This window comes from Halopelagius fulvigenes (genome assembly GCF_042662625.1).
In the GTDB taxonomy this organism is placed as follows: domain Archaea; phylum Halobacteriota; class Halobacteria; order Halobacteriales; family Haloferacaceae; genus Halopelagius; species Halopelagius fulvigenes.
Window position 1 is genome coordinate 610,782 of sequence record NZ_JBHSXH010000015.1, and the last position, 219,999, is coordinate 830,780.

Sequence of the window (219,999 nt, forward strand, 5' to 3'; positions counted from 1 at the left end):
CGTTCACGTCCACGGACGTGCCGTCCCCCGTCTCCGCGGTGAGGGTGTAGTTACCCGGCGGGAGGGCTTCGACCGTCTCGCTCTCGCCGGCCGGCACCGTCGCCGACGTCACCGCGCCGGTGTCGTTCGAGACGGTCACCGTCACCGGAACGTCGTTGGGGTTCTCGACCGTGACGTTGCTCTCGCCGGTAGTCGCGTTCACGCTCTCCAGTTCGGGTTCGGCGGCGGGTTCCTCCGGTTCGGGTTCTTCCGGCGTCTCGTCGGGCGTTGGTTCGGGCGTCTCCGCGCCGCTCTCCTCCGAGAGGCTCTCGTCAACGTTCTCCCGGCCGCTCTCGACGATCACTTCGACGTCGGTCGTTCCGCTCTCGGCCGCCTGCTCCGCGGTCGTCGAGGCGGACTGCTCGACGATGATCTGTATCTGGTAGATATTCACGACCTGCGTCTGCGTAATCTGAACGACCGCCCCCTGACTCACGCCCCGCGCGGCCGCCTGAATCTGCGTGGCGGACGCCTGCTGGGACTGCGAGAGAGCGCCGCCGGCGGCCGAGTCGGCGATCACCTGAATCTGGACGACAGTGACGTTCTGAACCTGCGTGACGGTCCCCGCCGCCGCCCCGTTCGCGGCGGACTGGACCTGTTCGACCGTCGCTTGCTGGCTCTGTCGGACCGCGCCCGAGGACGCGCCCATCGCGATGACCTGGACCTGCTTGATGTTGACCGACTGGACCTGCGTCAGGACGCCGTCGGCACCGCCTCTGGCACCCGCTTCGACCTTCTCTAACGCCGCGCCGTCGCTACTCTCCAGCGCGCCGTAGGCCGCACCCTGTGCGGCCTCCTGTATCGTCGCGATATCCACCGTCTCGTTTACGGGTTCCGCGCAGGCACCCGCGGCCGCGCCCTCCGCGGCCACCTGTATCTGCTCGACCGTCACCGACTGACGCTGGGCGAGGGCCCCGTGGGAGGCGCCGTACGCCGCCGCCTGAGTTTGCCTCGCGCTCGCGTTCTGGGTCTGCGATAGCGCTCCGGCCGTACTCCCGCCGACGGCCGCCTGCACCTGTTCGACGCTCGCGTTCTGGCTCTGAACGAACGTCCCGTGGGCCGCGCCGGCGGCGGCGCGCTGAATCTGCGTGACGTTCGCCGACTGGCTCTGCGCCACCGCCTCTATCGTCCCGTTCACGGCGGCCTGCCGGTGCGACTGGTTCACCGTCGCGCCCTGCATCTGCGCCAGTCGCGCGCCGCGTCGGACGCCGCTCTCGACGGCCTGCCGTTCCTCGTCGGTGAGTTGCGCCCCCTCGTCGCTCACCTGAAGCGGCGGCGCGGCCGCCGAATCGTCGCCGTCCTGCGCGGACGCCGCGCCCGCGACGCCGACGCCCGCGACGCCGACGCCCGCGACGAGCGCACTCGTTACCACGGTCCAAGCGAGAACCGCGGCGACGACGCGACGGTACCGACCGTCTGTCGCCCCGGCCCCTCCGCCCTCTACTCTTTCTCTTGACATAAATTCCGAGACGCAAGTATTGCGCTTGGATCTGTGGCTTACCTCTGCAGGTTCTGTACCTGCCGTGAACGTAACGGAGCGGGGTGATTCCGCCGAGAATTGACATGCTGATTACCGTTTCTCCGCGCCTCCCGAGTCCGCCTCCGGACGGGACGGGACAGGGCGGGGCGGGCGCTTCACTCCTCGTCGTCGGCTTCGACGACTCGCTTGCCGGTCTCCATGGGGACGACGCGTCGGTCGGCGTCCTCCCACTCTCGTTCGAGTTCGCGCCCGTCGAACAGTCTATCGAGGAAGACGGCGAGTGCGGCCACCTCCGAGTGGGGTTGACTCGTCACGCCGACGTTGTAGTCCGCCTCCTCGTACACGTCGAACGGCACCTTCTCCGCGCCGACGACGACGAGGACCGGTTCGTCGGCGTGCGCCTCGCGCACTTCGGCTTCCACGTCCTGCACGCGTTCGCCGTACATCGTCAGGTGGACGACGACCCCGTCCCACTCGCGGATTATCGGCCGGTACGACTCGATGACCTCGGCCTCGAACGGCCCGCCGAACCGCGCGGTGATGTCGTCCACCGTCTCCTTCGATTGGCTGGCGTCGCCGACGAACAGCGCTCGGTCCGCCCCGAGTGCGCGCGCCGTCAGTCCGATATGGGTCGTCATCCTGTCGTCTCGGCCGGGTCGGTGTCCGAGACGGAGGACGGCGACGTCCGGTTCGTCCTGCATGCTCGGTCGGTGTCGGTCGGGCCGGTAAGACCCTTCGTTTCCCCCGCGTCGTCCCGCGCCGCCGCGATTTCGCCGGCCGTCTTCCCCCCGATGACCGCCTCCCGAAACGAGCGAACGACTCGGAGGCGGTGAGAGCGACCAGAATGCACTTGAAACCGTACGGTGCAGTACCCCCCATGAACCTCTCCGAGAAGCGAGTCGTCGTCACGGGGGGTGCGGGCCTCGTCGGTTCCCACCTCGCGAAGCATCTCCTCCCCGAGAACGAAGTCGTCGTCGCGGACGACCTCTCGAAGGGCGACAGGGCGCGCGTCCCCGACGGCGCGGAGTTCGTGCGGGCGGACATGACCGACCCCGACGACGTGGCCGAGGCCATCACCGCCGACGTGGACGTGGTCTTCCACTTCGCGGCGTACACTGACACGAACTACGCCAACCCGCGGCAACTGTTCGAGGAGAACACCGAGATGACGTACAACGTCCTCGAACGCATGGAGGAAGTCGGCGTCACGAACCTCGCCTTTACCTCCTCCTCTACGGTCTACGGCGAGGCGCCGCGCCCGACGCCCGAGGATTACGCCCCGCTCGAACCCATCAGCGTCTACGGCGCGTCGAAGCTCGCGGACGAGGGTCTCATCTCCACGTACGCCCACGCGAAGGACTTCACCGTCTGGCTGTTCCGCTTCGCCAACATCGTCGGCCCGCACCAACGCGGCAACGTCGTCCCCGACTTCATCGAGAAACTGCTGGACGACCCCGAGACGCTCACCATCCTCGGCGACGGCCGACAGGAGAAGTCCTACCTCCACGTCACCGACTGCGTGGACGCCATCGCGCACGTCGTCGAGAACGCCGACGACTCGCTGAACACGTACAACCTCGGGACGCGGACGACCACCTCCGTCACCCGCATCGCCGACATCGTCAGCGAGGAGATGGACGTAGACCCCGAGTACGAGTACACCGGCGGCGACAGGGGATGGACCGGCGACGTCCCCCGGATGCGCCTCTCCATCGAGAAGCTCTCGGCGCTCGGGTGGAACCCCGAGGGGTCGAGCGACGAGGCAGTTCGCCGCGCCGCGCGAGAGCTCATCGAGGAACTGCGCGCGGAACGCACCGCGCCCGCGGGCGAGTAGCCCTCAGTTCCGACAGAGGTCGTTCACGTCCTCTCGCAGGAGTTCCCCGTACCGGCGGCGGAGCTCCTTCGCCTCGTCCGGGGCGACCCGCTCGCGCCCGTCGATTTTCCGCGTCAGCGGGTCGTACCCCTGCACGTCGAACCCCATCCGTTCGAGGTACGTCGCGACGTCGGCGGAGTCCAACCCCTCGTAGATGGCGTCTCCGACGTAGTCGCGCACCGTCTCGAACTCGGGGAGGACGATTTCGTCGTCCGTCACCTCGCCCGTCGCCCCTTCCACTCGGACGTTCGCGTGGTGGAGTCGCTCCATCACGGCGTCCATCTCCTCGGCCAAGCGCAGGATCTGGCTCGGAAGCGCCGCGTCCGGGGCGCGCCACTCGACGGTCGGCATCTCGTCGCGCAACCGAACCGGCGTCCACACCACGTCATCGGCCGTGAAGTTGGCCTCGACGGCCCCCTCGTCGATTCCGGCCTCGACGGCCGCCTCGGTGAACTCCGCTAGCCGCCGGTCGAGACGCCGTTCCCACTCGGCGACGGTGTCGACGTACTCCCACAGCTGCCCGTGCTTCGGGAAGTTCTCGTAGCACCTCTTCCGATAGAGGTAGGCGCGAGCGCCGTTCGCCACCCGTTCGCCGCGGAAGTACGGCGACGAGTTCAGAAGCGCCAGCGCGGGGTCGAGGCCCGCGAGCACGTTGAGTTGGTCCACGACGTTCCGCTTCTCGAAGTGCAGGTGCGTCCCCGCGCAGTACTTCGCGTAGTCGAAGTTTGTCCCGAGGACGCGCTTCTGTATCCGACTGCGTTCGCTCGGCCACCGCTCGATCTCCTCGCCGTTTATCGGCGTTCCGAACGGGACGAGCAGTTTGTCGAGTTCGTCGGCCCTCCGAAGCACCCGATCAAGTTGGTCCACGAACGTCGAACGCAGGTCGGCGTACGTCTCGCAGGGCGGCGTCTTCAGCTCGAAGAGCGGCGGGACGAACTCCTCCTCGACGTTCTCCGAGATCTCCGTGAGCTCGTCCGGAGTCGTCAGCGCTCCGTCTCGGTCGACGACCCAGTACTCTACTTCGATGCTCTTTTGCATTGATGGAAGTCCGCCGTCGTTCGCGTCGGAGTCGCTTCGGCCGAGTCGCTTCCGACCGCGAGTCCCGAACTCCGTCGGGAGACGTTGCAACTTCCCTTCGCCCGCCGTACCGAGGGTGTCGCCGTCACTTGATCGCGAAATTCGCCGCTGTAGATGATTAGGGGCTTGCCTGCAGTCGCAAGGGAGTTACCTTCCTCGTCGCCCGATGCGGGCACCGAGCCGAACCGCCCGCGCCGGAACGGCACGCCTTTTACGCCGCCTTCCCCTACCCGGAGTCGTGCAGTTCGTCGGCTACGACACGGGCGGTCCGGGACTCTTTCTGAGTGACGACGGCGAGGTGGAGTACGTCCCCTTGGAACCGGGGACGGAACTCGCCCACACGCTCGAAGACCGCCACTGCGCCGGCGTCCTCGCCGACGACGAACACGTCCCCTGCGACGCCGACCGCGCGCCGTACTGTCGGGACCACAGCTCAACGTGGGTGTGCGCGAAGTGCACCGGCACCTGCCTGAAAGACGAGATGGACTGCCACGACCCCCACGCCGTCTACCTCGCGGCGTTCGCGCCCGACTCGTTCAAGGTCGGCGTGACGAAGGAGTGGCGACTGGAGACGCGCCTCCGCGAACAGGGCGCCGACCGCGGCGCGCACGTGCGGACCGTCTCGGACGGCCGCATCGCGCGGGAACTGGAGGCCGAACTCGCCGAGAACATCCCCGACCGCGTCCGCGTGCCGACGAAGGTGGACGGACTCCACCGCGAGGTGGACGACGCGTCGTGGACCGGTCTGCTCTCGGGGTTCGACGTGATATCGGAGTTCTCCTTCGACTACGGTCTGGACCTCGACGACCGACCGGTGGCCGAGACGATGGCGACGGGAACCGTCCGCGGCGTGCAGGGGCGAGTCCTCGTCCTCGACCGCGCCGGAAGCGCCTACGCCGTCGATCTGCGCGACCTCGTGGGCTACGACGTGGTGCCGGAGGCGACGACGCGCGACGTGCAGTCGAGTCTCGGCGCGTTCGGGTGAGCGGGACGTAATCGACCGCCCCCGGCGACTCGCCTTCGCGTACCAACAGTCCTTTGCGGCCGCGGGTTGAACCGGGAGGTATGTCCGACGAACCCGACGAACCCGACGAACCGACCGAGGAGGCAGGGGACGGCGAGGAAGAGGAGAAGTCGTTCCGAGAGCGAGTCGAGGAGATTCGCCAGCGACGCGAGGAGGAACGCGAGGAGGGCGACGGCGAACGCCCCTCGCCCGAGGAGATGATGGGCGGCGGCGGCCCCGGCGGCGCGGGCGGCAACCCCTTCGCGCAGATGATGAGCGGGATGATGGGCGGCGGCGGCCCGCCGGGCATGGGCGGCGGCGGCATGGGCGGCGGTCCGGGCGGCCGCGGCGAGAGCGAGTCCGTCGGCAACGAGGAACTCGTCCGCGAGGTTCGACAGCTCCGCGACGAAGTCCGCGACGCGACGCGACAGCTCCAGCGCATCGCGCAGGCGTTAGAAGACGACTGAACCGCGGATTCAGCGACGACCGGCCTTTTTCTTCGAGCGGACGCGGTCGTACAGCGTCGCCAGTTCGTCCACGGCGCGTTCGACGCTGAGGTCGTCCCGCCGCGACAGACACGACTCCGAGAGCGATTCCCGCTCGTCCAGCACGCGCCGGATGGCGTCGCGGCAGTCCCCGACGTCGCCGCGGACGTAGTGATAGCCCGTCACGCCGTCCACGACGGTGTCCGAGAGCGCACCCTCGTCCACGCCGACGACGGGCGTCCCGCAGGCGTTCGCCTCCAAGGCGACCAACCCCTGCGTCTCGACCGGACTCGGGAAGACGAACGCGTCGAGCGCCGAGTAGAACGCCGGCAGTTCCTCGCGGGGGAGAAAGCCCAAGAACCGGGCGTCCACGTCGAGTTCGCGGGCGAGCGATTCGAGGTGGTCCCGGGCGGGGCCGTCGCCGCCGAACACCAGCGTCGCGTCGAGTCCCTCCGCCGCGCGGACGAACTCCGCGAGGTTCTTCTCGTACCCGTGTCGGCCCGTGTAGCCGAGGAGGGGTCCGTCCGGCAGGTCGTGACGCCTGCGGAAGTCGGCGGCGTCCGTCGGGACGAACTGACCCACGTCGATTCCGTTCGAGAGGACGGTCACCTCCGTCTCGACGCCGACTTCCGAGACGAGGTGCTCGCAGGCGTCCTCGCTCGGGCAGACGACGGCGTCGGCCCGGTCGAAGAACCAGCGCTCGTACCGTTCCGAGAGCGACTCGATGCCGGACTCGACTCGCGCGCGCGAGGTGAGGTAGTCGGCGTACTCGCCAGTCGGCGTGTGGTAGGAGGCGACGAAGGGAATCTCCCGCCGTCGAGCGAGGCGCATCCCGCTCAGACCGAGGGCGAACGGCGTGTGCGCGTGGACGAGGTCGACGTCCCGCACCGCCTCGGGGACGCGCGGCACGCCCAAGCGGAACCCGTCGTAGAAGGGGAAGGCGACGCTCCGAACCGGGAACTCGCCGTCGTCGGGGTCGTACCCGTCGCTCCCGGGGAAGACCACGTCCATCCGACCGCCGCGCTCCCGCCAGCAGTCGCGCCACGTCTCTATCGTGTACGTGACGCCGTTGACCGTCGGCAGGTACGTGTCTGTGAAGGCGGCGACCGAGACCGGTTCCATCGGTCGTGCTTCGGCACTGTCCGTTTAATCGCTTGTGACTTTCACCGGAGGCGCGATACGTCCACGGGCCGCCCCTCCCGTTTCGCCTCGTACGCCTCGCGGTACGTCGCCGCCAGTCGGTCACCCACCCGGTCGAGACTGTGTTCCGCCGCCGTCTCGCGGGCGTTCTCCCCGAGTCGCTTCCTGAGGTCCTCGTCGCGCGCAAGCAGTTCGAGGGCGCGGCGGAACTCCGCCTTCGTCGAGCACTTCAGGCAGTCGCGGCCGTGCGTGTAGAACTCCTCGAAGACGGGGATGTCCCGGAGGACGACGGCCTTCCCGCACGCCATCGCTTCGAGGACGGCGATGCCCTGATTCTCGTTCTTCGTCGGGAACAGGTAGACGTCGCCCGCGCCGAACGCGCCGCGGATGTCGTCCACCCACCCGGTGAAGGTGACGTTCTCCGGCGGGTCTCTCACCCACTTTTTCACCGTCTTCGAGGCGTGCGGCCCGGTGTCGTACGGTCCGAACCACGCGAAGTCGTAGTCGGTCTCCTCGGCGAGTTCGCAGAACGTCGTGAGGCCCTTCCGTTCGAAGACGTTGCCGACGGCGAAGACGACCATCCCGTCGAGTTCGTACCGGTCGCGGTACTCCTCGCGCAGGTCCTCGAACCCCGACAGCGACTCGGCGTCGACGCCGTTCGACATCGGCAGGACAGGCGCGTCCACGGGGTACGATTCGAGGACGCGCTTGGTGTACTCGGAGGGGCAGAGCACCAGGTCGGCCTGCGAGTAGAACCACCGGAGGTACCGCCCGAGGAACGGCCCGACGGCGTTCGACCCGCGGAACGACTCGGCGAAGTCCTCCCGGGTGACGTGCGTGTGGAGAATCAGCGGGATGTCGTTGCGCTTCGCGTGGCGGGCGACGGCGACCGACCCCGGGCCGACGAGGTTGCAGTGGGCCACGTCGTACCCGCGGAAGAACCCCCGTCCCGCCGCCGCCGAAAGCGGCGCCCGCGCCGGATGTCCGCCGCGCCACGGCGATGTGACGACGTCCACGTCCGCGTCGGCGCGAGAGAGGGCCGCGCGTTGCTGGTCCGTCGCCGTGCCGATGCCGCTTCGGTGCAACTCGGATTCGAGTTCCAGGTAGTTGAGGACGCGCAGGCTCACGTTGCCGCCGATTTTTTCGGGCGGCGGTTTGACGCTACCGACTTCCGCGTCCGGGAGACGGAACGTCTTTGGTCGGCCGCCCCCCTCGTCGGACCATGGAAATCGCGGCGGAACGCATCGAACGCCTGCACGAACTCGCGCGGGAGGCCACCGCCGAACGGGAGTTCGACCGCGCCCGCGAGTACGTCCGCCTCGCGCGGCGCATCGCGGAGCGGAACCGGACCGGCCTCCCGCGGACGTTCCGTCGCTACACCTGCGACGACTGCGACGCGTACCTCCGGCCCGGCGTCAACGCGCGCGTCCGACTCCGCCCCGGTCGGGTGGTCGTTCGCTGCGACTGCGGCGCGACGAAGCGGTACCCGCACGATTGACCGGGCACGACGTTCACGGACCCTTAACGTTCAAACGTACTCGGCCGGTAACGGAAGTATGGACAAACAGGAACTGCGGAAGGAAGCGCACGACGTGGACGTGACGGTGTGGGTCGGCAAGAGCGGGATCGGCGCGGTGACGGACGAACTGTCGGACCAACTGGCCGACAGGAAACTCGTGAAGGTGAAGTTCCTCCGCGCGGCGCGGGCCGGGACCACGGTCGAGGAACTCGCCGACGACCTGGCGGGACGAATCAACGCGGACGTGGTCGAAACGAGAGGGAACACCGCCGTCGTCACTCGATGAGCGGAGTCGGTCTCGCCCTCCAAGTGAACGGCTTAGACGGCGCAATCGCGCAACTGTTCGAGGGTTTTCTCGGAGAGGCGGCGGCCGCCCTCCTCGGCAAGACGGTCGCCTTCGTCGTCGCGTTCGCCGTCGTCTACCTCGTCGGGAAAGCGGCCCTCCTCCCCTTCCTCTCGCGGGTGATGAACCGGCGGGGGCTCGAACCGCACGCGAGGCGACCGCTCAGGCGAATCGCCAGCGTCCTCGTCGTGTTCGCAGCGTTGACCGTCGCGTTGACCGCTGCGGGGTTGCCGAACTTCCTGCAGTCGGTGGCGACCATCGCCGCGGCGGCGACGCTCGCGATCGGGTTGGCGATGCAGGACGTCCTGCAGAACTTCGTCGCGGGCGTGTTCATCTTCACCGACAAGCCGTTCAGAATCGGCGACTGGATAGAGTGGGAGGGTAACTCCGGCATCGTCGAGGACATCAGCTTCCGCGTCACGCGGGTTCGGACGTTCGACAACGAACTGCTGACGGTGCCGAACTCCGAACTGACCGACGGCGTCATCAAGAACCCCGTGGCGAAGGACAAACTCCGCCTGCAGGTGCCGTTCGGCATCGGCTACGACGACGACATCGACGCCGCGACGGAGATAATCGTGGCGGAGGCCGAGGCCAACCCAGACATCCTCGACGACCCCGCGCCGTCGGTCCGCCTGACGGAACTCGGCGACTCGTCGGTCACGCTCACCTCGCGCGTCTGGATAGCGAACCCGAGTCGCTCCGACTTCGTGAAGACGCGCGCGAAGTACGTTCAGCGGGTGAAGGAACGGTTCGACGAGGCGGGAATCGACATCCCGTACCCGAACCGGACGCTCAGCGGCGACCTGACCATCGCCGACTCCGATTCGCTCCGCGCCAGCGCGGACGACTGAGCGCCGAGCGACGCGAGAACCCCGTTTTCGTCCGGCGTCTTACAGTTCGATGCGTTCGACCAGTTGGTTCTCGGCCCGCGTGTTGACCGCGACGATGCGGATGTAGTCTTCGAGCATCGAGTTGTCGAGCTTCGCCTTCAGGAGGTTGTCCACCTGATAGACGCCCGCGGCGTTGACCATCTCTATCTCGACGAGGACGGGCCGACTGTCGCCCGGTTCGAGGGCGACGTTGTCGATGGCCCGACTGGAGAGGGTGTTGATGCCGCGTCCGCCCTTCTCGTAGGGGATGCGCGACCGGCCGCGTTCCATGTCGAGTGCGTCCGCGACGCGGATGACGCCCGCCTCCCGCGTGAGGGGGTCCTCCTCGGTGTGGTGACAGAGGATGGCGTGAAGCACCTCCGCCTTCATCCGCACGGCGTCGGGCCTGTCGTAGAACTTCGGGAGGAAGCGGTCGAGAAGGTCCGCGGCGAGGGGGATGGAGTAGTAGGCGTGTTCGTCCCGGTGGACGATGTGTCCGATGTCGTGGAGAGTGGCCGCGAGGGCGACGATGACCGGTTCGTCGGCCTCTTCGAGACCCTGGTCCGACGCGCCGTTGAACTTGACGCCGCCCGCCTTCAGGAGGTCGTACAGGCGGAGCGCGCGGTTACGGACGATTTCGATGTGCTTCGGACCGTGGTCGTTGTACCCCTTCCGCGTGACCGCGTTGACGTTCTGCGCCTCGAGATACGCCTTCACCTCGGGGTCGTCAAGCAACTCCGGCAGTATCTCGTTCAGTTTCTCGTCGGGGTAGGCGTGGTCCTCTTCGGACTGGTACTCACGCCCGCCGTCGTCGTCGCTGTCGGTCACGTCCATGCGCCGTTCCGTTCGTGACGCAGGCGCAAATACCTCCGGGTATCGGCGGCGTCGGCGTCCTCAGGCGCGCGCCGTCTCGGCGGCGTCGGCGACTTCCTCGTAGTCGGGTTCCGCGCCGGGGTCGTCGCTCACCCACGCGTACGTCACCTCGCCGGACCCGTCCACGACGAACACCGCCCGTTTCGCCACCTCCTCGACGCCGTACTTCTCGAAGTCCATCGAGACGCCGTACTCGCGGACTATCTCGCGGTTCGTGTCGCTGAGGAGGGGGAAGTTCAGGTCGTTCTGTTCGCGGAACTCGTTCAGCGCGAACGGCGTATCGACGCTGATTCCGAACACCGTCGCGCCGACGTCCTCGAAGTTCGCCATCCGGTCGCGGAACGTGCACATCTCCGTCGTGCACGTACTCGTGAACGCCGCCGGGAAGAACGCGAGGACGAGTGGTGCGTCGTCGAGGCGGTCCGAGAGCGTCAGGGTGTTCACGTCGCCGTCCGCCATCGGTGCGGTAAAGTCTGGGGCGTCGTCGCCGACTTCGACCATGGGCGTCGTTCGGCCGCGGCGGTGTTGAATGTTCTCCAACCGAGACGCGTTCGGCGTTCGATGCGGGGGTTTCCACCGTCGACCGTCGGGGCGTCGAGCGACGGAGCGCTCTCTCCGGACCGTCGTTCGAATATCCGCGGTGTTGCGGGCCGACTCGGGAGAATTCGGCCGGTATCCCGCACTCTCGGAGCGAGAAACGTTACGTTGAGGGAGCAAAAAGCCTATAATCGAGACTAGGTTAGCATTTGGTAGTGATGTCACCGACCATGACCCCCCTCTTCCCGGGGATACCTGGCGGGCCGGAACTGCTCATCGTTCTGCTCGTCCTCGTGTTGCTGTTCGGCGCGAACAAGATTCCCAAGCTCGCTCGCTCCACGGGTCAGGCGATGGGCGAGTTCAAGCGCGGACGCAACGAAATCGAGGAGGAACTGCAGGACATGCAGGGCGAAAACGAGGACGAGGAGTCCGAGGCGACCGCCTCGACTTCGACCGAGAAGTCCACCTCGACCGAAACCAACTGAGCAGTTCCGTTCTCCGCCCGCGGTCTTTCGAATCACACCCGTTTTAGTCGATGCTCTCTTACTCTCCGTCGAGGGCGTGTGGCCTAGTGGACAGGGCGAGAGGTTCCTAACCTCTCGATCGCGGGTTCGAATCCCGTCACGCCCGTTCACCTCACTTCGTTCGGTTCACGGGCGTTCCTGAGTCCCACTCGCTTCGTCTGCGGGCGACGACAGGTCGCCCGCACGGCCAGCGAGACGGCGAAGCTGTCTCGTGTTGCTCGCGGGACTCCCGTCACGCCCGTTCTCCTCTCAATCGCTTCAGATTGAGCGTACAGCGTCTCGTTGTGGCGGGACGACCGCTCGTTCCGAGATTGATTCGAACACGTCACGCGGCGCACCGCAGCGTCGTCACGGCTTCCGCTAAGTCCGAGCCGCGACGGCGTACTAATATATTATCCAGTAATACCGAACTATACGGTGGTCCCTTTCCAAGACGTTGGAAGACGGATTAGCTGCTAAGTACAGATGACCCATCTATCGCTCAGTACCGGTGTCTCTCACCTCAACCAAACCTAGGCCGGAGAGTGCAAGGAATATCTTACACTTAGGCAGGATAGGGTCTCGTCCGTATCTCGTCAAACAATACGTTCTCAGGTGGCTTTGCAAACCAATCCATTTCGGCGATTTCGCCTTCACGGGGACGTAATTCTCCGCCATTTAGTTCCCCATGGAATGTTACAATTAGTTCAAATACTGATGGATCATCGGATTCAGCGTTCTGATTCTCGATTATATGAACATCGCAAAGGCCTGTGAGTCTACACTCAGCACCTGTTTCTTCTTTGACTTCCCGCTTTGCAGTTGCTTCGTAAGACTCACCGACTTCGGCTTTTCCTCCTGGATCTCCCCATCCTTTGTCTCCCTCGTTCCGTACTAGTAGAACTTCCCCGTTTTCGTTGGTTAGCCAGACACCTGCGCCGCCGAGTGTCCCTTGTTCAAAACGTTCACCGATATTGTCGTACCGTTCCCCTGAATGCTCCCACGTTTTTTCAACAACAGTAAACTCTTCATATTCGTCTTCCAACCTACATACTGTTTCTTCGACTTTTCTTTCACTCCTTTCTCTAATCGACATTATCTGATTCTAAGTGATCCCTCCCTTTACTTAGACCCTCTATTCTTATCAGTAATCGAACCGGCATCTTCAGGAAGGTCGTGATGGTGAAGATGCTCGATTTGCACGCTCTACCTATCGTTCTCATTTGAGCAGAAATCCGGTAGAGTTGCTCACTTGATACTCACAAAGCCCCGTTCTCTGAGTGTTCCCTCGCTCTTATGACTCACATCGTTCTGTCTTGAACCTCTGTTCCTGACGACAGCGGCAGTGGATACGTCGCTCTCGGCCGCGCTCCGGTATGAAAGTTGAAATGGACTTGGCCCCCATTCTGGGTGATGACATCTCGGGCGAACGCCGTGTCTCCGGCCGAGGGGAGAGGTGCCGTCGTCGCGTTCGGCGGGTTCCACCTCGTACTCGGAGTGGGATTGGCGGTCGTGGAACTCCTCCAAGGGAGGGCGGTGTCGAACATCTTAGTCGTCTCGCTGTACGTCACCGTCCCGGGGGTCGTACTCCTCTACGGCGGATATCGGCTCCCGCGTACCGACATCGACCCCCAGTTCTATCCGACCATCGCGTACTGGTGTCTCGGCGGATTCGGGCTGATGCTCGCCAGCCTCGCCCTCTATCAGTTCGAACCCGCCGAGAGCATCAGCGACCCGGTTCGAGGCTTCCTCGTCCTCACGGCGTTCGGTACCGTCGCCGGCTTCGGCGTCGGGAGTCGCGATGCGTTGGCGAAGACGCGCGCTCTCACCGTCGAGTCGCGTAACGAAGAACTGGAGCGAACGAAGGCGAAACTCCAGAAGACGGTGGACCGACTCGAAGAGTCGAACCGCAAACTCGGGGAATCCAACGAGCGCTTAGAGCAGTTCGCCTACGTCGTCTCCCACGACCTCCAAGAGCCGTTGCGCATGGTCACGAACTACCTCACGCTCATCGAGGACCGGTACGGCGAGAAACTGGACGAGGACGGCGAGGAGTTCCTCGAGTACGCCGTCGACGGCGCGGAACGGATGCACGAGATGATCGAGGGGTTACTCAAACTGTCCCGCCTCGGGACGGAGGAGGAGACGTTCCAACAGGTCGACCTGCGCGAGGTGCTCACCGACGTTCAGAAGCACCTCGAAATGCGGATCAGCGAGAGCGACGCCACCGTAGAAGTGGGCGAGTTACACTCCGTCGAGGGGGACCCCGACCAACTGCGCCAACTGCTCCAGAACCTGGTGAGTAACGCTCTCGAGTACAGCGGTGACGCACCCCCGAAAGTGTCCATCTCCGCTCGGAAGGACGGGGACTCGGAGGTGAGAGTCTCCGTTCGAGACGAGGGAATCGGCATCGACCCGGACGAACAGGAGCGCATCTTCGAGATTTTCCAGCGACTCCACACCCGAGAGGAGTACTCCGGTACCGGCATCGGGTTGGCGCTCTGTCAGCGAATCGTCGAACGTCACGGCGGCGAGATCTGGGTCGAGTCGGAACCCGGCGAGGGGTCGACGTTCTCGTTTACGCTCCCAGCCGCCGAGACGCGAACGCGGCGAGCGAACCGACAGCCCCCGGACCAATGACAGATCTTGATAATTGGGGCGCCAAGAATATAGCACTCGTTTATAATTTCAACTCATGCCATCGTTACGGGAGTTGCTTCCGAAGCGGATTCGGAGGAGCTACGCACTCACGTTTCTCACGGGTATCGTAGTCGTTCTGCTGGTGATGGGGAGCATCTCGGCGTACGCCTACACGGACAGCCAAGAATCGGTCAAAGAGGACGTCGCGGGCGTGAGCGCTCAGACGACCGCCGAGGCGCAGAACGTCTCCGCCGCCTCCGAGGAACAGACGTCGTCGCTGACGGAGGTATCGACCAGCGTCCAATCGCTCGCCGACAGGGCCGAACGGTTGCACTCGCTCCTCGAACAGTTCGAGGTGCAAGCGGCGTCCGCCCCGACCGACGCGGGCGCCGAGACGGCGGCAGACGCCGCACCCGCCGCGGCCGACGGTGGAGAGTCCGCCGAAGCACAGTCCGACGACTGACGCCGCCGCCTCCCCGATTTTCCCGTTTTCCGGTCCTCTTCGACTCGCGCCGCGAACCGTAGCCGTCGATAAGCGATCGGACCCCGTACGCACCCCACCGCGCGCCTCGGCCGTCGAGAACTAGAGGTAGCCCATGGACCGCAGGTGTTCGCGAGCCCGTTCGTCGAGTTCGTCGTCGCGCTTTCGCTCGTATCCGCCCTGCGCGTCCCCCGCGACGATGTCCTTCCGGTCGCCCGTGTCGTGGACGAACCACGGAACCTCCACCATCTCCTCGACGTAGAGCCGACTCGGGTGACCGTAACTCCGAATCGGAATCGGACGCTCCCGTTCGCCGAGCAACATCCCGTGGTCCGCGGTGACGACGCTCCGCCCCCGCAGGTCCCGCAGGAGGGGGACGACCTCGTCGAGGGCGAGTTCGAGGTTCTCGCGGTACACCGTCTCGAAGTACTCGTCGGGAACGTCGCGGACGCCGCGGAACTGTTCGGACAGCGGATTCGGCGCTAAGTCGGGGAACAGTTCCCGGCCCCGAGTGCCGATGTACGGCGCGTGCGGTTGGACGAAGTGAACGACGAGTCGCTTCTTCGGGTACTTCTCGGCCGCCTCCCGCGCCGCGTCGGCGACGGTAGAGGGGTGGACGCCGTCTTCGCCGAAGTCGATGCCCTCCTCCCAGACGTCCACCGTCGCGTGCAGGTTCACGTCCACCCCATCTCGGAAGACGTTCTCCTGATACAGCATCGTCGAGGCGGTGACGTAGACGGTGTCGCGTAGGTCGCGCCCGTGGAAGTTGCCGCGGAGGAACTCCTTCGTCGCCGACCCGCGGGAGGTCCGCGACTCCAGTTCACCGTCGATTTCGTACTCCGAAACCGCCTCGGCGAAGTAGTCGTACCGGCATCCGTCGAGGATGAGGAGGTTGTCCCAGTCTTCCTCGAAGATGTCCGTACCGTCCGGATTGTACGCTCGTCGGCCTGCCCGGTCCCAGAAGCGTCGATTGAGTTCTCGGAGGCCGACCTGCGGGTTCTCTAGTCCGTACCGGATTTGGCTGGCCGAGTACATACTCCGGACCGTACGGACGACGAGGTATGGTTACTGTTTGCGTTCTCCGACACCGTCGAGAGATACGTCCAATTTATCTGATAGCACGGGATTCGTAACTATGTTTTTCTGACTACATGTCAGTCCGACGCGGCGCGCGCGCCGCGGCTTAACCACCGATTACGTCGCCGACCGATGCCGGTCAAGTGACGTTTAAGCAACACATACGTTTGGAACGTCGAGAATGGCGCTATCGGCTTTATCCGGACGTTCGGTTCCTTTCACGGATTAATTCTATCTGCAATATAGATGTTACATGTCTGGTTCATGTAGTATACTGTTAGATTTCAGACTGAACGACTTGTTAAATCTCCAGAAGTCTTTTTGATAGGGGGTGTCCACCGGAGAACAATGGCTAGCGACGACGACGTCGAGATGACCCCCGTTCGTCAGTCCGATTCTGACGACGACGGGTCGAACCTCGACGCGTTGGAGAGGGGGGCCGACTCGGGGCGGTCGGCTCTGGAGGGGGAAGTTGCTCCGGGGGCGCCGCCGAACGAGGCGGCGACCAACCCGGCGTCGGACGGGGATGCGGCCGACGGACCGAGAGTTGCGGTTGGAGAGTACACGTGGGCGCACTTCCTCGATGAGTACGGGGAACCGGGCGACGTCGAGTCGTTGTACGGCGGCGTGGACCCGCGGGACCTGCCGGACGAACCGGCGAGTTCGCGGTGGGACGACTCCGAGGAGGAACCGGTTGAACCCTCGACGCCGACGCGCGAGGACTGGGACGAGGTCAGCGTCGATTCCGAGGAGTACCTCGACTTCCACGCGGTCGAGACGGAGGAGAACGTCTCCGAGTCCGCCGCGGAGGCGAAGCGCATCCAAGCCGAGTTCGAGGCGTTCTGCGACCCCGAGACCACGCCGGTCGTCAAGGACGTCTGGATGTGGGAACACTACAAGCGCGAGTACTACTACGAGGACGACGGCAGTCGTCCCCGCGACGAGGAGGGGGACATCGTCCGCTTCGACGCCGAAGATGCACTCGGGTTCGACCCCGAGTACACCGAGAACGCACTCGCGCGGGAACCAACGCGCCGACGAACTCGCGGAGATTATCGACGAACGCACCGTCGACGTCAACGAGGACCTCGACGAGGACGCCTTCTTCTCGGACGAACGCGGCGCGACCACCGTCGTCAACCGGTACGACCTGGAGAAGGCCGTGCCGATGGAGAAGAAGACGCACTTCCGCGAGGTGGAGCGCTACTGGGTGAACAAGCCCCACTCCTTCATCATCATCTTCCAATCGATAAAGGAGAACGAGAAGAAGTACTACCAGATCGAACCGTACCAGAACCGCATCGAAGCCGACCTGACGGAGTTCCTCACCGGGAAACTCCGGACGGCCATCAAGTACGACGACGAGAGTTCCGTCGGCGTCGGCGAGGGCACCCGCCGCCGCGTCATCGAACGGCAGGCCCTCGACCTGTTGGACCGGTACGACGTGTACGAACGGCCGGACGACGGCTACTCCGACTCGCTCTCTCTGGCTCCCGACCCGGCGGAGACGGACGACGCCGAGGAGCCCGGCGAGGGCGCGATGAAGGCGCTTCTCTCCCGGTTCGGCATCGACGCCGGCGGCGCGGACGCCGACTCGACGCCCGACGCCGGGGCGAAGGACTCCTCGCTGGGGTCGTTCGCCCGCCGCCTCGGACTGAACGAGGGCGCGTTCGGCGGGCGTCTCGACGGCCTGTTCGCCACACCGCCCGCCGCGGAGTCGCCCTCCCTCGACGGCATCGCCGCCCGGCCCGAGTCCGCCGTGCTGGCGGACGACGCCGAGACGCTGACGGAGTATCAGGTCGAGAAGCTGCTGTACTTCCTCCGCCGGGACTTCATCGGCTACGAGCGAATCGACGGCATCAAACACGACATCAACGTCGAGGACATCTCCTGCGACGGCTACAACTCGCCGGTGTTCGTCTACCACTCGGACTACGAGCAGATAATCTCGAACGTCTACCACGGCGAGACGGAACTCGACGACTTCGTCGTCAAACTCGCCCAGCGCTCCGGGAAGGGCATCTCGAAGCGACGCCCGCAGGTGGACGCCACCCTCCCCGACGGGTCCCGCGCGCAGTTGACGCTCGGACGGGAGGTGTCCGACCACGGGACGAACTACACCATCCGGCAGTTCAAGGACGTCCCGTTCACCCCCATCGACCTCATCAACTGGAACACCTTCTCCCTTGACGAGATGGCGTTCCTGTGGCTCTGCATCGAGAACAACAAGAGCCTCATCTTCGCCGGCGGCACCGCCTCCGGGAAGACCACCTCGCTGAACGCGGTGTCGCTCTTCATCCCGTCGAACTCGAAGATCGTCTCCATCGAGGACACCCGCGAGGTCGAACTGCCGCAGCGAAACTGGATCGCCTCCGTCACCCGGCCGTCGTTCAGCGACGACGACAAGGGCGACGTCGACGAGTTCGACCTGCTCGAAGCCGCACTCCGGCAACGGCCGGACTACATCGTGATGGGCGAGATCCGGGGCGAGGAGGGGCGGACGCTGTTTCAGGTCATGTCCACCGGGCACACGACGTACACGACGTTCCACGCCGACAGCGTCGGCGAGGTGCTGAAGCGCTTCACCACCGAGCCCATCAACGTCTCGAAGACGATGTTCACGGCCCTCGACCTGGTGTCGATTCAGACCTCCACGCGCGTGCAAGGGAACAAAGTCCGGCGGAACAAGTCGCTCACCGAGATAAACCACTACGACCCCGAGAACGACGAGATAAACGTTCAGGACGTGTTCCAGTGGCAGGCCGAGACCGACGAGTACCTCAAGATGGGCTCTTCGAACACCTTAGAGGAGATAAAGTTCGACCGCGGGTGGAGTCAAGAGACGCTCGAACTGCAGTTGTTCAAGCGGCAGGTCGTCCTCGCGTACCTCATCAAACACGGCTTGAACACGTACACGCAGGTGGCCGCGACGCTGCAGGCGTACATCAACGACCCCGAGACCATCCTCGCGCTGATGGCGAACGACGAGCTCGAACGGAGCCTCGAAGACCTCCGCGAGATGGAGTCGGTCCAGATCAACGTCGACCCCGAGAAAGAGGAGATGGTCCCGCGACCGGATCCGACCGAGGAGATACTCGACCTCTGCGAGCGGATTCTCCGGCGGGCCGAGGAGGAACTGTTCCCGGACTTCCGCGGGCAGGACCCCGGTGACGTCGCGGACGCCCTGACTCACCTCAGAGACCAACCCGACGTGACCGCCGACACCGGCGGCGAGCGGCACGAACTCGACGCGTTGGACGAACGGACGACCGACCCCGAACTCGACGAGGGCGGCGACGGACCGCCGGGACTGGACGAGGGCGCGGACGGCCCCTCCGGACTGGACGAGGGTGCCGACGAACCCTCGGAGCTCGAGGGCGACTCGACGCCCGCGTTGGACGCCGGCGACGACCCCTCCGAGTCGGCCGAGGCGGGGGACGACGGCGCGGACGGTGCCGACGGCGTAGAGGACGCAGACAGCGCAGGCGACGCGGACGAACCCGCGGCGGAGGCGGGCGGCGCGTCGGCGGAGGCGGACGGTTCGCACGACGCGGACGGCACGGACGACACGGACGCCACGAACGACGCAGACGGCACGGACGATGCGAACGCCCCCGACGACGCGTCGGACCGCGCGTGGACAGAGGACGACGAGTTCGGCATCGAGGACATCCTCAACCAAGAGGTGGACGTCGTCGAGTTGGACGAAGAGGCCGACGGGTGGGGCTTCGGGGAGTTCGAGGGCGTCGAACCCGAGACAGACGACCGTACGGACGACGCCGACGCGTCGGGCGAAGCGACCGGCGAGGGGGACTGACGCGTGAGTCTCGACTCGAAGACGTCGGAGTCCGGCGGCCTCGACCGGAGCACGGACGCCCTCGGCGACGCGTTCTACCCGCTGTTCCAACTGCTGTTCGACGGGGACGGCGACTTCGTGGCCGACGTGGAGACGAAGCTCCAACAGGCGCGGATGCCGGCGACGGTGGAACTGTACCTCTCGAACGCCCTCGCCGTCGGCACCCTCGTCGGCCTGCTTCTGTGGGTCGTCGGGTCGCTGCTCGGCTACTCGCTGTTCGCGTTCGGCATCGTCTCGGCGGACTCGCTGAGTCTCGGCATCCCCGTGGGGAACGAGTCCACGGCGCAGTTCCTGAAGTCGCTCACGATGCCGGCGGGCGTCGTCGTCTCCGGCGTCGTCTTCGGGAGCGTCGGCTTCGGACTCGGGTTCGGCACCCTCGTGGCGATGCCCTACTCGACGGCGTCGTCCCGGGAGCGCGAGATAAACATGCTGCTGCCCGACGCGGTGTCGTTCATGTACGCCCTCTCCGTGGGCGGGTTGAACCAACTGGAGATTCTGGAGGCGATGGGCCGCGCCGAGGACACCTACGGCGAAGTCGCCTGCGAGTTCCAGAGCATCGTCCAGGAGACGGAGTACTTCGGCACCGACTACCGGAACGCCATCCGGGAGCAGGCGATGATTACGCCGTCGGACGACCTCTCGCAGTTCCTGACGGACATGCTCTCCATCGTCAACTCCGGCGGGAACATGGAGCAGTTCTTAGACGACAAGAAGGAGAAGCACCTCCGGACGGCGAAACAGGAGCAGGAGACGATACTGGAGACGCTGGAACTGTTCGGCGAGATGTACATGACGCTGTCTCTGTTCCCGCTTCTGCTCATCATTATCCTCGTCATCATGAGCATGCTGAATCAGGCGCAGGAGTCGCTCCTGTACGCCACCGTCTACGGCCTGATTCCGCTCACCGGCGTGGGCTTTCTCGTCCTCGTCTCGACGGTGAAGCAGGACGAACCCGGCGACGGCTACCTCCGACCGTCCGGCGGGAGCGAACGCCTGCAGCAACAACACCGCGAGGGCCTCCTCCACATGGGGTTAGTCGAGAGTTTCGTCGGCGACTTCGGCGTCTTCGACCGCATCCGCAGTCGGGAGGGGACGTACAAGACGCGGGAACTGCTCCGGCAACCGCACGTCTTCTTCCGCGACAACCCGCTGTACTCCCTCGTCGTCACCGTCCCGGCGGCGCTGATGTTCGTCGCCGTCACCGCCTCGGGCGGCGGCGCGCCCATGACGTGGGAGGGGATGTTGGAGCAACCCGTCTGGGGGACGTTCGTCTGGTGGTACATCCCCGTCTACCTCGTCGGCATCCCGCTGGCGTTCTTCTACGAGTGGAACGTCCGGTCGCGGAAGGCCGTCGTCGGCAAACTCTCGGACAACCTCCGGAAACTCTCCAGCGCGAACGACACCGGCCAGACCTTACTTGAGTCCATCAAGACGGTTTCCGACACCTCCTCGGGCAAACTCGCGGACGAGTTCGATATCATGCACGCGAAGGTGAACTACGGGATGAGCCTCCGGAGCGCCATGGTCGAGTTCAACAACAAGTACCACATCCCGCGCCTCGCCCGGACGGTCAAACTCATCTCGAAGGCCCAGGAGGCGTCCAGCCAGATCACGGACGTGCTGACGACGGCGGCGCAGGCCTCCGAGAATCAGGACGACATCGAACGGGAGCGCATCTCCCGGACGCGGATGCAGGTGGCGATCATCCTCATGACGTACCTCACCCTGCTCGCGGTGATGGCCATCCTGAAGACGCAGTTCCTCGACGTGATGGCCGGCCTGTCGTCGCAGACGGGTGGCGGAGGCGGCGGCGCGGCCGCACAACAGGGCGCGAGTTTCGGCGGGAGCGTGGACATCAACCTGCTGTCGGTGCTGTTCTTCCACGCGGTCACCCTGCAGGCGGCGCTCTCGGGGTTCATAAGCGGCTACATCCGAAGCGCGCAGCTCGTCTCCGGGGTGAAGTTCGTCGTGATACTCCAGACTATCGCGCTGGCGGTGTGGGTGGTGGTGGGGTGACGCGCGCCGACCGGGCGCAGATGACGCTCGACTTCGCCATCGGCGTCGGACTGTTCCTCCTCGTGGTCGCGTTCGTCGTCGCGTTCGTCCCCGGCATCTTCGAGCCGTTCGAGCGAACCGAGAGCGGAACCCAAGTGGCGGACAGACTCGCCACGTCGCTCTCGACGGACCTCCTCGGTGACCCCGCGGAGCCGTACGTCCTCAACGACGACTGCACCGTCGAGTTCTTCGACGGAAGCGGCGGTTCGACCGACTGCCGGTTCGACGCTAGCGCGGACGCTCCGGACGGGGTGTTCGCGCTCGACTCGGGAACGAACGCGAACGTCACCGTCAGGAACCGCGGCGGCGACATCGCCTCCCTCGGCGGAACGACGCTGGCCGCGGGAGACGCCGTCCCCGACGATCGGTCGGTGACGACGGCCCGCCGCGCCGTCCGCCTGAACGGGACGACCTACTTCCTGTACGTGAGGGTGTGGTGAGATGACCGACAGACGCGCCCAAGCGCACACCTTGGAGGCCCTCGCCGCGGGCATCCTCCTGCTTTCGAGCCTCCTCTTCGCGCTTCAGGTGACGGCGGTGACGCCGCTGACCGGCAGTACGTCGAGTCAGCACATCGAGAACCAGCAGGCGTCCATCGCCGACGGCATCCTCGCGTCGGAGGCGGCCAACGGGACGCTGAAGCCGACGACGCTCCACTGGAACGCCTCGGGGTCCGACTGGCACGGCGCGACGAGCGACGGCTACCCCCTCGGCGGGCCGCCGACGCCGTTCGGGACGGTGCTGAACGAGACGCTCGCGGATAGAGGCATCGCGTTCAACGTGAACGTCTACTACACGCGGAGCGACGAACGGCGGCGGATCCGGATGGTCTACCTCGGGCAACCGAGCGACCACGCGTCGGTGGCGACGCGCACCGTCACCCTCTACGACGACGACGAACTCCTCGACGCGGACCGGAACCCGACGGGGACCACCGTCTCGGAGACGACGGAGTTCTACGCGCCCGACGCGTCGCCGGACTCTCCGCTGTACAACGTCGTGGAAGTGGAGGTGGTCGCGTGGCGGATGTGAGGCCGCGGCGGCCGCCGACCGACGCCCGACGGGGCGGGAAGTCCGCCCGCGGACGCCGCCGCGACGACAGGGGACAGCTGATGCTCGTCGCCGCGTTGGCGCTGGCGGTGCTTTTCGTCTCGCTGGCGTTACTCCTGAACACCGTCATCTACACGGGCAACCTCGCCACCCGGTCCGTCGGCGGTAACTCCGACGCCGTCGCAGAGTACCGCACCGCCGCGACCGACGCCGCCCGCGAGTCGCTCCGACGGGTGAACGCCGACCACGACGCCGACTACTCCGAACTGGAGACCACGTTCGGCGCGGCGATGCGCGACTGGGACGCCGCGACGAGTCGGCACCGCGCCGTCGCGAGTTCCGCGACGGAGGCGCGCGTCGTCTCACGGACCAACGGGACGCGACTCCGACAGGACGACTTCGGCCGGTCGTTCGTGAACGAGTCGGGGGCCGAGAACTGGTCGGTCGCCGAGGGTATCGGCGCGTACCGCGACTTCTCGATGACCGTCAACCGATCGACGCTGACCTACGTGGGGGGCCTCGACCCGACCGACGCGTCCGTCCTCGATTCGGCGGGCGTGTTCAACGTGACACTCGAAACTGCCGCGGACGAGCGGTACACGGCCTTCGTCGGCACCGACGGGACGAACGTCGTCGTCTCCGTGTTCGGACCGTCGGGGACGCACCGCGACACCTGCACCGCCGCGACGGGCGGCGACGCGACGGTGGACTTCTCGAACGGCACCGTCGGCGGGGCGGACTGCGAAGCGCTCACCTTCGAAGACGACGCCGCCGACCCGTTCACGCTCCGGTACGAGAACGGCGACGCCGCCGCGGGGACGTACTCGCTCGTGACGGACACGCCGTACGTCGAGTACGACGAGGACTTCGCCGACTCTGCGGGCAGTACGCCCTACCGGACCTACGCGCTGTACGGCGTCGAACTCGAACTGACGTACCGAACGTCCTCCACGTACTACCAGTCGAACGTGACGGTGGTCCCCGATGCGTGAGCCGAGCGACCGCCGGGGGCCGTCGCTCGCCGCCGTCGGGGGAACGGACCGCGCCGTCTCGACGGCCATCGGCTACGTCCTCACCCTCACCATCACGGCCATGCTCGTCTCCGGACTCCTGTTCGCGGGCGGGCAGTTCGTCGAGAACGAGCGGGAACAGGTCGTCCGCGAGGAACTCTCGACGCTCGCCGAGCAGGTGGCCGCGAGCATCGCCGACGCCGACCGCACGGCGGCGGGAGACGACGGGAGCACCGTGCGCGTCGCCGCGGACCTCCCGACGCGCGTCGCCGGGAACGCGTACCACGTGGAGGTGTCGAACGAACCGACGCCGGCCGGCGAACCGAACCGGACCGTCGTCACCCTCACGGACACCGCAGACGGCGTCTCCGCGTCGGTGACGCTCCCGACGACGCACGAGGCGGCCCCGCGGACGGTGCCCGGCGGTTCGCTCGTCGTCGTCGTCCGCGACGCCGACGGCGACGGCGACCGGGAGTTGGTGACGACGACGGAGTCGCTGTCGCCGGACGACCCCAGTAACTCGCTCGACCGCGAGGCGGCGGCCGTCGGCCTCGTCCGCCCGGCGGCGTCGGACCGAACGGAGAGAGTACCCGTGAATCACAGAGACACCATGCCCGAGAGCCGAATCGACCGGAGGCCCGCCTCCGGCGGCGTCGAACGCCCGGAAACGCCCGCGGAGGTGGCCTGAGATGGACCGCGCGCAGTCGTCCACCATCGCCGTCGTCCTCCTCGTGGGGATGACCGTCACCGCCGCCGGACTGACCGTCGCGCTCGGGTCGACGGCCATCGACGGGACGGCGCGGACGACGGAACTCAGTCGGGCGGAACACGCGATGACGCTGTTCGACGCGCGGACGGCGATGGTCGGCCTCGGAGAGACCGGCGGCCAGTCCGTGACGCTCGGCCGCGCCTCCGGGGGAACGTACGCGGCGTCGCCGGACACCGGTCGGATAGTCGTCAGACACAGGAACTACACCGGGACGTACACCGAGGAACTGTACAACCGGTCGCTCGGCGAGGTGACGTACACGAACGGCGACACCGTCGTCGCGTATCAGGGCGGCGGCGTCTGGCGGCACACGGACAACGGCACGGTGATGGTGTCGCCGCCGGAGTTCCACTACCGCGCCGCGACGCTCACGTTACCCGTCATCCGCGTCACGTCGGCGGACGCCTCCGGCGGGCCGTCGAGCGCGTTCGTGAAGCGCGAGAGCGAGACGCTCCGCGTCTATCCGAACCGGAGTTCGACGTACGAGCACGGGTCGCTCCGCTACCACAACCCCGTCAGAAACGGGACCGTCTCGGTCGAGGTGCAGAGCGCCTACTACCGGGGGTGGGCCGACTACTTCCGCGAACGGACGACCGGGAACGTCACCGTCGACCACTCGACGCGGACGGCCACCGTCGTCTTGGAGACGGTCGGAGAGGTCGGGAACTTCGCGCTCCCCGCGAAGGACGACGGCGTCGAGGTTCGCGGGAAAGCGCCCGGCCACTCGGTGGACCAGTTCGACGTGGACATCGCGCAGTCGGGCGGGTCGTTCAACAACATGAAGTTCTCCTTCTACGCCGAGAAGGAGGGCCGCAAGTACGAGGTGCTCCTCCGCGTGGACAAAGACCGCGGGAACTGCGGCGTAAAGAGCAGCGACACGCTCACGATGTGGGTCCTCTACGACGACCCGAACGACGGCAAGCCGAAGCACGTGTGGGTGAACGACGGCATCCCCGCCGACAGCGGTCCGATTCGCTTGGAGTGCGACGGCAAGGACACGCGCATCGTCGCGGACTACCTCACGGACGACACCTCTCTGGAGATGACCAACGACACGTCGCTCCCGTCGAAGACGGGCCTCGCGTGGGACGAACCGAGTGCGGACTCGGTGTCGTTCAACCACTCCGGGTACGACGGCGAGAACAAGACGCACACCGCCGACGGGAGCACCGAGACGGTCGGCAACCTCTCGCGTCACTACCTCACGGCGATGGGGTCGGACTTCAAACTGAAGGTGTACCACGGCGGCGGGTCCAGCGGTACCGCCCACGTGGACGGAAGCGGGTCGTCCGGCGCGCTCTACTACGACACCTCCACCGGATCGCGGTACATCACCTACCTCCACGTGACCGAGAACAACGTCAGCGTCCAGTTCCGCTGAGTTCGGACCCCGATTCCCCTTTCCTCTCCGTCCGCCTCGGACCCCGCCTCACTCGAACGTAGTCGTGAGTTTCACGTAGACGAGGTGGAGTCGCCGCACGTCCGTCTTCGTACAGGAGACGCGGTTCGGGTCGTCGCCGTCCAGTTCACAGGAGAACCCCTCGGACTCGAAGTACTCGCCCCAGACGGGCGCGTACTGCGACGTGACGTTCACCGTCACCTCGTCGTACGTCCCGGACTCCGCGACGAGAACGTCGCGGACGGACTGCTCGGTTCGGATGCGGACCGTCTGCGACCCCGCGACGACCGGCGACCCGCGCGGTTCGAGTTGGACCACCGTGAGCACCGTCCGGTCCTCGTCGAGGACGTTGGCCGGCGGGCGAACCATCCGCCCGTTCCCCACCGCGCCGTCGTCGCGGATGACCGCGCCGCCGATGTACCGGATGCGGCCGGTTCCGCCCGCCTCGAAGGTGAGCGGTGAGAGGGTTATGTTCCCGGTGGAGAAGTCGCGGGAGTCGCTCACCCCCGTCCGGTAGTCGCCCGTCACGTTGACCTGCGCCTCCCCCTCGGTGCGAAGCGACGCGTCGGCGAGTTTGATCTCCGTCCCGCGACTGGGCGCGCCGCGTTGGCTCACGTCCTCGACGTTGTCCGCGAACACGTCGAACGCCCGTTCGGCGTTGTTCAACCGTTCGTAGTCCCGCACGTCCGTCAGTTCCTGCGCCCCGACCGCGTACACGAGGCCGACGGACGTCACGATGAGCGAGAAGATGAGGACGAAACTGATAGCCTCGCTGACGCCGCGCCGGTCGGTCCGGAGTTTCACGCCTACGCCTTCCTCGGCACCCTCATTAAGTCTGAGTGTTAATTCCACGACAAGAGACTGTCGTAGCGTTTAGATAGGTATCGCGCGACTACCTCGAATATGTCGAACGCCCTCCTCGGCCGAGAGCTCTCCTCGGCCGCGAAAGTCGCAATCGCCGTCGCCCTCGTCGTCTCGTTCGCCTACTCCGTCGTCATCGCCGGACAGATTCTGCTGTGGTTCTCCCTCGTCTTCCTCGCCGTCGCCATCGTCATCGGAGTGCGACTGACCTCTGCCTTCCTCCGACTCGCCGATTCGGTCGAACGAATCGCGGACGCGGTAGAGCGAACGGACGCGGAGACGACCGAACGCATCGCGGACGCGGTAGAGGAGACGGACCGCGAGCCGCGGTGAACGCCCGGTCCCGCGCAGTCACCCCTCCGTCGGCGCGCCCGCGCGCGCCCCCGCTGCCGTTCCGTCCTCGCCGAAGTCGATGACCGCGAGGAACGCCCGCACCGCGTCGGTGAAGAAGGCCGGGTCGTCGAGGTTCGAGACGTGCCCCGCGCCGGGCACCTCGCGGACGGTGACGCGCGCGATTTCGGACTCCATCTTCGCCGCGTGCCGCCGGACGAACGACGGTTCGCGCTCGCCGTACAGGACCAGCGTCGGGGCGGCGATGGCGGCGTACTCGACCTCCGTCTCGTGGAAGGTGGCGACGGCGCGAACCACCTTGGCGAACTCGGCCGTCTCCAGCTTCGGCCCCTCGGCCCGGAGCCCCTCTATCCGCTCGTAGTCGCCGCTGACCCCCTTCGAGAACCGCTCGTGGAGCCACACCATCGCCCGTTCGACCCGTTCGTAGCCGACGAGTCGGACGAACGGGACGGCGGCCCGGAGCATCGCCGACCGCTGAAGCCACTCGCGCCGGTCGAACAGTTCCGGCGTGAACGTGTCGGCGAGCACCAACCCGGCCACCTCGTCGGGGTGGGCGGCGGCGTACACCTGCGCGATGCATCCGCCCATCGATAGCCCGCAGACGACGGGCCGGTCGAGGTCCAAGGCGGCGACGAGTGCGCGGAGGTCCTCCGCGAGGAGTTCGACGGAGTACGACTCCCTCGCCGACCCGCCGGTGCGGCCGTGGCCGCGAACGTCGTACGCGACGGTCGTATACTCGCCTTCGAGGGCGTCCACCTGCGGCGTCCACTGCGCGGAATCGAGGATAGCGCCGTGGACGAACACGACGGGCGGGCCGTCTCCGCGTCGCTCGTAGTACGTCTCGACGCCGTTCGTTCGGACGGTGGGCATGGGATACCGTAGCGCTCGTAACGAGATGAACTCGTCTACGGGGGCGCGAACGCGGACGGGCGCGGAGAGGAACAGTAATGCGGCCGTGTCCGCACGTCGTTCGCATGGGCTCGGGCGAGACGGAGACCGAACGGGCGTCCGCCGCCGACGGCGGGGCGTTCGCGCCCGCCGCGGCCGGACCGTTGCTCGCGGCGTCGCTGTGGGGCGGCATGTACGTCGTGAGCAAGTGGGGGTTCGCCGCCGTCCCGCCGGTGACGCTCACGTTCCTGCGCCTCGCGGTGGGGGCGGCGACGCTCCTCGCCGTCGTCCGCCTGACGCGGCCCGACCGGTCGTTCTCCGCGTCGGAGCGCCGGCAGTTCGTCGGATTGGGCGCGCTCGTCGGCCTCACCTTGGTCGCGCAGTTCGTCGGCACGGACCTCACGAACGCGAGTCAGGGGTCGCTCCTGACCGTCTCGACGCCCGTGTTCACCCTCCTCTTGGGCGTCGCCGTCTTAGACGAGTCGCTGACGCGGCGGCGAGCGGTCGGGATGGCGTTCGCCGTCGTCGGAACGCTCGTCGTCGTCGCCGGGCAGTACGACCTCTCGTCGCTCGGCGGGTCGAACCTCGCCGGCGTCGCGTTCCTCCTCCTCGGGAGCCTCGGGTGAGCCGGCTACACGGTGTACGGCGCGCCCATCGTCCGCCGGTACTCGGCGATAGAGGCGGCGACGTACTCGACGGTCGCCGCCGTCCCGATGGTCGCCGTCTTCGTCCCCGTGGAACTGTTCGTCTTCGACGCGCCCGTGACGACGACGGTGACGCCGACGCTCGCCGCCGCCGTCGTCTACCTCGGCGTCTTCAGCACCGCCGCCGCGTGGTACGCGTGGTACAAGGGGTTGGAGTCGCTGGACGCCGGGGTCGTCGCGGTGTTCTTCTTCGCGCAACCGGTCGTCGGCACCATACTGGGCGTGACGCTCCTCGGAGAGAGCGTCGGCCCCGCGTTCGTCGCCGGCGGCGTCGTGATGGCGTTCGGCGTCTCCCTCGTCAGTACCGACTGACGCCGGATCCCGCCCCGTTCTTCCCGTCGCCGCGTCGGAGGACGACGGCGACGACGATTCGAGAGAGCGTCTTCACGGCGAGAGAGACGCGCCCCGCGGAGATAACGTGGAGCGCGATTCTCCGGATTCGAGAACGTCACTGGCCCGGGCGCGGACCGTTCGCGCGAACCGATTGCGTTTTTCCGCCGTCCCGCGAACGCCGAGGTAATGTCGAACGACTCCGACGAGGAACCCCGCGTTCCCATCGTCTGCGACGAGTGCGAGACGACGTCCCGCGTGCCCCTCCCGGAGGTGGCCGACGCGGTAGCGAAACACAACGACCGGTTACACGACGGCGAGGACGTGGCCGGAATCGACCCGGAGATCATCCGTCACGTCACCGACCTCGCGGCCGAGGACCTCGGTCTGACCGGGGACGGAGAGTAGCGGCGCTCTCGGGACGGTCGAAGGAGAATCGAACGGGGAATCGAGAGAAATCGCGCGCCGCAGAGTGGCAAACCGACCGGAGATTATCGTTCGTCGTGCGACACGAGCCACGAGTAGATGCGGTCGAAGCGGGGACCGCGGGAGACGATGCCCGACTCGGGGTCGTACTCTAACACGTCCCGTTGGGCGAGCTTCGGGACGTGGACGTGGTGGAGTCTCAGTTCGAGTTCGTCGAGCGCCGCCGAATCGGTCGCGGACGCCGGGTCCTCGCGGGCGAGGAGGCGTTCGCCGAGGCCGCCGATGGAGACGGGTTCGCCGACGCGCCCGAGGACCAACAGGAGGGTGCGTCGTTGGCTGTCGGCCAAAAGCGTGAACTTCTCGTCTAACGTCAGCGGGTCGAGCGTCGCGCGGGGGGACTCGGTTGTGCCACTCATCGTGTGCGTAGAGAGTTACTACGGGGGGTTAAGGCTATCACCAAAGTGTTTAGGAGAGGTCAGTGGACCGGCCCGGACCGCTCGAAGAGGGCCGCGAATATCTTGTTTTCGGCCGATCGGATGTGCTGGGAGAACGTCGGCGCGGAGATGCCCAGCGAGTTCGCCACCTCCTGACCGCTGCTCTCTCTGGGCCACTCGAAGAATCCCGAGAAGTACGCCGACTCGAGGACGCTCCGCTGTCGGTCGGTCAACTCCTCGTTGAGTGCCGAGACGATCCGGTTGGGTCCCCTCTCCGTGCGGTCTACCTGCCGTTGGGCGCGCACCCTCGCGGCGGGGTACGCCGACTGGACGCGTTCGATGGCGTCCCGCACGTCGGTTCCGACGGGGAGGTGAACCGTCATCTGGTAGTCGCCGTCGCGAATCACCGCTCGGTGGACGTAGCCGCCGAGCGACGCCATCGCCATCAGCACCGGCGGTTCCTCCAGTCGGGCCTCGAACCGCACCCGCCCGACGTCCTCGCCGACGACGCGGACTGACGTCCAATGGGGGACGCTCTCGACGATGGCCTCGATGGTTTCGACGCCGCCCTCGTCGGCCGTCCCGTAGACGAGGTAGTCGTCGTCGGTCGGAACCGCCTGTTCGAGCACGATGTCCCCGTCCGTCGCGGCCGGGATGTTCAACTCCGAGAACACGTCGGGTATCTCGAAGTCCACCTCGATTATCTGGTCGCTGGTCAGGGCGCGCTTGCGTTCGACGGCGGCGATGGCGTGGCCGACGATTTCGCCGAGTTGACCGATGACCACCTGTTCCTCGTCGGCGAACGCGTCGGGGCGCGCCGCGTACACGTTCAGCGTTCCGTAGACGACGCCCTCGTGGACGATGGGGATCGACGCCGACGACTGGTAGCCGTACGTCTCGGCGTTCGACCGCCACTCCTCGTACTCGGAGTTTTTCAGCACGTTCCGGGCGACCTGAATCTCCTGCGTCCGGAACGCCCGCCCCGTCGGTCCGCGACTCGACGGGCGGTCCTCGTCGACCGAGATGCTCGTCCCTTCGAGGTAGTTCTCGACGCCCGCCTCCTGTCGGACGTACACCTCGTCGCTCCCGCGCGCGACGGCCCCGACCCACGCGAACTCGTATGACTCCGACTCCGCGAGGGCCTCGCAGACGGTCTTTTCTATCTCCTCGCGGGTGGACTGTTCGATGACCGCCTCCGTCGTCTCCCGGACGACCGCGTTGAGGCTGTTCAGCGCCGTGAGGCGGTCGGTGTTACGTTGCCGTTCGAGTTCGTTGCCCACCCAGTTGCTGAGGATGTCGACGAACGTCACCTCCCAGTCGGTGAACGCCTCGGTTCGCTCCTCCGTGCCGTAGAAGCAGAACGTGCCGTACACCTCCCCGTCGACGAACACCGGCGCGCCGAGGTAGTTCTCGACGCCCAACGTCTCGTCGGCGAGTTCCGGCGCTTCCTCCGCGACGCTCCGCACGGCGAGCGTCCGTGCGCTGTCTACGACGTGCTTGCAGTTGGGGAGTTCCGCCACCGGCACCGACTCGCCCGCCCGGAGGTCGACACCCTCGGGAACGTCCACCGCATCGAAGATGTACTTCTCCTCCCGCACCCGCGAGAGCGTCGCGTAGTCGGTTCCCAACGCCTCCCGGACGACGCCCAAGAGGTCCTCGATTCGTTCGTCGAACGAGAGGTCGGGGTCCGCGATTATCTCGTAGGCGTTGCGCAGGGTCCGTTCGCGCTTCTGCAGTTCCGCCCGCTGGTCGACCAACTCCCGTTCGTACGTTCGGCGATCTATCGCGGCCGCGAGGACGTACGCGACGCTCTGCAGGAAGCTCGCGTCTCGCTGCGTGAACATCCGCCTCTCCGCGTCGTGGACGCCGAGAATCCCCCACGGGTCGTCCCGCGGACCGACGACGACGGTCATCCCGCTCTTGATTCCGCGCTCCGTGAGAACGGGGTTGTCGAATCGCGTCTCGTCGTCGAAGTCGTCCACGATGACGGGGTCGGCGGAGCGGAGCGTGTAGCCCGCTTGGCGATTCTCGTCGGCCCTCGTCAGCGCGGAGCCGACGGCTTCCTCGCTCCACCCGACGCCGCCCCTGAGGAGCAGACTCTCCCCGTCCGGTTGCAGGTCGAGGACGCCGCAGTAGTCCATATCGAGCGTCTCAGCGACCGTCTCGGCCACGTGCTGCGCGAGAGCGTCTATGTCGCGTTCGGAGAGCGCACGCTGGCCGAGTTCGGCCACGACGTTCTGTTGTCGAACCCGCTCGTGGAGTTCGCTCTCGTGTTCGACCCGGGCGTACGCCGCCTCCGCGTTCGCCGCGAGCACTTCGACGAGTTCCCGCGTCTGTTCGTCGAGGACGTCGGACTCGGTGGACCCGACGGCGAGGACGCCGTAGTCGCCCATCGGGACGCCGAACCCGCTCCGGACTCTCGTCACCGATCTGTCCACCTGCAGCGTCGGCGACTCGCGGATGTCGTCGTAGTACTTCGCCTCGTCCGTCGTGAAGATGTGGCCGATGAGGCTCTCGTCCCTCTCGGCCACCGGCGGGAACTCGTGGCGACTGATGCCCGCCTTCACCGACTTGGCGTCCGCGACGAGGTGGTCCTCCGCCTCGTCGTACCGGTAGACGACGACGCCCGAGAGGTCGAGTACGTCCGTCGCCGCGTCGATGATTATCTCGCTCACGTCGTCGTCGGAGACGGCGTTCAGGAAGGCGCGCGAGGACTCGTGGAGTGCGGTCAGCGTCTCCTCGAACTGCTTTCGCTCCGTCACGTCGCGGACGACGCCGCAACGGCCGTACACCCCGTCGTCGTACTCGTAGGGGCCGAACCGGGCCTCGACTGGGACCGTCCCGCCGTCCTTCCGCATCACGTCGAACTGGAGGGTTCCCTCCGTCTCGCCGCCGGACAGCATCTCCGCTTGGAGTTCGTTCGCCGCTCGGTTCACCTCCACGCTGTTGACGAGCGTCGGGTGCTCGCCCAACAACTCGTCGCGGTCGTACCCGGTGAGTTCGCATATCGCCTCGTTGGCGAGGACGATCTGGCCGTCGGGGTCGAGGGCGTAGAGGCCGTCCCACACCGTCTCGACCAGTTGCTCGTACCGTTCGAGCTCTCGCTGTCTCTCCTTTCGCTCCGAGATGTCGCGGACGACGCCGACCGTCCCGCGGAACTCGCCGTCGCTCACGAGGGGCGTGAACGTGCTCTCGACGGGGAGGGCGCTCCCGTCTCGCCGCCGCATCTCGAACTCCATCCGACCGCTCTCCTCCTCGCCGTCCGCTATCGCGTCCTCGAACTCCTCGAGGCGTTCGGTCACGTCCTCGCCGACGATGAGCGAGTAGTGCGAGCCTTCGAGCTTCTCGCGGTCGTACCCGGTCATCTCGGCGCAGGCGTCGTTCATCCGACGGAACCGCCCCTCCTCGTCGAGGACGTAGACCCCGTCGCCCACCGTCTCGACGATGGTCTCGTACTCCTCTAACTCGTGTTGGCGCTCCTTCCGGTCGCCGATATCCTGAAAGTAGACGGAGAGTCCCGTCTCCGAGGGGTACGCGCGCACCTCGAACCACGTCCCGACCGACGTCGAGTAGTGTTCGAAGGTTACCGACTCCTGTCGCTCCATCGCGCGCTCGTACTCCGCCCGGAAGGGCGAGTTGGCGGCGTGTTCGAACTCGTCCCAGATGCGCGCGCCGAGCAGTTCGGACGCGTCGCGTTCGAGCATCTCCTCCGCCCGGTCGTTGACGTGCGTGAACCGCCACTCCTCGTCCAGCGCGTAGAACGCGTCCGTCACGCGGTCGAACACGTCCGCGAGCTCCGACTCCAGCTCGTCGCGGCGGCGACTCAGCCGCCGCGTCTGCTCTTCGAGTCGGGTGATGTCCGTGACCGTCGCGACGACGTAGTTCAGCTCGCCGTCGTCGCCCCCGAGGGGAGTCGCGTTTATCGACAGCCACCGCCGTTCGCCCCCCCGCGTCTCGATTTGGACGTGCTGGTCCGTGACGGGCTCGCCCGTCTCGATGGCCCGCACGCCGGGGCGTCGCTCGTACGGGAGGGGGTCGCCATCCCCGTCGAAGAATGTCCTATCGCCCATCTCATACCTGTCGAACGCGTCGGGCGAGAGGTCGAGCAGCTCCGCCATCCGCTCGTTCGCCTTGGCCAATCGCCCGTCGGGCTCGAAGACGGCGATACCGATGGGGCTGGTCTCGAACACGCGGTCCCGCAAGTCGCGCTCCTCGCGGAGCTGACGCTCGCGTCGACGCCGTTCGGTCATGTCGCGCGCGACCGTCGCGAACCCCTGTAGCTCGCCCTCGTCGTCGCGAATCGCGGTGACGGTGACGTTCGCCCAGAACTTCGAACCGTCCTCGCGGACGAGCCACCCCTCGTCCTCCGTCCACCTGGTTTCGGCCGCCTCGACGAGGTTGCGGTGGGGGACGCCCGCCTCCACGTCCTCGTCGGTGTAGAACGTCGAGACGTGTTCGCCGACGATGTCGTCTTCGTCGTACCCTTCGAGCCGTTCGGCCCCCGAGTTCCAACTCTCGACGTACCCCTCGACGTCGAGTCTGACGAGCGCGTACCCCTCGATGGCCTCCACGAGCGAACGGACCTCGGTCTCGCGGTCTCGCAGCTCCCGTTCGGTCCGCTTCCGCTCCGTGATGTCCGTGACGACGCCTTCGAGCGTGGCCGGGTCCGCGTCCCCGTCGGCGCTCTCGCGGCCGACCGGTTCGACCGCCCGCCCGCGTTCCGCGACCCACTGCGTCTCGCCGTCCGCGGTTCGGATGCGGTACTCGACGGTGAACGTCTCGCCGCGTTCGACGCCCCGCCGAATCTCCTCTCGCACCCGGTCGGCGTCGTCCGGATGGACCGCGTCGTCTCCCCAGCGTCTCGTTCCGGAGACGAACTCCTCGGGGTCGTAGCCCGTCAGCTCGGCGCACTCGTCGCTCAGGAACTCCATCGGCCGCCCCGGTTCGTTCCGGCAGCGGTAGACGACGCCGGGCACGTTCTCGACGAGGCGGGCGCGCGCCCGTTCGGACCGTTCGAGGGAGTCGGCGGCGTCCCGTCGGGGCGTCGCGTCGCGGACGACGCCGACCGTCCCGCGAAACTCGCCGTCCGCGCGGAGGGCGCTACACTGCAGTTCGCAGGGGACGCTCTCCCCCCGCGCCGTTTCGAGGGCCAGCTCCAACGTGGCGACAGCGCCGCCGCCCTCTCGAAGCGTCTCGACGACGTTCTCGAAGTGAGAGGCGCCGTCGTCGTCGAGGAGCACCGAGACGCGCTCCCCGAGCAGACCGTTCTGCCCGTAGTCCAGCATCTCGATCAGAACGTCGTTGACGGCGACGAACCGCCCGTCCGAGTCGAGCTGATACACCCCGTCGGCGAGCGAACTCGCGAGCGCTTCGAACCGCTCTCCGACCTCGGATTCGCCGTCGGTTCGCCGGAAATACTCCGGGGTCTCTTCGGAGTGCTTCACCATACGATATCGGGGGACTGACACGGGATAAACCCCTTGTCCGTCGCTATTTCGTATGTTTCAGGGATTCTGACCCGGCGGCGCTTCCGGGGCGTTCCGCCCAGAAAATCACGCGGCATCTCAGCTGGTGTCTTGCTCGGAGAACGTGAACCACCAGTTCTTCTCGTCGGCGATATTCACGCCGTTCTGCACCCACTCGCCGTTCGACGGCCGGACGACGTGCGTCGTCCGACTCGCCACGAAGGAGATGGGCGGCCGGTCGTCGCCGCGAAAGCCTGTCTTCCGCATCGACGACTCCGGGAGGACGGCCGGGGCGGCCAACAGGTCCGAGTCGGCGTGGTCGACGACCGCCCGGCGGAGCAACGCCTCCAGTCCGTCGCTCGCCGGGTCCGGCGGTACCGGCACCACGTCCGTCACCTTCGTCGTCGTCGGCCCAGGACCGACCGAGGTGCCGACGACCATTCCCGCGACCGGTTCGCCCGCCTCCTCCGCGACGTACGCGACGTACTTCCACTTCGGGTTGTCGAACCGCCAGTCGTAGAACCGTTCGTCCCGGAGGGCGTGGATTCCGCGCTTCGGCGCTCCGTCGCCTATCGCCGCCATCGTCGCCGCCGGGACGGACTCGTACCGCCTGACGGTGACGCCCTCCCCGGACGCCGCCCGAGCGTTCGACAGTCGGTTGTACCCGCTGAGCAAGGGGTCCAGGACGGCGCCGCCGACGGACGCCAGGGCGTCCGAATCGCGGTGGCGGGCCAACTCGCTCGGGTTCTGAATCCGGTAGTACGTCGGTTGCTCCGTCACCTTGCGCCACCCGAGGTTCAGGTAGCCGGAACTGGAGTTATCGTTGGGGAAGTTGAAGAAGAAACTCGGTTCCGCGCCGCCGTACTCCTCGATGGCCGTCTCCGTCATTCGGGTGAACAGGCCGCGCCGGCGGTGGTCGGGGTGGACCATCGTGTCCGCAGGCTGAAGCGCCAGTCGTCGCTCACCCCCGACGGACATATCGAGCGCGAAGAACGGTCGCGCGCCGACGAGCGTTCCGTCCGCCTCGGCGACGAATATCGGCACGTGATCCACGTACGGATTCTCCTCGTACTTCCACGCGAACCACCGCCGACCGCGCTCGGAGTCGAAGGTCGCAGAGAAGAGATCGAGAAAGTCGTCCACGTCCTCCGCTCGGAAGGCTCGGATGGTGTACTCGACTCGGTGTGCCTCTGAGTGACTCACGAGCCGTCTCTACGGAGGCGTGGGGGATAGTTATCGGCACCGTAGCGCCGAACACGTCGGATGGTGCAGACGTTAGTCGAACCGGCGCGGCGGATCGGACCACCGTTTCACGTTTCCGCCGAGTTTCAGACGCCCCGCTCGGAGCGTCTCGGCGCTTGTCTCAGATTAATCAACAGTCAACGGTGACGGTAGCGCAGTCCCGGAACTATCGTTCGGTGACGCGTTCGGGGCGTCGGTCGGATCCACGCTCGGACGCTCGTGCGGTCCTCCGGAGGTCGAACCGGGTTCAGTCTCCGCGCTCGTCGGCGGTCTCTACCGCGGGGAGCGTAAACGAGAACGTCGCCCCCTCGCCGGGTTCCGACTCGACCCAGATCTCGCCGCCGTGACGCTCGACGATTCGCTGACAGAGCGCCAACCCGATTCCGGTGCCGGGGTGTTCCTCGTGGCTGTGGAGTCGTTGGAACACCTCGAAGACGCGGTCCTGACCGTCGGGGTCGATGCCGATGCCCTCGTCGCGCACCGAGATCAGGTGCTCCCGTCGGTTCCGTTCCGCCTCGACTCGGATTCGCGGCGGTTCCTCGCCGCTGTACTCGATGGCGTTGCTCAGCAGGTTCTGAAACACCTGCTGGAGCTGACTCGCGTCGCCGTACACGGCGGGGAGCGGTTCCGCCGTTGTCTCGGCGTCGGTCTCCTCTATCTGCATCTGCAGGTTTTCGAGCGTGTCTCCGAGAACGTCGTTCAGGTCGGTTGGTTCGAGCGGGTCGCCCTGCGTATCGACGCGCGAGTACTGGAGCAAGCCGTCGATCATCTCGCGCATCCGCTCTGCGCCGTCGACGGCGAACTCGAGGAACTCCTCGCCGTCCTCGTCCAGTTCGTCGCCGTACCGCCGTTCGATGAGCGAGAGGTAGCTTGACACCATCCGGAGCGGTTCCTGGAGGTCGTGAGACGCCGCGTACGCGAACTGCTCTAAGCGCTCGTTAGACTCCTCCAGTTTCCGCTGGTACTCCTTGCGTTCGGTGATGTCGTGACCGATGGTCATCCCGCCGAACACCTCGCCGTCGACGTCGGTGATGGGAACCACGTAGACTATCCATTCTCGGTCGGCGTACTCGAACTCGATCTCCTGCGCCTCGCCGTCGAGCGCGGCCTGATACGCGGATTCGAGCGCGTCGGAGACGTGGTCGGGCCACACGTCCCCGACCAACTGCCCCTCCACGTCGGTCGGTGCGATCGGGAGTTCGTCGAACGCCCGCCCCGCGGCGAGCGAGTACCGAAGGTCGTCGTCGAACAGCGTGATGATGCCATTCGGGATGTTCTCGGCGAGCGTCCGGTACTGCTGTTCGGACTCTGTGAGTCTGCGCTCCCGCTTCCGACGCTCCGTGATGTCGCGGGCGACGGCTACCATGTACTCTCGGTCCAACTCGACGCACGTCACGTTGACCTCCGCCGGGTACGTGGTGCCGTCCTTCCGGACGTGCACTCCCTCGGCGGTCACCGCGCCCTCCTCCCGCACTTCTTCGACGTGGGCGTGCCACTCTTCGATGTCGGCGAACCGCCGTTCCATGTCGGGGACCGACAGTTCGAGCAGTTCGTCCCGGTCGTACCCGAGGCGACGGCAGGCGGTTTCGTTGACGTCGATGAAGTCGGCCGTCTCCGGGTCGATGACGAGGACGCTATCGGTGGTGTTGTCGAGTAGCGTCCGGAACAGTTCGAGCTCCTGTTCGCGCTCCTTCCGTTCGCTCACGTCCCGGAAGTAGACGGAGAGGCCGGTCTCGGAGGGGTACGCGCGCACCTCGAACCAACTGTCGAGCGGTTCGGGGTAGTACTCCTCGAAGGAGACCGTCTCCTGTTCGTACATCGCCCGCTCGTACTCCGACTTGAACGCCCGACTGAGCGTGGCCGGGAACAGTTCCCAGATGTTCTCTCCGACCAGCGTCAGCCCCTCCGGGTTGATGAGTTCGTGGGCTCGCTCGTTGAGGTAGGTGAAGTTCCACTCCTCGTCCAACGCGAAGAACGCGTCCGAGATGCGGCCGTAAATCTCCTCCAGTTCGCGCCGCGTCTGGCGGTTCTCTATCGCCGTCGCGAGGACGTTCGCGACGCTCTGGACGAAGTTGGCGTCGTACTGCGTGAACTCGCGTTCCTCGGTCGTGTGCGTCCCCAGCACGCCCCACGGGTTCTCGACAGATCCGATGACGACGCTGATGCCGCTGACGACGCCGTGGTCGGTGAGCAGTTCCGGCCCGGAGAAGCGCTCCTCGGTCCGCAGGTCATCCACCACGACCGGCGCTTCCGAGAGGAGCGTGTACCCCGCCTGCGAGTCCCGGTCGGTCGGAACGGTCGCCGACCCGACGAGCCCGTCGCGCCACCCGACGCCCTGTCGAAGGAACACCTCCTCGCCGTCGGGGAGCAACTCCAGTACCTTCGCGTACTCCACGTCCAACGTCTCGGCGACGGCGGCGACGGCGTCGCGCATCAGCTGGTCGAGGTCGTCCGTTTCGAGCGCTCGCTGACCGAGTTCCGCGACGACCTCCTGTTGGCGGATGCGGACCGCCGACTCCACATCCGCGTCAGGAGACGAAGTCATTCAGGTCATCTATCGGCGGGCGCTGTATAAGCGCTTCTGTCAATACGCGTGACACCGCCCGCCTCCTCCGAACCGGCCCCGACGAGCGGTGCGCGAACTTCGCGAATTCTATATTCCTCGAACTCGTCGCGTCACCCGTGGAACCGGACGACAACCGTCGCGGCTGGGCCGAACGCTCCGGAGACTTCTCCCCGGAGTACTACGCGCGGATCGGGCCGAACGAAGTCAGCGAGACGCTCCTCGCGGTATTCGAACACTACGTGGACGACGACGCCGACGTCCTCGAAGTCGGCTGCAGCTCCGGTCGCCATCTCGCGCACCTCCGAGACAACGGGTACGAGAACCTGACCGGCATCGACATCAACGACGAGTCGTTCGACGTGATGGCGGAGTACTTCCCGGAACTCGCCGAGACGGGGACGTTCTACACGGGCGCAGTCGAGGACGTCGTCCCCGAGTTCGACGACGACGAGTTCGACGTTATCTACTCGGTGGAGACGCTCCAGCACGTCCACCCCGAAGACGAGTGGGTGTTCGAGGAGTTGATTCGCGTCACCTCGGACCTGCTCATCACCGCGGAGAACGAGGGCAACAGCCCCCACCGCGGACGAGAGGGCGCGGAAGTCAGTTACGTCAACGACGAGTTCCCCCTGTATCACCGCAACTGGAAGCGCGTCTTCTCCGAGTTGGGCCTCGCGCAACTCCTCTCGGAACCGGGGAAGCGGGATACGGTTCGCGTGTTCCGGGTTCTGTGAGGCCCCGCCTCAGGGCGCGGGCACGGGCGAGTCGTCGCCGTCGCGTTCCTCGCGCAGTCTGGTCTGGTCGGGCTCCGGCAGTTCCTCGAATCGACGGGCCGCCTCGAGAATCGGAGGGACGAGAGCGGGATCGCCGGCACTGGGGATGGAGGTCATCCCCTGCGAGAGCGCGTATCGGAGGCACTCTTCGAGGTCGTCCGGGTCGTCGTAGGGTTCGTACCACGTGTCGTACGGTCGCTCCTCCTCCGGGACGTCGTCGGGCCACGGTCGCTTCGCGAAGGCCTTGATGCAGAGGGTTCCCAGCCCTCGTTCGCGCGCGAGGTCGAGAACGGAGCGGTAGTCGTACTCGGGGCCCTCGCGAGCGTCGAGGGTGGCGTTGAACGGGAACATCACGGTTTCGAGCTCCGGTATCCGTTTAATGGCGCTCCGGACGAGGCTCGGGTCGCCGTGGCTCGTCAGACCGATGTGGTCGATTATCCCCTCCTCTTTGGCCTCCTCGAACGCCCGGAGTGCGCCGCCGTGGTCGCCCTCGCCGCGTCCGCGACTCGCCTCGCCGGTGATGGCGTCGAGTTGGTCGTATCGAGTCACCGCGTGGAACTGGAACAGGTCGATCGTGTCGACGCCCAACCGGTCTAACGACCGTTCGAGCGACCCCCACGCCCCGTAGTAGGACCGCTCCTGCGTCTTACAGCCGAGGAATATCTCGTCGCGGTGTTCGTTCAGCTTCGGCGCGAGTTTCACCTCGGCGTCGCCGTACGACGGCGCAACGTCGAAGTGGTCCACGCCGGCGTCCAACACCGACTCGACCATCTCGTTCGCGTCCTCCTGGTCGAGGTAGTTCAACGCGATGGTTCCGAACGTCAGCACGGAACTCTCGTGGCCGGTGTCGCCAAGCGCACGGGTCTTCATACGTCGCGTACGGAAGCGAGACGTAAAATTGTGAACCCGAAACAGTAGCCGCCTGCATCCAGCGGTGCTCGAACCGATCACACCACGACGGGCGAAGGAACCGTACCTCGAAGACCGAACCGCCCCCGGCGACTCCTCCGGACAGAGTCACGACTACCGCACCGAACACCACGACTCCAGTGTGCCGATGATACGAGTCTGACGGGCTTCCTCGCCGTTTGGCTCGGGTGCGTGCGACGGCGACCGGAGTTCACGAGGGCTCGGAGGATTCCCTCTTGTGCCTCGAATACAGGCGTTTCCCGAAGTAAAGGACGCTCCACGTGAGAGAGAGCACGGTGAGCCAGAACGGCAGATCACTGTAGTAGAGGAGTGGTGGAACCGCGAGGAGGATTCCGACGAGAAGGTCTCCCGAACTACCGGCGTGATCGATAATCTTCTTCGGTCCGACCCACTTCCCGCGTGGATGGAGATACAGGACGCCGTCACCGTCGGTTTCGTCGCTGGGTTTGTCGATTCCGACGAAGTAATCGGTGTAACAGTGGAGAGCGGCCGCTCCGAAGAAGTACAGTCCTGCCACTACGACCACCGAGTCGGATACGACTGCCAAAGAGAGGAGCAGTAGCGTCACGACCCCGTAGTAGACCGGAAAGTGGAGCGTCTTCCTGTGTTCCCACCGAAACGCATCGAAGTCGGGGAACACTCCCCCGAAAAAGGCGCAGAGGGCTACGATCCCCCCTAACTCCGGACGCCATTCCGTAACTGTGAGGGAGAGAAGCAACCCAGCGGTACCGTGATTTGGCGTCATCATCGTTGGCGGGTGCCCCTTCGGAGTCAACGATTGTGAAGCAACTGGCGGTCAGAACGTGTGTCCCTGTTCGACCGTGCTGAGAGGCACGTCGGACGGACTCGCCGGGAGTCCCACGAGCGAGTGGGACTACGGTGAGTCCACGAACGACTGACGGAGCGAAGCGACGGAAGGAACTGAGTGGACTCGCCGGGATTTGAACTCACTCGCTCACTCCGTTCGCTCGCTGTTCAAATCCCGCCTCGAACAGGACACGACTGCACTCGACACACGCGACTCACTCCGTTCGTCGGTGATGTCGAGAGAAAGTAGTGGACTCGCCGGGATTTGAACCCGGGGCCTCTCCCATGCCAAGGGAGTGATCTACCCCTGATCTACGAGCCCTCGAACGCACTCTTTGCTTTTCCGGTGTCGGTATTAAGGGCTTCGACTTTCGGAGACGGCGGCGCGGGTCGCAACCCTTTTCCGCGGAGCGCGGATGGACTCACACGGGAACAGCACGGCCGCAAATCTGACTCGCCGCGCCTCGCGCGGCTTGGGATTGCGGAAGTGTGGCGCTCGACCGGTCGCGGTCAGCCGCCAGTCGCGTATTTCTGCGGTCTGTGCCGTTCCAACCGAACAACAATGGCACGAATGCATACCCGCCGCCGTGGCTCGTCCAGTTCGGACAAGCCGGTGGCAGACGAACCCCCGGAGTGGAGCGACGTCGATGCGGACGACGTCGAATCGCGCGTCGTCGAACTCGCGGAACAGGGCTACGACCCCAGTCAGATCGGTCTGAAGCTCCGCGACGAAGGCGTCAAAGGAACCCCCGTCCCCAGCGTCAAACTGGCGACCGGGAAGAAGGTCACCGAGATTCTCGAAGAGAACGACGCCGAGCCCGAGCTTCCGGAGGACCTCCGGAACCTGATGGAGCGCGCAATCGGTCTCCGCCGACACATGGAGGAGAACCCGCAGGACATGCAGAACAAGCGGGCCCTCCAGAACACCGAGTCGAAGATTCGCCGCCTCGTCAACTACTACCGAGGCGACGAGCTCGACGAGGACTTCACGTACAACTACGACGTCGCCGTCCGCCTCCTCGAAGAGTAACGACCCACCTCGATTCCGACTCCGATGTCCGCACAACCGAACCCGGCCGACGCCCCGGACGCCCCCGTCGAGAGCGTCGCCGCCGCGCTGAGAGACGCCCCGTTCGTCAGGGTCGTCTGCCGCGCCGACGGCGACGCACTCGCGGCGGGCGGCCTCGTTGCCCGGACGCTCCGCCGCGTCGGCGTGCCGTTCCACGTGCGCGCCGTCGCGTTCCCCGAGGAAGCGGTCGCGTCCTCGGCGGACGACTCCGAGGGCGAACCGACCGTCGGCGGGAGCGCCGACGACGTGCTCCTCTCGGTGGGGACGCGCATCCCCGGCGCGGACGCGACCATCGCGCCCGGCGACGGGACGGCCAGTCTCCGCGCACACGGCGTCGCCGAGGCGTTGACGCCCGAGGGAGAGTCGGGTCCCGACCCACTTCTCGCCCTCGCGGGCGTCGTCGCCGCCGGCGAACACCCCGGCGCGGCGGACGGCGGCCTCCTCACCGTCGCCGAACGGACCGGCGCGGTGGAGCGACGGCCCGGCATCGCCGCGCCTGTCGCCGACATCGCGGACGGACTCGCCCACAGCACGCTCGCGCACGCGAGTTTCTCGGGCGACAGGGAGGCGGCCACCGCGGCGCTCGCGGGGACCGACCTCCCGGCGGAGCTCGACGCGGACGGGCACCGAACCGTGGCGTCCGTCCTCGCCCTCGACGTCGCGGGCGACGACGACGCGACGCCCCGCGCGGCGGAGGCCGTCGAACGCGCCCTCCGCCCGTACGCGACGCCGAACGCGACGTTCGCGACGCTCGGCGGGTTCGCCGACGTCCTCGACGCGGTGGCCCGGGAACGCCCCGGCACCGGCGTCGCACTCGCGTTGGGGCACGACGCCCGTGTGCCGGCGCTCGACGCGTGGCGCGACCACGCCGTCGCCGTCCACGCGGGCGTCCGCGAGGCGCACACCGGCCGCTACGAGGGCGTCTTCGTTGTTCGCGCGAACGATGGGACGGCCGACAGCGTCGGTCGCCTCGCCACCGTCGCGCGACTCGTCCGCGACTTCCGGTCGCCGGAACCGCTCGTCCTCGTCGTCGGCGACGGCCTCGCGGCCGCCGCGGCGGTCAAACGCGGGGCGGCGGACGCGATGTCCGCCGTCACCGAGGAGTTCGGCGGCGGCGTCGACGCCGACGACGGGGCGTGGGACGGCGACGCGAAGCGAGCGGTCGCGAGATTCGACGCGGACGCGGAGGAAGCGGAGGTAATCGCGGCAGTCAGGGAGGCGTCGACGTGACGCGCGAGAATCGAACCGAACACGACAGCGAAACGCCCGGGGCCGTCGAGTCCCGGACGGCCCGCCTCCGGACGACGCACGACGCCGCCGACGCGGTGGCCGAGTCGCTCCGTCCGGACAACACCGACTCCATCCGGATGGTCGTCGAGGGGGACACCCTCACGACGACCGTCGAACGGGAGACGACGGGCGGGCTGCAGTCCACGGTGGACGACGCCGTGGTCAACCTGACGGTGGCAGACGCCGTCATCGACACAGCACGTAACTACCAATCATGAGCGAACGATCAGTCTCGAAGCAGAAGCGCGGGAAGCGATGGTACACCCTCATCGCTCCGGAGCAGTTCGACCGGCAGGAAATCGGCTCGACGATGGCCGACGAGCCGGAGAAGGTGTACGGACGCACCGTCGAGGTCACCCTCGGCGAACTCACCGGAGACCAGGGTGCGAACAACACGAAGCTCACCTTCAAGGTGAACGACGTGTCCAGCGACGCGGCGTACACGGAGTTCGTCCAGCACGAGCTCACGCGGGACTACCTCCGTAGTCTCGTCCGCCGCGGCGCGTCGAAGGTTGCGGCGAACATCACGATTCTGACGACGGACGACTACCGCGTCCAGGTGCAGCCCGTGGCGTTCACGACGAAGAAGGCCGACCGCTCCCAAGAGCAGGCCATCCGCCGGGTCATGATCGACCTCGTGGAGGAGGCCGCAGAGGAGCGCACCTTCGCGGAACTCGTCGATAGCATCGTCGAGGGCCGCCTCTCCTCGGCCATCTACGGCGAGGCCAAGACCATCTACCCGCTCCGCCGGGTCGAGGTCCAGAAGCTCTCCCTCGAAGCGCGTCCCGAAGAGGTCGCCGCCGAGGAGGAGGCCGCCGTGGACGTGGACGAAGAGGACATCGCCGTCGAAGAAGCCTAACTCGGCCGCCTTCGTCGGGCGATTCGACCGACTCGCACTTTTTGGCGCTCGGGCGGACGGAGCGAACGGAGAGCGGCGCGTCCGCTCCGGACCGGGAGGTGTCGAGAGGCCACCGGCGGCGGACGGCGGTACCGACTACTCCTCGACGACGACGGTGCCGACCATCCCCGACTGTTCGTGCGGGATGCAGACGTACTCGTAGGTTCCGGGCACCTCGAACGTGTGCGAGTACGAACTACCGCTCTCGATGATGCCGTTGACGCCGTTTCTGAACTCCTCGCGCGCCGTCTGTTCGTCCTCGTACCCGCCGCTGGCGAAGTACGCGGCCTCCTCGGGAATCGAGTCCTCGTAGGCGGTGACGGTGTGTCCCCGCGAACTCGTGTTCTGCCAGACCACCTCCTCGCCCGCGGACACCGTTATCTCCGCCGGGTTGAACGCCACGGCGGTCATCCCCACGTCGTACTCCTCGGACCCGGAGTCCGACCCCGACCCGGCGACGCCCGAACACCCGGCGAGTCCGCTCGTTCCGACGGCACCGACGCCGACGAGAAACCTCCGGCGCGACAGACCGTTCATGTTCGTCCCTCGGAACGCGGGGGGTAAAGGCGGCCCGGTTCGGGCGTCGAACGCCGGTTCGCGTTCGGCCGACGACGCGGCGTCACCCGCGCGAAGATATAAAAGCTAAAAACCGCAGTCGCCGACGCCGAAGTATGATGCCCCGGTTCGTCGGCAAGATGGGACTCGCCGACGCAGTGACCGTCTCGAACGCCGCCCTCGGATTCCTCGCGGCGGTGGCCGCGACGGTTGACGTTTCGCTCGCCGCGCGACTCATCCTGCTCGCGGCCATCGCCGACGCCTTAGACGGCGTCATCGCCCGCCGCCGCGGGGGAACAGCGGTCGGCGAGTACCTCGATTCGCTGGCCGACGTGGCCTCGTTCGGCGTCGCGCCGGCGTTCCTCGTCGCCGCCGTCGTGTTGGAGATGCGGTGGGCGGGCGACGTCGGACTCGCCGTCGGCCTCGCGGGGGCGGCGGGGTTCGTCGCCATGGCCGTCGTCAGACTCGGCCTCTACACCGCCTACGACAGCGACGTGGCCGAGACGAAGGGCGTCCAGACGACGCTCGCGGCGACGATTCTCGCCGCGGGCGTCCTCGCGGGGTTCGCGGAACCGGTCGTTCTCGTCCCCCTCGTGTACCTCCTCGCCGCCCTGATGGTGACGACGATAATCTACCCCGACCTGCACGCCCAAGACGCGATTATCATGGGCGTCGTGCAGGCGTTGGCGGTCCTCCTGACCGGCCAACCCGGCGAGGTGTTCGCGTTCGGACTGCTGTTCTTGGCGCTGGCGTACCTGTTCTTCGGGCCGGTGTTCTACTGGCGGCGGGACTGACCTACATCCCCATGTCCGCCGCCGGGTCGGGGACGGGCAGGTCCGACGGCGACACGCCGAGGAGTTCGGCGGCGTGGTCGAGTGCCATGTCGAACCCGTAGTAGCGTTCGAGTTCGTCGCCGTCGGGCGTCGGGCGGACCTTCAGCATGGCGTAGCCCTCGATGTTCTGCGCCACCGCCGCCGTCCCGCGTTCGCCGGTGAACTCCAAGACGCGTTCGGCGTCCGTCTCGTAGTAGCGGGCGGTGATACCGTTCGCCGTCGCCTCGCGTTCGCTCATGGGCGGGCGTAGGGTGGGCCGGTAATCGAAACTACCGGTTCTCGGCGAGTCCGCTCGCTTCCGTCCGTCACTTCGCACCGTCAGTCGTTCGTTTCCTCGCCGCTGTCCCACTCGCTCGGTTCACTCGCTCGCGGGACCGTCGGCCGGGAACGAAACTGACGTGTTCTCGGTGGCCGACCGTCCGCCCATGTGGTTCCAGAGCGGTCGCCGCCGCGACCTCTGCGCCGTCCTCTACGACGCGGGCGAACTCCGCGGACAGCAGTTGAAGCGACGGTTGGAGGCGCACTACGGGACGCGCATCGACCCCCAATCGTTCTACGGGACGCTCGACGCCCTCGTCTCCAAGGGCCACCTCGCGCGACGGACGGAGGACATCCACGAGGTGTACGATCTCACCGAACGCGGCGAGGACGGCGTCGAGTCGTACTACGAGTGGTTGACGGACCGGGTCGAGGCAGGCGAGGAGGCGCGTCCGGCGGAGTAGTTACCGTTCGCTCCGCACCCTGTCGCCGATGGTGTTGCGGAGCACCTCGCTCGTCCCCTCGTAGATTTCGTTCAGCTTCGCGTCGCGGTAGTAGCGTTCGACGGGGAAGTCCGTCGTGTAGCCGTACCCGCCGTGGATCTGAATCGCCTCGTCGGCCACCTCCCTGCTCGCCTCGCTGGCGTACAGTTTCGCCTGCGCGGCCTCCTTGACGTACGACTCGCCGCGCATCTTCAGGTCCGCGGCCCTGTGCATCAGCAGTTTCGCCGCCTGCACCTTCGTGTCCATGTCGGCGAGTTTGTGCTTCACCGCCTGTATCTCGCCGATGGGTTCGCCGAACTGCTCTCTGTCCTCGGCGTAGGCGACGGCGTCGTCGAGTGCGGCGCGGGCGATGCCGACGCCCCGCGCGGCGATGGTGATTCGGCCGCCGTTGAGCGTCTTCAACGCCTGCAGGAACCCCTCGCCCTCCTCGCCGAGTCGGCGGTCCGCGGGGATGCGCATCCCGTCGAACCGCAGTTCGGCGGTCGGACACCCCTTGTCGCCGAGTTTGTGTTCCGTCCCCTCGACGACGAACCCCTCGTCCTCCTCGGGGCGGACGACGAACGAGGAGATGCCCTTCCGCCCGGCGTCGGGGTCGGTCTTCGCGAAGACGACGACCGTATCGGCCTCCGACCCGTTCGAGGTCCAGAGTTTCCCGCCGTCAAGCACGTACTCGTCTCCCTCCTGCGTCGCCGTCGTCCCCATCGCCGGAACGTCGCTCCCCGCCTGCGGTTCCGAGAGGGCGAACGCGCCCAACTCCTCGCCCGCGTTCAACGGCGTCAGAAACCGCTCCCGTTGGTCGTCGTCGCCGAACTCGTACAGCATGTTCCCGGCGAGGGAGGTGTGGGCGGCGACGATGGTGCCGAGTCCGCCGCTTCCGCGGCTTATCTCTTCGAGGCCGATGGCGTAGGAGTGGTAGTCGAGTCCCGCGCCGCCGTACTCCTCGGGGAACGGCATCCCCATCAGGTCGAGGTCGGCCATCTCCGAAATCAGGTCGGCGGGGTACTCGTCCGTCTCGTCTATCTCGGCGGCCCGCGGCCGAACCTCCCTGTCTACGAACTCCGAGACCACGTCTCGTATCTGTCGCTGTTCGGGGGAGAGCGCGAAGTCCATGCGCGTATCTCTCATGGTCGATACTTCAGGTTTCGCCTCGCTCTCGCTCGCTCCGACCGCGCCCACGAACTTTTTATGTCTCACGTCATAGATTGACCTACTTCGAATGTCTCAGCAGGATGACCGCCCCCACGTCGATCGGGCCGACCTCGAGTGGTGCCACGAGTCGGTCCAAGGGGTCTCTCGCACCTTCGCGCTGACGGTGGACGTTCTCGACGAGCCGATGGCTTCGCACATCTGTATCGGGTACCTCCTCTGCCGCGTCGCGGACACCGTAGAGGACGCATCGGACATACCACCGGACGCGCAGGCGGATATCCTGCGGGCGTACGACGCGGCGTTGGACCCCGACGACGGGACGGAGATCGAGGCGTTCACGGACGCCGTCGAACCGTACCTCCCGCCCGACGGGGAGATGAACGAGGACTGGCGCGTCGTCGAAGAGGCCCCCCGCGTCGTCCGCACGTTCGAGGCGCTTCCGGACGACGTCCGCGAGGCGGTTCGGCCGCCGGTCCGGGAACTCGTTCAGGGGATGGCGATGTTCGTCGAACGCTACGCCGACGAGGGCGGTCTGCGAATCCAGTCGCCCGAGGAGTTAGAGGAGTACTGCTACTACGCCGCCGGCACCGTCGGCAACCTCATCACCAACCTCGTCACGCGCGACGACCTGACCGCCGAGCGCCGGTCGCGCCTGTACGACACCGCCGAGGAGTTCGGCCTCCTCCTCCAACTGGTGAACATCTCCAAGGACGTGCACGACGATTACACCGCCGAGAACAACGTCTACCTCCCCGAGGAGTGGTTGGCCGAGGAGGGCGTCTCCCAAGAGGAGATACTCGCCGAAGAGAACGAGAGCGCCGTCTCGTCGGTCGTCCGCCGGACCGCCGAACACGCCGCGTCGTTCCTCGACGACGCCGAGACGTACCTGGAGACGGTTCCGCTCCGGAACGGGAACACGCTGGCCGCGTGGGCGATCCCATTCTTACTCTCGGTCGGGACGCTCCGCGAACTGCTCTCGAACCCGGAGGACGCCATCTCCGCGAAGGGCGTGAAGGTGTCCCGAAAGGAGGTGTTCGCCGTCGTCGCCGCGATGACCGGCGGCCCCGTCGAACGCGACGCCCTCGCCGACCTGCGGACGGAGATCTTCGCCCGCCCGTACCACCAGGCGGCGTCCACCGCCGACTGACGCCGGTCGAAGACGGTCGACGCCGACCGACAACCGACGAACGGCCGACGGACGGCGCGGCCGCCTCGCATCCGAGGCGGCGACGCTCCGCGTTCGGAACGAGGCGTCCACTCGCCGCCTCGTTGCGGGGGAAACTTGGGAGGATTTTTAGTAGTCGAAAAGCAACCTCCGTCCATGGGTACCGAAGAAACACACGACGACCACGGCCACCACTTACCGGCCGTCGAGGACTGGCCTCGCGGCTTCGGAGAGGCCAGTTGGTGGCCCTTCGTCACCGCGGTGGGCGGCGCAGGCATCTACGTGGCCGCCGCACTCTACATCCTCGGGCGCGGCGAGAACGCGATCGTCGGCCCCATAGTGGGTCCGGCGGTGTTCGTCGGCAGCGTCGCGCTGTTCCTCGTGGGGATATACGGGTGGCTCTACCACGCGTTCGTGAGCCACTTCTGGTCGCGGAGTGCGAGCGAGAAAGGCGAGAGTAAACTGAGGTGGGGCATGCTTGCCTTCCTCGGGTCCGAACTCGGCACGTTCGGCGCGCTGTTCGGATACTACTTCTACATCCGTGCAGGCACGTGGCCGCCGCAGGAGCTACCGCACCTCCTCGGGTCGCTTGTGCTCATCAACACGGCGCTCCTTATCGCCTCGTCGATTACGCTCCACTGGGCGCACGTCGGCATCCGCAAGAACAACCGCACGCAGTTCGTGGGCGGACTCGCCGTCACCCTGCTCTTGGGTATCATCTTCATCGGCGGGCAGGTGTACGAGTACTACGAGTTCATCGTCCACTCGAACTTCACCCTCGAAACCGGCATCTTCGGGTCGGCGTTCTACGGGCTGACGGGGCTCCACGGACTCCACGTGAGTCTCGGAGCGGTCCTCCTCGGCATCGTCTTCGTCCGCGCCCTGATGGGACAGTACTCCGCGGAACGGCACGTCTCCGTCAGCACGGCGTCGATGTACTGGCACTTCGTGGACGTCGTCTGGATCTTCCTCGTCGTCGTCCTGTACGCCGGCGCGGAAATCGGCGTCTGACGCGCCGACGCTCGCCGACCCCGCCCCCGGCGGGGTTCCGAACCGTTCTCCTCGAACCGTCCCCGTGATACGACTCTCTCCCCGTTCTCGCCGCGTCGCCCGCGCGCTCGGAGCGCTCGGTTCGCTCGTCGCCCTCGTGGGCGTGACGCTCGCGACGGTCGTCTCGCCGACGTTCTCGTGGGCCGGGAGCGCGCTCTCGGACTTGGGCGTTCGGCCGCCGACGGCGCTCCTGTTCAACGCCAGCCTCGCCCTCGGCGGTGCAGTCGCACTCGGATACGCCCTCGTCCTCCGGCGACACTCCGGCGTCGTCGCCGCCTGCTACGCCGTCGCCGTCGCGTCGATGGGACTCGTCGGCGTCTTCCCCGCCGGCGCGGCGCTTCACTTCCCCGTCGCCGTCTCCTTCTTCCTCTCGCTGACGGCGGCGATGGCCGCGGACGGGCTTCTCCGACTGGACACCGCGTCGGGGAGACTCGCGCTGACGCTCTCGGCGGCGCACGTCGCCTCGTGGGGGCTCTGGCTCCGCGGCGTGCGACTCGGCCCGGGGCTGGCCGTCCCCGAGTTCGCGGGCGCAGTCGCGTTCGCGGCGTGGGTGGTCGGCCTCTCGCCGCCCGCACCGCTTCGCTCGCTCTGGAACTCGGACACCTCGCCTCAGGTGTAACGCTCGTAGAACGAGTTGATGTCCGAGTCGGTGCCGGCCACGACCAGCGTGTCCTCCGACCGGACGATGAGGTCCGGTCCCACCTCGGTGATGAGTTCGCCGTCCCGTTCGACGGCGACGACCGTGCAGTTCGTCCGGGCGCGCACGTCCGCCTCGGCGAGCGATTTCCCGGCGATTTCCGGCGCTCTCGTCCGGACGAGCTCCACCTGCGACTCGGGCGCGATGACCGTCTCCTCGGTGAGGTTCGACGCGAGGATGCGACCGCTCACCGTCGAGAGGGCGAGGACGTACTCCGCGCCCGCGCGGTAGAGCTTCGCCACGTTCTCGGTCTCGTTCGCGCGGGCGATGACCTCCGTCTCCGGCGAGAGGTGCTTTATGACGAGCGTCGCGAAGATGGCCTTCGTGTCGGTGTCGAGTGAGAGGACGACGCTCTGGGCCTCCTCGATGTTCGCCGCCCGGAGGCTCTGTTTGTCCCGCACGTCGCCGACGACGTCCACGCCGGGCAGTTCCTCCACGTCGAGGACGACGCTCGGCACGCCCGCGCCGCCGAGAGCGTCGGCCACCGTCGTCCCCACCTCGCCGTACCCGGCGACGATGACCTTCCCGTTTCGGTGTCTGCGCGTCTGCGACCGGGTGAGTCGTTTCACCTGCTCCAGTTGGGACTCGCGGCCGGTCACGAGGAGGATGGTGTGCTCGTCGATGACGTCCGTCGGCGCGGGCGGACTGACGAACTCGCCTCTGAACCACGCGCCGATGATGTTCACGCCGGTGCGCCGGCCGATGGCGCTCTCGGCGATGGTCTCGCCTTCGAGTTCGCTCCCCCGCTTGACCAACACCTCGGCTATCTCGAAGTCGTCGCCGATTTCGATGGCGTCGCTCATCGAGGCGGAGATGGGCGTCGCCGCCTTCCGAGCAAGGCTCTCGCCGACGAGGCGGCGCGGCGAGACGACGCTGTCCGCGCCGGCGTACTCGTGGTAGTCGGCGGCGGCGCTCTCTTCGATGATGCTGACCACGCGGAGGTCGGGCGCGGCCTGCTTCGCCGAGAGGATGATGCTCGCGTTCGTCTCGTCGTCGTCGTCGGCGACGAGTGCGACGGCCTCCTCGGCGTTGGCGTCCTCCAACGCCTCGACCGTCTCGGGGTCGCCGTGAATCACGTCGTACCCCTCGGAGTGCAACTCCTCGGCCCGTTCGCGGTCCTCCTCGACGACGACGTACGGGACGTCCATCGAGTCGAGTTCGTCCACGAGAACGTCGCCGCGGGGGGTGAACGTGCAGACGACGACGTGCTCCGAGTGGTCCACGGAGGACGGCGGCGACGTTCGAAGCGCCTCCTCGACGAGGGGGACCAAAAAGAGCGGGAGGGTGAGGAAGATGACCGCCACGCCGGTCATCTGCATGAGGATCATCAGACCCAGCATCGGCGTCGTGGACCACAGTCCCGCTTGCTCGCCGTATCCGGTGGTGGAGAACGTCTCGACGACGACCTGAAGCGCCTGCACGTAGGAGACGGAGGCTCCCTCGAAGGTACCGAGCGCCCACTGGTACACCGCCGCGTAGGCCAGCATCAACACCGCGGACCCGATAGCGAACAGCACGAACCGGCGGCGGGCGTCGGGAACCCTCGACTCCAACCCGTTTGGCATACTCCGCCGTGAACCCTCCGCGGCTAAAAGTCCCCCGAGAGTAGGCTACCCATGGGCCGTCGCCGCGACGCACTCCTGGCCGTCCTCGTCTCGATTCCCCTCGTCGGCGCGGGCGTCCTCCTCGACGCCCCCGCGGACCCTCTCGCCGCGACCCTCGGCGCGGCGGGAGCGCTCGTACTCGAGGGCCTCCTGTCGTTCGACGCCCCGCGCGTCCGCCGCGCGTGGGACCGGCCGGCCGTCCAGATCGGTGCCGTCCTCGCGGCGTTCGTCGCCGCCGCCGTCGGCGTCGCCCGGGTCGGCCCGGTCGCCGTGACGGTCGTAGTCGCCGGCCTCGCGACGTACCTGCTCGTCCTCGGGGGCGTCTCGCTCCGAGACGCGCTTCGAGACGCGTGACCTCCTCAGGCGACGCGGAAGAGCACGTCCACGTTCTGTGCGAGGTAGGTCAGTTCCTCCTCCGCGATCGCCCTATGCTTCCCGCCGACCCACCGCCGCACCGCGTCGTCGTTCACGTCGTCGCCCACCGCCCGTTCGACGCGGCGGAGGAGGTAGTGGAGGAAGTACGCCTGTTCGCCCTCGTACGGCGGGGAGACGACCCGGTCGGACCCGCCGGCGGAGAGCAGTTCCGCGTCCGCCTCGACGACGGCGTCGAGGAGGGCCCCGCCGAACTGAGCCGACCCGCCGTCGAGGCTCATCGACGCGTGGTACGCGTCGAGTATCGCCCGCGTCGCGTCGTCGTCGCCGGACGGCCGGAAGGCGGTCTGGCCGTCGAACGTCATCGGGAAGTAGCAGACGCCGCCGGACTCGACGCCGTCGAGAAGCGCCGAGAGGCCGTCCGGGAGGTCGATGGTGCCGGCGAAGGCGTGGCCGACCAGAACGTCGTACGTCCGCGCGTCGAGGTGGCGGAAGGCGTCGTCGGCGACGAACCGCACCGTCGTCGAAGACGCCGGCAGGTAGAGTCGGTCCTCGGACTCCCACGTCGCCTCTCGGTCGCTCTCTCCGACCCACCGGCGCACCGTCTCGCAGCCGATGCGGACGGTTTCGGGGTCGGCGTCGAGGACGACGTACGTCACGTTCTCCGGGAGGACGCCCCACTGGAGGAGGCGGCGGCACATCGACCCGATGCCGCCGCCGGCGTCGACGATTCGGAGCGGGTTCGCCGACTGCTCGGCGAGTCGGTCAAGTTCGGCGCGGAACCGGTCGAGCGTCGGCCGGTGAAGCGCGGCGTCGTCGATGGACTCCTGCGCGCGGAGATACCGCGTGTACGAGTACGTCTGGGGTAGCGTGGGAGGCACGGACGAAAATAATTTGGGCTTGACAAAAATCCTCGTGTCTCGGGTCGCGTCGTCGCTCCGACACGTCCTCCCCAGATGCAACCCGAGGACGCCGTACCCCTCGCCGCGCACTCCGGCGCGCGGCGGTCTGTCGCGCGCGGTTCGGCGGTCGTTCGCGGCGGGGGAACACCTCTCAGATCTTCGTCACGTATTCCTCCGAAATGCGTCCGACGGCGGAGGAGTCGTGCGGTTTTCCGGACGAGCGACCAGCTGCGGCTGTGCGCCCCCGACGCATCACCATCGCCCGATATGACGCTCGTCCGACGTGAATCGCGGGTTCGGAGGCGAAATCCTCCGGAAAGTATTTGATTCACATTCTGTGATATACCGACAAATGGATAGCCAAATCATCGACTCGGTGACCGAGTGGGACGCGGTCTCCGTAGACGGCGGGTACGAGGGACTTCACCGCCTCGCCGACGGCGATTTCACCGGGGCCGTTTCGACGGGGATGACGTGGGCGTTCGTGCTGAACGGACGCGTCATCGGCGTCTTCGACGGGAGTATCGAGGACTTCGAGGACGCCGACCTGACGGCGTACCGCGCGCCGGACACGTCGCTTCCGCTCCTCTTCCCCATGATGGAGACAGGCGGCGAGACGCGAGCGAAGTACTACACGAACGAGACGCCCCTCAAGGACGCCGACTCGACGCTCTCGGCGGGCGGGTTCACGGGGTACATCGAACTGAGCGAGAACGTCCTCTCGGGGGACTACTACGTCGTCTACCACGGCGGCAAGTCGATGAGCGCGGCGTTCGTCGGCAGCAGTCGCCGCCTCGTCACCGGCGACGAGGCGTTCGAGAAGGCGAACGACGAGGTGGGCATCTACGAGGTGAAGGAGGCCGACGTCGATATCGTCGAACTCCCGGAGATCGAGGCGGACGTCTCCGCCGACGACGAACCGGAGAGCGACGACGCCGCGACGCCCGCGCCCGACGTGTCCGACGTCGCGGACGAGGAGTCGCCCGACGAACCGACGCCCGGCGACGTTACCGACGCCGACGCGGCGGCGGACGACTCGCCCGCGGAGGCCGACCCGACGCCGGCGGAGTCGCCGACGGCCGCCGACCCCGCGTCGCCGACGGAGACTGTGGACGCGGCGGATGCGGCGGACACGGCGGCCGATGCGGACGCGGGAACGACCGCCGACGCGGACGCTCGGACGCCCCCGAGTTCGGGGAGCGAGTCCGGCGGAGCCCCCGGTTCGGCCGACGAGAGCGGCGACCGACGGCGGCGCGCCGCCGAACGGACGCAACGACGGCGTTCGTCGTCCGACGAGAGCGCCGACGGTTCGTCGGGGTCGGACAGAGACCCCTTCTCCGCGGAGGAGAAGTGGCGCGAAGCGCGCTCTATCCCCTCGCTCGACCCCTCCGAGTCGAGCACGCAGAACGGGTCCGAGGCGGCGACGAAGTCGCGCGCGCGGTCGAAGGGCGGCGGCCAACAGGCGGCGCAGAAGCGCCGGCGTCAGAACAAGCAGTCGGTGTCGCGCTCCCGCAGTTCGTCGTCTTCGGCGCCCGCGTCGAAGCGCGAGGGGCCGTCCGAGAGCGTCTCAAAGTCGTCGTCGGCTGAGAGCGGGGGCGAGTCGTCGGACTCCTCGTCCGCCGAAGCGCTGACGCAGAAACTCGAAGCGGCGCAGGCGCGGCGCGAGGTGCTCGAAGCAGAGCGGGACAGCCTGAAGGAGGAACGCGACGAACAGCGACGCCGGGCCGAAGAACTGGAGGCGCGGGTCGAAGAGCTCGAAGCCGAAGTCGAGCGTCTGACGGAGCGACTCGAAGCCCAATCCGGCGGCTTCGTCGCCGAGGAGTCGATGTCGCCGAAGCAGGCGCTCTCGGGGACGAACCTGTTCGTCCGCTACAACCGGAAGGGCGAGGCGACGCTGGAACGCGCCCACCGGGGCGAGGTGACGCGCGAGGAGGTCAACGACAACCTCCGCCTCGAACACCACACGACGTTCGACACCGAGGGACTCGGCGTCGAGGGCGAACCGTACGCGGAGTTCCTCCACGAGAGCACCGAGTACGGCTTCGCGAAGTGGGTCGTCACCGACCTCCTGTACGAAATCGGCGAGACGGGCAACCGAAACCCGCTGCGCGAACTGTTCGACGCCATCCCGAGGATAGACCGCGTCGAACTCCGCGGCACCGTCGGCGTCGAAACCGAGGAGGGCGTCGAGGAACGGGACTTCGACGTCATCTTCCGCGACCAGATGGGCGACCCCCTGTTCGTCGCAGACATGAACACGTCGCGGAACGCGACGACGCAGGCGATGGTCGGCTCTCTCGTCAAGAACGCCCGCACCGTCGCCGAGGGCGACGACGCCTTCTCGACGGCGTTCTACGTCACCGAGTCGTTCTTCGACCCCGAAGCGCTCGAAGCCGTCTCCGAGGAGACGGGCGGCGGGTTCCTCTCGCGGTCGAAGCGCAAGTCGTTCGTGAAGCTCTCGCGCAAGCAGGGCTTTCACCTCTGTCTCGTCGAGGCGCGGAACAACGAGTTCCACGTGAACGTCCCCGACCTCTGAGTCGGCGAGACGGCCCTTTTTCGCGGTCTGTCGGGTCGCGTAGCGCGGCCGCTACTCTCGGTGAAGTGTTGTCGCGTAGAGCCACGGAGCGGTCGCTCTCGTCCGCGGCTTCGGTCGTCGGCGGTTAGTCCTACGCGGCGTGCGAGGTGCCGGCGTCGCCGAAAAGAGAGAGGAGCGGCGACGGCGGCGCAGTCGCTGTACGGAGGCGTCGCACGGCGCACTCCGTTCGGCAGAAGTTCGCGTTAGCCCTCTATCTCGGCCGCTTCCTCGATTTTCATCGAGTCCAGCTTGTCGACTATCTCGTCGAGCTTCTCGTCGAGTTCGTCGACGAACTCGGCCGTACGCTCCGTCGTGATGGCGCCTTGGCTCGACGGTTCGATAAGGTTCTCCTCTTCGAGGACGCGGAGGGAGTAGCGAACCTTGTGGTGCGGGTAGCCCGTCTCGTTGGACATCTTCACGATACCGATCGGTTCGCTTTCGATGACCATCTTCAGAACCTGCAGGTGCCGCTCCAACATGTCCACTTCCTTCTCAAGTCGGTCTATCATGGCATTTGTTAACTTGTCTTTGCAGGTTTTAAAAGTTGCCCTCTCCAGTTACTCGATACGACCGCAGGCGATGACTCTCGTTTCGGGTGAGATGTAGATAACGGTTTGGGTACGTCTCTCGCGGGGATAATGCACAAGAGTGCGTAGCGTCGCCGTTCGGTTCCGATTGCGTTACGTGTTCGTGCATATCTCTCGGTGGAGGACCGTAATCGGTTTAATCGGGGGGGATGAACCGCCGACTATGACCGTCACAATCGTCGGCTCCCAACTCGGCGACGAGGGCAAGGGCGCGCTCGTCGACCTCTGGGGTGGAGACGCCGACGTCGTCGTCCGCTATCAGGGCGGGGACAACGCCGGCCACACCGTCGTCGAAGACGGAAACGAGTACAAACTGTCGCTCGTCCCGAGCGGTGCGGTTCGGGGGAAGGTCGGCGTCCTCGGCAACGGGTGCGTCATCAACCCGCGGACGCTCTTCTCGGAGATAGATTCGCTTCGCGACCGCGGACTCGACCCCGACGTCCGCCTCGCGCGCCGCGCGCACGTCATCATGCCGTACCACCGCCGCCTCGACGGTATCGAAGAGGAGGCGAAGGCCGACTCGGACATGACCGTCGGGACGACCGGTCGAGGCATCGGTCCGACGTACGAAGACAAGGTGGGACGCCGCGGCATCCGCGTCGGCGACCTCCTCGACCCCGACGTGCTCCGGCAGCGATTGGAGTACGTCGTCCCGCAGAAACGCGCTCTCATCGAGGACGTGTACGGCCTCGAAGCGGGCGAGGAGTGCGACGTCGAGGCCCTCTTCGAGGAGTTCGTCGAAGTCGGCGAACGCCTCGAAGACGAGAACATGACCGTCAACTGCGGCGACTTCCTCGCCGAACGCCGCGAGGCCGGCGAGCGGGTGATGTTCGAGGGCGCACAGGGGACGCTCATCGACATCGACCACGGAAGCTACCCGTACGTGACGTCCTCGAACCCGACCGCCGGCGGCGCGTCCACGGGCACCGGCGTCGGTCCGACCGTCGTCGGGCGGGGCGAAGTCGTCGGCATCGTCAAGGCGTACCTCTCGCGGGTCGGCGAAGGGCCCATGCCCACCGAACTGAAAGACGACGAACGCGAGGAGGAACTCGCCGACGACATCCGCGAGAAGGGCGGCGAGTTCGGCACCGTCACCGGCCGCCCGCGCCGCATCGGGTGGCTCGACATGCCGATGCTCCGCCACGCCGCGCGCGTCAGCGGGTTCACCGGCATCGCCGTCAACCACCTCGACGTCCTCGCGGGACTGGACGAGGTGAAGGTGGGCCACTCCTACGAGCTAGACGGCGAGGAACTGCTGACGATGCCCGCGACGACCGAACGGTGGGCGGAGTGCGAACCGACCCTCCGCGAGTTCGAACCGTGGCCGGAAGTCGACTGGACCGCCGTCGCGGAGGAGGGCTACGACGCCATCCCCGAGAACGCTCGGACGTACCTCAACTACCTCACCGAGGAGATGGGAGTGCCCGTCTACGCCGTCGGCGTCGGCCCGGACCGCGCCGAAACCGTCGAACTCGTCAACCCCTTCGAGCGGTAAGCCGGTCCGTTCGACCGCTCACTCCGCTTCGATTTTCACGAGAACCGCGTCGGTGAGACCGTAGTCTCCGAGCGATCCGACGTTCTTCGTTCCGAGGAGTGCCGCGCCGCCGTCGGCGGTGAGTGCGGCGTCTCTGAGGAGGTCGAACTCGACCGAAACCCGCCGACGCCGCCGTTCCTCGCCGCGTTCGTCCCGTTCGACGAGGACGACGCCGCCGTCTTCGCTCGTCGCGGTGACGGAACCGCCCTCGTCGTCGGCCATCACCCGCGTACGGTACCGGTCCGCGTCGGTCGCCTTCCACACGGTGTCCCCGGACGAATCCAGTTTCCGCGCCCACGCTCTCGACGTCCGCCGGGCGAAGAACACCGTCCCCCCGGAGACGAGGACGCCGCCGTCGGCCGCGGATTCGACCGCGTGCACGCTCTGGTTCCCGTCGTCGGTTCGGAACGATCTCGTCCACCCCACGTCCCCGTCGGCGTCGAGTTTCTTCGCCCACGCGTAGGCCGTCTCCGACGACGTCCGGGTCGTCCCGACCAGCACGTAGCCGCCGTCGGCCGTCTGCACCGCCGAGGCGACGTCGCTCCCCGAGTACTTGTAGCGTCTGTGCCACTCCGCGGTTCCCGAATCGTCCGTTTTGACCACCCACGCACCGTCCGGGTCGGTTCCCGTGCGTCCCCCGAGGAGGAACCCGCCGTCGTCCGTTCGGAGGAGCGCGCTCGGGTAGTCGTACCGTTCGCCGCCGTAGGTGTTCGACCGCCGTTCGTCGCCGTTCGAATCGACCGAGACGAGCCAGAAGTCGCTCTCTCCGGCGCCGAAACTGCTCGTCCACCCGAGGAGGGCGAAGCCGTCCCCGTCGGCGACGATGTCGATGCCCTCCTCGATACCGTCGCCCCCGAGAGCACGGTTCGCCCGTTCCTCCCCCGCGGGCGACGTCGCGACGAACCACGCGTCGCTCTGTTCGGCCGTCTCCTCCGTCTCGAACGTCGTCGTCTCGCCGTAGAAGGCGAACCCCGACGGCGTTTCGACGAGCGAACGGCCGATGTCGGAGTGGGCGTTCTCGTACGTCCGCGTCCACTCGACGGGCGTGGCCCCGAATCCGTTCGCGGGTGATTCGAACGCCGAGGATGCGGTGCCTCCGACGCACCCCGCGAGTGCGCCGGCGAACGACGTCCCCGCGAGTTGGAGGGCGGTTCGGCGCGGGAGACCGGTCATGTTTCCGACTCCGAACGCGAGTGTAAATGCTTTCTCCGTCGGTTCGTCGCGTCCGGCCGGGGGTCCGCCGCCGGGAGGGAGTTCCCCTGCCTCCCGCCGAATCGAAGAATCCGTACCCTTTTGTTTCACCCCGTCCATCCGTCGCACGATGAAGGAATCCCTGATGGACATCCTCTGTGACCCCCTCGACAAGAGCGACCTCGAACTGGAGGTCGACGAACGCGACGGCGACGAGATACTCGAAGGGCGTCTCGTCGGGACGGTCACCGGAGAGGTCTACCCCATCGAGGACGGCATCCCGAATCTGCTGCCGCCGGATATGCGAGACGACTAGTCGGACCTGAACGTTTTTCACTACACGCCGAGAGGGACACACCGTGTCGGAGTCGCTGAGAGTCGAACTGAACGGAGAGGGCATCCACACCATCACCGCGCCGGCCGCGTTCGAGGCCGACGGCCCGTTCGTGGTCGTCCTCGACAACGCGGGCGCGGCGGTCCACGTACACGTCCATCTCGACGATACGCTCTCCGCCGCGGCGCGACTCGAAAGCGGCAACCACTACGTCGAGGAGGGCGGGACGCAACGCGTCCGAGTCGGCGTCTCCGCGCCCGAGGAACCGATAACGGGGACGCTCCGGGTCGTCACCGGGTACGGCGCGGAGGAAGCGCACGTCCGCGTGACTATCGACCCCGAGGCGGCGGCGAACTCCGAAGTCGAGGTGGACGAGGAGTTCTCCCGACCGCCGCGGAGAGAACCGGAGCCCTCCACCCTCGACGAACTCCGGGAGGCGGTCTCCGTCCCCTCGCGGACCACCGTCCCGTTCCTCGGCCTCGTCGGCGTCTCCCTCCTCGTCGCTGCCGTCGTCGTCACCACCGTCGAGAGCACGGCACTCGTCCTCGGCGTCGGCGTCGTCCTCGGGGCGATGCTCGTCGCGACGGCGTTTCTCATCCGCTGACCGGTCGATTCGGCCGCCGTTAGATAGGTTAGTCTATGAGATTGTATCTATTTTATGAATAGCGTTCATACGTCGTCGGGCCGTTTCCAGCCCAGTGAGTTTCGTCGCGACGGTTACGATCAGTGACCCCCCGCTGTTTCAGGCGACGTTCGACGCGGTTCCGGACGCGCACAGCACGCTCGAAAACTACCACTACGTCGAAGACGAGCCCGGGGACCGGCGCTACGTGTTCTTCTGCTGGATGTCGGGCTGCGACCTCGACGAGCACGAACTCGCGTTGGCGAACGACCCGACGGTCGGCGAGTTCAAGACGCTGGCCGACGCGGGGGACCGCCGCCTCTACCGAATCGTCACCGAACCGGTGCCGGACGAGTGGATGATGCTGTTCCCGTTCTTCCGCGACAACGACATCACCGTGCTGAAATCGACGCGGACGGTGCACGGCATCCACATCGAGGCGCGCTTCCCGTCGTACGATGCGCTGCAGGCGCTGAAGTCGACGGTGTGCGAGGCCGGTTCCGACGTCGAGATAGACCGCATCCGCTCCGCGGTGTCGCCGTCGCTCGGCGAGAACCGACTCACGGAGAAGCAACGCGAGGCGGTTGCGCTGGCCGCCCGCCGGGGGTACTTCGAGACGCCCAGTCGGGTGTCGCTCGGCGAACTCGCGGAGGAACTGGGCGTCAGTCCGCAGGCCGTCTCGAAACGCGTCCGCGCCGGCGTCGAGAAACTCGTCGAGACGACGCTGTGTCGGTCCGAGTCGGCGGAGACCCTCTCGAACGTCCGGCGGTGACCGCCTCGGGGGAATCGACCTCCCCGCTTCAGTCGTCGCCGTGGGCGGGGTCGGCCTCGCCGTCCTCGTCGGGGTGCGTGGGCGTGCCCGAGAGGTTACCTTCCTCGTCGAACCGCTTGGCGCGCAGGTAGCGCGCGCGGTACCGGTTCGCCCCCTCGTACACGTCGGCTTCCCGAATCTCCTCGGTGCGGCCGTCGGCGACGGCGTCCACGACGTCCTCGAGTTGCTCCTTCTCGGAGGGCGTGAGCTCGAACTCGTACGTCCGCGTCTCCTCTCGCTCCAACTTCGTCCACTGCCGCGCAGCGGCGACGACGAGCGAACAGGGCTCGCGGCACGGGAACGGTCCGTCACCCCCGTCGGCGTCGAGTTCGTCGCCCTCCTCGTACTCCCACTCGCGCCGCCTGAGACACTGCGAGTCGACGCAGCACGTCTCGGCGACCCACTCGACGGCCTCCCGGGGGAGTTCGTCGATGATATCGTAGATGCCCGTCTGGCGTTCGGCGGTCTCCCGCCAGTGGTTCACGTCGAGTTCGCCCTCGCGTTCGAGGTTCCAGTTGGCCACCGTCGCCGGGTAGACGGTATCGACGGCTTCGACGGCGTCACGCCCGTCTACGTCCGGAAGCGCCCACCCGGAGACGAGCGTGGGTGCCGTCTTCAGCGGTCGGTACCGGCCGCGTTCGTCGTACGTCGTCACCCCGCGGAGGTCCAACGGGTCCTCGTAGACGTCGAGTTCCGAGAGGGGCGCGCCGACGTCCTCGACGTGGCGGACGTCGTACCGCCGTTCGCCGTCGGAGCCGAGTTCGACGGAGACGGCGAGTTGCCCCCACTCGACGGCGACGCCGCCTTCGAGGGCGTCGTACCGTTCGGGGACCGAGTGGTCGCCCGCGCCCTCCGACCACCGGAGGAACGCGCGGCGGTGCCGCCCCGCGCCGACCGTTCGCTCCCAGTAGTACCAGTTCGTCACGTACGCCGCGGCGTCCGCGGCCGCCTCGCGGAGTTCGGACTCCGAAAGGCCGTGATAGGACGACTCCGGCGTTTCGAGGTCGTACTCGCCGTCGCTCTCGGCGACGGAGAGGCCGTCGAACTCGACGGGGCCGGACTCGACGGCGTCCAGTAGCGCCTCGAACTGCGAGTCGCGCACGGTCAATCCCCCGCCGTCCGCGTCTCGCGGGTGCGTTCGCGCACTGCATCGATGGCGGCGCCAACGTCCGCGCCGGCGTCCGCGGCGCGTTCGAGGATGACGTCGGCCATCAGGCCCTCGGTCCCCACCGCGCCGGCGTACCAGATGCGGTGGCCGTCCACCTCGGCGGGCACGTCGTACCCGGTGCGGTAGTCGTCGGTGAGGCCCATGTCCTCGGGGATGTCCTCCTGCGTGTGGAACCCGTCGGCGACGAACAGGGGGACGACCACCACGTCCTCGGAGTCGAAGTAGTCCGTCACGTCGTCCACCTCCGGTTCCTCATCCATGTAGAGGGCCTGCACCTCGTCGAAGCGGTCCATCTCGCGGACGCGGCGGGCGTGGTACTCGATGGCCTTCGCGGAGTTCTCGTTGCGTTCGGTGCCGTGGCCGACGACGGCCAGACCGAAGCCCTCGCCCACGTCCGGGTCGCCCGTCACCGTCTCGGCGCGGCGGACGAGAACGTCCGTCATCGCCTCGTGCGTGCCGACGGGGCCGCAGTAGTGGACCGTCTGCCCGGTGTCCTCGGCTTCCAACGTCGCCGTGTCGGCGTTCAAGCCGTCGGACTCCCACTGGGAGACGTCCCACCCGTCGAGGCGGAGTTCCCGCGGGATGACCTGTTCGGTGAAGTACCCCTCGCTGATGAACAGGGGGACGACGTACACCTCGTCGGACTCGACCGTCCGGAGGACCTCCCGCAGGTGGGGTTCCTCCTTCCAGAATCCGGTCTTCACCTCGTCGAACGCTCCCGCCGCGCGGATGGTGTCGGCGTGATTCTCGGTCGGCGCGCGCGAGTCCGGGTTGAGATGCGACCCGTGCGCCACGATGACCAGCGCTTGCATACGAGTAAATTACGACACCGTCCCCTTAGGGACTTCGCATCTCCGAAAGGAATTTTGTCGAAACGGAAGCCGAAGTTCGGTGTCCCTTCATCATTGACCAAGGATTCGCCGCCCGCCGGCCGACGGCCGCCACGGGATTTTTCATCCCGTCTCGCCACCTCCCTCCTATGTCACTCGCCGCCGAGACGCGCGACGCCGTGCGAGAGCGTCCCTACCTCCTTTCGGCCCTCCGCGCGGGCGTCGTCAACTACACCGCCGCCGCCGAATCGCTCGACGTGGAGGGCGACACGGACTCCGTGGCGACGGCCCTGCGACGGTTCGCCGACGACCTGCCCGACCTGACGACGGAGGACCGCGACGCGACGGTGCGCATGCGAAGCGGCGTCGGCCTCGCGGGCGAGGACGTGGAGGCCTCGCCGGACGACGACCGGGTGGTGACCGTCGGCGGCGTCGAGATGGTCGCCGCGGAGGGGCCGATGACCGCTCTCATCGCCACGGGCGACGTGGACGCGCGCGCCCTCTCCGCGGCCGTGGACCGCCTCGCGGCCGAAGACGTTCTCGTGGACGCCGCGGGCGTCGCCGACGGCGAACTCGTCGTGGTCGTCCCGCGCCGGCAGGGCGCGACTGCGCTCCGACTCGTCGAGGAGTCGCTTCACGAAGTCGTTCGGTAGCGGGCGTCTCTCTTCGGTCTTACTCTCCGCATTCTCCCTTCGGTCTCGCTCGCTCACGGGTCGCTTCGCTCCCCGTTCGCTTCTTCGTCGCCTCCTTTCAGTCGGCGACGCTTCCGACGGATTCAACACCGAACGCAGACAAATCCGCCACGATGACGCTGTCCGTGACCAACACCCTGACGGGCGAACGCGAGGAGTTCGAGCCACGAACAGACGACGATGTGTTGCTCTACGTCTGCGGGCTTACGGTCTCGGACGACGCGCACCTCGGGCACGCCCGCCTGTGGATGCACGCCGACGTGATGCACCGATGGCTGGAACACGAGGGGTACGACGTCCACCACGTCGAGAACTTCACCGACGTGAACGAGAAGATTGCCGCCCGGATCGGCGACGACGAACTGGGCGACTCCGAGGCCGACGTGGCGGAGCACTTCACCGGGAACGTCATCCGCGACATGCGCGGCCTGAATCTCAAGCGCGCGGAGGTGTACCCCCGCGTCTCCGAACACGTCCCCCAGATCATCGACCTCATCGAGACGCTGATAGAGAAGGGCTACGCCTACGAGTCCAACGGATCGGTGTACTTCGACGTCTCCGCCTTCGACGACTACGGCAAGCTCTCGAACCAGCGAATCGAGGAGATGGAGTCCCAAGGCCCCGAGGACGAACGCGCCGAGAAGCGCAACCCCTCGGACTTCGCCCTCTGGAAGGCGGGGGCCGTCTCCCCCGACGACGTGGCGGAACACCGCCCCGACGAACTCGGACCGGTCCGCGAACCGTGCGGCGAGACGTGGGCGTCGCCGTGGGGCGAGGGCCGCCCGGGGTGGCACATCGAGTGCTCCGCGATGTCGATGACGCACTTGGACGAGACCATCGACATCCACGTCGGCGGCCGCGACCTCGTCTTCCCGCACCACGAGAACGAGGTGGCCCAGAGCGAGGCGGCGACGGGGCGGACGTTCGCGCGCTACTGGCTCCACGTCGGCCTGTTGCAGACGGAGGGCGACAAGATGTCCTCCTCTTTGGGTAACTTCTTCTACGTGAACGACGCCCTCGAGGAGTTCGGCGCGGACGTGATCCGGACGTTCTACCTCTCGACCGCCTACGGGTCCGAGCAGACGTTCAGCGAGGACGCGATGGCCGAGGCCGAGGAGCGGTGGGACCGACTCGAACGAGCCTACGACGCCGCTCTCGGCGCCCTCGACGGCGTGGACGCCTACGCGACGGTCGCGGACGAGGAGTTCCGCGAGTCCGTCGGCGAGGTGAGAGCCGACTTCCGCGCGGCGATGAACGACGACTTCAACGTGCGCGAGGCGATGGCCGCCCTCCTCGAACTCGCGGGCGCGGTGAACCGCCACCTCGACGGCCGAGGGCGGTACGACTACCGCGCGCTACGCGAGGCCGTCGAGGCGTTCGAGGACCTCGGCGGCGACGTGTTCGGCCTCTCCTTCGGCGACGCCGGCGAGGGCGGCGACGTCTCCGTCGCGGAGGACCTCGTGGAACTCGTCCTCGACGTCCGCGAGGCCGAACGCGAGGCCGGGAACTACGGCCGGGCCGACGAACTCCGCGACGAACTCGCGGCACTCGGCGTCGAGGTGCAAGACTCCGACGACGGCCCGGCATTCCGGTTCGAGTGAGGCCTTACCGGGACTCCGACGAGACTCGCCTGACTTCGACGGCGACTTCGTTCCTGCGGAGGAACGGCGGCGTCCCGGGCGCGTCGTAGCGGAGGAGGAAGGGGTCGCCGACGACCCGAACGCCGGAGTCGTCGCCGCGGAGGTCCGAGCGTAACTCGTCGGTCTGCCGTTCGACCCGACGGTCCGTCGCCCACCACGAGAAGCGCTTCACCGCGAGCGTTCGCGCCGGCAGTTCGACCACGCGGACGTTCGGGTCTACCGGGCGGGGTGCAGACTCGTAGTCGTACGATTCCGGCAGATAGAACGCCATCCGGACGCCGTCCGCGCCGCGACTCGTCTCTACGGGCGCGGTCATCGAGACTTCTTCGCCCGCGCTATCGGCGGCCAGTTCCCCGCCGTCACGGTCCGGCGCGCGCGCGGTGCGCGTCGCGTCTCCGGTTGCGACGGGGGACGTCATCGAGAGTTCCGCGTCGGAGCGGTTGTTCCCGGAGATGTACCGGAAGAGGCGACCGAACGCCTGACGCTCCGAGGGGGCGGCAGTTTCGGCGACCACCGCCGTCGGGTAGCGTCGCACCTCCACGTCGTCGAGCGTACCCACCGTCTCGTAGGACACGTTCGCCGCGGAGCGACTCTCGTAGAGCGACCGCGCGGCGACGCCGGCGGCGAGGGAGGCGACGGCGACGCCGCCCCACTTCAGCGCACGTTTTTGAACCATACGATAGAGAAGCCCCCGGGACGGTAGGCTCTTACGAGGGTTCAGGGCGGACAAGTCACCGGTCCGCCGCGCCCGTCGAGGCGACGCGCCGCACTTCGACGGCGACTTCGTTCGGCGGGAGGAACGACGACGCGCCCGGGCCGTCGTAGCGCAGGACGAACGGGTCGCCGACGGCCTGAACGTCCTCGTTCTCGTCTCGAAGCGTCGCGAGGAGGTTCTCGCCCTCGCGTTCGGCGCGGTTCCCGACGCTCCACCGCGGGAGGGACGTCACCGCGAGCGTTCGCTCCGGGAGTTCGACCACGCGGACCTTCGGGTCCGAGGGGCGCGGGGCCGACTCGAAGTCGTACGACTCCGGCAGGTAGAACGCCATCCGAACGCCGTCGTCGTCGGACTCCTCCCCGCCGGGCGCAGTCACCGAGACGGGGCCGCCCGAGGAGTCGGAGGCGGTCACGGAGACGGCGTCCGACGCCGACTTCGACTCCGAGGGGGGCGCGCGGCGCGTCTCGCCGTCGCTCACGACGGTCGGAAACGGGGTGAGTTCGGCTTCGGCGTCGTTGTTCCCCGAGACGTAGCGGACGAGTCTGCCGAACGCCTGGTGCTCGGAGGGGGCGACCGTCTCTACGACCGTCGTCGTCGGGTAGCGTCGCAACTCCGCGCCGTCGATAGTTCCGACCGACTCGTAGGAGACGGCGGGCGTCGAACGCCTCTCGTGGACGACTCGCGCGGCGACACCGGCGAGGAGTGAGGTGGCGGCGAGGCCGCCGTAGGCGAGGGTGCGCTTTCGGGCCATACCGTCAGAGGCGTCGCGCGGGCCATAGTCTCTTGTGGGCGTTCGCGGGTCGAACGAAGCGAGGCCACGGAAAGCGAGCGCGGAGGGACGACCTGCGTGCGGATGCGACGGCTCGGTCGCACGCCACGGCCCGCCCCGTTGCTCACATCGTAAAGAGGTGCGAGTCGTCGGGCACGTCGAACAGGCCCATCCGGACGCCCGCGTCGAGCCACCCGTAGCCGTACGAGAACGACGCCAAGGCGTTCACCCAGTCGTCGTCCGCGCGGAAGTGCCGCCCGTCTTCGAGGTACGACAGCGCCATCTCGCGGCACTCCTCGGCGGCGTCGCCGAGGGGCGTCCCCGCCGGGACGGCGGGTTCCGCCTCCGCGAGTGCGTCGGCCAACATCCCCTCGTAGCGGTCGGTTTTCTCGTGGAGGTCCGCGGGCATACCTCCCCGTGGACGGCGGCGGACCAAGAAGCCGTCCGTTCGCGCCGTCCGCGCGACGCACACGGAACGACTTTAGGACGCGACGAGAACCGGGCCGTATGCGCCCTCCACTACACGCCCTCCTCCTCGGTCGGGAACGCGGCACGTCGCGACGCGCCGTCGGCCTCGCCGCCGTCCTCAGCGCCGTCGTCTTCGCCGCGTACGAACTGGTCCTCCACTCCGCCCTCGGCGGGGCCGTCTGGTATCCCTACCCCGTGGCGGGACTCGCCGTCGCCGCCGCGGCGGCGCACGCTTACCGCAACGACGGCCTCCTCGTCTCCGTCGTCGTCGGCCTCTGCCCGGCGGTGGGGTACGACCTGTACCACTTCGGCGGCCTCCACTCGGCGGCCCCGAACAGTCTCCTCCTCGCGGCGACGAGTCCGTCGCTCCTCGTCGGCCTCGCGTACGCGTCGCTCGGATTCGTCGCGGGCGCGACGCTCTCGCGCCTCGCGGGGGCGGTCGGACCCGCCACCGACGCGGTCTGACCGGAGTGCGGGTACGCGCGCGGCGTGCGGCCCCGCGCGATACGTTGACGAACCGGTTGCGCCGCGGCGCGCGCACGACAGCGGAACCTAAAAGGGAGGCAGTCTCGAATTCTGAGACATGAGCGACGACGCGGACGATTTCGTTGAACACCGGAAACTGATAATCGCGGGGTCGGGCATATCGGGCCTCTCGGCGGCCATCTACGCCGGGCGGTCCAACAACGACCCGCTGGTGCTGGAGGGGGACGAACCCGGCGGGCAGTTGACGCTCACCACCGAGGTGGACAACTATCCGGGCTTCCCCGAGGGCATCTCCGGGCCGGAACTCATCCAGAACATGCGCGAGCAAGCCGAACGATTCGGCGCGGAGATTCGCCACGGCATCGTCGAATCGGTGGACGCCGACGAGCGCCCCTTCACGGTGACGCTGAGCAACGGCGACGTGTACACCGCCGACGCCGTCATCGCCGCCTCCGGCGCGTCCGCCCGGACGCTGGGCGTCCCCGGCGAGGACGAACTCATGGGCTACGGCCTCTCGACGTGCGCCACCTGCGACGGCGCGTTCTTCCGCGGCGAGAAGATACTGGTCGTCGGCGGCGGCGACGCCGCGATGGAGGAGGCGAGTTTCCTCACCAAGTTCGCCTCGACGGTGTACCTCGTCCACCGCCGCGAGGAGTTCCGCGCGGAGGACTACTGGATCGACCGCGTCCGAGAGCAGGTGGACGACGGCGAGATAGAACTGATGCTCAACACCGAGGTGACCGAACTCCACGGGTCGGCCGAGGAGGGCGTCGAGAGCGTCACCCTCGTTCGCAACCCCGAGGGGCACCCCACCGACAAACTGGACGACCCCGAGACCGAGGAGTTCGACTTCGACGTGGGTGCGGTGTTCTACGCCATCGGCCACACGCCGAACGCCGACTACCTCGAAGGGACGGGCGTCGAACGCGACGAGGAGGGGTACGTCAAGACGAAGGGCGGCACCGACGGCGGACAGACGACGACTGACGTCCCCGGCATCTTCGGCGCGGGCGACGTGGTGGACTACCACTACCAGCAGGCCGCGACTGCGGGCGGCATGGGCGTGAAAGCCGCACTCGACGCCGACGACTACCTCGAAGAACTCGAACGCGACGGACGCGCCGAGGAAGAAGAGGCACCCGCGGCCGTCGAATCCGGCGACTGAGGCGCTTTCCCGCCGAACGTCCGTTTTACGCGCCGCCCGTTCCGTTCCGCCTCTGAGCGCAGACGCCGGCTGACCGTCCGAACACGTTCGCGGAGTCTGCAAGCACGACAACTTCCTCGCGTCCGGACGACGAACGATTAGCATGAAGACAGTAGTCCACCTCGTCTCCGCGGACGAAGCCGAACAGCAGACAGCGCTGAACATCGTTCGAAACCTCGTCGAGGACGAGTCGGGAACCATCGACCAGGTGGCCGTCGTCGCGCAGGCGGACGGGATAGAGCGAGTGACGACGGAGGAGGACGAGGGCGAGGAAGTCGAGAACCTCCTCGCCGACGGCGTCGAGTTCAAGGCCTGCAGCAACACCCTCCAGATGAAGGGCTTAGAGGAGTCCGACCTCGTCGGCGGCATCGAGACGGTGCCGGAGGGCGCAGTCGAGGTGACGCGCCTGCAGACCGAGGGGTACGCGTACATCCGCCCGTAGTTCACGCCGCCGGACCGGTCACCTCCGATTCCCACACATCCTTAAGTCGAGAGGCCCCACGGAGCGTATGGTCGATACCGAAATCTACACCATCGAAGGCCCGAACGGCGACGTCGAATCCATCGAACTCCCCGAGGGTCTCGTGGACGTGTTCGCCGAACAGGGAGAGGAACCGACGAACGTCGTCGGCGACCTCGTAGTGCAGGCGTTCGCACAACAGGCCCACGTCGTCGTCCACCACAGCGAGGGCGAGACGGCGGCCGACCTCTCGGAACTCAACGAGGAGATGGAGACCATCTTCGAGGAGCGCTTCGGCGTCCCCCTCTCGGAAGCGATGGGCCACAGCCACTAACGACGGCTTCTCGTGCGACTCTCGCGGTGCGGTCTCTCACCCCCGGCGGCCGGAGTCGGCCGCCGGGAAGCGAACCACTTTTCGTCCCGGTCCGTGCGACACGGTAGTGTGCACCAGGGAGCGAGGACGTTCGCCCCCGAGGCGGCCGAACGGCACGACTTCGAGGTGACCGTCGAGGAGTTCCCCGAGGGGACGAAGACGGCGGCCGACGTTGACGGGCGGAGCCCGTCAGCCCGCCGGACGTAGCCCGGTGACGCCGCCGACGCCGTCGGGTGCGACGTCGGGCAGATAGCCAGCAGCCCCGTCTTCGACTGCGACGGCGAGTTCGTCGTCGTCCCCAGCGGTGCGAATCGGGTGAGCGAGGCGAAGCTCGCGGCCCACCTCGGACTCCACGAGGGCGACGTGTCGATGGGCGACCCCGAGGAGACACGCGAGGTGGTCTGGTGGTCCATCGGCGGCGTCCCGCCGTTCTGCCACGAAACCGACCTCCGCGCCCCGTTCGACGAGTCCCTCTCTGAGTACGACACCGTCGGGGCGCGGCGGGGACGCCGAGCGCGATGTTCCCCGTCGCCCCCGAGGAACTGCGCCGACTCGCCGACGCCGCACCCACGGACGTGACGGAGTAACCCGTCCGTCCTCTCTTCTCGTTCTCCGCCGAGGAGCGCTGACGACCCCGTCTCGGACGTATTCTTCCGAAATCAATCCGCCCCCGTTCGAACGCACAGATTTATTTTTAGAGGCGTCTAAACATCTGGTAAGACATGAAAAACATTGCTCTACGCTGGGCTCGAACGCCACGGCGCGCCGTAGGTGGGTCGCGTGGCTGAACTGTTCGACCTGTTCGCGGCGTCCGTCCGCGACGGCTTCGTGCAGGTGAGCGCGTTCGTCGCCGTGACGGTTCTGCTCTTCAGTTACGTGCAGTACCGCACGGACGGCCGACTCGTCCGTCGGTTGGAGGAGAACCGCCGCGCCGGACCGCTGGTCGGCGCGCTGATGGGACTGACGCCGGGGTGCGGCGGCGCTATCGTGATGATGCCGCTGTACGTCCGCGGCACCGTCTCGTTCGGCACCGTCGTGGCGACGCTCGTCGCCACCGCGGGCGACTCGGCGTTCGTCCTGTTGGCTCTCGCCCCGAAGGCGGCGCTGTACGCCTACGGCATCGCCTTCGTCGCCGCCGTCGCCTTCGGGTACGGCATCGACCGGTTCGGACTCGGCGTCTCGCGCGTCGACGCCGCGGTGGCGAGTCTCCGCCCCGCCGTCTCGGACGGGGGTGTGGCGGCACCCGCGGTCGGGAGTCAAGTCCACCACTACGCCGAAGCCGAAGGGTGCGCCGTCGATGGACCAACGCGCGACTCGTCGCTCGGACGGCGCGCGTCCCGACTCGCACTCGGCACGTGGTGGGTCGCCGCCGCCGTCGCCCTCGTCGTCGGCGTCCTCTACTTGCTCCGCGGCGCGCCGGAGGTTCCGCTGGCGCTCGGCCTCTCGTACGCCGGCGTCTTCACGCTCGTCGGCGTCGTCGGAACCGCGCTGTCGGCGTTCCTCTACTTCGTCGGCCGGCGCTACGTCGGCCACGGGCGCGTCGGCGAGGGCGAGAACTCATTCGAGAGCGCCGCCGAGACGCTCACGCACGCGGCGATGGAGACGTCGTTCGTCACCGTCTGGGTCGTCGCCGCCTACCTCGTCTACGAGTACGCCGTCCTCTTCTCGGGCGTCGATATCGCCGCCGTCGCCGCCGCCGCGGGGGTTCTCGCCCCGGTGGCGGGCGCGGCCCTCGGACTCATCCCCGGGTGCGGCCCGCAGATCGTCCTCTCGGCGGCCTACGCGGAGGGTGCGATTCCGTTCTCGGCGCTGGCGGCGAACGCCATCAGTCAGGACGGCGACGCCCTCTTTCCCCTCATCGCCATCAACAAGACGGCCGCCGTCGTCGCGAGTATCTACACCACGATTCCCGCCGTCGCCGTCGGCGTCGCCCTCCACCTGACGTGGACGGCCGTGTTCGGACTCCCGCAGTTCGGCTTCGGCGTCCTCGGGTGACGGCTCGCGGCCCCCGCCCGCGGACGACTTATCTGTCCCCGGGTCGTCAGTTCCGTCAAGTGATGTCCCGTGAGTGAGAGCGACGAATCCGTCGAAACCGAGCGCGTGTGGCTCGTCGAGCGGACGTACTCCGACGACGAACAGAACATCATCATCCTCGTGTACGCGACGCCCGACGGGTCGAAGTACCTCCGGAAGGAGCGGTCGCTGACGAGTTTCGGCGACGTGCGCGACACGACGGCGGCGCTTGAGGCGAAGCCCGGAAGCCTCGGGACGGTGGACGACCCGGAGCAACGCGAGCAGTACGCCGCGGAAGTCGAGCGAACGCGCGAACAGTACGCGCCGGACGACCTTATCTGACGCCCCTCCGACCCCGCCCGACCCGCGCCGTTCGAATCGTACATTTGAACAATAATCCGTGGACAATTATCAAAGACCGTGAGCGAGAACTGCCCTCACAGTCCATGTGATAGGGAACATGCCCGGATTTATGCGGAGAGGGCGAGTACCGTCGGGCGATGGGAGAGTTATCTGAGTTGTTCGTGCCCGAGCGAATCGCCGTGGTGGGTGCGACAGAGCGCGAAGGCTCCGTCGGTCGCGCCATCATGGAGAACCTCGTCGAGGACTTCGACGGGGAAGTCGTCCCCGTCAACCCGAAGTACGACGAGGTGTTCGACCTCCCGGCGGTCGGGAGCGTCGGCGACGCCGACGCCGACCTCGCCGTCGTCGTCGTCCCGCCGCACGTCGCGGTGGACGTCGTCGAGAACGCCGGCGAGGCGGGCGTCTCGAACGTCGTCGTCATCACCGCCGGATTCGGCGAGACCGGAACCGAGGGTGCGACGCGGGAGCAGGAACTGACCGCCGTCGCCGAGGAGTACGACATGAACCTCGTCGGCCCCAACAGCCTCGGCATCATGTCCACGCCGAACGGGATGAACGCCACGTTCGGCCCCGAGAACGCGACGGAGGGGTCGATGTCGTTCATGAGCCAATCGGGCGCGTTCATCACCGCGGTGCTCGACTGGGCGAACGACCAGGGCATCGGCTTCAAAGACGTCGTCTCCTTGGGTAACAAGGCAGTCTTGGACGAGGCGGACTTCGTCGATACGTGGGGCGACGACGAGGACACCGACGTCATCATCGGCTACCTCGAAGGCATCGACGCCGGGCGCGAGTTCATCGACACCGCGCGCGAAGTCACGAGCGACACGCCGATCGTCCTCGTGAAGTCCGGCCGGACGGACGCCGGCGCGCAGGCCGCCTCCAGCCACACGGGCACTATCGCGGGGTCCGACGAAGCGTACGAGGCGGGCCTCGAACAGGCGGGCGTCATCCGCGCGGAGTCCGTCCAGGAACTGTTCGACGCCGCGCGCGTCCTCGAGAACCAACCGCTCCCCGAGAACGACGACATCGCCGTTATCACGAACGCGGGCGGCCCCGGCGTGATGACCACCGACGCCGTCGGCGACTCCCGCCTCTCGATGGCGGAGTTCACCGATGAGACGCTCGATACGTTCTCGGAGACGCTCCCTGAGGAGGGGAACATCTTCAACCCCGTGGACATCGTCGGCGACGCCGACAACGAGCGGTTCCGCGAGGCGCTCGACGCGGCCCTCGCCGACGAGAACGTCGGGGCGGCCCTCGTCCTCAGTTGTCCGACGGCCGTCCTCGACTACGGCGAACTCGCCGAGGACACCGTCGAACTACAGGAGAAACACGACAAGCCCGTCGCGGCCTGCTTCATGGGCGGCGAACGCGTCACGTCCGCCGAGGAGGTCCTCACCGACGCGGGCATCCCCAACTACTTCGACCCGGCCCGCGCCGTCGGCGGACTCGACGCCCTCGCGCGCTTCCGCGACATCAGCCGACGCGAGTACGACGACCCCGTCGAGTTCGACGTGGACCGAGAGCGCGCCCGCGAGATCCTGTCGAGCGTGAAGGGCCGCGACGACACCCGCCTCGGCGTCGAGGCGATGGACCTGCTGGACGCCTACGGCATCGAGACGCCGCAGGGCGACATCGTGGACGCGCCCGCTGACGCCCTCGAAGTCGCAGAGGGGATAGAGAGCGACGTAGTGATGAAGATCGTCAGCCCGGACATCCTGCACAAGTCCGACATCGGCGGCGTCAAAGTCGGCGTCCCGAACGAGGAGGTGTACGACGCCTACGAGGACCTCGTCACGCGGGCGCGGAACTACCAGCCCGACGCCAACATCATCGGCGTGCAGGTCCAAGAGATGGTGGACTTAGACGCGGGCGTCGAGACCATCGTCGGCATGAACAAGGACCCGCAGTTCGGACCGTTACTCATGTTCGGTCTCGGCGGCATCTTCGTCGAAGTGCTGGAGGACACGACGTTCCGCGTCGCGCCCGTCTCCGAGTCCGAAGCCGCAGAGATGACCGAGGAGATAGACTCCGCGCCGCTTCTGCGCGGCGCGCGCGGCCGCGACCCCGTGGACGTGGAGGGCGTCTCCGAGACCATCCAGCGCCTCTCGCAGCTCGTCACGGACTTCCCGGCCATCCTCGAACTGGACATCAACCCCCTCGTCGCCGCGCCCGACGGCGTGAAAGCCGTGGACGTGCGACTCACCGTGGACCCCGACCAACTGTAGACCCATGAACACGCTACTCGTCACCTCGACCCACGAAAGTACCGGCAAGACGGCCGTCACCCTCGCCCTCGGCCAACTCGCGAAAGAACGCGGCCTCGACGTGGGCTACATGAAGCCCAAGGGCACGCGCCTGCAGTCGAACGTCGGCAAGACGCTCGATCAGGACCCGATGCTGGCGCGCGAAGTGCTCGAACTCGACGCCGAGATGCACCAGATGGAACCCGTCGTCTACTCGCCGACGTTCATCGACGGCGCGATTCGCGGGCAGGAGGACGGCGAGGAACTCGCCGAGATAATCGAGGAGTACTTCGGTCAACTCTCGGAGGGGAAGGACCTCATGCTCGTCGAGGGCGGCGGCGTCTGGTCCACCGGCGGCATCGTGGACCTGACGGACGTGGACGTGGCGGACCGCCTCGACGCGGGCGTCCTCCTCGTCGCGGACTACCGGAAGACGGCCGACTTGGACGACGTCGTCGCCGCCGCCGAACAGTTCGGCGACCGACTGACGGGCGTCCTCTTCAACGGCGTCACCGACAGCGCCTTCGACGAACTCGAACAGGAGGTCGTTCCCTTCCTCGAAGGCCGCGACATCCCCGTCCTCGGCGTCGTCCCGCGCGAGAAGGAACTGGCGGGCGTCACCGTCGAGGGACTCGCCGACGAACTCGGCGCGAACCTCGTCACCGGCGGCGAGACGGACGCCTACGTCGAACGCTTCCTCGTCGGCGCGATGGGCGGCGACGCCGCCCTGCGGTACTTCCGGCGCACGAAGGACGCCGCGGTCATCACCGGCGGCGACCGCTCCGAGATAATCACCGCCGCCCTCGAAGCGCCCGGCGTGAAGACCATCATCCTCACCGGCGGCCACCGGCCCTCGGGGGCCGTCCTCGGCAAGGCCGAATCGAAGGGCGTGCCCGTCATGACCGTCAACGGCGACACCCTCACCGTCGTCGACCGCGCGGAGGACGTCATCCGGTCGGGTCGCACCCGCGACGAACGGACGGTCGACCTGATGCGCGACCTCCTCTTCGAACACACCGACGTGGACGCACTCGTCGGCAAAGTCGCGCCCGGCGAGGACGAGGACGGGGACGGAGACTCGTAAGCCCCCGTCCCCCGTCCGGCACGTCCCGTAGCGAGACGTTCGAGAACCGCCGCACGGCCGTTCGCTCCCGGGAGACGCCGACCCAACGCTTATTCGGGCTCCTCCCGTCCGTTCACAGATGAGCCTGTTCGAGAAAGCCGGGCGGAAGTTCGAGGAGACGAAGCGGTCGTTCACCGGCGGAGACGACGCCGAGGGCGACCCCGAGTACGTCTGTCGCTCCTGCGAGAAGCCGGTGAGCGAGGACTACGACCACTGCCCCCACTGCGGCGACGCGGCCGTCGAACCGGTCGAGTAACCCCGTCGAGCGACGCCCCCTCGCCTCAGCACTCCCACCCGCGGTCGGTGCGGTTCAACCGCTCGCACCCCTCGTCGGTGACGACCACGAGGTCCTCTATCCTGACGCCGAACTCCTCGGGCAGATAGATTCCGGGTTCGACGCTGAACACCATCCCGGGTTCGAGTTTGCGGTCGTTCCCTTCGACGATGTACGGTTCCTCGTGGACGTCGAGTCCGACGCCGTGGCCGGTTCGGTGGACGAACCGGTCGCCATACCCCGCCTCCTCTATGACCTCGCGGGCGGCGCGGTCCACCGACTCGGCGGCCACGCCCGGTTCGACCGCTTCGACTCCCGCCGCCAACGCCGCTTCGACGACGGCGTGAGCCTCCGCGAACGTCTCCGAAGGGTCGCCGTCGAAGACGACGGTGCGCGTCTGGTCGCTGGGATAGCCGTCCACGCGCGTCCCGAAGTCGAGGACCACCGGGTCGCCCGCGCGTATCTCCCTGTCGCCGTGGTGGTGGTGCGGCATCGCGCCGTTCGGCCCCGACCCGACGATGGTCTCGAAGGAGACGCCCTCCCCGCCCGCCTCGGCCAGCAGTCGCTCTATCTCGCGGGCGAGTTCGCTCTCGGTCAGTCCGACGGCGTCGGACCCCATCGCGCGGACCGACTCCATCGCCTCGTCCGCCGCCGCGGCGGCCCTCCGCATCGCGTCGAGTTCCGCCTCGTCCTTCCGCATCCGGAGGTCCGACAGCACTTCGCTCGCCAGTCCGAACGTCGCATCCGACAGCACCGCCCGCAGGTCGTGGGTGAAGCGCGCCCACATCGTGTCGTTGAGGAGGACGCGCGGTTCGGGGGGCAGATCGAGGTCCGAAACGACTGACTCGACGGCGGCGAGTGGGTCGTCGTCGTCCGCCCACGTTCGCACGTCCTCGACCCACGACGCCGCGCGGACCTGTTCGCCGTACAGTTCGGGCACGAGGAACGTCGGGTCGCCCTCCGCGGGCAGGAAAAAGAGGAGGTGTCGCTCGCCGGGGTCCTCCGCGAACCCCGAGAGGTAAAACAGGTTCCGACTGGGGAAGCAGACGAGCGCGTCCGCATCGGCGTAGTCAGACGTGGTCTGACCGCCTGCCGACGCTCCTTCGGCACCGTCAGCGTCCGACAGGGCCGCCTGCGCGTCGCGCGTCCGTCGTTCGAAGGCGGTTGGCATAGCACCGCTTCCGCGCCGCGGGACAAATACCTGCGGGGGACGGGGTGCGTCGGAGCGACGCCGCCCCGACAGGAGATTTTATCCGGGTCGGACGTTCAACTCACCCGCATGTCGTGGAACGCAGTCGACGCCCTCTCGGACGCCCGCGCGGCGACCCAGTCCCTCCTCCTCCCGTTCGACCCCCGGACGTGGGCGAAGTTGGCGCTCGTCGTCTTCTTCGTCGGAACCGGAACGAACGCCTCCCTGACGACGAACGGGTCCGGAACCTCCGGGGCGAACGTCGGCCCGACGCTCGACTTCGACCCCGGAACGTTCTCGCCCGGCGGGGCGGTTCCGACGTTCGACACCGCCTCGCTGTTCACGCTCGTCGTCGGTCTCCTCGCCGTCCTCCTCGCCCTGTTCCTCCTCCACTCGTTTCTCGCCTCGGTCTTCGAGTTCGTCTTCGTGGACAACGTGACGTCCCCCCGCGTGCGCCTCCGCACCCCGTTCCGAACCCACCTCGGCGACGGGACGCGACTGTTCGCGTTCAAACTGATTCTCGGCGCCGCCGTCCTCTCACTCTTCGCGGTCCCCGTCGCGGCGATCGTCTTCGGCGGCATCGCCCTCGGTCCGGGGGCGTTACTCGCCGTCGTCCCGGTCCTCCTCGTCGGCGTCCTCGCCGCCTTCGTCGTCGCCCTCGTCCTCGGGTTGACCCGCGACTTCGTCGTTCCGGCGATGCTCGTCGAGGACTGCGGCGTCCTCGCGGGGTGGCGGCGCGTCCTCCCGTCGATGCGCGCCGAGTGGAAGGAGTTCGCGCTGTACGTCGTCATCCGTATCGCGCTCAACGTCCTCTCGGGCGCGCTTCTCGCCGTCGCACTCGCCCTCGTCGGCCTCGTCGTCGCCGTACCGTTCGTCCTCCTCGGCGCCGTCGTCTGGGCGGCGTTCTCCCCGTTCGCCGCCGCTCTGACGACGGGGACGGTCCTCGTCGGCGCTCTCGTCGCCCTGTACGTCGTCTGCCTCGCGGCGGCGGGCCTGTTCGTCACCGTTCCGGTCGCCGCGTACTTCCGGTACTACTCGCTTTACTTCCTCGCGCGCGTCGATTCCGACCTCGCACTCGTGGCGCGACCCGACGCGCCGGAGCGACCGGCGGAGAGGGGGCCGGAATCGGGGGCCGCCGACGCCGATTCGGACGCCGCCGGGGTCTGAGTAAGCCGGGCTTACTCCGTTCTCCGCTTCGACCTCGACTCGCCGAGACGGCCGAAATCGCCGGTAAGCGCCGATTAACTATGTTATATACACCGAATTGTGAATGTATGTCGTTCGAATGGGTCTCGTACTTCGAGTGTGCGACGTGCGGCGAACTCGCCAGAGCCGACGCGGTCGAATACGACTCGCTCGGCTACTCCGTGTGCCCCCTCTGCGGGGAGCGCGGGGGGCCGCTGGCGTCCGTCGAGGCCGACGCTCGGTCGGTCGAAGCCGCCGAGTGACGGCGGACCGGAGTCGAGAGGAGGAGACTTGTACCGGGCGCGCCCACGGAGGCGTATGGGCTGGCGTGAGGTCAGAGCGGACGGGCGAATCAGAGAGTGGGAACGCGACGACGGGTACGTGACGGTACGGGTCCGCAGGCGACCCGACGAGACGTGGGCCGTCCGCCTCGACCAGTTGTATCAGGACTCCGAGGAGCGACGGTACCGACGGGAACGGACCGACTCCGAGGCGGCGGCGCGGGAACTCGCCGAGGAGTGGATGGCGGAGTTCGGCGGTGAGGAGTAGTCAGGACTGCTGGAGGCGGTGGGTCGTCTCCACCAACGGGTGGCGCGCGTAGTCCACCACCTCGATGTCGGTGATGGACTCTAACCCCTCCTTCTCGGCGGTTCGCTGCATGCCGAGTTCGACGGGGTCGTCGAGGACGATGACGTAGGCGTCCATCTCCTCGACGCCCACCCTGTCCGCGGCCATCACGCGGTGGTGGCCGTCCGCGAGCAGTATCGTCCCCTGATTGTCGATGACGACGAGGGGTTCGGCCAGTCCGCGTTCGAGTTCATACTTCCGCCCCTCCAGTTCGTCGGCGTACACCCGCCCCTGCGTCGGGATGAGGTTCGACAGCCCGACCGTCTGCCGTTCCTCGTGGACGTGTATCTCGTGTATCTGTTCGAGCGTCCGCATCAGTTTCCCGACCTTCTCGGGCGTCGCGCGCTCTATCTGCGAGCGGATGACGTCCGTGTTCGAGATGATGCCGACGAGGTTGCTCGCGTCGTCCACGACGGGGAGTTTCTGGATGCCCGACCGGAGGATGACGCGCGCGGCGTCGGTCACTTTCATCTCCGGGTGCGCGACGATGATGTTCTCCGTCATGACGGTGAAGATGGGCGCGTCGTCGTCCTCCAAGAGGAGGTCGCGGGCGGTGACGAACCCCTCGACGCGCCGCCCCTCGCAGACCGGGAAGCCGTTGTGGCCGTCGCTCTCGACGATGCGACGGGCGACGTCGGCGACCGAATCCGTCGGTGACACGGTCTGTACCTCGCGCGTCATGTACTCCTCGACGGTCGCCTTACCAATCATCGTCGGAGGTACGGGGGTGCGAACCAAAAGGGTGTCTCCGGGGCGTCCCGCGTCGCCGTCGGTCCGGCCTCACCACTCGTCCATCGGGAACTCGAAGGTGAGGTCCGTGCCGTCGTCGTCGGACGTGAGCATCATCGTCGCGTCCTTCAACGTCTCGAAGAACCGCCCGGCGATGACCTCCGCGACGACGCGTTCGAGCGACTCGCGGGAGTCCTCGCCCACGTCCGCGAGGATGCCCAGCGGAATCTGCGCGCCCGCCATGTCGGCGTGCCCGCCGGCGCTCCCGATGGGGCTGAGCGCGTCTCTGAGCGTTTCCCCGAGGTCGACCTCCGTGCCCCGGGCGCGCCCCGAGACGTGCACCGTGTCGTCCACGAAGCCGTACACGATGGCTATCCTCACGCCGTCCATGCCGAGCAGGCGGTCGGCCGCCTGCGCGAGGGCGTCTCGGTCGCGTATCTCGCCGACGTTCGTCGCCAACGCCTCCCCGCGCACGTCGCGGTTGCGGACGGCGCGGGCGATGGTCTCTAACACCTCCGAACTCATGCTCGGCGACTCGACGCGTTGGAGCAACGAGAGGTCCGCGGCGGGGAGGCAGAACGCCGCCGCCTCGAAGTCCGCGGGCGACACCTCCCGCGTGAAGTCCCTCGTGTCCACGCGGATGCCGAAGAGAAGCGCCGTCGCCACCGTCTCGCCGGGGTCGATGTTCAACCGCCGGAGGTAGTCCACCAAGAGCGTGCTCGTCGAACCCATGTCGCGGCGCAGGTCGAGGAACCGCCCCTCGACCGGGGCGCGCGGCGGGTGGTGGTCGATGACGATATCGACGTTCACGTCCGGCGAGAGGCCGTCGTTGACCCCCGGCCGGGAGTGGTCCACGAGGGCGACGCCGTCGTAGGCCGCGACGGTCGTCTCGGGGTCGAGCTCCAACAGGTCGAGGTCGAGCAGGTTGACGAACGCCCGGTTCTGCTGGTGGGATATCTCCCCGAAGTAGCAGGGGTCGGCGGACACGCCCACCGAGTCCGCGATGCGGCAGAGCGCGAGCGCGCTCGCTATCGCGTCCGGGTCGGGGTTGTCGTGCATCACGACCGCGAGGCGACCGTCGATGCTCCGGAGGACGCGGTACAGTCGGTGAAGTCGGTCGGCGGACTGCCCGCCGGCGAGGTCGATAATTCGGTTGTACAGCACCGCCCGTCCGTCTATCGTGCGGTCCGCGAGCGACGTGAGCGTCTCTCGGTCGTCGTGGTCGGCGTCCTGTCCGAGGTAGCCGACGACGTAGGCGTCGGGGAACTTCTCGCGGACGAGGCGCACGGCGTCCACGTTCGTCGCGGCGTCGTCGCTGGCGACGAACACCACGTCGGCGTGGTCGGGGTACGCCTCCGCGTCGTCGGGCGCGCGCCTGTCGGCGTCGACGCCCTCCTCGCGGAAGGAGTCCACCACTCCCCCGCGCCGCGAGAGGACGGTGAGTTCTCCCGGCCACTCGGCCATCCGCTCTATGGACCGGCGCGCGGCCGTCCCGCACCCGAGGACCAACCGCCGTGTCATGGCCGAAACGTCGGTCCCCGGCGGGAAAACCCTACCGTCACGGCGGCGGCCGACCCCGATTTCGACCGGACGGCGGCGCCTCCGACCGGGCGATGGAGTTATGTCTCGCCCACCTGTGGTAGGAGGTGCCATGGACGCCGACCCTGACCTCGTCGGGACGGAGTTCGAAGAGTCGCTCGAAGCAGCCTGTCGGACGGCAGTCGGCGACAGTCTCCGCAGCATCACGTACTTCGCCTCCGAGTCGTTCGCGCAGGTGTACCTCCGGTCCGACCTCGACTCGGACGCCGACTTGGCCGGCTTCGTCGAGCACGAAACCGACGGCTTTCGAGCGAAGCGAGCGTACAGAGGCTCCGAACTCGGCGACTACGAGTTCACCATCCGGGCGTTCGAGAACGGCTACCTCACCCGCGTCACCGCCGGCGGACACGGCGTGTTCGTCACGACGGACGGACTGACGATGCGTCGGTCCGAAGAGGTGGCGACGGCGCTACAGGAGGTTCTCGATGAGCGAGAGGTAGCGTCTACCGCGTAACGGCCCTCCGACTCGACGCGAACTCGAACGACAGCGACGGCTCTCCGGCGTTTTCGCGTCCGGAGAGGAAGAAGACGGAGGTAAGTCGCCGGAGTCGCCGAACCCGGCCCCCTCAGAAGAGGGCCGCGGCGACCGTCTGCGCCGTCTCGATGACGGGCGCGAACGCCGGCAGCAACAGGATCGTGCCGACGGCCGCGAAGATGACGGCCGTGTAGAGGCCGACCGGACTCGTGTCCAGTTCGAGCCCCTCCTTTGGGTCCTCTATCCACATCGCCTTGACGACGCGACTGTAGTAGAACAGCGACAGCGCGCTGTTCACCGCGCCGAAGGCGGCGAGCCACCAGAACCCGGCCTCGATGGCCGAGTAAAAGAGGAAGTACTTCGAGAGGAAGCCGCCGAACGGCGGGAGGCCCGCGAGGCTGAACATGAACACGGTCATGGCGACGCAGGCCATCGGCGCGCGCGTCGCGAGGCCGTTGTAGTCCTCGAACGTGCGGCCGACGCCCCAGCGTTCCACCATCGCGATGAACAGGAACGCGCCGGTGTTCATGAAGCCGTAGACCATCAGGTGCGCCATCGACGCGCCGAGGACGTCCGCGTTCGGCCCGCCGACGGAGAGCGCCGCGAGACCGATGAGCGCGTAGCCCGCGTGCCCGATGGAGGAGTACGCGAGCATCCGCTTTACGTTCTCCTGAGTCGCCGCGGCGAAGTTACCGAGCGTCATCGTGACGACGGCGAGGATCTGGAAGACGAGCACCCAATCGAGGCCCGCGGGCAGTTGCCCGAGGGGGAACGCGACCAGGAGGACGCGGAAGGCGACGGCGAAACCGGCCGCCTTCGACGCCGACGAGAGGAACGCCGAGATGGGCGCGGGCGCTCCCTCGTACGCCTCGGGCGCCCAGAAGTGGAAGGGCACGGAGGCCGTCTTGTACGCGAACCCGCCGATGAGCATCATCACGCCGATGCCGAGGACGCCGACCATCTGCGTCTGGCCGACGGCCGAGGCGATTTCGACGAGCAGCAGCGACCCCGTCGCCGCGTAGACGAGGCTGATGCCGAAGACGAACACCGCAGAGGAGAGCGCGCCGATGAGGAAGTACTTCAGACCCGCCTCGATGCTCCCGCGGTCCGTCTTCAGGAACGCCACGAGGGCGAAGGAAGGGAGCGAGGCGAGTTCGAGGCTGACGAACACCGTCGCCAGCGAGTTCGCCATCGACATGAGCGTCATGCCGGTGGCGGCGAACATCACGAGCGAGTAGTACTCGCCGCGGGTCGTCTGCGCCTCGAGGTAGTCGTAGCTCGCGATGGAGACCATCGCGGCGACGATGGTGAAGATGAGCGTGAAGAACAGGCTCATCCCGTCGACGACTATCACGTCGCCGTACAGCGATATCGCGCCGCCCGTGTCGGGCTGTCCCGTCCCGGCGACGAGGAACCAGCCGGCGACGGCGAACGCGAGCAGCGACCCCGCGGCCGAGACGCCGGCCAGCACGGCGTTGCTCACGCCCTCGCGGGCGGTGTGGATACTGTCGATGAGGAGCAGGACGAGCCCCGTCAGCGCCAAGATGAGCGCCGGAGCCGTCGCCGCCCAGTCCGGGAGCGTGCTCTGAAGCGCGAGTGCGCTCGCGGACATCAGGCACCACCTCCCGTCTCGAGGATCGGATTAACCGCTTGTTGAATCATCTCGAAGAAGATGTCCGGCGCCACGCCGAGCGCGATGACGAGGACGAGAAGCACCGCCAGCGGCGCGACGTCGTGGAACGCCGCCTCGGTCACCTCGTAGTCGCCGTCGAACCGGAACGGTCCGAACAGCGTCCGCTGCATGGCGAACAGCAGGTAGCCCGCCACGATGACGATGCCGAACATCGCCGCCGCCGTGAACAGCGGCATCGCGGAGTGAACCGTTGACTCGAACGCGCCCATGAAGATGAAGAACTCCGCGGCGAAGCCGGCCATCAGCGGCAGGCCCATGTAGCCGAACGCGCCGGCCACGAAGATGCCCGAGGTGACGGGCATCCGGTCGGCCATGCCGGACATGTCGCCCACCATGCGCGTGTGCGTGGTGTTGTAGATGACGCCGACGGCCATGAACATCAGACCGGAGATGAGGCCGTGAGCGACCATCTGGAACGTCGCGCCGCCGACGCCGTACGTCGTGTACGCGATGAGTCCGAGGATGACGTACCCCATCGACGACACCGACGAGTAGGCGACGATGCGCTTGAGGTCCTGCTGGGCCAGCGCCAGTATCGCGCCGTAGATGACGCTGACGACGGCGATGACCGCGATGGGCACGACGAGCGCCTGTGCCACGTCGGGCATCATCGTGAAGTTGAACCGGAGCAGGGCGTACGTCCCCATCTTCAGGAGGACGCCCGCCAGCATCACCGACACCGGCGTCGGCGCTTCGACGTGAGCGTCCGGGAGCCACGTGTGAAGCGGGGCGACGGGCACCTTCACCGCGAAGCCGAGGAACATCGCCACGAAGGCGACGAGCTTCAGCGTCGCGGCGTCGAGCGCGCCGTAGCCGCCGAGTTCGCCGGCCCGCAACGCCTGCGATATCTCGGGCAAGCCGAGCGAACTGACGGAGTCGCCCAGCCCGAACACGAGGGCGATGAAGCCGATGAACATCACGAGCGACGCGATGTTCGTGTACACGAAGAACTTGATAGCCGCGTACTTCCGGCGCGGGCCGCCCCAGACGCCGATGAGGAAGTACATCGGCACGAGGACGGCCTCCCAGAAGATGAACCAGACGAAGAAGTCGAGCGCGGTGAACACGCCGAGCAGGTTCGCCTCCATGAACAGCATGAGGCCGTAGAACTGGGACTGCCGGGACGTGATGGGCGTCCACGCGCTGATTATCGCCAGCGTCGTGAGCACCGTCGTGAGGACGACGAGCGGCAGGCTGATGCCGTCGACGCCGACGTACCAGTTCAGGTCGAGTCCGCCCAGCGTGAGCCAGGTGAACTGCGTCTCGAACGCGATGGAGCCGCCGAGCAGGGCGTTTCCGGTCGCGTCGAACTGTGACCACATGTAGAGACTCCCGACGACGGGGAGCAGACTGAGCACGGCCGCCAACTCGCCGGCGTGTTGCCGCGGCGCGACGAACACGACCAGCGCGGAGACGAACGTGACTGCGATGAGCGCTTCGATTATCATACGAACCACCCTCCGAGGATACCGAATCCGAGAAGTAACGCCGTCAGACCCAGGGTGAGGAGCGCAGCGTAGTTGCTCACGACCCCCGTCTGAATCCGACGGACGCGACTACCCGACAGCAGGCTGACGCTGGAGACGCCGTTGACGACGCCGTCGACGACGCCGTTGTCGAACTTGTCCGCGGCGCGCGACAGCGGTTGCACGACGCCGGTGGCCAGCCAGACCTGGTACTCGTCCTGGTAGTAGTTGTTGTACAGCACCGTCTTGATGCCGCCGAGCTTGTCGGTGTGCTCCGTCGGCTCGGGGTCGTTGTACAGCAGGAACGCCAGTCCCGCACCCGCGAGGGCGAGAGCCAGCGAGACGGCACCCGAGACGAGGGCGTCGAAGCCCGCCGCGTGGATGCCGGCGCCGAAGTCCGATTCGAGGACTTCGAGGTAGTGGTGGGCCGTCAGCCCGCTGATTCCGTGGTCGAGCCAGTCGTGGAGGAACGTGAGGTGCATGCCCGTCAGTTCCTCGACCGGCACCATGTTCACGAAGCCGATGACCGCGGCGAGGATTCCCAGCACCGCCAGCGGGAGCTTGACGTTCCAGCGGACGCCGTGGGGGTTCCGCGCCGTCTCGGACCGGGGCTCACCGTGGAAGGTGAGCATCACCATCCGGAACGTGTAGAACCCGGTGAAGAACACCGCGAGCAGGCCGAAGGCGTACGCGACGAGCAACACCGTCCCGAGGCCGCCCTCGGTGCCGAGTCCGTGGTTGAGCGCCTCGAACAGCACCTCGTCTTTCGACCAGAAGCCCGAGAACGGGAAGATGCCGGCGAGCGCGAGCGACCCCGAGAGGAACGTCCAGTAGGTCACGGGCATCTTGTCTTTGAGACCGCCCATGTCCCACATATTCTCGTTGTGGTGCATCGCGATGATGACCGACCCCGCGCCGAGGAACAGGAGCGCCTTGAAGAAGGCGTGGGTGAGCAGGTGGAACGTCGCCGCGACGTACCCGCCCGCGCCGAGTGCGAGCATCATGTACCCGTACTGCGAGATGGTCGAGTATGCCAGCACCTGCTTTATCTCCTGCTTGACGACGCCCATCGTCGCGGCGAAGAGGGCGGTGAAGCCCCCGATCAGCGCGATGATGGCGAGCGCCGTCGGCGACAGCGCGTAGAAGCCGTACATCCGCGCGACGAGGTACACCCCGGCGGCGACCATCGTCGCGGCGTGGATGAGCGCCGAGACGGGCGTCGGACCCTCCATGGCGTCCGGGAGCCACGTGTGGAGGGGGAACTGCGCGGACTTCCCGACGACGCCGCCGAGAACCAGCAGTCCCACGATGGTGAACCACGTCTGCGGCGCGAAGCCGAACGTGTTTATCTCGCCCGTGGCGCCGGACGCCAGCGCTTCCTCCGCGAGGACGGGGAACGCGTGTTCGCCTGCGAACTGCGCGGTGCCGAACGTGGCGAACACCGCGACGACGCCGACGAGGAAGAAGTAGTCACCGAAGCGGGTGACCAGGAACGCCTTCTTCGCTGCGCTCGGCGGTCCCTGCTCGCGGAACCAGAAGCCGATGAGGAGGAACGAACAGAGGCCCACAAGCTCGAAGAACATGAACGCCATGAGCAGGTTGTCGGCGACGACGAACCCGAGCATGGAGGCGGTGAACAGGCCGAGCCCGGCGTAGTAGCGCGGGAGGCCGACCTCGCCCTCGTCGTTCATGTACCCGAGGCTGAAGATGTGGACCAGGAAGGCGATGAGCGTCACGATGACGAGCATCATCGCCGACAGCGGGTCGATGAGGATGCCGAACGTGAGCGTCAGCGCGTCCTGCGCGCCGGTGGCCCACGTGTAGATGGTCGTGTCGATCGTCCGTCCCTGACTGACGGCGAAGAACGTCGCCAGCGACAGTACGAGCGAACCCGCAGTCGCGGCGATGCCCGCCAGCGCGCCGCCCTTGGGCAGACGCCCGCCCAAGAAGAGGGCGACGAGGAACGAGACGAACGGCAACAAGACGATCGCCGGAGTGAAGTCGAGTATTCCTGCCATGTTACCACCTCATCGTCGTGGCTTCGGTCACGTCGACGCCGTCGAAGTTGCGGTAGAGGACGAGGACGATGCCCAGCCCGATCGCGACTTCGGCGGCGGCGAGCGCCATCGTGAACAGCGCGAACGTCTGCCCCGTGACGTTCCCCCAGACGAAGGAGAACGCGACGAGGTTGATGTTCGCGGCGTTCAGCATCAGTTCGACCGACATCAACAGCAGCAGCGCGTTGCGCCGCGTGAGGATGCCGAACAGGCCGATACAGAACATCGCGGCCGACAGGAGGAGGTAGTACTGCGGCGGAACCATCAGTCGTCCCCCTCCCCGTCGTCGAAGAGCGCTCGTTTTATCTTTCGACCGCCGTCCGCCAGAAGCACCGTCTCGGCCTGCCCTTCGTCGCCCTCGTGCTTCGCGAGGTGGAGTGCGCCGTCGAGAGCCACGTCGAGCGTTATCGCCATGACGAGGAACGCGACGAGGAAGCTCTCGCCCGGCACCTGTCCGAAGCCGAGATTGAACATTGCGTAGCCGATGCTGGCGGTGATGTTCACGTCGCCGAACCCCTGCGGTTGGGGGAACGACGCCGTGAGGAACGCGGCGGCCATCACGACGAACAGTCCGACCGCGGCCAGACCGGGTATCAGGTGCGATCCGAGGTTCAGTTCCGGTTTGGTTGTCATGTGCTACTCACCTCCGCTTCTGTTCGCGTCAGCATCACGGCGAACGTGATGAGTATGAGGACCCCGCCCACGTAGACGAGAATCTGCATGGCTGCAAGGAACTCCGCTTGCAGCATCACGTAATGCACCGCGACGCTCAGGAGCGCGCCCCCCAGCAAGAGTGCGGAGTGCCAGATGTCCCGCACGAGGACGACGCCCAGGCTGCAGCCCACGGTGACGAGGGCGAACAGCGCGAACGCGATGGTTTCATAAACCATTGTTTGTGTCTCCTTGAGGAATCCTTTTGTAGATTTCGAGAACGTCCGAACGGGGAACCGAACCGGTTCGTCCGCGGACGTTTACGTTCGGTGAAGCGACCCCACGGTCACCTCACTGGTAGTCGACTTCGCCCTCTCCCTCGCCGATCCACGCGTCGCGGTCGGGGTTTCGGGAGTTGAGTGGGTCGATGTCCTTGTACCACGGTACGTTCTTCAGCTGCTCTTTGTTGTACACGAAGTCGTCCTTCGTGTCGGCGGTGAACTCGAAGTTCTGCGTGAGCAGGATGGCGTCCACGGGGCAGACCTCCTCGCACAGTCGGCAGTAGATGCACTGCCCGATGTGGAGGTTGTACTGCTCCCCGTTGCGCTGTTCGTCCTGAATGATCTGAATCGTGTCGTTCGGACAGACGTTCTCGCACTGGCGGCACCAGATACAGCGCTCTTGGCTGAACTTGTGCACGCCGCGGAACCGCGGGCTCACTTCGGGAGCGACGTCCGGGTACTCGACCGTGAACGTCTTCCCGTCCAATGCGTGCTTCATCGTCGTCGCCATTCCTTTCAGGATTCCAATCATGCGATCACCCCCACGATTATGGCCGTGAGAACCAGGTTGGCGAAGGAGAGCACGAGCATCCCCTTCCAACCGACTTCGATGAGTTGGTCGATGCGGAGGCGCGGAATCGCCGACCGCGCCCACTGCGTGAACAGGAAGAACGCCCATATCTTGATGATGAACCAGACGATGCCCGGCAGGACCGGTCCCGCGGGACCGCCGAGGAACAGCAGCGCGACGAGCGCGCCGCCGAGGAAGATGTGGATGAACTCCCCGAGGTAGATGAGGACGAAGTAAACCGAGGAGTACTCCGTCTGGTACCCGGCGACGATTTCGGTCGGCGCCTCCGGGATGTCGAACGGGTTCCGTCCGATTTCGGCGAGGTTCGCCAGCATGAACAGCGCGAACGCGAACGGATTGACGAACGCGAACCACTGCGGAATCGTCACGCCGGCGACGGTGAGAAGCGGTTCGGCCTGCACCGCGACGACTTCGCTCGGTCGGAGCGTGCCGGTGAAGATGATCACCGACGCCGCCGTGACGATGAGCGGAATCTCGTACGCGATGTTCTGCGCGACGGCGCGGAGGCCGCCGAGAAGCGAGTACTTGTTGTTCGAGGCGTATCCGCACATCACGAGGCCGAGCGACGCGATGGAGGATGCGGCGAACGCGAACACGACGCCCGTCTCCGGGTCGGCCAGTTGGATGCCGCTCCCCATCGGGATGACCGCGAAGCCCAAGAGCGCGGAGAACGGGACGATGATCGGTCCGAGGTCCCACGCCGGACGGTCGACTCCCTCGGGGACGATGAGCTCCTTCGACAGCAGACGGACGGCGTCCGCGACGATGATGAGCAGGCCGAACGGCCCGATGCGGTTGACCGCGATGCGGTCCGTGAACGCGGCGGTGATCTTCCGCTTCGCCCACGGGCCGGCCACGGCCGTCATCGCCAGCATGATGTTGGCGATGAGGAACGCCCCGAGGAGTCCGCCGACGATGTCGCCGACGATGCCGGAGAGTCCGAGCAGGTTCGCTATCGTCTCCGGCAGGAGAACGGGGTCGTTCCCCCCGCCCCCGCCCCCACCGCTCTGGAGGAGGACCGTCGCCGACATCAGCGGTCCACCTCGCCGAGGATGATGTCGAGGCTACCGAGGCTGGCGATCATGTCCGGGATGTACTCGCCGTTGGACATCTCCGGCAGCGTCTGGAGGTTCGAGAAGCACGGGCTGCGAATCTTGAACCGCGCCGGCTTCTCGGTGCCGTCCGCGCGGATGTAGATGCCGAGTTCGCCCTTCGCGCCCTCGACGGCGCGGTATATCTCCGTGTCGTCGTCCGGGCGGAGCGTCCGTGGGACGTTCGACTGGATGTCGCGCTCGTCTTCGGGCCAGTCTTCGAGCAGGTCGACGCACTGCTCGATTATCTTCGCGGACTCCTCGACTTCGCGCATGCGCACGAGGAGGCGCGAGTAGTTGTCGCACCCGTCCTCCGTGACGACGTCCCACTCGAGCTCCTCGTAGTAGCCGTAGGGGTCGTCGCGGCGCAGGTCGTAATCGACGCCCGACCCGCGGGCGACGGGGCCGGTCGCGCCGTAGGACTTCGCGACGTCCGGCGGCAGCACGCCCGTCCCGATGGTCCGGGTCTGCAGAATCTCGTTGGAGGTGATGAGGTCGTGGTACTCCTCCAGCGCCGGCGGCAGATCGTCGAGGAAGTCCCGAATCTTCCCGAAGAACTCCTCGCGGGGTTCGGGGAGGTCCCAGACGACGCCGCCGAGGCGGAAGTAGTTGAACATCATGCGCTGACCGGTGAGGTCCTCCAAGATGTTCTGGACCTTCTCGCGGTCGCGCATGGCGTACATGAAGATGGCGGTGAAGTCGCCGTAGATGTCCAGCGCGAACGTCCCCACCGCGAGGAAGTGGGAGGCGATGCGGCACAGTTCCGCGCTCATCGTCCGGATGATCTGCGCGTACTCCGGCACGTCGATGTCCGCGAGGTCCTCCGCGACGCGCGCGTACGCCCACTCGTTGAGCAGGCCGGCCGAGGCGTAGTCCCACCGATCGGGGTACGGCATGATCTGGTGCCGGTAGGTCCCGTTCTGACAGAGCTGCTCCTCGCAGCGGTGGAGGTAGCCGATGTCGGGTTCGACGTCGGCGATCTGCTCGCCGTCGAGGGTCGTCTTGACGTGGAGGACGCCGTGCGTCGCCGGGTGGTGCGGCCCGATGTTGATGTACATCGTGTTGCCGTCCTCGCTGCGGTGGTCCTCCTGCAGCGGGTTCGCGTGCTCCGTGAGCGTGACGATCTGCGGCCGGTCCTGGTCGTAGTCCATCGACAGGGGGTGGCCCTGCCACGTCTCGGGGAGGAGGATGCGGCGCAGGTCCGGGTGCTCGTCGTACTCGATGCCGACGAGGTCGTACGCCTCACGTTCGTGCCAGTTCGCCGTCCGGAAGACGGGTGCGGCGGACTGACTCCGCGGGTCGTCCTTCGAGGTGGGCACGACGACGCTGACCTCTCGGGTCCGGTCGTCGTAGCTCGTGAGGTGGTAGATAGACTCGTAGCGGTCCTCGTACTCCTCGGCGGTGACGCAGGAGAGGTGGTCGAAGTCCGCCTCGTCGCGGAGCGTGAACAGCGCCTCCTGTACGTCGTCCGGGCGGACGACGAGTCCGGGCGCGTTCAGGTGTTCCTCGCGGCCGACGACGAGGTCGCCGAGAAGGTCGGCGAGCTCGTCCCCGGTCGTCGGAACGGCCGAGACGCTCTCGGGAGTCCGCTGTCGTTCCAGACTCATGGCGAATCAGCCCAGTTGTATCTCATTATGAGTTCGTCCTCGTCGATCTGTTCGGCGAGTTTGTCGACGATCTCGTCGCGCGAGAGGTCGCCGAACTCTTCGAGTTCGTACGGCTTCACCGTCACCGGCGCGGACTCGCCGTTGGCGACGCGCTCTTGCAGCTTGGCGACGCCGTAGACGAGCGCCTCGGGACGCGGCGGGCATCCGGGAACGTGGATGTCCACCGGGATGACCTCCTCAGCCCCCTTGATGACGTTGTAGCCCTCTTGGAACGGACCGCCCGAGATGGTGCACGACCCCATGCCGACGACGAACTTCGGTTCGGGCATCTGGTCGTACACGCGCTTCATCCGGGGGGCGAACTTCGAGACGATGGTCCCCGGGACGATGATGACGTCCGCCTGTCGCGGGGACGCGCGCGGGACGCCCGACCCGAAGCGGTCGAGGTCGTGTTTCACCGCGTACGTGTGCATCATCTCGATGCTGCAGCAGGCGATACCGAACTGCAGCATGAACATCGAGGACCCGCGGACCCAGTTCATGAACTGGTCGAACTTCGTGAGGATGAACGGCGAGGAGCCGAACGCCTCGCGAAGCTTCGAGTTGAACCGGTCGTCCGCACCCGTGATGCGGGCGTCCTGAGTCTCGGTCTGTACCCTACTGTTGTCCGTGACGAAAGGTCGGTTGTGTTCGCTACTCATGTTTGTCTCTCTGTCTTACGACGGTTCGCAAGCGGGCTTTTGACCCACCTGATAGCGCCGTTGCGCCACGCCCAAACCAAGCCGACGACGAGGATGCCGACGAATACCAGCATCGGCAGCAACACCTGCGTCAAACTGGCACCTTGGGCCAACGCGGAGCGGTAGATGACCGTCCACGGAAATAGGAGAACGGTTTCGATGTCGAACACGAGGAACAGCAGCGCGACCATGTAGTACTGGATGTTGAACTGGACGCGCGCCGTACCCGTGGGTACCTCACCGCTCTCGTAGGTGGCGCTCTTCCCTTGTTCCGGCACGGTTGGACGCAGAAGCGCCGACACCGCCATCATCCCCAGCGGGATGCCGACGCCGACGAGGCCCAACGCACCGATTGCGATCCAATCACTCATACCGTAGTCTCCTGACGTTCGTGGGTTAGAAGGCTCCCCCTATAAGCGTTGATTTTGGCGCCTCTCGCGGTTTCGGGGGGCTCATATGGCCGAGGCCCTAAAGACGAAGGGGTTACTTCTCGAACAGTCTCTCTTCTGATACTATCTCGAATCGCGGAACGACTCGACGCCCATGTCGTGGATGTCCCGAGACACCTCAGCGACGCCCGATACCAGCTTCTCGTGGTATTCGACGAGGCGTTCTTCGAGTTCCTCGTGCCGCCGCGCGAGTATCTGCGTCGCCGAGAGCGCCGCGTTGAACGACTTGCCCGCGTCCACGGCGACGATGGGCGCGCCCGTCGGCATCCCGATGACCGAATCGACGGACTTCTCTTGGACCGGCACGCCGACGACCGGAAGCGGGTACGCGATGGAGGCGGTCATGTTCGGCAGGTCGGCGGACTTCCCGCCCGCGCCGGCGATTATCACGTCGAGACCCCTCTCGGCCGCCGTCTCGCCGTACGCGTACATGAGTTCGGGCGTCCGGTGCGCGGAGACGACGTACGTCTCGTAGGTGAAGCGCGCGTCGGGCGCGTCGCGGAAGTCCGTCTGCTCCGCGAAGCCGAGTTCGTCGAGGGCGTCGTGCGCGCCGGACATCACGTCGAGGTCCGAGTCGGACCCCATGATGATGCCCATCTCGGGCGTCGTCTCGGGGTCCGCGTCCGCGTCGGCCTCCGCGCGAAGCCGGTCGATGAGGTCCTGTACGTCCACGCTGTCGGAGTCTGTGTCTTCGATCATGGGTTCACTCGAAGGTCAGTCCGTCCCGCAGGTCGCGGGCGCGCGCGAGTAGGTCGGTCACGTCGGCGTCCGCATCTCCGGTGAGGGTGAGGTGGCCCATCTTCCGGAGGGGGCGCACGTCGTCTTTCCCGTACCAGTGGAGCGACGCCTCCTCGGCCGAGAGGACGGACTCGACGTTGCCGAGGCGGGCCTCCCGCGTCTCCTCGACGGTGCCGAGGACGTTCGCCGAGACGGTGGGCGACCGCCGGACAGTAGAGCCGAGGGGCCACCCGAGGACCGCGCGGGCGTGCTGTTCGAACTGGGAGGTGCGCGCGCCCTCGATGGACCAGTGGCCGGAGTTGTGCGGGCGCGGGGCTATCTCGTTGACCAGAATCTCGCCCTCGCGCGTCTCGAACAGTTCGATTCCGAAGACGCCGCGGCCGTCGAGCATCGAGAGAACGTCGCGCGCCACCTCGTCCGCGCGTTCGCGCACCTCGTCGGTCGTCCGCGCGGGGACGACAGTCTCGCGGAGGATCTCCTCCTCGTGGACGTTCTCGCCGGCGGGGAACGTCCGCACCTCGCCGTCGCCCTGCACCGCGATGACGGACAGTTCCCGCTCGAAGTCCACGAACGCCTCGGCCATCGCCGGGCCGCCGAGTTCGTCGAGGGCCGCCTCGGCCTCGGACTCGTCGCGGACGGGGACGTTCCCGCGGCCGTCGTAGCCGCCGGTCCGGGCTTTCAGCATGACGCTGCCGAACTCCGAGAGGGCCTCGCGCAGGTCGTCCGCGTCGTCCACCTGACGGAACGGCGGGACGGGGACGCCGGCGTCTTCGAGGGCCCGCTTCTGGACGAGTTTGTCCTCGATGGTTCGGAGCGTGTCGGGCGAGGGGTGGACGGCGAGGCCGAACTCCTCGGACACCTCTTCGAGGAGGTCCGAGTCGGCGAGTTCTATCTCGAACGTCAGCGCGTCCACCCGGGAGGCGAGTTCGCGGAACGCCTCCGGGTCGTCGAAACCGCCGACGACTTGGTCTCGCGCCACGGGCGCGGCGGGACAGTCGGGCGTGGGGTCGAGGACGACCACGTCGACGCCGACGGGGGCCGCGGCCTCAGCGAGCATGCGCCCGAGTTGGCCGCCGCCCACGACGCCGAGGGTCGGGCCGGGTACGGTGACGGTCACAGTCGCTCGGTTGTGGAGAACACTGCATAAACGTTGCCGAAACGGACGAGGAAGTGAGCACGTTCGTGCCCAAAAATGAGCCGGCGAGTCGTCAGGCCGGGGCCGAGGCGTTCGCCGCGCCGTCGCCGTTCGCCGGGCGCAGGCTATCGGCCGAATCGACGCTCACGTCGGGGCCGTTCACGCCGTTGAGCGCCTCCCGGTCGATGAACACGACGACGCCGTCGTTCCAGAGGCGGAACTTGTGCTCGAACGCCTCGTAGCCGTCGAGGTGCGGTTCGACCTCGTCTCGGCTGAAGTCCTTCGCGATGACGACCGGCGGGGCGTCCCGCAACGCCTCCTCGGGCGCGGTGTCGGGCGAGGTGCTCGTCACCTCAGCGCCGTACATCTCGAGGTACCACGGGAGCGGCAGGCGGTCGTGCCACGCCGGGCCGCCCGGCGGCGGCGTCCGAAGCGAGGACTCGTCTTTCACGTAGAACAACTCGTCGCCGCTCCCGGGCGCGGTCGTCCCGTAGAACAGCACGTCGGTCCCCCCGTTTGCCCGCGCGACGGCCCCGACGGTCTCCATCGTCGGCTTCAGGTCATTCTCGGGTTGCGCCCACTGGAGGACCTGCTTGTCCTCCTCCGATGCGCTGTTGAAGTAGGTCGCGTTGGCGGCGGCGACGCCGCCGAGGGAGGCGAGGACGACGAGCGCGGCCAGCCCGACGCTCACCGCGTCGTCCGCCGAGAGCGCTTCCCGCCCGGACTCGAAGACGAAGGCGACGCCGACGGCCGCCGGGACGGCCAACGGGACGACGGCGTGGACGACGGCCCACGGCGCTTCGATGTCGGTGGCGATGGGGTAGCCGAAGATGGAGGCGATGCCCCAGTACGTCGCGAAGGCGACGAACTCGCGGTAGCGGCCGCCGCGGAAGCCGTACCGGTCCACGAAGACGCCGACGGTGGCGAAGATGATGACCGCGGGCGCGCCGTACACCATCGTCTCCAGGAAGTCGTGGAGGAAGGGGAGGTACGCGTGGTCCTGGTGGCCGCCGGACGCCCACGTGTCCGCGAACTTCTCGGCCGCGCCGATAGTCCCCGCTTCGACGACGCTCGTCAGCGACGCGGACCCGCCGAACGCCTGCCAGAGATCCGGCCGCGGCGCGTAGAAGAACGCGACGATGACGAGGAACAGGAGCGTCGAGGCGACGAGAGTGCCGCCGATGCGGAGGAGGCTCCGTCCCGTCGTCTCGCCGTGGCCGCGGAGTCGCGCGGCGACGGCGCGGGGCCACCGGCGGCCGAACACGTCGTGGGCGGACTCGCCGCGCGCCGTGGCCGCGAGCAACCGATGGTCGGCCAGCAGGGCGGCCGCGCCGACGAAACAGAGCACGTAGAGGAGGGCGTTCTCCTTCGTCGTGAACGCCAGCCCCATCGAGGCGGCGGCGGGGAAGGCGTACCGGAGTTTCCCGGTGTCGAAGCCGCGGACGACGAACCCGAGCGCGAACAGCGAGAACGCCGCCACGAGGACGTCGTTGCGCATGAACCGCGAGTAGTAGACCAAGAGCGGATTCAGCGCGAGGACGGCGGCGAACGCGACCACCTCGGTCCGTTCGAGGCGTTCGCGGAACAGCCACGCCGCGAGGGGGAGGAGGCCGCCGACGACGGCGACGGGGAGGCGAACGAGGAAGTCGGAGGGATCCGCGACGGCCAGCAACCAGTCGTTGACGATCTGGAGGAACGGGCCGTGGACGATGGGGCGGTAGACGAAGTAGTCCGTCTCGTGGTACCTGAGGATCCAGTAGCCGACGCGCCCCTCGTCCCAGTGCATAATGCGCCCGCCGAGGGCGACGAGGCGGAGAACGAGTGCGACGGCGGCGGCGGCGAGGACGCCGAGGAGGACGCGGGAGTGACCGTGGCGGTGGCGACGCTCCGACCGCGCCTCTGCGTCCGTCCGGTTCGCGGTCGATTCCTCGACCGTCGCGGACGAAGAGGCGGACGAAGAGGCGGACGGAGACGACACCTCGTCGGAACTCATAGACTCTCATCGCCCCTCCGAGACTACAACTCTTGTGTTTGCTCGTAGTTCGCGGGCGTCGGTTCGAATCGACGGGCGCGTCACCGCCGCGAGACGCCGCCTCTCCGCCCGTCACCGCGGCCGCTTCTGCGCGCTTCGGTAGTTCTTTTATCGCCGCACGGAACCGGACGCGTATGGTCGCACTCGGACTGGTGGTGGCCCGGTTCAACTCTTCGGTCACCGAGCAGATGGAACAGGCCGCGCTCGACGCGGCCGCGGAACGGGACGCGGACGTCGTCGAAGTCGTCCGCGTCCCCGGCGCGTACGACTCGCCGTTGGCCGCCGACAGACTCGCGCGGCGGACGGACGTCGAAGCCGTCGCCGTCGTCGGCGCGATAGTCACGGGCGACACGGACCACGACAGGGTCATCGCCGACGCGGCGGCGCAGGGACTCACCGACGTGAGCGTCGAACGGGACAAGCCGGTCACGTTCGGCGTCTCCGGCCCGGGACAGAGCGGTGCCGAGGCCAGAGAGCGCGTCGGGAAAGGTGCGGAAGCGGTAAACGCCGCGGTCGATATGGTGGAGGTGTTAGCATGAGCGACTTCGACTTCGCCGACCGCGTAGAACGCGTCGAACCGAGCGCCACGCTCGCGATAAGCAACCTCGCCAGCGAACTGGAGGCCGACGGCGTGGACGTCGTCGACCTCTCGGTCGGCGAACCCGACTTCCCCACGCCGCAGAACGTCGTCGAAGCCGGACAGGACGCGATGGGGTCCGGACACACGGGCTACACCTCCTCGAACGGCGTGCCCGAACTCCGCGAGGCCATCGCGGAGAAACTCCGCGGCGACGGCATCGACTGCACGTCGGACAACGTCATCGTCACGCCCGGCGGCAAGCAAGCCCTGTTCGAGACGTTCCAGTCGCTCATCGACGACGGCGACGAAGTCGTCCTCTTAGACCCCGCGTGGGTGTCCTACGAGGCGATGGCCAAACTCGCCGGCGGGTCGCTCAACCGCGTGGACCTCGCGCCGTACGACTTCCAACTGGAACCCGCCCTCGACGACCTGAGCGACGCCGTCTCCGACGAGACGGAACTGCTCGTCGTCAACTCGCCGTCGAACCCGACGGGTGCCGTCTACTCCGACGCCGCCCTCGAAGGCGTCCGCGACCTGGCGGTCGAACACGACATCACCGTCATCTCCGACGAGATCTACGAGCGGATAACGTACGGCGTCGAACCGACGAGTCTCGCCTCCCTGGAGGGGATGGGCGACCGGACGGTCACCATCAACGGCTTCTCGAAGGCGTACTCGATGACCGGGTGGCGTCTCGGCTACCTCTGCGCCCCCGAGGAACTCGTCTCGCAGGCGGCGAAACTCCACTCGCACTCGGTGTCGTGTGCGGTCAACTTCGTCCAACACGCCGGTATCGAAGCGCTGGCGAACACGGACGAAGCGGTCACCGAGATGCGCGACGCCTTCCGCGAACGCCGCGACATGCTTGTCGACCTCTTCGCGGACCACGACGTGGACGTGCCCGTCGGCGACGGCGCGTTCTACATGATGATTCCCGTGGACGACGACGACCAAGCGTGGTGCGAGGGCGCGATAGAGGACGCCCACGTCGCCACCGTCCCCGGAAGCGCGTTCGGGTCTCCCGGCTACGCCCGCATCTCCTACGCGGCCAGCGAGGAACGCCTCCGCGAGGCCGTGGACCGACTCGCCGAACACGACTACATCTAACCCGCGCGCGCCGCGACCCCCGTCTCTCCTCGCTTTTCGACTCGGTCTCTCCTCGCTTTTCGACTCGCGCCGTCTCGGCGGGCGCGTTCGACCCTCGAAATTATGCCGGGTGACACCGATTAGCGCGGTATGATGCGCGCAGCAGTGTTCACCGGCCACGGAGAACCGCTCGAAATCAGGGAGATAGCCGAACCGGAACCGGACGCGACGGGGGTCGTGGTCGAGACGGACGTCTGCGGCATCTGCCGAAGCGACTGGCACGCGTGGCAGGGCGACCCGGTCTGGCAGGCGCGGGGGTTCGACGAGGGGCACGTGTTCGGCCACGAACCCGCCGGCGTCGTCGTGGACGTCGGCGATGAGGTCGAACACGTTCGGGAGGGCGACCGGGTCACCGTCCCGTTCAACCTCGCCGACGGGAGTTGCCCCTCCTGTCGGAACGCGCACTCGAACCGCTGCGACAACCGGATTCCGCTCGGACTCGCCCCCGAGTCGAAGGGGGCCTTCGCCGAGCGATTTCACGTCCCGTGGGCCGACTTCAACGTCGTCCCCCTGCCGGACGGCGTCTCGCAGGTGGAGATGGCCGGGATGGGCTGTCGGTTCATGACCTCGTTCCACGGACTCGTCCACCGGGCCGACGTCACCGCCGGCGACTGGGTGGCGGTCCACGGGTGCGGCGGCGTCGGCCTGTCGGCCGTCCACATCGCAGACGCCCTCGGCGCGAACGTCGTCGCCGTCGACCTCTTCGACGAGAAACTGTCGTTCGCCGCGGAGTTGGGTGCCGTCGAGACGGTCAACGCGGAGGAGGTGGCGGACGTGCCGAAGGCGGTGGCCGCGATAACGGACGGGGGTGCCGACGTCTCCGTGGACGCCCTCGGCATCGCCGAGACGTGCCGCAACTCGGTACACAGCCTCCGGAAGGGCGGTCAACACGTCCAAATCGGCCTGACCTCCAGCGAGGAGGGCGGGGAGGTGTCGCTCCCGACTGACCTGATGGTCCTCAAGGAGATCGAGTTCGTCGGGGCCGTCGGCATGCCGCGACCCCGCTACGACGAGATTTTCCGGATGATAGCGCACGGGAAACTCGACCCCGAGGCGATAGTCTCCGAGACGGTACCGCTCGAACGGGTCCCCGAGAAACTCGACGCGATGACGGAGTTCGACACGACGGGCATCCCCGTGGTGGAGTTCTGAGGGCGAGTGGGGTCGGGCGGGGGTCCGGACGCGTCGCGGCGTCGAGGTTACTTCCGCAACGCCTCGACGGGCGTCTCGTTGGCCGCCTTCCACGCGGGGTACAGTCCGCTGAGGACGCTCGTCACGAGGGCGAACAGCATCGCGAGCGCGATGTAGAGGAGGTTCGCCGGGTCGAAGGTGAGCCACGGGTCCGAGATGACGACGGTGTTGAGGACGAGCCCTGCCCCGACGGAGAGGATCGCCCCGAGGATGCCGCCGACGACGCCGAGCAGGCCCGCCTCGGCGAGAATCATGCGGACCACGTCGAGCTTCTGGACGCCAACGGCGCGGAGGACGCCGATCTCCTGTCGCCGTTCGACGGTGCTCATGAGCATGACGTTGAGGATGCTCACGCCCGCGACGACCAGGGAGATGGAGCCGATGCCGATGAGGAAGGCGTTGAGGATGCCGAAGAACTGGTTGATGCCCTCGGTGATGCTCCGCAACTCGAAGACCGTGACCTTCTCCTCGCGTTCGTTCAGCGTCTCGCGGACGGCGGTGGCCGTCTCGTTGGCGGCGGCCCCCGAGGGGGACTTGATGACCACCTGCGAGTAGCCGGACTCGTTGAAGTCCTCCGCGGGGATGATCACGGCGTTGTTCGGGCTCATCAGCGAGATGCTGTTCTGCTCTTCGAGGACGGCGGCGACGCGGTACGTCCGGTTGTCCACGGTGATGCTGTTCCCGGCTTCGAGGCCGAACCGGTCGGCGAGCGACGACCCGACGAGCGCGCCCTGCCTGAGTCGGTCGGGGACGCGGCCGTCGGACGCCGCGTACAGCGCCCCCGGGTTTGAGACGCCGTAGGTCGTCACTATCGACTGCTCCCGCCCGCGGACGACCGTACTGCTCCGCTGTCGGACGGGGACCACCGCCGACTCGCTGTCGGCGACGCGACGTATCTCGGTCACGTCGCGGTCGGAGAGCGTCTCGTACCCCTCCGCGGCGTTCGGCGAGACGGATATCTCGTTGCCGATGTCGCCGAGTTGCTCGGTCGCCCCGGCGCGGAGCGTCGTGCCGAACATGCCGAGCGACGCGATGGCGACGACGCCGATGATGATGCCCAACGCCGCCAGCGCCGAGCGGAGTCGGTTCCGAGAGAGGTTGCGCCGGGCCATCAACAGCGACGGGAACCGCCGGTAGAGGCCGTCGAGCCGGCTCATGTGGCGAACTCCTCCGTCGCCTCCTCGGTGAGGCGCCCGTCCACGAGGTTCACCACGCGATCGGCGTACTGCCGCAGTTGGTCGTCGTGCGTGACGGCGATGATGGCGACGTCCTCCTCGACTTTGAGCTCCGTGAACAGTTCGAGGACGTCCCGCCCCGTCTCCCGGTCTAAGTTCCCCGTCGGTTCGTCCGCGAGGAGGATGCGCGGCGAGTTGATGAGCGCTCGGGCGACTGCGACGCGTTGCTTCTGCCCGCCCGAGAGTTGGTCGGGCCGGTGGTGGAGCCGTTCCCCGAGGCCCACCCGGTCGAGCAACTGCGTCGCTCGCTCTCTCGCCGTCGGGTCGTCGCCGAACAGCGTCGGTATCTCGACGTTCTCGACGGCGGACAGCGTCGGAATCAGGTGGAAGTTCTGGAAGATGAAGCCGATGGAGCGCTTTCGCTCCCGCGTCATCTCCTCGTCCGAGAGGTCGGTCACGTCGCGCCCGTCGAGGCTGACGACGCCCTCGGAGGGCACGTCGAGGAGTCCGAGGACGTTGAGCATCGTGGACTTCCCGCTCCCGGACGGTCCCATGACCGCGACGAACTCCCCGGGTTCGGCGGCGAAATCGATCTGTTTCAGCGCTTCGACGGTCTCGGAACCGCTTTCGTAGCGCTTCCACACGTCTGCGAGTTCGATTATCGGCATCGGATTACCGCCGTCTGTACGCGTACGCTCCCACGCCGACGACGAGGAGGAGGGCGACGACGCCGCCGACGAGGAGGGCCGTCCCCGGCAGCGAACCGCCGCCGCCGCTCTGCGCCGGTTCGGCGGGTTGCAGGTCGCGCACGTCCACCTCGGTGCGCCTCGTCTTCCGTTCGCCGTTCGAGAGGTACGACACCTCAAGCGGCACGGAGGAGGCGTTCTCGTCCACCTCCGCGTACACGTCGAACGAGACGAAGTCGCTGGACGGTATCGACCCGACGAAGTACTCCCTGGGGCGGGCGGGCGTGACGTTCTCCGTCGGCAGGACGCGGACCACGACGCTATCGACCTGCGAGAGGCCGACGTTGCTCGTGCTCCCGGAGATGTGGAGTCGCCCGCCTTCCATCTCGTAATCGACGCCCGTCAGTTCCACCGCGCCGGGGTTGGCCGTGTAGTCGAGCGTCGTCGTCGCCTCGCCCTCTCGCCCGCCCGTCTCGTATCTGAGGCGCACGTCGAGGGGGCCGCCGGAGACGCCCGAGACGTTCACCTGCGTCGTCGCGGACGCGTCGGAACCTATCGCGCCCACCGGTCGCCGGAAGACGACGGTCCCGTTTCTGACGCCCTCGACCACGGCGTCTTCGAGGGGGGCGTTCCCGAGGTTCGAGACGTCGGCGACTATCGGCGGCGACGCCCCGGACGCGGCGACGCTGGCATCGACGCGGACGTCCTCGCGGAGGGGGTCGGACCGCAGCGTCGTCGTGTCGGCGACGACGCGCGTGTTCCCGCCCCGCGTCGTGTACTGGAGTCGCGCTTCGAGTTGCGACCGTCGCGCCGACGGCGTGACGGAGACGTTGAAGGTGCGGGACTCGCCCGCGGCGAGTGTCGGCAGGACGCGCGTCGAACTCTTCACGTCGGCGTCGGTTCCCGACACCGACAGGCGGAGGTTCCGAACGGGGGCGTCCTCGCCGTTGGCCGCGGTCACCTCGATCCTGTTCTCCGCGCCGACCACGCCGTCGTCGGCGTCGATGCTGACCTGCGGTCCGCCCTGTCTGACGGTGACGACGACGGGGTACTGCAGGCGGACGAACTCGCCGTCGCTCCGACCGACGACGAACACGCGGAGTTCGCGCGTTCCGGGGTCGTCGAACGACGCGGTGAGGGGGACCTTCATCTCGGCTCCGGGCGGTATCGTCCCGAGGTTCTCCACTCGGGTGACGTCTCTCGTCCCGCCGCGGGTGCGGACGTAGACGTCCGTAATCTCGAACGACGAACCGCTCTGGTCGGCGTTCCTCACAGTCGTCGAGATCGTGAACCGCTCGCCGGGGGCGGGTTGGTCGGGCGACACTGTGACGTTCGAGACGAAGGCGGTCGCCGGTGCGCCGTCTACCGCGCCGACGCCCGCCAACGCGGACGCGACGACTACCGCCGTCAGGAGGAGGGCTCGCTTCATGTAACCTGAGTAATGACTTCGCGCGACGTCTCAAAAGAGTACCGCTGGTATCCGCGGGCGGTGGCCGCGCGCGCCGGTCAAGGCGGGCGTTCCCGTCCAGTGCATCCGCGCGAGTTTTTATGGTAACACGGGACCAGACACGGACAATGCACGTCCGGGACCTCCCCCTGCCGGACCGGATACGGGCCCACTACGAGTCGAAGGGTATCGAGCAACTCTACCCGCCGCAGGCCGCCGCGGTGGAGGCGGGCGTCGCCGACGGCGACCGGTTGGTCGCCGCCATCCCCACCGCCTCCGGGAAGACGTTCATCGCCGAACTGGCGATGCTCACCGCCGACGGGCCCGCGTTGTACATCGTCCCCCTGCGCGCCCTCGCCCGCGAGAAGTACGAGACGTTCGCGGAACTGCCCGGCGTCAGCGTCGGCATCTCGACGGGCGACTTCGACTCGCCGGCCGAGGACTTGGGCGACAACGACATCGTCGTCGCCACCGCCGAGAAGGTGGATTCCGCCATCCGAAACGGCGCGTCGTGGGTGTCGGAGTTGGCCTGCGTCGTCGTGGACGAGGTGCACCTCCTCGGGTCGGACGGCCGCGGCCCGACGCTCGAAGTCACCCTCGCCACCCTGCAACGGCGCGCGCCCGGCGTCCAAATCGTCGCCCTCTCGGCGACGGTGGACAACCCCGAGGACATCGCCGCGTGGTTGGACGCGGAACTCGTCGAGACGACGTGGCGACCCGTCTCGCTCCGAACCGGCGTCTACGCCGAGGGCTCCGTGGAGTTCGACGACGACTCGACGCTCGACTGTTCGCCGGGCGACGTGGGTCCGAACGACGACCGAGACACCGAGGCCACCGCGGCACTCGTCGCCGACGCCGTGGAGAACGGGGGACAGAGCCTCGCGTTCGTCCGGTCGCGCCGCGAGGCCGAATCGCTGGCCGAACGCCTCGCGCGCGAGGAACTCGTCGCCCGGCCGGAGATGGCCGACGCCGTCACCGAGCTAGACGGGACGGAGACGGGCGAGAGACTCGCCGACTGCGTCCGAAACGGCGTCGCCTTCCACCACGCCGGACTCAGGACGGGCCACCGCGCCCTCGTGGAGTCGGCGTTCCGCGACCGGAAACTGAAGGTCATCTGCGCGACGCCGACGCTGGCGGCGGGCGTCAACGTCCCCGCCCGCCGCGTCGTCGTCCGCGATCAGAAGCGCTACACCGGCGAGGAGATGGCGTGGCTCCCCGTCCTCGAAGTCCACCAGATGTGCGGCCGGGCGGGCCGCCCGCACCTCGACCCCTACGGCGAGGCGGTCCTCGTCGGCGACGACCGATTCCGCGAGGAACTGTGGGAACGGTACGTCGAGGCGGGGCCGGAGGCGGTGGAGTCGAAACTCGCCGCCCGCGACGCCCTCCGGACGCACGTCCTCTCCGTCGTCGCCTCCGGGTTCGCCGACTCGAAATCCGGCGTGTTGGACCTGTTGGACGCGTCGTTCTTCGCGCACCAGTCGCCGGACGTGGACCTCTCGGGACTCGTCGACGGCGTGGCCGCCGAACTCGCGGAGATGTCGATGCTGACCGTCGAGGGCGACGCCCTCGCGGCGACGACGCTGGGCGAACAGGTGTCCCGGCAGTACGTCCGCCCGGAGACGGGCGCGCGCATCGTCTCCGGCGTCCGAACCGCCGAGGGGATGGCCGACGAGAACGTGACGGCGCTGACGGCCCTCGAAATCGTCTGCGACACCCCGGACATGTACGGCACCTACCTCGGCAACAGGGAACGGGCGGCGATGTACCGCTTCGCCACCCGCCACGCCGCGGAGTTCACCACCGACATGAACGGCACGGAGAACTTCGAGGAGTGGCTGAGCGCGGTCAAACTCGCGCGCATCCTCCGCGAGTGGGCCGACGGCGAGTCCGTCGAGACCATCGTGGAGAACTACCGCATCGGACCCGGCGACTTGGAGTCCCGAATCGAACGCGCCGAGTGGCTTCTCGGGGCCGCGGACGCCGTCGCGGGCGTCGTGGACGCCGACCCGAGCGTGTTCCGCGACGTCCGGTCGCGCCTCTGACCGCCCTCCTCCCGCGTCTCGCCCGTGCGCCGTGCGAGACGATACCGTGCCATATCCGACGAGAGCGTTTCTAACGCCGTGAGAATCGCCTGTCGTATATATGCCGTCTCCGCGCGTTACTACGGTTGTAAGAGGTACATTACGATGGCAACTTCAACCAACACCCAACTCAGCAACACCTTCGAGAGCACCCTCGGCGGCATGACTGTCCGGGGGCGCGCCCACTCGCTCAGCGCGTGGTTCGTCCTCGCACTCCGTCTCATGATGGGCGTGGCGTTCACGTGGGCCGGCGCGACGAAGATTATCGAGGGGTTCAGCTCGCAGGGCTACCTGGTCGGCGCGACCGTGGGCAACGGAAGCCCCGCGGCGGACCTGTTCGTCGCGATGGGCAACACGCCGTGGTTCGTCGCCTTCCTCGACGTCGCCGTCCCGTGGGGTGAACTGTTCATCGGTCTCGGACTGATCGTCGGTCTCCTCACCCGCCTCGCGGCGTTCTGGGGTGCGTTCATGATGTTCATGTTCTACCTCGGAAACTGGGACATCGCCCACGGCGTCATCAACGGCGACTTCGCCTACATGCTCGTGTTCCTCGCCGTCGCGGCGTTCGGCGCCGGCCGCATCCTCGGCCTCGACGCCATCGTCGAGAACTACGACGTCGGCGGACAGACCCTCGTGGAGAAGTACCCCGCCCTCGACTACATCCTCGGCTGAGATGGCCGACGGACGTAGCGACCCTTCTTCCGAATTCGGTACGAAAATCATACGGGCGACATTTTGACGCGCGATTTGGAGCATCTGAGCGACGCGTACGGCCCCGAGCGAATCAGAACGCCAAGCCCAGAATCCCGAGCAGAACGAAGAGCGCTCCGGAGACGCGGTAAAACGCTATCGCGTACCCGCCGAGCGATATCGGTTCGTCGGTCATCGGAGCGTACCAGATTTGCAGACTCCGCTCGGGCCAGAGCAGGCAGAGAGCGCCGAGAGCCAAGAGGAGGAGGGAGGTGAGGTTCCCGACGCCTCGGAAGAACGCGCGTACGCCGATCGGTATCACGAACGGCGTTCGTTTTCCGGCGGTAATGTTGCTTTCCGAACACGCGTTCGGCGCTGTCCGACGCCGTTCGGTTCGCCCCTCACTCCACGTACAGCGAGTACGTGATGACGGCGAACCCGACGAACGTCAGCACGGAGTCGACGAGGACGCCCATCGCCAAGGAGATGTCGAGGAACGTGTCTATCACGCCCGCGACGAATGCGCCGAAGGTGACGATGCCGAACCCGACCGCTAACGCGCGCAGCGCCGGCGATCTGGTTCGGCGGTACGCCTTGAAACTGAAGTAGGTGATGAGTCCTCCGAGGAGGAGGATACCTGTCTTGACGATTATGAGCGCGGTTGTGACGGCGGGGGATGCGGTGTTGTGTGGCATTATGTCTCCTCCCTGACGGCGGTCCAGATGTCCGCGAGTCGTTCCTCCGGGGAGCGTTCGGTCCGTGTGATATCGACCGAGAGAGCCCGCTCGTCGGTGAGCAGGATTCTGACCTCCTCGAACGCCACCTCGTAGGTGGTGGCGTGGTGACCGTCGGCCCGAATCTCCGTCCCTTCGAGGAGGAGGTTCGCGTCCGTGAGGAGGTCCAACTTCCGATACGTGGTCGAGAGGGGGATATCGCAGTCGTCGGATATCTCACTCGCCGTCATGGGTTCGTCTAGCGTTCTGATGATGTCTCTGGCGTCCGCGTCGTCCAAGGCGCCGAGGACGGAGTCGAGCTCCGCCGACTCGCTCGCGGACTGCTCGCGTGCCATTGAATGGCCGTCGTCAGCGGAGGGTAATAACCGTGGGGATGTCGCTTCCGAAGCGTCGCTCCCCCCGTTCGCGGGCGTTCCGCGAACCGTCGGATTGGCGAACGTTCTTCCCCATCGGGGGCGAAAGCCGGTCGATGACAGACCCGAAGCCGTTCCGCTTCGACACGGAGGTTCCGCCGGGCGAGAAGCGCCACCTCCGCTACGAGGTGAGCGAGACGTACCTCGGCGACTCGGTGGAGATTCCGGTCACGATAACCAACGGCGAACGCGGCGGCCCGACGGCGTTCATGACCGCGGCCCTTCACGGCGACGAACTGAACGGCGTGAAGGTCCTGCAGGAAGTCGCCGCCCGCTACGCCCCCTCCGACGTTTGCGGCACTATCGTCTGCATCCACGCCGCCAACGTCCCGGGCTACCCCGCCCAACAGCGCTACATCCCCATCTACGACCTCGACCTGAACCGCTCGTTCCCCGGGCGCGGGAGGGCAACACCGCCGAACGGATGGCGAACCAGATATACGAGCGGTTTATCCGCCCCTGCGACTTCGGCATCGTGGACCTGAGGGCAGAGTTCCCACATACTACTTAAAATTGCTCTGATTAGATGTAAACTGCTGGACATGGCTTCCGAATCTCAACCGCAGTTCGATACCGTCGTGATTGGCGGCGGTCAGGCCGGTCTAGCCATCGGGTATTACTTACGGAAACAGGATCGAAACTTCCTCATTCTCGATGCCGGCGAGCGTATCGGAGACACGTGGCGCGATCGGTGGGACTCGTTGCGACTGTTCACCTCGGCCCGGAATAGCAGCTTGCCGGGGATGTCGTTCCCGGCATCAGGCGACTATTTCCCTACCAAGGATGAGATGGCCGACTACTTGGCGGCGTACGTCACCGAATTCGACCTCCCAGTACACCTCGATACGAAAGTCGAGTCGCTCACCCGGGACGACGACCGGTACGTGCTAGAAACCGGGTCTGATCGGTTGACTGCTACCAGTGTCGTCGTCGCAACGGGGCCGTTTCACCACCCCCGGATTCCCGCATTCGCTGACGAGCTCGATCCGTCGATCACGCAGCTCCACTCGAGTGACTACCAACACTCAGACCAACTTTCTGCTGGCGATGTCCTCGTTGTCGGTGCCGGGAATTCGGGAGCAGAAATCGCTGTCGAGCTCGCCCGCGCCGGTCGTAGCACGCGGTTGTCAGGTCGTGACACCGGGCACATTCCGTCGAGCGTCTTCAACTCTCGTCCCTTCTGGTGGCTGGCCACTCGCGTGTTCACCGTCGATACGTGGTTGGGGCAGAAGGTGAAAGAGCGCAGTCAGGGACGCGGTGATCCGCTGATTCGTCTCACGCCAGCGGACATCCGCCAGAGCGGAGTCGAACGAGTGGCTCGGGCGGCGGGCGTAACAGACGGGAAGCCGCGCCTCGAAGACGGATCCGTCCTCGACGTAGGTGCGGTGGTGTGGGCGACAGGGTTCCGACCCGATTACGAGTGGATCGAGGTTCCGGGACTGGCTCTTGACGCGAACGGCTACCCAGTTCACGAGAAGGGCGTGGTAGACGACGAACCGAGGCTGTACTTCCTCGGCCTCTCCTTCCAGCGGACACCTGTTTCGGCGACTATCAACGGTGTCTGCCCCGACGCTAAATACATCGCATCACGACTGAACGCTCGTGGGTGAACCGGGATTGAAGAGGTGCACTCTGCTGCGGGTTTCAACAGAGCCACGCTGCGGTAGTAACCCTAAAATCGCATCAGTCACTCTACTGGGCCTCTCGTCACTCCCCGTCGCCGCGAACCTCCCCCGCGACGCGCCGGATCGTCTCGTAGTCCTCCTCGCCGTAGGCGACGAAGCGAACGTCAGAGAGCGACGACGGTTCGTAGTCGGCGAGTTCCTCGGCGATGATGCGCGCGCCCTCCTCCAACGGGAACCCGGCGACGCCGCACCCGAGTGCCGGGAGGACGAGCGACGAACAGCCGAGTTCGTCGGCGCGTTCGAGACTGTTGCGGGTCGCGTCGCGGATGCTCTTCGCCGTGGCCTCCCCGTCGCCGAAGTGCGGCATCGCCGCGGCGTGGATGACGTGTTCGGCGTCCAACTCGTAGGCCTTCGTGACGGCCACGTCCCCCAAGTCGATGGGGCCGTTCCTGACCGCCGCGTCGTTCAACGCCTCGCCGCCCTCTCGGCGGAGTGCGCCCGCGACGCCGGACCCCATGCGGAGGCTCGTCCCCGCGGCGTTGACTAGCGCGTCCGCCGACTGCTGGGCGATGTCTCCCTGAACCACGGTGAACTCCATAGCGGGCGTACGGGCCGACGGACGAAAAATGTCGGTGCGCCGCGGGGTCAGGCGTCGTCGCGTCGCCCCGACCGAATCGCTCTTGCCGTCGCGCGCCCGGCCACCTCTATGGAGGACCACCCGAACGCCGACCGGGACGGGTCGGACGTCGCCGACGCCGACGGACGACGTCCGTTGGGCCGCCGAGATTCCCTCGGCGACGTAGTCGAGCAGAGCTCGACCGCCCCTCGGACACAGTCCGATGACGCCGACCCGACCCTCGACGAACTGGCGACGGTAGCGACGCGGGCCGTCCGCGCGAGCGGCGACTATCTCCGGGACGCGTTCCGCGGCGACGAACTCGACGCGGAGTACGGGACCGACGACGTGAAGGCCGACGCCGACCGCGCCGCGGAGGAGCGCATCCGGTCCGTCCTCCGGGAGTCGTTCGCCGACCACGCCTTCCACGGCGAGGAGTCCGGCCGCGACGGCGACCACCGGTTCCGGTGGGTCGTGGACCCCCTCGACGGCACGAACAACTTCGCGTCGGGGCTCCCGTCGTTCGCCACCGCGGTCTGCGTCCTCAGGGACGGCGAGCCCGTCGTCTCGGCCATCTACGAACCGCTCCCGGACTCGCTGTACGTCGCCCGCCGCGGCGAGGGGGCGACGGTCAACGGCGAACGCCTCGCCGCCGGGAGCGACGTCCCCCTCGACCGGGGCACCGTCTCGTTCGTCCGCGGCCTCTCGGCCGTCCGCGACCCGGAACTGGCGGCCCTCGGCGACCGAATCGAGGCTGCCCTCCGGCCTCGGTGCAAGCGCGTCGTCCAGACGTGGTCGCCGTGCGTCGATTGGGGACTGCTCGCCCGCGGCGGCATCGAGGGCATCGTCTGCCTCCGCCCCGAGGTGTACGAACAGCACGCGGGCGAACTCCTCGCCGAGGAGAGCGGCGTTCGCTCGCACGGACGCGGCGTCGAGGGACTCTACGTCGGCGCGGGCGACGACGCGACGCTGTCGGAACTGCGCGACGCGGTCGAATCCGCCCGGTAGCGACCGCCTCGCGCGACGAATGCGCGTGGGCCGTCGGTCGAACGCACGCGGAGAGACGAACCCGTAAGCGTATAATTACGGCTCGCGAAGGGCGTCTATGGCACCATCCTTCTCGGAGCGAACGCGAGGCGGAGAATCGACCCGCGACGGCGGCGGCGGAAGCGGAGACGGCGAAATCGGAGGCGTCGGAAGCGCACTCCGGTACGTCTCCCTCGGCGTCGCCCTCGGGTTGTTCGTTGCCGGGTTGGCCGCCCGCCGGTACCGCGATCGAGGGGAATCCTCGGCGTCCTCGACGGGGGGGCGGCCGGAGGAGACGGAGTTTTCGGGGTCGTCCGTGTACGTCTGGCGACCGACGCGCGACGACGTCTCGCCGCATCGCTGACGCGGTTCGCGTCTCACTTCTCGGAGTGTCCTGGACGTGCGCCGGTAGACGCCGGGTCGCGGGCGTGGCACGACCCCCGCCGCGCCGAAGAACGTCCCCCGACGCTGACCGAACCCGACGGTTACGGCTGTAGGTTCATCGCCTCGGCGCGTTCGACGGCGAGTTCGGCTATCTCCTCGACGCTCGCCGCCGACTGGTCCGCGAGCACTCGCGTCAGCATCCCGAGTTGCTCGGTGGCCGCCTCCCGGAGTTCGCGTTCGTCCACGTCGTTTCCGAAGTAGTACTCGTTCGCGCCGTTTTCGTGAACCAGCCCGAGGTATATCGAGATCGGCTCTCCCTCCTCGAGGGCGGCGACGGCCCGTTCTCGAACCCGCTCGAACTCGTCGTTCCCGTCGCTACCGTCGGCGTCTGCTTCGTCTGCCATACGCCGTCCCTACCGGGGCCGGATACAAAACAGAACGGGCGTGGCCGTCCGCCCGCGACCCGTCGCCGCGGACGACCGGTCGGAAACCGGTAACGTTCAAACGGCGGCGAACGGAGGTGTCGGTATGCTGGTCGATACCGCCGTCACGGTACTGCACGTTCTCACGGGCGCGTTGTGGGTCGGAAGCGTCGTCTTCGTCGCGGGCGCGATTCTCCCCGCCGCCGTCGGGGGGTCGCTCGACGCCGCCCCCCTCGAATCGCTGTCCCGAACGCTCGTGAGGGGGTCCCGCGGCGCGTCCGTCGTGATGTTCCTCACCGGCGGTCACCTCGCCGGGACGAGATACACTATCGAGACCCTGATAGGAACCGGACGCGGTCACCTCGTCCTCGCCATGCTCGCACTCTGGTTGGCGCTCGCCGCCCTCGTCGAAGTCGGCAACGGGCGACTCTCCGACGGCCTGCAGGAGAAACGCGTTCGAGCGCCCGCCAGAGACGCTATCGGCGTCTTCCGCGCGGCGGCCGTCGTCGGCGTCCTGCTCCTCGTGGACGCCGGTCTGTTGGCTACCGGCGCGTCGTTCTACTGAGTGTACCTGTCACTATAGAGAGAACATACGGATACGACGAAGAACGTATAATCCATACGATATTTTTAACCCCGGAGCGGGCGCATCACCCGACGAGATGCAAGGGGACGACACGCAGCGAACCGACCGGAGCGACGCCCCGTTGACCATCGAACTCCGCGAGTCGGACGGACGAATCGTCGTCCGCCGCGACACCGCGCTCGGAACGTACGAGCGAACCGTCGAGCGATGAGTCTCGACGCGTACCCCGACGACGAGTTCGCGCGCTCGGACTCGGCTCCCGGACCGCTCCTCGCCCGACTCTCGCGTCCGCTCTCCCCGACGCGGACGCGAATCGCCGTCGTCTCGGACCCGCACGTGACGCCCACCGCGTCCGGGACGTGGAAGGCGTACCACCGAACCGAGACGCGACTCCGGGCGGCCGTGGCCGCCGCCGCCGACGCCGACGCGGACCTGACGGTGTTCCTCGGCGACCTGACGCGCGACGGCCGGCCCGAGGAGTTCGCCTGCGCGGACGAGGTGCTCCGGGAACTCGACGGTGAGTGGGTCGCCGTCCCCGGCAACCACGACGTTCCGAAGGCGTGGAACGACTACGAGACGCCGCCCGTCTCCGAGTTCGCCGACCGGTACGCCGCGGGCGCGCTTCCGTTCCGCGTCCGCGCCGGCGGCGTGGACGTGCTCGGGTTAGACAGCGCCGGCGGCGACGGCGAACTCGCCGACTCCCACGAGGGATTGATCCCGGACGCGCACCTCGCGTGGTTGGACGAGACGCTCGCGGACGCCGAGACGCCCCTCGTCACCCTCCACCACAACCTGTTTCACCCGCGGGAGCACACCGGCCCGTTCGCCGACGGCGACTTCTACCAACTGCGCAACGCCGAGGAACTCCTCGAACTCCTCGCGGAGCGGAGCGTTCCGCTCGTCCTCTCGGGACACATCCACTGGCCCGCGACGGCGCGGAAGCGCGGCGTTCGGGAACTCATCGCGCCCGCGACGTGTTCGTACCCGCAGGCGATGCTTCTCGTGGACGTCGGCCCCTCGGGGACCGACGTTCGGATGGTTCCGCTCTCCGGGGCGAACGGGCGCGCGGAGGCGTACGAGTTGGTGCGGGACGGGAACGCCCACGGGCGGAGCATCGCGGCCCACGCCGCCGACGGCGCGCTCGCGGGGTCGAACGTCCCGTTCGCGGACGAACGCGAGCGGGCCCGCTCCGGCGAGAACGTCGCGGAGCGAAGCCCCGCGGCCCATCGGAGGGAGACCGACTACGACGACGTGCCGGAGGGGATTCGATGGCGCTGAGGCGGACGCACGTCGAAGAAGCGAGGGAGTCGCTCGGGCGCGAACGGCAGCGGTGCGTGGACGAGAAGGCGGCGTTCCGGTCGTTCCGCTCCGCCGTCGCGGATGTCCAGCCCTCGACGGCCGCCGGGTCGGCGAGGGGGCCCCTCGGGGTGAAGACGGCCGGTCGGGAGACGCCGCCCTCGCTCGCCGCCGTCCGGAGGGCGTACGAACGGACGGTCATGAACGTCCCCCACTACGAGGAGGAGTACGGCGACGCGTACCCCGAAAGCCTCGCCGCGGAGTTCGGCGACGAGATAGCCGCCGGGATGACCGCCGGGCCGGGGCTCTCGCCGGAACTGCGGGGGGCCGTCGTCTCCGCCGCAGCCAACGCCGTCCGCGAACGGGAGGAGTTCCTCGGCATCTTGGACGAGGAGTTCGCGTCGCTGAACGCCGTCGAGGAGGGAGTCGAACGGGTCGTCGGGGAGCTCTCGTCGCTGGACGACCGACCGCTCTCCGCCCGGTCGTTCGACGAACTCCTCGCCCTCCGCGAGGACGTCCTCGCCCTTCGGGACGGGCTGGACGAACGCGCGCGGGAGCGCCAACGGACGCTCGCCGCCCACCGGCGAACCCTCTCTGGTCTGGTCCCGAGCGTGACGGAGTACCTCTATCACGACGTGGACTGCTCGCATCCCGGACTGGACGCCCTCGCCTCGGCGCGCCGCCTCGTGGAGACGGCGCTCTCCCGCATCGACCGGACCGTCTCGACGACGGCGTGAGGCGGCGCGGGCGGTCGGTCGCGGCCACACCTATTTATCCCGCGAGGGGAAATTCTCGCCCATGCGCACCATCATCGCCTCGCCCGCGTCCCGACAGGTAACCGCCGGTCGCGCACGACGATGACGCGACTGCACCCGCGCGTCCAAGTGCTGTGGGCCGGTCGCTCGGCGATTACCGCGGCGATACTCGGCGGTATCGCCTTCGCCGTCGTCCGCTTCTTCGCCCCGCCGTTTCTCCCCTCGTGGACGCCGTTCGCCGTGGGCGGCACCCTCCTCGTTCTCGGCGTCCTCCTCGCCGTCGCGCGGTACCGGTCGTGGACGTACGAGGTCCGCGACGACTCGCTGTACCTCGAACGCGGGGTGTTCACCCGCGTCCGCACGGTCGTCCCGTTCGTCCGCATCCAGCACGTCGACTCCGCTCGGAACCCCACCGAACGGTTCGTCGGACTGGCGCGAACCGTCGTCTACACGGCGGGGTCCCGCGGGGCCGACGTGACGGTTCCGGGGCTCACGCTGGAGGGCGCGGAGGAACTACAGGAGCGGTTGAAGCGGCTCGCCATCCGCTCCGAAGGCGAGGACGCGGTCTGAGATGCCCGAGCAGCGACTCTCGGCGCTCTCGGTGCCGTACCGCGTCATCCAACGGGGCGGGAGCGTCCTCGCGTTCGTCGCGTTCGCCCTCGCCACGGGGGGGATGAACCTCCCGTTCGTCGGACTCGCCGGTCCCGCCGCGTTGGTCGTCGTCGCCGGCGGCGGCGTCGCCCTCCTGATCGCCTACGAGGCGGCGTACTACCGCCTGTTCGGGTACGACCTCACCGCCGACACGCTGGACATCCACTCCGGCGTCGTCGCTCGTCGGACGCGCGAGATACCGCTCCGGCGCATCCAGAACGTCGATATCTCCCGGAACGTCGTCCAACGAGCGGTCGGCATCGCGGCGGTGAACTTCGAGACGGCGGGCGGGAGCGGAACCGAGGCGCAGCTCCGCTACGTCTCCTTCGAGGAGGCGAAACGCCTCCAGCGGGAACTGCCGCGCCTCAAGCGCGGCGAGGACGCCGAACCGGAGACGCGCGCGCCCGCGGAGGAACTGTTCTCCCTCGACGACCGCGAACTCGCAATCTTGGGCGCGCTCTCGTTCGACTTCCGCATCCCCGGCGCGGTGTTCCTGTTCGCCTCGGGATCCGTCCCGTTCGTCACGTCGCTCCTGCCGGACGCGTTCGGGTTCCCCACCGCCGTCGTCGGCGTCGTCGTCCTCGTCGTCGCCGCGGTTCTCGTCTCATGGGTGGCCGGCGCGACGGTGGCCGTCGTCAACTACTACGGCTTCCGCCTCGTGCGGTCGGAGGACGAACTTCAGTACGAACGCGGGCTGCTCCAGCGGTACGACGGGTCGATTCCGTTCGACAAGGTGCAGACGCTGACCGTCGCGGACAACCCGCTGAAGCGGTGGGCGGGGTACGCGACGCTCCTCATCGAGACGGCGGGGCACGGACCGGGCGGCAGCGAGAACGGCCGCGGGTCCGAGGCGGCGATTCCCCTCGCGCGGCGGGAGCGAATCGACTCGCTCGTGAACGACATCGAACGCGTCGGGTCGCCGGCGTTCGAACGCCCGCCGAAGCGGACTCGCCGCCGGTACGCCGCGCGCTATCTCATCGCGCTCTCCGTTCTCACCGGCGTGCTGTACGCCGCGAACACCGTCTTCGGCGGGATTCCGTGGTACTGGACCGGGCTCGTCCTGCCGGCGATTCCCGTCGCGGCGCACTACAAGTGGAAGCACCGCGGCTACTGGCTCGGTCCGGACCACGTCGTCACGCGAAACGGCGTGTTGAAGCGCGAGACGAAAGCCGTCCCGTACTACCGCATCCAGACGGTCATCGACACCCGGACGATATTCCAGCGTCGCCTCCGCCTCGCCACCGTCACCATCGACACCGCGGGGTCGCTCTCGCTGGGCGGGAGCGACGCCGCCGCCGTCGATATCGACGCCGCGAGCGCCGACCGACTCCGGGACGAACTCGACAGCCGACTCATCGCCGCCCGCGCCGCCCGGCAGGCCGAACAGCGTCGAACGCGGCGGGCCGCCGCGGAGGCGGAGTTCGAATCGGAGGCCGACTCTGAAGGCGAGGGCGAAGGCGACGCCGAGGGCGACGGTGCAGGAACGAGCGGCGTTCCCGAGGGCGACGACGCAGTCGTCGAGAACAACGCGTCGGAAACCGACGGCGCGTCCGGCACCGACGCCGATATCGCGGACGAATCCGACGCCGCGGACGACGACTCGGTCGTCCGGGACGAGACGCGGGGCGAGGAGTAGCCGGCGACTCACCGGCGGTTTCCGAGGGGGTTCTCTGCTCGTAGTTCAGACCGAAGTACCCGCCAGTGTAGCGCGTATCGTTCTCCCTACGGAACCGACTCGGTCAGTTCAGAGGTGGACTCAGCGGACGGGTGGCCTCCATACGGTATCGTGTCCGAGTAGGAGCCGGACGAAGAACCCGCCGGCGACGACCGTTTCGGCGACGGTGATTCTCCGTCGGTGAGTAAACCATTTTTCCCGGTGGCTCGCACCGTCCCGTATGGTCTCGAACGGACTCCGGAGACTGCTGGAAGGTAACGAGCGACACGTACGCGACACCGCCGCCGACCACTTCTCGGGGCTCAGAGAGGGCCAAGACCCCGACGTGGTGACGGTCAGTTGTTCGGACTCGCGCGTCCCCGCCGAGGGCGCGTGGGACGTGGCGGAGGCGGGCGAACTGTTCACGTCGGTCAACGTCGGCAATCAGGCGTGGACGGACGCCGACGGTGAACTCGTCGCCAACGACGCCGTCGGCTACGCCGTCGATTCGCTGGACGTGGACGACGCGGTCGTCCTCGGCCACACCGGGTGCGGGGCGGTCACCGCCGCCTACCGGGCGGTTAGCGGCGAGGGGGGCGACGCCCTGCCGGGCGTCGAACAGGCGATATCCCGACTCGTCCCGTACGTCGAGGCGGCGGCGGAGGAAGGCATCTACGACGAGGAGACGGAGACGGAGACGGGCGAGGCGGTCAACCGCCTCGTCGAGTACCTCGTCCGCGAACAGGTGAAGTTCCTCGTCGAGAGCGACGCCGTCCCCGAGGACGTGACCGTCTCGGGGTTCGTCTACGACTTCCAACGGGCGTACGGCGACGACGACGGGGCGGCGTACCTCGTCTCCGTGGACGGGGAAACCGACGGTGACGCCCTCCGCGAACGCGTGCCCGAGGAGTACGAGGACCGCGTTCGCTCGCTGCTCTAATTCCGAGCAGACTCTATCGCGTCGGTGAACTCGCGGGCCGTCTCCGTGATGGACTCGTAGTCGCCCGACTCGATGGCGTCGGCGTCCATGATGGAACTGCCCGCCCCGACGACGAGTGCGCCCGCCTCGATGAAGTCTGCGGCGTTGTCGATGTCGATGCCGCCCGTCGGCATGATGGGAATCTGCGGAAGCGGCCCTTGAATACTCGATAGGTGCTTCGGCCCCGCCGTGGAGGCGGGGAACAGTTTCACGAAGTCCGCGCCGGTCTCGAAGGCGCGTATCGCCTCCGTCGGCGTGAAGATGCCCGGCGCGACCAAGGTGCCGTGGCGGTTGCTCGTCTCGACGACGTCCTCGTGGAAACTCGGGCTGACGACGAACTCCGCGCCCGCCCGGATGGCCTGCCCCGCCGTCTCCCCGTCGAGGACCGTCCCGGCGCCGACGATAGCCTCGTCGTCCGTGAACGACGCCGACAGTTCGCGGATGAGTTCCATCGCGTCGGGGTTGTCGGCGGTTATCTCGTACGCCGTGACGCCGCCCTCCTGAAGCGCCTGCGCCACCTCGATGACGGTGTCTGCGTCGGCCCCGCGCATCACCGCGACGACGCCGCTCTCGGTGAGTCGTTGCATGTCCTCGTGTACGTCGAGTGCGACCATGTCGTCTCCACCTCCGCCGCGTTCGCTATTAAGCCCCCGGGACCGACGGACGGCACCGACTCGGCCCCCTCGTCCGACCTCCGCATCCGCCGACGGTTCTTCCGTGGCGAGTGTGAACGCGCGACAACCTCTTCACCTCTCGACCCTTACCCGACGTAAGCGACCCCGAGGGTCGTACACCACATGTTCGGAGAAACCGATTACGAGAGGCTGTACCGCGACGTCATCCCCTCCGTCGTCTCGCTGTACGTCGGCCGCCGCGCGCCGAGCGTCGGCGCGGGGTCGGGGTTCGTCTACGACGACCAGCACGTGCTGACGAACCAACACGTCGTCGACGGGGCCGCCGCCGTCGAACTCCGGTTCGCCGACGGGGGCTGGGCGACGGGCGAGGTGGTCGGGACGGACGCCTACACGGACCTCGCCGTCGTCGCGGTGGAGGACCTCCCGGAGTCGGCGACGCCGCTTCCGGTCGCCGGCGAGAACCCCTCGCCCGGCCGGCCCGTCGCCGCACTCGGCAACCCGCTCGGACTCGACGGCTCCATCACCGCGGGCATCGTCTCCGGGTCGAACAGGTCGATGCCCACCTCCGGCGGGTTCGCCATCCCGGACGTCGTCCAGACGGACGCGCCCATCAACCCCGGGAACTCCGGGGGTCCGCTCGTCGCCCTCGACGGCGACGGCGGCTACGAAGTCGTCGGCGTCAACCGCGCCAGACAGGGCGACAACATCGGCTTCGCCGTCTCGCCCACCATCGTCGAACGCGTCGTCCCGGAACTCGTCGAGTCCGGCCGCTACGCGCACTCGTACCTGCGGGCGCGGACGCTCGACGTGACGCCCACCGTCGCGGAAGCCAACGGCGCGGACGAACCCCGCGGCGTCCTCGTCGTGGACATCGCCGAGCAGAGCTCTGCGGGCCGTCGGGGACAATCCGACGACATCGCCGAGCAGAGCTCGGCGGGCCGCCGGGGACGCCCCGACGACATCGCCGAACGGAGTTCAACGGACGGTCGGACGCAGTCCGACGAGACGGAATCGGACGCCCTCAGGGGCGCGGACGACACCCGCGACGTCCGCGGCCAACGCGTCCCCGTCGGGGGCGACATCATCGTCGGCATCGGCGGCAACGAACTCCGCTCGCACGAGGAGTTGATGCGCTATCTCATCACGGAGACGCGCCCCGGCGAACCCGTCGAGATAGACGTGATACGCGACGGCGTAGAGAGGACGCTCTCCGTCACCTTGGACGAACGCCCCTCGCCCGAGGACCGCCGCCGCGAACGTCGCGCGCGGGAGGGCGGGCGCGGCGGCGCGCGCCGCGGGTCGAACGTTCCGGTCCGCTGACCGTCCGTTTCGGGGGCAGAACGCACTTCCCGGCCGCACCGTTACTACGGAACCGATGGCTCAACACCACGAGGGAGAGACGGACGTCCGCCTTCGGTCGTACCGCCGGGCGGCGCGAACAGTTCCGTCGAAGGTACACGAGTGGGTGTTCCTCGACGGGAGCCGACTGGTCTTGGCCGCCATCCTCCTCGTCGTGTTCGGGACGTTCGTGAGCCTCCTCGACTGGTGGTTCAAGGTGAGCCACATCAAACTCTCGCCGGTTTACTACCTGCTGAGCGCCATTTTCGGCGGAAACTTCACCCTCGTGGCCGTCGTGCTCTCCATCAACCAACTCGTCATCTCCCGGCAGTTGAGTGACCTCGGCGAACTCCGCGAGCAGATATCTGAGGCCAGAGAGTACCGCCAGAAGGCCGTGGAACTCACCGCTGTGGACACTGCGCCGGTCACCCCGGCGGCGTTCGTAGAAGTGCTCTTCGAGGGTATCTGCGACGCCCTCGGCGACATCGAACGCCAGCGGGAACGCCTCGGAAGCGAGTTGGACGGGGAGGTCGAGGAGTGGTCGAAACCGCTCGACAGACACGCGGCGTCGGTACTTCGCGGCATCAAGGACAGCGACTCCGAGGTGTTCGGCACGCTCGTGTTGATGTTGGACTCGAACTACTCACAGGAGATGTACGACATCGTCGAGTTCCGCAAGAAACGCGGCGACGATCTCCCCGACGAGATGGAGGAGACGCTCGAGAGACTCGTCGTCCGACTCCAGCAGATAGACGTGGCGCGGCAGTACCTGAAGACGCTCTACATGCAGGTGGAACTCGCGCGCCTGTCGCGTCGCCTCCTGTACGTCGGGACGCCGGCCATCCTCCTGACGATGACCGTCCTCACGATACTGTCGATTACCCCGTCGACCGTCGCCAGCATCGGCCAACTGTCGTTCGTCATCCTCGTCGTTTCGACCGTCGGCACGGCTCCACTGATGGTACTCATCTCCTACGTGCTGCGCCTCTCCGTCGTCTCGGAGCGAACCGTCGCCATCACGCCGTTCACCACGCCGACGCAGGAACAGCCCACGTTCAAATCGCCGTGAGAGAACCGGGAGCCGACGTTCGCTCTCTCGGCGTCGCCTCAGTCCGTCCGCGGAATCGCGTACGCCCCCGCGGCGAAGAACGCGACTGCCAACGCCGTCAGCACGGCTAAGTTGAACAGCGCACCCCCGGAGGCGTCGGCGTACGTCACCGCGCGGACGCCGCGGGCGAAGTACGTCAACGGCGAGAGGTTCACCGCCGGGCGGAACCACGCCGGCAGGAGGTCGGGCGTGACGAACGTCTCCGAGAGGAACAGGAGGGGCAACGCGATGGCGTTCGACGCCGCGATGACGCCGTCTTGGGAGTCGGCGACGCGGCCGATGACGGCACCGAGGCCGCAGAACAGCGTCACGCCGAGGGCGACGAACGGGACGACCAAGAGCGTCTCGGCGGTCAGCGGAAGCGACACGCCGGTCACGAGAACCGTGAGGACGAGAAGCGCCAACGCGGCGAGGCCGATGACGACGACGTTCACAAGCGTCTGTGCCAGCAACCACTCCGCGCGCGTGAGGGGCGTCGTCGCCAACTTCTCGAAGCGGTTGCCCTCGCGGTGGCGGGCGATGCTCGACCCGACGCGCGAGAGTGGGGTGAACAGGACGACGACGGCGAGGTAGCCGGGGACGTAGTAGCCCGCCGGTTCGGCGAACAGGCCGCCGCCGGTCGGTTGCGTCTGCACCAACGCCCCGAAGATGAGGACGATGATGACGGGGAAGAAGAACGTGAAGAACACCGCCGTCCGGCGGCGGAGGAACGAGTGCCACGACGCGAAGAACGTCGAGCGAACGCGCCCGGCGGCGGTCATCGGCGACCACCTCCCGCCTCGGCGACCGGCGCGTCGGCGTTCGAGTCGGCGTCCGCCTCCGCGGCCGCGTTCGGCCGCCTGCCCGCCTCGAACGACTCGCCCGTCAGCGACAGGTAGACGTCTTCGAGGTCCGGTTCCGTCCACGTCAGCGAGTCGAACGCCACGCCCGCGTCGTCCAACGCGCGCACGGCGTCGCCGATGTCGCGGGGCGTCAGACCCTCGAAGATCAGTTTCTCCCCCCGGGTCGAGACGCTGAACCGCCCGTCGGCGAGGGCGGCGGGGTCGGGGTCCGCCGTCGTCTCCACGAGGAGTCTGCTGTCGCCGCCGTGGGCCGCCACGAGGTCGGCGGGCGTCCCGACGGCGACGGGTTCGCCGTCGTTGAGCAAGCCGACGCGGTCCGACAGGCGTTCGACCTCGGCCATCGAGTGACTGGTGAGAAACACCGTCGTCCCGCCGTCGGCGAGCGATTCGAGCAGGTTCCACAGCGACCGCCGCCCCGCGGGGTCGATGCCCGTCGTCGGTTCGTCCAAGAACAGCACGTCGGGGTCGTTGACGAGGGCCGCCGCGACGCACGTCCGTCGCTTCTGCCCGCCCGAGAGGTTCTCGTACCACGCGTCGGCGTCGTCGCCCTCGATGCCGACGTCCGCCAACGCGGCGTCTGGGTCGCGCGCCTCGTCGTAGAGGCCCGCGTAGTAGGAGACGAGTTCGCGGGCCGTCAGGCGACTCGCGGGCGAGAACGACTGCGGGAGGAGGCCGACGCGGGACTCGTCCACCGCCGCCGGGTCGGACCCGAGGACGCTGACTTCCCCCTCGACGGCCGTCGTCCCGGTCAACGCCCGGACGAGCGTCGTCTTCCCCGCGCCGTTCGGGCCGATGAGTCCGAACACCTCGCCCTCGGCGACGGAGAGCGAGACGCCCGAAAGCGCCTCCACGTCGCCGTAGGACTTGCGGACGCTCTCGGCGACGAGTACCTTGTCCATACCTCCGGTTCGGTGTCGTCCGGTGGTAAGGGATTCGGAATCCGGCGCGGAATCGAACGGGGAACCACCCGACCGACCCGCCGGAGGAGGCTTTAATCCGGCCCCGGCCCCAGGTCCGCCCATGGTCTCCGTGGACAGACGGCGGTTCCTCGGCGCGTCCGCCGCGGCACTCGCGGGCGCACTCGCCGGGTGCGGCGGCGACTCGTCTGGGACGGACACAGCGACGACGGACTCCGACGGTACCGGTACCGCCGCCGGCACCCCGTCGCTCGACGACGCGACGGTCGGACTCGAACGCGTCGCCGAGGGGTTCGCCGCGCCGGTGGACCTCTGCGCGCCGGCGGGAATCGACCGCCGGTTCGTCGCGGACCAACCCGGCGTCGTCTGGTCGGTGACGGAGGACGGCCGCGCCGACAGGCCGTATCTCGACCTCCGGGACCGCGTGGTGGACGTGAGCGGCTACTCCGAGCGCGGACTGCTGGGGATGGCGGCGCACCCCGACTTCGCGGAGAACGGCCGCCTGTTCGTCAGGTACAGCGCTCCGAACCGGGAGGGGACGCCCTCGAACTACAGCCACACGTTCGTCCTGAGCGAACTGACGGTGGACCCCGGCGCGGACGACCCCTCGCCGGCGGAGCGAACGCTGTTGGAGATTCCGGAACCGCAACCGAACCACAACGCCGGGTTCGTCGTCTTCGGCCCGGACGGCTACCTCTACGTCGGCGTCGGCGACGGCGGCGGGAGCGGAGACAGCGGGACGGGACACGCCGAAGACTGGTACGACGCCGTGTCCGGCGGCAACGGGCAGGACGTGACGCGGAACCGCCTCGGGAGCGTCCTGCGGATAGACGTGGATAGCCGCGCGAACGATAGGCCGTACGGGATCCCCGACGACAACCCCCTCGTGGGGCGCGAGGGCTTCGACGAGCAGTACGCGTGGGGCTTTCGCAACCCGTGGCGAGCGAGTTTCGACGGCGAGGACCTGTACGTCGCCGACGTCGGCGAGAGCGCGTACGAGGAGGTGAACCGCGTGGAGAGGGGCGGAAACTACGGGTGGAACGTCCGCGAGGGCACCGCCTGCTTCGAGGCCGACGACTGCCCCTCGGAGACCCCCGCAGGCGAACCCCTCGCGAACCCCGTAATCGAGTACTCCCACTCGGGCGACGGCCCCTCGGGCGCGGCGGTCATCGGCGGGTACGTCTACCGCGGCGACGCGGTTCCGGCCCTCTCGGGGGCGTACGTCTTCGCGGACTGGCAGGCGGACGGCCGCCTGTTCGCCGCGAACCCCGACGCCGGGGAGGTTCCGTGGCCCGTCTCGGAGGTGTCCGTCGTCGGGTCGCCGTCGCTCGGTTCGAACGTCCTCGCGTTCGGCCGCGACGGCGAGGAGTTGTACGTCCTCACGAACGAGGGCGGCGTCTCCGGGTCCTCCGGCGCGCTCTCTCGACTCGTCGCGCCGTGAAAAATCGGGTGCTCTCCCTCGTCAGTCGTTCTGAACGGGTTCGACGGGTGATTCGACGTTCCCGTCGAGGCTCGCGTCGACGTCGACGCGGCGGCCGGAGTCGGCGGACTCGTACGCCGCCTCGGTGAGTGCGGTCACCTTCACCGCGTCCGCGGGGGGAATCTGAGACTCCGCGTCGCCGCGAACTGCGTCGAAGAAGTTGCCGAGTTTCCGCTCCGTGAGGTCCTCGAACGACGGTTCCTCGGGCGTCGCCTCGTACGTCGTCCCGTTCTCGGTGACGCGGATCGTCTCGCCGTCGAAGGAGACGGAGCCCTCGGTGCCCCAGACGGAGAGCATCTCGCCGGGCGCGGGCGCACTCCGCCCCGCGCCGGAGACGCCGACGCTCGCGGTCATGCGGCCGTCGTCGCGTTCGAGCGTCACGGCCAGCGCCGAGTTCACGTCCACGTCCGCGCCGCGGGCGTCCACCGTCGCGGCGACGGCCACGGGCGTACTCCGCGTCGCCCACAGGAGCGAATCGAGCAGGTGCGACCCCGAGTCGTAGAGTTGGCCGCCGCCCGACAGCGCCGGGTTCCCGCGCCAACTGTCGCCGACGGCGTCTATCCACACCTGTTCGAGGTGGCAGGTCGCCATGTGCGGCGTGCCGATGCGGCCCTCGTCGATGACGCGCCGAATCTCCCGGAACCGGTCGTCGAAGTGTCGCTGGTAGCCGACGGCGAGGACGCAGTCGCGCGCCTCCGCCTCGCGGGCGAGGGTGCGCGCGTCCGCCAAGTCCGTCACCATGGGCTTCTCCAGGTGGACGTGGACGCCGCGTTCGAGACACGACATCGCGTGCTCGAAGTGGAGGGTGTGCGGCGAGGAGATGATGGCGGCGTCGGCGTCCACGGCGTCCAGCAGTTCCTCGTGGGAGTCGTACGCCGGCGCGTGCAGTTCCGATTCGAACGTCGCGCGGGCGGACCCGGAGGGGTCCGCGCCGCCGACGATTTCGACGTCGTCGAGCGAGTTTGCGATGTGGCTCTCCAGTCTGCCGAGGGAGCCGAGACCGATTGCGACCACCGAAAGATGCGTCATGCCGTCACCGGGGAGTTCCGGAGTGAAAAACGTTCCGACAAGAACGAAATTCTATCTAAATTGAGACACGACCGATCCGAACGTTTCCGTCCTCTGTAATTCGGATCTGACTCCGCTGAGAAGACGGGTGTTCGATTTGGAGATTGAATGCGAGACGGAGGGGTTCGGTTCGAACACTCTCGCCGGGAGTCCCGCGAGCGAACGAAGTGAGCGAGTGGAACGTCGGTGAGACCATCGAGAAGAGAGGACATCGACCGGAGGGAGATGGCCTCGCCGGGAGTGTCACGTTTTTCACCGACGCGTGAGACGTGTTCACTATGAGCCTCAACTACCGACGACTCGGGACGACAGGGACGAAAGTCTCCGAACTCTGCTTCGGCACGTGGCGGTTCGGCCGGAAGACCGGCGGCGTATTGGAGACGTCGAAGGAGGAGGCGCACGAACTCCTCGACGCCTACGTCGAACGCGGCGGCAACTTCATCGACACCGCCAACGTCTACGGCGACCCGAACGGGACGAGCGAGGACTGGATCGGCGATTGGCTCTCGGACCGCGACAGAGAGCAGTTCGTTATCGCCTCGAAGGTGTACTTCGGCTTCGACGACGACAACCCCAACGGGTCGGGCCTCTCGCGGACGCACGTCCGAAACCAGATAGAGGGGACCTTGGACCGACTGGGCACCGACTACCTCGACCTGTACTACATCCACCGCTGGGACGAGGAGACGCCCATCGAGGAGACGCTCTCGACGCTGAACCGTCTGGTCGAGGAGGGCAAGGTGAACTACCTCGGCGCTTCCACGATGGCGGCGTGGCAACTCACCAAGGCGCTCTGGAAGTCCGACGTGGAGGGCTATGAGCGATTCGAGGTGACCCAACCGCTGTTCCACGCGGGCTACTACGAGGACGTGGCCGACTACCTCGACGTCTGCGGCGACCAAGGGCTGGCGGTCTGTCCGTACTCCCCTCTCGCGGGTGGGTTCCTCACTGGAAAGTACGAACGCGCCGACCCCGACGACCCGACGATAGTCGAAGCGCCCGACGGGTCGCGCGCCGACTTCGACGAACGGTTCGACCAGTTTTACCTCTCCGAACGCGGGTGGCACGTCTTAGACGCCGTGAAGGAAGTCGCAGAGGAGGAAGACGCCACGCCCGCGCAGGTGTCGCTCCGCTGGTTGATGGACTACCCCGACGCCACCGTCGTCCCCATCGTCGGCGCGCGCACCGTCGACCAACTCGACGAGAACGTCGGCGCGGCCGAGGTGGACCTCTCGGACGACCAGTGGGAGCGAATCACGAACGCGCGCTACGACGAGGACGGCGAGCTCTGGGGCCACTCCCGGTAACTCAGGCGTACCCCAAGTCGCGGAGGTAGTCGCAGAGGACGTGCGCGTAGAGGACGACGGCGCTGAAGACGGCCACCCCGCCGAGTCCGACGGCCACGAGGCCGAAGACGAGGACGCCGCCGACGACGTGGTGACTGAGGAGTCGCCGGGGGCGGAGCACGTCGTCGTACCCCGCGAACACCTTCTCCTGTTCTATCAGGCCGACTCGCGGGTTCGTCACGGCCAGTCTGAGGTGTCGCCAGTCGCCGACGACGACCCGCGAGAGGAGGAAGTGGTCCAGATCGACGAAGACGCTCAACAGGACGCCGTACGCGACGAACGCCGCGAGGAGGGGGAGCGACTCGGTTCCGACGAGAAGGAGGGCCGCGACGCTCCCGACGACTGCGCCGACGGCGGCGTGTTCGCCCGACTTCACCGTCTCAAAGCGCCTCGCGGACGCGGCGCGTGATGTCGTCCACGTCGTACTCGTCGTCCGCTTTATCCCAGACCGTCTCGCCGTCCACCGCGACGGTCAGGACGCCGTGGTCGCCGGTCACCAGCGCCACCCTGTCGAGCTTCTCGCCGAACTGCCGCAGGAGCGAGTGCTGAATCTCCTCGGCCCGGTCGAGGAAGCCGCAGGGGACGCAGTACTCGATTTCGACGGTCGTCATGCGCGGACGTTCTCCGCGGAGGAAGGTAAACCCGGCGCGACCGAACGGGCGGCGCGGCGGGCGCGACCGACGCCCCCGGCGTTCACTCGCCGCGGCGGAACCCGAACGGTCGCCAGTAGAGCAGTCCCACGGTGACGAGGAACACCGCCGTCGAGATGTCGTAGGAGAAGTCGAACGCCACCGCGGCGACGGCGGACCCGCCGCCGACGACGCCCGTCAGAAGCGAGACGACGATGGGCCACGAACAGGAGACGCACGACAGGAGGCCGAGGAGTCCCGACACCGCGGACCCCGCGGCGTCGATGACGGTGGCGTAGACGAGGTACGCCAACGCGAGGTAGCCGACGACGCGGGCGGGCATGAGAACGACGGCGGCGTACGGCGTCGAGAGGACGGGCGCCGGTCCCCACCCGGGCGCGAGCGTGGCGATTCTCATTCCCCACTCCGCCCCCGGAACCTGTCCCGCGGCGGTGACGACGACGCCGCCGGCGACGGCGAGGAGGGCCGCGTAGCCGACGGCGACGGCGGCGGCCCGACGCCGCGTCGTCCTGTCCGTCGGGGCCACGTCGGTTTTCCAGACGGCGAGGACGCCGACGAGTATCCAGACGAGTCCGTACAGCGCGTACCGCGGTCGGGTGACCGAGATGCCCGCCGCCGCGACGTAGGCGAGAGCGGCGAGAACGAGCGTGTTGGCGAGGAGTCCGGCGAGGAGGAGGTCGTCGCGCGAGGGCCGGGAGAACGCGGCGGAGACGGAGGTCATAGCGCCAACGTGTCCACGACGACGGCGAGAAGCACCGTGCCGAGATAGGCGTTCGAGGCGTGGAACGCGCGGAACGCCGCCCGCTCGCTCTGCTCGTAGTGCAGGCGGACGACGAAGTAGAGGAACAGGCCCCCGAACGCGACGCTCGTGAGCGCGTACAGCAGTCCCAGCGCTTCCGTCGCCGCCAGCACGCCCGCGGCGACGAGCGTCGCCCCGAGGTACCAGAGGATGTGCTTCCGCGTCGTCGTCTCGCCGCGGACGACGGGCATCATCGGGAAGCCGCCGCGCTCGTAGTCGTCCTTGTACGCCAGCGCGAGGTTGTAGAAGTGCGCGGGCGTCCACAGGAAGATGACCGTCGCCAAGACGAGGCCGCCGAGTCCCACGTCGCCCGTCACGGCGACCCAGCCGATGAGCGCCGGGAGCGCGCCCGCCGCGCCGCCGACGACGGTGTTCTGCACCGTGTTGGGCTTCAGCATCAGCGTGTAGACGACGCTGTAGAAGATGATGGCAGCGAGGCCGAGCACCGCCGCGAGAACGTTCACCCACGCGAACAGCGCGAGCGACGCCGCCGCGAGGGCGAGTCCGAACGCGATGGCGTTGCGGACGGGGACGAGGTCGGTGGCCAGCGGTCGGTCGTTCGTCCGCGACATCCGGCGGTCGATGTCCCGCTCGAAGACGTGGTTGAACGTCCCCGACGCGCCGATGGAGAGGACGCCGCCGCCGAGCGTCGCCAGCACTATCTCGGGGGAGAGTCCCCCGGTCGTCGCGCTCGCGAGGGCCATCCCCGCCGAGGCGACGAGACAGAGCAGCCACATCAGCCGCGGTTTCATCATCCGGAAGTACGCGTTCGCCGTCGCCTTCGCGCGGGCGAGGGGGGCGGTCGGAACCTCCGGGCCGTGCGACTCCGCGGGCGGGAGGTCCGGTTCCGGGTGGCCGGTCGGCGACTCCGAGGGGTCGCCGGTCTCGGATTCGAGCGACCATGCCAACGCCGCCACGAGGCCGCCGAAGATGGCCATCCCGACGGCGAGGTGGAGGGCGGAGAGCGTCCCGCCGCCGCCTTCCGTGGCGACGAGAGCGCCGAGTCCCGCCTGCACCGGGTACAACGCGCCGGCGACGAGCATCGGCACGAGGACGCGACGCTCGACGTCGGCGCGGAGGGCGGCGACGAGCGTCACGACGCCGAGCAGTCCGACGGCCACCGCCGCGATTCGGTGGCCGATGGCCACCCACCCGGCGAGCGTCGTCGGCGTGGCGAAGCCGTCACCGCAGGCGGGCCACGCAGTACACGCCGCGGCGGCGTCGGTCACGGCCGTCGTCGCTCCGACGAGTAACAGGAGATAGACGCCCATCGCCGTCGCCGCGAGGAGGCCGTGGACGGTATCGTGTGTGCGAGTCGATTCCACGAGTAAGCACCTGAGAGCGGTTTCGAACGCACTCTATTTAGGACCCGCGCTTTCGCCCGTGGGGGCCGCTGTGCGGGAGTCAGCAACTATTTAGGCCCTTGTTCCTAACCCTCGATAAGATGCGAAAGACGCGCTTGGCGCTCGTTCCTCTGCTCTCGATGCTGGCGATGGCGCTCGCCGCACTCCCCGTCGCGGCGCAACCGTCGTCTAGCGCGCAGTTGATCAACGAGCTGAACGGAAAACTCCTGTACGTGGCAGTACCCATCACCCTGCTCGTGGAGGCCATCCTCCTCTACACGGTGGTGAAGTTCCGGAACAGCGGTAACCCGCTTCCGACGCGGGAGAACCGTCGCCTCGAAATCACCTGGACCATCGCGACGGCCATCATCCTGCTCTTCGTCGGCGTTGCGTCGTACGGCGTCCTCGCGGACGTGACGTACACGCAGGGTTACAACGCCGCGGAACCGCAGGTCGAACAGGGTCAGGGCGACCCCGTGGTCGTCCGCGCAGAAGCGTACCAGTGGGGCTGGGAGATGTCGTACCCGCAGGCGGGTAACTTCACGACCGGCACCGAGATAGTCGTCCCCAAGGACAGGACCGTCATCATCCACGTGACCAGTCGGGACGTGGTACACGCGTTCCACGTGCCCGAGTTGGGCCTGAAGCAGGACGCGATGCCCGGACAGCTCAACACCATCAACACCGTCCCCTACGAGACGGGGACGTACCAAGGCTACTGCGCGGAGTACTGCGGCGTCTCCCACTCGCAGATGTACTTCACCATGAAAGTCGTCCCGCAGGACGAGTACCAGCAGTGGCTGAGCGAGCAACAGAACAGCAGTAGCGGCGGTAACAGCACCAGCACCGGCGGCAGCGGCGGTAACAGCACCAGCGGTAGCGGCGGTAACAGCACCAGCGAAGGGCAGTAACGTAACCGTCCACCCGCACTTTCTTCGGCCGACTCAACGCGCCCAGCGGAGGGTGTCGCATCCTCGATCCGTCGTCCGGCGACTGCGTCTACAGTTCCTTCTTCATCTCGACGACGGTCCCTGTCACCCCCGTAGACTCGTGACCCGAGAACTCGTGGGTGTACTCTCTCACTCGCACGTATCCGCGGGCCTCGTAGAACGAGACCGCGTTGAGCGAGGCCGAGAGCCCGAGCGTGCGGACGTTGTGCGTTCTGGCCCGCCGTTCCAACTCCGAATAGACACTCGTCCCCACGCCCCGGCGAACGGCCGAGGGGTGGACGTACACCCCCGTGACCTCCGCATCTACGTCCGCTTCGTACCCGTCCGGGGGGAGCAGTTTCAACGAACCGAACGCCTCGACTTCCCCGTCGAGTTCCGCGACGATGAACTCTCTCTCGTTTGCCTCGATGGCCGAGACGTAGTCCGCGGACTCGCATCCCTCGGCCCACGCGTCTACCTGCTCTCGGCTGTACGCTCGCGGACCGAGTTCTTCGATAGCACGGTAGTGGACGGTCCGGATAGCGTCGGCGTCGGCGGGGGTCGCGTCCCGAGTCCTCATGCGCGTCTCTCCGCTAGCGGGCGGATTGAAGGTTCGGTGAAGGGCGGTACTGCGACACGCCCCTCGCGTCGGGTTCCGAGACTACGCTGCACGGGTCGACCGCCTCATCCGCGCCGTTCGAGGATGCGGTCGACGATTCGGCCCGTCGAGAGCAGTTCGCCGTCGTACCGCGCTTCGCAGGGCGACGCGCGGGTCACGTCGCAGTCGATGCCGCGTTCCGCGAGGGCGGCGCGGATGCCGTCCTCGTCGTGGTGTTGGTCGTGGCCGAGGACGATGACGTCGGGTTCGATGCGTTCGATGGGGACGAAGATGTCCTCGCGGTGGCCGAGGTGCGCCTCCGCGACCATCTCCAAGGCGTCCACCATGTCCCGGCGTTGCCTGTCGGGGAGGACGGGTTTCGCCTTGTGGGTGACGTTCTCCCGCCGCGCGACGATGACGTGGAGTTCGTCGCCGAGGGCGGCGGCGTCGCGAAGGTAGTGCAGGTGGCCGGGGTGGAGGATGTCGAACGTCCCCTGCGCGATGACTCTCTCGGTCATGCGTCGTCCAGGTCCAAGTCGTCCTCGGTGAAGTCGAAGAACTCCTCGGGGTCGTCCAGTTCCACGTCGAGGACGTCCAAACTCCGTTGGTCGCCGTACTGGTCGAACGCCCGCCAGTCGGTTCGTTCGTACGGCGCGCCGACGATGATGTGGACCTTCCCGTTGCCGAACGTGTCCAAGTCGGCGTCGCTGGGGCGGAGGACGCCGTTCGGGTGGGAGTGAATCGACCCGACGGCGCGCATGTCGTTGGGAATCATGTTCGAGTCCACGGTGGCACTCGTCGGGTCGGACTTCGTCCCCGGAACGATGAGGACGTCCGTGATGACCGTCCCCTGTCGGTCGAGTCCGAGACTCCGTGCGTCTTCTCCGCGCAGGAACCCCATGTACTCGTTGGGGTGCGTTTCGCGGGAGGCCTCGAGTGCGAACTCGAGTGCGTCCTCGGCGATGCCGAGAATCTCTCCCGACCGAAAGAGGCGCATGCTACGAACTCCGGCGCGTCGCCTTCTAAGAGTTGCGGTCCTGCCGACGGCGGAATCGGCAGACGGCATCGGATTCGCCGATCGACCCCCGGCGATTCGGAAGCGTCAGCCTCACCACCGTCACCGTCCGACGGGGAGTATGGCCGCAGACGACGCCCCCGAGACGCCGACGCCGGAGGAGATTCGAACCCGCGTCGAATCGCTGTTCGACGCGCCCGCGACGGACCTGACCGAACTCGACGGCGGGTTCGTCGGAACCGTCTACCGCGTCTCCGTCTCGGGCCGCGACCCCCTCGTGGCGAAAGTCGGGGGCACGCCGCTCACCGTCGAAGCCGAGATGCTCCGGTATCTCGCCGCGGAGTCGCCGATTCCCGTCCCCGAGGTGTTCCACGCCGAGGACGACTTGCTCGTGATGGAGTTCGTCGAGGGCGAGGCGGACCCGACGTTCGGCCCCGCCCTCCAACGGAACGTCGCGGACCACCTCGCCGCCCTCCACGGGGTGACCGCCGACGCCTTCGGGTTCCCGCGGGACACGCTGAGCGGTCCGTACCGCCAGCCGAACCCGTGGACCGACTCGTGGGTCGAGTTCTACCGCGACCACCGCCTCCGCCACTGCGCGGACGAGGCAGTCGCCGAGGGGAGTCTCCCCGCCCCGTATCGGCGGCGAATCGAGGCGTTCGCCGAGGACATCGACGCCGTCCTGACCGAACCCGACGCGCCCGCCCTCGTCCACGGCGACGTGTGGGAGGCGAACCTCGTCGTCTCCGGCGCGGAGGTGCGGGCGTTCTTGGACCCCGCAATCTACTACGGCCACCCGGAGGTCGAACTCGCCTACGTCGTCGGAACGAACGCGTTCGGAGACGCGTTCTTCGACCGCTACCGCGAACGCCGCGGCGTCGAAGACGGCTTCTTCGAGGAGCGACGCCCGGCGTACCGCCTCTACCCGATTCTCGAACACGTCCGGGTGTTCGGCGACCGCTACCTCTCGGAGTTGGACGAGGCGTTGGAGCGTCTCGGCTACTGACCGGCGGGACGCGCCGCCGGGCGCACGTATCGCCGTACCGCCGGCCGGTCCCGCGGTTCAGCGCGAGATATCACCCCGCACCGCTCGTCGGCGTATCATGTAAAGCTTAACACCGCCCGACTACTAGGCGCGACCATGACTCTCGAAAACGCCGGAGATTCCGGCGGCGAGTCGGCTCCGGATTCGGACGCCGACTCGCGACCTGTCGTCTTCGATCTCGCACCGAACTGCACGCTCGACGATGCGGACGTGAACGAGAACTACCACGCCGTCGTCAACGGCGTCGTCGAGTACGGTATCTTCGTCGATATCTCCGACGAGGTGTCGGGTCTCGTCCACGAATCGAACCTCGACCGCACCTACGAGGTCGGCGACCGCCTCATCGTCAGCCTCGACGAGGTGAAGGAGAACGGCGACGTCGCCTTCTCCGCGGTGGACCCCTCCGACTACCGAACCGTCGTCGTCGAACACGAACACGACATCACGCCCATCGCGGACCTCTCCTCCGGCGACGCCGTCCACGTCGAGGGAGTCGTCGCGCAGATAAAACAGACGGGCGGTCCGACCATCTTCCGCATCGTGGACCAGTCCGGCATCGTCTCCGCCGCCGCGTTCGAGGAGGCCGGCGTCCGCGCCTACCCCGACGTCGAACTCGGCGACGCCGTCCGCCTCGGCGGAAGCGTCGAGAACCACGAGGAGAGCCTCCAGTTGGAGGTCGAATCGCTCACGAAACTCGACGGCGACGCCGCCGCCGACGTCCGCGACCGAATCGACGACGCCCTCGAAGCCCGCGCGGAACCCGCCGACGTCGACCCCCTCGTCGAGTGGGACGCCTTCGAGAAACTCCGCGACGACCTGCGCGAGGTGGCGCGCCTACTCCGCCGAACCGTCCTCGAAGGGCGGCCCATCCGCGTCCGCCACCACGCCGACGGCGACGGCATGTGCGCCTCCGTCCCGGTCCAACTCGCCGTGGAGAACTTCATCGCGGAGGTTCACGACGACCCCGACGCGCCGCGGCACCTGTTCAAGCGCCTCCCCTCGAAGGCTCCGTTCTACGAGATGGAGGACGTGACCCGCGACCTGAACTTCGCGCTCGAAGGCCGCGCGCGCCACGGCCAGAAACTCCCCCTCCTCCTCATGCTCGACAACGGGTCCACCGAGGAGGACGTACCCGCCTACGAGAACCTCGCGCACTACGACGTGCCCATCGCCGTCGTGGACCACCACCACCCCGACCCCGAGGCGGTGAACCCCCTCCTGGACGCGCACGTCAACCCGTACCTGTACGACGAGGACTACCGCATCACGACTGGCATGATGTGCGTCGAACTCGCGCGGATGATCGACCCCTCCATCAGCGACAGTCTGCGCCACGTCCCCGCCGTCGCCGGCCTCTCGGACCGGTCGAAGGCCGAGGCGATGTCCGACTACGTCGCTCTCGCCGAGGAGGAGGGGTACGACCGCGAACAACTGCTCGACGTGGGCGAGGCCCTCGACTACGCGGCCCACTGGCTCCGCTACAGCGACGGACAGACCATCGTCAACGACGTGCTGAACGTCGGGTGCGACGACGAGGAGCGACACGAGGAACTGGTCGAGTTCCTCGCCACCCGCGCGGAACGCGACGTGGAACGCCAACTCGAAGCCGCCGAGTCCCACCTCGAACACGAACGCCTCAACAGCGGTGCGCACCTCTACAAGATAGACTTAGACGAGTGGGCGCACCGCTTCACCTACCCCGCGCCGGGCAAGACCACCGGCAAACTCCACGACCGGAAGGTGACCGAACTCGAAGAACCGGTCATCACCATCGGCTACGGGCCGGACTTCGCCGTCCTCCGCTCCGACGGCGTCCGACTCGACATCCCGCGGATGGTCGCCGAGTTGAACGAGGAAGTCGTCGGCGGCGGTGTCTCCGGCGGCGGTCACCTCGTCGTCGGGTCCATCAAGTTCGTCAAGGGGATGCGCGAGGAGGTCATCGACAGCCTCGTCCGCAAGATGGCCGACGCCGACATCGACGAGGAGATCTCCTCGCAGGCGTCCGTCGAAACGGACCTGCAGTAGGACCGCTCAGGCGTCGAACCGAACCGTCTTCTTCGTCACCCACGCCGCGAGCGCCAGCGAACAGAGCGCACCGACGACGAGCGTCGCCGTCGTCTTCGTCTTCTTCCCCCACCGCCCGCCGCCGGGTTCGCTCGCCCGCCAGTCGGCCTCGAACGCCGCCGCGTAGTACGACGCCGGGCCCTCGCCGACGAGTTCGAGGACGACTTCGCGGTTCTCCGTCGCGGCGCGGTCGTTCCAGTTGAGACTGCCGACGAACGCCCGTTCGCCGTCCACGACGGCGCCCTTCGCGTGGACCTTTCCGAACCGCCCGTCCGGACGGGCGACTCTCGCTTCGATGTCGTACCCCCTCTCCCGGAGCGTCTCCGTCCGGTTCACCAGCGCCGCGTTCGCCTCCTCGTCGTACCACGCGTTCGACAGCAGTATCCTGACGCGGACGCCCCGGCGCGCCGCCCGTCGGAGCGCGTCGAAGAAGCGACTCTCCGGGTCCACCCGCGGGGCGAGAACGTCGATACCGCGCTCCGCCCCGTCGAACCGTTCGACTATCGCCGACCCGGCGTTCCCGGGCGCGGTCAGGACGCGCACCTCCCCGACGGCGACGGACTCGGCGGCGGTGGACTCGGAGACGACCCGCCGCGGGAAGTCGCCCTCGACGGGCGAGGAGTCCGCGAACGTTCGCCCGCGCCGGTACTCCCGCCACGGCGCGGCGTCCGCGCCGCCGAAGTCGTGTGCGAACACCGACGCGAGTTCCGCGGCGGTTCGCGCGTCATCGACGCGGACGCCCCACCCGCGGTTCTTCCGGCCGCCGGTCCCGGTGGGTTTCCAGTTCTCCGTCGAGACGAGGGCCGCCCCGTCCGCGACGGCGTACTTCACGTGGTGGTAGTCGAACCGCGCCCGCGGACCGGAGACGACGCGGACGGCGACGCCCGCCCGCGTGAGTCTCGTCAGCGTCTCCGCCTGCCGCGTCGAGACGCCGCCGACGGGGCTCCCCTCCACGAGGACTCGCACGTCCGCGCCGCGGCGGTGGGCAGCCACGAGTGCGTCGGCGACCCGAGTCGAGGAGAGCGTGTAGCCAGCGAGCAGGATTCGCTCGTCGGCCCTCCGGAGCGTCTCGCGGACGACGCTCGGGTCGTCGGGGAGGACGAACGCCGTCGCGTTCGCCGGGCCGGCGGAGACGGGTTCGCGGAGGGCTAACCCGCGCGGGACCCACCGTTCGGTCGTCGCGTTCCAGCGTTCGGCGTCGGGCGCGCGCCCGTACGTCGTTTCGCCTACGACGACGCCGCCCCGCCGGAGGACGAGACGTTCGCCCGCGTTCGACAGGTCGAGGCGCGCGGCGACGACCGGACGGTCCGTCAGGTTCCGCGCCCGCGACGGGTCGGAGGCGACGGCGACGACGCCGGCGTCGGGCGGGACGGAGGCGTTCGATTCGCCGTCCGAGAGCGTCAGATTCGCCGCTCCGCCGGTGCGGACGACGACGAACTCGCCGGTATCGCCGTCCGTCAGGGGGTTCGGGTAGGCCGAGAGAATCGACGGCGACCGACCGGAACCGTCCGGCGTCGACGTCGCGTCTGCCGTCGCGTTCCCTGTCGTCGGCGCGTTCCCTGTCGCCGTCGCACCCGCTGCCGTTCCGACGCCGTGCGAGGACTCGGCGGGGGCGGGCGCGGCGGCGACTGGCGCGACGAGCGAACAGAGCACCCAGCAGACGGCGAGCATCGGGGCGGCGCGGGTGAGCGACACGGCGGGGGTGGCCGCCCCATCCCACTTGAACGCTCGGAGGGCCGGGCGGGGTCAGAAGACGACAAGCAGGGCCGCCACGACGACGGAGACGTAGACGGTGACGACGGCGGCGTAGCGGACGTACTCCCGCCAGTCGAAGCCGTAGACGATCCCGAGGACGCCGACGAACAGGAAGCCGAGCCAGAGGTTCGAGACGCCCGCCCCGTACATCACCGAGACAAGCGAGGGGACGAGGTCCGCGCCCGCGGCGACCACGGCCGGTCCCTGCACGACCCACACCGACCCCGGACTCGGAATCAGCACGCCGACGAGGAGGGCGACGACGTAGGAGGCGACCTGCGTGAACCCCGTCGCCGCCAGCGCGTCGCCGATAGCGGCGTACAGGCCCGCCTCGGACAGCAGGGCGTACACGCCGGCGTACAGCAGAAACGGGATGGCGACGTGGTTCGCCCACCGGGTCGCGTTTCGGGTCTTCGCGACGAACGCCATCGGTCGCTCCTGGACGAGGATGCCGAGCATCATCAGCCCGAACAGGAGCCACAGGAGCGTCAGCCCGCCGCCCGTGGCGAAGTACGCGCCGAACGAAATCGCGCCGAGCAGGAACGTCACGACGCTGATGAGGCGGGACTGTTCGAGTCTATCGGCGACCACCCACTCCTCGGCCGGCGGCGGTTCGTAGTGCGCGAACGACTCCGCTATCGTCCCCTCCAGGAGTGACGTGTACGACGACAGCGGTTCGCGCTCGCTCTCGTCGTCGGGAGCCAACGCCGCCAGTATCGCCGGGAGGGTGAACAGGAACAGGAGCACGGAGACGACGTTCGCGGGGTGGAGCAGGAACGCCGACACGTCGGCGACGAGTCGCCCCTGCTCGGGGTTCACGAGGAAGTTCGTCGTCCCCTCGGCGTCGGCCATCATCAGCGCCCCCGGACTCGACAGGCCGACGTTCGCGACAACCAACGAGAGGAGGGCGGCGGTCAACACCAGCGGGTAGTGGACCCGAACGCCGTTTTCCTCCGCCTCCCGGCAGAGTCGCTGGCCGACGTAGACCGCACCGATGAGGCCGAACGCCCAGTTGACCCACCCCAACAGCACGGCGAGGAACCCCGTCGCGTAGACGACCGACCGCTGGCTCCCCGTCGGCACCGCGCCGGCGAGTCGGTCGAGCAGTCGGCCGACCCGCCGCGATTCGACGACGGTGGCCGACAGCACCCAAAGCAGGATGAGCGGCATCTGGACGGTGAACAGCGCGAAGAAGCCGGTCGCGAACAGTTCCAGTTGCGTCACGGCCGGCAGGTACGGAATCGTGACCAGCAGTGCGAGTACCGCGAGCAGGGCCGCGAGGGTCAGCGACTCGGGGAAGAACTGTCCCATGGCGGGGACGAACCCGTCGTCGCCGTCCGCCGTCGCCGCGCCGGAGGTGTCTGTCGCCATCTCACGACACCTCCTAGAGGACCCCCATCCCCATGAGCAGCGCGCCGATTCCCATCACGATGCCGCTGAAGACGAACAGGACGCCGACGTAGCCCATCATGTCGCGGATGGACAGTCCCGCGATGCCGAGGACGGGAAGCGCCCAGAACGGCTGGATCATATTCGTCCACTGGTCGCCCATGGCGAACGCGACGACGGTCTTGTCGATGGCGACGCCTTGGATGCTCTGTGCGGCGTTTATCATCACGTTCCCGGTGACGACCCACTGGCCGCCGCCGGAGGGGACGAAGAAGTTCACCGTCCCCGCCGAGAGGAATGCCGCGAGGTACCACGTCGTCTCCGTCGAGTACTGCGCGGCGGTCTGAGCGATGAGCGTGGCCAGCCCCGACCACGCCATGATGCCCATGATGCCGCCGTAGAACTGGAACTGGATGAGTATCTGGCTCGCCCCCTCGATGGCGTCCCGGAAGACGTCGATGTAGCTCCGGAGCGTCATGTGGAAGATGAAACCCAACCCGAACATCACGGAGATGAAGACGTTCAGGTTGAACACCGACATGAAGTCGTTCGTGGCGAACAGGTAGCCGAGGTATATCCAGATGAGGACGCCGAGGCTCACGCAGACGGCCTTGCTGTCCAACAGCGCGGACTTCCACCCGGCCTCGCGCAGACGAGTGGGCGGGACGGCCGCGCCGCCGTCCGTGACCGGTTGTTCGGCCTTTCGGAGTTGCTCTTCCGGGACGGTTATCAGGTCCTCATCGTCGTCCGGGGCCATGAGCGGCATGAGGACGACGGTCACCAGCACGACTCCCGCGACGATGACGAGGTTGGCCGGGCTGAAAATCGTCTGCGAGACGGGGATGACGCCGATCTGGCCCGCGAGGAAGTGGTCCGGCGTCGCGACGAGAAGCGGCGCGGCGCCGGAGAGCCCCTGGTGCCACGGGAGCAGTCCGGCGTAGGCCGTCGCCACCAAGAGCGGGTAGTGGACGTCTACGCCCTTCTGTTCCATCGCGATGCCGACTTCGCGCGCGAAGATTGCCGAGGCGATGAGGACGACGCCCCAGTGGAACAGTCCGAACACCATCCCGACGACCGCGGTGGCGAATATCGCCTGCGTCTGCGTCTCCGGAACGTCGGCGACGCGTCGGAGCACCCGCTTTATCGGCGGCGAGTCGGCGAACGCCCACCCGGTCATGAGGGCGAGAGACGCCTGCATCGAGAAGGTGAGGACGTACCAGAACCCCCGGCCCCAGTGGGCCACCACCTCGCCGGGCCCCTTGTTCGTGAAGACGACGGCGAGAAGCATCGTCGCGAACGTGAGCAGGAGCGCGAAGATGAACGCGTCCGGCAGGAAGCGCTGGACGATTCGGCTCGCGCCGTCGCCCAGGCGCGTGAAGAAACTCCGATCCGAAGCGGAGCTCATCTGTCGATCCTCCCCCGATACCGAACCCGGTTAGCTGTCGTTTCCATGAATCGCCACCCAACGGCCGATGTTGACGCGGTAATTTCATAAAAGTTAGTGTATAATTCGGCGGCCGGTCAGAGCGCGAGGTACGGCCCGACGGCGAAGAGGACCGCGCCCAGCGCCACCTTCAATCGGGCCGGGTCGACCAAGTGGGCGATTTTCCAGCCCGCGACGACGCCGACGAGCAGGGGCGTACCGACGAGGACGGCGAGTGGAAACAGGACGTTGCCCTGCACGAAGTACCCCGAGGCGGCGAACGCCGCGATGAATATCGACTGCACCTGCGCGACGGCGAGGGCGGGCAGCATCGGGACGCCGACGAGCACCAAGGCGGGCACGGCGATGACGGGGCCGCCGACGCCCAGGAGTCCGCTCGCGACGCCGAGGCCGAACCCGAGGACGGCGAGGACGACCCGTCCCATCGTCGTCGCCACGTCGAGGTCGTAGACGGGGCTGAGTCCGCGCCGCTCCCGGTAGACGAGGACGACGCCGGTGACCATCGCGACCGCGCCGAGGAGGACGCCGAACAGGTCGCGGGGGACGAACGAGTTCGCGTACGCCCCGAGGAACGCGCCGGCGACGCTGGAGACGCTCAGGATGGCCGCCATCGTCCGACTCCCGCTCAGGTGCATCTCGCCGGAGTACGTGTACATCGCGCTCGCGAGCAGACCCGTGGCGACGAACGTCAGGTGGGCGGTGCCGGCCACCTCCCCCGACGAAATCGGCGTCAGCGAGTAGAGGGCGATGGTGACGAAGATGCCGCCCGGACCGATGGTCGTGATGCCGACGCCGGAGACCAGCGCGATCAGGACGAGGGTCAACTGGAGCGCCGGGTCGAACGGGAAGTTCACCGTCCGGTCACCCCGTCTCTTCGACCGCGACTCCGACCCCGACGACGCCGGAACGGGTCGCTCTCGCCGCCCTCGGGCGTCGGCCGTCGGTCGGCGTCGCGGGTCACCGGTCCATCTCGGGGCCGCTCTCCGGCCGGGCGAGCACCTCGTCGAGCAGAACCTCCGCGATTCGCTCGTTCGTCTCCGGGCTGTAGTGCCCGCCCTCGCCTCGCTCGACGTACAGCGACTCCACGTCGCCGTCCGCCGACAGGTGCCGAGCCACGTCGACGGTTTCGAGCGCCGGGTAGCGCTCGTCGAGTCGGTCCAGCAGGTCGCCGTAGATGGGGCCGTGGTCCTCCTCGTACGCCGCGTAGCGGAGTTGCTGGACCATCACGAACACCGGCGTGAACTCCCGCTCCTCGGCGTACTCGACGAACTCGCCGACGATTGCGGAGAACAGGTCCTCCTTCTCGTCGAACAGCGCCTCGTGGTACTTCACCCGGGGCTGTTCCAGTTCGACGGTCGTCCGGGTCAGGCCCTCGCCGGGGTCGACTCCCGGGACGGAGACGCCGTACTCGCGTTCGACGTCCCGGAGCGCCGCGTAGAGCGCGTACCGCAGGTGGCGGGAGTCGCCGAACAGGGCCGGCGCGTACGGGAACTCCACCAAGTGCGGCTTGAACCAGTGTTCGTAGTGGTAGTCGTGGCTCCGGAGGAACTCCGCGTAGTCTTCGAGGTGGAGGAGGTCCTCCCTCTCGCGGATGGGGGACTCGACGAGTCGCAGTTCGCCGTCCTCCAGCACGTACCGCGGCTTCACCGCGAGGACGTTGCCGAACTCCTGGTAGTGCTTCCAGACGCTCAGGATGCGAGCGATGGACGACGCGGTGACGACCATGAACACGTAGTCGGTCGGGTCCTCGGGGTACCTCCGCTTCAGGCGGAGGAGTCCTTGGTCGAGGCCGTAGTTCCCGCCGCCGTAGTTGCCGACGTGGGCGTCTATCTTCTCGGCGAGGTGGTTCTGGAACGTCTCGTCGTCGTCCACCTCCCGGCAGAAGCAGTACGAGTCGCCGTACGTCGAGACGCGAACGTCCTCCTCCCGGCGGTCCCTCGCGGGGCACACCCGACTCCCGTACTCGTCCGTCGAGTACGTGACCACCGTCCGAACCTCCTCGCCGGGGAGGTGTTCGCCGGTGTCCTTCTGCTTCGTCGTGTTCGGTTGGGGACTCCACCCTAACTCCGGGTCGAAGCTGGTGAACTTCCCCAGCAACTCCCGGTCGACGTCCGGGAACTCCTCCATGACGACCGTGGGGATGCTGTTGAGGCCGCTCCCGTACCGCTTCAGCGTCCGATACGAGACGACTTCCAGCGCGGCCAACGCGGCGGCGACGGCGAGGGCCTTCGCTCCCGTTCGCCAGTCACTCATAGTCCGTCGGTAGGGTTGTGAACGATAAATAATTATGGTCGTCGCGGGTTCGGTGAAGGCGGCGAGACGCCCGGCGCCGTCGATTCGCCGACTTCGGAGTTCTCGCGCGACGGGGCGGGGACCGGCGGTCGAACCGGGGAGCAGAGGTCGGAACGTCGCTTACGCGGTCGGCTTCTCGGTGCCCGCGGCGTCGGACTCGTCGGAGGAGAGCCACTCGGCGGCGATCTCGGCCTCGTTCTGGACGAGGAACGAGCGGTCGTCGGTGTACTCCGCGGCCGCTTGCAGCGCGTCGTCGGTTCCGATTTGGCGAAGCGCCCACGCCGCGGCGGCGCGGACGTTGTTACTCTCGTCGTTCTTCAGGGAGTCGGTCAGCGGCTTCACCGCGCGCGTGTCGCCGATGAGGCCGAGGGCGCGCGCGGCCAACGGGCGCACCGTGTCGCTCTCCATCTCCAGTTTGTCCGCCAGCGCCTGCGTCGCGTCCGGCGAGCCGATTTCGCCGAGGGCCTTGAACGTCACCTTCTGGAGTTGCGGGTCGGAGTCGGCGTCGACGTACTCCGCGAGGGTTTCGACGGCCTCCTCCGCGCCGCGTCCCATCTTCCCGAGCGCTTTGATGGCCTGCTTGTCGCGGCGTTGGGCGAGTTGGTGCATCTCCTCGAACGCCTCGGGGTCGCCCAGTCGGATGAGCGCCTCCATGCAGTGTCGCTCCATGAAGTCCGACTGGAGGCTGTCCATCGCGAGCAGAATCATGTCCACGCGGCCGCGCTTCTCCCACTCCTTGAGTGCGGCCCACTCGGGCGGATAGTCCTTGTAGTGGCCGAGAACGTCGTAGTACCCCTCCGCTTCGAGCTTCTCGTTCGTCTCCAAGTCGTCCCACTCTTGGGCGTCTTCGAGTCCCGATTCCAGTCCGTCGGTCGCTTCCAGAAGCGACGCGATGGTCTCCTCGTCGTCGTCGGCGTCGAGGTCAGCCCGTTCGACGGCGGTGATGCTCTCGTCGAGGGTCGCGATCAAGGCGCTCTCCGACGCTCCGGTGACGGTGAGGGACGCGCCGAGAATCTCGTTCACGTCGGCGGCGAACGACTCGACGACGTCGACGATTTCGTCCTCGCCGCGTTCGGTCCAGCGGGTGTCGGAAATCTTCGACTGCGCGGACTCGATGTCTTCGACGACGTCTTCGCCGTAGGGGCCGCGCTTCGCTTCGAGTTCGTCGCGAAGCTCCGAGAGGGTCGATTCGAGCTCCTCGCGGGGGTCTTCGGCGTCCTCGTCCTCCTCGTCGTCCTCGTCGGATTCCGGGAACTCGGCCGCATCGAAGTCGGACTCGATGCTGTCGAGTCTCGCCTCCACGTCGTCGAGGTCGGACTCGGTTTCGGCGGCTTCCAGTTCCTCGCGCGCCTCTTCGAGGCGCGTCTCCAGAGACTCGGGCGTGATGGCTACCGACTCGTCGGTATCTTCCGCTCCGGACGATTCTTCGGCGGGCGTCTCGTCGTCCCCGTCGCTCATATGCGAGAACTCGGAGCGTGTACGAAAAGAGCGTTTCCCTTCGGATTTCGTGTCCGACCCGAAGGCGAAGACGCTTGGGGCCGTGCCGACCGGCGCCCTACCCATCGCCGCGGGCCATGACACGGTCCCGCGACGGACGAACTCGGTCGTACGCTGGCGGTGAGTACTGTGACGGATGCTGACAGCCAGCGGTCTCTCTTCGTCGGGGACGCACTTGACGGTACCGCGGCGCTTCAGTCGATGCGTCGATGCATCACGGTGTGAGAGTGTGCCCCGCGTACGAACGTTCGCACCTCCGGCCGAGAACGTCCGCTCGGGCGCCGTTACCGCGCGATTCGTCCGGCGCGCCCGGCGTGCGTCGTTACCGTTCGATGGAGACGACGGCGTCCGCGGAGACTGCTATCCATCCGTCCGCGTTCCCTCGCTCGGAGAAGACAGTCCGGTCCGGAGACGTCTGGTGCGCGAAGACGGTGGCGTTCGATTCGTCGGGACCGCTGGCGCCCGAGTCCCAAGCGTCCGTAGGTTCCATGAAGGAGCGATACGGACGCGTCGGTATGAGCGTATTGATTTAGGAACCGTCCCGAAATCTGTCGGGTAACCGTCAACCCCGCGCGAACTTCCGCGGTCGGTAGGGGTTTTGGTGCGTCGCCCGAACGACCGACGATGACCGATTCGCTGTTCACGCCGTTGACGCTTCGAGGGACGGAGCTGCCGAACCGGGTGATGGTGTCGCCGATGTGTCAGTACTCCGCCGAGGACGGACTCGCGAGCGACTGGCACCTCGTCCACCTCGGCAGTCGGGCCGTCGGCGGCGCGGGCGTCGTGATGACGGAAGCCACCGCGGTGTCGCCGCGCGGCCGCATCTCGCCCGGCGACCTGGGAATCTGGTCCGACGAACACGCCGACGCCCTCGCGCCGGTCGCGGACTTCGTCCGGTCGCAGGGGAGCGTCCCGGCGATCCAACTGGCGCACGCCGGACGCAAGGCCAGCAAGCGACCGCCGTGGGAGGGTTCGACCCCGATTCCGGAGGACGAGGGCGGGTGGGAGGTCATCGCGCCGAGCGACGACCCCTACCCCTACGAGGAGGGCGACGCGCCCGAGACGCGGTCGATGACCGCGGAGGACATCGACGCCGTAATCGACCAGTTCCGCTCGGCCGCGGAACGCGCACTGGAGGCCGGATTCGAGATAGCCGAGGTGCACGCCGCCCACGGCTACCTCCTCCACGAGTTCCTCTCACCGGTGACGAACCACCGCGACGACGAGTACGGCGGGTCGTTCGAGAACCGCACCCGCCTCGTCCGCGAGGTGACGGAGGCGGTCCGCGACGTCTGGCCAGAGGAGAAGCCCGTCTTCGTCCGCATCTCCGCGACGGACTGGTTGCCGGACCGCGAGTCGTGGGACGTAGAGCAGTCGGCGCGCCTCGCCCCCCTCCTCGCGGAGGCGGGCGCGGACCTCGTCGACGTGAGTTCCGGCGGCACCCACCCCGACCAGCAGATTCCGCACGCGGGGCCGGGCTATCAGGTCCCCTACGCAGAACGCGTGAAGGAGGCGACCGACATCGCCGTCGGCGCGGTCGGCGGCATCACCGAACCCGAACACGCGGACGCCATCGTCCGGAACGGACGCGCCGACCTCGCCGTCGGCGGGCGGGAGCACCTCCGGAACCCCTACTTCGCGCTGGAGGCGGCCCACGAACTCGGCGAGGACGTCGAGTGGCCCGTGCAGTACCACCGCGGCACGTTCGACTGACGGCGGCCGCCCCTTTTTCTCGGTCCGCGTCGAAGGGCGAGCCATGAGTCCACGACGCGACGACGGCCGCGACGACGCCGACGAACGACGTTCGTCGGACCGTCGGACGGAATCCGACGAGCGACTCGCGGACCTCCTCTCGGACCTCGAATCGACGCTCGGAGACCTCCGCCGGGAACTCGACGCGCGGGGCGGGCGGGGACCGACCGACCGCGAACGCGACCGCTACGGCTACAGACCGCCGGAACGGGGAGGATGGGACCGCGGCGGCGGCCGAGAGGGCGAGCGACGACCCGAGGACCGCCGCCGCGAACGTCGCGGGCGGCGGGAGTCGCCGCTTCCGCGCCCGCCGAGCGTCGGCGAACTCCTGCGATTCACCGAGGAGTACACCATCCCCACCGTCGTCGCCACCCTGGAGGCGACCGTCCGGTCGCTCGAACTCCTGCGGCGCGTCCTCAGACTCGTCGACCCGGGGCGGTCGGCGTTCGACGACGCCGACGGACGGGGTCCGTCGGGCCGCCGAGGTTTCCTCGGCGACGCCCGTGACGGCGACCGGACGGCGGTGGACCGACTCGCGGGGAGCCGGATGGGTCGGGACGCCCTCGACGGCGTGGACGCCGCGCTCTCGGAGATGCGAACCGCGCTCTCGGAGGCCGACCTCCCCGAGGACGAGGAGTCGCGCTCCGTCCTCGAAGAGGCGCGCGGACTCGTCGCCGAGATAGAGGCGCGCATCGACGAGGCGGAGCGACGGCGACGCGACGCGGACGGGGAGAGTCGACGCGGCGAGCGAACCGGTCGGGACCCCCGAGACGGAGACGCCCGGGAGGACCGAACGCGGGGGCGGAGCGAGTCGGTCACCATCGACGTGACCGACGAGAGCGAGGGGAGCGACGGCGACGAGGACGCCGCGGAGGCGGAACCCGAAGACGACAGGCCGCAGGTGGACGTGGAGGCCGAGTTGGAGTCGATACGGCGGGAGATTCGCGGCGAGTCGGCCTCGCCCGAGGCGTCGGACTCGGAACCGCCGAGAGGCGAGGACGGAGCGGACGCCGACGGCGAGAGCGAGAACTCCGACGCCGAAGGCGACGAGGGCGACGAGGGCGACGACGCCGACGAGAGTCGGTGACGGCGCTTCAGGACTCGGCCGCGGAGGCGGTTTCTCCGCGGAAACCGCCCGCGCGGGTTTAGGTTCGCGGCCGCCTCTCTCCGTGTATGACCGAGACGCGACCCGGCGGGGGCGAGGCGTGGCAGCGACGGTGGCACGAACTCCACGGCGTCCTCTCGGGGAAGTGGACGTTCCACGTGCTCCGACTCCTCGACGAGGAGGACGCGGGGTTCAACGAACTGAAGCGCCGCCTCGAAGGGACAACGGCGAAGACGCTCTCGGAGCGACTGCGAGAACTCCGCCGCCTCGGGGCCGTCGAACGCGAGGTTCGACCCACCTCGCCGCCGACGACGACGTACTCGCTGACGCCCCGGGGGCGGCGGTTCATCGCCCTCCTCCGCGAGATGGAGTCGATGGTCGATATCGTCCCCTGCGACCCCTGCGAGGGCGACCCGTGCGAAGGCGAGGAGTGCGACGTGGCGACGGTGGACGAACGGGCGACGGCGGCGGCCCTCAGGGACCTCTGTTAACTCGACGAGGCCGACCCGTCGGCGTCGTACGCCGACTCGAAGAACGCGACTTCCAACTCCACGGTCCGGCGGAAGAGCCGTTCGAGTCGTCGTCGACGGCGGGGCGAGGCGGCCTCGCCCTCCCGGTCCAGTTCCGAGCGAAGCCAGCCCACGAACGCCTCGAACTCCTCGTTGGCGTGGAGAGCTATCCACTCCGCGAGGGCGACTCGCCGTCGACGGCGTCGGCCCACTCCAGATACACCCACTCGGCGGGTACGAGGACGGCGAGGGCTTCGGCGTACCCGCCCTCCGCTCCGGCCCGGCGCAACAGGTCCTCGAACGCCCGCGTCGTCGGCGTCGTCTGCGGGTCGGCGTACTCCGCCTCCGGGACGCCGAGCGCATCGAAGGAGCGCTCGAAGTAGTCGTTCTCCTCGGCGGTGAGCGTCCCGAGGAACTCCGCGAGTCGCGCCTTCGACGCCATCGTCGGCGCGTCCCCGAGGGCGTGTCCGAACGTCCCGACGAGCGTTTCGAGGAAGGCGTAATCCTGCACCAGATACCGCCGGAACGCCTCGTCGTCGAGTTCGTCGCGCCCCAGTTCGCGCGTGAACCGGTGCGCCGTCGCGTTCGACCACGCCGGTTCCGCGCGTTCGCGGAGCCAGTCGGTGAACCGTGCCTCCTCGCGCGCCTCGGCGTACGCGCCGTAGGCGTCCGAGACGCTCCCGCCGTCTGTGAACATCACGTCCTCCCGTGGGCGCTTCGGGAATGTATACGTTGGTGGTACTACTCGGTCGTCCGCCGTGCGCTCCGCTCACTCCACCTCCGAACTCGACGCGCGGTTCAGGAAGTAGACGGCGACGGCGCCGAGAACCGCGTCGAGGGCGGCCAGAACGGCGAGGGCTGGGACGAGCGTGTTCCACATGCCGCCGAAGGCCGTCACCTCGACGACGGTCATTACGTCCTGCCCCAGCATCAGGGCGCGCGCGGCGTCCACGCCGTAGGTGATGGGGTTGAGGGCGGCGAACGTCCGGACCCACCCCGGCAGGATTTCCAGGGGGAGGAAGGCGCTCGACAGGAACAGGAGCGGGAACTGCAGCAGGTTCACGCCGATGATGGTGGACTCCTGGTCGCGCGTGACGAGCGCCGTGATGTTCGAGAACGCCGTGAACCACACGGAGAAGACGATGCCGACGCCGACGATGCCGACTGCGCCGAGGACGCCCGTGGCGACGTAGTCGCCGAACGACGCGCCCGTGTCCAGGGAGAGGAGGACGTACCCGAGGACGAGGATGATGGAGGTTTGGACGACGATGCGGAGCACCTCCGAGAGCGACTTCCCGAGGAACACCGCCGCGCGGTGCATCGGCGAGACGAGCACCTTCTCGAACATCCCGTTCTCGATGTCCTCGACGAGGCCGATGCCGGACGTGGTGGCAGCGATGAGCGACGTCTGGACGACGATGGCTGGGACGAGGTAGGTGACGTAACTCACCTCCGCGCCGACGCTCTGGCGTATCGCCCCGCCCGTAATCTGCCCGAACACCTCGGTGAACAGCACGAGGAAGATTATCGGGTTCAAAAGGGAGACGGTCATCACGAACGGGTTGCGGGTGGTCTTCAGCACCCACCGTTTCAGGTTTATCCACGTGTCCCGGAGGAAGCCGTTTCCGGTCGCCTTCCGCCCCGCCCCGGCGTCGGCGCTCATTCGGCCACCTCCGCCACCGCGGAGTCCTCGCCCTTGCCGTCCGCCCCGTCGAGTCCGTCGCCGGTGATTTCGAGGAACACGTCGTCCAGCGTCGGGTCGCGGACGTTGAACCCGACGACGGTGAACCCCGCCTCGCTCAACGCGACGAGGAGGTCGGTCCCGCGCCGCCGGGCCTCCGCCGACCGGACGGTGATGCCCTCGTCGGTCGTTTCGACGGCCGCGCCGTCGAATATCTTCGATTCGGCCGCTATCTCTCGGGCGCGTTCGAGGGTTTCGGCGTCGGGGTCCTCGAACTCGATTTCGAGCACCGCGCCGCCGACGCGGGACTTCAGTTCGGCGGGCGACCCCGAGGCGACGATGGTGCCGCCCCGGATGACGCTGATGCGGTCGCAGAGGTGGTCGGCCTCTTCGAGGTACTGGGTCGTGAGAAACACCGTCGTGCCGCGGTCGTTTATCTCCCGGAAGTAGTCCCACAGGCGGTTGCGCGCCTTCGGGTCGAGTCCCGTCGTCGGTTCGTCGAGGAAGACGATGGGCGGTTCGTGGACGAGTGCGGTGGCGACGTCGAGGCGCTTCTTCATCCCGCCGGAGAAGTCCTTCGCGCGCTTGTCCGCCACGTCCGCGAGGTCCACGAGGTCTAACAGGTCGTCGATTCGGTCGCCGCGGTCGGTCGGCGAGACGCCGTACGCCTCGCAAGCGAAGCGGACGTTCTCGCGGGGCGTCAACTCGGGGTCGATGCTCGTCTCTTGGGCCATGTACCCGATGGACTCCCGCACCGCGCGCGACTCCGTCTCGGCGTCGTACCCGTTGACGGTGACGCTCCCGCCGGTCGGTTTCAGGAGCGTCGTCAGCACCTTGATAGTCGTCGTCTTCCCGGCCCCGTTCGCGCCGAGGAAGCCGAAGAACTCCCCCTCCGGGATTTCGAGCGTCACGTCCCGCACGGCCTCGGTCCCGTCCGAGTACGTCAACTGGACGTGCTGCGCGTCGATTGCGTTCACGGGTTCGAAGAGGAAGTGACAATGCATATACCTTATTAATGAATATTCATTCACCACGACCATGTCGGACCCGTTCCGCTCCGCCGCGGAGGACACCCACGCGGAGATGATGCAGGCAACGTACGATGCGCTACGGAAGCACGGCTACTCCGAGTTGACGATACAGCGAATCGGCGACGAGTTCCCGAAGAGCAAGTCGCTCATCTACCAGCACTACGACGGGAAGGACGAACTCCTCGTCGCCTTCCTGGAGTTCATGCTGGAGCACTTCGAGTCGGAGTTCGAGGCAGAACCGCCGCACGACGCGCGAGAACGACTCCGAGAGACGGTGGACCGCCTCCTGCCGGCGGCGATGTCCGACGAACAGGACGCGTTCGTGCGCGCGCTAACGGCGCTTCGGGGGCAGGCACCGCACGACGAGGCGTTCAGGCGGCGGTTCACCGAAACCGACCCGGTGTTCGTGTCGCACATCGCGGATATCGTTCGGAAGGGCGTCGCGGAGGGGACGTTCCGGGGCGCCGACCCGGAGCGAGTCGCGCAGTTCGTGGTGACGACGTGTCAGGGGGCGGCACTCAGACACTCCACGACGGACGGCGAACTCGACCTGGCGACAACTCGGAGCGAACTCGACGAGTACCTCCGCGTCCGCCTCGGGACGGAGATTCTCGGGGAGTGAACGGGCCGTCGGTCACTCGTTGAGTTTCCGTCTGGCCCCGTCTATCGCCAGCGTGATGAGGAGAAACAGAACCGCGACGGCGAGCGGACTTCGCCACGACTCGACGCTCCGAAGGTACTCCCACCCGAACAGGACGAGAAACACGACGAGGGCCTGTCCCCCGCACGTTCGGGGAGCGTCCGACGGTGTCCATGTCCCGGAGTGCGGACTACGGGCGTATCGAATCCCCTCGATTCGGTCGGCGGGGGGTCAGACCGGTTCGAACCGGTAGCCGTCCCACTCCTGACTCTCCCTCTCGCGGATGCCCGCGTCGGGGTCGCGGAGTTCCTCGCAGTAGACGGGCCGCACCTCGTCGCCGATTTCGACCGCTCCCTCGTCGGCGGCGTTCGCGACGGTGAGTTGCCCGATGGCGCGGACGGGTTCGCCCTCGACGTCGAACTCGACGACGGCCAGCGAGTTCGGTTCGCGGACGCCCGGCGGCGTCGCCGTCGAGGTGGTCCACGTGACTACCTCGGCGGTGTACTCGCTCAGATCGACGGTTCCGACGGGTTCCTCGCCGTCCGGGCCGACCGGGTGGCCGGGGTAGGTGATGCTGCCGTCGGAGTAGCGGTACGCCTCCATCGGGGGGTTCTCGTCGCTCATCGTCGTGCCTCCATGATGGTCGTGGTGACGCAGTTACCGAATCCGCCGACGTTGCAGGCGAGGCCGACGTCCGCCTCGACCTGTCTGTCGCCCGCCTCGCCGACCAACTGCTTGTAAATCTCGTACGCCTGCGCGACGCCGGACGCGCCGAGGGGGTGGCCCTTCGACTTCAGGCCGCCCGAGGTGTTGATGGGGAGTTCGCCGTCGCGGTCCGTGACGCCCTCCTCGACGGCCTTCCAGCCCTCGCCCTTCTCGAAGAAGCCGAGGTCCTCCGACTGGAGGAACTCGAGGATGGTGAACATGTCGTGTAGTTCCGCCACGTCCACGTCGTCGGGGCCGAGTTCGGCCATCTCGTAGGCGATCTCCGAGGAGTTGACGACGCCGCCCATCGTCGTCGGGTCCGCGCGTTCGTGGACGACGTGCGTGTCCGTCGCGCCGCCGATGCCGGAGACGACGGCGTACTCGTCGGTGTACTCGCGGGCGACGGACTCGGGGCAGAACATCAGGGCCGCCGACCCGTCGGTGATAGGGCAGAAGTCGTACAGGCGGAGGGGGTCGGCCACAACGGGCGACTCCAGCACCGTCTCTAAGTCCACCTCCTTCTGGAACTGCGCGTGGGGGTTGTCCACGCCGTTCTTGTGGTTCTTGACGGCCACCCTCCCGAGGGCCTCCCGCGGCGCGTCGTACGTGTCGAGGTAGAGGCGCGCGGTCAGACCGGCGAAGGAGGGGAGCGTGACGCCGTGTTTGTACTCGACGGGGTGCGTGAGGGAGGCGATGACGTCCGTCGCCTCCGCCGTCGAACGGTGCGTCATCTTCTCGCCGCCGACGAGCATCGTCATCTCCGAGGCGCCGGAGGCGACGGACTGCCACGCCGCGTAGACGCCCGCCCCGCCCGAGGAGGACGTCTGGTCGATGCGGGCGGTGTAGGCGGGAACCGCCGCCAAGTCCTGCGCGAGAGCGTTCGGAACCCCGGTCTGTCCTTCGAACTCTCCGCTCGCCATGTTGGAGACGTAGAGGTGTTCTACCTCGTCCGGCGCGACGCCCGCGTCGTCGAGACAGGCCTGTCCGGCCTCCGCGAGTAACTCGCGTATCCACGCGTCGCGTTGCCCGAACTGGGTCATCGACGCGCCGATGACTGCTACGCGTTCCATACTCCGAAACTACCGGCCACCCGTTTACCGATTTCCCTTCCGATCGCGTGTCGAATTCTTTAACAAAACAGCGTTCCGACGGCCGACTATGAACACCGAGTCCGTCGCGTCGGCCGTCGGCGCAGTCGCCTGCCTCCTTCTGGCCGCCGTCGTGTTCGCCCCGGCGCTTCTCGTCACGCAGTCGGGCGTCGGCGTGGCCGCCTACTACGCCGCCGGGCCCGTCGGCGTCTCCGTCGTCGGCTTCCTCGGGTTGCTCGGTGTCGTCGTCTTCCTCGCCGGCAGGGAGGGCCGAACCGACCCCGCCACCGTCGCCGGACTCGTCGTCGTCGTCGGCCTTGCGATGCTCGGGTTCGCCCTGCTTTGGGCGGTGTCGATAGACCCCAACCTCGTGTTCAGCTTCCCGGCCGAGTACGCGTGGATAGAGAACCACCGCTGGGCCGTCGTCGCCGTCGCCGCCGTCGTCGCCGTCGCCGGCGGCGCGTACGCGCGAGGGACCCTCAAGTGACGCACCGTCGGTGGCGTTCTCCCGCCTCCCCGCCGTCCGCCGATTGAGGCGACCCCGAGTCGAAAGCCCCTTATGTGGCGACCGGATAGGTAGAGGTGGACTAGGTCGGGCAGCCAGGCCCTGCCCATTTCCCGCAATTTCGGCCTTTAGCGGGGACCGAAACCGGGGGCGTCCGGTCAGACCGGCGCGGGCCCCGGGAGCCAACGTCGAAGCCTCGTCCTTCGGGGACAGCGGACCGCGGAAGCCGACCGCAGGGTCGGCTGCACGCGGTTAATCGGTGATACCCCGCCAGGCGCGGAAGCGAGCAACGGACCGCCGAACGTGCGTCGCTCGGAGGATCGCGGGGTGGAGGAGGCAACCGGGACTACCCGTGCCGGAACGCCGGGCAAACCCGTCGTCCACACTCATACCTCATCGACACTACCGCCCCGAGCGACCGGTCTCTCGCGACGAAACACCGCGTAGCCTTCCCGTAGGGTGTGATTTATACCAAACAACCCCGTTTCGATTCGAATACCGACGATGGGCTCGCGAGGCGGCGGAACCGTGGCGCTCTTCCGCGACCGAGAGTTCGCGGCACTCGCGGGAACGGCGTTCGCGCGGAGTCAGGCGTACTCGACGATACTCATCGCACTGGCGCTCTACGCCGAGCAGTTCGACACGACGGGGTTCGTCGAGGGACTGTTCGGCACCGCCTTCGCCATCGTCCAACTGCTCATCGTCCTCCCCCTCGGGCGGAAGATAGACACCGGCAACGCCAAGCGCTATCTGCTCGCCGGCCTCGCCCTCAACGTCCTCGTCTTCTTCGGCTTCACCCTCGTTCAGAACTCGACGCACGTCATCCTCGTGCGGATGCTTCAGGGACTCGGCGCGAGCATGCTCTGGATAACCGGTTCGACGGTCGTCGGCGAGATCAGCCCGGAGGACGCCAGCGGTCGGTGGCTGGGCGGGTACAACCAGGTGGCGGCGTTCTCCAGTCTCGCGGGCGACGTGGTGGGCGGTTACCTGCTGTACGCATACGACTTCGCGCTGACGTACGCCGTCCTTAGCGCCGTCACCGTCGTCGCGTTCCTCCTCGTGTGGCGCTACCTCCGGTCGAACCCCGGCGGGACGAAAGACCCCGAGGAGGCGACGGGCGTCGAGACGCTCCGCGCTCTGCTCGGTCGGCCGATGATTCGCTCGCTCGTCTTCTTCCGACTGGCGTTCAGCGTCGGCAAGATGGCCGTCATCATCTTCCTCCCCATCTTCGCCCGCGTGGAGTTCGGCATCAACGCCTTCGCCATCGGTTGGATCCTCGCCGGCGGAAAACTGACGAAGACGCTCGCGCAGGGGTACATGGGCGATCTGACCGACCGCCTCGGCGGGAGACACCGGTTCGTCGCCGCCGGCGCACTCCTCTACGGCGTCGGGACGGCGCTCATCCCCCTCGCGCTGTTCTTCGAGGGCGTCGTAGAGCCCATCACGTTCTCGGCGTTCGGCGACACCCAACGGCTCGGCGGCGCGTTCTTCGCGCTGTTCGGCGCGTACGGCCTCCTCGGCGTCGCCGACAGCATCCGCCTCCCCGCCAGCATGGCGCTGTTCGTCGAGGAGGGCGAGCAGTTCGACTCCGTGGCGTCGAGCATGTCGCTTCGCTCCACCTCCTGGAAGGTGGGACAGGTGGTGGGGCCGGTTCTCGTCGGCACCATCAAGGACTTCGTCTCCACGACGGCGGCGTTCCTCACCGCCGCCGGCTTCATCCTCGTGGCGACGGGCGTGTTCGTCGCGACGTACTACCGGTTGGAGAAGGCGGAGGCGGCGTCGCCGACGCCGGGCGACTGACGCGACGTACCCGTCGCCGTCCGGACGCCTCGTCCGTCGCTCCCGCGAGGCCGTCGGCTCGCGGGGATACCGCGTTCGAGAGAAAAACGAATGCCGCGTCGCTGTCGGTGTGAGCGTCGTTCAGGCCGCGGTGGTGCGGTCGGTGTCGTCCGTCTCGCTCTCCGTCTCCGTCTCCACGTCGTTCTCGGCGTCGTCCGACGTCGCCGTCGCTTCGCGGAGTTCCGTCTCGATGTCTTCGCGTCCGCGCTTGAACTCGCCCATCGCCTGTCCGGTCGAACGCGCGAGCTTCGGCAGTTTGTTCGCGCCGAACAGCAGGACGACGATGAGGAGCACTATGAGCATCTCCGGTCCGCCGGGGATACCCGGGAACAGGGGCACGAGGCTGTATGTCATCGAGCGTTCTACGGGCCGAGGCGTTATCAACTTGTCAGCCGCGTCTCGCCAGCCGAGAATCGGGTGGGGCGAGGGATACAGGCCTCTTCCGCCCCGATTTCGCCGTTTAAGCGTCTCGGAGTCGCGGTCGCCGCGTCACCGACTCGTCACGGGCCGGTCGGCGAGCAACTGTCGGAACAGCGTCTTCTCCGCCTTCCGGAGGTGTTGGTGGAACGTCGGCGCGCTCACGCCGAGCGACTCGGCGACCGCTTCGCCCGAGCTCTCCCGAGGCCACTCGAAGAATCCGGAGTAGTACGCCGTCTCCAGGGCGTTGCGCTGTCGCTCCGTCAGCGTATCCGTGAAGTCCTGTCGCAGGCGGTCTCGGAACGCGCCCTCGACGGACACCATCCGTCGGGCGACCAACTCGGCGTCGGGGTACGTCTCCCGGACGATGTCGATGACGCGCCTGACGTCCGTCGAAACGGAGAGGTGGACGGTCAACTCGAAGTCCCCGTCCACCATCTCGGCCGACTCGACGTACCCTCCGAGGGAGGCGACGGCCGACTGGATGGGCTGTTCCGAGAGGTACAGCTCGAACCGGTCGGGCGAGGAGTCGCGCTCGAACGTCGTCAGCGACTGCCAGTGGGGCACCTCGTCCACGAGCGAATCGAGCACGTCGAGGACGTCCGCGCTGGCGACCCCGTACTCCAGATACGTCCCGTCGTCGAGGGGGACGGTCCGGTCGATGCGGAACACGCCGTCGGATGGGAGCGTCTCGCCGTACTCGCCGAACGGGTTCCGAACCCGGAACTCGACTTCGACGGCTTCGTCGCTCATGAGCGCCTGTTTTCGCTCGTTGGCCGCGATGGCGTGACCGACGATTTCGCCCACCGGACCGAGCGCGCGCCGTTCCTCCTCTTCGAACGCGTCCTCGCGGTCGGCGTACACCCCGATGAGTCCGTACGTCGTCCCCTCGTACTCGATGGGGACGGCCGCGACCGACCGATAGCCGTACTCGTGCGCGAGGTGACGCCACGGTGCGAAGTCCTCGTCGGTGAAGGCGTCGTTGACGACCTGTATCTCGCCGGTCCGCACGGCCCGACTGGCCGGACCGCTCTCCTCTAACGTGTTCAGCGACCGGGCGTCCGAGAGGTCTATCTCGTCGACGTAGCCCTCGACCCCGACTTCGACGCGAGGGGTGAGTTTCCCCCGCCTCGGATCGACGCCCGAGATCCACGCGAACAGGTACGACTCCGAGGACGCGAGCGATTCGCAGGCCGCGCGCTCTATCTCCTCGCGCGTCGAGCGATTGATTACCGCGTCGGAAATCTCCCTGACGACGGCGTTGACGCTGTTGAGGGCGGTGAGTCGCTCGCGTTGGCGTTCGTACCGCTCTAACTGCTCCTTCTGCGCGGTCACGTCTCGGACGACCGCTATCCACCGGTGGGAGTTCTCGCAGGGGTAGTACCGCGTGACTCGGGACTCGATGGGGACGCGTTCGCCCGCCTTCGTCACCACCTCGGCGTCGACGCTCACCACCTCTCGGCCCCCCTCGAACGCCTCTCGGCAGTACTCAAGGGCGCTCTCTAACGCCCCCTCGGCGATCACCCTCGTCGGCATCTCGCCGACGAACTCCTCCGGCGGGTACCCCGTCAACGTCTCGAAGGCGTCGTTCGCCTCCACGAGACATCCGTCCTCGTCGAAGACGCAGATGGCGTCGTCGATGGTGTCGAATATCGTCTCGTAGCGTTCCAGTTCGCGTTCGCGCCGCTTTCGCTCGTCGATGTCCCGAAGGTACACCGAGGTGCCCGTCTCCGAGGGGTGGACGTGCCCTTCCATCCACCGCTCCAGCGGTTCGAAGTACTCTTCGAACGTCACCGACGACTGCGTCCTCGCCGCCCGACGGATCGCCTCGCACCCCTCCGATAGTTCGTTCTGGGGGAACACCTCGTCGATGGGCCGGCCGATCACCTCGGAGGCGTCGCGTTCGAACAGTCGTTCGGCCCGCGGGTTGAGGTAGGCGAACCGCCCATCCCTGTCGAGAGCGAACACCGCGTCGTCGATTCGCTCGAACGCCTCGTCGAGTTCCCGTTCGATGGCCGCGTGAGAGTGCTCTAACTGCCGGACCAGTCGCTTCGAGTCGGTGATGTCGTAGTAGATTTCCACCCGTCCGCCCGCGAACCGTCCCGACTCGATGGGTCGGCTTCGATGCTCCAACCACCGCTCCGCGCGACGCTCTCCGGCGGTCACCCGGCACTCGAACTCCTCGGCGTACGTGTTGTCCTCGTACGTCGAGAGCACCGTCTCGGCGAACGAGTCGGGGTCCGCCACGGCGTCGAGAACCTCCTCGTCCAGGAGTCGGCGCTTGTCGCGCCCGACGACCGTCTCGCAGTCGAGTCCGAAGTACCGTTCGACGCCCTCGCTGGCCCAGACGACGTCGAAATCGCCGTTCAGGACGAAGACGCCGACGTCCGCGTCGTCGAGAACGTCGAGCAACAGCGGTTCGTACCCCTCCTCCGGGTCGGTCTCCGTCGTCTCCGTCGCCTCGGCCGTCCCCTCCCCCGAGGACTGCGGTGCGCGCCACCAGACCCGCCCGCGCGCGCCGACCTTCTTCGTCTCGACGTCTCCCCGGTCGGCGAGTCGGTTCAGTCGGTCGTACGTCGTCCGGCGGGTACACGATAACGCCTCGCAGACTTCGCTCGTCGTGAGCGGAACGTGAGGCGACTCCCGCCGGTCGAAGACGCCGAGCGTCTCCGCGAGGGAGTCGGAGTGAGAATCCTCGAGGCTCATAGGCGATCTCATACGCCGATGGGTGATAAATCTCCGTTGAAGGAATACGGACATTCCGAGGGGTGCACACGTCGCTTCCGCGCGGATAACCGCTTCGAACATCCCGGTATATTCATAGATTATACCATTTGATTGTCTCAGTCGGCGTTGGCTCCGCGAGCGGAGCCTATCATATTAACCCCACACGCTATTGGCCGTCTTCGTCATTATTCGGACAAGCAGCACCGGTCACCGGTGACTGACCACGAGTAGATAGATGAGCAACCACATCCCCCCCTCACCACCCGACTCGCTGGCGGAGACCAGTCACGTCTCCCGTGACGACCTCTTCGAGGCTCTCGCCAACAGTCGACGCCGTACCGCTCTATCAAAGATAGCCGATGCCGGGACGCCGATCGAGTTACGGACGCTCGCGCGGGCCGTCGCCCGCGAGGAGGCGGAGTCGGACGACGCGGAGATACCCGACGAGACGTTCGACAACGTCTCGCTCTCGCTCTATCACACGCACTTGCCGAAGCTCGCGCACCTCGGACTCATCGAGTTCGACGCCCGGCGGCGGGTCGTCGAATCCGCGATCGACGGCATCGAGCTGCTGCCGTCGTAGGCGACGGTACGCCGGACACGACCCCTTCTCGCGCACTCCTCCCGGTCCGTTCCGAGCGGTGATGCCGCACGCCGCCCCGCGTAGCGCGGGCTTGCAAGTACAGGCTAAACCGGCTTGCTCCGTGCCGTCGTGTTGTGTAAAGCACATGAATTCTGACTCGTCGAACGCCGACCGGCGACGCCGAACCGCGAACGTCAACCGCTGTCTCGTGACCGACGGCGGCGAAGAACAAGCGGACGCCGACGATTCGTCTCAAGAGAACGCGGACGCCGAAGGGAACGAAGAACAGGCGGAGACGGAGGAACAGAGCGACGAAGAGCAAGCCTCCGACGGTGACGAGGAGCAAGGTTCCGAGGCGGAAGGCGACGAAGAGGAAGGAGCGGACGAAGGCGACGAGGAAGGAGCGGACGACGACGAGAACGAAACGGAGGTTCTCCTGTTCAACCTCGAGGGACTGCACCTGAACCTCCTCGGGTTAGACATCGAACTCAACACGCTAACGCTCGACGTCTCCGCAGAACGGGGCGAGGGCAACTTGGTCGGTAACCTCCTCTCCGCCATCGCCGGATTGCTCAACAAACCCGGTGACCTCACGAGCGGCCTCTCGGATGCGCTCCCGTCGATGAAGGATATGCTCCCCGAAGCGCCGGAGATGGGCGAGAAGATTCGCAGCATGGCGAAGAACGTTACCGACGAGCTCCCCCTGCAGGACATCCTGACGCAGGTCATCGTCGGCCTCGTCAACCAGTTGTTCGGAACGGACGTCGGCGAGGACGAACAGGAAGCGTCCGAAGGCGAGGAGGAGGGCGCAGACGAGCAAGAGGGTGAGGAGACGCCGGAAGGCGAGGAGTCGGAGTCCGACGAGGGGGAGTCCGAAGAGGGCGAGGACTACTCCGAGACCGGACAGGAGGACCAAGAGGCCGAAGCATGAGCGGGTCGATGCTCGACCGTATCGACGTGACGGAACTCCTCCGCGACATCGACTACGAGGAAGCCCTCGAAGGCACCAAGTGGGAAGGCATCACGGAGGAGGACGGCCTCGGCGAACGACTCGGCGCGCGCGCCGGCGAGTGGCTGGGCGGCGTCCTCGGCGCTCTGTTCGGAGAGCTCGCGGGCGACGTGCTCGTCGGCGAGATGCTCGAACGGGTCGGCGGCGACGCGCAGTCGCTGGGAAGCGGTGACGGCGCGAACGACTCGCCGCAGGAGGCGAACGCATGAGCAGCGACACCTCGGACGGCGACACGGGGCTGAAGAGCGTCATCGCCGACGAAATCGAATCGCAGATAGACAGCCAGAAGATGGGCAAGAAGGTCGGCCGGAAGTTCGGCTCTCGGGCGGGCCGCGAACTCGGCGCGCGACTCGGCGCGACGGTGGACGAAACGGTCCGTCACGGCGTCGAACAGGGGAAGCGACCGGCGGAAATCGCCGGCGAACTCAAGCGGACGCTCGCGGACTCGATACAGGAGTCCCTCGGCGACAAGGAGTCGGTCAAGAACACGTTCGCCGACCTGCAGGAGTCGATTCGGAACGCCGAGAGCGACGCCGCAGAGTCGGCGACGGAGGCCGTAGACGAGACGGCGGAGAGCGCCGAAAGCGTCGTCGAGGAGGCGACGGACGCGGGCGAAGAGGCCAAAGAAGAGGTCGAAAACGCAGGCGAAGAAGTCAAACAAGAGGCCGAAGACGCCGGCGAGGAGGCGAAAGAACGGGCCGATGACGCCGGCGAACAGGTGCAGGAAGCCGTCTCGGAGGCCGCGAGCACCGTCGAGGACACGCTCGAACGCGCGGACGAGACGGACGAGGAGACGGAATCGGAGGTCGAATCCGAGGCCGAAGCGGCCGAAGCCGAAGCCGAAGCCGAATCGGAGGCCGAAGGGCAGAGTCCGAAATCGGTGGACCCGGACGAAGTTCGCCGCGAGACGTACCGCGAACTGCTCGAAAACATCTCCTACCGCGAACTGCAGTCGATGGCGAAGGAGGCCGACATCAAAGCGAACCAGAGCCAAGAGGACCTCGTCGACGCCCTCGTCGAACGGTTCGACGAGAAGAGCGACGGCGGAGACGAGGACGACGCTGACGCCGACGGAGACGAGGACGACGGCGACGACTGACCGACGACATGGAGGCGGCGGTTCGCGGCGCGTCGCGCCGACTCGTCCCGTCGTTCGGCGCTGACCGTCGCCTCTCTCCCCCATGAGCAAGCTGAACCTCGGGTTGGCGCTGATCGGCGGACTCGTCCTGTTCCTGAGCGTCGTCGTCGGCGCACTCCGCGCCAGCGCCTACCTCCCGTCGGAACCGATAGTCGCGGTAGTCTTCGGCGTCGCCCTCGGTCCGGTCGGATTCGACGTCCTCCGCCTGACGCCGTTGGGACCGCCGAGGGCGGTCCTCGAACAAGTCGCCCGACTGACTATCGCAGTCGCCGTCACGAGCATCGCGTTGCGCCTTCCGCCGTCGTACTACCGTCGCCGGGCGCGGGCGTTGGCCGCCGTCCTCGGACCGGGGATGGCGTTCATGTGGCTCGCCAGTTCCCTCGTCGCCTACGCGGCCCTCTCGCTCCCGCCGTGGACCGCGCTCCTCGTCGGCGCGGTGGTCACGCCGACAGACCCGGTACTCGCGAACACGATAGTCGTCGGCCGAACCGCGGCGGAGAACATCCCCGAACGCCTCCGGTACTTCCTCTCGGGCGAGGCGGGCATCAACGACGGCGCGGCGTACCTCTTCGTCTTTCTCCCGCTCCTCATACTCAGATACCCCGTTGAGGCGGCGCTGAGCGAGTGGGTCGTCTCGACGCTGGTCTGGGAGGTGGGCGGCGCCGTCGTCCTCGGAGCGCTCATCGGGAGCGCCGTCGGACGCGTCGAACGCTGGACCAGCGAACGACGGTACGTCGAGAAGGCGTCGGTGCTCACCGTCACCATCGCGCTGACCTTCGCCGTCCTCGGGTTCGTAAAGCTCCTCGGAAGCGACGGTATCCTCGCGGTGTTCGTCGCCGGCGCGGCGTACAACTGGCAGGCCAACCCGCGCGACGAGGCGAGAGAACAACGCGTAGAGGAGGTGTTCAACCGCCTGTTCACGCTCCCCGTCTTCGTCTTCTTCGGCATGTCCATCCCGTGGGTGGGGTGGGCGACGCTCGGATGGCGCGGCGCGGTACTCGTCGGCGGCGTGTTGGCGTTCCGCCGCCTGCCGATGATTCTCCTCCTCCGACGGTACGTCGACCCCATCGACGACCTCCGGGCCGCGCTCTTCGCCGGGTGGTTCGGACCAATCGGCGTGGCCGCGATATTCTACTCCCTCCTCGCGGTGCGCGAGACCGAACTGGAAATCGCGTGGACGGCGGGCAGTTTGCTCGTCGGCGGGTCGCTTCTCGCGCACGGCCTGACCGCGACGCCGCTTACGCACCGGTACGGAGAACTCGGGGACGACGCGGAGTAGTACGAGCGCGTGTCGTCGCGGCGAGGCGCGTTCCCAAACGACTGCGAGGGGCTACTCAGCCGAACTGGGGTGAATTCGGCGTCAAAGACGAAGGGTCTACCGCCGGACGAGACCATCATCTAAATAAGAATGTAAAGATGCGCTACGGAAACGATACTACTCGCCGCGATGGTCCTTCTGGCCGGATGCGTCGGCGGATTCGGAGGCGGCGCGGACGCACCGGCGACGGACGAGTCGACGGCGAACGCCGGAACAACCGAACCGACGGCGGAGACGACCACCGGAACTTCGGCGAACGACCGGCAGGGGAGACTCAACTTCTACGTGAGCGACGAGAAGAACGCCATCTCGCAGTTCGAACACGTCAACGTCACCATCACGCGCATCGGTCTGCACCCGGTCTGGAGCGAGACGGACTCGGGGTCGAGCGACGGGACGGCGGACGACGAGAACGGAACTGCCGAGTCCGAAGCGGACGACCGCCGCGACGAGAGAGAGGGGTGGAAGACGTACGACGTCGACAACAGGACGGTCGACCTGACGGAACTTCAGGGCGACAACGCGGCGAGACTCGCGTCGTTCGACGTCTCGAACGGGTCCTACGACAAAGTGTTCGTCTACGTGTCGGAGGTCAACGCGACGCTGAAAGACGGACCGTCCCAGCACGTGAAGCTTCCGAGCGGGAAACTCCAGATAACCGAGCAGTTCACCGTCGATGACGGCGAGTCCGTCGACTTCGTCTTCGACATCACCATCGTCGAGGTGGGCAAGAGCGGGAAGTACATCCTCAAGCCGGTTATCTCCGAATCCGGTACCGACGTCCGCATCGACAGCGTGGACGACTCGGACGACCGGAACGCCGCTGAATACGAGTACGAAGAGGGGAACACCGCCGAGAACACCTCCTCGAAGGCCGAACTGAACGCCTCGTTCGCGGACGCGGTCGAACGAGGGGAGAACGCCACCCTCTCGATCACGCGAGACGGCTCTCCCGTCGCCGACGTCACCGTCGCGGTGAACGGCGAACGGGTCGGCACCACCGACGAGACGGGGAGTTTCACCGTCTCGGTGCCCCGGAACGCGACGAAACTGAAGGTCACTGTCGCCGCCGACGCGGAGGCGGAACTCGAAGTCGAGTTCGAGTCCTCCTGACGCGTCACGGCCGGAACGCGGAGCGACGAACCTCTCCGTCGTGGTGAGGAGATTCTCATAAAAGGTATTTTCCCCCGCCCTGACCTGCACTGAGCGTCCTCCGGCCGGCCGGCGCACTGCCACAACTGTTTCGGACGTGAGAGCGCTACTCGTAGAGTGATATGTCAATCGTCGGATTTGAACCGCCGGACGACCGGGCCCGTATCGGCTGGTGGGTGTTCATCCTCGTACTCGCGGCGGCGGCGGCGTTCATCGCCTACTCGTTCGTCGGGATGTTCGTACTGGGCGTCTTCGGCTACTACGCGACCCGTCCGATCTACCAACGGCTCAAGTCGACCCTCGGGTCGGACAGTATCTCGGCCGCGCTGACGCTCCTCGTCGTCCTTCTCCCGATCTTCGCACTCGTGTCCTTCGCCGGGTTTCAGCTGTTCCAGCAGATTCAGCAGTCGCTCGGCGGTGTCACCGGCCCCCTCGCTCTCGTCGAGCAGTACTTCGGTATCGGACCGTTGGGGAGCGAACAGCGCCGGACGCTCGCGTCGGTTCTTCAAAATCCCCAGCAGCTCGTCACGAACCCCCAGCAGACGCTTCAGAAGGTCCTTCAGACGGGGCTGCAGGTGGTATCGGCCATCATCAGCACGCTGTTGCTGCTGGCGCTCGCGGTGACGCTCTCGTACTTCCTCCTGAAGAACGACGAGGAGCTCTCAGACGCCCTCCGCCGACTGTTCGGCGGCGGGGACACCACGGCCTACGCGTACGCCTCGGCCGTCGACGAGGACCTCGAATCCGTCTTCTTCGGTAACTTCCTCTTCGTCGTCGTCATGGCGATCATCGCGGCGGCCGCCTACTGGGGGACGAACGTCCTCGCGCCGTCGGGACTCAGCGTCCCCATGGTCTTCGTGCTCGCGTTCCTCACCGGCGTCGCCAGCCTGATTCCCATCGTCGTCGGGAAAGTCATCTATCTCCCTGTCGTCGGCTACCTCGGTCTGCAGGCGATTCGCCTCGGCGGAAACCAACTGGTGTTCGTCGCCGGCGTGCTCGTCGCCTACTTCCTCCTCCTCGATATCCTCCCGCAGACGTTCCTTCAGCCGTACATCACGGGCCGCCAACTCGACATGGTGATGATGATGTTCGCGTACCTTCTCGGCCCGGTGCTGTTCGGCTGGTACGGCTTCTTCCTCCTTCCCATCGTGTTCATCCTGATGCTCGAAGCGATTCGCATCGTCCTCCCCGAACTCGTCCACGGTGAGGCACTCACGCCGACGGCGTCGATAGGCGAGTCGGTCGGAGCCGACCCCGTGTCGGCGCGGGAGGAATCGCTCGACGGCGACGACTCCGAGGCGGGCGATGACTGACGGCGGTTCTAACGCCTTCACGTCGCAGGGAGAACTCGCGGGACGACTCGACGGTCGCTCTCGGAACCGGTGAACGGTCGGACGTGCCGGCCAGTTCGTGAGCCTCGGTCGGAGGCTCCGCTCGCCCCTGTCGGTCGCCCGAGAGGAGCGAAGATGCCGCACTCGAACCGATGAACTGAACCGCCGTTCGGCGGTCGGTCACTCCTCGGCGGTCCCGATTCGCCCCCCGAGGACCGCGTTGACGACGGCGCCGCCCAACAGCAACAGTCCCGCGAGGTAGAGCCACAGAGCGAGGAGGATGAACCCGCCGAACACGCCGTACGTCCGGTACTCGCCCGTCAGTTCGAGGTAGAGAGCGAAGATACGCTGGAGGGACGCCCACCCGACGCCCGCGACCACCGCCCCGGGAATCGCCTCGGCGACGGAGACGTCCACGTCGGGAAACAGGAGGTACAGGGGGAGGAACGCCACCGTCGCTCCGAGGACGACCACCAGCGAACGGAGGAACGCCAACCCCGGGAAGCTGCGAACGTCTCCGAGTCCGACGGTCGCACCGTAGAACGCCAGCACCGCGAACGTCACCGCGAAGAACGCCACCGCTCCGTCGCGAATTCGGTCGACCAGCGAGTCCTCGCCCGTCGTCCCGTAGACCGCGGAGAACGCCGTATCGAGCCGTCTGAACACCTTGAGCGTGCTCCACAGCAACACCCCGACGCTCAACGCCGACGCGCGGAAGCGGTTCTGGTCGTCGGTGATGACGTCCGCGACGAGGAGCGTCTCGCCCGGCGTCAAGTATCGCTCGGTACTCTCGACGACGAACACGGCCAGCGGTTCGTCCACGACGAACCCCGTCACGACGAACAGCAGAAAGAGGAGCGGTAGAAGCGACACGAGAGCGTGGTACGCGAAGCTCCCGGCGAGCAACGGGATGTTCTGTTCGCGAATCTCCCGGCGGATGGTCCCGAGTACGACGACGACCCGATTCGCGCGAACCCGCCGCCGGAGCGACTTGATTCCGCGCACGAGTCCCACACACGAGACGCTCTGGCTTGTAAAACTCGGCCGGGATCCGAACTTCGCTCGCTCACTGTCGTTCGCTCGCTAGTTCAGAATCCCGTCGTAACGCATTCGCTCGTCACGTTCGTTCCTCGCAGAATGCGCCGGCCGGGATTTGAACCCGGGCCATGAGCTTGGAAGGCTCAGGTCCTACCACTAGACCACCGGCGCTCACTCACGCTGTTCGTTCGCGCCGAGCCTCCACCTCGTTACACTCGGTGGAGACACCGGCGCACCCGTCTCGAACGTCGAGACGCCAGCGCTCACTTCCCTCTTTTCGACGCCACAATAAGGGTGTTACTCTTCGCGTTCGTCGTCCGACGGTAGTTGACACGGCCCGCACCGACGGACGGCAGTCGGACCGCGGCTCACGCGCCGGTCGGACAGGTTCGGTGCGCGAGTTCGACGCGCCTCGTGGGTTCCGGGCCGTCGAACCGGGTCGGCTGTTCGACGTAGTAGACGGTCACGTTAGTCAGTTCGTCCGCGTGACTGCCGTTCCAGCGCCGACAGAGGAAGTCGCCGAACGCCCGCCGGAGGTTCTCGCTTCCGGCGCTGCGCGCGCCGACGAGGTACTTCCGCCAGCGTGCGCTCGGATACATCGCCAGCGTGGCAGGCCGTTCGTCGCCCGTCGGCGACGAACGGTAGAAGGCGTCCACTCGCTCGCCGGATTCCAGCGTCCCGGGCGCGGCGTACCAGCCGTCTATCGTCGGCGGGTTCGGCGCGAACATGGTCCACGTGTGGTCCGTCGGGCTCAACCGCGCGTCGGTTCCGGGGGCGTCGACCAACCCGACGGCGACGGCGTTCCAGACGAGCATCACCGCCAGCAACGCGGCGACGACGGCTGGGACGACGCGCCTCGCGTACCGACGCCCCGCCGCCGCGAACGATGCGAGCGACGCGAGCGACGACGAACCGAACGGCGGCGACGGCTCTCGGGGGCGGAGTCGACCGAGTCCGGCGTCGATGCCGAACCGCTCGGCCGACCGTTCGACCGGGTTCGACAGGCGGAGGAGGCGATTAGTCGTCGTCCGCCGCCGGTTCCGCGCCCGCGTCCGATTCGATGGGCGGCGCGCGCGCCGCCTCGAACTCCGCGGCGGCGTCGCGGACGCGACGCCCGAGTCCGGGGAGTTCGTCCGGCGAGACGGGGCCGTTCGCCTCGATGTCGTCGAGTGAACGGGGGAACTCCCGGAGTTCCATGTGGACGGCGATGCCCGCCTTCGCGCCCTCGCCCATGGCGACCGGAACCTGATTGTGGCCGGGGGTGAAGTCGCCCACGGCGAACACGCCGTCGACGCTCGTTCGGCCGTGGTCGTCCACGACCACCGTTCCGTCGTCGTTCAGGTCCGCGCCGAGTTGCTCCGCGAGTTCGGAGTTGTACTCGGACCCGTACATCGGGAACCCGCCGCGGTAGTGGCGGACGGACCCGTCTTCGAACTCGAACGCCTCCAACCACCCGTCGTCGGACTTCCGCATGCCCGAAATCTCCGCCTCAACGACGTCTATGGGGTGCGCGCGGAGGCGTTCGTCCGTCTCCTCCCTCCACTGCGGTTCCTCACCGCGAAGCAGGATGTCCACCTCGTCGGTGAAGTTGAGCATTATCATGGCGACGAACGCGGCGCTGTCACCGTGGCCCATCACGTACACCGGCCGGTCGATGAACATGTACGCGTCGCAGTGCAGGCAGTAGTGCAGGCCCTTCCCGGTGCGCGGAAGCGGCGGGTCCGGGCGCACGTCGTTGAACCCGACGGCGAGGACGACGCGGTCCGCGAGGTACGTCTCGTCGTTCGCGGTGACGCGGAACCGACCGTCGTCTCCGCGTTCGACGTCGGTCACGAGACCGGTCACGATGTCCGCCCCGTAGGACTGAATCTGCTCGCGGCCCGTCCGGAGGAACTCGTTGCCCGAGACGTCCTCGGTGACGCCGACGACGTTGTGGGTGTCGAGCATCATCGCCGCGCGGCCGCCGCCGCGGTCGATGACCGCCGTATCGTGTCCCAATCGCGTCGTGTACAACGCGGTCTGCAGTCCGGCGGGACCGCCGCCGACGACGATAACCTCGTACTCTCGTGCGTCGCCCGTCTCGCTCATCGTCTGTCGCTTACCTCTCCCCGGACTTAAACGCAAAGCACGAGTGCGAGCGAGGCGACCAGCCGCGAAACGCCGCCGGACGGCGGGCTACGCCGGCGAGACGACGGCGTAACAGTTCCCACTGGAGACGAACGCCTCGCGCACGCGCAGGTCGCTCTCGCCGAGGTCGGACTCGAACTCGTCGGGGGCGTAGATGTGGTAGAACCGCGGGACGCGTTCGCCGCCGGGGAGCGTCCAATCGACGGTGGTGTCGAACCCCTCCGTCTCCTCGAACCGGTCGTGTTCGGTGGACCAAGCGCTGACCACCGCCCGCCCTTCGGGGCGGAGGACGCGCGCCAACTCCGAGAGGCTCCGCACGCGGTCCTCGCGCGTCCGGAGGTGGTGGAGCGTCGCCACGTACACGGCGATATCGAACGCGTCGTCGCGGAACGGAAGTTCGGCGGCGTCGCCTCGGACGAGTTCGACGTCGAACCCTCGCTCCGCCGCCCGTTCGGCGGCCTGGTCGAGCAACCCGCGACTCGCGTCGAAGCCGACGACGGCGGCGACGTCCTCGGCCATCGCCTCCGCGTGGCGGCCGTTGCCGCACCCGAGGTCTAACCCCCGCGCCGAGTCGGCGGCGTGGTCGTCGAGGAACGACGACACCTCGGGCCACGGGTACTCGCGGGTCGATGCGAAGTGCTCGGCGATTCGGTCGTACGTCTCGCGCGGCGTCTCCGCACCCGTCGGGCCGTCGGCGTTCGTGCCGCCGTCGTCCGGGCCGCGTCCATCGTCCTCGCCGTCCATACCCTCCGGTCGCCGTCGGCGTACAAAGGCGCGACGACCCGCGGTCGCTACAGGAAGGCGAAGAGCAGGTACGCGGCGGCGAGCAGTACGGTCGCGTGCTTGACGCCGTCGCAGAGGCTCCCCTCGCCGAGTTGCCCAGCGACGAGGCCGGAGCAGACGCCCTGTACGGCCGCCACGTGGAAGAACAGCAGTTCGTACGCCTCCGTATCGACGGCCCGCAGGCCGGAGAAGAGGCCCGTGGAGACGCCGCCGACCTCCCCGCTCCCGAGGGCGGGCGAACTGCCCGCGGCTTCGACCGCCGGGATGAACGCGACGGTCAGCGCCGCGATGATGCCGAGGAAGACGAGGAACGAGACGTAGATGACGACGAGGTAGGTAAGCATCTCCTGTCGTCGCTCCTCGCGGAGTCGGCGACCGTCCCGCGCCTCGTCGGCCGCGATGCGGAGGACGGGCGCGATGTCGCCGCTGGCGACCATCGCGTTCGTGATGAGCGTCACCGCCCGCGAGACGAGGGGCGTCCGAACGCGCTCCTCCATGCGGCGAAGCGCCGTCTGCGCGTCCTCACCGCTCTCCGTCGCGTCCCCGCCGTCACCCCTCGCGTCGTTCGGTTCTGACATGCGTCCCCCTTCCGAAGGTCACCGGTCGTTTCGGTCGGAGTGACCTAAATTCGTGCGAACGATTACGTTCGGTCAACCGACAGGAGGACGCCGGCGAAGACGAAGCAGAAGACGACGCCGAGGGGAATCGGGACGCCGGGGAACCCCCGCGTCCACAGGAGGGCGGTGGCGGCCGAGAGGACGACGCCCGTCAGGCCGAGGAGTCCGCCGAGGAGGCGAACCGGGTCGACCGGCCCCGCCTCGACGGCGCCCTCGCGGGCGTAGTAGAGTGCGGCGAACGCGACGGCCGCCGCGAGGACGGCCGCGCCGACCGCCCACGCCTGATAGGCGACCGCTATCGTCTGTCCCGACTGGAACGCGATGGCCGAGAGGGGGTCGGAGACGTGAACCGCGTCGGCGAACGGGACGCCGAACGCGTACCGTATCTGAAAGAACGGGAATCGGACGAAGAGGACGGACCCGCCGGAGACGGCGGACGAGTACGTCACGTTCCACGGGATGAACGCCGTCAACCACGCGGATACCACTGCGAGTGCCCCGGCGTGTTCGGAGCGTACCCAGACCATACCCGAGGCGAACCGTCGAAGGGGTAAAACCTACCGACTGTCATCGACCGCAACGCGTGCCGACCGTCGGCCGAGATACGTGGATAGGCGTTACGTTCATACGCGGTGGGCACCCAACTTCTAGTAACGGAATGAGGCGTGATTACTTCCAGTTGGACGTCGAAAACATCGACTGGGTTGAGACGGATGGGGACGCCGAAAAGCCTCTCGTGCGGATCGACTTCCGGGGTCCGGAGGGGTCGCTCCGAGAGCGCTTGACCGGGACCGAGGAGTCGCTTTTGGAGGCCGAGGAGACGGACGTGGCCTACCGCCTCCAGGACGGCATCGACGACCCCGACGCGACGGGCGTCGTGAGCGTCACGAACAGAATCACCGGGGATTTCGTGCTCGAACTGAACGAAGACGCCGACGACGTCCTCCGGTTCATCCGCGCGGCGCGGGAGTACGGCCAGTACACCGCCGACCCGGACGAGGGACGCTATCGAGTCGAAATCAGCGTCGAGGGCGAACACCTCGTCTCCTACGAGAAACAGACGTTTCTCGTGTACGACAAGGAGGGTAACCTCCTCCGCGGCCAGAGTCTCATCCCCTCCGGCGTCGAACTCTGAGGCGTCGGGGGTCTCGTGACCGCCCGGCGAGGAGTTCGCTCGACGACGCCCGGGTGGAATCACACGACATATTACGCCGCCGTCGCTACTTCTGCGTCGTGGAGAACGTAACCGACCGCACGAGCAATCCCTTCGGCATGCGACCGGCGTGCGACCGGTTCGTTCCGGGGTACGGAGACGCGAACGCGAACTTCCACGTCGTCGGCGACCATCCCGGCGTCCACGGCGGAGAGGCCACGGGCGTCCCGTTCACCAACGAACCCGGGGTGCGACTGCAGGTCGCACTCGCGGAGGCGGGCCTCCTCGATTCGACCGGCGACAGACCGGACGTTCGGAAGTCCTTCTTCTCGTATCTGCACATGTGCGTCCCCGACGGAACGCCGACGCAGGCGGAGTACGACGACATGGAGCGATTCTTCGACGCCGAACTCCGCGCGATAGCCGCGCACGTCCTCCTGCCCGTCGGCGCCCGCGCGACGGCGCACGTCCTGCAGAACTACACGGCGCAGGCGTGGAAGACCGAGATAGACATGGAGGCGCTACACGGCGAGGAAATTCGCGGAAGCGGCTTCCTCGTCTACCCCATCGAGGACCCCGCCGAGTGGGACGAGACACACCACGACCGACTGGTCGAGTCACTGCTCGAACTCCAATCGACCGACTACCGACGCGAGGCCGACCTCGGCCGGTTCGAAGCCGGCAACGACCCGTATCTCGTACGTTAATCACCCGCACGCTTCTCGAAACGGCGATTTCGGTCGATTTTCCCCGGTGAATAACACAGTAACGACCATGAAGATTAAATGGATTTTCGGTTCCGTGCCGATAACGGCCACAATTACCAACCATCCGTCCACTACTCGATGACGAGTTGGATGTTATTGGCAGGAACAAAGGACTTTTGACGACATGCGTCAAAGACCATACTGACGCGCGTGGTGTACTCCGGGCGCGTCAGGTAAGGAACTGCGAGACTGGTGCTCTTCGCAGTGGCTTGGTCAGTCCGGGGCCCCGCTTTCGCGCGGACCCCGCTTCCTTCTCGCCGAACTATCCGAGGAGCGTCAGGTACCGAGCGGTCGGACCTCAACGCCGCCGTTATCCGCCGAAATCGTCAGCGACGGCCCCCGTCGCCGAGCGTTCCGACGATGCGAGACGCAACGTCGTCGCGTCGGCGAGGCCGATGTCGGCAATCTCGCGTCGCTCCGCAGATACGCCGACCGAATCGAAAACGCCCGTGGTCGTTACGCCAGTCTGTCCGCGAGGCGACGGAGCGCCCCGTACCCGTCGCGGGGGAGGGGATAGCCGTGTCCCACGCAGGCCGCCTCGAACGGGGGGACGCGTTCCGCGAACTCCCGGACGCTCTCGGCGTTCTGGTCGGTGTCGTAGTTCATGAACCGGGGGAGCAGTTCGAGGCCCCCGCCGGACTCCTGGACCAAGTCGCCGAGGAACGCCGCCTCGTGGGCGTCGTGGTGGTAGCAGACGTGGCCGGGCGTGTGTCCCGGCGTGCGGTACACGTCGAACTCGCCGACGGAGTCGCCGTCGGCGACGAGTCGAACCTCGTTCTCCGGCACCGTCGCGAGTGGCGCGGTCAGTCGCTGGATGACGCCCTTGGCGTTCGTCAGGAGGGGGACGACTTCGCCCTGCAGGTAGGCGGCGTCCGGTTCCGCGACGTATATCGGCGTCTCCCCGTCCAACCCGAGAGAACCGAGAGCGCCGACGTGGTCCACGTCGTAGTGGGTGAGAAGCACGCGTTCGATGTCGCCCGGCGAGAGGCCCGCCCGGTCCAGCATCGCGCGCATCCGGTCGCCGTCCAACGGCGTGCCGGCGTCCACCAGCGTCAACACCCCGTGGTCGTCCACGAGGTACGCGTTGACCCCTCGCAAATCGAATCGTCTGACCGCGCCCGGTTCGAGGCTCATGCGCCCGTATTCGCGGCGAACTGACAAAAGTTCCGTCCCCGTTCGGCGGGGTCAGCGGTCCGAGAGCAGGAACCAACCCACGTCGCCGAGGAAGACGAGCGTCGCCGCGAGGGGGAGGACGACGAGGAGTGCGAGCGTCGCGCCCGACGGTTCCACGGCCACCGCCGTCCCGAACGAGAACGCCCCGAGGGGGGCGAACGCGCCGACGAGGTAGAGGTACGCCGTCCCGCGGCCGAACTTCGCCACCGTCCCGACGAAGACGAGTGCGAGGAGGGCCGCGCCCGCCGGGAACGCCAGCCCCACCGAGGGCGGCGCGGCGACGGTTCCGAGGACGAACGCCCCCGGCGGCGTCAACCCGTGACTCGCCGACAACGCGGCCGTCGGGTCCGCCGTCGCCGCCGACGCGAGAACGGAGAGCGCATCGAGGTTCGACCGCAGGTAGACGGCCAGACCGGCGACGTACCCGACGCCCGCGAGGAACACCGCGGTCCACGCGTACCAGAGCGGACTCCGCGTCGAACCCTCGTCGGTCGCCGCCGCGTCGGACTCGGAGGCCGATGCCGAGTCCGACGTTGACCCGTCCGCGCCGCGGTCGGTTCGACTCCGCGACCGAGTCCGGGAACGCGACGCTCGGTCCCCGGAGGACCGGTCGGAGGATCGCCGCGACCGACCGCGCGACGACCGAGAACTCCGCGTTCCCGTCGAGGACGACGCGGACGACGAGGACCGCGTCGACCCCGCGGACGACGTCGCGGACCGGGTGGAAGCGGACGACCTGGAGGACCGAGTGGACGACGAAGAGCGAGTGGAAGTGGACGACGAAGACCGGGTGGAGGAACTCGAAGAACGCGACGACCCCGAGGCGGTCGACGAAGGCGACGACGACGCGGAGGTGCCGCGGCCCGACGCCGACGAGGACCGACCGCCGCCCGTCGAACCGCCCGACCGAGAGGCGGTCTGCCAGCGGTTCCCGCCGGCGTTCGAGGGGCGGGTCATGCCCGCCGTCGGGAGGCCGTCGAGTCGCTTCGAGACGTAGTTCGCGTGTCCCATCCGGTCGTACGCGGAGCGCTCCGTCTCGTCGGAGAGCACCTCGTACGCCTTCTTGAGCGTCTTGAACTGCGCGGTCGAGCGGTCGTCGTCGTTCACGTCCGGATGGTACCGTCTGGCCTTCGCCCGCCACGCCGCCTTTATGTCGTCGTGGGAGGCATTTTCGGAAACCTCCAGCAGATCGTAGAAGTCGTCCATTCCCGTCGCTACCCGGTACGAAATCACCTGCTTTGAATGTACCGGCGCCCTACTGGTCAGTCATTCGATATGAACGAGGTAGGCGACGACGTAGAGGAGCACCGTCAGGACGACCGCGGTGACCGCGGAGTAGGCGTGAATCCGCCGCGCCTGTCGCCTGTCCGCGCGGCGGTCCTCCTCCACCGACACCTCGCGGCGGTCGTCGCCCCCCTCGCTCACGTCGTAGATGCCGAGCGAGGCGAAGCGGGGGCAGAACTCGAACTGCCCCTGAAAGAACCCTTCTGCCGCGCCGAACAGGGGAAGCGCGCAGAGAACGAGCACCCACATCGGGCCGTCGGTGGCGAGCACCCACGTGATGAGGACGAGCGTCGCGACGGACGCGACGCCTCCCAGCGCGTAGCGTCGCCGTTGCTCGGCCTCGCCGATGTTGCACTCGCCGGGTTGATACTCCGACATATCGGCCCGTTCGCCCCGGAGGCCTGAAACGGTACGGTCCGCGGCGATTCGAGGGGATGAAAACCCTCATTGACCCGCTTCTCGTCCGGCGAGACATGGACCTCCACCGCATCCGACTCGGCAACGCCGTCTTCGAGGGGCGCAACAACGCCTACCTCCTCCGCGGCGACCGGACGACGCTCGTGGATCCCGGGGCGTCGCTCGATTCGGTTCGCGACGACCTGCATGCCGGCCTCGCGGCGGCGGGCGTCGAAGTCGCCGACGTGGACCAGATTCTCCTGACCCACTGGCACGCCGACCACGCCGGCCTCGCGGGCGAACTCGCCGCCGAGAGCGGTGCGACGGTTCGCGCACACGAGGCGGACGCGCCGCGTATCGCCGGCGACGGGGACGCCCTCGACGCGGAACGGCGGCGCAGGGACCGCCGCTTCGAGGAGTGGGGTATCCCGGCGGAGAAGCGAGCGGAGTTGGTCGAGTTTCTGGACCGCCACGGCGACCTGCGGGGCGAGGCCGTCGAGGTGGAGACGCTCTCGGACGGCGACCGGGTGTCCGCGGGCGACGGGGAACTCGAAGTCGTCCACCTGCCCGGCCACGCGGCCGGACTCGTCGGGTTCGTCGCCGGGGCGGACGGGGCGGCGGAGGCGTTCGTCGGCGACGCCATCCTCCCGAAGTACACCCCGAACGTCGGCGGGGCGGACCTCAGCGTGGACGGGCCCCTCGAACGGTACGTCGAGAGTCTGGTCCGCCTGATAGACCGCGACCTCGACCGGGCGTGGCCCGGCCACCGCGACCCCATCGACGACCCGACGGCGCGGGCGCGGACCATCCTCGAACACCACCGCGACCGGACGGAGCGAGTCGTCTCGGTCCTCCGGGAACGCGGGCGCGCGGACCCGTGGACGGTGAGCGCGGACCTGTTCGGCGAACTGGAGGACATCCACATCCTCCACGGACCGGGCGAGGCGTTCGCCCACCTCGACCACCTCGTCCGGCGGGGCGCGGCCGAACGGGCGGGCGACGAGTACCGCCTCTTGGAGTCGGACCCGAACGTCGCGGACCTGTTCCCGAATACGAAATACTGAAACGCCGCCGCCGGGAAAGGAGGGACATGGAACTGCGGGTCATCGATAAGACAGACGAGGAACTCCGCATGGAGATCGCGGGCGAGGACCACACGTTCATGAACGTCATCAAGGGCGCACTCCTGGAGACGGAGGGCGTCGCCGCCGCGACGTACGACGTGAACCCCGAGCAGTCCGGCGGCCAGACGGACCCCATCCTCTCTATCAAGACGGTGGACGGCACCGACCCCCTCGACGCCCTCGCGGACGCCTCCCGGCGCGTACAGAACATGACCGACGACTTCACGACGGCCTTCGAGGCCGCACTGTAGACGCAGACCGTTCCTGCGTCCGTTCTTCCGACGGAACCCGGCACCCGGCGAGAGGCGTCTCCGTCGTCGGAGAGACGGTCGCTCAGAAGCGAATCGGAACGTCCCTGTCGGCGAGATACCGCTTCGTCTCCTCTATCGAGTAGTCCCCGTAGTGGAAGATGGAGGCCGCGAGTCCGGCGTCCGCGCCCGCCTCGGTGAACACCTCGTACATGTCCTCGGGGCCGCCGCACCCCGAGGAGGCGATGACGGGCGTCGAGACGTTCTCGCAGACGGCCCGCGTCAGGGGGATGTCGTAGCCGTCCCTCGTGCCGTCGGCGTCGATGGAGTTGACGAACAGTTCGCCCGCGCCGCGGGACGCCGCCTCGCTGGCCCACTCCACCACGTCCACGCCGGTGCCCTCGCGGCCGCCCTTGACGGTGCACTCGAACCAACAGGACTCGCCGTCGACCCGTTCGTAGTGCTCGCCCTCCTCGTCGAACCGGCGGCGGGCGTCCACGGAGATGACGATGCACTGACTCCCGAACGACCGCGCGCCCTCGTTGACGAGCGAGGGGTTCCGCAACGCGGCGGTGTTGATGGACACCTTGTCCGCGCCGGCGCGGAGGGTCTCTTTGATGTCCTCGCGGGTGCGGATGCCGCCGCCGACGGTGAGGGGGATGAACACCTCGTCGGCCACCCGCGAGACGGTGTCGAGCATCGTCTCGCGGCCCTCCGCGGAGGCGGTGATGTCGAGGAAGACGAACTCGTCGGCCCCGGCGCGGTTGTACGCCTTCGCCATCTCGACCGGGTCGCCGGTGTACTCCAAGTCCTCGAAGTTGACGCCGGTGTAGACCGCGGGCTCGCCGTCTTCGTCCAGGTCGACGTCGATACAGGGGATGATTCGCTTCGTGAGCATTCGCTACCCGAAGGTTCGTCCAACGACCGTTTGACGGTTTCGACTACGGCGACGACCGGTTCACGCGGTCACCGGTTCGTCGAGGAGGTACACCCGCGCCTCCCACGGACGCAGGTCCAGCGTGTCGTTTATCCGCCCGAGGGGGGTGTTGTAGTTCCCGACGAGGAACTCCGCCTCGCCGACCACGTTCGCGGGCGGGGCGTACGTCGTCGTCGCGCTCGAAACGTTGAGGACGACGAACAACTCCGCGTCGGGCGTCACCCGCGAGTACGCCCACACCCGGTCGTGGTCCGTCGTGTGGAGGACGTAGTCGCCGTAGACGAACACGTCGTGCTCGTCGCGCGCGGAGAGAAGGTGCCGGTAGTACCGGCGGACCGACCGTTCGTCGCGCCGCGCGGCGGCGACGTTGACCTCCGTGTAGTTGGGGTTTACCGGCATCCACGGGTCGCCCTCGGTGAACCCGGCGTGTTCGTCGTCGTGCCACTGCATCGGCGTCCGCGCGTTGTCGCGAGAGCGGTACTGGACGAGGTCCAGAACCTCCTCCTCGGATTCGAGGCGGCCGCTCTGGCGGGCCACGCGGACGTTGTTCAGCGTGTCCACGTCGCGCACCTCCGTCAGCGACTCGAACGGGTAGTTCTGCATCCCGATCTCCTCGCCTTGGTACATGAACGGCGTCCCCTTCAGCGTCAAAAGCAGGGTGGCGAGGAGTTTCGCCGACTCGCGGCGGTACTCCTCGTCGTTTCCGAACCGCGACACCATCCGCGGTTCGTCGTGGTTGTTAAAGTGAAGCGAGTTCCACCCGTCGCCTTCGAGTCCCTTCTGCCACTCCGTCAGCGTGTCGCGGAGTTCGTCGAGGGTCCACTCGCCCTTCGACCACCGGCCGCCCTCGGGACCGAAGTCGAGTCGGAGGTGGTCGAAGTTGAACACCATGCTCATGCCGTCCTCGCCGAACTTCTTGGCCTCCTCGACGGAGACTTCGGCCATCTCGCCGACGGTCATCGCGTCGTAGTCCGAGATCACCCGGTCGTGCATCTCCGAGATGTACTCGTGGACGTTCGGCCCGTTGACGAACTGGTCCGCGCCGCGGACGATGGCGTCGGAGTCCTCCCCGTTCGGCAGGCCCTCGGGCTTGGAGATGAGGTTGATGACGTCCATCCGGAAACCGTCGATACCCTTCTGTAACCACCACTCCATCATCTCGTAGATCGCCTCGCGCACCTTCTCGTTCTGCCAGTTGAGGTCCGGTTGCTTCTCGTCGAACAGGTGGAGGTACCACTCGCCGGTCTCCTCGTCGTACGTCCACGCCGACCCCCCGAAGAACGACTCCCAGTCGTTCGGCGGCAGTTCGTACACCCCCTCCGGGAGGTGGTAGTCGGCGGGGTCGAACTCGGCCGCAGAGACCCCCGCCTCTCCGAGCGATCGCCCCTCGCGCCAGATGTAGTAGTCGCGGTACTCCGAGTCCGGCGAGGAGCGAGAGCGCTGGAACCACTCGTGTTCGTCGGAGGTGTGGTTCACGACGAGGTCCATGATGAGGCGCATGTCGCGTTCGTGCAGTCCGGCCAGCAGTTCCTCCCAGTCGGCCATCGTGCCGTACCGCTCGTTTATCGACCGGTAGTCGGCGATGTCGTAGCCGTTATCGACGCCGGGCGACTCGTAGACGGGGTTCAACCACACCACGTCCACGCCCAACTCGTCGAGGTAATCGAGTTTCTCGACGATGCCGGGGATGTCCCCGACGCCGTCGCCGTTCGAGTCGTTGAAACTCCGCGGGTAAATCTGGTAGACGACCGCCTCCTTCCACCACGCGCGGTCGAACTGCGGCATAGTTGAAATTCCTAACTGTCTCATGTTCACTCCATCGGTTCGGTCCCTCGGTCGTGCGGTTCGATACTCCTCGGCGGGTCGGCGAGTCGGCGAGTCGCCTCAGAGTCGGTACACTCGCGCTTCCCACGGACGGAGTTCGACCGACCCCTCGGTGATGGCGTCGGCCCGCGCCTCCGAAACGTCGTAGTTGGCCAAGAGCACGTCCGGGCCTGCGCCCGTCGCCTCCGCCTCCCCCTTCTCGTCGCCTCCGACGGCGGCGGCGACGGCGTCGGGCACCTCGAACGCGGTCGGTTCGCTGGCGAAGTTGAGCGTCACGAACAGCGTCACGTCGCCGAGCGACCGGGTGTAGAGCCACAGTCGTTCGTGGTCCCGCAAGTACGGTTCGTAATCCCCGTAGGCGACGACGTCGTGTTCGTCCCTGAGTTCGAACAGTCGTCGGTAGTAGTGCCACACCGACTCCGAGTCGCGCCGTTCGTCTTCCACGTTGACGCGAGAGTAGTTAGGGTTCACGGCTATCCACGGGTCGCCGTCGGTGAACCCGGCGTGGTCGTCGTCGCTCCACTGCATCGGCGTCCGGGCGTTGTCCCTGCTGTTGTTCCGCAGGCCGCGTTTCACCTCCTCGAACGACGCTATCTCGCCCGTCTTCTGCGCGCGGCGGACGCGGTTGAGCGTCGCCACGTCGCGGAAGTCGTCGAACGAGGAGAACGGGTAGTTCGTCATCCCCAACTCCTCGCCCTGGTAGACGTACGGCGTCCCCTGAAGCGTGTGCAGGAGCGTTCCGAGGAGTTTCGCCGACTCGCGGCGGTACTCGCCGTCGTTCCCGAACCGCGACACCATCCGGGGTTGGTCGTGGTTGTTGAGGTACAGCGAGTTCCACCCCTCCTCTTCGAGCCCCTTCTGCCACCGGTCGAAGACGCGTTTCAGGTCGGTGAGGCTCCACTCCTCCACGTCCCACATCAGTTCGCCCCTGTCGAGGACGACGTGTTCGAAGTGAAACAGCATCGAGAGGCCGTCGCCCTCCGGGCCGGGGGTGACGTACCGCCGCGCCTCCTCCATCGGCATCTCCGGGCCGACCATCTCCCCGACCGTCAGCAGATCGCGGTCCAAGACGGCGTCGCGCATCTCCGAGATGTAGTCGTGGACGTTCGGCCCGTTCGCCACCAGTTCGACCGTCGTCGTCTCCGACCCGACGTTCGGCAGGCCCTCGGGCTTGGAGATGAGGTTGATGACGTCCATCCGGAAGCCGTCGATACCCATCTCCAGCCACCACTCCATCATCTCGTACACCTCTTCGCGCACGTCCTCGTTGCGCCAGTTGAGGTCCGGTTGCTTGCGGTCGAACAGGTGGAGGTACCACTCGCCGGTCTCCTCGTCGTACGCCCACGCGGGGCCGCCGAACAGCGACCGCCAGTCGTTCGGCGGCGCTTCGTCCTCGGGGCCGACGGCGGGGACGGGGCCGTCCACGTTCTCTGCGTCGCGCCCCTCGCGCCAGATGTAGTAGTCGCGGTACTCCGAGTCCGTCGACGAACGGGAGCGTTCGAACCACTCGTGTTCGTCGGAGGTGTGGTTCACGACGAGGTCCATGATGAGGCGCATGTCGCGTTCGTGGAGGCCCGCGAGTAGTTCCTCCCAGTCGGCCATCGTCCCGAACTCGTCCGACAGGGAGCGGTAGTCGGCGATATCGTAGCCGTTGTCGGCGTGCGGCGACTCGTAGACGGGGTTGAGCCAGATCACGTCCACGCCCAACTCGTCGAGGTAATCGAGTTTCTCGACGATGCCGGGGATGTCGCCCACCCCGTCGCCGTCTGAGTCGTTGAAACTCCGCGGGTAAATCTGGTAGACGACGGCCTCCTTCCACCACCGCCTCGGTTCGCCGTTCGGGAGGACGTCGTCCCCCGCGCGGGCGTGGTTGTCGTCGGTCACGTGTACAGTTCCGGACGGGCGACACTTAGCCCCGGCGAATGTTTGCGTCGGCGGCGTCATCCCGCCCCCGTCGCGGCGCGCCGCGCCGTTCGGGTTAGGTGCGCTTTTGTACGGGGGGTTCGTGCCCCCGAGTATGAGCGACCACGGCCACGCGCCCGCCGAACACGACGAGGGAGAGGAACCGGGACGGACGACTGCGCCGATGCAGGAGTTCTCGACGGGACAGGTCACCACCGGCTTCCTCGTCCTCGCCGTCGGCCTCGTCGTCGTCTTCGGCGTCCCCCTCCTCCTGTAGGCGACGGCGGGTGCGGTCCTCCGCCGTCCGCCGATTTTCCGCCCGCATCGAAAGTCCGCGAGCGGCGAGAAACGCGCGTTTTGACGGCTCCTGAGAGTTATTGGCGCAGTCAGCGACTACTAGGACATGCCGACGACCACCTTCGAGGTCGGAGACTACGACTTCGCGGTCGAACCGTGGGGGCCGATAAAGCGCCGCGTCGTCGTCCGCGGCCCGGAACGGGAGGGGGGCGGGCGCGACGAGGCGACGTTGCTGTTCGCCGCCGACCGGTCGGAGACGGGCGTCGCGTACCACGTGGACGAGGAGGGGCGCGGCACCGCGGTTTGGGCGTACTTCGACGCCGAGGACTACGAGGACGTGATTCACGTCTTGGAGACGGGGACGCCGCCGTACCTCCACTACGGGTACACCAGCGGAACGGGAACGACGCGGACGCTGTACTTCGTCTCCGTCGAGACGTCCGCGAGAGTCCCCGGCGCCGGCGACGACCCGGACGGCGGCGGGAGGAGAGAGGATATCGAACGGTCGCTCCCGATGGGCGCGTACGACCCCGAGGAGTCGATGGACCTCGTGGACGACGACTCGGCGGACGCGGAGGCGTTCGACAGGATAGACGGGCGGAACGCGAACTGATTAGTCGAGCTCGCGGGCCAGAACGTCCCGCAGATCGGCGATTTCGGCGGCCTCGTACGTCAGCGTCTCGTCGCCGACCGAGAGGGTGAGGCGGCCGTCGCCGGTCGCCTCGCCGAGCGTTTCGACCGGCGCGACGCCGTCGAACGCCTCGCGAACGGCGTCGGCGTCCGTCGTCTCTATCACGGCGCGGCCGGGCGTCTCGTCGAACAGTGCGAGGGTCGAATCGACGGCGGCGTCCGCGCCCGCCTCCGCGGTGACCATCTCGGCCAGAGAGACGGCGAGGCCGCCGTGGCTCACGTCGTGGACCGCGAGCGTCGAGTCGAGGTCGGCGACCGACGCGAGGGTCGCGACCGTCTCGAACCCGTTCTCGGGAAGGGTCGGGAAGGCGTCCGAGCCACCCCGTTGTGCGAGGTACTCCGACCCGCCGAGTGCGCCGCCCGCCTCGCCGACGACGAGGAGTTCGCCCTCGTCCGAGAGCGAGAGGGGCGGGGCGTCGTACCCGGCTTTCGTCCCGACCATCGCCAGCGTCGGCGTCGGCGGAATCGGGCCGGAGACGGAGTCGTTGTACAGCGAGACGTTGCCGCCGACGACCGGCACCGAGAGGTCCCGGCACATGTCGGCGAGGCCGTCCACGATGCCCTCGAACCCGCCGTACACCTCGGGCTTCTCGGGGTTCCCGCCGTTGAGGCAGTCCACCGCGGCGAGGGGCGTCGCGCCCTTCGCGGCGAGGTTGGTCGCGTTCTCCAACGCGACGGCGCGCGCGCCCTCGTACGGCGCGCACGTCGTCCAGTTGGGGTTCGCGCCCGAGGAGATGGCGACGCCGGTTCCGGCCTCCCGCACCGCGACGACGGCGGCGTCGTCGCCCGGCCGGACGGTCGTCCGCAGACCGACCTCGTGGTCGTACTGCCGGTAGACCCACCGCTTCGACGCCGTGTTCGGGCTGGCAATGACGGACTCGAACGCCGCCGTCGGGTCGGCGTCCGGCAGGTCCCGGTCCGGCGTCTCCGGGTCAACCGAGTCCAAGTCGTTCATCGGCGCGCCCTCCGCGAGGAACTCCGGCGGCACGTCCACGACGGTTTCTCGCCCTCGCGGTTCGCTCTGTTCACCGCTCGGGTCGTCCGAGGCGCTACGCGCCTCGCTCTCGTCGAACGTGCAGACGTAGTTGCCCTCGGCGACTTCGCCGATGACCGAACAGCCGAGGTCGTACTTCTCGGCTATCTCCGCGACGCCCTCGACGTCCTCGGGGCGCACCTCGTACACCATGCGCTCTTGGGACTCCGCCAGCAGGATTTCGAGCGCGCTCATGTTCGGTTCGCGCTGGTGGACGCGGTTCAGGTCGATCCGCGCGCCGAACCCGCCCTTGGCGACGAGTTCCGAGGACGCGCCGCCGAGTCCGGCCGCGCCCAAGTCGCGGGCCGACCGGACGAGGTTCGCCTCGACGAGTTCCTCGTTGGCCTCGACGAGGAGTTTCTCCGTGTAGGGGTCGCCGACCTGTACCGCGGGGCGGTCCTCGGTTTCGGCGTCCTCCGCCAGGTCCTCGCTGGCGAACGACGCGCCGCCGAGGCCGTCCCGGCCCGTCGAGTTGCCGACGAGGACGAGTTTGTTCCCCGCCTCCTGCGCCTCGGCGGTGACGAGGCGGTCGGGGTCGAGCAAGCCGACGCAGGCGACGTTCACGAGGGGGTTGCCCTCGTAGTTCTCGTGGAAGTCCACGCTGCCCGCGACGGTGGGGACGCCGATGGCGTTGCCGTAGTCGGAGATGCCCTCGACGACGCCCTCCAAGAGGTACCGGGAGTGCTCTCGGTCGAACGCGCCGAAGTAGAGGCTGTCCGCGAGGGCGATGGGGTACGCGCCCATCGAGAGGGTGTCGCGGACGATGCCGCCGACGCCCGTCGCCGCGCCGTCGTAGGGGTCCACGTACGAGGGGTGGTTGTGGCTCTCGATGCCCATCGTCACGTACATCTCCTCGCCCTCGTCGCCGTGGACGGGGAGGGCGACCACGGCGGCGTCGTCGCCGGGGCCGACGACGACCCGTTCGCCGTCCGACGAGAAGGCCGAGAGCAGGGGCCGCGACGAACGGTACGCGCAGTGCTCGCTCCAGAGGTTCTCGAAGAGTTCCGCTTCCGCCGCCGTCGGGTCGCGCCCGAGTTCCGACGTGATGCGGTCGTAGTCCGAATCCGGCAGGCTCATTCACTTCCCTGTTCAAAGTGACCGGGTTAATGCTTTTCTGTGTGCACAGACGTGCATTACACCGCGGGGAGCGGCCGCGGCCGACGCGGACCGGGTGGCTTTTTTAGACCGGGAGAGTACGACCGGGCGTGTTACGGGTCGAGTTGCACGCTCATTCGGCGCTCTCGTACGACGGGCGCGACCCCGTCGAACTCCTCTTGGAGCAAGCGAGTGCGGTCGGATTGGACGCCCTCGCGGTCACGGACCACGACGAGATAGACGCGAGTCTCGAAGCCGCCGACATCGCCGAGGAGTACGGCCTCGTCGGCATCCCCGGGGCCGAAATCACCTCCGCGGCCGGACACGTCCTCGCGTTGGGCATCGAGGAACTGATTCCCGCCGGCCTCTCCTTCGACGAGACGCTCGACCGAATCCGACAGCAGGGCGGCACCGCCGTCGTTCCGCACCCGTTCCAGTCTTCGCGGCACGGCGTCGCGCCGCACGTCACCCGCGCGCAGCTCGCCTCGGCGGACGCCATCGAGATATACAACTCGCGGCTGTTCACCGGACTGGCGAACCGGCAGGCCGAACGGTTCGCCACGGCCCGCGGGTTGCCGATGACCGCTGGGAGCGACGCCCACATCAGCGAGATGGTCGGGCAGGCGGTGACCGAGGTGGGAACCGACACGCGCACCGCCGAGGCCATCTTGGACGCCATCGAGGCCGGACGGACGAGCGTCATCGGGAAGAAGACGCCGTGGCGCATCTCGCTCCAGCAGTTCGGCGGCGGCGTCAAGCGGCGCATCGTCCGCGGCGTCGCCGACTTCCTCTGATGTCTCGACTCCGCGGCGCGGACGAACGGACCGTCCGGGAGGCGATGGAGACGGGCGACCCCCTCCCCGGCACCGCCGGGTTCGCGGGCGAGGTGGACGGACACCTCGTCCGGGACGTTCTGGGCCGCCACCCGCTCTGTCACGAGGCGGCCGACCCCGGAACGTGGAGCTTCGACCGCCGGGACCTGGCCGACCCCGTCTCCCTCCCGGCGGGCGTCGTCCGTTCGCTCGATTCGGACGCCGACGTCGACGCCGACTCGCCGGCGAGGGGCGACGGCGACGGACCGACGTGGACGCTCCCGAACCCGGACCCGTACGCGGACCCGGAGGCGGGACTCGACGCGGTTCGGGTGGCCGTCACCGAGTCCGTCGAGTCCGTCGAGTCGGACGGTCTGGCCGTCGCCTTCTCCGGCGGCGTCGATTCCGCCGTCGTCGCCGCGGGCGTCCCCGACGCGCCGTGCTACGTCGCCGGGTTCGAGGGGAGTCACGACGTGGCTGCCGCCCGCGAGGCGGCCGCCGCGATGGACCGCGAGTTGCGCGTCGTCGAACTGACGCACGACGACCTGCGGGAGACGGTACCCGAACTCGTCTCCGTCCTCGGGCGGACGAACCCGATGGACCTCCAGATCGCCCTCCCCCTCCACCTCGTCGCCCGCCGCGCCGCCGAGGACGGGTTCGACCGCCTCGCGGTCGGACAGGGCGCGGATGAACTGTTCGGCGGGTACGCGAAGGTGCAGAAGGCCCCCGACGACCCGCGCGTCGCGGCCGACACCGTCCGCGGCGCGGCCCGCGAGATGGTGCTGACGCTCCCCGACCAGTTGGAACGGGACGTCCTCGCCCTGCGGGCGGCGGGCGTCGAACCGGTCGCGCCCCTGCTACACGACCGGGTGGTCGAGGCGGCGCTTCCGCTCCCCGGCGAGTTGCTGGTCGACGGAGAGACGCGGAAAGTCGCACTCCGCGAGACGGCGCGGGCGATGGTCCCCGAGTCCGTCGCCGCGGCGGACAAGAAGGCCGTCCAGTACGGGACGTACGCCGCGCGGGAACTCGACCGCCTCGCGCGCCGGGCGGGGTTCAAGCGGCGGATGGACGACCACGTCGAGAAGTACGTGAAGTCGCTCGTCGCCGAGGCTTAGGAGTTCTCCACGGCTTCGATGGCTTCGAGCCCTATCCGCACCGTGTCGGCGTCGAGTTCGCTCTCTCTGAGGTCCGAGGCGGTGTACCAGTCCCACAGCTCCGGGGGCGCCTCGCCGTCGGCGGGGGCTATCTCCCGGGAGTCGGCCCGCGCGAAGTAGACGTGGTCGATGTGCTGGTGTCCCACGCGGCCGTCCTCGTGGACGTTCACGTCGTACAGCATCGTGTACGCCGGTTCGGGGAGCGCCTCGCCCGCGGGCGCGTCGATCTCCGGCGTCTCGGCGACCAGCGTCGCGTCGAGGCCCGTCTCCTCTCTGACCTCGCGGAGGCCCGCCTCGTGGGGGAGTTCGTCCCTGTCGACGTGCCCGCCCGGCGGGACGCGGATGCCGAGCCTGTCGTGGCGGTGGAGGGCGGTTGCGCCGTCCGCGACGACGTACACCGTCGCGGTGAAGTGTCGAGTCGTCTCCATGCCCGTGCGTTCGCCCGCCGGGAGGTGGGTCTTGCGAAACGTCGTCGCTACGAGGGGAGACGCGATGACGACGAACGCGCCGAACGGCGCCGTCGCTCGCGGCGCGACGAACGGAAAAGAACAGCCGACGGCTTACGGCATCGAGAGCTGTTCTTCGGCTTCGAGGAGTTCGTGGTAGCGGTTGCGGATGGTGACCTCCGAGATGCTCGCCACGTCGCTCACCTGACTCTGCGTCACCTTCTCGTTCGTCAGGAGCGACGCGGCGTAGACGGCGGCGGCCGCGAGGCCGACCGGCGACTTGCCCGAGTGGACGCCCTTCTGCTTCGCGTTCTTCAGAAGCTGCCGCGCGCGGCGTTCGGACTCGTCGGAGAGGCCGAGTTCCGAGGCGAACCGCGGGACGTACTGCTCGGGGTCCGCGGGCTTTATCTGCAGCTTCAGTTCGCGGACGACGTAGCGGTACGTCCGCGCGATTTCGTCCTTCCCGACGCGCGAGACGTTGGTGATCTCGTCGAGCGAGCGGGGAGTCCCCGCCTGTCGCGCCGCCGCGTACAGCGACGCCGTCGCGACGCCCTCGATGGAGCGTCCCGGCAGCAAGTCGTCGTTGAGCGCGCGGCGGTAGATGACCGAGGCCGTCTCGCGGACGTTCTCGGGCAGGCCCAGTGCAGAGGCCATGCGGTCTATCTCGCCGAGCGCCTGCTTCAGGTTGCGCTCCTTCGAGTCGCGGGTGCGGAACCGCTCGTTCCACGTGCGGAGGCGCTGCATCTTCTCGCGTTGGCGCGAGGACAGCGACTTCCCGTACGCGTCTTTGTTCTGCCAACCGATGTTGGTCGACAGGCCCTTGTCGTGCATCATGTTCGTCGTCGGCGCGCCGACGCGGGACTTCTCGTCTTTCTCCCGGGAGTCGAACGCGCGCCACTCGGGACCGTGGTCTATCTCGTCTTCTTCGACGACGAGGCCGCACTCGTCACAGACAGTTTCACCGTGTTCGTTGTCCGTGACGAGACTCTCTGAACCGCACTCGGGGCAGCGCAGTTGCTCGTCGTCGCCCTCTTGCGTCTCCTTCTCGTTGTCACGCTCGCGCGCGCGTGCGCGCTCAGACGTGAAGCTTCGGACGCTGTCAGTCATAGTTGGGCAGAGAAACGGGCTGGAGCGTTCTCCGGTTACGACTACCCGCGGGTTTTACTTATATGTGTCGGCAGTATCCGTTCGAAATTCGGCCGAAAATTACATGGCGTCGGTACGATCGCGGGAATCAGTCGTGTTGGACACAGAACAACCAGTGTTTCATTCGGGTGAAGGGAGGAAATATTTACCAGTTCCGCCGACTCGCGTCCCGCGAACCTCCGTCGCAGTCGCCGCACTGCCGTCGTAGTAACACCGGAGGCGTCTAACTTGGGTGTCACGGCCGGTCCGTCGCCGCGGCGAGAGCGCCGACCGGTCGGCGTCGGAGCCCGCGTCTCTCGCACACCGAAACCCTTACTCCCGGCCCCCGGTTTCGCAGATACATGAGCGATACGCCCGTCGACGCCGAGGAAGTGCGGCACGTCGCCGAACTGGCGCGGGTGAACCTCGACGAGGAGGAGGTCGAGGAGTTCTCCGCGCAGTTCGCCGACATCCTCGAATACTTCGACGCCCTCGACGAGGTTCCCGAGGTGGACGCCGACTCGGACCTCGTGAACGTGATGCGACCCGACGAAGTGCAGGACAGCCTCGAACAGGAGGAGGCGCTTCGGAACGCCCCCGAGACGGAAGACGGCTTCTTCAAGGGACCGCGGGTGTCGTAGATGAGCGCGAACATCTTCATCACCGAGGAGACCATCGAGGGCGACGACGACGGCCCCCTCTCGGGTCTCACCGTCGCCGTCAAGGACAACATCAGCACCGAGGGCGTCCGCACGACGTGCGGGTCGGCGATGCTCGAAGAGTACGTCCCGCCGTACGACGCGACGGTCGTCGAACGACTGAAGGAGGCCGGCGCGACCATCGTCGGGAAGGCCAACATGGACGAGTTCGGGATGGGCGGGACGACGGAGACGTCCGCCTACGGCCCGACGAAGAACCCGGTGGACGAAGAGCGCGTCCCCGGCGGGTCCTCCGGCGGATCCGCCGCCGCCGTCGCCGCCGGCGAGGCGGACGTTGCGCTCGGGTCCGACACCGGCGGGTCGGTCCGCAACCCCGCCGCGTTCTGCGGCGTCGTCGGCCTCAAGCCGACCTACGGTCTCGTCTCCCGGTACGGCCTCGTCGCGTACGCGAACTCGTTGGAACAGATCGGCCCCATCGCCTCGAACGTCGAGGACGCCGCGAGACTGCTCGACGTCGTCGCCGGCCCCGACCCGCGGGACGGGACGACGCGGTACGACGAGGACGGCGGCCACCCGGCCGAGAACTCGGACTACGCCGCCGCCGCCGACGGCGACGCTGACGGTCTGACCGTCGGCGTCATCACGGACCTGTTGGAGGGCGCGGACGACTGCGTCGTCGAGACGTTCGAGGCGGCGCTCTCGGACCTCGAATCCCGCGGCGCGGAACTGGTGGACGTGAGCCTCGAATCGCTCGAACACGCCGTGCAGGCGTACTACGTCATCGCCACGTCGGAGGCGTCCTCGAACCTCGCGCGCTTCGACGGCGTCCGCTACGGCGTCTCCGGCGGTTACGAGGGCAACTGGAACGACGCCTTCGCCCGGTCCCGCGAGGAGGGCTTCGGCGAGGAGGTCAAGCGTCGAATCCTGCTCGGGACGTACGCGCTCTCTGCGGGCTACCACGACAAGTACTACAAGAAGGCCCAAGACGCCCGCGCGTGGATAAAGCAGGACTTCGACGCCGCGTTCGAGGAGGCGGACGTGCTGGCGACGCCGACGATGCCCGTCCTGCCTCCGCGACTCGGCGAGAGCCTCTCGGACCCGCTTCAGCTGTACCTGATGGACGCGAACACCGTCCCGGTGAACCTCGCGAACCTGCCCGCCGTCTCCGTCCCCGCGGGCGAGGCCGAGGGCCTGCCGGTCGGCCTGCAGTTGGTCGGCCCGAAGTTCGGCGAGGAGACGATCATCCGGGCCGCCTCGGCGGTCGAAGACGCACGGTCGTAGTCCGCTCGCCGCGCTCCGTTTTTGGCACCCGTCGCCGGGACGCCCTCACGTCGCCGGAGCGGTACGTTTTCAACGCGCCGCCCCGAGCGAATCGTACGAGTCGCTATGTATCTCATCATCGTCGGAGCGGGCAACATCGGCACTCCGCTCATCGAAATCGCCACGCAGGGCGGTAACGAAGTCGTCGTCGTGGAGAACGACGAGGAGAAAGCCGAGGTAGCCGCCTCCGAGTACGACTGTCTCGTCCTCAACGACGACGCGACGGAGAAGGAGACGTTGGTCGATGCGGGCGCCGACCGGGCCGACGCCCTCATCACGACGACGGACAAGGACGCGACGAACATCATGGTCTGTCTGCTCTCGAAGGAGTTGGATATCCCCGACGTCGTCTCCGTCGTCCACAACGCCGAGCACATGGACATCTACGGTCGCATCGGCGTGAACACGGTGGAGAACCCCCAACGCCTCATCGCGGAGTACCTCTATCGGGCGGTCAAGCGCCCCTCCATCGTCGATTACATGCGCATCGGCGACGAGGCGGAGGTGTTCGAGATCCGCGTCAACGACGACGCGCCCATCGCCGGCAAGAGCCTCGAAGAGGCCGCCTCCGGCGGTCTGCTCGGCGGCGACGTCCTCATCGTCGCCATCGAACGCGACGGCACGGGCGACCCCATCACTCCCCGCGGGGGGACCGTAATCGAGGGCGGTGACCTCCTCACCGTCTACTCAGCGACCGGTGCGACGGCCGAGGTGACGGACGTGTTCGGCCACTTCGAGGACCACTGATGTCGCAGTCCCGACGCAGTACCGTCGCCGGGTTGCCGGCCGACCTCGCCACCATCGCCCGCGACGTGGGGTCGCTGTTGGCGATGCAGGCGACGATGATGACCGCGACCGTCGTCGTGGCACTCGCCTTCCGCGAGTGGTACCCGGCCGTCTCGTTTCTCATCTCGGCGGGCGTGACCGCAGTCGTCGGACTCGGCGCGCGCCGGGCGTTCGCGGACGCCCCCAACCCGCGGATGAAACACGGCATGATAATCGCCGCCAGCGGATGGCTGATGACGGCGCTGTTCGGTTCGTTGCCGTTCCTGCTGACGGCGCACCTCACGCCGCCGGAGGTGTTCTCGACGTACGTGCCCGCGGGCGTCGAGTACACGGAGTCGAGTCTCGTCTACTTCAGGAACCCGCTGCACGCCCTCTTCGAGAGCATGAGCGGGTGGACCGGGAGCGGACTGACGATGGCCGTCCACGAACCGTCGCTGCCGCGGACGCTGCAGTGGTGGCGGTCGTTCATCCAGTGGGTCGGCGGCGTGGGCGTCATCGTCCTCACGACGGCCATCCTCGCGCGGCCCGGGAGCGGGAGTTACACCCTCTACCGCTCGGAGGCCCGCGAGGAGCGCATCCACCCGAGCATCATCTCCACCGTCCGGGAGGTGTGGAAGATATTCCTCCTCTACACCGCCCTCTCCATCGCGGCGCTGTTCGTCGCCATCCGCCTCTCGGAGTACGGTGCGGGGCTCCCCCTCTGGGAGGCGGCGTGGCAGGCCCTCAACCACGCGATGACGGGCCTCTCGACCGGCGGGTTCTCCGTCACCGACAACTCCATCGCCACGTACGACTCGCCGCTCATCGAGACGGTGCTGCTCCCCATCATGACGCTCGGCGCTATCGCGTTCCCCATCCACTACGCGATTCTCCGGGACCGCCAGTTCTGGCGGTTCTGGACGGACCTGCAGACGCGGTGGCTGTTCGTCGGCTTCTTCCTGGGCGTCGTCCTCCTCTCGTTGCAGAACGTCACCTCCGTCGGTGAACAGGTAGACGCATTTACCGGCACGAAGAACTGGTTCGGCGTCGCGCCCCTGCTCGGGTTCCCGACGGCCGACGCCCTCCGGGACTCGGTGTTCCAGTTCATCAGCGCCCTCACCTGCACCGGCTTTCAGTCCGCGCCCATCGGACGGTGGGCCGCGGGCGGGAAACTCATCGTCTCGGTCGCGATGGTCATCGGCGGTGCCGCCGGTTCGACCGTCGGCGGCATCAAGATAGTCCGCGCGTACACCATCGGCCGCGGCATCAAGTGGCAGTTCTCTCGCGTGTTCCTCCCCGAGAGCGCCGTCGTCAGCATCCGGATGAACGGCCGGCGACTCGACCGCACCGAGATGGACCGCGAGTTCAGCGAGGCGGCCATCGTCTCGCTGCTTTGGATCGGCCTGCTGATCGTCTCCAGCCTCGTCCTCGTCAACCTCACCCCCGCCGACTTCACGTACGCCGACGTGTTGTTCGAGGTGGCGTCGGCGCAGGGGAACGTCGGCCTCTCGACGGGCATCACCGGCCCGGGGATGCACCCGCTGGGCGAGGCGATGTTCCTGCTGAACATGTGGATCGGTCGGCTCGAAATCATCCCGGTCCTCGTGTTCCTGCGCTCCGCGCTCTACGGTCTCGAACCGTAGCGGAGCGAGGGAGGGTTCGGGGCTCGGGTCCCTTTTTCGCGGTTACCGCCGCCAGTACTCCGGCGTCAGGAGGACGAGGACGGGCAGGATCTCCAGCCGTCCGATCCACATCAGCCCGACCATGAACAGTTTGGAACTGTTCGAGAAGCCGAGGTAACTGCCCATCGGGCCGACGACGCCGAAGCCCGGACCGACGTTTCCGAGCGTCGCCGCGACGGCGCTCATCGTCTCCAGAACCGAGAGCGGTTGGCCGTAGCGGGTCGCGTCGAGGAACAGGAGCGCGACGGAGACGAAGAAGATGACGAAGTACAGCAGGGTGAACGCGTAGATGCCTCGGATGGCGCGTTCGTCGAGCGCCTGCCCGGCCAGACGGACGGGGCGAACAGCCTCGGGGTGGGCCGTCGTGAACAGTTCACGACGGACGGATTTGACGATGACGTACCAGCGGACGATTTTCACCGACCCGCCGGTCGAACCCGCCGACCCGCCGATGAACATCGCAACGAGGAGGACGTACTGCGCGGCCGGCCCCCACGTGTTGAAGTCCGTGCTCGCGTACCCCGTCGTCGTCACGATGGAGACGACCTGAAACGCCGCGTGCCGCACGGCGGGTTCGACGTTCCCGATGATGGTCTGCCGAACGCTCTCCAGATACGCCGCGTCGAACGTCTCGCCCGCGGGCACGACGGAGATGATGCCTCCGGTGAACAGGAGGAGCGAGATGAGAGCCGTGAGGACGGCCATGACGCCGACGTAGGTGCGGAACTCCGAATCCTCGACGATCCGCCCCGGATTTCCGGTGAGCGCGTGCCAGAACAGCGCGAAGTTGGTCCCGGCGGCGATCATGAAGGGGATGATTATCCACTGGGCCGCCGCGGACAACGCCTCGATGCTGCGGGCCTCCGGCGAGAACCCGCCCGTCGGCATCGTCGTCAACGCGTGGGCGACGCTGTTGTAGAACGTCAGCTGCGGGTCGATGCCGAGGAGGAAGAGCGAGTACAGGAGGATGATTTCGAGGACGGTGAAGCCGAGGTACGCCCCCCAGAGGGCGCGGGCCGTCTCGGCGATTCGCGGCGAGAGTTTCTCGATGCCGGGACCGGGAGCCTCGGCGTCCATCAGTTGCGCGCCGCCGACGGAGAGCTCCGGCAGGATGGCGACGGCGAGGACGACGATACCCATCCCGCCGAGCCACTGGGTCAGTTGCCGCCACATCATCACGCCGCGGGTGTGCACGTCGAAGGAGATCTCGCCGAGGACGGTCGCTCCGGTGGTGGTGAACCCGCTCATCGTCTCGAACAGCGCGTTCACCGGGTTGCCGAGCGTCGATTCGGGGTTGATCGGCGCGAACAACGGCGGCAGGCCGTGTGCCTCGACGAGGTACGGAATCGACCCGACGACGGCCACCGCCAACCACGTCACCGCGACCATCAGAAAGCCCTCGCGCGCCCGGAGGTCCGGATCCGGGTCGAGTCGTTCGAGTCCCGCGCCCACCGCGACGGTGACCGCGATGGTCACGACGAACGGCAGCACCGTCTCGTCGTAGACGAGAGCGACGACGAGGGGGAGACAGAGCGGGACGGCGAGATACTTGAGGACGGTCCCGACGAGGCTGAGACTGGCTCTGTAATCGACACGTAGTTTCATCAGATAGTCACCGAGGGTGCCTTCGGGTTACTCACACCGCCTGCGGCTTTAGTGTACGGAATCTCGGGCGGCCGCGAGGGGTTACAGTCTCGGCGCGACGGCGTCCACCACCTCAGTGGCGGCGAAGAGGACGACGTGGTCGCCGGGTTCGACGACGGTGTCCCCGCGCGGGGTGATGAACTCGTCTCGCCGGGTTATCGCGCCGATGACGACGCTGTTCGGGAGGTCCGCGACCGACTCCTTGATGGGCCGCCCCGCGAGGATGCTCTGTTCGTCCACCTCGATTTCGAGCACCTCGGCCTTGTTCGACTCGATGAGGGCGACGTTCTCCGCGCCGCCCTCGCGGGTGAACCGCGTTATCTCCTCCGCGACGACTTCGCGCGGGCTGACGCCGATATCGACGCCGACGGCCTCGAACAGGTCCACGTACTCGGTGGTGTCGATGACCGCGACGGTGCGTTCGACGCCGAGGCGACCGGCCAGAAGCGACACGAGGAGGTTCTTCTCGTCGGAGTCCAACGCCGCCACGAGGAGGTCGGCGTCGCCGACGTGCTCCCGTTCGAGGAAGTCCATGTCCGTCGCGTCGCTCTCCATGACGACGGTCCCGGGGAGGTCCTCGGCGAGTTTGCGCGCGCGCAGGTCGTCGCGTTCGATGAGTCGGGGGTTGAAGCCGCGTTCTTCGAGGAGGCGGGCGACGTGGTAGCCGATTTCTGACCCGCCGACGATGACCACCTCCTCCGCGGTGCCGGGCGACTCGTCCGGGGCGACCGACCGGGCGAACTCCTGGACGCTCAGCGGCGTCCCGATGACGACCACTCGGTCGCCGGGTTGGATGACCGTCTCGCCGCGCGGAATCTCGACGCTCCCGTTCCGCAGGATGGCGGCGAACGTGAGTTCGTCGAAGCGGTCGGCCTCGCGGATGGTGACGTTCGAGACGGGACTGTCCCCGTCCACCTCGAACTCGGCCATCTGGACGCGCCCGCCCGCGAAGGGGTCCACGTCGCGCGCGGCGGGGAGGCCGACGACGCGGACGATGGACTCGGCGGCGAGCAGGTTCGTACACACCATGAAGTCAATGCCGAACGCCTTCTTCGAGCGTTGCCACGTCCGCAGGTACTCCGTGTTCTTCACCCGAGCGATGGTGAACGCGTCGCTGATGGCCTTCACGGTCGAACAGACGACGATGTTCGTCTCGTCGTCGTCGGTCGACGCGATGACCATGTCCGCGTCGTCGACGCCCGCCTCTTCGAGCGTCGAGACGGCCGTCCCGTCGCCGGTGACGGCGAGGACGTCGAGCGTGTAGTTCAGATCCTCCGTTCTGTCGGGGTCGCTATCGACGACGACCACCTCGTGCGTCTCGTCGAGGTCGGCGGCGATGCTCGACCCGACTTGGCCGGCACCGACGACGACTACTCGCACGAGAGACACCTCAGGTCGTGCATGTTCATGGTTCCGAGGGGGCGGGTGATGTGCGTTTCTTTCTCTGTCGGTTGCGGGGTCACGTGTCCCGCCGTTCGACGGTCAGTTGGACCGGCCGTCGGCGGCCTTCGAGGTCCTCGACGACGCGTTCGAGAATCTCCTCGGCCTCGGACTCTATCTTCGGCGACACCTTGTCGATGACCCACCCGAGGGAGACGAACCGCGGCAGGTCAACGTTCCCCTCCGCGCTCCGGGGGTCGTAACTCACCTCGAAGTAGACCCGGCAGGCCGTCTCCGCGTACGCCGGGGCGTCGGCCGGTAGTTCGTCCAACGGTTCGACCCGCCACCGGCCGCGCGCGCGGAAGTTCTTCACTATCCTCCACTCGACGCGTTCGGGCGGGTCGAGCTCCGTCACCTCCGAGACGACGGTGTAGTCGAGTTTCCACCACGAGAACGTCAGTGCGTACCGGGTCCCCGCCGACCCGTCGCCCCGACGCGTCTCGACGCGTTCGAGGTGTTCCGAGTAGTTCGCGTACCGCGGGAAATCGACGACGAACTCGTACGCTTCCTCGGGGGGTACGTAGACGACGGTGCTGACGACAATTTCGTCCACGACCCGTCCGTTCGGGCCACGAAACCAAAGACCTGTGGGGCAGACAGTTCCCAGAACTGACTTGTATCCATACGCGAAAGTATTTGACAGAGACGCACAGAGATGCCCGCATATGGTCGGCGGAACGCTCCGGGATATTCGCGAGCACGTCGAGGCGTTGTCTGCCGAAGACGGTCCGTACGCGGTTGTCTGCGGTCGAACGGGACGAGAACCGGTGCCGGCGGCGGGCGTTCGCTTCGGCGACAGAGAGAGCGCGGCGGAGGCGGCGGAGGCGTCGTCGGAGTACCGGTCGGTCCTCCGGCGGTACGACCCGCAGGTGCAGTATCTCGAACCGTTGGTCCACGAGGTGTCCGACGGACCGGTCGGCCCCCTCGCGTCGGAGTCCGACGACGTGCGCGCGCGGTACTTCTCGTTCTGCCACGACGTGGCGGGGGCGGTGTTCGAGGCGCTGTCGGCGACGGGCCACCGCGAGGTGGAGTCGGCGACGATGGAGACGTACCTCACCCTCGCGGAGGTGGTGTCGGACCGCGACGACTTCTGTCTCACCATGCTGTGGAGCATGATGAGCGAACTCGACGTGCGCCTCGGCCCGGGCCGGCAGGCGACGGTGGTCCGGTCCGCGGCCGACATGCTCGGGTCGCCCGCCGTCGAGTCCGCCGCGAACTCCCCCGTCGAGGCCACGATGCGCCGCCTCTCCTCGTCGTCGTTCGTCGGCGACTACCGCGTCGTCCCCTGCCCCGACGGCGACGCGTGGGAGATTTCGTTCGGAGACTACGCGCTGGCGGAGCGAACCGGGCGGCTTCCGACCCTCCCGCTGGCGGTCGACCTCGTCCGCCGCGTCCCGGACCGACCCGTCCGCTTCACGGACGCGACGGCGCTGTCGGACTGCCGGTGGCGCGTCCGCGTCGAGATGGACCGCGACCCCGAGGGACTCACCAGCCTCACCGCCTCCGACGATGGCTACCTGAACGACCCCGACTACTGCCTCTGACGGCCGGCTTCTCGCCGTTCCGCTATCCGGCCGCCGACCGACGAACTGATACTGTCCGTCGAGTCACACGAACCATGGACGAACACGCGGACGACGGAACGGAGACGGACGTCATCGTCGTCGGCGGCGGCGTCGCGGGACTGACCGCGGCGACGTTCGCCGCGCGCGCGGGACTGGAGACGCTCGTCGTCACGACGGGCGAGAGCATCCTCGCGCGGAACGCCCACTTGGAGAACGTCCCGGGCTTCCCCGCGGGCGTGAACTCCCGGCTCTTCTTGGAGATGCTGACGGACCAAGCCGAACGCAACGGCGTCGAGATTCGGCGCGGGACGGTGACGGCGGTCGAACCCGCCGACGGCGAGGGCGAGGCGGAGGGCGACGACGCCGCCGAGGGCGTTCGCTTCCGCGTCCGCGCCGAGGCGGAGGGCGAGGACGTGCGCCTCGGCGCGCGGTTCGTCGTCGCCGCCTCGTGGTCGGACGCCGACTACCTCGACGGACTCGGCGTGGAGATACACGACGCGGGGAGCAAACGCTACGTCGAGACGGACGAGGGCGGCCGGACGAACGTCGAGGGCGTCTACGCCGCCGGCCGCCTCTCGGAGACGTACCACCAGACCGTCGTCGCCGCCGGCAACGGCGCGGAGGTGGGCCTAACTCTCGTCCACGACTCCGAGCGAGCGTACTACCACGACTGGGTGACGCCGGAGGGGTACTTCACCGACCGCGGGCGGGAGGTACCGCCCGGGTGCGAGGAGATAGACGCCGAGGAACGCGCCCGCCGCGAGGCGGAGTCCCGCGAGGTGATGCGAGAGTACTTCGCGGACCCCCACCCCGAACCGCAGCGAACCCACCCGAGCCTCGTCAAGGACGAACTCGGGCGACTGGACGAGGGCGCGGACGACTGAGCGGAGCGTTCACTCGAACGCGACGAGGCTCCCGAGCGTCGTGGCGGCGTAGACGCGCCCTCCCGCCAGGACGACGGCGGTCACGTCGCCCTCGACGGTTCTCCGCCACCGCGTCTCGCCCGTCGCCGCGTCGAGGGCGCGGACCGGGTTCGCCGACGCCTCGGAGTACCCCGCCACGAGGCAGATGTCGCCCGCGACGGCGACGGACCCGCCGAACTCGTCGGTGATATCGATATCGTCGCGTTCCCACGCCGTCTCGCCGGTGGCCGTCTCGACGGCTTCGACGGTTCCCTCGCCGGCGACGGCGCCGAACCGGACCGAGACGGCGAGCGATTCCGCCTCGGAGACGGCGAGTCCGACGACGGACCCGTTCGCCGACGACGTCCACCCGCCCTCGCCGTCGACGTCGAAGGCCGACAGGCTGTGGGTTCGGTCCGTCTCGGTCGTGAGGCCCCCGTCGCCGACCAGGACTCGACCGTCCGTGACGACCGGCCACGTCCCCGGCCCCGGCGAGCCTCGTTCCCACGCCGGCGACGGCCCGCCGCCGAACGGTGCGCCGAGCGGAGAGGGGCGCGAGAGGGCGTACGTCGGCCCCGGAGAGCAGACGTAGATGCGCCGTCGGCCGCGGCGGGGAAGAACCCGCCCGCGCCCCCGCGCCCGAACGTCCAACGGTGCGCCCCGCCGCCGGCGTCGCCGAGGTTCCCTCGGCGGCCCGACGGACGTCGTCCGTCGGCGTTGTCAGGCGAAACCTGACTGCTTGCCGAACCGGGTTCGGCAACGTCGAAGGCGGCGACGCCGCTGTGGGTGCCGCACAGCACTCCGTCGTCGGTCGGAAGCAGGCCGTACACGCGGGTGGTGTTGCCCTCGGGGAGGCCGGGGTGGCGCGTCTCCCAGCGCAGGCTCCCCTCGGTGTCGAACGCCCGAACCGCGGTACCGTCGGCGGTGTAGAGGGCGTCCTCGCCCACCGCCGCGACGCGGGTGATTCCGTCGGCGGGCGTCTGCCCCGCGCCGGCGGTCGTTCGTCTCGTCTCTCCCGTTTCCGGGTCGAGGAGCGTCGTCTCGGTCGGTCGGACCGCGTAGACGTTCCCGCGGGCGACGAGTATCGACTCAACGCGCCCGTCGGGACCGAACGACCGTGTCCACGCGACGGCGGGGTTCGTCGGGGGCGTCGCGCCGGGCGCGTACGCCGCGTTTCGGGCGTCGCGGCGGGCGGTTCGCCACTCGCCGGGCGGCGTCGCCGGAGCGTCGAAGGCTCGGCCGACACAGCCCGCTAGCGCGCCGATGCAGAGTGCGCCGCCGGCGCGGAGTACGTCGCGTCTGGAGGGCATCACGTCAGTCTGCCGGACGGTTCGGCATCAGTCTTCCCGTCTCCACCCGGGGTACGAGGGGTTCTTTTACCCCGCGCGGCGAACCGCACGACCATGCTCGAAGGCGTCAACGTCGCGTTGGGGGTGTCCGGAAGCATCGCCGCGGTGAAGGTGGTCGAACTGGCCCACGAACTGCGGCGGCGGGGGGCGTCCGTCCGGGGCGTGATGACCGAGAGCGCGCAGGGAATCGTCCACCCGTGGGCCGTCGAGTTCGCCACCGACGACGACGTGGTCACCGAACTCACCGGCCGCGTCGAACACGTCGAACTCTGCGGGCGCGAGGGGTGGGCGGACGTCCTCTTGCTCGCCCCGGCGACGGCGAACACCGTCGGCAAGATAGCCGCCGCGGTGGACGACACGCCCGTGACGACGTGCGCGACGACGGCCCTCGGCGCGGGCGTCCCCGTCGTCGTCGCGCCCGCGATGCACGAACCGATGTACGACCACCCCGGCGTCCTGCAGGCCATCGGTCGCGTGGAGTCGTGGGGCGTCGAGTTCGTGGACCCGAGAATCGAGGAGGGGAAGGCGAAGATAGCCGCCGAGGAGGCCATCGTCACCGGCGTCGCCCGCGCGACGACCGAACAGAGTCTCGACGGGAAAGACGTCGTCGTCACCTCCGGCGCGACGTCCGAACCCATCGACCCGGTTCGCATCCTGACGAACCGCGCCTCGGGTCGGACCGGACGGGCCGTCGCGCGCGCCTGCGCCGTCCGCGGCGCGGACGTGACGCTGGTCCACGACGGCGGCGACGTCCACTACGCCGAAACCGTCTCCGTCGAGACGAGCGCCGAGATGCTGGACGCGGTTCTGGACGCCTCGGAGGGCGCGGACGCCCTCGTCTCGGCGGCGGCCATCTCCGATTACACCGTCGAGGCGTCCGAGGAGAAACTCCGCTCCGGCGAACCGCGGACGCTCGAACTCGAACCGACGCCGAAACTCATCGACGCGGTGCGGGAGGAACACCCCGAGATGGCCATCGTCGGCTTCAAGGCCGAAACGTCGGGCGACGACGAGTCGATGGTCGAGGCGGCGCGCCGGACGGCCGACCGGGCGGGCCTCTCGTTCGTCGTCGCCAACGACGCCGGCGTGATGGGGAAAGAGGAGACGCGGACGCTGTTCGTCCGGCCCGACTCGGCGACGGAGTTCGTCGGGTCGAAGGACGAACTCGGCGCGCGCGTCGCCGAGGAACTGGCCGGCGAACTGGTGTGAGTCGTCGAAAGAGAGTTTCCGGGGCCGTTCAGCCGAGGAGTCCGACTAACGCCGCGGCCAACACCAACACGACGAGCAGGATGCTCGTGGCGATGGTCGCCCGGAGGGACCCGGGGCCGATGTCGTCCGCGCCGTCGCGGGAGAACGCCGAGGCGGTGCGCCGAAGCGCCGGGTACGGGTTCGACACCGCGCCGGCGACGGCGTACGACCCGCCGGCGACGACGCGGTCCACGGCGGCGAACAGGTCGGTGACGCCGCGGACGAGCGTCCGCGTCGTGTAGAACGCCGCGGGGTTCAGAAGCGAGTCCACGTCCGGCACCGCGCCGCCTATCTTCGAGAGCGGCTTCTTCAGCACGGCGAACCCGACGACGCCGAGGAGGGCGAGGACGAGTCCCTCGCCGATGTGACTCGTCGTGAACGGGTGCGCGTCGTGGGCGTCGCCCGGGAGAATCCCGAACAGCAGGTCTGGGAAGAGGCCGAACAGGACGCAGAGCCCCGCCACGCCGAGCATGGCGACTACCTGCCCGTTCGCGGCGCGTTCGACCGACGGCCACGAGCGGTCGGCGTCGCGGAAGAACGCGTAGTAGCCGAACTTGATGAACGACATGAACGTGCCGACGCCCGCGGCCAGGAGGATGTAGTAGACGCCGTCCAGATGCTCGTGGTGCGCGGCGGCGGTTATCATCCCCTTGCTGACGAAGCCGTTGAAGCCGGGGAAGCCGCTGATGGAGAGGGCGGCGATAGTGAACGCCAGCGCCGTCAGCGGAAGCGCCCCGCGGAGGTTGCCGAGGTACTTCAGGTTCTCCTCGTCGACGCGTCCGACGACGACGCCCGCCGTCATGAACAGAAGCGCCTTGTAGAGGATGTGGTTGAACACGTGGGCGAACGCGCCGGCGGTGGCGAGTGCGGTGCCGATGCCGACGCCGGCGACCATGTACCCCACCTGCGACTGGATGTGGTACGCGAGGAGTCGCCGCATGTCGTTCTGAAGCAGGGCGTAGACGACGCCGACCATCGCCATCGCCGCGCCCATGTAGGCGATGAGGAGGTGGCCGTCGGGGAACGCCCGCGCCATCCCGTAGACGCCCGTCTTCGTCGTGTAGACGGAGAGGAAGACGCTGGCCGCGATGTGCGGCCGCGGGTAGGTGTCGGGGAGCCATGCGTGCAGGCCGACGAAGCCCACGTTGACGCCGATACCCACCGCCGCGAGTGCGGCGGGGATGCCGGGGACGATGCCCTCCGCCGCCGAGAAGAGGAACGATCCGACTTCGACGTACTGCCAGACGATGGCGGCCATAAACAGGCTGCCGCCGAGGGCGTGGTAGATGGCGTAGCGGAAGCCCGCGCGGACGGCTTCGCCGCCGTAGTCCCACACCAACAGGGTGCTGGTGACGGCCATCAGTTCCCAGAAGAAGATGAGCGTCAGCCAGTCGCCCGCGAACACCGCGCCGAGACTCGTGCCGACGTAGCCGAGGGCGTACGCAGTCTGCCGATTACTCGCCGCCGAAGAGTACGAGTAGAGGACGGCGGCGCAGGCGATGAGGCCGAAGATGATGCCCATCAGGCGGGAGAAGGCGTCCACGTTGAACAGCACGGCGTCGAAGCCGAGGAATGTCACCGGCAGGTACGTCCCCGCCGGGACGAGGTACGACCAGACGGCGACGCCGCCGGTGGCGAGGACGCCGAGTCCGTGGCCGAGTCGCCGCGGGAGCAGGGGCATCAGGAGCGCGACGGCCAGCACGACGAACGCGGGCGGAATCAGCGTCAACAGGGGCGAGGACACCGTCGTGGACGCCGATGCGGACTCGACCAGCATCAGAACGCCACCCCCGTCGCACCCGCGACGACTCGCTCGATGAGCGCGAGGAACACCATCGCGTACGGTGCGATGCCGAGCGCAATCGCGCCCGCCGCGGCGGTGGTTATCGGCCCGAGCATGAACCACGTGCTCTCTTTCCCGAGGGCGCGGCGCTCCCACCCGTCGGACGGCGGGCCGCCGTGGTGGTCGTCGTCGTGCGCGCCGTGGGCCTCCTCGGTCGCTCCTTGGCCGTGAGCCTCCTCGGCGTCGTCGCGGACGTGGTCGCTCGGGTAGCGGTCCACGGCGTACGCCGTCTCGTCGTCGGCGTCTTCCGCACCCTTCGACTTTCCGCCGTCGGAGCGGGGTTTCCCGCCGTCAGCCTTCGCCGCCGACGGCGAACCCACGCGGGACCGCCCGCCGAACGGCGACTCTATTACGGGCTTGGCGTCGGCGTCGTCGGGCGTCTGGAAGAACGCCTGGTAGACGATGGGCCAGAAGTACGCGATGTTCAGCAGGCCCGACAGCAGGAGGACGAACGCGAACACGACGTATCCGGCGTCGATGCTCCCGATGAGGAGGTACCACTTGCTGACGAACCCCGAGACCAGCGGCAGGCCGGCCATCCCGAGGCTGGCCACCGCGAAGGCGGCCATCGTCACCGGCATGCGCCGTCCGATGCCCGCCATGTCGCTGATGTCGTCGGTGTGCGTCTCGACGTGAATCGCGCCCGCGCAGAAGAACAGGGTGAGTTTCATGAACGCGTGGGCGGGGATGTGGAGCAGTCCGCCGACCAGCGCCGCCGGCGAGAGCAGTCCCAACCCGAGGACGATGTACGATAGTTGGCTCACCGTCGAGTACGCGAGGCGGCGCTTCAGGTTGTCCTGCCGGAGCGCCATGATGCTCGCGGTCAGGATGGTGAACGCGGCGACGGCGGCGAGGGGGAGGCCGACGCCGAGGTCCGACACCGTCTGCGGGCCGTACACGTCGAGGACGACCCGAGAGATGCCGAAGACGCCGCTCTTCACGACGGCCACCGCGTGGAGCAGGCCGGAGACGGGCGTGGGCGCGACCATCGCGTCCGGGAGCCACGAGTGGACCGGCATGAGCGCGGCTTTCACGCCGAACCCGGCCGTCAGAAGCGCGAACGCGGTGCGGGCGACCACCGGGTCGGCGTTCGCGAGCGCGGCGATACCGCCCGACGCGAAGTTCACCGTGCCGGTGGACCAGAAGATAAGCGCCGTCCCCGCGAGGACGGCGACGCCGCCGCCGAACGTGTACAGGAGGTACTTCCGGCCGGCGCGGCGCGCCTCCTCGGTCTGGTCGTGGGTGACGAGCGGGTACGTCGCCACCGTCAGGAGTTCGTAGAACACGTAGAGGACGATGAGGTTCGACGCGAACGCGATGCCGACGGCGGCGCTGACGCTGCCGGCGAACGCGGCGAAGTAGCGCGTCTGGGCGTGTTCGTCCAGTCCGCGCATGTACCCGACGCTGTAGAAGCTGGTGACGATCCAGAGGAAGCTCGCCAACAGGGCGAAGACGGTTCCCAGCGGGTCCGCCCGGAGGACGAACTCCACGCCGGGGACGAACGTCCCGAGGTCGGTGACGTACACCGTGCCGTCGAGGACGCCCGGGACCATGCTGGCGACGAGGGCGAACGTCGAGAGCGCCGAGACGACGGTGAAGCCCTCGCGGACGTTCGGTCTGCGGCGCGATGCGACGATTGCGACGATGCCGAGGGCGGCGGCCAACACCGCGGCCATCGGTCTCAGTGAGTCAGTCATGCGAAGTACACCTCCAGCACCGGTTCGAAGACTGCTATCAGGTCAGAGGCGACGACCCCCAGCAGGACGGCGGTGACCGCCGCCGCGACGACGACGACGCGCATGCCGACGGAGACGGGCGGGCGACCGGCGTCTCCGGCACCCCCGTCCGCGACGGTCCGGGCGTCCGCCCCGTGGTCCGACACGTCGGCGAAGTAGATGCGCTCGATGAACCGCGCGAAGTACGCGAGCGTCAGGAGCGTGCTCACGACGACGACGGCGGCGACTATCCACTCGCCCGCGGCGACGGCGCCGAGGACGATGTTCCACTTGCCCACGAACCCGACCGCCGGCGGGATGCCGACCATCGAGAACGCGAGGACGGCGAACGCCGCGCTGGCGACCGGCGCGCGGTCCGCGAGTCCGGCGAAGTCGTCGAGCGTTCGCGCGCCCGTGCCCGCCGCGATGACGCCCACCGTGAGGAACAGGCCGCCCTTCATGACGGCGTGTCCGACGAGGTGGACGAGCGCGCCGAAGACGGCGGTTTCGTTCGCGATGGCGACGCCGGCGACGACGAGGCCGAACTGCGACACCGACGAGTACGCGAGCATCCGCTTCGGTTCGGACTGCATCACCGCGAGCGTCGACCCCGCGACGACGCTGATCGCCGCGAGGGCGACGAGGATGTCACGCGCGGCGGGAACCGCCGCGAAGAACTCCAGCGTGAACACCGCGTAGATGATGCGGAACAGCGCGTACGCGGCGACGGTGGAGACGAGCGCCGAGATGTACGCGCTGACCGTGTCGGGCGACTCCGCGTACGCCCCCGGCTGCCACGTGTGAAGCGGGAACAGCGCCACCTTCACCAACAGCCCGGTCACTATCAGGCCGAACCCGGTCAACACCAGCGGCGACGCGTACCCGACGGTCGGGAGCGTCTCCGCCAAGTCGGCCATGTTCAGCGTCCCCGTGGCGACGTACAGGTAGCCGACGCCGAGCAGGTACAGCGACGCGCCGATGGTGCCGACGAACAGGTACTTCAGGCTCGCCACCGCCGCCCGCGCCGACCGATCGCTGGCGACGAGGGCGTACGTCGCGAGCCCCGTGATTTCGATGAAGACGTACAGGTTGAACACGTCGCCGGTGGCGACGACGCCGGAGACGCCCGCCGTGAGCAACAGCAGTTCGCTGTAGAACGTGTTCGAGCGCGGCCCGGCGCGGCGCGCGTAGGCGACGACGCCGAGGGTCACCGCCGCGATGAGGACCAGAAGCGTCGCGGAGACGCCGTCCCCGATGAGCTCGATGCCCATCGGCGGCTGGAAGTCACCGACTTCGTAGCTGAACCGCCCGCCCGTCAGGACGCGCCGGAGGACGACGAGCGACAGTCCGAGTTGGACGACGGCGGCGACGGCGGCGACGGCCCACCCCGCGCGCTCGAAGAACGTGCCGAGCGCTATCGGGAACAGCGCCGCGACGATCGGCGCGACGACGAGGAAGACGAGCGCGTCAGTCATTCAGCCGCACCTCCTTTATGACCTCTTCGTCCAGCGTCCCGTACTCCTCGTAGATTCGCACGATGAGCGCGAGCGCGACCGCGGTCAGGCTCACGCCGACGACGATGGCGGTGAGGATGAGGACGTGCGGGAGCGGACTCGCGTACGTGCCGTGACCGCCGCCGCCGTGGACGACGGGCGGACTCCCCCCGTCAACGTAGCCCGTCGTCACGAAGAACAGGAAGATGCCGACTTGGAAGATGTTCATCCCGATGACCTTCTTCACGAGGTTCGAGCTCTCGATGACGCCGTACAGGCCGATACCGACCAGCGCGACGAACACGAGGTAGTTGTAGTGGGTCGCGAAGATGTCGAGCACGCTCACGCCCGCTCACCTCCGTCGGCTTCGGCGGCGTCGGCGTCGTCGAACCCGGAGGCGTCGAACCCCGCGGCGAGGCTCAAGAACAGCGCCACGATGACGCCCGAGACGACGGCCCCGATGCCGAGTTCCACCAGTTCGATGCCGTACTTGACGCCGTGGTGGATACCGTAGGCGGCGTAGTCGAGGAACGCGCCGCCGGAGAGGACGGCGCCGATGCCGATGAGGGCGAACGCGCCGCCGCCGCCTGCGATGATAGACCGGACGAATCCGTCGCTGAGCCACTCGCGGGTCGGCTCGATACCGAAGGCGAACGCGAGCATGAGGATTCCGGACGCGACTATCGCGCCGCCCTGGAACCCGCCGCCCGCCGACTCCGCGCCGTGGAACATGACGTACAGCCCGAACGTGAAGACGAACGGGACGATGACGCGGACGGTGGTCATGATGACGGTACTCTCGACGTACGTTCGGCGCTGGGAGTCTGCGTCGCTCATACGAACGTCTCCTGTCGAAGCACGACGAGAACGGCGACGCCGGCGGCGATGACGACCGTCGCCTCGCCGAGGGTGTCGAACCCGCGGTAGGCCGCCAACACCGCCGTGACGACGTTCTCGACCCCGGTCTCGGGGTAGGCGTTTTCGAGGTAGTACGCGGTTATCTCGGAGGTGGCGACGGGCGAGTTCGGGTCGCCGATGCGCGGGAGCGACCCGACCGTACTGAACAGCACAGCCATCAGCGCGGTGACGAGGGCCGCCGAGCGCCATCCGATCGGCTCGAACAGCCTGTCGCCGCCGGGGCGCACCGTCCGGGCGATGGTGACCAGGAACAGCACCGTCGTAACGCCCGCGCCGACTGCGGCTTCGGTCAGCGCCACGTCCGGCGCGCTCAGGAGCACCCAGACGATGGCGACGCCGAGGCTGAACCCGGCGAAGACGATGATGGCTCCGAGGACGTCGCGGAGGAACGTCGCCGCCAGCGCGGCCGCGACGACGAACGTGAGCAGGGCGGCGTAGATGGGAAGCTGCACGGTCAGTTCTCCCCCTCCTCGGGCGTCCACGGTTCGATACCTTGGTCGTGGGCCGCCCGAGCGATGGCGTGGGCGGCCGTCGGGTTCGTGATGAACATGAACAGGAGCAGAAACACCGTCTTGACCGCGGTGAAGTCGGCGCCGAAGACGATCGCGACGCCGGCGAGGGTGAGCACCGAGCCGAGCGTGTCGCTCTTCGACGTCGCGTGCGCACGAGTGTAGAGATCCGGCAGTCGGATGATGCCGACGGCGGCGACGAGGCCGAAGAACAGCCCCGCGGCGACGAACGCCACGACGGCGAAATCGACGAGCGCCATCTCAGATGACACCCCCGCGTTCGACGGTGAACTTCGAGATGGCGATGCTCATCAGGAAGTTCAACAGCGCGTAGACGAGCGCGATGTCGAGGTAGCCCGGCCGGTCGAGCGCGGCCGCGACGAGAGCCAACACGACCACCGTGTTCGTCCCGATACCGTTGACCGCGATGACGCGGTCCTGCATCGTCGGACCGCGGATCACGCGGTAGAGAAGCACCAACGCGAGCACGACGAAGGCGGCGGCGGCGCCGAGTAACACGGCGTCCACCGGGAGAGACTGCACCATTAGTCCGCTGTCTCACCCGATTCGGCGTCGTCCGCGGTGATGCTGCCTCGCTCCGCCGGCGAGGGGATGCGAGCGGCGGCCCGCCCGTAGAAGAGGAACCGCACGGCGCGCTCTAACGCCCCGTCCTCGAGGCCCTCCCGGGACCCGGCGTCGAGAGAGTGGATGAGGAGGCCCTCGCGGCCCACGTCCACGGTGAGCGTCCCCGGCGTGAGCGTGATGCTGTTGGCCAGCGTCGTCACCGGGAGGTCCCCCGAGACGGCCGCCCGAAAGCGGCGCATCGCCGGATCGATGGGCAGGCTCGGGTGGAGGATGAGGTACGCGACCGACAGGTTCGACTTCGCTATCTCCCACAGCAGGTACGGCATGTAGAGGCACGCCCGCGCGAGTCTCACCGGCGTCTCGCGGAGCGTCGGCGATTCGACGAACGCGACGCGCGAGAAGAACACGGTGGCGAGGGCGGCCGTCAGCGCGCCCGTCAGGAGGTCGAAGGGTGCCAGCGTCCCCCCCACGAGGAGGTAGAACCCGTACGTCGCGCCGAACGTGACGGCGGCCTTCGAGAGGGACGCGCGCCCGATGAGCCTGCCGCGCCGGGTCCGCCGTTCGACCGGCGCCTCCTCGACGTCGAGGTCTGACTGCGTCAGTTCGGCCTCAAACGGGCGGAGCATCGGCGCGTTCCCGCCCGGTTGGTACTCGGGGTCGACGATGACGCGGTCGAGACCCTTCCCGTGGGCGTACTCGAGGAGCACGTCCGCGAAGTCGCCGGGGCTGAACAGGTAGCGGTCCTGCCCGATGACCGCCGTCTCGATGCGGACGGGCACGTCCTCGTCGGGTTCGCCGTCCTCGTCGTAGTCGAGGTCGGTCTCCGCCCAGACGCGGGCGCGGTCGAGTAACTCCTGGGCTCTCGCGGCCGACCGTTCCTCCTGGTCGATGAGCTGCCACCGGGCCGGATAGACGAAGTGGACGGTCGCCTGCTCCCCGGTCTCCTCCGCGACGGAACGCGCCTCGCGGACGGCGTAGGCGACGGTGTTGCGGAACGTCATCGACTCGCCGGCCGGAACGAGGATTCGGGGACTGGCGTCGGACATCAGCCGCCTCCTCCCCCCCTCGGTACCGCCTCTCTTCGGTCGTCCTCTCGACTCATGATTACGTGGAGGTTACCGAGGCCGAGCAAAACGTTTTCCGCTATTCGGTGAGTCTCCGTAGAAACGATATCTGGCGGTTTCGGGCGGTATGCGCCCCGCTCGACCCCCGTTCGTCGCCCGCCGAACGCGTCCGCCGAACGCGGCCGAGTCGTCGCGCCCATCGCCTCGAATCGGCGCGTTCGGCGGGTCGTTCACTCGGACGTTCCGTCGGGGAGTCGGTAGACGCCGTACACCGACAGGACGACCCCGGCGGCGACCAGCTGACCGCCGGTGTCCCAGTCCGCGCGGAAGTATATCAGCATGGCCCCGAGGCTGAGAAGCAGGAGCACCGCGTTCCACAGTATCACGTGGAAGAGAAACAGCGACGCGAGCTTCGAGTCGCCGGCGTTGTCGGCGGCGGAGTCGGGCGACGGCACGTTCACGGACGGCACGTCCACGGACGGAATCTCGACTCTCGGCCCCTCGGTGCCGGGAGGGTACGGGTTGTCCGGGTCGTCGGAAGCGTCGTCGTCGAACATCGCCGTCGTTGTCGGTGCGTGGAGACGCCCGCGTAACTCGTTTGCGGTTATCTCCGCCCGCGACGCCGTGCCACCGACTCCGATAGGTATGCGAACTGCCACCACTCCGCGCCCGAATCAGTCTCTTCTCTGATATTCAGGGAAATTGATTTATGCCCCCCGTCTCCCCGTACACCCATGGGTGAGGAGAGCGGGGACGTGGGAATCCTCGACGCGTTGGGTGACGAGGAGGCGAGACGACTGCTCGCGTCGGTGAGCGAGCGGCCGCGGTCCGCGAAGGACCTCGCGACGGAACACGACCTGTCGCTGCCGACGGTCTACCGTCGTCTCGAACTTCTGATAGACACGGGACTCGCCTCCTCGCAGATGTTCGTCACGGAGGAGGGGGGACACTACAAGGTGTACGAGGCGTCGTTCCGGCGGGCGGTCGTCGATCTGGACGACGGCGAGTACGGGGTTCGCCTCGGCGAGGGCGACGGCGCAGCCGAACCGGTCGGCGCGGACGCGGGAGACGACTGAGACGGCGGCAGACGACGCCGCGGGCGGCGACGGACGCGACGTACGGGAGGGAGTGACGCGCACCGTTCGAGCGGTATCGCCCTCTCCCCCCGGAGATATCTGACTCCTCAGTACACTTTCTCTGCATTTGAAATCTCACCTTAAGATTTATATAATACTCTGACAATAAAGAGTTGCATGACAGTTCCAGACGTGGATTCGGGGGACGGGACACTCCCGCGTCGGAACACGGAGGGTTGTAGGTGATTCACAACCCCGCACGGATGAACAGCGCGAACTGGCCGGGTCCCGATAGGGGCGTCGTCCTCCAGTCGTTGGGGGACGCGGTGGAAGGGCCGCTCGATCTCGTCGCCGTCTATGGCGCGACGTCGTTCGACCTCTTTCACGTCGGAGACGAGTTATCGGACTCGTTCGACGGCCGCGAGGACCTGATTCGCCGCCTCACGAGTCTCGCCGAAGAGACGCGACGAGACTTCGTACGGCACGGCCTCTTCTCGGGGCTTCGACCGACGCACGAACGCGTCGAGTACAAGACCCGAGAGGTGGACGGACGAAAACTGCTGCAGGTGTACTGCGGCGGCCGCGGAATGCTCCTGTTCGTCAGTCCCGACGAACCCGAGGAACCCCTCGTCCGAACGGCGATGGGTCTGCTGAGCGTCTGAAACGGGCGCGTCGAGGCGAAGGCGGTCCGGTGGGCCGTCCTCGGTGAGACATACGCTCCCACGAACCGTGAGGAGAACCCGTACGGAACCGGCGAACCGCCACCTTTTATTTCCGAACCGGTGAACCGACGACATGGACCAGTTGCGGCAGTCGCTCCTCGAAGCGCCGATAATCGAGAAGGGAGACTACGAGTACTTCGTCCACCCCATCAGCGACGGGGTTCCGATGCTCAAACCCGAACTCCTCCGCGAAATCGTCATCAAGATCATCCGCAAGGTCGATCTGGAGGACGTCGACAAGATTGTCACGCCCGCGGCGATGGGCATCCACATCTCGACTGCGGTCTCTCTGATGACCGACATCCCCCTCGTCGTCATCCGAAAGCGGCAGTACGGACTCGACGGCGAAGTCGAACTCAGTCAGGAGACGGGCTACTCCGAGAGCGAGATGTTCATCAACGACGTGACCGAGGGCGACCGGGTTCTCGTCCTCGACGACGTCCTCTCGACGGGCGGGACGATGTGCGCCGTTCTCGACGCCCTCGAAGGCATCGGCGCGGACGTGGTAGACACCGTCGCCGTCATCAAGAAGGCCGGGCCGAACCAACTCGACGAGACGGATCACCACGTCAAGACGCTCATCAACGTCCGCGTCGAAGACGGCGAAGTCGTCGTCGTGGACGACGAAGGCGACGACTGAGGGACCGCCACCGTCGTCTCGGCGCGACCCGTCGCCGAGGCGTTCGAGACGGCATGCAAGGCGGACGCGCCGGAACTCCGACGCACGTCCGCCGGGGGTCGGGCGGCGTGTCACCTCGTCGAGTCCGCCGGAGAGGAGGCGAGTGCGGGGACGGACGCGGGGTCGTCGCCCTCCGACACCGCCTGACGCTACCCACCGCGATTTTCCGAGTCCGCGGCGCTTTTTCGGCTCCCGCCCCTACGGTTCGCCGTATGACCGACGAAGCCACCGCGCTGTTCATCGTGAGCGAAGAGGGGTACTGGGCCGAGGAGTGCATCGAACCGCTGACGACGCTCACCGACGCGGGCGTCGATATCACCGTCGCGACGCCGTCGGGGTCGGAGCCGGTGGTCGACGAACGCTCGACGGATCCCGAGAACGTGGGCGAGGAGACGGCCGAGCGCGTCCGCGAGGTCATCGAGAGCGACGACCGACTGGCGAACCCCGAACCCCTCGCGACCGTCGACGCCGAGGCGTACGACGCGGTGGTGTTCCCCGGCGGTCACGGCACCGAGTGGGACGTGAATCAGGACCGCCACGCGCGGCAGGCGCTTCTGTCCGCCGTCGGCGGCGACGAGGGCAAAGCGCTCGTCGTCTGCCACGCCGTCGGCATCCTCGCGTTCACCCGCGAGGCCGACGGGAGCTTCCTCGTCGAGGGTCGCGAGGTGACGGGCTTCCCGAACGAGTGGGAGGAGGAGATCGTCGACGACAACGACCTGATGCCCGACGGTCGGAAGCTCCCCTACTGGGTGGAGGACGAAGTGAAGGCCGTCGGCGGCGAGTGGGACGCCGAGCTCGACGAGGACGCGAGCGTCACCGCGGACGGCGACTTGGTGACGGCCCGCGGCCCCGAGTCGTCGACCGCCGCCGCGGAGACGTTGCTGGAGGAGCTCGAACTCGAAGTTCCGGCCTGACCGAACCTGCTACTATTTTTACCGGACGGGGAGATCGACGGGCGTGTCTCCGACCTCAAGGAGACGTACTCGTCCGCGTGCCAAGTCTGCGGCGCGAGACGGCGGCGGGAGGTCGACGCCGGATACGCCGAGGGCCACCACCTCAAACCGCTCGGACGCCCTCACCACGGCCCGGACGTCGAGGGGAACGTCCTCGTTCTCTGCCCCAACCACCACGCGGACTTCGACTACGGACTGATCGCTATCGACCCCGATTCGCATCTCGTCTCCCACGCGTACGATTCGACCGTCGACGGGCGGACGCTCCACGTGAGGGACGAACACGAGGTGGACCCGGAGTGCCTCGCGTACCACAACCGCGAGATAGCGGACTTCTGAGCTACTGTATCACGAACGCTGGTTCTTCGATGCGTTCGCTCCGGCACTCCGGACACCGCGAGGGGTAGTTTATCAGGTCGTCGAACGCCGAGAAGCCGCACTCGCGGCACTCCGGCGGCGCGACCAGGAACTGCTCGTCGGCGTCGTTCGAATCGACGGACTGAGCGACGTGTTCGAGGTGGTCGTACGCCGCCGCCCGCGGGATGCCTATCTCCTCGGAGATGTCCGTCGCGGTGTGAGGCTCCGTCCGAAGGGCGTCGGCTATCTTCGTTCTGGTCGTCGCGTCGCCGTCCGACTCGGGCATGCGTCCCGGTTCGTCCCGGAGTACCGTATGCCTTCCCCGTCCGTTCGTCGCGGCGAGTCCGCATCGGCGATGTCCCTCGATTGCACCCCAAACACGTCAGTAAATATGGGAAAAGAACTTGATAGCAGCGGCAGTCTGACAGAGCATGAAAGCCGTGGTTCTTGCCGGCGGGTACGCGACGCGACTCTGGCCTATCACGAAACACCGGCCGAAGATGTTCCTCCCGGTCGGTGACGGAACTGTCATCGATATTATCTTCGACGACTTAGAGGACGACGACCGCATCTCCGAGGTGTTCGTCAGCACGAACGAGCGGTTCGCGGAGACGTTCGAGGAGTACCTCGACGAGACCGGCTACGAGAAGCCGACGCTCTCCGTCGAGGAGACGGTCGAGGAGGACGAGAAGTTCGGCGTCGTCGGCGCGCTCGAACAGCTCATCGACCGCGAGAACGTCGAGGAGGACCTCGTAGTCATCGCGGGCGACAACCTCCTCTCGTTCGACGTCGCCGAGTTCGTGGACTTCTTCGAGGAGAAACAGACGCCCACGCTCGCGGCGTACGACGTCGGGTCGAGGGAACGCGCCAAGTCGTACGGGCTGGTCGAACTCGACGGGGACAAGGTGGTGAACTTCCAGGAGAAGCCCGACGACCCCAACAGCACGCTCGTCTCCATCGCCTGCTACGCGTTCCCCGCGGAGACGCTCCCGAAGTTCGACGAGTACCTCACCGGCGGCAACAACCCGGACGAACCGGGCTGGTTCCTCCAGTGGCTACAGGAGAGGGGGGACGTTCACGCGTTCACGTTCGACGGCGCCTGGTTCGACATCGGGACCGCCGAGAGCTACCTCGACGCGGTGTCGTGGTACCTCGAGGGCGAGAACTATATCCACGACTCCGCCACGGTCGAAAACTCCGACCTCGGCGAGAACGTCCACGTGATGGCCGGAACCACGGTCGAGGACTCCTCGCTCGACCGGGCGGTGGTGTTCCGCGACTCCGACATCCGCGACGCTGACATCCGAAACACCATCGTCGACGAGGACACCCACATCGAGAATCTCGACCTGTCGAACGCGCTCATCGGGGCGCACTCGCGACTGCAGCACTGACGCGCCGTCTCTCCGGCCTCGAATCGCCGTCTCGCACCGAGCGACTATCCCCGCGCCGCGACGCTTTTCGCGACTCCGTTCCGACGCCGAGCGACCGGTTCGGCCGGGCGTCCGACCGAGACGCCGTTCACCCGAGGGAGGCGTCGGTGATTTCGAGGTAGCCGCGCGTCCCCTCCCACACCGTCTCGTACTCCAGTTCGACCGGGCGGGACATGTGCGGGCCGTCGGTGACGAACGTCTCGAACTCGCCGCCCTCGCCGAGGACGTGGACGCCGTACTCCTCGTTGAGTCGGGTCAGTTCGTCCAGCGCCGCCGCGTCGAGCGTCCGGCCGAGCCACGACTCGTCGAGTCCGTGCGCGGCCACCTGCAGGATCGTTATCTCGAACCCGGCGTCGAGCATCGCCTCTCCGAGTTCGAGCGGGTCCTCCCGCCAGAGGGGCGCGAACAGGTCGATGCCGAGTCGGTCGCACATTCCCCGGATCCGACTCGTCTGGTACTCGCTCTCTATCGCGCCCGCGGTGACGCCCACGAGGTTCAGTTCGTCTCCGAGCGCTTCGACGGCGGCTTCGAGGGGTTCGAGTTCGGCGTCGCCCTGCGCGGTGGCGTCCTCGGCGTTGGGCGCGTCGAAGTCCTCGGGGAACACCTCGACGTGTTCGATACCGACGCTCTCGGCGGCCAGCGAGGTGAGGTGCGTCGCCGGGACGTGGTACATGAAGGAGTCCTCGCTCGGATGGACCGTGAGCAGGCGCGTCACGTTCAACCCCTCCTCGAGCGCGCGGTAGAGCGCCCACGCGGAGTCCTTCCCGCCGGAGAAGAGGCTCACCCAGTCGCCGGATGCGGTCATTGGTGGCGGTAGGTCGGAGGGGTACTAACCCCCTGCGGTTCGCGGAGTCGCGTCACATGTAGCCTAAGTCCCGGAGCCGGCCCATCAGGTCCTCCTTGTCCTGCGCCCGCCCGGCGCGTTCGCCGTCCGCGCCGAGGTCCTGCACCCACGCCGGCCGGTCGTCCTCCCTCGCGGACCCCGACTCGGTGCCGAGAGAGCGGAAGCCCTCGAAGTACTTCGGCGAGACGGGGATGTCGGCGGGCGAGACGCCGGCGGGGAGGTCCGCGGCGGACTCGGGGACGTGGCCAGCGGGGTAGTCGGGCACCGCGTCCGGCACGACGACGTTCCAGAACGCCGCCCACACGTCGGCCTCCTCGAACTGGAGGATGGTGTGAACCCGGTCGTGGGGCGGGTACTTCTCCGAGTCGTGCCGCGGCGAGAAGAACGTCTCCGCGGCGCGCGACTCCTGTTCGTCCCAGCGGACGCCCGAGAACACGCCGTCGAACCCGCGCGCTTCGATTACTTCGTTGAGGGCGACGGTCTTCAGGAGGTGATTCCCCTCGAAGGTGTCCGCGTCGAGGGTGAACGTCTCGCCCTCGTATCCGAGTCGCTCGAGTTCGCGTCCGTTCCGGTCGCCGAGTTCCGCGACCGGAATCTCGTCGCCGGGGGCCGCGCCGAGTCGGGCCACGCCCTCGTTCCGGGCGACGACGAGGTCGAGGTTCCACCGGTCGGCCCAGCGTTCGACGAACGCGACCGTCTCGGGGAAGTGCTGGTAGTGGTCGATGAAGACGACGGGCGGCGTCTCCGCGCCCAGTTTTGCCGCGACGTCCATCGCGACGGCGAGGACGAGCGTGGAGTCCTTGCCGCCGGTCCACGTCACGGCGGGGCGTCGGTACTGGGTCAGGGCCTCGGCGGTGACGTCCGCGGCCTTCCGCATCTTCTCGTCGAGGGTGGGGTAGTCCGCGGCGGTCCGTCCGCGGCCGTCGTCGTAGTCGAGAGACAGGTACGACGGGAACGTCTGAGACACGAGACCCGTACGCGCGAGGGGAGCATCTACCTTTCTGCGCGGACGCGACGCTGTCGGGTCGGCGTCGCAAAAAGAGAAAAAGCGTGTCAGAGGCCGTCGAGAGCGGTTCTCCGGCCGAGTTTACATGTAACCGAGGTCGCGCAGACGCTCCATCAGGTCCTCTTTGTCCTGGGCGCGGCCCGCGCGTTCGGTCGTGTTCTCCATGTCCTGCAGCCACGCCGGTTCGTCGGTGGTCTTGTCCGTGGAGACTTCGCTGCCGAGCGACCGGAAGCCGGCGAAGTACTTCGGCGAGACAGGGATGTCGTCCTGCGTGAGACCGTTCGGCAGGTCGTCGCCCGACTCGGGGACGTAGCCCTCTTCGGGGAATCCTTCGACGGTGTCCGGAACGACGAAGTTCCAGAAGGCCTCCCAGACGGCCGCCTCGTCGAACTGGAGGATGGGTTGGATGCGGTCGTGGGGCGGGTAGATCTCCGGGTCGTGACGCGGCGAGAAGAACGTCTCGTCGGCGCGCGCCTCCTGTTCGTCCCAGCGGACGCCGGAGATGACGCCGTCCACGTCGTACTCTTCGAGAGTGTCGTTCAGCGCCACCGTCTTCAGGAGGTGGTTGCCGACGTACGTGTCGAGAAGGAACGGGAAGGTGTCCTCCTCGTACTCCAGCAGGTCGCGGACGTGGTGCTGGTTGTGCTCGGAGAGCTCCGAGACCGGGATGTCGTCGCCGGGTTCGAGGTCGTTCTCCTCGACGTACTGCCCGACGTCCTCGTTGCGGGCGTAGATGACGTCGAGGTCCCACTTCTCGGCCCAGTGGTCGACGAAGTCGTGAATCTCGTCGAAGTGCTGGTAGTGGTCGATGAACACCGCGGGCGGCGTTTCGAGGTCGTACTTCTCGGCGACCTCCTTGATGAAGTAGAGCGTGAGCGTGGAGTCCTTGCCGCCGGTCCACATCACGGCCGGGTTCTCGTACTCTTCGAGACCCTCCTTCGTGACTTCGATAGCCTTCTCTATCTTGTCCTGGATGGTCGGATAGTCTTCGGGCGATTCGCCTTCGCCGTCTGTGTAGTCGACGTCGAGGTAGTCGGGGAAGCCTTCCGGCATCGTGTAATGAGATATAATTAGCACCGTAAAGTGTCTTTTGACCTCCGCAAACGGTGAGAACGGATGCCAACGAATCGGACGCGGACACAGTGTTCGGCGGAGATCGGTCGAGACGCGCCGCGAGTCCGAGCGTCGGCGGACGGCGGGGGAGAGCGATCCGAGGCGGCACCAACCGGTTTCCGCCCGCCGCCCCTACACCCGTCGTGATTATCATCGTCTGCGGCCTCCCCGCGTCGGGCAAGACGACGCTCTCGACGGGGCTCCGACGTCGCCTCTCCGACCGCGGGTACTCGTTCGAGTCTCTTCACTCCGACGATTACGACCGCCGGACGTACGAGCGGATGTACGAGGATACGGCCGAGCGGTACGAACGCGCCGGGACGGGCGCGACGGTCGATCTGATCTTGGACGGCACCTTCTTCGAGCGACGGTGGCGGAACCGGTTCTACCGGCTCGATACCACCTACGAGGTGTGGGTGCGGGCGTCGCTCTCGACGTGTCTGGAGCGGAACCGCGAACGCGCGGACGCGATTCCCGAGGAGGGTCTGCGGGCGATTCACGCGCGATTCGAACCGCCGCGGGCGGACTTGGAGATAGACACCGAAGCCCTCGACGCGGAGGCGGCGCTGAACCGACTGGAGGAGGCGGTCCTCGGGTGGATGCGAGAGCGACGGGAGAACGGTGAAGAGAGGAAGCAGTGAGAGAGCGAAGAGAGCGAAGAGGGGAGAGAGCGCCGTCGGTCCGCAGCGTCGCGGGGCGAGAAACGGAGAGTCGAACGCGGTGTTTCGAGCGGTGCCCGGAAGGAGACTCCGAACTTACGAGATGAACTTGTTGTCTCGCCAGTTGACGCCGCCGCCGTTCTGGCTGTTCTGGCTGGGGTTCTCGACGACTTCGATGGAGGCGGGGCGTTTCTCGCCCTCGACGATGCGCGTCGCGTCGAGTTCGCCGTCCGTCTCGGTGATGGCCGTGAGCGTCCCCTTCTCTGCGATGAGCGCGATTTCGCGGAGAACGAGGAACATGGGGTACTGCAGGGCCGTGTTCTGGAGGACCGTCTCCCGGTCGCCCTTGAAGCAGGCGAACTCGACGAGCTCCGAGGGAATCTCCTCTTCTTCCTCGTCGCCCCACCGCGGGCCGCCGGCGCGCGGCGGTTCTTCCTCGTAGACGCGGTTCTCCGTGACGCTCGCTTTCAGCTGTGCGGTCGGCGTGTACTTGCTCAGATTGTCGTCGGCGGCGACGGCCTTGAGGATGAGCGTGTTGTTCCGCCGAGTGACTTCGACGTTCTCGATTTCCGGCGGGAGGTCGGGGGAGCTGTCGAAGTATTCCTCGACCTCTTCCAAGGGCAGTTCAAGTGTCGAATGGAGTCGATATACGCGGCCTGACATTGTTGGATGAGTGGTTTGGGTTCGGAGCGCGATCGGCGCGACGTCGATACCTACGTGAAAATACGGGTCGCGGGCTTATATGGCCTACTCTTTGGTTCGCGTCTCGAAGCGTGACACGAAGTAGGACTCTCCCGTGACGGACAACTTACGCTTTCAGCGTCTCTTCGAGCTCGCCGCGTTCGTCGAGTTCCGCGAGGATGTCGCTCCCGCCCACGAACTCCCCTTCGACGTACGTCTGGGGTATCGTCTCCCAGTCGCTGTGCGAGGAGAGGGCGGTACGGTACTCGTCAAGGGCGGGAAGGACGTCCACCGTCTCGAACTCGTCGACGTGCTGGGAGATGAGCTCTAACGCCTTCGCGGAGTAGCCGCACTGCGGCATGAGGCGGTTGCCCTTCATGAACAGCACCACGTCGTTGCTCTCGATGGCGTCGTCGACGCGCGCCTGCACGTCCTCGCCGGACATCTCGCTTCCGGGTTCGAAAGTCATACCCTACGGTAAGCGACGGGAGGTGAAAGGAGTTGCGTCGGGCGAAAACGCGGCGACGGAGGTTACTCGTGTCCGACGCCGACCACGTCGATGAGCGAGTACACCGGAACGTCGTCCACGTAGTCGATGCCCTGCTTGTCCACGATGACGACGCACGCCACCGGGCGGCCGCCCTCGTCGCGGATGGCGTCGATGGTCTCGCGCATCGTCGTCCCGGACGTGACGGTGTCGTCCACGACGTAGCACTCGCGGTTGCGAATCTGCGAGAAGTTCCGCGAGAACGACCCGCCGAGGTCGTCGATGTCGCCCTCCTCCCACTGGTGCTTCGCGGGCGCGTACGTCCCGAGGTCGGTGTCGAGCTCCTGTGCGACGACCGTCGCGAGGGGCGCGCCCGCCTTCTCGATGCCTATCGTGAGGTCGACCTCGTCGCCCTCGCCCGCGAGGAGGTCGGCCATCGCCCGCGCGACGTGCGTCATCCGCTTTGAGTCCCGGCCGATTGCGCTCCAGTCGACGTGGATGTCCTGCGGGCCGCCGGTCTGCGGTTCCTCCGCGGGCGTCGTCTCGGGACTCGACACGCCGCTTCGCTCGACCAGCCAACTCGCCGTCTCCCGGGAGACGTTGAGTTCGTCAGCTATCTCGCCCTTCGAGAGGCCCCGGTCTGCGAGTTCTGCCGCGCTCGAAATGAGGTCGTCAACGTTCTTCATGTTCGCTGAATTGGACGGCGGTTTTTATAGTGGTATCGTCGTCGACGAACGCCGCCTCGAAGTCGTCGAGACCGTGCACGCCGGTGACCAGCGAATCGACGAACCACGGCGGAAGCTCCGCCAGCGTGCCCGTCGCCGCCTCGAAGTGCTTGACGTGGGAGTTGACGCTGCCGACGAGCGCCTTGTTGTGGAGGACCAGCTCTCGGTGGAGCGACCCGCCGTCCACCTCGAACTCCCACGGGCCGGGCACGCCGAGAAGCGCAGCGACGCCGTTCGGCGCGAGGGCGTCGACGCTCTCGAAGGCGTGTTTCGCGTAGCCCGTCGCTTCGTAGACGAAGTGCATCGGTTCGTACACGTCGGCCAACTCGTCGACGGGCGTCTTCCGGGAGTTGACGTACGTCGCGCCCAGTTCCTCGATTATCTCGATGGTCGGGTCGGGGCGTTCGCGCCGTCCGAGGCAGTAGAGGCGGTCGAAGTCCTCGCGGAGGAGCGCGACCGTCAGCAGGCCGAGGCTGCCGTTCCCGAGCACGATGGTCGATTCGGGCTCCCACGTGAAACTCGACCGGGAGGCGTAGGCGAGTTCGACGGCCTTCTCGGAGATGGAGAGCGGTTCGATGAGGAAGCCGAGCGACGCCAGCGAGTCGGGGATGCGGACGAGATACTCCTCGGGGCTCGTGAAGTACTCGGCCATGAACCCGTGCGCGCCGACGATGCCGCGTTCGTGGTACTCGCCGGAGGGAGCCATGTCCGGTTCGCCCCGTTCGAAGTACTCGTTCTCGCCGTTGGGCGCGCGCCTGACCGTCGGCACGACGACGTCGCCGCGTTCGAACCCCGTCCCGTTTGGGTCCTCGACGACGCCGACGGCTTCGTGGCCCAACACGAGGTGGTCCTCCCCCTCCGGGTAGTCGCCGTGGCCGCCCGAGATGACCTCGTGGTCCGTCCCGTCGACGCCGACGCGAAGCGTCCGAACGAGCGCTTCGCCCGGCCCCGGCGACGGCCGCGGTTTCTCTACGAGCGACGGCTTGTTCTCCCCCCGCTTGACTGCGATAGCTCTCATGTACGTCCCTTACTCTCCACCCCATCAAAAGATTTATTCTATTTCGAGTAAAGCGTTTATCGCGGTGAGCGTTCCGCGTCACCTCAGCCCGGACGCGTCGCAGACGCGGTATCTATCCAGCCCGCCCGTGTCTCGCTCACCGAATCCGTGCCACTTTCGGTCACCGACTCCTCGGTGACTGCGCTCTCTCCTCTCCACCGGCGGCTCACGTTCGATCCCTTGAAACACCGGAAAGCCGACGTTCAGGGGACCTGTTTAAGGAATTCGCGCGCGAGTCACAGGACATATGAGCCAACCAGTAGCCGAGAGTAAACTCGAACACGTGGACGTGGTCGGCCCGCCGGACGCGCCGCCCATCGTGTTCGTTCACGGAACCGTGTTCAACCGGACGATGTGGGCGCCGCAACGAGAGGCGCTCTCGGAGGAGTACCGCGTCATCGTGCCGGACCTGCCGGGACACGGCGGCCGCAGGGACGAGTCGTTCACCCTCGAATCGGGCGTCGAGACGGTCAGGCAAGCGGTCGAACAGTTCAGCGACGACCCCGTCCACCTCGTGGGTCTCTCCCTCGGCGGGTACGTGGCGACGGAGTTCGCGCACCGGCACCCCGAGCAGGTGGCGGACCTGATAATCTCGGGGAGCAGTGCGAACCCCGTCGGACTGCTCGGGAGGATGAGCGACGCGGTGGGCCGCGTGACACTTCGCGTCTCCGAGAGCGAACTGGCCGAGAAGGCGGTGGACCGCCTCGCCGCCCAGTGGGTTCGAAGCCGCGACCTGCCGCCGGACCAGAAGTCCGAAATCGTCGACGCCGGGTTCGACCTCCGACCGTTCGGGGAGGCGGGGCGCGAGATCGCCGGGACGGACTTCCGGTCGGCGTTCGCCGACTACGACGGACCGAAACTCGTCCTCAACGGCCAGTGGGACGTGCTGATGCGCAGGGGGGAGAAAGCCCACGCCGCCGCCGGCGACGCCAGCGTCGCCGTCGTCGAGGGCGCGGGCCACGCGTGCAACCTCGAACGCGACGAGAAGTACATGCACATCGTCCGCCGCTTCATCGAACTCGACCGGTAGGCCGCGGACGCGGACGCCGCCGCGGCGACGCTAATCCTGCTTCGCCTCGTCGAGTTCGGCGGAGTGGACGTCGAACTCCGCGGCGCGGTGCCGCCAGAACTCCTCGTACGCCTCCTCCTCGCGTCCGCCGACGGTGCTCTCGCCGGAGGAGACGCGGTCGAGTTTGATGTTCACCTCCTCCAGCAGTTGCTCGCCGATTTCGTCGGAGACGATTCCGCTCCGCACCGCGTCCATGACGGCGCTCTTCTCCCGTTGGAGCAGTTGCCGTTCGCCCGTGAGCAGTTCCTTCCGCCGTATCTCCGGGTGCGTGGCGTGGAGTTCCCCGATGGCCTCGTTGAGGTCCTCCCGTTCGCGTTCGTACTCCTGCGTGAAGTCCTCGTAGACGGACGGGGAGATCTGTCGCCTGTCGCGGAGTTCGTCCGCCGCTTCGAGGCCCGCGTCCACGGCCCGGACGCGCCCGACGAGCAGTTCGTACAGTTCGCCGGCGTGCGACCGGGTCACCACGTCGAGTTTGTCGAGCAACCAGCCGATGGAGAACCCCTGCACGATGAGGCTGAACGCGGCGACGCCGAACACCATCGCGCGCAGTTCCTCGCGGAACGGGAACGGCGTGCCGCCCTGCACCGTCTGCGGCAACCCGAGGACGAGGGCGATGGGGATCGAGGCGTGGAGGCCGCCCCACACCATCACGTGCTGGTAGTCGAACGACACCTCCGTCGGGATGAACCGGTTCGCCAGCGCCGACATCGGGTAGACGGCGGCGGCCCGCGCGAGGACGACGAGGACGATGGCGATGAGGATGAGGCGGCCGTGCGCGAGGAGGCGGTCGACGGGCGTCTGGACGCCGATGGCGACGAAGATGAACGTGTTGACGATGAACGCGGCGGTCTCCCACGTGTTGAAGATGGAGATCTTCGTCTGCGGGCTCATCGCGTACTCCGCGCCGCGGTTCCCGATGAACAACCCCGCGACGACGGTGGCGATGACGCCGCTGACGTGGAGGTAGTGCTCCGCGAGCAGGAAACTGCCGTACGCGAGGATGGCGGTCAGGACGATTTCGGTCATGTGCTCGTCCAAGTTGACCATCACGCGGTAGACGGCGTACCCCGCCGCGAGTCCGACGAGGACGCCCCCGGCGCTAGAGACGGCGAAGTCCAAGACGACTTCGCCGAGCGTCGAGGGGTCGAACAGCGCGTCCGAGTCGACGCCG

The 219,999-nt window shown here is 67.5% G+C and carries 223 protein-coding genes, 3 tRNA genes, 1 other RNA gene and 8 pseudogenes (1 of these 235 cut by a window edge); 114 read left to right on the forward strand and 121 right to left on the reverse strand.

The features are described 5' to 3' along the window. Both ACFQEV_RS13225 and ACFQEV_RS13230 read right to left on the reverse strand, forming a co-directional pair. A pseudogene (locus ACFQEV_RS13225) lies at positions 1-1,498 on the reverse strand (hypothetical protein); the annotation flags it as partial. Positions 1,499-1,674: 176 nt separating this feature from the next. After that, a complete protein-coding gene (locus ACFQEV_RS13230) occupies positions 1,675-2,220 on the reverse strand; it encodes a tRNA (cytidine(56)-2'-O)-methyltransferase (RefSeq protein ID WP_379696817.1) in 546 nt (181 codons plus the stop codon). Between the two features lie 176 nt (positions 2,221-2,396). Between ACFQEV_RS13230 and ACFQEV_RS13235 the strand changes: the two genes are divergently transcribed. Then, the gene (locus ACFQEV_RS13235) at positions 2,397-3,353 is read left to right on the forward strand and encodes an NAD-dependent epimerase/dehydratase family protein (RefSeq protein ID WP_379696820.1); all 957 of its coding nucleotides are present in this window, start codon (positions 2,397-2,399) and stop codon (positions 3,351-3,353) included. A gap of 3 nt (positions 3,354-3,356) precedes the next feature. Here ACFQEV_RS13235 and ACFQEV_RS13240 read toward each other — a convergent pair whose 3' ends face one another. Further along, positions 3,357-4,430 carry a glutamate-cysteine ligase family protein gene (locus ACFQEV_RS13240; protein WP_379696823.1) on the reverse strand — a complete coding sequence of 358 codons (1,074 nt, stop codon included), beginning with the start codon at positions 4,428-4,430 and terminating at the stop codon, positions 3,357-3,359. Between the two features lie 277 nt (positions 4,431-4,707). On the opposite strand from ACFQEV_RS13240, the gene ACFQEV_RS13245 reads away from it, so the two are divergent. Both ACFQEV_RS13245 and ACFQEV_RS13250 read left to right on the forward strand, forming a co-directional pair. Continuing rightward, positions 4,708-5,454, forward strand: a complete 747-nt coding sequence (locus tag ACFQEV_RS13245; RefSeq protein ID WP_379696825.1) for a DUF2797 domain-containing protein — start codon at positions 4,708-4,710, stop codon at positions 5,452-5,454. Between the two features lie 80 nt (positions 5,455-5,534). Continuing rightward, positions 5,535-5,939: a hypothetical protein gene (locus ACFQEV_RS13250; RefSeq protein ID WP_379696828.1), complete on the forward strand. Its 405-nt coding sequence runs from the start codon at positions 5,535-5,537 to the stop codon at positions 5,937-5,939. 9 nt (positions 5,940-5,948) lie between these two features. On the opposite strand, the gene ACFQEV_RS13255 is transcribed toward ACFQEV_RS13250, so the two are convergent. Both ACFQEV_RS13255 and ACFQEV_RS13260 read right to left on the reverse strand, forming a co-directional pair. Next, a complete protein-coding gene (locus tag ACFQEV_RS13255) occupies positions 5,949-7,079 on the reverse strand; it encodes a glycosyltransferase (protein WP_379696831.1) in 1,131 nt (376 codons plus the stop codon). A gap of 41 nt (positions 7,080-7,120) precedes the next feature. Next, complete coding sequence (locus tag ACFQEV_RS13260) at positions 7,121-8,218, reverse strand: glycosyltransferase family 4 protein (RefSeq protein ID WP_379699866.1); 1,098 nt, start codon at positions 8,216-8,218, stop codon at positions 7,121-7,123. A gap of 101 nt (positions 8,219-8,319) precedes the next feature. On the opposite strand from ACFQEV_RS13260, the gene ACFQEV_RS13265 reads away from it, so the two are divergent. From ACFQEV_RS13265 to ACFQEV_RS13275, 3 genes are read left to right on the forward strand one after another with little or no spacing between them, the layout of a single operon-like run. Next, positions 8,320-8,595, forward strand: a complete 276-nt coding sequence (locus ACFQEV_RS13265) for a ribonuclease P protein component 4 (protein ID WP_379696833.1) — start codon at positions 8,320-8,322, stop codon at positions 8,593-8,595. Positions 8,596-8,653: 58 nt separating this feature from the next. Then, positions 8,654-8,902, forward strand: coding sequence for a YhbY family RNA-binding protein (locus ACFQEV_RS13270; protein ID WP_379696836.1), 249 nt, complete (start codon positions 8,654-8,656; stop codon positions 8,900-8,902). Further along, positions 8,899-9,813 carry a mechanosensitive ion channel family protein gene (locus ACFQEV_RS13275; RefSeq protein ID WP_379696839.1) on the forward strand — a complete coding sequence of 305 codons (915 nt, stop codon included), beginning with the start codon at positions 8,899-8,901 and terminating at the stop codon, positions 9,811-9,813. The genes ACFQEV_RS13270 and ACFQEV_RS13275 overlap by 4 nt, the downstream gene beginning before the upstream one ends. A 39-nt stretch (positions 9,814-9,852) precedes the next feature. Here the strand turns inward: ACFQEV_RS13275 and ACFQEV_RS13280 are convergent, their stop codons facing one another. Together ACFQEV_RS13280 and ACFQEV_RS13285 are read right to left on the reverse strand one after the other, a co-directional pair. Beyond that, the gene (locus ACFQEV_RS13280; RefSeq protein WP_379696841.1) at positions 9,853-10,665 is read right to left on the reverse strand and encodes an HD domain-containing protein; all 813 of its coding nucleotides are present in this window, start codon (positions 10,663-10,665) and stop codon (positions 9,853-9,855) included. Between the two features lie 60 nt (positions 10,666-10,725). Beyond that, positions 10,726-11,205 carry a redoxin domain-containing protein gene (locus tag ACFQEV_RS13285; RefSeq protein ID WP_379696844.1) on the reverse strand — a complete coding sequence of 160 codons (480 nt, stop codon included), beginning with the start codon at positions 11,203-11,205 and terminating at the stop codon, positions 10,726-10,728. A 254-nt stretch (positions 11,206-11,459) separates the two neighbouring features. On the opposite strand from ACFQEV_RS13285, the gene ACFQEV_RS13290 reads away from it, so the two are divergent. Both ACFQEV_RS13290 and ACFQEV_RS13295 read left to right on the forward strand, forming a co-directional pair. Further along, positions 11,460-11,726: a Sec-independent protein translocase subunit TatA/TatB gene (locus ACFQEV_RS13290; protein WP_379696846.1), complete on the forward strand. Its 267-nt coding sequence runs from the start codon at positions 11,460-11,462 to the stop codon at positions 11,724-11,726. Between the two features lie 72 nt (positions 11,727-11,798). Beyond that, positions 11,799-11,871: transfer RNA gene (locus tag ACFQEV_RS13295), tRNA-Arg, on the forward strand. Positions 11,872-12,309: 438 nt separating this feature from the next. Here ACFQEV_RS13295 and ACFQEV_RS13300 read toward each other — a convergent pair. Continuing rightward, complete coding sequence (locus ACFQEV_RS13300; RefSeq protein WP_379696848.1) at positions 12,310-12,840, reverse strand: NUDIX hydrolase; 531 nt, start codon at positions 12,838-12,840, stop codon at positions 12,310-12,312. A gap of 317 nt (positions 12,841-13,157) precedes the next feature. Here ACFQEV_RS13300 and ACFQEV_RS13305 point away from each other — a divergent pair, with 317 nt between their 5' ends. Both ACFQEV_RS13305 and ACFQEV_RS13310 read left to right on the forward strand, forming a co-directional pair. Further along, complete coding sequence (locus ACFQEV_RS13305; protein ID WP_379696851.1) at positions 13,158-14,384, forward strand: sensor histidine kinase; 1,227 nt, start codon at positions 13,158-13,160, stop codon at positions 14,382-14,384. Positions 14,385-14,439: 55 nt separating this feature from the next. Next, positions 14,440-14,847 (forward strand): hypothetical protein, encoded by a 408-nt coding sequence (locus ACFQEV_RS13310; protein WP_379696854.1) that lies wholly within the window; start codon positions 14,440-14,442, stop codon positions 14,845-14,847. A gap of 120 nt (positions 14,848-14,967) precedes the next feature. Here the strand turns inward: ACFQEV_RS13310 and ACFQEV_RS13315 are convergent, their stop codons facing one another. Beyond that, positions 14,968-15,900: an alkaline phosphatase family protein gene (locus ACFQEV_RS13315; RefSeq protein WP_379696857.1), complete on the reverse strand. Its 933-nt coding sequence runs from the start codon at positions 15,898-15,900 to the stop codon at positions 14,968-14,970. Between the two features lie 390 nt (positions 15,901-16,290). Here ACFQEV_RS13315 and ACFQEV_RS13320 point away from each other — a divergent pair. The 7 genes and pseudogenes from ACFQEV_RS13320 (at position 16,291) to ACFQEV_RS13350 (ending at position 26,063) form a co-directional block, all read left to right on the forward strand. Next, positions 16,291-19,759, forward strand: a pseudogene (locus tag ACFQEV_RS13320) (type II/IV secretion system ATPase subunit). A gap of 3 nt (positions 19,760-19,762) precedes the next feature. Then, on the forward strand, positions 19,763-21,814 hold the full coding sequence (locus tag ACFQEV_RS13325; protein WP_379696860.1) for a type II secretion system F family protein: 2,052 nt from the start codon (positions 19,763-19,765) through the stop codon (positions 21,812-21,814). After that, positions 21,811-22,293: a DUF7287 family protein gene (locus ACFQEV_RS13330; protein ID WP_379696863.1), complete on the forward strand. Its 483-nt coding sequence runs from the start codon at positions 21,811-21,813 to the stop codon at positions 22,291-22,293. Before ACFQEV_RS13325 ends, ACFQEV_RS13330 begins: the two co-directional genes overlap by 4 nt. A 1-nt stretch (position 22,294) precedes the next feature. Beyond that, on the forward strand, positions 22,295-22,885 hold the full coding sequence (locus ACFQEV_RS13335) for a DUF7288 family protein (RefSeq protein WP_379696866.1): 591 nt from the start codon (positions 22,295-22,297) through the stop codon (positions 22,883-22,885). After that, the gene (locus ACFQEV_RS13340) at positions 22,873-23,895 is read left to right on the forward strand and encodes a DUF7261 family protein (protein WP_379696869.1); all 1,023 of its coding nucleotides are present in this window, start codon (positions 22,873-22,875) and stop codon (positions 23,893-23,895) included. Before ACFQEV_RS13335 ends, ACFQEV_RS13340 begins: the two co-directional genes overlap by 13 nt. Continuing rightward, entirely contained in the window at positions 23,888-24,601 is a 714-nt protein-coding gene (locus ACFQEV_RS13345) for a DUF7266 family protein (protein WP_379696871.1), read from the forward strand. The genes ACFQEV_RS13340 and ACFQEV_RS13345 overlap by 8 nt, the downstream gene beginning before the upstream one ends. Position 24,602: 1 nt before the next feature. Then, positions 24,603-26,063, forward strand: coding sequence for a DUF7289 family protein (locus ACFQEV_RS13350; protein WP_379696874.1), 1,461 nt, complete (start codon positions 24,603-24,605; stop codon positions 26,061-26,063). 48 nt (positions 26,064-26,111) lie between these two features. Here the strand turns inward: ACFQEV_RS13350 and ACFQEV_RS13355 are convergent, their stop codons facing one another. Further along, on the reverse strand, positions 26,112-26,885 hold the full coding sequence (locus ACFQEV_RS13355; protein ID WP_379696876.1) for a DUF7289 family protein: 774 nt from the start codon (positions 26,883-26,885) through the stop codon (positions 26,112-26,114). A gap of 99 nt (positions 26,886-26,984) precedes the next feature. Here ACFQEV_RS13355 and ACFQEV_RS13360 point away from each other — a divergent pair, with 99 nt between their 5' ends. Next, positions 26,985-27,275 (forward strand): DUF8066 domain-containing protein, encoded by a 291-nt coding sequence (locus tag ACFQEV_RS13360; RefSeq protein ID WP_379696878.1) that lies wholly within the window; start codon positions 26,985-26,987, stop codon positions 27,273-27,275. 18 nt (positions 27,276-27,293) lie between these two features. Here ACFQEV_RS13360 and ACFQEV_RS13365 read toward each other — a convergent pair whose 3' ends face one another. Continuing rightward, positions 27,294-28,163 (reverse strand): alpha/beta fold hydrolase, encoded by an 870-nt coding sequence (locus tag ACFQEV_RS13365; protein ID WP_379696881.1) that lies wholly within the window; start codon positions 28,161-28,163, stop codon positions 27,294-27,296. Between the two features lie 104 nt (positions 28,164-28,267). Between ACFQEV_RS13365 and ACFQEV_RS13370 the strand changes: the two are divergent. Next, positions 28,268-29,197, forward strand: a pseudogene (locus tag ACFQEV_RS13370) (DMT family transporter). Between the two features lie 207 nt (positions 29,198-29,404). Continuing rightward, positions 29,405-29,623, forward strand: coding sequence for a hypothetical protein (locus tag ACFQEV_RS13375; protein WP_379696883.1), 219 nt, complete (start codon positions 29,405-29,407; stop codon positions 29,621-29,623). A gap of 83 nt (positions 29,624-29,706) precedes the next feature. Here the strand turns inward: ACFQEV_RS13375 and ACFQEV_RS13380 are convergent, their stop codons facing one another. The 4 genes from ACFQEV_RS13380 to ACFQEV_RS13395 all read right to left on the reverse strand — a co-directional run bounded on the left by ACFQEV_RS13380 (position 29,707) and on the right by ACFQEV_RS13395 (position 39,327). Beyond that, positions 29,707-30,057, reverse strand: a complete 351-nt coding sequence (locus ACFQEV_RS13380) for a DUF7344 domain-containing protein (protein WP_379696885.1) — start codon at positions 30,055-30,057, stop codon at positions 29,707-29,709. 59 nt (positions 30,058-30,116) lie between these two features. Beyond that, the gene (locus tag ACFQEV_RS13385) at positions 30,117-35,522 is read right to left on the reverse strand and encodes a PAS domain S-box protein (protein WP_379696888.1); all 5,406 of its coding nucleotides are present in this window, start codon (positions 35,520-35,522) and stop codon (positions 30,117-30,119) included. Positions 35,523-35,639: 117 nt separating this feature from the next. Then, positions 35,640-36,743 carry a GNAT family N-acetyltransferase gene (locus ACFQEV_RS13390; RefSeq protein ID WP_379696890.1) on the reverse strand — a complete coding sequence of 368 codons (1,104 nt, stop codon included), beginning with the start codon at positions 36,741-36,743 and terminating at the stop codon, positions 35,640-35,642. Positions 36,744-37,029: 286 nt separating this feature from the next. After that, entirely contained in the window at positions 37,030-39,327 is a 2,298-nt protein-coding gene (locus ACFQEV_RS13395) for a PAS domain S-box protein (protein ID WP_379696893.1), read from the reverse strand. Between the two features lie 137 nt (positions 39,328-39,464). On the opposite strand from ACFQEV_RS13395, the gene ACFQEV_RS13400 reads away from it, so the two are divergent. After that, entirely contained in the window at positions 39,465-40,082 is a 618-nt protein-coding gene (locus tag ACFQEV_RS13400) for a class I SAM-dependent methyltransferase (protein WP_379696896.1), read from the forward strand. A 9-nt stretch (positions 40,083-40,091) separates the two neighbouring features. On the opposite strand, the gene ACFQEV_RS13405 is transcribed toward ACFQEV_RS13400, so the two are convergent. Next, on the reverse strand, positions 40,092-40,991 hold the full coding sequence (locus tag ACFQEV_RS13405) for an aldo/keto reductase (protein ID WP_379696899.1): 900 nt from the start codon (positions 40,989-40,991) through the stop codon (positions 40,092-40,094). A gap of 64 nt (positions 40,992-41,055) precedes the next feature. Here ACFQEV_RS13405 and ACFQEV_RS13410 point away from each other — a divergent pair, with 64 nt between their 5' ends. After that, a complete protein-coding gene (locus tag ACFQEV_RS13410) occupies positions 41,056-41,193 on the forward strand; it encodes a hypothetical protein (protein WP_379696901.1) in 138 nt (45 codons plus the stop codon). Between the two features lie 48 nt (positions 41,194-41,241). Here ACFQEV_RS13410 and ACFQEV_RS13415 read toward each other — a convergent pair whose 3' ends face one another. Together ACFQEV_RS13415 and ACFQEV_RS13420 are read right to left on the reverse strand one after the other, a co-directional pair. Continuing rightward, the gene (locus tag ACFQEV_RS13415) at positions 41,242-41,769 is read right to left on the reverse strand and encodes a metal-dependent hydrolase (protein WP_379696903.1); all 528 of its coding nucleotides are present in this window, start codon (positions 41,767-41,769) and stop codon (positions 41,242-41,244) included. A gap of 339 nt (positions 41,770-42,108) precedes the next feature. After that, positions 42,109-42,180: transfer RNA gene (locus ACFQEV_RS13420), tRNA-Ala, on the reverse strand. A gap of 240 nt (positions 42,181-42,420) precedes the next feature. On the opposite strand from ACFQEV_RS13420, the gene ACFQEV_RS13425 reads away from it, so the two are divergent. From ACFQEV_RS13425 to ACFQEV_RS13440, 4 genes are read left to right on the forward strand one after another with little or no spacing between them, the layout of a single operon-like run. Beyond that, on the forward strand, positions 42,421-42,888 hold the full coding sequence (locus ACFQEV_RS13425; RefSeq protein WP_379696905.1) for a 30S ribosomal protein S15: 468 nt from the start codon (positions 42,421-42,423) through the stop codon (positions 42,886-42,888). Positions 42,889-42,912: 24 nt separating this feature from the next. Beyond that, positions 42,913-44,157 carry a hypothetical protein gene (locus tag ACFQEV_RS13430; protein WP_379696907.1) on the forward strand — a complete coding sequence of 415 codons (1,245 nt, stop codon included), beginning with the start codon at positions 42,913-42,915 and terminating at the stop codon, positions 44,155-44,157. Then, the gene (locus tag ACFQEV_RS13435; RefSeq protein ID WP_379696909.1) at positions 44,154-44,435 is read left to right on the forward strand and encodes a KEOPS complex subunit Pcc1; all 282 of its coding nucleotides are present in this window, start codon (positions 44,154-44,156) and stop codon (positions 44,433-44,435) included. The genes ACFQEV_RS13430 and ACFQEV_RS13435 overlap by 4 nt, the downstream gene beginning before the upstream one ends. Continuing rightward, complete coding sequence (locus tag ACFQEV_RS13440; RefSeq protein ID WP_379696911.1) at positions 44,432-45,076, forward strand: 30S ribosomal protein S3ae; 645 nt, start codon at positions 44,432-44,434, stop codon at positions 45,074-45,076. Before ACFQEV_RS13435 ends, ACFQEV_RS13440 begins: the two co-directional genes overlap by 4 nt. Positions 45,077-45,211: 135 nt before the next feature. On the opposite strand, the gene ACFQEV_RS13445 is transcribed toward ACFQEV_RS13440, so the two are convergent. Then, entirely contained in the window at positions 45,212-45,652 is a 441-nt protein-coding gene (locus ACFQEV_RS13445; protein WP_379696913.1) for a cupredoxin domain-containing protein, read from the reverse strand. A gap of 134 nt (positions 45,653-45,786) precedes the next feature. On the opposite strand from ACFQEV_RS13445, the gene ACFQEV_RS13450 reads away from it, so the two are divergent. Next, on the forward strand, positions 45,787-46,464 hold the full coding sequence (locus ACFQEV_RS13450) for a protein sorting system archaetidylserine synthase (protein WP_379696915.1): 678 nt from the start codon (positions 45,787-45,789) through the stop codon (positions 46,462-46,464). Position 46,465: 1 nt separating this feature from the next. On the opposite strand, the gene ACFQEV_RS13455 is transcribed toward ACFQEV_RS13450, so the two are convergent. Further along, positions 46,466-46,741: a DUF7111 family protein gene (locus tag ACFQEV_RS13455; RefSeq protein WP_379696917.1), complete on the reverse strand. Its 276-nt coding sequence runs from the start codon at positions 46,739-46,741 to the stop codon at positions 46,466-46,468. Positions 46,742-46,928: 187 nt separating this feature from the next. On the opposite strand from ACFQEV_RS13455, the gene ACFQEV_RS13460 reads away from it, so the two are divergent. Further along, the gene (locus tag ACFQEV_RS13460; RefSeq protein WP_379696919.1) at positions 46,929-47,225 is read left to right on the forward strand and encodes a DNA-binding protein; all 297 of its coding nucleotides are present in this window, start codon (positions 46,929-46,931) and stop codon (positions 47,223-47,225) included. On the opposite strand, the gene ACFQEV_RS13465 is transcribed toward ACFQEV_RS13460, so the two are convergent. Next, a complete protein-coding gene (locus tag ACFQEV_RS13465; RefSeq protein WP_379696922.1) occupies positions 47,226-48,374 on the reverse strand; it encodes an acyl-CoA dehydrogenase family protein in 1,149 nt (382 codons plus the stop codon). It abuts the gene before it with no gap. Positions 48,375-48,480: 106 nt separating this feature from the next. On the opposite strand from ACFQEV_RS13465, the gene ACFQEV_RS13470 reads away from it, so the two are divergent. From ACFQEV_RS13470 to ACFQEV_RS13480, 3 genes are all read left to right on the forward strand, one after another. After that, entirely contained in the window at positions 48,481-49,560 is a 1,080-nt protein-coding gene (locus ACFQEV_RS13470) for a phytoene/squalene synthase family protein (protein ID WP_379696924.1), read from the forward strand. Positions 49,561-49,734: 174 nt separating this feature from the next. Further along, positions 49,735-50,589, forward strand: coding sequence for a cytochrome c oxidase subunit 3 (locus tag ACFQEV_RS13475; protein WP_379696927.1), 855 nt, complete (start codon positions 49,735-49,737; stop codon positions 50,587-50,589). 64 nt (positions 50,590-50,653) lie between these two features. Next, positions 50,654-51,247, forward strand: a complete 594-nt coding sequence (locus ACFQEV_RS13480) for a DUF998 domain-containing protein (RefSeq protein WP_379696930.1) — start codon at positions 50,654-50,656, stop codon at positions 51,245-51,247. Here ACFQEV_RS13480 and ACFQEV_RS13485 read toward each other — a convergent pair. Continuing rightward, complete coding sequence (locus ACFQEV_RS13485) at positions 51,238-52,890, reverse strand: potassium channel family protein (RefSeq protein ID WP_379696932.1); 1,653 nt, start codon at positions 52,888-52,890, stop codon at positions 51,238-51,240. The two genes, ACFQEV_RS13480 and ACFQEV_RS13485, sit on opposite strands and share 10 nt — an antisense overlap. Before the next feature lie 51 nt (positions 52,891-52,941). Here ACFQEV_RS13485 and ACFQEV_RS13490 point away from each other — a divergent pair, with 51 nt between their 5' ends. Next, positions 52,942-53,283, forward strand: a complete 342-nt coding sequence (locus ACFQEV_RS13490) for a hypothetical protein (protein ID WP_379696934.1) — start codon at positions 52,942-52,944, stop codon at positions 53,281-53,283. A gap of 5 nt (positions 53,284-53,288) precedes the next feature. On the opposite strand, the gene ACFQEV_RS13495 is transcribed toward ACFQEV_RS13490, so the two are convergent. After that, a complete protein-coding gene (locus tag ACFQEV_RS13495) occupies positions 53,289-54,182 on the reverse strand; it encodes a hypothetical protein (protein WP_379696936.1) in 894 nt (297 codons plus the stop codon). A 373-nt stretch (positions 54,183-54,555) separates the two neighbouring features. On the opposite strand from ACFQEV_RS13495, the gene ACFQEV_RS13500 reads away from it, so the two are divergent. Then, on the forward strand, positions 54,556-56,739 hold the full coding sequence (locus ACFQEV_RS13500; protein WP_379696938.1) for a DUF7527 domain-containing protein: 2,184 nt from the start codon (positions 54,556-54,558) through the stop codon (positions 56,737-56,739). A 242-nt stretch (positions 56,740-56,981) separates the two neighbouring features. On the opposite strand, the gene ACFQEV_RS13505 is transcribed toward ACFQEV_RS13500, so the two are convergent. Next, positions 56,982-57,287: a hypothetical protein gene (locus tag ACFQEV_RS13505; protein WP_092536257.1), complete on the reverse strand. Its 306-nt coding sequence runs from the start codon at positions 57,285-57,287 to the stop codon at positions 56,982-56,984. 241 nt (positions 57,288-57,528) lie between these two features. Here ACFQEV_RS13505 and ACFQEV_RS13510 point away from each other — a divergent pair, with 241 nt between their 5' ends. Continuing rightward, entirely contained in the window at positions 57,529-58,860 is a 1,332-nt protein-coding gene (locus tag ACFQEV_RS13510; RefSeq protein ID WP_379696940.1) for an adenylosuccinate synthase, read from the forward strand. A gap of 18 nt (positions 58,861-58,878) precedes the next feature. On the opposite strand, the gene ACFQEV_RS13515 is transcribed toward ACFQEV_RS13510, so the two are convergent. After that, positions 58,879-60,072, reverse strand: a complete 1,194-nt coding sequence (locus tag ACFQEV_RS13515; protein ID WP_379696942.1) for a hypothetical protein — start codon at positions 60,070-60,072, stop codon at positions 58,879-58,881. Positions 60,073-60,220: 148 nt separating this feature from the next. On the opposite strand from ACFQEV_RS13515, the gene ACFQEV_RS13520 reads away from it, so the two are divergent. From ACFQEV_RS13520 to ACFQEV_RS13530, 3 genes are all read left to right on the forward strand, one after another. Further along, positions 60,221-60,406: a methytransferase partner Trm112 gene (locus tag ACFQEV_RS13520; RefSeq protein WP_092536263.1), complete on the forward strand. Its 186-nt coding sequence runs from the start codon at positions 60,221-60,223 to the stop codon at positions 60,404-60,406. A gap of 43 nt (positions 60,407-60,449) precedes the next feature. After that, positions 60,450-61,028 carry a DUF7524 family protein gene (locus ACFQEV_RS13525; protein WP_379696945.1) on the forward strand — a complete coding sequence of 193 codons (579 nt, stop codon included), beginning with the start codon at positions 60,450-60,452 and terminating at the stop codon, positions 61,026-61,028. Positions 61,029-61,122: 94 nt separating this feature from the next. Further along, on the forward strand, positions 61,123-61,818 hold the full coding sequence (locus ACFQEV_RS13530; protein WP_379696947.1) for a helix-turn-helix domain-containing protein: 696 nt from the start codon (positions 61,123-61,125) through the stop codon (positions 61,816-61,818). A 28-nt stretch (positions 61,819-61,846) separates the two neighbouring features. On the opposite strand, the gene ACFQEV_RS13535 is transcribed toward ACFQEV_RS13530, so the two are convergent. Then, the gene (locus ACFQEV_RS13535) at positions 61,847-62,965 is read right to left on the reverse strand and encodes a DR2241 family protein (protein WP_379696949.1); all 1,119 of its coding nucleotides are present in this window, start codon (positions 62,963-62,965) and stop codon (positions 61,847-61,849) included. After that, positions 62,962-63,837 (reverse strand): CbiX/SirB N-terminal domain-containing protein, encoded by an 876-nt coding sequence (locus tag ACFQEV_RS13540; protein WP_379696951.1) that lies wholly within the window; start codon positions 63,835-63,837, stop codon positions 62,962-62,964. Before ACFQEV_RS13540 ends, ACFQEV_RS13535 begins: the two co-directional genes overlap by 4 nt. Positions 63,838-64,004: 167 nt before the next feature. Here ACFQEV_RS13540 and ACFQEV_RS13545 point away from each other — a divergent pair, with 167 nt between their 5' ends. Together ACFQEV_RS13545 and cysS are read left to right on the forward strand one after the other, a co-directional pair. Next, positions 64,005-64,508: a DUF7523 family protein gene (locus tag ACFQEV_RS13545; RefSeq protein WP_379696954.1), complete on the forward strand. Its 504-nt coding sequence runs from the start codon at positions 64,005-64,007 to the stop codon at positions 64,506-64,508. A 152-nt stretch (positions 64,509-64,660) separates the two neighbouring features. Further along, positions 64,661-66,148 carry a cysteine--tRNA ligase gene (cysS, locus tag ACFQEV_RS13550; protein WP_379696956.1) on the forward strand — a complete coding sequence of 496 codons (1,488 nt, stop codon included), beginning with the start codon at positions 64,661-64,663 and terminating at the stop codon, positions 66,146-66,148. A 4-nt stretch (positions 66,149-66,152) separates the two neighbouring features. Here the strand turns inward: cysS and ACFQEV_RS13555 are convergent, their stop codons facing one another. From ACFQEV_RS13555 to ACFQEV_RS13565, 3 genes are all read right to left on the reverse strand, one after another. After that, the gene (locus ACFQEV_RS13555) at positions 66,153-66,863 is read right to left on the reverse strand and encodes an SOUL family heme-binding protein (RefSeq protein WP_379696958.1); all 711 of its coding nucleotides are present in this window, start codon (positions 66,861-66,863) and stop codon (positions 66,153-66,155) included. 55 nt (positions 66,864-66,918) lie between these two features. Further along, the gene (locus tag ACFQEV_RS13560) at positions 66,919-67,653 is read right to left on the reverse strand and encodes an SOUL family heme-binding protein (protein ID WP_379696960.1); all 735 of its coding nucleotides are present in this window, start codon (positions 67,651-67,653) and stop codon (positions 66,919-66,921) included. Between the two features lie 142 nt (positions 67,654-67,795). Continuing rightward, positions 67,796-68,080: a DUF357 domain-containing protein gene (locus tag ACFQEV_RS13565; protein ID WP_379696962.1), complete on the reverse strand. Its 285-nt coding sequence runs from the start codon at positions 68,078-68,080 to the stop codon at positions 67,796-67,798. 98 nt (positions 68,081-68,178) lie between these two features. Between ACFQEV_RS13565 and ACFQEV_RS13570 the strand changes: the two genes are divergently transcribed. The 10 genes and pseudogenes from ACFQEV_RS13570 (at position 68,179) to ACFQEV_RS13615 (ending at position 76,666) form a co-directional block, all read left to right on the forward strand. Then, positions 68,179-68,604 carry a hypothetical protein gene (locus ACFQEV_RS13570; protein ID WP_379696964.1) on the forward strand — a complete coding sequence of 142 codons (426 nt, stop codon included), beginning with the start codon at positions 68,179-68,181 and terminating at the stop codon, positions 68,602-68,604. A 118-nt stretch (positions 68,605-68,722) separates the two neighbouring features. Continuing rightward, complete coding sequence (locus ACFQEV_RS13575; protein WP_379696966.1) at positions 68,723-69,790, forward strand: NAD(P)/FAD-dependent oxidoreductase; 1,068 nt, start codon at positions 68,723-68,725, stop codon at positions 69,788-69,790. A 142-nt stretch (positions 69,791-69,932) separates the two neighbouring features. Beyond that, a complete protein-coding gene (locus ACFQEV_RS13580) occupies positions 69,933-70,271 on the forward strand; it encodes a DsrE family protein (RefSeq protein WP_379696968.1) in 339 nt (112 codons plus the stop codon). A 67-nt stretch (positions 70,272-70,338) separates the two neighbouring features. After that, a complete protein-coding gene (locus ACFQEV_RS13585; protein WP_379696970.1) occupies positions 70,339-70,623 on the forward strand; it encodes a DUF7545 family protein in 285 nt (94 codons plus the stop codon). A gap of 108 nt (positions 70,624-70,731) precedes the next feature. After that, a pseudogene (locus tag ACFQEV_RS13590) lies at positions 70,732-71,249 on the forward strand (YbaK/EbsC family protein). A gap of 193 nt (positions 71,250-71,442) precedes the next feature. Further along, entirely contained in the window at positions 71,443-72,657 is a 1,215-nt protein-coding gene (locus ACFQEV_RS13595) for a putative manganese transporter (RefSeq protein WP_379696973.1), read from the forward strand. A gap of 69 nt (positions 72,658-72,726) precedes the next feature. Then, entirely contained in the window at positions 72,727-73,017 is a 291-nt protein-coding gene (locus ACFQEV_RS13600; protein WP_379696975.1) for a DUF7967 family protein, read from the forward strand. Positions 73,018-73,175: 158 nt separating this feature from the next. Beyond that, positions 73,176-75,269, forward strand: coding sequence for an acetate--CoA ligase family protein (locus ACFQEV_RS13605; protein WP_379696978.1), 2,094 nt, complete (start codon positions 73,176-73,178; stop codon positions 75,267-75,269). A 4-nt stretch (positions 75,270-75,273) separates the two neighbouring features. After that, positions 75,274-76,371 (forward strand): phosphotransacetylase family protein, encoded by a 1,098-nt coding sequence (locus tag ACFQEV_RS13610; RefSeq protein ID WP_379696980.1) that lies wholly within the window; start codon positions 75,274-75,276, stop codon positions 76,369-76,371. 118 nt (positions 76,372-76,489) lie between these two features. After that, a complete protein-coding gene (locus tag ACFQEV_RS13615) occupies positions 76,490-76,666 on the forward strand; it encodes a zinc ribbon domain-containing protein (RefSeq protein WP_379696983.1) in 177 nt (58 codons plus the stop codon). Positions 76,667-76,691: 25 nt separating this feature from the next. Here the strand turns inward: ACFQEV_RS13615 and ACFQEV_RS13620 are convergent, their stop codons facing one another. Then, positions 76,692-77,855, reverse strand: a complete 1,164-nt coding sequence (locus ACFQEV_RS13620) for an aminopeptidase P family protein (RefSeq protein ID WP_379696986.1) — start codon at positions 77,853-77,855, stop codon at positions 76,692-76,694. Between the two features lie 108 nt (positions 77,856-77,963). On the opposite strand from ACFQEV_RS13620, the gene ACFQEV_RS13625 reads away from it, so the two are divergent. The 3 genes from ACFQEV_RS13625 (at position 77,964) to ACFQEV_RS13635 (ending at position 79,607) form a co-directional block, all read left to right on the forward strand. Further along, on the forward strand, positions 77,964-79,040 hold the full coding sequence (locus ACFQEV_RS13625) for a DUF7544 domain-containing protein (protein WP_379696989.1): 1,077 nt from the start codon (positions 77,964-77,966) through the stop codon (positions 79,038-79,040). A 107-nt stretch (positions 79,041-79,147) separates the two neighbouring features. Beyond that, positions 79,148-79,321 (forward strand): hypothetical protein, encoded by a 174-nt coding sequence (locus tag ACFQEV_RS13630; protein WP_379696991.1) that lies wholly within the window; start codon positions 79,148-79,150, stop codon positions 79,319-79,321. 55 nt (positions 79,322-79,376) lie between these two features. Beyond that, the gene (locus ACFQEV_RS13635) at positions 79,377-79,607 is read left to right on the forward strand and encodes a DUF7543 family protein (protein WP_379696994.1); all 231 of its coding nucleotides are present in this window, start codon (positions 79,377-79,379) and stop codon (positions 79,605-79,607) included. On the opposite strand, the gene ACFQEV_RS13640 is transcribed toward ACFQEV_RS13635, so the two are convergent. Together ACFQEV_RS13640 and ACFQEV_RS13645 are read right to left on the reverse strand one after the other, a co-directional pair. Continuing rightward, positions 79,608-80,396 (reverse strand): CBS pair associated ParBc domain-containing protein, encoded by a 789-nt coding sequence (locus ACFQEV_RS13640; protein ID WP_379696998.1) that lies wholly within the window; start codon positions 80,394-80,396, stop codon positions 79,608-79,610. A 69-nt stretch (positions 80,397-80,465) separates the two neighbouring features. Beyond that, positions 80,466-81,935, reverse strand: coding sequence for a DHH family phosphoesterase (locus ACFQEV_RS13645; protein WP_379697001.1), 1,470 nt, complete (start codon positions 81,933-81,935; stop codon positions 80,466-80,468). A 130-nt stretch (positions 81,936-82,065) separates the two neighbouring features. On the opposite strand from ACFQEV_RS13645, the gene ACFQEV_RS13650 reads away from it, so the two are divergent. Continuing rightward, a complete protein-coding gene (locus tag ACFQEV_RS13650; protein WP_379697004.1) occupies positions 82,066-82,467 on the forward strand; it encodes a DUF7522 family protein in 402 nt (133 codons plus the stop codon). 112 nt (positions 82,468-82,579) lie between these two features. Here the strand turns inward: ACFQEV_RS13650 and ACFQEV_RS13655 are convergent, their stop codons facing one another. The 14 genes from ACFQEV_RS13655 to ACFQEV_RS13720 form a co-directional block, all read right to left on the reverse strand. Next, the gene (locus tag ACFQEV_RS13655; RefSeq protein WP_379697007.1) at positions 82,580-84,100 is read right to left on the reverse strand and encodes an NADH-quinone oxidoreductase subunit N; all 1,521 of its coding nucleotides are present in this window, start codon (positions 84,098-84,100) and stop codon (positions 82,580-82,582) included. Further along, the gene (locus tag ACFQEV_RS13660; protein WP_379697010.1) at positions 84,100-85,629 is read right to left on the reverse strand and encodes a complex I subunit 4 family protein; all 1,530 of its coding nucleotides are present in this window, start codon (positions 85,627-85,629) and stop codon (positions 84,100-84,102) included. The genes ACFQEV_RS13655 and ACFQEV_RS13660 overlap by 1 nt, the downstream gene beginning before the upstream one ends. Next, on the reverse strand, positions 85,626-87,665 hold the full coding sequence (nuoL, locus tag ACFQEV_RS13665) for an NADH-quinone oxidoreductase subunit L (RefSeq protein WP_379697013.1): 2,040 nt from the start codon (positions 87,663-87,665) through the stop codon (positions 85,626-85,628). The genes ACFQEV_RS13660 and nuoL overlap by 4 nt, the downstream gene beginning before the upstream one ends. Position 87,666: 1 nt before the next feature. After that, entirely contained in the window at positions 87,667-87,969 is a 303-nt protein-coding gene (gene nuoK, locus ACFQEV_RS13670; protein ID WP_092536361.1) for an NADH-quinone oxidoreductase subunit NuoK, read from the reverse strand. Next, entirely contained in the window at positions 87,969-88,337 is a 369-nt protein-coding gene (locus ACFQEV_RS13675) for a proton-conducting membrane transporter (protein ID WP_379697016.1), read from the reverse strand. The genes nuoK and ACFQEV_RS13675 overlap by 1 nt, the downstream gene beginning before the upstream one ends. After that, a complete protein-coding gene (locus ACFQEV_RS13680; RefSeq protein WP_092536367.1) occupies positions 88,334-88,594 on the reverse strand; it encodes an NADH-quinone oxidoreductase subunit J in 261 nt (86 codons plus the stop codon). The genes ACFQEV_RS13675 and ACFQEV_RS13680 overlap by 4 nt, the downstream gene beginning before the upstream one ends. A 112-nt stretch (positions 88,595-88,706) precedes the next feature. Further along, positions 88,707-89,168, reverse strand: a complete 462-nt coding sequence (locus tag ACFQEV_RS13685) for a NuoI/complex I 23 kDa subunit family protein (RefSeq protein ID WP_092536370.1) — start codon at positions 89,166-89,168, stop codon at positions 88,707-88,709. Next, complete coding sequence (locus ACFQEV_RS13690) at positions 89,165-90,259, reverse strand: complex I subunit 1/NuoH family protein (protein ID WP_379697021.1); 1,095 nt, start codon at positions 90,257-90,259, stop codon at positions 89,165-89,167. The genes ACFQEV_RS13685 and ACFQEV_RS13690 overlap by 4 nt, the downstream gene beginning before the upstream one ends. Next, positions 90,259-91,926: an NADH-quinone oxidoreductase subunit D gene (locus tag ACFQEV_RS13695; protein ID WP_379697024.1), complete on the reverse strand. Its 1,668-nt coding sequence runs from the start codon at positions 91,924-91,926 to the stop codon at positions 90,259-90,261. The genes ACFQEV_RS13690 and ACFQEV_RS13695 overlap by 1 nt, the downstream gene beginning before the upstream one ends. After that, the gene (locus ACFQEV_RS13700) at positions 91,923-92,627 is read right to left on the reverse strand and encodes an NADH-quinone oxidoreductase subunit B (RefSeq protein WP_379697026.1); all 705 of its coding nucleotides are present in this window, start codon (positions 92,625-92,627) and stop codon (positions 91,923-91,925) included. The genes ACFQEV_RS13695 and ACFQEV_RS13700 overlap by 4 nt, the downstream gene beginning before the upstream one ends. Next, positions 92,624-93,037: an NADH-quinone oxidoreductase subunit A gene (locus ACFQEV_RS13705; protein ID WP_379697029.1), complete on the reverse strand. Its 414-nt coding sequence runs from the start codon at positions 93,035-93,037 to the stop codon at positions 92,624-92,626. Before ACFQEV_RS13705 ends, ACFQEV_RS13700 begins: the two co-directional genes overlap by 4 nt. A gap of 141 nt (positions 93,038-93,178) precedes the next feature. Next, positions 93,179-93,814, reverse strand: coding sequence for a 5-(carboxyamino)imidazole ribonucleotide mutase (gene purE, locus ACFQEV_RS13710; protein WP_379697032.1), 636 nt, complete (start codon positions 93,812-93,814; stop codon positions 93,179-93,181). Between the two features lie 4 nt (positions 93,815-93,818). After that, the gene (locus ACFQEV_RS13715) at positions 93,819-94,970 is read right to left on the reverse strand and encodes a 5-(carboxyamino)imidazole ribonucleotide synthase (RefSeq protein ID WP_379697035.1); all 1,152 of its coding nucleotides are present in this window, start codon (positions 94,968-94,970) and stop codon (positions 93,819-93,821) included. A 91-nt stretch (positions 94,971-95,061) separates the two neighbouring features. Further along, the gene (locus ACFQEV_RS13720; RefSeq protein ID WP_379697038.1) at positions 95,062-96,981 is read right to left on the reverse strand and encodes a flippase activity-associated protein Agl23; all 1,920 of its coding nucleotides are present in this window, start codon (positions 96,979-96,981) and stop codon (positions 95,062-95,064) included. Between the two features lie 173 nt (positions 96,982-97,154). Between ACFQEV_RS13720 and ribH the strand changes: the two genes are divergently transcribed. From ribH to ACFQEV_RS13735, 3 genes are all read left to right on the forward strand, one after another. Beyond that, positions 97,155-97,559 (forward strand): 6,7-dimethyl-8-ribityllumazine synthase, encoded by a 405-nt coding sequence (ribH, locus tag ACFQEV_RS13725; RefSeq protein ID WP_379697041.1) that lies wholly within the window; start codon positions 97,155-97,157, stop codon positions 97,557-97,559. Next, on the forward strand, positions 97,556-98,707 hold the full coding sequence (locus ACFQEV_RS13730) for a pyridoxal phosphate-dependent aminotransferase (RefSeq protein ID WP_379697044.1): 1,152 nt from the start codon (positions 97,556-97,558) through the stop codon (positions 98,705-98,707). Before ribH ends, ACFQEV_RS13730 begins: the two co-directional genes overlap by 4 nt. A gap of 132 nt (positions 98,708-98,839) precedes the next feature. Continuing rightward, a complete protein-coding gene (locus ACFQEV_RS13735; RefSeq protein ID WP_379699869.1) occupies positions 98,840-99,898 on the forward strand; it encodes a zinc-dependent alcohol dehydrogenase family protein in 1,059 nt (352 codons plus the stop codon). Between the two features lie 47 nt (positions 99,899-99,945). On the opposite strand, the gene ACFQEV_RS13740 is transcribed toward ACFQEV_RS13735, so the two are convergent. Genes ACFQEV_RS13740 through ACFQEV_RS13750 form a run of 3 tightly spaced genes read right to left on the reverse strand, consistent with a single transcriptional unit; the run spans position 99,946 to position 103,227 of the window. Next, positions 99,946-101,094: an ABC transporter permease gene (locus tag ACFQEV_RS13740; protein WP_379697046.1), complete on the reverse strand. Its 1,149-nt coding sequence runs from the start codon at positions 101,092-101,094 to the stop codon at positions 99,946-99,948. Then, the gene (locus ACFQEV_RS13745; RefSeq protein ID WP_379697049.1) at positions 101,091-101,780 is read right to left on the reverse strand and encodes an ABC transporter ATP-binding protein; all 690 of its coding nucleotides are present in this window, start codon (positions 101,778-101,780) and stop codon (positions 101,091-101,093) included. Before ACFQEV_RS13745 ends, ACFQEV_RS13740 begins: the two co-directional genes overlap by 4 nt. Before the next feature lie 4 nt (positions 101,781-101,784). Next, positions 101,785-103,227 carry an NEW3 domain-containing protein gene (locus ACFQEV_RS13750; RefSeq protein WP_379697052.1) on the reverse strand — a complete coding sequence of 481 codons (1,443 nt, stop codon included), beginning with the start codon at positions 103,225-103,227 and terminating at the stop codon, positions 101,785-101,787. Between the two features lie 146 nt (positions 103,228-103,373). Here ACFQEV_RS13750 and ACFQEV_RS13755 point away from each other — a divergent pair, with 146 nt between their 5' ends. Together ACFQEV_RS13755 and ACFQEV_RS13760 are read left to right on the forward strand one after the other, a co-directional pair. Beyond that, positions 103,374-105,287 carry a DEAD/DEAH box helicase gene (locus tag ACFQEV_RS13755; protein ID WP_379697055.1) on the forward strand — a complete coding sequence of 638 codons (1,914 nt, stop codon included), beginning with the start codon at positions 103,374-103,376 and terminating at the stop codon, positions 105,285-105,287. A gap of 144 nt (positions 105,288-105,431) precedes the next feature. Beyond that, the gene (locus tag ACFQEV_RS13760; protein ID WP_379697058.1) at positions 105,432-105,998 is read left to right on the forward strand and encodes a DoxX family protein; all 567 of its coding nucleotides are present in this window, start codon (positions 105,432-105,434) and stop codon (positions 105,996-105,998) included. Between the two features lie 112 nt (positions 105,999-106,110). On the opposite strand, the gene ACFQEV_RS13765 is transcribed toward ACFQEV_RS13760, so the two are convergent. The 3 genes from ACFQEV_RS13765 to ACFQEV_RS13775 all read right to left on the reverse strand — a co-directional run bounded on the left by ACFQEV_RS13765 (position 106,111) and on the right by ACFQEV_RS13775 (position 107,085). Continuing rightward, positions 106,111-106,338: a hypothetical protein gene (locus ACFQEV_RS13765; RefSeq protein ID WP_379697061.1), complete on the reverse strand. Its 228-nt coding sequence runs from the start codon at positions 106,336-106,338 to the stop codon at positions 106,111-106,113. A 79-nt stretch (positions 106,339-106,417) separates the two neighbouring features. Continuing rightward, complete coding sequence (locus ACFQEV_RS13770) at positions 106,418-106,711, reverse strand: DUF7521 family protein (protein ID WP_379697064.1); 294 nt, start codon at positions 106,709-106,711, stop codon at positions 106,418-106,420. Next, positions 106,711-107,085: a helix-turn-helix domain-containing protein gene (locus tag ACFQEV_RS13775; protein WP_379697067.1), complete on the reverse strand. Its 375-nt coding sequence runs from the start codon at positions 107,083-107,085 to the stop codon at positions 106,711-106,713. The genes ACFQEV_RS13770 and ACFQEV_RS13775 overlap by 1 nt, the downstream gene beginning before the upstream one ends. Before the next feature lie 134 nt (positions 107,086-107,219). Here ACFQEV_RS13775 and ACFQEV_RS13780 point away from each other — a divergent pair. Both ACFQEV_RS13780 and ACFQEV_RS13785 read left to right on the forward strand, forming a co-directional pair. Continuing rightward, positions 107,220-107,638 (forward strand): annotated as a pseudogene (locus tag ACFQEV_RS13780) (succinylglutamate desuccinylase/aspartoacylase family protein); the annotation flags it as partial. A 67-nt stretch (positions 107,639-107,705) separates the two neighbouring features. Then, entirely contained in the window at positions 107,706-108,773 is a 1,068-nt protein-coding gene (locus tag ACFQEV_RS13785) for a flavin-containing monooxygenase (protein WP_379697070.1), read from the forward strand. Between the two features lie 97 nt (positions 108,774-108,870). On the opposite strand, the gene ACFQEV_RS13790 is transcribed toward ACFQEV_RS13785, so the two are convergent. Continuing rightward, positions 108,871-109,386 carry a macro domain-containing protein gene (locus ACFQEV_RS13790; RefSeq protein ID WP_379697073.1) on the reverse strand — a complete coding sequence of 172 codons (516 nt, stop codon included), beginning with the start codon at positions 109,384-109,386 and terminating at the stop codon, positions 108,871-108,873. Positions 109,387-109,494: 108 nt separating this feature from the next. Between ACFQEV_RS13790 and ACFQEV_RS13795 the strand changes: the two genes are divergently transcribed. Both ACFQEV_RS13795 and ACFQEV_RS13800 read left to right on the forward strand, forming a co-directional pair. Further along, complete coding sequence (locus ACFQEV_RS13795; RefSeq protein WP_379697076.1) at positions 109,495-110,412, forward strand: inositol monophosphatase family protein; 918 nt, start codon at positions 109,495-109,497, stop codon at positions 110,410-110,412. Positions 110,413-110,509: 97 nt separating this feature from the next. Continuing rightward, the gene (locus ACFQEV_RS13800) at positions 110,510-110,794 is read left to right on the forward strand and encodes a hypothetical protein (RefSeq protein ID WP_379697079.1); all 285 of its coding nucleotides are present in this window, start codon (positions 110,510-110,512) and stop codon (positions 110,792-110,794) included. Between the two features lie 121 nt (positions 110,795-110,915). Here the strand turns inward: ACFQEV_RS13800 and ACFQEV_RS13805 are convergent, their stop codons facing one another. Beyond that, entirely contained in the window at positions 110,916-111,218 is a 303-nt protein-coding gene (locus tag ACFQEV_RS13805) for a hypothetical protein (protein WP_379697082.1), read from the reverse strand. 124 nt (positions 111,219-111,342) lie between these two features. On the opposite strand from ACFQEV_RS13805, the gene ACFQEV_RS13810 reads away from it, so the two are divergent. The 7 genes from ACFQEV_RS13810 to ACFQEV_RS13840 all read left to right on the forward strand — a co-directional run bounded on the left by ACFQEV_RS13810 (position 111,343) and on the right by ACFQEV_RS13840 (position 117,118). Then, positions 111,343-111,801 carry a copper resistance protein CopD gene (locus ACFQEV_RS13810; protein ID WP_379697085.1) on the forward strand — a complete coding sequence of 153 codons (459 nt, stop codon included), beginning with the start codon at positions 111,343-111,345 and terminating at the stop codon, positions 111,799-111,801. 97 nt (positions 111,802-111,898) lie between these two features. Beyond that, positions 111,899-112,033 (forward strand): hypothetical protein, encoded by a 135-nt coding sequence (locus ACFQEV_RS13815; protein ID WP_379697087.1) that lies wholly within the window; start codon positions 111,899-111,901, stop codon positions 112,031-112,033. Continuing rightward, positions 112,030-113,100 (forward strand): metallophosphoesterase family protein, encoded by a 1,071-nt coding sequence (locus ACFQEV_RS13820; RefSeq protein WP_379697090.1) that lies wholly within the window; start codon positions 112,030-112,032, stop codon positions 113,098-113,100. The genes ACFQEV_RS13815 and ACFQEV_RS13820 overlap by 4 nt, the downstream gene beginning before the upstream one ends. Continuing rightward, the gene (locus ACFQEV_RS13825; RefSeq protein WP_379697093.1) at positions 113,091-113,855 is read left to right on the forward strand and encodes a DUF7260 family protein; all 765 of its coding nucleotides are present in this window, start codon (positions 113,091-113,093) and stop codon (positions 113,853-113,855) included. The genes ACFQEV_RS13820 and ACFQEV_RS13825 overlap by 10 nt, the downstream gene beginning before the upstream one ends. Positions 113,856-113,975: 120 nt before the next feature. Beyond that, complete coding sequence (locus ACFQEV_RS13830; RefSeq protein ID WP_379697096.1) at positions 113,976-114,443, forward strand: PH domain-containing protein; 468 nt, start codon at positions 113,976-113,978, stop codon at positions 114,441-114,443. A gap of 1 nt (position 114,444) precedes the next feature. Continuing rightward, complete coding sequence (locus ACFQEV_RS13835; protein WP_379697099.1) at positions 114,445-116,160, forward strand: PH domain-containing protein; 1,716 nt, start codon at positions 114,445-114,447, stop codon at positions 116,158-116,160. 259 nt (positions 116,161-116,419) lie between these two features. Next, entirely contained in the window at positions 116,420-117,118 is a 699-nt protein-coding gene (locus tag ACFQEV_RS13840) for a carbonic anhydrase (protein ID WP_379697101.1), read from the forward strand. On the opposite strand, the gene ACFQEV_RS13845 is transcribed toward ACFQEV_RS13840, so the two are convergent. Then, positions 117,115-117,771, reverse strand: a complete 657-nt coding sequence (locus tag ACFQEV_RS13845) for a bifunctional 4-hydroxy-2-oxoglutarate aldolase/2-dehydro-3-deoxy-phosphogluconate aldolase (RefSeq protein WP_379697104.1) — start codon at positions 117,769-117,771, stop codon at positions 117,115-117,117. The two genes, ACFQEV_RS13840 and ACFQEV_RS13845, sit on opposite strands and share 4 nt — an antisense overlap. A gap of 183 nt (positions 117,772-117,954) precedes the next feature. Between ACFQEV_RS13845 and ACFQEV_RS13850 the strand changes: the two genes are divergently transcribed. Beyond that, the gene (locus tag ACFQEV_RS13850; RefSeq protein WP_379697106.1) at positions 117,955-119,112 is read left to right on the forward strand and encodes a S1C family serine protease; all 1,158 of its coding nucleotides are present in this window, start codon (positions 117,955-117,957) and stop codon (positions 119,110-119,112) included. Positions 119,113-119,167: 55 nt separating this feature from the next. Continuing rightward, a complete protein-coding gene (locus tag ACFQEV_RS13855) occupies positions 119,168-120,199 on the forward strand; it encodes a DUF7972 family membrane protein (protein WP_379697109.1) in 1,032 nt (343 codons plus the stop codon). 38 nt (positions 120,200-120,237) lie between these two features. On the opposite strand, the gene ACFQEV_RS13860 is transcribed toward ACFQEV_RS13855, so the two are convergent. Both ACFQEV_RS13860 and ACFQEV_RS13865 read right to left on the reverse strand, forming a co-directional pair. Then, positions 120,238-120,999 (reverse strand): ABC transporter permease, encoded by a 762-nt coding sequence (locus ACFQEV_RS13860; RefSeq protein WP_379697111.1) that lies wholly within the window; start codon positions 120,997-120,999, stop codon positions 120,238-120,240. Then, positions 120,996-121,979: an ABC transporter ATP-binding protein gene (locus tag ACFQEV_RS13865; RefSeq protein ID WP_379697114.1), complete on the reverse strand. Its 984-nt coding sequence runs from the start codon at positions 121,977-121,979 to the stop codon at positions 120,996-120,998. The genes ACFQEV_RS13860 and ACFQEV_RS13865 overlap by 4 nt, the downstream gene beginning before the upstream one ends. Before the next feature lie 121 nt (positions 121,980-122,100). Between ACFQEV_RS13865 and ACFQEV_RS13870 the strand changes: the two genes are divergently transcribed. Further along, positions 122,101-123,438, forward strand: a complete 1,338-nt coding sequence (locus tag ACFQEV_RS13870) for a PQQ-dependent sugar dehydrogenase (protein ID WP_379697116.1) — start codon at positions 122,101-122,103, stop codon at positions 123,436-123,438. A 21-nt stretch (positions 123,439-123,459) separates the two neighbouring features. On the opposite strand, the gene ACFQEV_RS13875 is transcribed toward ACFQEV_RS13870, so the two are convergent. Beyond that, positions 123,460-124,506, reverse strand: coding sequence for a Gfo/Idh/MocA family protein (locus tag ACFQEV_RS13875; RefSeq protein ID WP_379697119.1), 1,047 nt, complete (start codon positions 124,504-124,506; stop codon positions 123,460-123,462). Between the two features lie 317 nt (positions 124,507-124,823). Here ACFQEV_RS13875 and ACFQEV_RS13880 point away from each other — a divergent pair, with 317 nt between their 5' ends. Continuing rightward, a complete protein-coding gene (locus ACFQEV_RS13880) occupies positions 124,824-125,852 on the forward strand; it encodes an aldo/keto reductase (protein WP_379697122.1) in 1,029 nt (342 codons plus the stop codon). 1 nt (position 125,853) lies between these two features. Here ACFQEV_RS13880 and ACFQEV_RS13885 read toward each other — a convergent pair whose 3' ends face one another. The 4 genes from ACFQEV_RS13885 to cyoE form a co-directional block, all read right to left on the reverse strand. Further along, positions 125,854-126,267: a hypothetical protein gene (locus ACFQEV_RS13885; RefSeq protein ID WP_379697124.1), complete on the reverse strand. Its 414-nt coding sequence runs from the start codon at positions 126,265-126,267 to the stop codon at positions 125,854-125,856. 4 nt (positions 126,268-126,271) lie between these two features. Then, positions 126,272-126,502, reverse strand: coding sequence for a SelT/SelW/SelH family protein (locus ACFQEV_RS13890; protein ID WP_379697126.1), 231 nt, complete (start codon positions 126,500-126,502; stop codon positions 126,272-126,274). Positions 126,503-126,584: 82 nt separating this feature from the next. Next, positions 126,585-127,262, reverse strand: a complete 678-nt coding sequence (locus ACFQEV_RS13895) for a DUF7546 family protein (RefSeq protein ID WP_379697129.1) — start codon at positions 127,260-127,262, stop codon at positions 126,585-126,587. Further along, a complete protein-coding gene (cyoE, locus tag ACFQEV_RS13900) occupies positions 127,259-128,611 on the reverse strand; it encodes a heme o synthase (RefSeq protein WP_379699872.1) in 1,353 nt (450 codons plus the stop codon). The genes ACFQEV_RS13895 and cyoE overlap by 4 nt, the downstream gene beginning before the upstream one ends. 173 nt (positions 128,612-128,784) lie before the next feature. On the opposite strand from cyoE, the gene coxB reads away from it, so the two are divergent. Then, positions 128,785-129,594, forward strand: coding sequence for a cytochrome c oxidase subunit II (coxB, locus tag ACFQEV_RS13905; protein WP_379697131.1), 810 nt, complete (start codon positions 128,785-128,787; stop codon positions 129,592-129,594). A gap of 88 nt (positions 129,595-129,682) precedes the next feature. On the opposite strand, the gene ACFQEV_RS13910 is transcribed toward coxB, so the two are convergent. The 3 genes from ACFQEV_RS13910 to ACFQEV_RS13920 form a co-directional block, all read right to left on the reverse strand. Next, positions 129,683-130,192 (reverse strand): GNAT family N-acetyltransferase, encoded by a 510-nt coding sequence (locus ACFQEV_RS13910; RefSeq protein ID WP_379697134.1) that lies wholly within the window; start codon positions 130,190-130,192, stop codon positions 129,683-129,685. Positions 130,193-130,296: 104 nt separating this feature from the next. Next, positions 130,297-130,728 (reverse strand): FAD synthase family protein, encoded by a 432-nt coding sequence (locus tag ACFQEV_RS13915; RefSeq protein WP_379697137.1) that lies wholly within the window; start codon positions 130,726-130,728, stop codon positions 130,297-130,299. After that, positions 130,725-131,207: a Mov34/MPN/PAD-1 family protein gene (locus ACFQEV_RS13920; protein ID WP_379697140.1), complete on the reverse strand. Its 483-nt coding sequence runs from the start codon at positions 131,205-131,207 to the stop codon at positions 130,725-130,727. The genes ACFQEV_RS13915 and ACFQEV_RS13920 overlap by 4 nt, the downstream gene beginning before the upstream one ends. Positions 131,208-131,346: 139 nt before the next feature. Here ACFQEV_RS13920 and ACFQEV_RS13925 point away from each other — a divergent pair, with 139 nt between their 5' ends. Then, positions 131,347-132,231 (forward strand): fructosamine kinase family protein, encoded by an 885-nt coding sequence (locus ACFQEV_RS13925; protein ID WP_379697143.1) that lies wholly within the window; start codon positions 131,347-131,349, stop codon positions 132,229-132,231. A 135-nt stretch (positions 132,232-132,366) separates the two neighbouring features. Further along, the gene (locus tag ACFQEV_RS13930; protein WP_379697146.1) at positions 132,367-134,295 is read left to right on the forward strand and encodes a DHH family phosphoesterase; all 1,929 of its coding nucleotides are present in this window, start codon (positions 132,367-132,369) and stop codon (positions 134,293-134,295) included. A gap of 6 nt (positions 134,296-134,301) precedes the next feature. On the opposite strand, the gene ACFQEV_RS13935 is transcribed toward ACFQEV_RS13930, so the two are convergent. The 7 genes from ACFQEV_RS13935 to ACFQEV_RS13965 form a co-directional block, all read right to left on the reverse strand. Next, positions 134,302-136,029 carry a phospholipase D-like domain-containing protein gene (locus ACFQEV_RS13935; protein WP_379697149.1) on the reverse strand — a complete coding sequence of 576 codons (1,728 nt, stop codon included), beginning with the start codon at positions 136,027-136,029 and terminating at the stop codon, positions 134,302-134,304. Between the two features lie 51 nt (positions 136,030-136,080). Further along, complete coding sequence (locus tag ACFQEV_RS13940) at positions 136,081-137,460, reverse strand: TIGR00366 family protein (RefSeq protein WP_379697152.1); 1,380 nt, start codon at positions 137,458-137,460, stop codon at positions 136,081-136,083. Positions 137,461-137,473: 13 nt separating this feature from the next. Next, complete coding sequence (locus tag ACFQEV_RS13945) at positions 137,474-138,883, reverse strand: short-chain fatty acid transporter (RefSeq protein ID WP_379697155.1); 1,410 nt, start codon at positions 138,881-138,883, stop codon at positions 137,474-137,476. Positions 138,884-138,999: 116 nt separating this feature from the next. Beyond that, positions 139,000-139,776: a sulfite exporter TauE/SafE family protein gene (locus tag ACFQEV_RS13950; protein ID WP_379697159.1), complete on the reverse strand. Its 777-nt coding sequence runs from the start codon at positions 139,774-139,776 to the stop codon at positions 139,000-139,002. A gap of 103 nt (positions 139,777-139,879) precedes the next feature. Next, entirely contained in the window at positions 139,880-141,175 is a 1,296-nt protein-coding gene (locus ACFQEV_RS13955; protein ID WP_379697161.1) for a hypothetical protein, read from the reverse strand. A gap of 159 nt (positions 141,176-141,334) precedes the next feature. Beyond that, positions 141,335-142,672 (reverse strand): HEAT repeat domain-containing protein, encoded by a 1,338-nt coding sequence (locus tag ACFQEV_RS13960; RefSeq protein ID WP_379697163.1) that lies wholly within the window; start codon positions 142,670-142,672, stop codon positions 141,335-141,337. A gap of 361 nt (positions 142,673-143,033) precedes the next feature. Further along, complete coding sequence (locus tag ACFQEV_RS13965; RefSeq protein ID WP_379697166.1) at positions 143,034-143,201, reverse strand: hypothetical protein; 168 nt, start codon at positions 143,199-143,201, stop codon at positions 143,034-143,036. 134 nt (positions 143,202-143,335) lie between these two features. Between ACFQEV_RS13965 and ACFQEV_RS13970 the strand changes: the two genes are divergently transcribed. The 3 genes from ACFQEV_RS13970 (at position 143,336) to ACFQEV_RS13980 (ending at position 146,059) form a co-directional block, all read left to right on the forward strand. Then, entirely contained in the window at positions 143,336-144,424 is a 1,089-nt protein-coding gene (locus ACFQEV_RS13970) for an NADH:flavin oxidoreductase/NADH oxidase (protein ID WP_379697168.1), read from the forward strand. A 43-nt stretch (positions 144,425-144,467) separates the two neighbouring features. Continuing rightward, entirely contained in the window at positions 144,468-145,550 is a 1,083-nt protein-coding gene (locus tag ACFQEV_RS13975; RefSeq protein ID WP_379697171.1) for a DUF7547 family protein, read from the forward strand. A gap of 86 nt (positions 145,551-145,636) precedes the next feature. After that, the gene (locus ACFQEV_RS13980; RefSeq protein WP_379697174.1) at positions 145,637-146,059 is read left to right on the forward strand and encodes a winged helix-turn-helix transcriptional regulator; all 423 of its coding nucleotides are present in this window, start codon (positions 145,637-145,639) and stop codon (positions 146,057-146,059) included. On the opposite strand, the pseudogene ACFQEV_RS13985 reads toward ACFQEV_RS13980, so the two are convergent. From ACFQEV_RS13985 to ACFQEV_RS13995, 3 genes and pseudogenes are all read right to left on the reverse strand, one after another. After that, positions 146,056-146,774, reverse strand: a pseudogene (locus ACFQEV_RS13985) (TenA family protein). The gene ACFQEV_RS13980 and the pseudogene ACFQEV_RS13985 overlap by 4 nt on opposite strands. 72 nt (positions 146,775-146,846) lie before the next feature. Beyond that, positions 146,847-147,740 (reverse strand): ABC transporter permease, encoded by an 894-nt coding sequence (locus tag ACFQEV_RS13990; RefSeq protein WP_379697176.1) that lies wholly within the window; start codon positions 147,738-147,740, stop codon positions 146,847-146,849. After that, positions 147,737-148,735, reverse strand: a complete 999-nt coding sequence (locus ACFQEV_RS13995) for an ABC transporter ATP-binding protein (RefSeq protein ID WP_379697179.1) — start codon at positions 148,733-148,735, stop codon at positions 147,737-147,739. Before ACFQEV_RS13995 ends, ACFQEV_RS13990 begins: the two co-directional genes overlap by 4 nt. A 61-nt stretch (positions 148,736-148,796) precedes the next feature. Between ACFQEV_RS13995 and ACFQEV_RS14000 the strand changes: the two genes are divergently transcribed. Continuing rightward, positions 148,797-149,411 carry a TetR/AcrR family transcriptional regulator gene (locus tag ACFQEV_RS14000; RefSeq protein ID WP_379697182.1) on the forward strand — a complete coding sequence of 205 codons (615 nt, stop codon included), beginning with the start codon at positions 148,797-148,799 and terminating at the stop codon, positions 149,409-149,411. A gap of 12 nt (positions 149,412-149,423) precedes the next feature. Here the strand turns inward: ACFQEV_RS14000 and ACFQEV_RS14005 are convergent, their stop codons facing one another. The 3 genes from ACFQEV_RS14005 to ACFQEV_RS14015 all read right to left on the reverse strand — a co-directional run bounded on the left by ACFQEV_RS14005 (position 149,424) and on the right by ACFQEV_RS14015 (position 151,204). Then, complete coding sequence (locus ACFQEV_RS14005; protein WP_379697185.1) at positions 149,424-149,555, reverse strand: hypothetical protein; 132 nt, start codon at positions 149,553-149,555, stop codon at positions 149,424-149,426. Between the two features lie 105 nt (positions 149,556-149,660). Then, positions 149,661-150,053: an OB-fold domain-containing protein gene (locus tag ACFQEV_RS14010; RefSeq protein ID WP_379697188.1), complete on the reverse strand. Its 393-nt coding sequence runs from the start codon at positions 150,051-150,053 to the stop codon at positions 149,661-149,663. Further along, on the reverse strand, positions 150,050-151,204 hold the full coding sequence (locus ACFQEV_RS14015) for a thiolase family protein (protein ID WP_379697191.1): 1,155 nt from the start codon (positions 151,202-151,204) through the stop codon (positions 150,050-150,052). Before ACFQEV_RS14015 ends, ACFQEV_RS14010 begins: the two co-directional genes overlap by 4 nt. Before the next feature lie 88 nt (positions 151,205-151,292). Here ACFQEV_RS14015 and ACFQEV_RS14020 point away from each other — a divergent pair, with 88 nt between their 5' ends. The 3 genes from ACFQEV_RS14020 (at position 151,293) to ACFQEV_RS14030 (ending at position 153,527) form a co-directional block, all read left to right on the forward strand. Continuing rightward, complete coding sequence (locus ACFQEV_RS14020; protein WP_379697193.1) at positions 151,293-151,709, forward strand: DUF7548 family protein; 417 nt, start codon at positions 151,293-151,295, stop codon at positions 151,707-151,709. Positions 151,710-151,802: 93 nt separating this feature from the next. Continuing rightward, positions 151,803-152,113: signal recognition particle sRNA (gene ffs, locus ACFQEV_RS14025), an RNA gene on the forward strand. 118 nt (positions 152,114-152,231) lie between these two features. Beyond that, entirely contained in the window at positions 152,232-153,527 is a 1,296-nt protein-coding gene (locus ACFQEV_RS14030; RefSeq protein ID WP_379697196.1) for an MFS transporter, read from the forward strand. Between the two features lie 120 nt (positions 153,528-153,647). Here ACFQEV_RS14030 and ACFQEV_RS14035 read toward each other — a convergent pair whose 3' ends face one another. Together ACFQEV_RS14035 and ACFQEV_RS14040 are read right to left on the reverse strand one after the other, a co-directional pair. Continuing rightward, positions 153,648-153,920, reverse strand: coding sequence for a Sec-independent protein translocase subunit TatA/TatB (locus ACFQEV_RS14035; RefSeq protein WP_379697199.1), 273 nt, complete (start codon positions 153,918-153,920; stop codon positions 153,648-153,650). Positions 153,921-154,055: 135 nt separating this feature from the next. Beyond that, the gene (locus ACFQEV_RS14040) at positions 154,056-156,689 is read right to left on the reverse strand and encodes a PAS domain S-box protein (RefSeq protein WP_379697201.1); all 2,634 of its coding nucleotides are present in this window, start codon (positions 156,687-156,689) and stop codon (positions 154,056-154,058) included. Positions 156,690-156,945: 256 nt separating this feature from the next. Between ACFQEV_RS14040 and ACFQEV_RS14045 the strand changes: the two genes are divergently transcribed. The 7 genes from ACFQEV_RS14045 (at position 156,946) to ACFQEV_RS14075 (ending at position 163,223) form a co-directional block, all read left to right on the forward strand. Next, complete coding sequence (locus ACFQEV_RS14045; protein WP_379697203.1) at positions 156,946-157,293, forward strand: DUF7344 domain-containing protein; 348 nt, start codon at positions 156,946-156,948, stop codon at positions 157,291-157,293. Positions 157,294-157,438: 145 nt separating this feature from the next. Further along, positions 157,439-158,224, forward strand: a complete 786-nt coding sequence (locus tag ACFQEV_RS14050; protein ID WP_379697206.1) for a hypothetical protein — start codon at positions 157,439-157,441, stop codon at positions 158,222-158,224. Next, the gene (locus ACFQEV_RS14055; RefSeq protein ID WP_379697208.1) at positions 158,221-158,511 is read left to right on the forward strand and encodes a hypothetical protein; all 291 of its coding nucleotides are present in this window, start codon (positions 158,221-158,223) and stop codon (positions 158,509-158,511) included. The genes ACFQEV_RS14050 and ACFQEV_RS14055 overlap by 4 nt, the downstream gene beginning before the upstream one ends. Continuing rightward, entirely contained in the window at positions 158,508-159,401 is an 894-nt protein-coding gene (locus tag ACFQEV_RS14060; RefSeq protein ID WP_379697211.1) for a hypothetical protein, read from the forward strand. The genes ACFQEV_RS14055 and ACFQEV_RS14060 overlap by 4 nt, the downstream gene beginning before the upstream one ends. A gap of 82 nt (positions 159,402-159,483) precedes the next feature. Further along, complete coding sequence (locus ACFQEV_RS14065) at positions 159,484-160,719, forward strand: cation:proton antiporter domain-containing protein (protein WP_379697212.1); 1,236 nt, start codon at positions 159,484-159,486, stop codon at positions 160,717-160,719. Between the two features lie 168 nt (positions 160,720-160,887). Then, positions 160,888-161,871, forward strand: coding sequence for a DUF4382 domain-containing protein (locus tag ACFQEV_RS14070; RefSeq protein ID WP_379697215.1), 984 nt, complete (start codon positions 160,888-160,890; stop codon positions 161,869-161,871). A 161-nt stretch (positions 161,872-162,032) separates the two neighbouring features. Next, positions 162,033-163,223 carry an AI-2E family transporter gene (locus tag ACFQEV_RS14075; RefSeq protein ID WP_379697217.1) on the forward strand — a complete coding sequence of 397 codons (1,191 nt, stop codon included), beginning with the start codon at positions 162,033-162,035 and terminating at the stop codon, positions 163,221-163,223. A gap of 198 nt (positions 163,224-163,421) precedes the next feature. Here the strand turns inward: ACFQEV_RS14075 and ACFQEV_RS14080 are convergent, their stop codons facing one another. From ACFQEV_RS14080 to ACFQEV_RS14110, 7 genes and pseudogenes are all read right to left on the reverse strand, one after another. Next, a complete protein-coding gene (locus ACFQEV_RS14080) occupies positions 163,422-164,246 on the reverse strand; it encodes a YihY/virulence factor BrkB family protein (protein WP_379697219.1) in 825 nt (274 codons plus the stop codon). 133 nt (positions 164,247-164,379) lie between these two features. After that, positions 164,380-164,450, reverse strand: a tRNA-Gly gene (locus tag ACFQEV_RS14085). A gap of 197 nt (positions 164,451-164,647) precedes the next feature. After that, positions 164,648-165,094 (reverse strand): hypothetical protein, encoded by a 447-nt coding sequence (locus ACFQEV_RS14090; RefSeq protein WP_379697222.1) that lies wholly within the window; start codon positions 165,092-165,094, stop codon positions 164,648-164,650. Positions 165,095-165,296: 202 nt separating this feature from the next. Then, positions 165,297-166,367, reverse strand: a complete 1,071-nt coding sequence (locus tag ACFQEV_RS14095) for an NAD(P)/FAD-dependent oxidoreductase (protein WP_379697225.1) — start codon at positions 166,365-166,367, stop codon at positions 165,297-165,299. Positions 166,368-166,454: 87 nt separating this feature from the next. Continuing rightward, positions 166,455-167,150, reverse strand: coding sequence for a class I SAM-dependent methyltransferase (locus ACFQEV_RS14100; RefSeq protein ID WP_379697228.1), 696 nt, complete (start codon positions 167,148-167,150; stop codon positions 166,455-166,457). A 47-nt stretch (positions 167,151-167,197) separates the two neighbouring features. Next, positions 167,198-167,716 (reverse strand): annotated as a pseudogene (locus ACFQEV_RS14105) (type II secretion system F family protein); the annotation flags it as partial. 113 nt (positions 167,717-167,829) lie between these two features. Continuing rightward, positions 167,830-168,333 (reverse strand): DUF7549 family protein, encoded by a 504-nt coding sequence (locus ACFQEV_RS14110; RefSeq protein WP_379697231.1) that lies wholly within the window; start codon positions 168,331-168,333, stop codon positions 167,830-167,832. A gap of 131 nt (positions 168,334-168,464) precedes the next feature. Here ACFQEV_RS14110 and ACFQEV_RS14115 point away from each other — a divergent pair, with 131 nt between their 5' ends. Both ACFQEV_RS14115 and ACFQEV_RS14120 read left to right on the forward strand, forming a co-directional pair. Further along, the gene (locus ACFQEV_RS14115; RefSeq protein WP_379697233.1) at positions 168,465-168,941 is read left to right on the forward strand and encodes a DUF5793 family protein; all 477 of its coding nucleotides are present in this window, start codon (positions 168,465-168,467) and stop codon (positions 168,939-168,941) included. A gap of 98 nt (positions 168,942-169,039) precedes the next feature. Continuing rightward, positions 169,040-169,666, forward strand: a complete 627-nt coding sequence (locus ACFQEV_RS14120) for a uracil-DNA glycosylase family protein (RefSeq protein WP_379697235.1) — start codon at positions 169,040-169,042, stop codon at positions 169,664-169,666. 516 nt (positions 169,667-170,182) lie between these two features. On the opposite strand, the gene ACFQEV_RS14125 is transcribed toward ACFQEV_RS14120, so the two are convergent. Then, a complete protein-coding gene (locus ACFQEV_RS14125) occupies positions 170,183-170,860 on the reverse strand; it encodes an MBL fold metallo-hydrolase (RefSeq protein WP_379697237.1) in 678 nt (225 codons plus the stop codon). Positions 170,861-170,911: 51 nt separating this feature from the next. Next, on the reverse strand, positions 170,912-171,343 hold the full coding sequence (locus ACFQEV_RS14130) for a hypothetical protein (protein ID WP_379699970.1): 432 nt from the start codon (positions 171,341-171,343) through the stop codon (positions 170,912-170,914). A gap of 277 nt (positions 171,344-171,620) precedes the next feature. Here ACFQEV_RS14130 and ACFQEV_RS14135 point away from each other — a divergent pair, with 277 nt between their 5' ends. Continuing rightward, the gene (locus ACFQEV_RS14135; protein ID WP_379699972.1) at positions 171,621-171,896 is read left to right on the forward strand and encodes a hypothetical protein; all 276 of its coding nucleotides are present in this window, start codon (positions 171,621-171,623) and stop codon (positions 171,894-171,896) included. A gap of 77 nt (positions 171,897-171,973) precedes the next feature. On the opposite strand, the pseudogene ACFQEV_RS14140 reads toward ACFQEV_RS14135, so the two are convergent. Continuing rightward, positions 171,974-172,105, reverse strand: a pseudogene (locus ACFQEV_RS14140) (DnaJ domain-containing protein); the annotation flags it as partial. Positions 172,106-172,165: 60 nt separating this feature from the next. After that, on the reverse strand, positions 172,166-172,561 hold the full coding sequence (locus tag ACFQEV_RS14145) for a hypothetical protein (RefSeq protein ID WP_379697239.1): 396 nt from the start codon (positions 172,559-172,561) through the stop codon (positions 172,166-172,168). A 95-nt stretch (positions 172,562-172,656) separates the two neighbouring features. On the opposite strand from ACFQEV_RS14145, the gene ACFQEV_RS14150 reads away from it, so the two are divergent. Together ACFQEV_RS14150 and ACFQEV_RS14155 are read left to right on the forward strand one after the other, a co-directional pair. After that, positions 172,657-173,643 carry an MBL fold metallo-hydrolase gene (locus ACFQEV_RS14150; protein ID WP_379699875.1) on the forward strand — a complete coding sequence of 329 codons (987 nt, stop codon included), beginning with the start codon at positions 172,657-172,659 and terminating at the stop codon, positions 173,641-173,643. 26 nt (positions 173,644-173,669) lie between these two features. Continuing rightward, complete coding sequence (locus ACFQEV_RS14155; protein ID WP_092536614.1) at positions 173,670-173,954, forward strand: DNA-directed RNA polymerase subunit L; 285 nt, start codon at positions 173,670-173,672, stop codon at positions 173,952-173,954. An 82-nt stretch (positions 173,955-174,036) separates the two neighbouring features. Here the strand turns inward: ACFQEV_RS14155 and hisF are convergent, their stop codons facing one another. The 3 genes from hisF to ACFQEV_RS14170 form a co-directional block, all read right to left on the reverse strand. After that, positions 174,037-174,849: an imidazole glycerol phosphate synthase subunit HisF gene (hisF, locus tag ACFQEV_RS14160; RefSeq protein ID WP_379697243.1), complete on the reverse strand. Its 813-nt coding sequence runs from the start codon at positions 174,847-174,849 to the stop codon at positions 174,037-174,039. A gap of 60 nt (positions 174,850-174,909) precedes the next feature. After that, a complete protein-coding gene (locus tag ACFQEV_RS14165) occupies positions 174,910-176,673 on the reverse strand; it encodes a glycoside hydrolase family 13 protein (RefSeq protein ID WP_379697245.1) in 1,764 nt (587 codons plus the stop codon). 99 nt (positions 176,674-176,772) lie between these two features. Beyond that, complete coding sequence (locus ACFQEV_RS14170; protein ID WP_379697248.1) at positions 176,773-178,596, reverse strand: alpha-glucosidase; 1,824 nt, start codon at positions 178,594-178,596, stop codon at positions 176,773-176,775. Between the two features lie 133 nt (positions 178,597-178,729). Between ACFQEV_RS14170 and ACFQEV_RS14175 the strand changes: the two genes are divergently transcribed. Together ACFQEV_RS14175 and ACFQEV_RS14180 are read left to right on the forward strand one after the other, a co-directional pair. Continuing rightward, positions 178,730-178,891, forward strand: a complete 162-nt coding sequence (locus ACFQEV_RS14175; protein ID WP_379697251.1) for a DUF7550 family protein — start codon at positions 178,730-178,732, stop codon at positions 178,889-178,891. Positions 178,892-179,017: 126 nt separating this feature from the next. Continuing rightward, positions 179,018-179,524 carry a hypothetical protein gene (locus tag ACFQEV_RS14180; RefSeq protein ID WP_379697254.1) on the forward strand — a complete coding sequence of 169 codons (507 nt, stop codon included), beginning with the start codon at positions 179,018-179,020 and terminating at the stop codon, positions 179,522-179,524. On the opposite strand, the gene purL is transcribed toward ACFQEV_RS14180, so the two are convergent. After that, positions 179,525-181,711: a phosphoribosylformylglycinamidine synthase subunit PurL gene (gene purL, locus ACFQEV_RS14185; RefSeq protein ID WP_379697257.1), complete on the reverse strand. Its 2,187-nt coding sequence runs from the start codon at positions 181,709-181,711 to the stop codon at positions 179,525-179,527. It lies immediately after the preceding gene. Between the two features lie 128 nt (positions 181,712-181,839). On the opposite strand from purL, the gene ACFQEV_RS14190 reads away from it, so the two are divergent. Both ACFQEV_RS14190 and ACFQEV_RS14195 read left to right on the forward strand, forming a co-directional pair. Further along, entirely contained in the window at positions 181,840-182,523 is a 684-nt protein-coding gene (locus tag ACFQEV_RS14190; protein ID WP_379697260.1) for a PHP domain-containing protein, read from the forward strand. Further along, positions 182,523-183,656, forward strand: a complete 1,134-nt coding sequence (locus tag ACFQEV_RS14195) for an asparagine synthase C-terminal domain-containing protein (RefSeq protein ID WP_379697263.1) — start codon at positions 182,523-182,525, stop codon at positions 183,654-183,656. The genes ACFQEV_RS14190 and ACFQEV_RS14195 overlap by 1 nt, the downstream gene beginning before the upstream one ends. Here ACFQEV_RS14195 and ACFQEV_RS14200 read toward each other — a convergent pair. Both ACFQEV_RS14200 and ACFQEV_RS14205 read right to left on the reverse strand, forming a co-directional pair. After that, complete coding sequence (locus ACFQEV_RS14200; RefSeq protein WP_379697265.1) at positions 183,653-184,123, reverse strand: NUDIX hydrolase; 471 nt, start codon at positions 184,121-184,123, stop codon at positions 183,653-183,655. The two genes, ACFQEV_RS14195 and ACFQEV_RS14200, sit on opposite strands and share 4 nt — an antisense overlap. Positions 184,124-184,255: 132 nt before the next feature. Continuing rightward, the gene (locus tag ACFQEV_RS14205) at positions 184,256-185,248 is read right to left on the reverse strand and encodes a transcription initiation factor IIB (RefSeq protein WP_379697267.1); all 993 of its coding nucleotides are present in this window, start codon (positions 185,246-185,248) and stop codon (positions 184,256-184,258) included. Positions 185,249-185,628: 380 nt separating this feature from the next. On the opposite strand from ACFQEV_RS14205, the gene gatC reads away from it, so the two are divergent. The 4 genes from gatC (at position 185,629) to ACFQEV_RS14225 (ending at position 189,653) form a co-directional block, all read left to right on the forward strand. Beyond that, on the forward strand, positions 185,629-185,907 hold the full coding sequence (gene gatC, locus ACFQEV_RS14210; RefSeq protein ID WP_379697270.1) for an Asp-tRNA(Asn)/Glu-tRNA(Gln) amidotransferase subunit GatC: 279 nt from the start codon (positions 185,629-185,631) through the stop codon (positions 185,905-185,907). Further along, positions 185,908-187,206: an Asp-tRNA(Asn)/Glu-tRNA(Gln) amidotransferase subunit GatA gene (gene gatA / locus ACFQEV_RS14215; RefSeq protein WP_379697273.1), complete on the forward strand. Its 1,299-nt coding sequence runs from the start codon at positions 185,908-185,910 to the stop codon at positions 187,204-187,206. It begins immediately after the preceding gene. Positions 187,207-187,311: 105 nt separating this feature from the next. After that, positions 187,312-187,992, forward strand: a complete 681-nt coding sequence (locus ACFQEV_RS14220) for a potassium channel family protein (protein WP_379697275.1) — start codon at positions 187,312-187,314, stop codon at positions 187,990-187,992. After that, positions 187,992-189,653 (forward strand): TrkH family potassium uptake protein, encoded by a 1,662-nt coding sequence (locus tag ACFQEV_RS14225; protein ID WP_379697278.1) that lies wholly within the window; start codon positions 187,992-187,994, stop codon positions 189,651-189,653. The genes ACFQEV_RS14220 and ACFQEV_RS14225 overlap by 1 nt, the downstream gene beginning before the upstream one ends. A gap of 42 nt (positions 189,654-189,695) precedes the next feature. Here ACFQEV_RS14225 and ACFQEV_RS14230 read toward each other — a convergent pair whose 3' ends face one another. From ACFQEV_RS14230 to ACFQEV_RS14240, 3 genes are all read right to left on the reverse strand, one after another. Continuing rightward, complete coding sequence (locus tag ACFQEV_RS14230) at positions 189,696-191,297, reverse strand: TrkH family potassium uptake protein (protein WP_379697281.1); 1,602 nt, start codon at positions 191,295-191,297, stop codon at positions 189,696-189,698. An 81-nt stretch (positions 191,298-191,378) separates the two neighbouring features. Continuing rightward, positions 191,379-192,716, reverse strand: coding sequence for a Trk system potassium transporter TrkA (trkA, locus tag ACFQEV_RS14235; protein ID WP_379697284.1), 1,338 nt, complete (start codon positions 192,714-192,716; stop codon positions 191,379-191,381). Positions 192,717-192,795: 79 nt separating this feature from the next. Beyond that, positions 192,796-193,329, reverse strand: a complete 534-nt coding sequence (locus ACFQEV_RS14240; RefSeq protein ID WP_379697286.1) for a type II toxin-antitoxin system RatA family toxin — start codon at positions 193,327-193,329, stop codon at positions 192,796-192,798. Positions 193,330-193,441: 112 nt separating this feature from the next. On the opposite strand from ACFQEV_RS14240, the gene ACFQEV_RS14245 reads away from it, so the two are divergent. After that, positions 193,442-194,320: a DUF7551 domain-containing protein gene (locus ACFQEV_RS14245; protein ID WP_379697289.1), complete on the forward strand. Its 879-nt coding sequence runs from the start codon at positions 193,442-193,444 to the stop codon at positions 194,318-194,320. A 74-nt stretch (positions 194,321-194,394) separates the two neighbouring features. Continuing rightward, positions 194,395-195,225: an FAD-dependent oxidoreductase gene (locus tag ACFQEV_RS14250; RefSeq protein WP_379697292.1), complete on the forward strand. Its 831-nt coding sequence runs from the start codon at positions 194,395-194,397 to the stop codon at positions 195,223-195,225. A 9-nt stretch (positions 195,226-195,234) separates the two neighbouring features. On the opposite strand, the gene ACFQEV_RS14255 is transcribed toward ACFQEV_RS14250, so the two are convergent. After that, complete coding sequence (locus ACFQEV_RS14255) at positions 195,235-195,894, reverse strand: outer membrane protein assembly factor BamB family protein (protein WP_379697295.1); 660 nt, start codon at positions 195,892-195,894, stop codon at positions 195,235-195,237. Between the two features lie 752 nt (positions 195,895-196,646). Here ACFQEV_RS14255 and coaBC point away from each other — a divergent pair. Beyond that, a complete protein-coding gene (gene coaBC, locus ACFQEV_RS14260) occupies positions 196,647-197,801 on the forward strand; it encodes a bifunctional phosphopantothenoylcysteine decarboxylase/phosphopantothenate--cysteine ligase CoaBC (protein WP_379697297.1) in 1,155 nt (384 codons plus the stop codon). 28 nt (positions 197,802-197,829) lie between these two features. On the opposite strand, the gene ACFQEV_RS14265 is transcribed toward coaBC, so the two are convergent. From ACFQEV_RS14265 to ACFQEV_RS14310, 10 genes are all read right to left on the reverse strand, one after another. Then, positions 197,830-199,617 (reverse strand): Na(+)/H(+) antiporter subunit D, encoded by a 1,788-nt coding sequence (locus ACFQEV_RS14265; protein ID WP_379697300.1) that lies wholly within the window; start codon positions 199,615-199,617, stop codon positions 197,830-197,832. Then, positions 199,617-201,380 (reverse strand): cation:proton antiporter, encoded by a 1,764-nt coding sequence (locus tag ACFQEV_RS14270; RefSeq protein ID WP_379697303.1) that lies wholly within the window; start codon positions 201,378-201,380, stop codon positions 199,617-199,619. The genes ACFQEV_RS14265 and ACFQEV_RS14270 overlap by 1 nt, the downstream gene beginning before the upstream one ends. Beyond that, positions 201,377-202,873, reverse strand: a complete 1,497-nt coding sequence (locus tag ACFQEV_RS14275) for a monovalent cation/H+ antiporter subunit D family protein (protein ID WP_379697305.1) — start codon at positions 202,871-202,873, stop codon at positions 201,377-201,379. The genes ACFQEV_RS14270 and ACFQEV_RS14275 overlap by 4 nt, the downstream gene beginning before the upstream one ends. Then, complete coding sequence (locus tag ACFQEV_RS14280; RefSeq protein WP_379699879.1) at positions 202,866-203,231, reverse strand: cation:proton antiporter subunit C; 366 nt, start codon at positions 203,229-203,231, stop codon at positions 202,866-202,868. Before ACFQEV_RS14280 ends, ACFQEV_RS14275 begins: the two co-directional genes overlap by 8 nt. A gap of 2 nt (positions 203,232-203,233) precedes the next feature. Then, the gene (locus tag ACFQEV_RS14285) at positions 203,234-203,728 is read right to left on the reverse strand and encodes an MnhB domain-containing protein (RefSeq protein WP_379697308.1); all 495 of its coding nucleotides are present in this window, start codon (positions 203,726-203,728) and stop codon (positions 203,234-203,236) included. Next, positions 203,725-204,267 carry a DUF4040 domain-containing protein gene (locus ACFQEV_RS14290; RefSeq protein ID WP_379699882.1) on the reverse strand — a complete coding sequence of 181 codons (543 nt, stop codon included), beginning with the start codon at positions 204,265-204,267 and terminating at the stop codon, positions 203,725-203,727. Before ACFQEV_RS14290 ends, ACFQEV_RS14285 begins: the two co-directional genes overlap by 4 nt. After that, the gene (mnhG, locus tag ACFQEV_RS14295; RefSeq protein WP_379697310.1) at positions 204,264-204,578 is read right to left on the reverse strand and encodes a monovalent cation/H(+) antiporter subunit G; all 315 of its coding nucleotides are present in this window, start codon (positions 204,576-204,578) and stop codon (positions 204,264-204,266) included. The genes ACFQEV_RS14290 and mnhG overlap by 4 nt, the downstream gene beginning before the upstream one ends. A 1-nt stretch (position 204,579) precedes the next feature. Next, positions 204,580-204,864 carry a cation:proton antiporter gene (locus ACFQEV_RS14300; protein WP_379697312.1) on the reverse strand — a complete coding sequence of 95 codons (285 nt, stop codon included), beginning with the start codon at positions 204,862-204,864 and terminating at the stop codon, positions 204,580-204,582. Beyond that, entirely contained in the window at positions 204,864-205,949 is a 1,086-nt protein-coding gene (locus ACFQEV_RS14305; RefSeq protein WP_379697315.1) for a monovalent cation/H+ antiporter subunit E, read from the reverse strand. The genes ACFQEV_RS14300 and ACFQEV_RS14305 overlap by 1 nt, the downstream gene beginning before the upstream one ends. 248 nt (positions 205,950-206,197) lie before the next feature. Continuing rightward, positions 206,198-206,524 (reverse strand): DUF7322 domain-containing protein, encoded by a 327-nt coding sequence (locus ACFQEV_RS14310; protein WP_379697318.1) that lies wholly within the window; start codon positions 206,522-206,524, stop codon positions 206,198-206,200. A gap of 177 nt (positions 206,525-206,701) precedes the next feature. Between ACFQEV_RS14310 and ACFQEV_RS14315 the strand changes: the two genes are divergently transcribed. The 5 genes from ACFQEV_RS14315 to ACFQEV_RS14335 all read left to right on the forward strand — a co-directional run bounded on the left by ACFQEV_RS14315 (position 206,702) and on the right by ACFQEV_RS14335 (position 209,736). Next, positions 206,702-207,043 carry a winged helix-turn-helix domain-containing protein gene (locus ACFQEV_RS14315; RefSeq protein WP_379697321.1) on the forward strand — a complete coding sequence of 114 codons (342 nt, stop codon included), beginning with the start codon at positions 206,702-206,704 and terminating at the stop codon, positions 207,041-207,043. A 263-nt stretch (positions 207,044-207,306) separates the two neighbouring features. After that, complete coding sequence (locus ACFQEV_RS14320; RefSeq protein ID WP_379699885.1) at positions 207,307-207,705, forward strand: hypothetical protein; 399 nt, start codon at positions 207,307-207,309, stop codon at positions 207,703-207,705. A 133-nt stretch (positions 207,706-207,838) separates the two neighbouring features. Further along, positions 207,839-208,405 carry a hypoxanthine/guanine phosphoribosyltransferase gene (gene hpt, locus ACFQEV_RS14325; RefSeq protein ID WP_379697323.1) on the forward strand — a complete coding sequence of 189 codons (567 nt, stop codon included), beginning with the start codon at positions 207,839-207,841 and terminating at the stop codon, positions 208,403-208,405. Between the two features lie 251 nt (positions 208,406-208,656). Further along, positions 208,657-209,358, forward strand: a complete 702-nt coding sequence (locus ACFQEV_RS14330) for a type 1 glutamine amidotransferase domain-containing protein (RefSeq protein WP_379697325.1) — start codon at positions 208,657-208,659, stop codon at positions 209,356-209,358. Between the two features lie 33 nt (positions 209,359-209,391). Continuing rightward, on the forward strand, positions 209,392-209,736 hold the full coding sequence (locus tag ACFQEV_RS14335; RefSeq protein WP_379699887.1) for an HNH endonuclease: 345 nt from the start codon (positions 209,392-209,394) through the stop codon (positions 209,734-209,736). Between the two features lies 1 nt (position 209,737). Here ACFQEV_RS14335 and ACFQEV_RS14340 read toward each other — a convergent pair whose 3' ends face one another. Then, complete coding sequence (locus ACFQEV_RS14340; RefSeq protein ID WP_379697328.1) at positions 209,738-210,040, reverse strand: transcriptional regulator; 303 nt, start codon at positions 210,038-210,040, stop codon at positions 209,738-209,740. Between the two features lie 145 nt (positions 210,041-210,185). Between ACFQEV_RS14340 and ACFQEV_RS14345 the strand changes: the two genes are divergently transcribed. Beyond that, positions 210,186-211,148, forward strand: coding sequence for a sugar phosphate nucleotidyltransferase (locus tag ACFQEV_RS14345; protein ID WP_379697330.1), 963 nt, complete (start codon positions 210,186-210,188; stop codon positions 211,146-211,148). Positions 211,149-211,275: 127 nt separating this feature from the next. Here the strand turns inward: ACFQEV_RS14345 and ACFQEV_RS14350 are convergent, their stop codons facing one another. The 3 genes from ACFQEV_RS14350 to ACFQEV_RS14360 all read right to left on the reverse strand — a co-directional run bounded on the left by ACFQEV_RS14350 (position 211,276) and on the right by ACFQEV_RS14360 (position 214,090). Continuing rightward, positions 211,276-211,992 carry a diphthine--ammonia ligase gene (locus ACFQEV_RS14350; RefSeq protein ID WP_379697333.1) on the reverse strand — a complete coding sequence of 239 codons (717 nt, stop codon included), beginning with the start codon at positions 211,990-211,992 and terminating at the stop codon, positions 211,276-211,278. Positions 211,993-212,044: 52 nt separating this feature from the next. Further along, complete coding sequence (locus tag ACFQEV_RS14355; protein WP_379697336.1) at positions 212,045-212,998, reverse strand: phosphoadenosine phosphosulfate reductase family protein; 954 nt, start codon at positions 212,996-212,998, stop codon at positions 212,045-212,047. Between the two features lie 120 nt (positions 212,999-213,118). Further along, on the reverse strand, positions 213,119-214,090 hold the full coding sequence (locus ACFQEV_RS14360) for a phosphoadenosine phosphosulfate reductase family protein (protein ID WP_379697339.1): 972 nt from the start codon (positions 214,088-214,090) through the stop codon (positions 213,119-213,121). Between the two features lie 203 nt (positions 214,091-214,293). Here ACFQEV_RS14360 and ACFQEV_RS14365 point away from each other — a divergent pair, with 203 nt between their 5' ends. After that, complete coding sequence (locus tag ACFQEV_RS14365) at positions 214,294-214,791, forward strand: AAA family ATPase (protein WP_379697341.1); 498 nt, start codon at positions 214,294-214,296, stop codon at positions 214,789-214,791. 114 nt (positions 214,792-214,905) lie between these two features. On the opposite strand, the gene ACFQEV_RS14370 is transcribed toward ACFQEV_RS14365, so the two are convergent. The 4 genes from ACFQEV_RS14370 to ACFQEV_RS14385 form a co-directional block, all read right to left on the reverse strand. After that, positions 214,906-215,472 (reverse strand): DUF7110 family protein, encoded by a 567-nt coding sequence (locus ACFQEV_RS14370; RefSeq protein WP_379697344.1) that lies wholly within the window; start codon positions 215,470-215,472, stop codon positions 214,906-214,908. A gap of 145 nt (positions 215,473-215,617) precedes the next feature. Continuing rightward, positions 215,618-215,959: a glutaredoxin family protein gene (locus ACFQEV_RS14375; protein WP_379697346.1), complete on the reverse strand. Its 342-nt coding sequence runs from the start codon at positions 215,957-215,959 to the stop codon at positions 215,618-215,620. 62 nt (positions 215,960-216,021) lie between these two features. Next, positions 216,022-216,663: a transcriptional regulator GfcR gene (gfcR, locus tag ACFQEV_RS14380; protein WP_379697348.1), complete on the reverse strand. Its 642-nt coding sequence runs from the start codon at positions 216,661-216,663 to the stop codon at positions 216,022-216,024. Then, positions 216,650-217,720, reverse strand: a complete 1,071-nt coding sequence (locus ACFQEV_RS14385; protein WP_379697351.1) for a glucose 1-dehydrogenase — start codon at positions 217,718-217,720, stop codon at positions 216,650-216,652. Before ACFQEV_RS14385 ends, gfcR begins: the two co-directional genes overlap by 14 nt. 286 nt (positions 217,721-218,006) lie before the next feature. On the opposite strand from ACFQEV_RS14385, the gene ACFQEV_RS14390 reads away from it, so the two are divergent. Further along, the gene (locus ACFQEV_RS14390; protein ID WP_379697353.1) at positions 218,007-218,789 is read left to right on the forward strand and encodes an alpha/beta fold hydrolase; all 783 of its coding nucleotides are present in this window, start codon (positions 218,007-218,009) and stop codon (positions 218,787-218,789) included. A gap of 30 nt (positions 218,790-218,819) precedes the next feature. On the opposite strand, the gene ACFQEV_RS14395 is transcribed toward ACFQEV_RS14390, so the two are convergent. After that, positions 218,820-219,999, reverse strand: partial view of a Na+/H+ antiporter gene (locus ACFQEV_RS14395; protein WP_379697355.1) — the 3' portion only. The gene runs 524 nt beyond the window's last position; 1,180 of the gene's 1,704 nt are visible here — the last part of the coding sequence; its start codon lies off the right edge, out of view; it ends in the stop codon at positions 218,820-218,822.

Bases quoted from the DNA above. Each gene is read 5' to 3' on its own strand.
- ACFQEV_RS13230 (WP_379696817.1), bottom strand. From the start codon at position 2,220: ATGCAGGACGAACCGGACGTCGCCGTCCTCCGTCTCGGACACCGACCC.
- ACFQEV_RS13235 (WP_379696820.1), top strand. From the start codon at position 2,397: ATGAACCTCTCCGAGAAGCGAGTCGTCGTCACGGGGGGTGCGGGCCTC.
- ACFQEV_RS13240 (WP_379696823.1), bottom strand. From the start codon at position 4,430: ATGCAAAAGAGCATCGAAGTAGAGTACTGGGTCGTCGACCGAGACGGA.
- ACFQEV_RS13250 (WP_379696828.1), top strand. From the start codon at position 5,535: ATGTCCGACGAACCCGACGAACCCGACGAACCGACCGAGGAGGCAGGG.
- ACFQEV_RS13255 (WP_379696831.1), bottom strand. From the start codon at position 7,079: ATGGAACCGGTCTCGGTCGCCGCCTTCACAGACACGTACCTGCCGACG.
- ACFQEV_RS13265 (WP_379696833.1), top strand. From the start codon at position 8,320: ATGGAAATCGCGGCGGAACGCATCGAACGCCTGCACGAACTCGCGCGG.
- ACFQEV_RS13270 (WP_379696836.1), top strand. From the start codon at position 8,654: ATGGACAAACAGGAACTGCGGAAGGAAGCGCACGACGTGGACGTGACG.
- ACFQEV_RS13275 (WP_379696839.1), top strand. From the start codon at position 8,899: ATGAGCGGAGTCGGTCTCGCCCTCCAAGTGAACGGCTTAGACGGCGCA.
- ACFQEV_RS13280 (WP_379696841.1), bottom strand. From the start codon at position 10,665: ATGGACGTGACCGACAGCGACGACGACGGCGGGCGTGAGTACCAGTCC.
- ACFQEV_RS13285 (WP_379696844.1), bottom strand. From the start codon at position 11,205: ATGGTCGAAGTCGGCGACGACGCCCCAGACTTTACCGCACCGATGGCG.
- ACFQEV_RS13290 (WP_379696846.1), top strand. From the start codon at position 11,460: ATGTCACCGACCATGACCCCCCTCTTCCCGGGGATACCTGGCGGGCCG.
- ACFQEV_RS13300 (WP_379696848.1), bottom strand. From the start codon at position 12,840: ATGTCGATTAGAGAAAGGAGTGAAAGAAAAGTCGAAGAAACAGTATGT.
- ACFQEV_RS13305 (WP_379696851.1), top strand. From the start codon at position 13,158: ATGACATCTCGGGCGAACGCCGTGTCTCCGGCCGAGGGGAGAGGTGCC.
- ACFQEV_RS13310 (WP_379696854.1), top strand. From the start codon at position 14,440: ATGCCATCGTTACGGGAGTTGCTTCCGAAGCGGATTCGGAGGAGCTAC.
- ACFQEV_RS13315 (WP_379696857.1), bottom strand. From the start codon at position 15,900: ATGTACTCGGCCAGCCAAATCCGGTACGGACTAGAGAACCCGCAGGTC.
- ACFQEV_RS13335 (WP_379696866.1), top strand. From the start codon at position 22,295: ATGACCGACAGACGCGCCCAAGCGCACACCTTGGAGGCCCTCGCCGCG.
- ACFQEV_RS13345 (WP_379696871.1), top strand. From the start codon at position 23,888: ATGCGTGAGCCGAGCGACCGCCGGGGGCCGTCGCTCGCCGCCGTCGGG.
- ACFQEV_RS13350 (WP_379696874.1), top strand. From the start codon at position 24,603: ATGGACCGCGCGCAGTCGTCCACCATCGCCGTCGTCCTCCTCGTGGGG.
- ACFQEV_RS13360 (WP_379696878.1), top strand. From the start codon at position 26,985: ATGTCGAACGCCCTCCTCGGCCGAGAGCTCTCCTCGGCCGCGAAAGTC.
- ACFQEV_RS13365 (WP_379696881.1), bottom strand. From the start codon at position 28,163: ATGCCCACCGTCCGAACGAACGGCGTCGAGACGTACTACGAGCGACGC.
- ACFQEV_RS13375 (WP_379696883.1), top strand. From the start codon at position 29,405: ATGTCGAACGACTCCGACGAGGAACCCCGCGTTCCCATCGTCTGCGAC.
- ACFQEV_RS13380 (WP_379696885.1), bottom strand. From the start codon at position 30,057: ATGAGTGGCACAACCGAGTCCCCCCGCGCGACGCTCGACCCGCTGACG.
- ACFQEV_RS13385 (WP_379696888.1), bottom strand. From the start codon at position 35,522: ATGGTGAAGCACTCCGAAGAGACCCCGGAGTATTTCCGGCGAACCGAC.
- ACFQEV_RS13395 (WP_379696893.1), bottom strand. From the start codon at position 39,327: ATGACTTCGTCTCCTGACGCGGATGTGGAGTCGGCGGTCCGCATCCGC.
- ACFQEV_RS13405 (WP_379696899.1), bottom strand. From the start codon at position 40,991: ATGAAGACCCGTGCGCTTGGCGACACCGGCCACGAGAGTTCCGTGCTG.
- ACFQEV_RS13425 (WP_379696905.1), top strand. From the start codon at position 42,421: ATGGCACGAATGCATACCCGCCGCCGTGGCTCGTCCAGTTCGGACAAG.
- ACFQEV_RS13430 (WP_379696907.1), top strand. From the start codon at position 42,913: ATGTCCGCACAACCGAACCCGGCCGACGCCCCGGACGCCCCCGTCGAG.
- ACFQEV_RS13440 (WP_379696911.1), top strand. From the start codon at position 44,432: ATGAGCGAACGATCAGTCTCGAAGCAGAAGCGCGGGAAGCGATGGTAC.
- ACFQEV_RS13445 (WP_379696913.1), bottom strand. From the start codon at position 45,652: ATGAACGGTCTGTCGCGCCGGAGGTTTCTCGTCGGCGTCGGTGCCGTC.
- ACFQEV_RS13450 (WP_379696915.1), top strand. From the start codon at position 45,787: ATGATGCCCCGGTTCGTCGGCAAGATGGGACTCGCCGACGCAGTGACC.
- ACFQEV_RS13455 (WP_379696917.1), bottom strand. From the start codon at position 46,741: ATGAGCGAACGCGAGGCGACGGCGAACGGTATCACCGCCCGCTACTAC.
- ACFQEV_RS13460 (WP_379696919.1), top strand. From the start codon at position 46,929: ATGTGGTTCCAGAGCGGTCGCCGCCGCGACCTCTGCGCCGTCCTCTAC.
- ACFQEV_RS13465 (WP_379696922.1), bottom strand. From the start codon at position 48,374: ATGGACTTCGCGCTCTCCCCCGAACAGCGACAGATACGAGACGTGGTC.
- ACFQEV_RS13470 (WP_379696924.1), top strand. From the start codon at position 48,481: ATGTCTCAGCAGGATGACCGCCCCCACGTCGATCGGGCCGACCTCGAG.
- ACFQEV_RS13475 (WP_379696927.1), top strand. From the start codon at position 49,735: ATGGGTACCGAAGAAACACACGACGACCACGGCCACCACTTACCGGCC.
- ACFQEV_RS13485 (WP_379696932.1), bottom strand. From the start codon at position 52,890: ATGCCAAACGGGTTGGAGTCGAGGGTTCCCGACGCCCGCCGCCGGTTC.
- ACFQEV_RS13490 (WP_379696934.1), top strand. From the start codon at position 52,942: ATGGGCCGTCGCCGCGACGCACTCCTGGCCGTCCTCGTCTCGATTCCC.
- ACFQEV_RS13500 (WP_379696938.1), top strand. From the start codon at position 54,556: ATGGATAGCCAAATCATCGACTCGGTGACCGAGTGGGACGCGGTCTCC.
- ACFQEV_RS13505 (WP_092536257.1), bottom strand. From the start codon at position 57,287: ATGATAGACCGACTTGAGAAGGAAGTGGACATGTTGGAGCGGCACCTG.
- ACFQEV_RS13510 (WP_379696940.1), top strand. From the start codon at position 57,529: ATGACCGTCACAATCGTCGGCTCCCAACTCGGCGACGAGGGCAAGGGC.
- ACFQEV_RS13515 (WP_379696942.1), bottom strand. From the start codon at position 60,072: ATGACCGGTCTCCCGCGCCGAACCGCCCTCCAACTCGCGGGGACGTCG.
- ACFQEV_RS13520 (WP_092536263.1), top strand. From the start codon at position 60,221: ATGAAGGAATCCCTGATGGACATCCTCTGTGACCCCCTCGACAAGAGC.
- ACFQEV_RS13540 (WP_379696951.1), bottom strand. From the start codon at position 63,837: ATGCAAGCGCTGGTCATCGTGGCGCACGGGTCGCATCTCAACCCGGAC.
- ACFQEV_RS13545 (WP_379696954.1), top strand. From the start codon at position 64,005: ATGTCACTCGCCGCCGAGACGCGCGACGCCGTGCGAGAGCGTCCCTAC.
- cysS (WP_379696956.1), top strand. From the start codon at position 64,661: ATGACGCTGTCCGTGACCAACACCCTGACGGGCGAACGCGAGGAGTTC.
- ACFQEV_RS13555 (WP_379696958.1), bottom strand. From the start codon at position 66,863: ATGGTTCAAAAACGTGCGCTGAAGTGGGGCGGCGTCGCCGTCGCCTCC.
- ACFQEV_RS13560 (WP_379696960.1), bottom strand. From the start codon at position 67,653: ATGGCCCGAAAGCGCACCCTCGCCTACGGCGGCCTCGCCGCCACCTCA.
- ACFQEV_RS13565 (WP_379696962.1), bottom strand. From the start codon at position 68,080: ATGCCCGCGGACCTCCACGAGAAAACCGACCGCTACGAGGGGATGTTG.
- ACFQEV_RS13570 (WP_379696964.1), top strand. From the start codon at position 68,179: ATGCGCCCTCCACTACACGCCCTCCTCCTCGGTCGGGAACGCGGCACG.
- ACFQEV_RS13575 (WP_379696966.1), top strand. From the start codon at position 68,723: ATGAGCGACGACGCGGACGATTTCGTTGAACACCGGAAACTGATAATC.
- ACFQEV_RS13580 (WP_379696968.1), top strand. From the start codon at position 69,933: ATGAAGACAGTAGTCCACCTCGTCTCCGCGGACGAAGCCGAACAGCAG.
- ACFQEV_RS13585 (WP_379696970.1), top strand. From the start codon at position 70,339: ATGGTCGATACCGAAATCTACACCATCGAAGGCCCGAACGGCGACGTC.
- ACFQEV_RS13605 (WP_379696978.1), top strand. From the start codon at position 73,176: ATGGGAGAGTTATCTGAGTTGTTCGTGCCCGAGCGAATCGCCGTGGTG.
- ACFQEV_RS13610 (WP_379696980.1), top strand. From the start codon at position 75,274: ATGAACACGCTACTCGTCACCTCGACCCACGAAAGTACCGGCAAGACG.
- ACFQEV_RS13615 (WP_379696983.1), top strand. From the start codon at position 76,490: ATGAGCCTGTTCGAGAAAGCCGGGCGGAAGTTCGAGGAGACGAAGCGG.
- ACFQEV_RS13620 (WP_379696986.1), bottom strand. From the start codon at position 77,855: ATGCCAACCGCCTTCGAACGACGGACGCGCGACGCGCAGGCGGCCCTG.
- ACFQEV_RS13625 (WP_379696989.1), top strand. From the start codon at position 77,964: ATGTCGTGGAACGCAGTCGACGCCCTCTCGGACGCCCGCGCGGCGACC.
- ACFQEV_RS13630 (WP_379696991.1), top strand. From the start codon at position 79,148: ATGTCGTTCGAATGGGTCTCGTACTTCGAGTGTGCGACGTGCGGCGAA.
- ACFQEV_RS13635 (WP_379696994.1), top strand. From the start codon at position 79,377: ATGGGCTGGCGTGAGGTCAGAGCGGACGGGCGAATCAGAGAGTGGGAA.
- ACFQEV_RS13640 (WP_379696998.1), bottom strand. From the start codon at position 80,396: ATGATTGGTAAGGCGACCGTCGAGGAGTACATGACGCGCGAGGTACAG.
- ACFQEV_RS13645 (WP_379697001.1), bottom strand. From the start codon at position 81,935: ATGACACGGCGGTTGGTCCTCGGGTGCGGGACGGCCGCGCGCCGGTCC.
- ACFQEV_RS13650 (WP_379697004.1), top strand. From the start codon at position 82,066: ATGGACGCCGACCCTGACCTCGTCGGGACGGAGTTCGAAGAGTCGCTC.
- ACFQEV_RS13655 (WP_379697007.1), bottom strand. From the start codon at position 84,100: ATGTCCGCGAGCGCACTCGCGCTTCAGAGCACGCTCCCGGACTGGGCG.
- ACFQEV_RS13660 (WP_379697010.1), bottom strand. From the start codon at position 85,629: ATGATAATCGAAGCGCTCATCGCAGTCACGTTCGTCTCCGCGCTGGTC.
- nuoL (WP_379697013.1), bottom strand. From the start codon at position 87,665: ATGGCAGGAATACTCGACTTCACTCCGGCGATCGTCTTGTTGCCGTTC.
- nuoK (WP_092536361.1), bottom strand. From the start codon at position 87,969: ATGGTTCCGCCGCAGTACTACCTCCTCCTGTCGGCCGCGATGTTCTGT.
- ACFQEV_RS13675 (WP_379697016.1), bottom strand. From the start codon at position 88,337: ATGACAACCAAACCGGAACTGAACCTCGGATCGCACCTGATACCCGGT.
- ACFQEV_RS13680 (WP_092536367.1), bottom strand. From the start codon at position 88,594: ATGGTTTATGAAACCATCGCGTTCGCGCTGTTCGCCCTCGTCACCGTG.
- ACFQEV_RS13685 (WP_092536370.1), bottom strand. From the start codon at position 89,168: ATGATTGGAATCCTGAAAGGAATGGCGACGACGATGAAGCACGCATTG.
- ACFQEV_RS13690 (WP_379697021.1), bottom strand. From the start codon at position 90,259: ATGTCGGCGACGGTCCTCCTCCAGAGCGGTGGGGGCGGGGGCGGGGGG.
- ACFQEV_RS13695 (WP_379697024.1), bottom strand. From the start codon at position 91,926: ATGAGTCTGGAACGACAGCGGACTCCCGAGAGCGTCTCGGCCGTTCCG.
- ACFQEV_RS13700 (WP_379697026.1), bottom strand. From the start codon at position 92,627: ATGAGTAGCGAACACAACCGACCTTTCGTCACGGACAACAGTAGGGTA.
- ACFQEV_RS13705 (WP_379697029.1), bottom strand. From the start codon at position 93,037: ATGAGTGATTGGATCGCAATCGGTGCGTTGGGCCTCGTCGGCGTCGGC.
- purE (WP_379697032.1), bottom strand. From the start codon at position 93,814: ATGATCGAAGACACAGACTCCGACAGCGTGGACGTACAGGACCTCATC.
- ACFQEV_RS13720 (WP_379697038.1), bottom strand. From the start codon at position 96,981: ATGAGTTCCGACGAGGTGTCGTCTCCGTCCGCCTCTTCGTCCGCCTCT.
- ribH (WP_379697041.1), top strand. From the start codon at position 97,155: ATGGTCGCACTCGGACTGGTGGTGGCCCGGTTCAACTCTTCGGTCACC.
- ACFQEV_RS13730 (WP_379697044.1), top strand. From the start codon at position 97,556: ATGAGCGACTTCGACTTCGCCGACCGCGTAGAACGCGTCGAACCGAGC.
- ACFQEV_RS13735 (WP_379699869.1), top strand. From the start codon at position 98,840: ATGCGCGCAGCAGTGTTCACCGGCCACGGAGAACCGCTCGAAATCAGG.
- ACFQEV_RS13740 (WP_379697046.1), bottom strand. From the start codon at position 101,094: ATGAGCCGGCTCGACGGCCTCTACCGGCGGTTCCCGTCGCTGTTGATG.
- ACFQEV_RS13745 (WP_379697049.1), bottom strand. From the start codon at position 101,780: ATGCCGATAATCGAACTCGCAGACGTGTGGAAGCGCTACGAAAGCGGT.
- ACFQEV_RS13750 (WP_379697052.1), bottom strand. From the start codon at position 103,227: ATGAAGCGAGCCCTCCTCCTGACGGCGGTAGTCGTCGCGTCCGCGTTG.
- ACFQEV_RS13755 (WP_379697055.1), top strand. From the start codon at position 103,374: ATGCACGTCCGGGACCTCCCCCTGCCGGACCGGATACGGGCCCACTAC.
- ACFQEV_RS13760 (WP_379697058.1), top strand. From the start codon at position 105,432: ATGGCAACTTCAACCAACACCCAACTCAGCAACACCTTCGAGAGCACC.
- ACFQEV_RS13770 (WP_379697064.1), bottom strand. From the start codon at position 106,711: ATGCCACACAACACCGCATCCCCCGCCGTCACAACCGCGCTCATAATC.
- ACFQEV_RS13775 (WP_379697067.1), bottom strand. From the start codon at position 107,085: ATGGCACGCGAGCAGTCCGCGAGCGAGTCGGCGGAGCTCGACTCCGTC.
- ACFQEV_RS13785 (WP_379697070.1), top strand. From the start codon at position 107,706: ATGGCTTCCGAATCTCAACCGCAGTTCGATACCGTCGTGATTGGCGGC.
- ACFQEV_RS13790 (WP_379697073.1), bottom strand. From the start codon at position 109,386: ATGGAGTTCACCGTGGTTCAGGGAGACATCGCCCAGCAGTCGGCGGAC.
- ACFQEV_RS13795 (WP_379697076.1), top strand. From the start codon at position 109,495: ATGGAGGACCACCCGAACGCCGACCGGGACGGGTCGGACGTCGCCGAC.
- ACFQEV_RS13800 (WP_379697079.1), top strand. From the start codon at position 110,510: ATGGCACCATCCTTCTCGGAGCGAACGCGAGGCGGAGAATCGACCCGC.
- ACFQEV_RS13805 (WP_379697082.1), bottom strand. From the start codon at position 111,218: ATGGCAGACGAAGCAGACGCCGACGGTAGCGACGGGAACGACGAGTTC.
- ACFQEV_RS13810 (WP_379697085.1), top strand. From the start codon at position 111,343: ATGCTGGTCGATACCGCCGTCACGGTACTGCACGTTCTCACGGGCGCG.
- ACFQEV_RS13815 (WP_379697087.1), top strand. From the start codon at position 111,899: ATGCAAGGGGACGACACGCAGCGAACCGACCGGAGCGACGCCCCGTTG.
- ACFQEV_RS13820 (WP_379697090.1), top strand. From the start codon at position 112,030: ATGAGTCTCGACGCGTACCCCGACGACGAGTTCGCGCGCTCGGACTCG.
- ACFQEV_RS13825 (WP_379697093.1), top strand. From the start codon at position 113,091: ATGGCGCTGAGGCGGACGCACGTCGAAGAAGCGAGGGAGTCGCTCGGG.
- ACFQEV_RS13830 (WP_379697096.1), top strand. From the start codon at position 113,976: ATGACGCGACTGCACCCGCGCGTCCAAGTGCTGTGGGCCGGTCGCTCG.
- ACFQEV_RS13835 (WP_379697099.1), top strand. From the start codon at position 114,445: ATGCCCGAGCAGCGACTCTCGGCGCTCTCGGTGCCGTACCGCGTCATC.
- ACFQEV_RS13840 (WP_379697101.1), top strand. From the start codon at position 116,420: ATGGTCTCGAACGGACTCCGGAGACTGCTGGAAGGTAACGAGCGACAC.
- ACFQEV_RS13845 (WP_379697104.1), bottom strand. From the start codon at position 117,771: ATGGTCGCACTCGACGTACACGAGGACATGCAACGACTCACCGAGAGC.
- ACFQEV_RS13850 (WP_379697106.1), top strand. From the start codon at position 117,955: ATGTTCGGAGAAACCGATTACGAGAGGCTGTACCGCGACGTCATCCCC.
- ACFQEV_RS13855 (WP_379697109.1), top strand. From the start codon at position 119,168: ATGGCTCAACACCACGAGGGAGAGACGGACGTCCGCCTTCGGTCGTAC.
- ACFQEV_RS13860 (WP_379697111.1), bottom strand. From the start codon at position 120,999: ATGACCGCCGCCGGGCGCGTTCGCTCGACGTTCTTCGCGTCGTGGCAC.
- ACFQEV_RS13865 (WP_379697114.1), bottom strand. From the start codon at position 121,979: ATGGACAAGGTACTCGTCGCCGAGAGCGTCCGCAAGTCCTACGGCGAC.
- ACFQEV_RS13870 (WP_379697116.1), top strand. From the start codon at position 122,101: ATGGTCTCCGTGGACAGACGGCGGTTCCTCGGCGCGTCCGCCGCGGCA.
- ACFQEV_RS13875 (WP_379697119.1), bottom strand. From the start codon at position 124,506: ATGACGCATCTTTCGGTGGTCGCAATCGGTCTCGGCTCCCTCGGCAGA.
- ACFQEV_RS13880 (WP_379697122.1), top strand. From the start codon at position 124,824: ATGAGCCTCAACTACCGACGACTCGGGACGACAGGGACGAAAGTCTCC.
- ACFQEV_RS13890 (WP_379697126.1), bottom strand. From the start codon at position 126,502: ATGACGACCGTCGAAATCGAGTACTGCGTCCCCTGCGGCTTCCTCGAC.
- ACFQEV_RS13895 (WP_379697129.1), bottom strand. From the start codon at position 127,262: ATGACCTCCGTCTCCGCCGCGTTCTCCCGGCCCTCGCGCGACGACCTC.
- cyoE (WP_379699872.1), bottom strand. From the start codon at position 128,611: ATGGGCGTCTATCTCCTGTTACTCGTCGGAGCGACGACGGCCGTGACC.
- coxB (WP_379697131.1), top strand. From the start codon at position 128,785: ATGCGAAAGACGCGCTTGGCGCTCGTTCCTCTGCTCTCGATGCTGGCG.
- ACFQEV_RS13910 (WP_379697134.1), bottom strand. From the start codon at position 130,192: ATGAGGACTCGGGACGCGACCCCCGCCGACGCCGACGCTATCCGGACC.
- ACFQEV_RS13915 (WP_379697137.1), bottom strand. From the start codon at position 130,728: ATGACCGAGAGAGTCATCGCGCAGGGGACGTTCGACATCCTCCACCCC.
- ACFQEV_RS13920 (WP_379697140.1), bottom strand. From the start codon at position 131,207: ATGCGCCTCTTTCGGTCGGGAGAGATTCTCGGCATCGCCGAGGACGCA.
- ACFQEV_RS13925 (WP_379697143.1), top strand. From the start codon at position 131,347: ATGGCCGCAGACGACGCCCCCGAGACGCCGACGCCGGAGGAGATTCGA.
- ACFQEV_RS13930 (WP_379697146.1), top strand. From the start codon at position 132,367: ATGACTCTCGAAAACGCCGGAGATTCCGGCGGCGAGTCGGCTCCGGAT.
- ACFQEV_RS13940 (WP_379697152.1), bottom strand. From the start codon at position 137,460: ATGGCGACAGACACCTCCGGCGCGGCGACGGCGGACGGCGACGACGGG.
- ACFQEV_RS13945 (WP_379697155.1), bottom strand. From the start codon at position 138,883: ATGAGCTCCGCTTCGGATCGGAGTTTCTTCACGCGCCTGGGCGACGGC.
- ACFQEV_RS13955 (WP_379697161.1), bottom strand. From the start codon at position 141,175: ATGAGTGACTGGCGAACGGGAGCGAAGGCCCTCGCCGTCGCCGCCGCG.
- ACFQEV_RS13960 (WP_379697163.1), bottom strand. From the start codon at position 142,672: ATGAGCGACGGGGACGACGAGACGCCCGCCGAAGAATCGTCCGGAGCG.
- ACFQEV_RS13965 (WP_379697166.1), bottom strand. From the start codon at position 143,201: ATGGAACCTACGGACGCTTGGGACTCGGGCGCCAGCGGTCCCGACGAA.
- ACFQEV_RS13970 (WP_379697168.1), top strand. From the start codon at position 143,336: ATGACCGATTCGCTGTTCACGCCGTTGACGCTTCGAGGGACGGAGCTG.
- ACFQEV_RS13975 (WP_379697171.1), top strand. From the start codon at position 144,468: ATGAGTCCACGACGCGACGACGGCCGCGACGACGCCGACGAACGACGT.
- ACFQEV_RS13980 (WP_379697174.1), top strand. From the start codon at position 145,637: ATGACCGAGACGCGACCCGGCGGGGGCGAGGCGTGGCAGCGACGGTGG.
- ACFQEV_RS13990 (WP_379697176.1), bottom strand. From the start codon at position 147,740: ATGAGCGCCGACGCCGGGGCGGGGCGGAAGGCGACCGGAAACGGCTTC.
- ACFQEV_RS14000 (WP_379697182.1), top strand. From the start codon at position 148,797: ATGTCGGACCCGTTCCGCTCCGCCGCGGAGGACACCCACGCGGAGATG.
- ACFQEV_RS14010 (WP_379697188.1), bottom strand. From the start codon at position 150,053: ATGAGCGACGAGAACCCCCCGATGGAGGCGTACCGCTACTCCGACGGC.
- ACFQEV_RS14015 (WP_379697191.1), bottom strand. From the start codon at position 151,204: ATGGAACGCGTAGCAGTCATCGGCGCGTCGATGACCCAGTTCGGGCAA.
- ACFQEV_RS14020 (WP_379697193.1), top strand. From the start codon at position 151,293: ATGAACACCGAGTCCGTCGCGTCGGCCGTCGGCGCAGTCGCCTGCCTC.
- ACFQEV_RS14030 (WP_379697196.1), top strand. From the start codon at position 152,232: ATGGGCTCGCGAGGCGGCGGAACCGTGGCGCTCTTCCGCGACCGAGAG.
- ACFQEV_RS14035 (WP_379697199.1), bottom strand. From the start codon at position 153,920: ATGACATACAGCCTCGTGCCCCTGTTCCCGGGTATCCCCGGCGGACCG.
- ACFQEV_RS14040 (WP_379697201.1), bottom strand. From the start codon at position 156,689: ATGAGCCTCGAGGATTCTCACTCCGACTCCCTCGCGGAGACGCTCGGC.
- ACFQEV_RS14045 (WP_379697203.1), top strand. From the start codon at position 156,946: ATGAGCAACCACATCCCCCCCTCACCACCCGACTCGCTGGCGGAGACC.
- ACFQEV_RS14050 (WP_379697206.1), top strand. From the start codon at position 157,439: ATGAATTCTGACTCGTCGAACGCCGACCGGCGACGCCGAACCGCGAAC.
- ACFQEV_RS14055 (WP_379697208.1), top strand. From the start codon at position 158,221: ATGAGCGGGTCGATGCTCGACCGTATCGACGTGACGGAACTCCTCCGC.
- ACFQEV_RS14060 (WP_379697211.1), top strand. From the start codon at position 158,508: ATGAGCAGCGACACCTCGGACGGCGACACGGGGCTGAAGAGCGTCATC.
- ACFQEV_RS14065 (WP_379697212.1), top strand. From the start codon at position 159,484: ATGAGCAAGCTGAACCTCGGGTTGGCGCTGATCGGCGGACTCGTCCTG.
- ACFQEV_RS14070 (WP_379697215.1), top strand. From the start codon at position 160,888: ATGGTCCTTCTGGCCGGATGCGTCGGCGGATTCGGAGGCGGCGCGGAC.
- ACFQEV_RS14075 (WP_379697217.1), top strand. From the start codon at position 162,033: ATGTCAATCGTCGGATTTGAACCGCCGGACGACCGGGCCCGTATCGGC.
- ACFQEV_RS14090 (WP_379697222.1), bottom strand. From the start codon at position 165,094: ATGCTCGTCTGGAACGCCGTCGCCGTCGGGTTGGTCGACGCCCCCGGA.
- ACFQEV_RS14095 (WP_379697225.1), bottom strand. From the start codon at position 166,367: ATGAGCGAGACGGGCGACGCACGAGAGTACGAGGTTATCGTCGTCGGC.
- ACFQEV_RS14100 (WP_379697228.1), bottom strand. From the start codon at position 167,150: ATGGACGGCGAGGACGATGGACGCGGCCCGGACGACGGCGGCACGAAC.
- ACFQEV_RS14110 (WP_379697231.1), bottom strand. From the start codon at position 168,333: ATGGTCTGGGTACGCTCCGAACACGCCGGGGCACTCGCAGTGGTATCC.
- ACFQEV_RS14115 (WP_379697233.1), top strand. From the start codon at position 168,465: ATGAGGCGTGATTACTTCCAGTTGGACGTCGAAAACATCGACTGGGTT.
- ACFQEV_RS14125 (WP_379697237.1), bottom strand. From the start codon at position 170,860: ATGAGCCTCGAACCGGGCGCGGTCAGACGATTCGATTTGCGAGGGGTC.
- ACFQEV_RS14145 (WP_379697239.1), bottom strand. From the start codon at position 172,561: ATGTCGGAGTATCAACCCGGCGAGTGCAACATCGGCGAGGCCGAGCAA.
- ACFQEV_RS14150 (WP_379699875.1), top strand. From the start codon at position 172,657: ATGGACCTCCACCGCATCCGACTCGGCAACGCCGTCTTCGAGGGGCGC.
- ACFQEV_RS14155 (WP_092536614.1), top strand. From the start codon at position 173,670: ATGGAACTGCGGGTCATCGATAAGACAGACGAGGAACTCCGCATGGAG.
- hisF (WP_379697243.1), bottom strand. From the start codon at position 174,849: ATGCTCACGAAGCGAATCATCCCCTGTATCGACGTCGACCTGGACGAA.
- ACFQEV_RS14165 (WP_379697245.1), bottom strand. From the start codon at position 176,673: ATGCCGCAGTTCGACCGCGCGTGGTGGAAGGAGGCGGTCGTCTACCAG.
- ACFQEV_RS14175 (WP_379697251.1), top strand. From the start codon at position 178,730: ATGAGCGACCACGGCCACGCGCCCGCCGAACACGACGAGGGAGAGGAA.
- ACFQEV_RS14180 (WP_379697254.1), top strand. From the start codon at position 179,018: ATGCCGACGACCACCTTCGAGGTCGGAGACTACGACTTCGCGGTCGAA.
- purL (WP_379697257.1), bottom strand. From the start codon at position 181,711: ATGAGCCTGCCGGATTCGGACTACGACCGCATCACGTCGGAACTCGGG.
- ACFQEV_RS14195 (WP_379697263.1), top strand. From the start codon at position 182,523: ATGTCTCGACTCCGCGGCGCGGACGAACGGACCGTCCGGGAGGCGATG.
- ACFQEV_RS14200 (WP_379697265.1), bottom strand. From the start codon at position 184,123: ATGGAGACGACTCGACACTTCACCGCGACGGTGTACGTCGTCGCGGAC.
- ACFQEV_RS14205 (WP_379697267.1), bottom strand. From the start codon at position 185,248: ATGACTGACAGCGTCCGAAGCTTCACGTCTGAGCGCGCACGCGCGCGC.
- gatC (WP_379697270.1), top strand. From the start codon at position 185,629: ATGAGCGATACGCCCGTCGACGCCGAGGAAGTGCGGCACGTCGCCGAA.
- gatA (WP_379697273.1), top strand. From the start codon at position 185,908: ATGAGCGCGAACATCTTCATCACCGAGGAGACCATCGAGGGCGACGAC.
- ACFQEV_RS14220 (WP_379697275.1), top strand. From the start codon at position 187,312: ATGTATCTCATCATCGTCGGAGCGGGCAACATCGGCACTCCGCTCATC.
- ACFQEV_RS14225 (WP_379697278.1), top strand. From the start codon at position 187,992: ATGTCGCAGTCCCGACGCAGTACCGTCGCCGGGTTGCCGGCCGACCTC.
- ACFQEV_RS14230 (WP_379697281.1), bottom strand. From the start codon at position 191,297: ATGAAACTACGTGTCGATTACAGAGCCAGTCTCAGCCTCGTCGGGACC.
- ACFQEV_RS14245 (WP_379697289.1), top strand. From the start codon at position 193,442: ATGGTCGGCGGAACGCTCCGGGATATTCGCGAGCACGTCGAGGCGTTG.
- ACFQEV_RS14250 (WP_379697292.1), top strand. From the start codon at position 194,395: ATGGACGAACACGCGGACGACGGAACGGAGACGGACGTCATCGTCGTC.
- coaBC (WP_379697297.1), top strand. From the start codon at position 196,647: ATGCTCGAAGGCGTCAACGTCGCGTTGGGGGTGTCCGGAAGCATCGCC.
- ACFQEV_RS14265 (WP_379697300.1), bottom strand. From the start codon at position 199,617: ATGCTGGTCGAGTCCGCATCGGCGTCCACGACGGTGTCCTCGCCCCTG.
- ACFQEV_RS14270 (WP_379697303.1), bottom strand. From the start codon at position 201,380: ATGACTGACTCACTGAGACCGATGGCCGCGGTGTTGGCCGCCGCCCTC.
- ACFQEV_RS14275 (WP_379697305.1), bottom strand. From the start codon at position 202,873: ATGACTGACGCGCTCGTCTTCCTCGTCGTCGCGCCGATCGTCGCGGCG.
- ACFQEV_RS14285 (WP_379697308.1), bottom strand. From the start codon at position 203,728: ATGAGCGACGCAGACTCCCAGCGCCGAACGTACGTCGAGAGTACCGTC.
- mnhG (WP_379697310.1), bottom strand. From the start codon at position 204,578: ATGGCGCTCGTCGATTTCGCCGTCGTGGCGTTCGTCGCCGCGGGGCTG.
- ACFQEV_RS14300 (WP_379697312.1), bottom strand. From the start codon at position 204,864: ATGGTGCAGTCTCTCCCGGTGGACGCCGTGTTACTCGGCGCCGCCGCC.
- ACFQEV_RS14305 (WP_379697315.1), bottom strand. From the start codon at position 205,949: ATGTCCGACGCCAGTCCCCGAATCCTCGTTCCGGCCGGCGAGTCGATG.
- ACFQEV_RS14310 (WP_379697318.1), bottom strand. From the start codon at position 206,524: ATGTTCGACGACGACGCTTCCGACGACCCGGACAACCCGTACCCTCCC.
- ACFQEV_RS14315 (WP_379697321.1), top strand. From the start codon at position 206,702: ATGGGTGAGGAGAGCGGGGACGTGGGAATCCTCGACGCGTTGGGTGAC.
- ACFQEV_RS14320 (WP_379699885.1), top strand. From the start codon at position 207,307: ATGAACAGCGCGAACTGGCCGGGTCCCGATAGGGGCGTCGTCCTCCAG.
- hpt (WP_379697323.1), top strand. From the start codon at position 207,839: ATGGACCAGTTGCGGCAGTCGCTCCTCGAAGCGCCGATAATCGAGAAG.
- ACFQEV_RS14330 (WP_379697325.1), top strand. From the start codon at position 208,657: ATGACCGACGAAGCCACCGCGCTGTTCATCGTGAGCGAAGAGGGGTAC.
- ACFQEV_RS14340 (WP_379697328.1), bottom strand. From the start codon at position 210,040: ATGCCCGAGTCGGACGGCGACGCGACGACCAGAACGAAGATAGCCGAC.
- ACFQEV_RS14345 (WP_379697330.1), top strand. From the start codon at position 210,186: ATGAAAGCCGTGGTTCTTGCCGGCGGGTACGCGACGCGACTCTGGCCT.
- ACFQEV_RS14350 (WP_379697333.1), bottom strand. From the start codon at position 211,992: ATGACCGCATCCGGCGACTGGGTGAGCCTCTTCTCCGGCGGGAAGGAC.
- ACFQEV_RS14360 (WP_379697339.1), bottom strand. From the start codon at position 214,090: ATGCCGGAAGGCTTCCCCGACTACCTCGACGTCGACTACACAGACGGC.
- ACFQEV_RS14370 (WP_379697344.1), bottom strand. From the start codon at position 215,472: ATGTCAGGCCGCGTATATCGACTCCATTCGACACTTGAACTGCCCTTG.
- ACFQEV_RS14375 (WP_379697346.1), bottom strand. From the start codon at position 215,959: ATGACTTTCGAACCCGGAAGCGAGATGTCCGGCGAGGACGTGCAGGCG.
- gfcR (WP_379697348.1), bottom strand. From the start codon at position 216,663: ATGAAGAACGTTGACGACCTCATTTCGAGCGCGGCAGAACTCGCAGAC.
- ACFQEV_RS14385 (WP_379697351.1), bottom strand. From the start codon at position 217,720: ATGAGAGCTATCGCAGTCAAGCGGGGGGAGAACAAGCCGTCGCTCGTA.
- ACFQEV_RS14390 (WP_379697353.1), top strand. From the start codon at position 218,007: ATGAGCCAACCAGTAGCCGAGAGTAAACTCGAACACGTGGACGTGGTC.